Annotated in this window: 192 protein-coding genes, 1 tRNA gene, 3 pseudogenes and 1 riboswitch (2 of these 197 cut by a window edge); of the genes and pseudogenes, 119 read left to right on the forward strand and 77 right to left on the reverse strand. The window is 58.7% G+C overall.

Features of this window, described 5'->3' with window-relative positions; all coding sequences use genetic code 11:
• The 4 genes from dedD to DR88_RS05865 all read left to right on the forward strand — a co-directional run.
• On the forward strand, positions 1–441 hold the 3' portion of the coding sequence (gene dedD / locus DR88_RS05880; protein ID WP_004151102.1) for a cell division protein DedD. 249 nt of this gene lie to the left of the window's left edge; only the last 441 of its 690 coding nucleotides appear in the window; its start codon lies off the left edge, out of view; the stop codon is at positions 439–441.
• Positions 442–657: 216 nt separating this feature from the next.
• The gene (gene cvpA / locus DR88_RS05875; protein ID WP_002913214.1) at positions 658–1146 is read left to right on the forward strand and encodes a colicin V production protein; all 489 of its coding nucleotides are present in this window, start codon (positions 658–660) and stop codon (positions 1144–1146) included.
• A gap of 33 nt (positions 1147–1179) precedes the next feature.
• The gene (gene purF, locus DR88_RS05870) at positions 1180–2697 is read left to right on the forward strand and encodes an amidophosphoribosyltransferase (RefSeq protein WP_002913213.1); all 1518 of its coding nucleotides are present in this window, start codon (positions 1180–1182) and stop codon (positions 2695–2697) included.
• Positions 2698–2832: 135 nt separating this feature from the next.
• The gene (locus DR88_RS05865) at positions 2833–3402 is read left to right on the forward strand and encodes a UbiX family flavin prenyltransferase (RefSeq protein ID WP_002913212.1); all 570 of its coding nucleotides are present in this window, start codon (positions 2833–2835) and stop codon (positions 3400–3402) included.
• Positions 3403–3482: 80 nt separating this feature from the next.
• On the opposite strand, the gene DR88_RS31050 is transcribed toward DR88_RS05865, so the two are convergent.
• Positions 3483–3644 (reverse strand): hypothetical protein, encoded by a 162-nt coding sequence (locus DR88_RS31050; protein ID WP_004140952.1) that lies wholly within the window; start codon positions 3642–3644, stop codon positions 3483–3485.
• A 40-nt stretch (positions 3645–3684) separates the two neighbouring features.
• On the opposite strand from DR88_RS31050, the gene argT reads away from it, so the two are divergent.
• The 5 genes from argT to hisP all read left to right on the forward strand — a co-directional run bounded on the left by argT (position 3685) and on the right by hisP (position 7762).
• Positions 3685–4467, forward strand: coding sequence for a lysine/arginine/ornithine ABC transporter substrate-binding protein ArgT (argT, locus tag DR88_RS05860; protein ID WP_002913210.1), 783 nt, complete (start codon positions 3685–3687; stop codon positions 4465–4467).
• A 267-nt stretch (positions 4468–4734) separates the two neighbouring features.
• Complete coding sequence (gene hisJ, locus DR88_RS05855) at positions 4735–5517, forward strand: histidine ABC transporter substrate-binding protein HisJ (RefSeq protein ID WP_002913209.1); 783 nt, start codon at positions 4735–4737, stop codon at positions 5515–5517.
• 64 nt (positions 5518–5581) lie between these two features.
• A complete protein-coding gene (locus DR88_RS05850) occupies positions 5582–6268 on the forward strand; it encodes a histidine ABC transporter permease HisQ (RefSeq protein WP_002913208.1) in 687 nt (228 codons plus the stop codon).
• A complete protein-coding gene (gene hisM / locus DR88_RS05845; RefSeq protein WP_002913207.1) occupies positions 6265–6981 on the forward strand; it encodes a histidine ABC transporter permease HisM in 717 nt (238 codons plus the stop codon). The genes DR88_RS05850 and hisM overlap by 4 nt, the downstream gene beginning before the upstream one ends.
• A 7-nt stretch (positions 6982–6988) precedes the next feature.
• Positions 6989–7762, forward strand: coding sequence for a histidine ABC transporter ATP-binding protein HisP (gene hisP, locus DR88_RS05840; RefSeq protein ID WP_002913206.1), 774 nt, complete (start codon positions 6989–6991; stop codon positions 7760–7762).
• A gap of 5 nt (positions 7763–7767) precedes the next feature.
• Here the strand turns inward: hisP and DR88_RS05835 are convergent, their stop codons facing one another.
• Positions 7768–8295, reverse strand: coding sequence for a GNAT family N-acetyltransferase (locus DR88_RS05835; protein ID WP_004140943.1), 528 nt, complete (start codon positions 8293–8295; stop codon positions 7768–7770).
• Between the two features lie 119 nt (positions 8296–8414).
• Here DR88_RS05835 and DR88_RS31055 point away from each other — a divergent pair, with 119 nt between their 5' ends.
• Positions 8415–8531 (forward strand): hypothetical protein, encoded by a 117-nt coding sequence (locus DR88_RS31055; RefSeq protein ID WP_004217247.1) that lies wholly within the window; start codon positions 8415–8417, stop codon positions 8529–8531.
• Here the strand turns inward: DR88_RS31055 and DR88_RS05830 are convergent.
• From DR88_RS05830 to yfcG, 3 genes are all read right to left on the reverse strand, one after another.
• Positions 8511–9404 (reverse strand): TIGR01777 family oxidoreductase, encoded by an 894-nt coding sequence (locus DR88_RS05830; protein ID WP_002913203.1) that lies wholly within the window; start codon positions 9402–9404, stop codon positions 8511–8513. The two genes, DR88_RS31055 and DR88_RS05830, sit on opposite strands and share 21 nt — an antisense overlap.
• 18 nt (positions 9405–9422) lie before the next feature.
• Positions 9423–9785 carry a dihydroneopterin triphosphate 2'-epimerase gene (folX, locus tag DR88_RS05825; protein ID WP_002913200.1) on the reverse strand — a complete coding sequence of 121 codons (363 nt, stop codon included), beginning with the start codon at positions 9783–9785 and terminating at the stop codon, positions 9423–9425.
• A gap of 65 nt (positions 9786–9850) precedes the next feature.
• Entirely contained in the window at positions 9851–10480 is a 630-nt protein-coding gene (yfcG, locus tag DR88_RS05820; protein ID WP_004174988.1) for a GSH-dependent disulfide bond oxidoreductase, read from the reverse strand.
• A gap of 180 nt (positions 10481–10660) precedes the next feature.
• Between yfcG and yfcF the strand changes: the two genes are divergently transcribed.
• From yfcF to yfcD, 3 genes are all read left to right on the forward strand, one after another.
• Positions 10661–11299, forward strand: a complete 639-nt coding sequence (gene yfcF / locus DR88_RS05815) for a glutathione transferase (RefSeq protein ID WP_002913199.1) — start codon at positions 10661–10663, stop codon at positions 11297–11299.
• Between the two features lie 62 nt (positions 11300–11361).
• The gene (gene yfcE, locus DR88_RS05810; protein WP_004899586.1) at positions 11362–11913 is read left to right on the forward strand and encodes a phosphodiesterase; all 552 of its coding nucleotides are present in this window, start codon (positions 11362–11364) and stop codon (positions 11911–11913) included.
• A gap of 57 nt (positions 11914–11970) precedes the next feature.
• On the forward strand, positions 11971–12522 hold the full coding sequence (gene yfcD, locus DR88_RS05805) for an NUDIX hydrolase YfcD (protein WP_002913197.1): 552 nt from the start codon (positions 11971–11973) through the stop codon (positions 12520–12522).
• A 92-nt stretch (positions 12523–12614) separates the two neighbouring features.
• On the opposite strand, the gene pta is transcribed toward yfcD, so the two are convergent.
• Both pta and ackA read right to left on the reverse strand, forming a co-directional pair.
• A complete protein-coding gene (pta, locus tag DR88_RS05800; protein WP_002913196.1) occupies positions 12615–14762 on the reverse strand; it encodes a phosphate acetyltransferase in 2148 nt (715 codons plus the stop codon).
• A 200-nt stretch (positions 14763–14962) separates the two neighbouring features.
• A complete protein-coding gene (gene ackA / locus DR88_RS05795) occupies positions 14963–16165 on the reverse strand; it encodes an acetate kinase (RefSeq protein ID WP_002913195.1) in 1203 nt (400 codons plus the stop codon).
• A 337-nt stretch (positions 16166–16502) separates the two neighbouring features.
• Here ackA and yfbV point away from each other — a divergent pair, with 337 nt between their 5' ends.
• From yfbV to DR88_RS05775, 4 genes are all read left to right on the forward strand, one after another.
• A complete protein-coding gene (gene yfbV / locus DR88_RS05790) occupies positions 16503–16958 on the forward strand; it encodes a terminus macrodomain insulation protein YfbV (protein WP_002913194.1) in 456 nt (151 codons plus the stop codon).
• Between the two features lie 87 nt (positions 16959–17045).
• Positions 17046–17540 carry a YfbU family protein gene (locus DR88_RS05785; RefSeq protein WP_002913193.1) on the forward strand — a complete coding sequence of 165 codons (495 nt, stop codon included), beginning with the start codon at positions 17046–17048 and terminating at the stop codon, positions 17538–17540.
• 11 nt (positions 17541–17551) lie between these two features.
• Positions 17552–18211 (forward strand): sugar phosphatase, encoded by a 660-nt coding sequence (locus tag DR88_RS05780; RefSeq protein ID WP_004174996.1) that lies wholly within the window; start codon positions 17552–17554, stop codon positions 18209–18211.
• A gap of 76 nt (positions 18212–18287) precedes the next feature.
• Positions 18288–20120 carry an SLC13 family permease gene (locus tag DR88_RS05775; protein ID WP_004149189.1) on the forward strand — a complete coding sequence of 611 codons (1833 nt, stop codon included), beginning with the start codon at positions 18288–18290 and terminating at the stop codon, positions 20118–20120.
• A 44-nt stretch (positions 20121–20164) separates the two neighbouring features.
• On the opposite strand, the gene yfbR is transcribed toward DR88_RS05775, so the two are convergent.
• Complete coding sequence (gene yfbR / locus DR88_RS05770; RefSeq protein ID WP_002913188.1) at positions 20165–20764, reverse strand: 5'-deoxynucleotidase; 600 nt, start codon at positions 20762–20764, stop codon at positions 20165–20167.
• Between the two features lie 81 nt (positions 20765–20845).
• Positions 20846–22063, reverse strand: a complete 1218-nt coding sequence (gene alaA / locus DR88_RS05765; RefSeq protein WP_002913185.1) for an alanine transaminase AlaA — start codon at positions 22061–22063, stop codon at positions 20846–20848.
• A gap of 872 nt (positions 22064–22935) precedes the next feature.
• Here alaA and DR88_RS05760 point away from each other — a divergent pair.
• The 14 genes from DR88_RS05760 to nuoN all read left to right on the forward strand — a co-directional run bounded on the left by DR88_RS05760 (position 22936) and on the right by nuoN (position 39538).
• On the forward strand, positions 22936–23862 hold the full coding sequence (locus tag DR88_RS05760) for a LysR family transcriptional regulator (RefSeq protein ID WP_002913183.1): 927 nt from the start codon (positions 22936–22938) through the stop codon (positions 23860–23862).
• A 651-nt stretch (positions 23863–24513) separates the two neighbouring features.
• Entirely contained in the window at positions 24514–24960 is a 447-nt protein-coding gene (nuoA, locus tag DR88_RS05755) for an NADH-quinone oxidoreductase subunit NuoA (RefSeq protein ID WP_002913181.1), read from the forward strand.
• 15 nt (positions 24961–24975) lie between these two features.
• Entirely contained in the window at positions 24976–25650 is a 675-nt protein-coding gene (nuoB, locus tag DR88_RS05750) for an NADH-quinone oxidoreductase subunit NuoB (protein WP_002913178.1), read from the forward strand.
• A gap of 86 nt (positions 25651–25736) precedes the next feature.
• Positions 25737–27545, forward strand: a complete 1809-nt coding sequence (gene nuoC, locus DR88_RS05745; protein WP_002913162.1) for an NADH-quinone oxidoreductase subunit C/D — start codon at positions 25737–25739, stop codon at positions 27543–27545.
• A 2-nt stretch (positions 27546–27547) separates the two neighbouring features.
• A complete protein-coding gene (nuoE, locus tag DR88_RS05740) occupies positions 27548–28048 on the forward strand; it encodes an NADH-quinone oxidoreductase subunit NuoE (protein ID WP_002913160.1) in 501 nt (166 codons plus the stop codon).
• Positions 28045–29382, forward strand: coding sequence for an NADH-quinone oxidoreductase subunit NuoF (gene nuoF, locus DR88_RS05735; RefSeq protein WP_002913158.1), 1338 nt, complete (start codon positions 28045–28047; stop codon positions 29380–29382). The genes nuoE and nuoF overlap by 4 nt, the downstream gene beginning before the upstream one ends.
• 32 nt (positions 29383–29414) lie before the next feature.
• Positions 29415–32141, forward strand: a complete 2727-nt coding sequence (gene nuoG / locus DR88_RS05730; protein WP_004149179.1) for an NADH-quinone oxidoreductase subunit NuoG — start codon at positions 29415–29417, stop codon at positions 32139–32141.
• Positions 32138–33115, forward strand: coding sequence for an NADH-quinone oxidoreductase subunit NuoH (gene nuoH, locus DR88_RS05725; RefSeq protein WP_002913156.1), 978 nt, complete (start codon positions 32138–32140; stop codon positions 33113–33115). The genes nuoG and nuoH overlap by 4 nt, the downstream gene beginning before the upstream one ends.
• A 14-nt stretch (positions 33116–33129) precedes the next feature.
• Positions 33130–33672 carry an NADH-quinone oxidoreductase subunit NuoI gene (gene nuoI / locus DR88_RS05720; RefSeq protein ID WP_002913152.1) on the forward strand — a complete coding sequence of 181 codons (543 nt, stop codon included), beginning with the start codon at positions 33130–33132 and terminating at the stop codon, positions 33670–33672.
• Positions 33673–33683: 11 nt separating this feature from the next.
• A complete protein-coding gene (gene nuoJ / locus DR88_RS05715) occupies positions 33684–34238 on the forward strand; it encodes an NADH-quinone oxidoreductase subunit J (RefSeq protein WP_002913150.1) in 555 nt (184 codons plus the stop codon).
• Positions 34235–34537: an NADH-quinone oxidoreductase subunit NuoK gene (gene nuoK, locus DR88_RS05710; RefSeq protein ID WP_002913148.1), complete on the forward strand. Its 303-nt coding sequence runs from the start codon at positions 34235–34237 to the stop codon at positions 34535–34537. Before nuoJ ends, nuoK begins: the two co-directional genes overlap by 4 nt.
• Positions 34534–36375, forward strand: a complete 1842-nt coding sequence (gene nuoL / locus DR88_RS05705; protein ID WP_004140895.1) for an NADH-quinone oxidoreductase subunit L — start codon at positions 34534–34536, stop codon at positions 36373–36375. The genes nuoK and nuoL overlap by 4 nt, the downstream gene beginning before the upstream one ends.
• Positions 36376–36544: 169 nt before the next feature.
• The gene (nuoM, locus tag DR88_RS05700) at positions 36545–38074 is read left to right on the forward strand and encodes an NADH-quinone oxidoreductase subunit M (RefSeq protein WP_002913146.1); all 1530 of its coding nucleotides are present in this window, start codon (positions 36545–36547) and stop codon (positions 38072–38074) included.
• A gap of 6 nt (positions 38075–38080) precedes the next feature.
• A complete protein-coding gene (gene nuoN / locus DR88_RS05695) occupies positions 38081–39538 on the forward strand; it encodes an NADH-quinone oxidoreductase subunit NuoN (RefSeq protein ID WP_004151107.1) in 1458 nt (485 codons plus the stop codon).
• A 54-nt stretch (positions 39539–39592) separates the two neighbouring features.
• On the opposite strand, the gene rnz is transcribed toward nuoN, so the two are convergent.
• Complete coding sequence (gene rnz / locus DR88_RS05690; RefSeq protein ID WP_025861158.1) at positions 39593–40513, reverse strand: ribonuclease Z; 921 nt, start codon at positions 40511–40513, stop codon at positions 39593–39595.
• Between the two features lie 57 nt (positions 40514–40570).
• Between rnz and DR88_RS05685 the strand changes: the two genes are divergently transcribed.
• From DR88_RS05685 to menE, 7 genes are all read left to right on the forward strand, one after another.
• Positions 40571–41032: a GNAT family N-acetyltransferase gene (locus tag DR88_RS05685; RefSeq protein ID WP_004184987.1), complete on the forward strand. Its 462-nt coding sequence runs from the start codon at positions 40571–40573 to the stop codon at positions 41030–41032.
• A gap of 135 nt (positions 41033–41167) precedes the next feature.
• Complete coding sequence (gene menF / locus DR88_RS05680) at positions 41168–42457, forward strand: isochorismate synthase MenF (RefSeq protein WP_025861160.1); 1290 nt, start codon at positions 41168–41170, stop codon at positions 42455–42457.
• Positions 42458–42539: 82 nt separating this feature from the next.
• Positions 42540–44210, forward strand: a complete 1671-nt coding sequence (menD, locus tag DR88_RS05675) for a 2-succinyl-5-enolpyruvyl-6-hydroxy-3-cyclohexene-1-carboxylic-acid synthase (RefSeq protein WP_004149167.1) — start codon at positions 42540–42542, stop codon at positions 44208–44210.
• The gene (gene menH, locus DR88_RS05670; RefSeq protein ID WP_025861161.1) at positions 44207–44965 is read left to right on the forward strand and encodes a 2-succinyl-6-hydroxy-2,4-cyclohexadiene-1-carboxylate synthase; all 759 of its coding nucleotides are present in this window, start codon (positions 44207–44209) and stop codon (positions 44963–44965) included. The genes menD and menH overlap by 4 nt, the downstream gene beginning before the upstream one ends.
• 14 nt (positions 44966–44979) lie before the next feature.
• Positions 44980–45837 carry a 1,4-dihydroxy-2-naphthoyl-CoA synthase gene (gene menB, locus DR88_RS05665; protein WP_002913098.1) on the forward strand — a complete coding sequence of 286 codons (858 nt, stop codon included), beginning with the start codon at positions 44980–44982 and terminating at the stop codon, positions 45835–45837.
• On the forward strand, positions 45837–46802 hold the full coding sequence (gene menC, locus DR88_RS05660) for an o-succinylbenzoate synthase (RefSeq protein WP_004149164.1): 966 nt from the start codon (positions 45837–45839) through the stop codon (positions 46800–46802). Before menB ends, menC begins: the two co-directional genes overlap by 1 nt.
• A complete protein-coding gene (gene menE, locus DR88_RS05655; protein WP_004149163.1) occupies positions 46799–48175 on the forward strand; it encodes an o-succinylbenzoate--CoA ligase in 1377 nt (458 codons plus the stop codon). The genes menC and menE overlap by 4 nt, the downstream gene beginning before the upstream one ends.
• A 55-nt stretch (positions 48176–48230) precedes the next feature.
• Here menE and nudI read toward each other — a convergent pair.
• A pseudogene (nudI, locus tag DR88_RS05650) lies at positions 48231–48657 on the reverse strand (nucleoside triphosphatase NudI).
• A 137-nt stretch (positions 48658–48794) separates the two neighbouring features.
• On the opposite strand from nudI, the gene DR88_RS05645 reads away from it, so the two are divergent.
• The 7 genes from DR88_RS05645 (at position 48795) to yfaU (ending at position 56219) form a co-directional block, all read left to right on the forward strand.
• A complete protein-coding gene (locus tag DR88_RS05645; protein ID WP_004175025.1) occupies positions 48795–49748 on the forward strand; it encodes an Rpn family recombination-promoting nuclease/putative transposase in 954 nt (317 codons plus the stop codon).
• A gap of 273 nt (positions 49749–50021) precedes the next feature.
• Positions 50022–50564, forward strand: coding sequence for a YfaZ family outer membrane protein (locus DR88_RS05640; protein WP_032443973.1), 543 nt, complete (start codon positions 50022–50024; stop codon positions 50562–50564).
• 102 nt (positions 50565–50666) lie between these two features.
• Entirely contained in the window at positions 50667–51863 is a 1197-nt protein-coding gene (locus DR88_RS05635) for a nicotinamide mononucleotide deamidase-related protein YfaY (RefSeq protein WP_004149159.1), read from the forward strand.
• Between the two features lie 204 nt (positions 51864–52067).
• A complete protein-coding gene (locus DR88_RS05630; protein ID WP_002913046.1) occupies positions 52068–52853 on the forward strand; it encodes an IclR family transcriptional regulator in 786 nt (261 codons plus the stop codon).
• Between the two features lie 10 nt (positions 52854–52863).
• Positions 52864–54069, forward strand: a complete 1206-nt coding sequence (rhmD, locus tag DR88_RS05625; RefSeq protein WP_004175029.1) for an L-rhamnonate dehydratase — start codon at positions 52864–52866, stop codon at positions 54067–54069.
• A gap of 42 nt (positions 54070–54111) precedes the next feature.
• Entirely contained in the window at positions 54112–55401 is a 1290-nt protein-coding gene (locus DR88_RS05620; RefSeq protein ID WP_002913045.1) for an MFS transporter, read from the forward strand.
• 14 nt (positions 55402–55415) lie between these two features.
• Positions 55416–56219: a 2-keto-3-deoxy-L-rhamnonate aldolase gene (gene yfaU, locus DR88_RS05615; protein WP_004149157.1), complete on the forward strand. Its 804-nt coding sequence runs from the start codon at positions 55416–55418 to the stop codon at positions 56217–56219.
• 21 nt (positions 56220–56240) lie between these two features.
• Here the strand turns inward: yfaU and glpC are convergent, their stop codons facing one another.
• The 3 genes from glpC to glpA are packed head-to-tail and all read right to left on the reverse strand — an operon-like array spanning position 56241 to position 60287.
• Positions 56241–57419 carry an anaerobic glycerol-3-phosphate dehydrogenase subunit GlpC gene (glpC, locus tag DR88_RS05610; RefSeq protein ID WP_002913041.1) on the reverse strand — a complete coding sequence of 393 codons (1179 nt, stop codon included), beginning with the start codon at positions 57417–57419 and terminating at the stop codon, positions 56241–56243.
• On the reverse strand, positions 57416–58675 hold the full coding sequence (gene glpB / locus DR88_RS05605) for a glycerol-3-phosphate dehydrogenase subunit GlpB (RefSeq protein WP_004149156.1): 1260 nt from the start codon (positions 58673–58675) through the stop codon (positions 57416–57418). The genes glpC and glpB overlap by 4 nt, the downstream gene beginning before the upstream one ends.
• Entirely contained in the window at positions 58665–60287 is a 1623-nt protein-coding gene (gene glpA, locus DR88_RS05600) for an anaerobic glycerol-3-phosphate dehydrogenase subunit A (protein ID WP_004149155.1), read from the reverse strand. Before glpA ends, glpB begins: the two co-directional genes overlap by 11 nt.
• 271 nt (positions 60288–60558) lie before the next feature.
• Between glpA and glpT the strand changes: the two genes are divergently transcribed.
• On the forward strand, positions 60559–61905 hold the full coding sequence (gene glpT / locus DR88_RS05595) for a glycerol-3-phosphate transporter (RefSeq protein ID WP_002913019.1): 1347 nt from the start codon (positions 60559–60561) through the stop codon (positions 61903–61905).
• 9 nt (positions 61906–61914) lie between these two features.
• The gene (gene glpQ, locus DR88_RS05590) at positions 61915–62985 is read left to right on the forward strand and encodes a glycerophosphodiester phosphodiesterase (protein ID WP_004149154.1); all 1071 of its coding nucleotides are present in this window, start codon (positions 61915–61917) and stop codon (positions 62983–62985) included.
• A gap of 463 nt (positions 62986–63448) precedes the next feature.
• Here glpQ and yfaE read toward each other — a convergent pair whose 3' ends face one another.
• From yfaE to ubiG, 4 genes are all read right to left on the reverse strand, one after another.
• Positions 63449–63703 (reverse strand): class I ribonucleotide reductase maintenance protein YfaE, encoded by a 255-nt coding sequence (gene yfaE / locus DR88_RS05585; RefSeq protein WP_002913017.1) that lies wholly within the window; start codon positions 63701–63703, stop codon positions 63449–63451.
• A complete protein-coding gene (gene nrdB / locus DR88_RS05580) occupies positions 63703–64833 on the reverse strand; it encodes a class Ia ribonucleoside-diphosphate reductase subunit beta (RefSeq protein ID WP_004140835.1) in 1131 nt (376 codons plus the stop codon). The genes yfaE and nrdB overlap by 1 nt, the downstream gene beginning before the upstream one ends.
• 101 nt (positions 64834–64934) lie before the next feature.
• Positions 64935–67220 carry a class 1a ribonucleoside-diphosphate reductase subunit alpha gene (nrdA, locus tag DR88_RS05575; RefSeq protein ID WP_032443974.1) on the reverse strand — a complete coding sequence of 762 codons (2286 nt, stop codon included), beginning with the start codon at positions 67218–67220 and terminating at the stop codon, positions 64935–64937.
• Between the two features lie 344 nt (positions 67221–67564).
• Positions 67565–68293, reverse strand: a complete 729-nt coding sequence (gene ubiG / locus DR88_RS05570) for a bifunctional 2-polyprenyl-6-hydroxyphenol methylase/3-demethylubiquinol 3-O-methyltransferase UbiG (RefSeq protein WP_002913014.1) — start codon at positions 68291–68293, stop codon at positions 67565–67567.
• A gap of 146 nt (positions 68294–68439) precedes the next feature.
• Here ubiG and gyrA point away from each other — a divergent pair, with 146 nt between their 5' ends.
• Both gyrA and rcsC read left to right on the forward strand, forming a co-directional pair.
• Positions 68440–71073 (forward strand): DNA topoisomerase (ATP-hydrolyzing) subunit A, encoded by a 2634-nt coding sequence (gyrA, locus tag DR88_RS05565; protein WP_004140833.1) that lies wholly within the window; start codon positions 68440–68442, stop codon positions 71071–71073.
• Between the two features lie 131 nt (positions 71074–71204).
• Complete coding sequence (gene rcsC / locus DR88_RS05560; protein WP_002913009.1) at positions 71205–74045, forward strand: two-component system sensor histidine kinase RcsC; 2841 nt, start codon at positions 71205–71207, stop codon at positions 74043–74045.
• 45 nt (positions 74046–74090) lie between these two features.
• On the opposite strand, the gene rcsB is transcribed toward rcsC, so the two are convergent.
• Positions 74091–74741: a response regulator transcription factor RcsB gene (gene rcsB / locus DR88_RS05555; RefSeq protein WP_002913007.1), complete on the reverse strand. Its 651-nt coding sequence runs from the start codon at positions 74739–74741 to the stop codon at positions 74091–74093.
• Between the two features lie 15 nt (positions 74742–74756).
• The gene (gene rcsD, locus DR88_RS05550) at positions 74757–77414 is read right to left on the reverse strand and encodes a phosphotransferase RcsD (protein ID WP_002913006.1); all 2658 of its coding nucleotides are present in this window, start codon (positions 77412–77414) and stop codon (positions 74757–74759) included.
• A gap of 771 nt (positions 77415–78185) precedes the next feature.
• Here rcsD and ompK36 point away from each other — a divergent pair.
• From ompK36 to mgtE, 6 genes are all read left to right on the forward strand, one after another.
• Positions 78186–79304, forward strand: coding sequence for a porin OmpK36 (gene ompK36, locus DR88_RS05545; RefSeq protein ID WP_004149145.1), 1119 nt, complete (start codon positions 78186–78188; stop codon positions 79302–79304).
• Positions 79305–79407: 103 nt separating this feature from the next.
• The gene (gene apbE, locus DR88_RS05540) at positions 79408–80460 is read left to right on the forward strand and encodes an FAD:protein FMN transferase ApbE (protein WP_004149144.1); all 1053 of its coding nucleotides are present in this window, start codon (positions 79408–79410) and stop codon (positions 80458–80460) included.
• Positions 80461–80533: 73 nt separating this feature from the next.
• A complete protein-coding gene (ada, locus tag DR88_RS05535; RefSeq protein ID WP_004149143.1) occupies positions 80534–81598 on the forward strand; it encodes a bifunctional DNA-binding transcriptional regulator/O6-methylguanine-DNA methyltransferase Ada in 1065 nt (354 codons plus the stop codon).
• Entirely contained in the window at positions 81598–82251 is a 654-nt protein-coding gene (gene alkB, locus DR88_RS05530) for a DNA oxidative demethylase AlkB (protein WP_004151113.1), read from the forward strand. The genes ada and alkB overlap by 1 nt, the downstream gene beginning before the upstream one ends.
• Positions 82252–82325: 74 nt before the next feature.
• Entirely contained in the window at positions 82326–83969 is a 1644-nt protein-coding gene (locus DR88_RS05525) for a multidrug ABC transporter permease/ATP-binding protein (RefSeq protein ID WP_004149142.1), read from the forward strand.
• Between the two features lie 150 nt (positions 83970–84119).
• The gene (gene mgtE, locus DR88_RS05520) at positions 84120–85556 is read left to right on the forward strand and encodes a magnesium transporter (protein WP_002912996.1); all 1437 of its coding nucleotides are present in this window, start codon (positions 84120–84122) and stop codon (positions 85554–85556) included.
• Here the strand turns inward: mgtE and DR88_RS05515 are convergent.
• A complete protein-coding gene (locus DR88_RS05515; RefSeq protein WP_004149141.1) occupies positions 85519–86757 on the reverse strand; it encodes a SulP family inorganic anion transporter in 1239 nt (412 codons plus the stop codon). The two genes, mgtE and DR88_RS05515, sit on opposite strands and share 38 nt — an antisense overlap.
• 281 nt (positions 86758–87038) lie before the next feature.
• On the opposite strand from DR88_RS05515, the gene mqo reads away from it, so the two are divergent.
• Positions 87039–88673, forward strand: coding sequence for a malate dehydrogenase (quinone) (gene mqo, locus DR88_RS05510; RefSeq protein WP_002912994.1), 1635 nt, complete (start codon positions 87039–87041; stop codon positions 88671–88673).
• A gap of 66 nt (positions 88674–88739) precedes the next feature.
• On the opposite strand, the gene eco is transcribed toward mqo, so the two are convergent.
• The 5 genes from eco to DR88_RS05485 all read right to left on the reverse strand — a co-directional run bounded on the left by eco (position 88740) and on the right by DR88_RS05485 (position 92859).
• Positions 88740–89231: a serine protease inhibitor ecotin gene (eco, locus tag DR88_RS05505; protein ID WP_004175048.1), complete on the reverse strand. Its 492-nt coding sequence runs from the start codon at positions 89229–89231 to the stop codon at positions 88740–88742.
• Positions 89232–89405: 174 nt separating this feature from the next.
• Positions 89406–90515 carry an AI-2E family transporter gene (locus DR88_RS05500; protein WP_002912992.1) on the reverse strand — a complete coding sequence of 370 codons (1110 nt, stop codon included), beginning with the start codon at positions 90513–90515 and terminating at the stop codon, positions 89406–89408.
• Positions 90516–90699: 184 nt separating this feature from the next.
• Positions 90700–90776, reverse strand: a tRNA-Pro gene (locus tag DR88_RS05495).
• Positions 90777–90852: 76 nt separating this feature from the next.
• Positions 90853–92613, reverse strand: coding sequence for an LPS biosynthesis-modulating metalloenzyme YejM (gene yejM / locus DR88_RS05490; protein ID WP_004149137.1), 1761 nt, complete (start codon positions 92611–92613; stop codon positions 90853–90855).
• 18 nt (positions 92614–92631) lie between these two features.
• Positions 92632–92859, reverse strand: a complete 228-nt coding sequence (locus DR88_RS05485) for a YejL family protein (protein ID WP_004195346.1) — start codon at positions 92857–92859, stop codon at positions 92632–92634.
• A 186-nt stretch (positions 92860–93045) separates the two neighbouring features.
• Here DR88_RS05485 and yejK point away from each other — a divergent pair, with 186 nt between their 5' ends.
• The gene (yejK, locus tag DR88_RS05480) at positions 93046–94053 is read left to right on the forward strand and encodes a nucleoid-associated protein YejK (protein ID WP_004144267.1); all 1008 of its coding nucleotides are present in this window, start codon (positions 93046–93048) and stop codon (positions 94051–94053) included.
• 19 nt (positions 94054–94072) lie between these two features.
• On the opposite strand, the gene DR88_RS05475 is transcribed toward yejK, so the two are convergent.
• On the reverse strand, positions 94073–94834 hold the full coding sequence (locus tag DR88_RS05475; RefSeq protein ID WP_002912986.1) for a DeoR/GlpR family DNA-binding transcription regulator: 762 nt from the start codon (positions 94832–94834) through the stop codon (positions 94073–94075).
• Between the two features lie 82 nt (positions 94835–94916).
• Here DR88_RS05475 and DR88_RS05470 point away from each other — a divergent pair, with 82 nt between their 5' ends.
• Positions 94917–95513 carry an NUDIX domain-containing protein gene (locus DR88_RS05470; protein ID WP_004144265.1) on the forward strand — a complete coding sequence of 199 codons (597 nt, stop codon included), beginning with the start codon at positions 94917–94919 and terminating at the stop codon, positions 95511–95513.
• Positions 95514–95531: 18 nt separating this feature from the next.
• Here the strand turns inward: DR88_RS05470 and DR88_RS05465 are convergent, their stop codons facing one another.
• On the reverse strand, positions 95532–96818 hold the full coding sequence (locus tag DR88_RS05465; protein ID WP_020317131.1) for a serine hydrolase domain-containing protein: 1287 nt from the start codon (positions 96816–96818) through the stop codon (positions 95532–95534).
• A 104-nt stretch (positions 96819–96922) separates the two neighbouring features.
• On the opposite strand from DR88_RS05465, the gene DR88_RS05460 reads away from it, so the two are divergent.
• The gene (locus DR88_RS05460; RefSeq protein ID WP_032432037.1) at positions 96923–97810 is read left to right on the forward strand and encodes a LysR family transcriptional regulator; all 888 of its coding nucleotides are present in this window, start codon (positions 96923–96925) and stop codon (positions 97808–97810) included.
• Between the two features lie 58 nt (positions 97811–97868).
• Here the strand turns inward: DR88_RS05460 and rplY are convergent, their stop codons facing one another.
• Positions 97869–98153, reverse strand: a complete 285-nt coding sequence (gene rplY / locus DR88_RS05455; protein ID WP_002912979.1) for a 50S ribosomal protein L25 — start codon at positions 98151–98153, stop codon at positions 97869–97871.
• Between the two features lie 136 nt (positions 98154–98289).
• Entirely contained in the window at positions 98290–100047 is a 1758-nt protein-coding gene (gene radD / locus DR88_RS05450; protein ID WP_004144263.1) for a DNA repair helicase RadD, read from the reverse strand.
• A gap of 147 nt (positions 100048–100194) precedes the next feature.
• Between radD and rsuA the strand changes: the two genes are divergently transcribed.
• From rsuA to DR88_RS05435, 3 genes are all read left to right on the forward strand, one after another.
• Positions 100195–100914, forward strand: coding sequence for a 16S rRNA pseudouridine(516) synthase RsuA (gene rsuA, locus DR88_RS05445; protein ID WP_025861565.1), 720 nt, complete (start codon positions 100195–100197; stop codon positions 100912–100914).
• Positions 100911–102107 carry a Bcr/CflA family multidrug efflux MFS transporter gene (locus tag DR88_RS05440; protein ID WP_002912975.1) on the forward strand — a complete coding sequence of 399 codons (1197 nt, stop codon included), beginning with the start codon at positions 100911–100913 and terminating at the stop codon, positions 102105–102107. Before rsuA ends, DR88_RS05440 begins: the two co-directional genes overlap by 4 nt.
• Before the next feature lie 331 nt (positions 102108–102438).
• Complete coding sequence (locus tag DR88_RS05435; RefSeq protein WP_002912974.1) at positions 102439–102783, forward strand: YejG family protein; 345 nt, start codon at positions 102439–102441, stop codon at positions 102781–102783.
• Positions 102784–102786: 3 nt separating this feature from the next.
• Here the strand turns inward: DR88_RS05435 and yejF are convergent, their stop codons facing one another.
• The 9 genes from yejF to DR88_RS05390 all read right to left on the reverse strand — a co-directional run bounded on the left by yejF (position 102787) and on the right by DR88_RS05390 (position 114449).
• Complete coding sequence (gene yejF, locus DR88_RS05430; RefSeq protein WP_004151118.1) at positions 102787–104376, reverse strand: microcin C ABC transporter ATP-binding protein YejF; 1590 nt, start codon at positions 104374–104376, stop codon at positions 102787–102789.
• A gap of 1 nt (position 104377) precedes the next feature.
• Positions 104378–105403 carry a microcin C ABC transporter permease gene (locus DR88_RS05425; protein ID WP_004149131.1) on the reverse strand — a complete coding sequence of 342 codons (1026 nt, stop codon included), beginning with the start codon at positions 105401–105403 and terminating at the stop codon, positions 104378–104380.
• Positions 105403–106497, reverse strand: a complete 1095-nt coding sequence (locus DR88_RS05420) for a microcin C ABC transporter permease YejB (protein ID WP_004149130.1) — start codon at positions 106495–106497, stop codon at positions 105403–105405. The genes DR88_RS05425 and DR88_RS05420 overlap by 1 nt, the downstream gene beginning before the upstream one ends.
• Positions 106498–106506: 9 nt before the next feature.
• Entirely contained in the window at positions 106507–108312 is a 1806-nt protein-coding gene (locus tag DR88_RS05415) for an extracellular solute-binding protein (protein WP_025861569.1), read from the reverse strand.
• Between the two features lie 68 nt (positions 108313–108380).
• On the reverse strand, positions 108381–109943 hold the full coding sequence (locus DR88_RS05410) for a cyclic di-GMP phosphodiesterase (protein ID WP_004149127.1): 1563 nt from the start codon (positions 109941–109943) through the stop codon (positions 108381–108383).
• Positions 109944–110131: 188 nt separating this feature from the next.
• The gene (gene mepS, locus DR88_RS05405; protein ID WP_002912967.1) at positions 110132–110701 is read right to left on the reverse strand and encodes a bifunctional murein DD-endopeptidase/murein LD-carboxypeptidase; all 570 of its coding nucleotides are present in this window, start codon (positions 110699–110701) and stop codon (positions 110132–110134) included.
• A 426-nt stretch (positions 110702–111127) separates the two neighbouring features.
• Entirely contained in the window at positions 111128–111847 is a 720-nt protein-coding gene (locus DR88_RS05400; protein WP_025861573.1) for a phosphatase PAP2 family protein, read from the reverse strand.
• A 37-nt stretch (positions 111848–111884) separates the two neighbouring features.
• Entirely contained in the window at positions 111885–112862 is a 978-nt protein-coding gene (locus DR88_RS05395) for a CobW family GTP-binding protein (protein WP_004144255.1), read from the reverse strand.
• A 120-nt stretch (positions 112863–112982) separates the two neighbouring features.
• Positions 112983–114449, reverse strand: coding sequence for a mannitol dehydrogenase family protein (locus DR88_RS05390; protein WP_004149120.1), 1467 nt, complete (start codon positions 114447–114449; stop codon positions 112983–112985).
• A gap of 207 nt (positions 114450–114656) precedes the next feature.
• On the opposite strand from DR88_RS05390, the gene uxuA reads away from it, so the two are divergent.
• Entirely contained in the window at positions 114657–115847 is a 1191-nt protein-coding gene (gene uxuA / locus DR88_RS05385) for a mannonate dehydratase (protein ID WP_002912952.1), read from the forward strand.
• Positions 115848–115917: 70 nt separating this feature from the next.
• Here the strand turns inward: uxuA and yeiP are convergent, their stop codons facing one another.
• The gene (gene yeiP, locus DR88_RS05380; protein WP_002912951.1) at positions 115918–116490 is read right to left on the reverse strand and encodes an elongation factor P-like protein YeiP; all 573 of its coding nucleotides are present in this window, start codon (positions 116488–116490) and stop codon (positions 115918–115920) included.
• A 147-nt stretch (positions 116491–116637) separates the two neighbouring features.
• Between yeiP and DR88_RS05375 the strand changes: the two genes are divergently transcribed.
• Positions 116638–116892 (forward strand): YkgJ family cysteine cluster protein, encoded by a 255-nt coding sequence (locus DR88_RS05375; RefSeq protein ID WP_004175066.1) that lies wholly within the window; start codon positions 116638–116640, stop codon positions 116890–116892.
• A gap of 39 nt (positions 116893–116931) precedes the next feature.
• Here the strand turns inward: DR88_RS05375 and setB are convergent, their stop codons facing one another.
• Positions 116932–118113, reverse strand: coding sequence for a sugar efflux transporter SetB (gene setB, locus DR88_RS05370; RefSeq protein WP_004149117.1), 1182 nt, complete (start codon positions 118111–118113; stop codon positions 116932–116934).
• A 336-nt stretch (positions 118114–118449) separates the two neighbouring features.
• Between setB and fruB the strand changes: the two genes are divergently transcribed.
• Genes fruB through fruA form a run of 3 tightly spaced genes read left to right on the forward strand, consistent with a single transcriptional unit; the run spans position 118450 to position 122230 of the window.
• Complete coding sequence (fruB, locus tag DR88_RS05365) at positions 118450–119580, forward strand: fused PTS fructose transporter subunit IIA/HPr protein (protein ID WP_002912947.1); 1131 nt, start codon at positions 118450–118452, stop codon at positions 119578–119580.
• On the forward strand, positions 119581–120519 hold the full coding sequence (fruK, locus tag DR88_RS05360; RefSeq protein WP_002912941.1) for a 1-phosphofructokinase: 939 nt from the start codon (positions 119581–119583) through the stop codon (positions 120517–120519). It abuts the gene before it with no gap.
• 16 nt (positions 120520–120535) lie between these two features.
• Positions 120536–122230: a PTS fructose transporter subunit IIBC gene (gene fruA, locus DR88_RS05355; RefSeq protein ID WP_002912939.1), complete on the forward strand. Its 1695-nt coding sequence runs from the start codon at positions 120536–120538 to the stop codon at positions 122228–122230.
• A gap of 51 nt (positions 122231–122281) precedes the next feature.
• On the opposite strand, the gene nfo is transcribed toward fruA, so the two are convergent.
• Together nfo and DR88_RS05345 are read right to left on the reverse strand one after the other, a co-directional pair.
• Positions 122282–123136 (reverse strand): deoxyribonuclease IV, encoded by an 855-nt coding sequence (gene nfo, locus DR88_RS05350; RefSeq protein WP_004149114.1) that lies wholly within the window; start codon positions 123134–123136, stop codon positions 122282–122284.
• 71 nt (positions 123137–123207) lie between these two features.
• Entirely contained in the window at positions 123208–124257 is a 1050-nt protein-coding gene (locus DR88_RS05345) for a YeiH family protein (RefSeq protein WP_025861580.1), read from the reverse strand.
• A gap of 265 nt (positions 124258–124522) precedes the next feature.
• On the opposite strand from DR88_RS05345, the gene yieE reads away from it, so the two are divergent.
• The 3 genes from yieE (at position 124523) to cirA (ending at position 129509) form a co-directional block, all read left to right on the forward strand.
• Complete coding sequence (gene yieE / locus DR88_RS05340; protein ID WP_002912932.1) at positions 124523–125389, forward strand: DNA-binding transcriptional regulator YeiE; 867 nt, start codon at positions 124523–124525, stop codon at positions 125387–125389.
• Between the two features lie 178 nt (positions 125390–125567).
• Positions 125568–127037 (forward strand): amino acid permease, encoded by a 1470-nt coding sequence (locus DR88_RS05335; protein ID WP_002912929.1) that lies wholly within the window; start codon positions 125568–125570, stop codon positions 127035–127037.
• 498 nt (positions 127038–127535) lie between these two features.
• Complete coding sequence (gene cirA, locus DR88_RS05330) at positions 127536–129509, forward strand: catecholate siderophore receptor CirA (protein ID WP_032443975.1); 1974 nt, start codon at positions 127536–127538, stop codon at positions 129507–129509.
• A gap of 70 nt (positions 129510–129579) precedes the next feature.
• Here the strand turns inward: cirA and fghA are convergent, their stop codons facing one another.
• Entirely contained in the window at positions 129580–130413 is an 834-nt protein-coding gene (fghA, locus tag DR88_RS05325; protein ID WP_025861581.1) for an S-formylglutathione hydrolase, read from the reverse strand.
• A gap of 360 nt (positions 130414–130773) precedes the next feature.
• Between fghA and folE the strand changes: the two genes are divergently transcribed.
• The 6 genes from folE to mglC all read left to right on the forward strand — a co-directional run bounded on the left by folE (position 130774) and on the right by mglC (position 137753).
• The gene (gene folE, locus DR88_RS05320; RefSeq protein WP_002912924.1) at positions 130774–131442 is read left to right on the forward strand and encodes a GTP cyclohydrolase I FolE; all 669 of its coding nucleotides are present in this window, start codon (positions 130774–130776) and stop codon (positions 131440–131442) included.
• A 15-nt stretch (positions 131443–131457) separates the two neighbouring features.
• Positions 131458–132615, forward strand: a complete 1158-nt coding sequence (gene yeiB / locus DR88_RS05315; RefSeq protein WP_004149106.1) for a DUF418 domain-containing protein YeiB — start codon at positions 131458–131460, stop codon at positions 132613–132615.
• 155 nt (positions 132616–132770) lie between these two features.
• Complete coding sequence (galS, locus tag DR88_RS05310; protein WP_004149105.1) at positions 132771–133793, forward strand: HTH-type transcriptional regulator GalS; 1023 nt, start codon at positions 132771–132773, stop codon at positions 133791–133793.
• Between the two features lie 296 nt (positions 133794–134089).
• The gene (gene mglB / locus DR88_RS05305) at positions 134090–135088 is read left to right on the forward strand and encodes a galactose/glucose ABC transporter substrate-binding protein MglB (RefSeq protein ID WP_032443976.1); all 999 of its coding nucleotides are present in this window, start codon (positions 134090–134092) and stop codon (positions 135086–135088) included.
• 118 nt (positions 135089–135206) lie between these two features.
• On the forward strand, positions 135207–136727 hold the full coding sequence (gene mglA, locus DR88_RS05300; RefSeq protein WP_002912876.1) for a galactose/methyl galactoside ABC transporter ATP-binding protein MglA: 1521 nt from the start codon (positions 135207–135209) through the stop codon (positions 136725–136727).
• Between the two features lie 15 nt (positions 136728–136742).
• Positions 136743–137753 (forward strand): galactose/methyl galactoside ABC transporter permease MglC, encoded by a 1011-nt coding sequence (gene mglC, locus DR88_RS05295; protein WP_002912871.1) that lies wholly within the window; start codon positions 136743–136745, stop codon positions 137751–137753.
• Between the two features lie 70 nt (positions 137754–137823).
• Here mglC and sanA read toward each other — a convergent pair whose 3' ends face one another.
• From sanA to DR88_RS05275, 4 genes are all read right to left on the reverse strand, one after another.
• Positions 137824–138540, reverse strand: a complete 717-nt coding sequence (gene sanA / locus DR88_RS05290) for an outer membrane permeability protein SanA (protein WP_002912870.1) — start codon at positions 138538–138540, stop codon at positions 137824–137826.
• Positions 138541–138815: 275 nt separating this feature from the next.
• Positions 138816–139700, reverse strand: coding sequence for a cytidine deaminase (cdd, locus tag DR88_RS05285; RefSeq protein ID WP_004200488.1), 885 nt, complete (start codon positions 139698–139700; stop codon positions 138816–138818).
• Between the two features lie 128 nt (positions 139701–139828).
• Complete coding sequence (locus DR88_RS05280; protein ID WP_025861584.1) at positions 139829–140524, reverse strand: CidB/LrgB family autolysis modulator; 696 nt, start codon at positions 140522–140524, stop codon at positions 139829–139831.
• Complete coding sequence (locus DR88_RS05275; protein WP_004175078.1) at positions 140521–140919, reverse strand: CidA/LrgA family protein; 399 nt, start codon at positions 140917–140919, stop codon at positions 140521–140523. The genes DR88_RS05280 and DR88_RS05275 overlap by 4 nt, the downstream gene beginning before the upstream one ends.
• A gap of 357 nt (positions 140920–141276) precedes the next feature.
• On the opposite strand from DR88_RS05275, the gene dusC reads away from it, so the two are divergent.
• From dusC to DR88_RS05250, 5 genes and pseudogenes are all read left to right on the forward strand, one after another.
• Positions 141277–142209, forward strand: a complete 933-nt coding sequence (gene dusC / locus DR88_RS05270; RefSeq protein WP_002912862.1) for a tRNA dihydrouridine(16) synthase DusC — start codon at positions 141277–141279, stop codon at positions 142207–142209.
• 356 nt (positions 142210–142565) lie between these two features.
• The gene (locus DR88_RS05265) at positions 142566–143930 is read left to right on the forward strand and encodes a carbohydrate porin (RefSeq protein ID WP_004149100.1); all 1365 of its coding nucleotides are present in this window, start codon (positions 142566–142568) and stop codon (positions 143928–143930) included.
• Between the two features lie 155 nt (positions 143931–144085).
• Entirely contained in the window at positions 144086–144919 is an 834-nt protein-coding gene (gene bglG / locus DR88_RS05260; RefSeq protein WP_002912842.1) for a transcriptional antiterminator BglG, read from the forward strand.
• Between the two features lie 30 nt (positions 144920–144949).
• Positions 144950–146924, forward strand: a pseudogene (bglF, locus tag DR88_RS05255) (PTS beta-glucoside transporter subunit IIABC).
• Positions 146925–146939: 15 nt separating this feature from the next.
• Positions 146940–148334 (forward strand): glycoside hydrolase family 1 protein, encoded by a 1395-nt coding sequence (locus tag DR88_RS05250; RefSeq protein WP_004149097.1) that lies wholly within the window; start codon positions 146940–146942, stop codon positions 148332–148334.
• 33 nt (positions 148335–148367) lie between these two features.
• Here the strand turns inward: DR88_RS05250 and DR88_RS05245 are convergent, their stop codons facing one another.
• Complete coding sequence (locus DR88_RS05245; RefSeq protein WP_004175087.1) at positions 148368–149102, reverse strand: class I SAM-dependent methyltransferase; 735 nt, start codon at positions 149100–149102, stop codon at positions 148368–148370.
• 128 nt (positions 149103–149230) lie between these two features.
• Here DR88_RS05245 and mdtQ point away from each other — a divergent pair, with 128 nt between their 5' ends.
• Positions 149231–150670 carry a multidrug resistance outer membrane protein MdtQ gene (gene mdtQ, locus DR88_RS05240; protein WP_004149095.1) on the forward strand — a complete coding sequence of 480 codons (1440 nt, stop codon included), beginning with the start codon at positions 149231–149233 and terminating at the stop codon, positions 150668–150670.
• A 33-nt stretch (positions 150671–150703) separates the two neighbouring features.
• On the opposite strand, the gene DR88_RS05235 is transcribed toward mdtQ, so the two are convergent.
• Entirely contained in the window at positions 150704–151273 is a 570-nt protein-coding gene (locus tag DR88_RS05235) for a DedA family protein (protein ID WP_025862286.1), read from the reverse strand.
• 154 nt (positions 151274–151427) lie between these two features.
• On the opposite strand from DR88_RS05235, the gene DR88_RS05230 reads away from it, so the two are divergent.
• On the forward strand, positions 151428–152015 hold the full coding sequence (locus DR88_RS05230) for a Yip1 family protein (RefSeq protein ID WP_002912831.1): 588 nt from the start codon (positions 151428–151430) through the stop codon (positions 152013–152015).
• Between the two features lie 188 nt (positions 152016–152203).
• Positions 152204–153154 carry a D-alanyl-D-alanine endopeptidase gene (gene pbpG / locus DR88_RS05225; protein ID WP_025862285.1) on the forward strand — a complete coding sequence of 317 codons (951 nt, stop codon included), beginning with the start codon at positions 152204–152206 and terminating at the stop codon, positions 153152–153154.
• 576 nt (positions 153155–153730) lie between these two features.
• Here the strand turns inward: pbpG and DR88_RS05220 are convergent.
• Positions 153731–154285 carry a GNAT family N-acetyltransferase gene (locus tag DR88_RS05220; protein WP_002912829.1) on the reverse strand — a complete coding sequence of 185 codons (555 nt, stop codon included), beginning with the start codon at positions 154283–154285 and terminating at the stop codon, positions 153731–153733.
• Positions 154286–154370: 85 nt separating this feature from the next.
• Positions 154371–156116 (reverse strand): D-lactate dehydrogenase, encoded by a 1746-nt coding sequence (gene dld / locus DR88_RS05215; protein WP_002912827.1) that lies wholly within the window; start codon positions 156114–156116, stop codon positions 154371–154373.
• 194 nt (positions 156117–156310) lie between these two features.
• Between dld and bglX the strand changes: the two genes are divergently transcribed.
• The 5 genes from bglX to DR88_RS05190 all read left to right on the forward strand — a co-directional run bounded on the left by bglX (position 156311) and on the right by DR88_RS05190 (position 162488).
• Positions 156311–158608: a beta-glucosidase BglX gene (gene bglX, locus DR88_RS05210; RefSeq protein WP_004149086.1), complete on the forward strand. Its 2298-nt coding sequence runs from the start codon at positions 156311–156313 to the stop codon at positions 158606–158608.
• Between the two features lie 136 nt (positions 158609–158744).
• On the forward strand, positions 158745–159662 hold the full coding sequence (osmF, locus tag DR88_RS05205) for a glycine betaine ABC transporter substrate-binding protein OsmF (protein ID WP_004149085.1): 918 nt from the start codon (positions 158745–158747) through the stop codon (positions 159660–159662).
• A 7-nt stretch (positions 159663–159669) separates the two neighbouring features.
• Positions 159670–160803, forward strand: coding sequence for an ABC transporter permease (locus tag DR88_RS05200; RefSeq protein ID WP_004149084.1), 1134 nt, complete (start codon positions 159670–159672; stop codon positions 160801–160803).
• Positions 160804–160819: 16 nt separating this feature from the next.
• A complete protein-coding gene (locus tag DR88_RS05195; protein ID WP_004149083.1) occupies positions 160820–161767 on the forward strand; it encodes an ABC transporter ATP-binding protein in 948 nt (315 codons plus the stop codon).
• Positions 161751–162488: an ABC transporter permease gene (locus DR88_RS05190; RefSeq protein WP_004151128.1), complete on the forward strand. Its 738-nt coding sequence runs from the start codon at positions 161751–161753 to the stop codon at positions 162486–162488. The genes DR88_RS05195 and DR88_RS05190 overlap by 17 nt, the downstream gene beginning before the upstream one ends.
• On the opposite strand, the gene DR88_RS05185 is transcribed toward DR88_RS05190, so the two are convergent.
• Complete coding sequence (locus DR88_RS05185; protein ID WP_002912762.1) at positions 162463–162576, reverse strand: protein YohO; 114 nt, start codon at positions 162574–162576, stop codon at positions 162463–162465. The genes DR88_RS05190 and DR88_RS05185 overlap by 26 nt on opposite strands.
• Before the next feature lie 229 nt (positions 162577–162805).
• Between DR88_RS05185 and DR88_RS05180 the strand changes: the two genes are divergently transcribed.
• The 3 genes from DR88_RS05180 to DR88_RS05170 are packed head-to-tail and all read left to right on the forward strand — an operon-like array spanning position 162806 to position 165725.
• Complete coding sequence (locus DR88_RS05180) at positions 162806–164494, forward strand: sensor histidine kinase (RefSeq protein ID WP_025862115.1); 1689 nt, start codon at positions 162806–162808, stop codon at positions 164492–164494.
• Positions 164488–165207 carry a two-component system response regulator BtsR gene (gene btsR / locus DR88_RS05175; protein ID WP_025862116.1) on the forward strand — a complete coding sequence of 240 codons (720 nt, stop codon included), beginning with the start codon at positions 164488–164490 and terminating at the stop codon, positions 165205–165207. The genes DR88_RS05180 and btsR overlap by 7 nt, the downstream gene beginning before the upstream one ends.
• Before the next feature lie 47 nt (positions 165208–165254).
• Positions 165255–165725: a YehS family protein gene (locus DR88_RS05170; RefSeq protein ID WP_002912756.1), complete on the forward strand. Its 471-nt coding sequence runs from the start codon at positions 165255–165257 to the stop codon at positions 165723–165725.
• 114 nt (positions 165726–165839) lie between these two features.
• Here DR88_RS05170 and metG read toward each other — a convergent pair whose 3' ends face one another.
• Positions 165840–167873 carry a methionine--tRNA ligase gene (gene metG / locus DR88_RS05165; RefSeq protein WP_025862117.1) on the reverse strand — a complete coding sequence of 678 codons (2034 nt, stop codon included), beginning with the start codon at positions 167871–167873 and terminating at the stop codon, positions 165840–165842.
• 153 nt (positions 167874–168026) lie between these two features.
• Here metG and apbC point away from each other — a divergent pair, with 153 nt between their 5' ends.
• Positions 168027–169136 carry an iron-sulfur cluster carrier protein ApbC gene (apbC, locus tag DR88_RS05160; protein ID WP_032443978.1) on the forward strand — a complete coding sequence of 370 codons (1110 nt, stop codon included), beginning with the start codon at positions 168027–168029 and terminating at the stop codon, positions 169134–169136.
• Here apbC and DR88_RS05155 read toward each other — a convergent pair.
• Both DR88_RS05155 and DR88_RS05150 read right to left on the reverse strand, forming a co-directional pair.
• Positions 169133–169594: a GNAT family N-acetyltransferase gene (locus tag DR88_RS05155; RefSeq protein WP_025862118.1), complete on the reverse strand. Its 462-nt coding sequence runs from the start codon at positions 169592–169594 to the stop codon at positions 169133–169135. The two genes, apbC and DR88_RS05155, sit on opposite strands and share 4 nt — an antisense overlap.
• Positions 169569–169886, reverse strand: coding sequence for an RcnB family protein (locus DR88_RS05150; protein ID WP_002912749.1), 318 nt, complete (start codon positions 169884–169886; stop codon positions 169569–169571). The genes DR88_RS05155 and DR88_RS05150 overlap by 26 nt, the downstream gene beginning before the upstream one ends.
• Positions 169887–170069: 183 nt before the next feature.
• Between DR88_RS05150 and DR88_RS05145 the strand changes: the two genes are divergently transcribed.
• Positions 170070–170969 (forward strand): LysR family transcriptional regulator, encoded by a 900-nt coding sequence (locus DR88_RS05145; protein WP_004149074.1) that lies wholly within the window; start codon positions 170070–170072, stop codon positions 170967–170969.
• On the opposite strand, the gene DR88_RS05140 is transcribed toward DR88_RS05145, so the two are convergent.
• Together DR88_RS05140 and DR88_RS05135 are read right to left on the reverse strand one after the other, a co-directional pair.
• Positions 170959–172302, reverse strand: a complete 1344-nt coding sequence (locus DR88_RS05140; RefSeq protein ID WP_004149072.1) for an NCS2 family permease — start codon at positions 172300–172302, stop codon at positions 170959–170961. The genes DR88_RS05145 and DR88_RS05140 overlap by 11 nt on opposite strands.
• 2 nt (positions 172303–172304) lie before the next feature.
• Positions 172305–174116, reverse strand: coding sequence for an adenine deaminase (locus tag DR88_RS05135; protein WP_032443979.1), 1812 nt, complete (start codon positions 174114–174116; stop codon positions 172305–172307).
• A gap of 120 nt (positions 174117–174236) precedes the next feature.
• Here DR88_RS05135 and DR88_RS05130 point away from each other — a divergent pair, with 120 nt between their 5' ends.
• A complete protein-coding gene (locus DR88_RS05130; protein ID WP_004149070.1) occupies positions 174237–175151 on the forward strand; it encodes a LysR family transcriptional regulator in 915 nt (304 codons plus the stop codon).
• Here DR88_RS05130 and DR88_RS05125 read toward each other — a convergent pair.
• A complete protein-coding gene (locus tag DR88_RS05125) occupies positions 175148–175570 on the reverse strand; it encodes a universal stress protein (protein WP_004151130.1) in 423 nt (140 codons plus the stop codon). The two genes, DR88_RS05130 and DR88_RS05125, sit on opposite strands and share 4 nt — an antisense overlap.
• A gap of 185 nt (positions 175571–175755) precedes the next feature.
• Positions 175756–175853: riboswitch (TPP riboswitch) on the forward strand.
• A gap of 34 nt (positions 175854–175887) precedes the next feature.
• On the opposite strand from DR88_RS05125, the gene thiM reads away from it, so the two are divergent.
• From thiM to fbaB, 3 genes are all read left to right on the forward strand, one after another.
• Positions 175888–176661, forward strand: a complete 774-nt coding sequence (gene thiM / locus DR88_RS05120; protein ID WP_015875043.1) for a hydroxyethylthiazole kinase — start codon at positions 175888–175890, stop codon at positions 176659–176661.
• Positions 176658–177458 carry a bifunctional hydroxymethylpyrimidine kinase/phosphomethylpyrimidine kinase gene (gene thiD / locus DR88_RS05115; protein WP_002912707.1) on the forward strand — a complete coding sequence of 267 codons (801 nt, stop codon included), beginning with the start codon at positions 176658–176660 and terminating at the stop codon, positions 177456–177458. The genes thiM and thiD overlap by 4 nt, the downstream gene beginning before the upstream one ends.
• A gap of 147 nt (positions 177459–177605) precedes the next feature.
• Positions 177606–178658, forward strand: a complete 1053-nt coding sequence (fbaB, locus tag DR88_RS05110) for a class I fructose-bisphosphate aldolase (protein WP_004149069.1) — start codon at positions 177606–177608, stop codon at positions 178656–178658.
• A 58-nt stretch (positions 178659–178716) separates the two neighbouring features.
• Here fbaB and DR88_RS05105 read toward each other — a convergent pair whose 3' ends face one another.
• The 3 genes from DR88_RS05105 to DR88_RS05095 form a co-directional block, all read right to left on the reverse strand.
• On the reverse strand, positions 178717–180000 hold the full coding sequence (locus tag DR88_RS05105; protein ID WP_004149068.1) for an RbtT/DalT/CsbX family MFS transporter: 1284 nt from the start codon (positions 179998–180000) through the stop codon (positions 178717–178719).
• Between the two features lie 81 nt (positions 180001–180081).
• Positions 180082–181689 (reverse strand): FGGY-family carbohydrate kinase, encoded by a 1608-nt coding sequence (locus tag DR88_RS05100; protein WP_004149067.1) that lies wholly within the window; start codon positions 181687–181689, stop codon positions 180082–180084.
• Between the two features lie 26 nt (positions 181690–181715).
• A complete protein-coding gene (locus DR88_RS05095; protein WP_004180592.1) occupies positions 181716–182465 on the reverse strand; it encodes an SDR family oxidoreductase in 750 nt (249 codons plus the stop codon).
• Positions 182466–182719: 254 nt separating this feature from the next.
• Between DR88_RS05095 and DR88_RS05090 the strand changes: the two genes are divergently transcribed.
• Positions 182720–183721, forward strand: coding sequence for a LacI family DNA-binding transcriptional regulator (locus tag DR88_RS05090; RefSeq protein ID WP_004149066.1), 1002 nt, complete (start codon positions 182720–182722; stop codon positions 183719–183721).
• 22 nt (positions 183722–183743) lie between these two features.
• Here DR88_RS05090 and DR88_RS05085 read toward each other — a convergent pair whose 3' ends face one another.
• On the reverse strand, positions 183744–184685 hold the full coding sequence (locus tag DR88_RS05085) for a sugar-binding transcriptional regulator (protein WP_002912679.1): 942 nt from the start codon (positions 184683–184685) through the stop codon (positions 183744–183746).
• 206 nt (positions 184686–184891) lie between these two features.
• Here DR88_RS05085 and dalD point away from each other — a divergent pair, with 206 nt between their 5' ends.
• From dalD to DR88_RS05035, 10 genes are all read left to right on the forward strand, one after another.
• Positions 184892–186259 (forward strand): D-arabinitol 4-dehydrogenase, encoded by a 1368-nt coding sequence (gene dalD, locus DR88_RS05080; RefSeq protein ID WP_004184846.1) that lies wholly within the window; start codon positions 184892–184894, stop codon positions 186257–186259.
• Positions 186260–186268: 9 nt separating this feature from the next.
• A complete protein-coding gene (xylB, locus tag DR88_RS05075; protein ID WP_004149064.1) occupies positions 186269–187732 on the forward strand; it encodes a xylulokinase in 1464 nt (487 codons plus the stop codon).
• A 70-nt stretch (positions 187733–187802) separates the two neighbouring features.
• Positions 187803–189080 (forward strand): D-arabinitol transporter, encoded by a 1278-nt coding sequence (gene dalT, locus DR88_RS05070; protein ID WP_002912654.1) that lies wholly within the window; start codon positions 187803–187805, stop codon positions 189078–189080.
• 48 nt (positions 189081–189128) lie between these two features.
• Entirely contained in the window at positions 189129–189791 is a 663-nt protein-coding gene (locus DR88_RS05065) for an HAD family hydrolase (RefSeq protein WP_004175126.1), read from the forward strand.
• A 297-nt stretch (positions 189792–190088) separates the two neighbouring features.
• On the forward strand, positions 190089–191243 hold the full coding sequence (locus DR88_RS05060) for a mandelate racemase family protein (protein ID WP_002912648.1): 1155 nt from the start codon (positions 190089–190091) through the stop codon (positions 191241–191243).
• A 119-nt stretch (positions 191244–191362) separates the two neighbouring features.
• Positions 191363–192985, forward strand: coding sequence for an ABC transporter substrate-binding protein (locus DR88_RS05055; RefSeq protein ID WP_004899473.1), 1623 nt, complete (start codon positions 191363–191365; stop codon positions 192983–192985).
• Entirely contained in the window at positions 192982–194019 is a 1038-nt protein-coding gene (locus DR88_RS05050; RefSeq protein ID WP_004149062.1) for an ABC transporter permease, read from the forward strand. Before DR88_RS05055 ends, DR88_RS05050 begins: the two co-directional genes overlap by 4 nt.
• The gene (locus DR88_RS05045) at positions 194016–194921 is read left to right on the forward strand and encodes an ABC transporter permease (RefSeq protein ID WP_002912641.1); all 906 of its coding nucleotides are present in this window, start codon (positions 194016–194018) and stop codon (positions 194919–194921) included. The genes DR88_RS05050 and DR88_RS05045 overlap by 4 nt, the downstream gene beginning before the upstream one ends.
• Complete coding sequence (locus DR88_RS05040; protein WP_032444047.1) at positions 194893–195756, forward strand: ABC transporter ATP-binding protein; 864 nt, start codon at positions 194893–194895, stop codon at positions 195754–195756. The genes DR88_RS05045 and DR88_RS05040 overlap by 29 nt, the downstream gene beginning before the upstream one ends.
• Before the next feature lie 10 nt (positions 195757–195766).
• Positions 195767–196540 carry an ABC transporter ATP-binding protein gene (locus DR88_RS05035; protein ID WP_024264506.1) on the forward strand — a complete coding sequence of 258 codons (774 nt, stop codon included), beginning with the start codon at positions 195767–195769 and terminating at the stop codon, positions 196538–196540.
• A gap of 244 nt (positions 196541–196784) precedes the next feature.
• Here DR88_RS05035 and yegS read toward each other — a convergent pair whose 3' ends face one another.
• From yegS to DR88_RS04995, 8 genes are all read right to left on the reverse strand, one after another.
• Complete coding sequence (gene yegS / locus DR88_RS05030; protein ID WP_004151134.1) at positions 196785–197681, reverse strand: lipid kinase YegS; 897 nt, start codon at positions 197679–197681, stop codon at positions 196785–196787.
• A 242-nt stretch (positions 197682–197923) separates the two neighbouring features.
• A complete protein-coding gene (gene trhP / locus DR88_RS05025) occupies positions 197924–199285 on the reverse strand; it encodes a prephenate-dependent tRNA uridine(34) hydroxylase TrhP (protein ID WP_004144192.1) in 1362 nt (453 codons plus the stop codon).
• A 318-nt stretch (positions 199286–199603) separates the two neighbouring features.
• Positions 199604–200326, reverse strand: coding sequence for an envelope stress response regulator BaeR (baeR, locus tag DR88_RS05020; RefSeq protein ID WP_025862095.1), 723 nt, complete (start codon positions 200324–200326; stop codon positions 199604–199606).
• Complete coding sequence (baeS, locus tag DR88_RS05015) at positions 200323–201801, reverse strand: envelope stress sensor histidine kinase BaeS (protein ID WP_004149058.1); 1479 nt, start codon at positions 201799–201801, stop codon at positions 200323–200325. The genes baeR and baeS overlap by 4 nt, the downstream gene beginning before the upstream one ends.
• Positions 201798–203213, reverse strand: a complete 1416-nt coding sequence (locus tag DR88_RS05010) for an MFS transporter (RefSeq protein WP_004149057.1) — start codon at positions 203211–203213, stop codon at positions 201798–201800. Before DR88_RS05010 ends, baeS begins: the two co-directional genes overlap by 4 nt.
• Position 203214: 1 nt before the next feature.
• A complete protein-coding gene (mdtC, locus tag DR88_RS05005) occupies positions 203215–206292 on the reverse strand; it encodes a multidrug efflux RND transporter permease subunit MdtC (protein ID WP_004149056.1) in 3078 nt (1025 codons plus the stop codon).
• Complete coding sequence (locus DR88_RS05000; protein ID WP_004149055.1) at positions 206293–209415, reverse strand: MdtB/MuxB family multidrug efflux RND transporter permease subunit; 3123 nt, start codon at positions 209413–209415, stop codon at positions 206293–206295. It lies immediately after the preceding gene.
• Positions 209415–210653, reverse strand: coding sequence for an MdtA/MuxA family multidrug efflux RND transporter periplasmic adaptor subunit (locus DR88_RS04995; protein WP_004149054.1), 1239 nt, complete (start codon positions 210651–210653; stop codon positions 209415–209417). The genes DR88_RS05000 and DR88_RS04995 overlap by 1 nt, the downstream gene beginning before the upstream one ends.
• A gap of 300 nt (positions 210654–210953) precedes the next feature.
• On the opposite strand from DR88_RS04995, the gene DR88_RS04990 reads away from it, so the two are divergent.
• Positions 210954–212228, forward strand: coding sequence for a dicarboxylate/amino acid:cation symporter (locus tag DR88_RS04990; protein ID WP_004149053.1), 1275 nt, complete (start codon positions 210954–210956; stop codon positions 212226–212228).
• Positions 212229–212500: 272 nt separating this feature from the next.
• On the opposite strand, the gene DR88_RS04985 is transcribed toward DR88_RS04990, so the two are convergent.
• From DR88_RS04985 to yegD, 5 genes are all read right to left on the reverse strand, one after another.
• On the reverse strand, positions 212501–213112 hold the full coding sequence (locus tag DR88_RS04985) for a helix-turn-helix transcriptional regulator (protein ID WP_025862273.1): 612 nt from the start codon (positions 213110–213112) through the stop codon (positions 212501–212503).
• Between the two features lie 115 nt (positions 213113–213227).
• Complete coding sequence (locus DR88_RS31650; protein WP_004180546.1) at positions 213228–213368, reverse strand: small membrane protein; 141 nt, start codon at positions 213366–213368, stop codon at positions 213228–213230.
• Positions 213369–213605: 237 nt separating this feature from the next.
• Positions 213606–214307: a response regulator transcription factor gene (locus DR88_RS04975; RefSeq protein WP_032443980.1), complete on the reverse strand. Its 702-nt coding sequence runs from the start codon at positions 214305–214307 to the stop codon at positions 213606–213608.
• A gap of 14 nt (positions 214308–214321) precedes the next feature.
• Complete coding sequence (locus tag DR88_RS04970) at positions 214322–216178, reverse strand: sensor histidine kinase (RefSeq protein WP_032444048.1); 1857 nt, start codon at positions 216176–216178, stop codon at positions 214322–214324.
• Positions 216179–216467: 289 nt separating this feature from the next.
• Positions 216468–217820 (reverse strand): molecular chaperone, encoded by a 1353-nt coding sequence (gene yegD, locus DR88_RS04965; RefSeq protein WP_004175217.1) that lies wholly within the window; start codon positions 217818–217820, stop codon positions 216468–216470.
• A 137-nt stretch (positions 217821–217957) separates the two neighbouring features.
• Here yegD and alkA point away from each other — a divergent pair, with 137 nt between their 5' ends.
• The 4 genes from alkA to asmA all read left to right on the forward strand — a co-directional run bounded on the left by alkA (position 217958) and on the right by asmA (position 222112).
• Entirely contained in the window at positions 217958–218806 is an 849-nt protein-coding gene (gene alkA / locus DR88_RS04960) for a DNA-3-methyladenine glycosylase 2 (RefSeq protein ID WP_032443981.1), read from the forward strand.
• 114 nt (positions 218807–218920) lie between these two features.
• Positions 218921–219562, forward strand: coding sequence for a uridine kinase (gene udk, locus DR88_RS04955; protein ID WP_002912442.1), 642 nt, complete (start codon positions 218921–218923; stop codon positions 219560–219562).
• 90 nt (positions 219563–219652) lie between these two features.
• Positions 219653–220234, forward strand: a complete 582-nt coding sequence (gene dcd, locus DR88_RS04950) for a dCTP deaminase (RefSeq protein ID WP_004151145.1) — start codon at positions 219653–219655, stop codon at positions 220232–220234.
• 30 nt (positions 220235–220264) lie between these two features.
• Positions 220265–222112 (forward strand): outer membrane assembly protein AsmA, encoded by a 1848-nt coding sequence (gene asmA / locus DR88_RS04945; RefSeq protein WP_004149045.1) that lies wholly within the window; start codon positions 220265–220267, stop codon positions 222110–222112.
• A gap of 437 nt (positions 222113–222549) precedes the next feature.
• On the opposite strand, the gene DR88_RS04940 is transcribed toward asmA, so the two are convergent.
• A complete protein-coding gene (locus DR88_RS04940) occupies positions 222550–224133 on the reverse strand; it encodes a TerC family protein (protein ID WP_004151147.1) in 1584 nt (527 codons plus the stop codon).
• A 759-nt stretch (positions 224134–224892) separates the two neighbouring features.
• Here DR88_RS04940 and galF point away from each other — a divergent pair.
• From galF to DR88_RS0126565, 5 genes and pseudogenes are all read left to right on the forward strand, one after another.
• Positions 224893–225866 (forward strand): annotated as a pseudogene (galF, locus tag DR88_RS04935) (GalU regulator GalF).
• 315 nt (positions 225867–226181) lie between these two features.
• Entirely contained in the window at positions 226182–226811 is a 630-nt protein-coding gene (locus DR88_RS04930; RefSeq protein WP_004144170.1) for a phosphatase PAP2 family protein, read from the forward strand.
• Between the two features lie 959 nt (positions 226812–227770).
• Complete coding sequence (locus DR88_RS04925) at positions 227771–229210, forward strand: capsule assembly Wzi family protein (protein WP_025861885.1); 1440 nt, start codon at positions 227771–227773, stop codon at positions 229208–229210.
• A 145-nt stretch (positions 229211–229355) separates the two neighbouring features.
• Complete coding sequence (locus DR88_RS04920) at positions 229356–230495, forward strand: polysaccharide export protein (protein ID WP_004144168.1); 1140 nt, start codon at positions 229356–229358, stop codon at positions 230493–230495.
• Positions 230495–230686: the beginning of an arsenate reductase/protein-tyrosine-phosphatase family protein gene (locus DR88_RS0126565; protein ID WP_071531382.1), read on the forward strand. Its footprint extends 243 nt past the window's final position; the window shows 192 of its 435 coding nt (coding positions 1–192); its start codon is at positions 230495–230497; its stop codon lies off the right edge, out of view. Before DR88_RS04920 ends, DR88_RS0126565 begins: the two co-directional genes overlap by 1 nt.

Here is a 230686-nt window from a genome sequence, read left to right on the forward strand (position 1 = left end):
TCGTTAGATCCATCGCGTATTCCGGTGAACAGCAACAGCTTCGATGACGTTCAGGAGCCGGTGGTGGCCGCGAAACCGCAGCCCAAGCCGCAGCCGAAACCGCAGCCGCAACAGCAGGCCGCGACGCCAACGCCGCCGCCGGCTAAGCCACAGCAGCAACAGCCATCGCAGCAGCAGGCGGCCCTGCCGGCGCCGACCGGCAAAGCCTATGTGGTTCAGCTGGGCGCGTTGAAGAACGCCGATAAGGTGAATGAGATTGTCGGTAAACTGCGGGCCTCGGGTTTCAAAGTCTATACGTCGCCTTCGACGCCGGTACAGGGTAAAATTACCCGCATCCTCGTCGGCCCGGATGCGTCAAAAGACAAGCTGAAAGGCCAGCTGGGCGATCTGCAGCAGATCTCCGGGCTTAGCGGGGTGGTGATGGGCTTCACCCCGAACTGATTGTTTTTTCCGCCATGCGGAGAGAACGTGGCGGGGAGAAACGCCCCGCAAACCCTGTCTCAGCCGCCCTGAAGAGGCGAAAGGCAGTCTGGCGTTGAATGTTTTTTCAGCGCCATTTTTATTTCTGTAGGGCATGGAAATCCCTACGCAAACGTTTTCTTTTTCTGTTAGAATGCGCCCCGAACTGGACGACAGGGCGTAAATCGTGGGACGTATATGGTCTGGATTGATTACGCCATTATGGCGGTGCTGGGTCTTTCTTGCCTGGTCAGCCTGATCCGCGGCTTTGTTCGCGAAGCTTTATCGTTAGTCACGTGGGGTTGCGCGTTTTATGTCGCCAGCCATTACTACGCTGACCTGTCTGTCTGGTTTACGGGCTTTGAGGATGAACGGGTTCGAAATGGGATTGCTATTGCGGCGCTGTTTATCGTGACGCTCATCGTTGGCGCTATCGTGAACTATGTGATAGGCCAGCTGGTGGAGAAGACCGGTTTGTCAGGAACCGACAGGGTATTGGGGATCTGCTTCGGCGCGCTACGTGGGGTGCTGATCATCGCCGCTATCCTGTTCTTCCTGGACACCTTTACCGGGATGGCGAAGAGCGATGACTGGCATCAGTCGCAGTTTATTCCCTATTTTACCCCCGTCATCAGATGGTTTTTTGAATACCTGCAAAGCTCGTCAAGTTTCTTGCCTAAAGTATAGACTTTGGGTCGTTGCTGAACGAGGAAAAGACGTATGTGCGGTATTGTCGGTATCGCCGGTGTTATGCCGGTTAACCAGTCGATTTATGATGCGCTAACGGTGCTCCAGCACCGTGGACAGGATGCCGCTGGCATCATCACCATTGATGCCAACAACTGCTTCCGGTTGCGTAAGGCTAACGGGCTGGTAAGCGACGTATTCGAGGCCCGCCACATGCAGCGTATGCAGGGCAATATGGGTATTGGCCACGTGCGTTATCCTACGGCGGGCAGCTCCAGCGCCTCCGAGGCGCAGCCGTTTTACGTTAACTCGCCGTATGGCATCACATTGGCGCATAACGGCAACCTGACCAATGCACACGAGCTGCGCAAAAAGCTGTTTGAAGAAAAACGCCGCCATATCAATACCACCTCTGATTCCGAAATCCTCCTCAATATTTTCGCCAGTGAGCTGGATAACTTCCGTCACTACCCGCTGGAAGCGGACAACATCTTCGCGGCGATTGCGGCGACCAACCGCCTGATTCGCGGCGCGTACGCGTGCGTGGCGATGATCATCGGGCATGGCATGGTGGCCTTCCGCGACCCTAACGGCATTCGTCCGCTGGTGCTGGGTAAACGTGACGTTGGCGACGGTCGCACCGAGTATATGGTGGCCTCGGAGAGCGTGGCCCTTGATACGCTTGGTTTTGAATTCCTGCGCGATGTGGCGCCGGGCGAAGCGGTCTATATTACCGAGAAGGGCCAGCTCTATACCCGTCAGTGTGCCGATAATCCGGTCAGCAACCCGTGCCTGTTCGAGTACGTCTATTTTGCCCGTCCGGACTCGTTTATTGACAAAATTTCCGTCTACAGCGCCCGCGTCAACATGGGGACTAAGCTGGGCGAAAAGATTGCCCGCGAGTGGGAAGATCTGGATATTGACGTTGTTATTCCGATCCCGGAGACCTCCTGCGACATCGCGCTGGAAATCGCCCGCATTCTCGACAAACCTTATCGTCAGGGCTTCGTGAAGAACCGCTACGTCGGCCGGACGTTTATCATGCCCGGTCAGCAGCTGCGTCGTAAATCTGTTCGCCGTAAGCTCAACGCCAACCGTGCGGAATTCCGCGATAAGAACGTGCTGCTGGTCGATGATTCCATTGTACGCGGCACCACCTCGGAGCAGATCATTGAGATGGCGCGTGAAGCAGGGGCGAAAAAAGTGTATCTCGCCTCCGCTGCGCCGGAAATTCGTTTCCCGAACGTGTACGGTATCGATATGCCGACCGCCAACGAACTGATCGCCCATGGCCGCGAAGTGGATGAGATCCGCCAGATCATTGGCGCCGACGGCCTGATTTTCCAGGATCTCAACGATCTGATCGACGCGGTGCGCGCGGAGAACCCGGATATTCAGCAGTTTGAATGCTCGGTGTTCAACGGCGTATATGTGACCCGGGATGTCGACCAGCAGTACCTCGACTATCTTGACTCCCTGCGTAACGATGATGCCAAAGCGGTCCAGCTACAGAACGAAGTCGAAAACCTCGAGATGCACAACGAGGGTTAAGCCGTTCACGCGTCGCGGGCCTGCCGTACCGAAAGGACGGCGGGCTTTTTTTCGCCCCTCAACTGTGCGTCAATAGTTGCGCCAGAGGCTATAATCCGGCAAAGTCTGCGGCACACGCGCAAGGGGTAACAGAACGTGAAACGACTGATTATTGGCATTTCCGGCGCCAGCGGCGCCATTTACGGCGTGCGGATGCTGCAGGTGCTAAGAGATGTGCCGGATATTGAAACTCATCTCATCCTCAGCCAGGCGGCGCGCCAGACGTTGGCCATGGAGACCGACTACTCCGTACGTGAGGTGCAGGCGCTAGCCGATGTGGTGCATGACGCCCGCGATATCGCCGCCAGTATCTCTTCCGGTTCGTTTAAAACCGCCGGGATGGTGATTTTACCCTGCTCAATGAAGACGCTCTCGGGCATTGTCCATAGCTATACGGATGGCCTGCTGACCCGGGCGGCGGATGTCGTGCTGAAAGAGCGTCGTCCGCTGGTGCTCTGCGTGCGGGAAACGCCGTTCCATTTGGGCCATCTGCGTCTGCTGGTTCAGGCTGCAGAGCTGGGGGCGGTGATAATGCCGCCGGTACCGGCTTTTTACCACCGGCCACAAAGCCTGGACGATGTCATCAACCAGACCGTCAATCGGGTACTCGATCAATTTGATATTAGTCTGGAGCACGACTTGTTTACCCGCTGGCAGGGGGCCTAGTGTCGCACTATAGTGGTGCATGAAATGTACGCTTGCGCTGCGGTGGTGCAAATTTGTTGCCGCGATCAAATCCTCGACATTTATTTCGTCTTTTTGCGCTCAGGCGCTGCGGTTTCGCCAGTAATGCTGGTATCTTCCCTTTTAAGACAATCCTGCAACTTTATTTTAACAAATTTAACCCTGTTCCCGGCACGCACCGGGAAGATGGCACAAAAACTGCAGGATTGATCGGCAATCACCATAACAAGCAACGCACCACATCACGACACTTAAGGGTACTGTATGAAGAAGACGATTCTGGCTCTCTCTTTACTCGTGGGAATGAGCAGCACGGCCAGCGTGTTTGCTGCTCTGCCGCAGAGCATTCGCATTGGCACTGACGCGACCTATGCGCCATTTTCGTCGAAAGACGCGAAAGGGGACTTTGTTGGCTTTGATATCGATTTAGGCAATGAGTTGTGCTCCCGAATTAAGGTGAAATGTACCTGGGTCGGCAGTGATTTTGACTCCCTGATCCCCTCCCTCAAAGCGAAGAAAATCGACGCCATCATCTCTTCCCTCTCTATTACCGAGAAGCGCCAGCAAGAGATCGCCTTCTCTGACAAGCTATATGCCGCTGACTCGCGTCTGATCGCCGCCAAAGGGTCGCCGATCCAGCCGACGCTGGAGGCGCTGAAAGGCAAGCACGTCGGCGTGCTGCAGGGTTCTACTCAGGAAGCCTATGCTAACGACCGCTGGCGCAGCCAGGGCGTTGACGTGGTGGCTTACCAGAACCAGGATCTGATCTATTCAGACCTCGCAGCTGGCCGTCTGGATGCGGCGCTGCAGGATGAAGTCGCCGCCAGCGAAGGCTTCCTGAAACAGCCTGCCGGGAAAGATTTCGCCTTCGCCGGCCCGTCCGTTAAAGACAAAAAGTACTTTGGCGACGGCACCGGTATCGGCCTGCGTAAGGACGACGCCGAGCTGAAAGCCGCGTTTGATAAAGCGCTGGGCGAGATGCGTAAAGACGGCACCTACGACAAAATGGCGAAGAAATACTTCGATTTTAACGTGTACGGCGACTAAGACTGCTGCAGGCCCGCACAATGGGGTGGGCCTGCCGCCAGGTTCGTATCCATGCCCCAAAAAGGTGCATCTAAACGCGCTGTGGATCATTTCAGTGCAAAAGCAGCCAGTTTTTTGGCTAAAAAATGCATAGTTAAGCGTTTCTGATGCAAAAAATCGGCCTTTCTGGTGCATAAATCTTTGCCCTTAAGGGGCGAATAATGGCACGATAACTGGCGTAAATAGTTCTAATAAACCCGTTAGAATGACAGTCTGTCGAGGATAGTTATGAAAAAACTGGCGTTGTCTCTCTCTTTAGCGCTGGCCCTTTCCAGCGTTTCCACGGTCTTTGCCGCCATCCCGCAAAAAATTCGTATCGGTACCGATCCGACTTATGCTCCCTTCGAATCGAAGAATGCGCAGGGAGAATTGGTCGGTTTTGATATCGATCTGGCAAAAGAGCTGTGTAAGCGTATTAATACGCAATGTACCTTTGTTGAAAACCCGCTGGATGCGCTGATCCCCTCCTTAAAAGCGAAGAAAATCGACGCGATTATGTCTTCGCTGTCGATTACTGAAAAGCGCCAGCAGGAAATTGCCTTCACTGACAAGCTGTATGCGGCAGATTCGCGTCTGGTGGTGAAAAAGGGCAGCCCGGTAACGCCGGATCTCGCCACCCTCAAGGGTAAGCGCGTGGGCGTGCTGCAGGGGACGACTCAGGAAACCTATGGCAATGAGCACTGGGCGCCGAAAGGTATCGAAATTGTCTCCTATCAGGGGCAGGACAATATCTATTCCGACCTGACCGCCGGCCGGATCGACGCCGCGTTCCAGGATGAGGTCGCGGCCAGCGAAGGGTTCCTGAAACAGCCTATCGGTAAAGATTACCAGTTTGGTGGCCCGTCAATCAAAGACGAGAAACTGTTTGGTGTTGGCACCGGTATGGGGCTGCGTAAGGAAGACAACGAACTGCGTGAAGCGCTGAATAAGGCGTTTGCAGAGATGCGTAAGGACGGCACCTACGACAAGCTGGCGAAAAAATATTTCGATTTTAACGTATACGGCGAATAATTCTCACGCCTCGCCATTGCGTGCGTTTCGCGCGCAATGGTGAATGACAGACAGGGTAGGCAGCATGCTGTATGGGTTTTCACAGGTTATTTTGCAGGGTGCGCTCGTCACCCTGGAGCTTGCGCTCAGCTCGGTCGTTCTCGCCGTCCTGATTGGGCTGGCGGGCGCTGGCGCAAAGTTATCGAGCAACCGTCCACTGGCGCTGGTGTTTGAAGGCTATACCACTCTTATCCGCGGCGTGCCCGATCTGGTGCTGATGCTGCTGATTTTCTACGGCCTGCAGATTGCGCTAAACAGCGTTACCGACGCGCTGGGTATGGCCCAGTTTGATATCGATCCGATGATCGCCGGGATTATTACCCTCGGCTTTATCTATGGCGCCTATTTTACGGAAACCTTCCGCGGCGCCTACCTGGCGGTGCCGAAGGGGCATATCGAAGCGGCTACCGCCTTTGGCTTTAGCGGCGGGCAGACGTTCCGGCGTATTCTCTTCCCGGCGATGATGCGCTACGCGCTGCCGGGGATAGGCAACAACTGGCAGGTTATCCTCAAGGCGACGGCGCTGGTCTCGTTGCTGGGGCTGGAGGATGTGGTCAAAGCCACGCAGCTGGCCGGGAAAAGCACCTGGCAGCCGTTCTACTTCGCCATCGTCTGCGGCCTGATTTATCTGGTGTTTACCACCGTTTCTAATGGCGTACTGCTGCTGCTCGAACGCCGCTATACCGTTGGCGTGAAGAGGGCTGACCTGTGATTGAAATTATTCAGGAGTACTGGAAATCACTGCTGTGGACCGACGGCTATCGCTTTACCGGTGTGGCGATTACCTTATGGTTGCTGATCTCTTCAGTGGTAATGGGGGGCATCCTGGCGGTGTTTCTGGCCATCGGCCGCGTCTCGAGCAATAAGTTTATCCAGTTCCCCATCTGGCTGTTCACTTACATATTTCGCGGCACGCCGCTGTATGTGCAACTGCTGGTTTTTTACTCCGGCATGTATACCCTGGAAATCGTCAAAGGCACGGAGCTGTTGAACGCTTTTTTCCGCAGCGGGCTAAACTGCACGGTTCTGGCGTTAACCCTGAATACTTGCGCCTATACCACTGAAATTTTCGCCGGCGCGATCCGCTCAGTACCCGCCGGAGAAATTGAAGCAGCGCGGGCCTACGGCTTCTCTTCGGTCAAACTGTATCGCTGCATTATTCTGCCTTCCGCGCTGCGGATTGCACTGCCGGCCTACAGTAACGAAGTGATCCTCATGCTGCACTCTACCGCGCTGGCGTTTACCGCTACGGTACCGGATCTGCTGAAAATCGCCCGCGATATCAACTCGGCCACCTATCAGCCGTTCACCGCGTTTGGCATCGCCGCGGTGCTTTATTTAATTATCTCGTATGTGCTGATTAGCTTGTTCCGTAAAGCGGAAAAGCGCTGGTTGCAGCATATCAAACCTTCTTCGACGCATTGAGAACGCCATGTCCGACAATAAATTAAACGTTATCGATCTGCATAAACGCTATGGGGAACACGAGGTGCTGAAAGGCGTCTCGCTGCAGGCGAAAGCCGGGGACGTTATCAGCATCATCGGTTCATCGGGTTCCGGAAAAAGTACCTTTTTGCGCTGTATTAACTTCCTTGAAAAACCGAGCGAAGGCACGATCGTCGTCAGCGGCCAAAATATTGGTCTGGTACGGGATAAAGACGGCCAGCTGAAGGTGGCCGACAAGAACCAGTTGCGCCTGCTGCGCACCCGGTTGACCATGGTGTTTCAGCATTTCAATCTGTGGAGCCATATGACGGTGCTGGAGAACGTCATGGAGGCGCCGATTCAGGTGCTGGGCTTAAGCAAACAGGAAGCGCGCGAACGGGCGGTAAAATATCTGGCCAAGGTCGGGATAGACGAACGTCAGCAGGCGAAGTATCCGGTGCATCTTTCCGGTGGCCAGCAGCAGCGTGTCTCTATTGCCCGCGCGCTGGCGATGGAACCGGAAGTGCTGCTGTTTGATGAGCCGACCTCCGCGCTGGATCCGGAACTGGTGGGCGAAGTGTTACGCATTATGCAGCAGCTGGCGGAAGAGGGAAAAACCATGGTGGTGGTGACCCATGAAATGGGCTTTGCCCGCCACGTCTCTTCACATGTCATTTTTCTGCATCAGGGTAAAATTGAAGAAGAAGGGCATCCGGATGCGCTGTTTGGCGCGCCGAAAAGCCCGCGCCTGCAGCAGTTTCTGAAAGGTTCGCTGAAATAATCGGCTCATCCGGCGTCTGCGGACGCCGGATGAGCTTCCCGCTCCAGCCGATAGATCCAGTCATCGTAATCGACGCCGTTCAGATGATAGGCTTTCTCCAGCACCTGGGTGCGCACAAAGCCTTGCTTCTCCAGCAGGCGCGATGAGCCACGGTTTTCACCCAGCACCCAGGCATTGATGGCCTGCACCCCCAGGGTGGTGAAACCATACTCGCAGACCGCCCGCAGCGCTTCGCTGGCATAGCCTTTTCCCTGAGCCTGAGGCAGCAGCGCGTAGCCGACGTCAGCTTCGTGCGGATTTTTCGGACTGATGCGGAGCCCAATATCGCCCAGCGCCTCGCCGAATTTATCGCGCAATACAAACACCCCGGGATCGGCACAGCGACTGACGAAGACGCTGCGCAGCGCCTCCTCGCTTAACACCTCCCCCATAAAACGCATCACCTGCGGATCCTGGCGCAGGCGCAGAAAAAAGGGCCAGTCATCGGTAACAAAGCGGGTAAGCGAAAGGCGTGGTGTGGTGATGGTCGTCATAAAGCAGTCAATACGCAGAAAGAAAAGCCTACCTTAGCACTTTGCTTTGCCAGGTAACACCGGCGAACCGGCCGGCTTGCGGTGAATTCAGGCGATTAAGGGCGCTGGTTGTCCTGAATATGGCGATGCTGCAGCGCCAGGGTGAGGCCATCCAGGCTTGGAGCATGAGCCAGCAGAACGGAATCAGGGGAGCCAATGCTCCCCTGTGTCAGCCATTAACTCAGCACATCCTTTAGCGCTTCGTCCAGATCGTACCAGCGGAAGGCAAAGCCGGCGGCCTCCAGACGCTTTGGCAGCGCGCGCTGGCCGCCGAGCACCAGGACGGCGGATTCCCCCATCAACAGGCGGATAGCGGCGGCGGGAACGCGGAAAATCGCCGGTCGATGGAGCGCATGACCCAGCGCATGGGCGAACTGCTCGTTATGCACCGGGTAGGGAGAAACCATATTGAACGGACCGCGCAGATCGTTATCCAGCAGCCACAGAATGCCGTTAACCATATCGTCGATATGGATCCAGGCCAGGTACTGTCTGCCGTTGCCGATAGGCCCGCCGAGGCCGAGCTTAAAGGCGGGTGTCATTTTGCCGAGAATACCGCCCCGCGGAGCCAGTACCACGCCGGTGCGCAGCAGGCAGACGCGGGTGCGCTCGCTTTGCGCTTCGCAGGCAATTTGCTCCCAGCGGGCGCACAGCTTATGGGTAAACTCATTGTGCGGTGGCTCTTCTTCGGTCACCACCACCTCGCCGAGGTCGCCATAGTAGCCGATGGCAGACCCGCTGATCAGCACGGAGGGAGGGGTGTCGCTGGCGTGGATCAGGCCCACCAGCCGCTGCGTGAGATCCCAGCGGCTATGGCACAAGCGTTGTTTCTGCTCGGCCGTCCAGCGTTTATCAGCGATGGGTTCACCCGCCAGATTGATGACGGCATCAATGTCATTGAGGTGGTGATGGCCCTCGAAATCGCGCCACAGGGTGACGCGCGGATCGAGACGGGCGCGGGCGGTATCCGGATGTCGCGTGGAGACCGTGACGCTATGCCCGAGCTCCAGCAATCTGGGTATCAGATGTCGGCCAATCAGGCCGGTACCACCAGTAAGCAGGATCTTCATACCACCTCCCTGACATGGTTAGCGACGCCAGCTCATGGTCATGGACACCGAGTCGGCATAGCGCAGCGCATGAAGTTTATCAATCTCCACTTCAGCATATGTGACCCAGTGATGTTCGCATGCGATATTCAGCACATCCTGAGTTAATTTTTCCAGCAGCGAAAAACGGCCATTCTCAAGATGGCTGATTATGCGCTTGGTAATGGTGCGATAGTTCAGCGCATCATTGATGTCCTCGCTGTCGCGCGCTTTATCGGCAGGGTAGTGAATGGCTACATTCACTACCACGTCCTGGCGGTTGGCGATCTCTTCCTCTTTAATACCAATAAAAGTCCGCAGGCGCAGGTTCTTAATACGAATAATGGCGTCTGGTTGAGACATTGCAGGCTTCCTCCGTGGTGTAAGTCCTGCAATCATACAACAAAGCGCGACGGGCGAGCAGGGGGTTAATAAAGCTGAATTTTTAACATCGCTTCCGCCGTTGCCGGCCGCTGCTTAATGCGCTCATACCAGTTGTGCACCGCCGGATAGTTCGCCAGATCGATACGCTGTCGGACATGGCAGTTCACCCAGGGCCAGGCGGCGATGTCGGCGATACTGTAGTGGTCGCCGCCAAGCCACGGGCTGCATCCCAGACGCTGATTTAGCACCCCATACAGTCGTTGGGTTTCCACCTGAAAACGTTCAATAGCGTAGGGCACGGTTTGCGGCGCGGAGTGGGAAAAATGTTGATTTTGCCCCAGCATCGGCCCCAGCCCGCCGACCTGCCAGAACAGCCACTGCAGCGTGACGTAGCGTTCCCGCAGCTCGCCGCTCAGCAGCTTACCGCTTTTTTCCGCCAGATAGAGCAGGATGGCGCCGGACTCGAAAACGCTCAACGGCGCCCCGCCGTCAGCAGGCATGTGGTCGACGATAGCCGGAACTTTATTATTCGGCGAAATCGCCAGAAACTGCGGATGAAATTGTTCCCCTTTGCCGATATCGACCCGAATTAGCCGATAGGCTAGCTCCGCCTCTTCGAGGAACAGGGTGATTTTGTGGCCGTTTGGGGTGGGTGCATAGTAAAGATCGATCATAATATTTCCCGCCGTCGTGGGTCGCAAACTGTTCGAGTATAGGTGAAGCTGCGCCACCCGGGAGAAATTCCGCAAGCGACCCGGCAGCCAGGCGACAAGTCGTCCGCGCTCGAGCAGTGACATCGCCTGTAAGACAGGCTATGTTGGCTTATTGTCCTGTCTACCACCCTTGAGGAAGCTATGAGCCAGCCTGTCATTACCCTGTGGTCCGATGCCGATTTTTTCTCACCGTACGTGATGTCTGTCTATGTCGCTCTGCAGGAAAAAAGCCTGCCTTTTACCCTTAAAACCGTCGACCTGAACCGCGGCGAACATCTGCAGGCGGGCTGGACAGGCTATGCCGCCACCCGTCGCGTACCGCTGCTGGAGGTTGATGATTTCGCGCTAAGTGAGTCTTCGGCGATTACCGAGTATCTGGATGAGCGTTTTGCGCCGCCGGAGTGGGAGCGCATCTACCCGCATGATCTGCAAAAACGAGCCCGCGCCCGGCAGATCCAGGCCTGGCTGCGCAGCGATCTGATGCCAATTCGTGAAGAGCGATCCACCGCCGTGGTGTTTGACGGGGCGAAAATGCCGGACCTCAGCGAGGCCGGCAGGCAATCTGCGGAAAAGCTGTTTGCCACCGCCACCATGCTACTGGCCCACGGCGGGCAAAATTTATTTGGCGAATGGTCTATTGCCGACGCAGACCTGGCGCTGATGCTCAATCGCCTGGTTCTCAATGGCGATAAGGTTCCGGAGGCGCTGGCTGATTATGCGTCTTTCCAGTGGCAGCGGGCCTCAATCCAGCGTTACGTGGCGCTTTCCGCCAAACGCTGAGGCTGATAACCCGCCGCGCTTCCGCTATCATAGAGGCATCGTAACCAGTGGAGATGGAACCTATGAAGCTGATGTTTGCCTCCGATATTCATGGTTCGCTGCCCGCCACGGAACGCGTGCTTGAACGGTTCGCGCAAAGCGGCGCCAGGTGGCTGATCATACTCGGCGATGTGCTCAATCACGGTCCGCGCAACGCGCTGCCTGAGGGATATGCGCCGGGTGAGGTGGCGGAGCGGTTGAACAGCGTGGCGGAACGCATTGTTGCCGTTCGCGGCAACTGCGACAGCGAAGTGGATCAGATGCTGCTTCGTTTTCCAATCACCGCGCCCTGGCAGCAGGTGCTTAGCGAACGCTATCGCCTGTTTCTAACCCACGGGCATCTCTATAGTCCGGATAATCTGCCGCCGCTGGCCGCTGGCGATGTCCTGGCATATGGCCATACTCATATACCGGTCGCGGAAAAACGCGGCGCAATTTACCTCTTTAATCCCGGCTCAGTGAGTATCCCGAAAGGGGGATATTCCGCCAGCTATGGGCTGCTGGATCAGGGGCGGCTGCAGGTTTTAGCACTCAATGATAATCAGGTTATTGCAGAGGTTGCAATTTACCCGTAATTTAGCCCTCAATCATAAAGACGCGCCGCGAGAGCGCATTTAAAGTAAGGTTTCCTGATGGCGGAACAGAATCATTTGGCAAGCACAGAATGGGTCGATATTGTTAATGAAAACAATGAGGTGATAGCACAGTCCAGCCGCGAGCAAATGCGCGCGCAGTGCCTGCGCCACCGGGCGACCTATATCGTCGTTCATGACGGAATGGGGAAAATTCTGGTGCAGAGACGCACCGAGACAAAAGACTTTCATCCGGGCATGCTGGATGCCACCGCTGGCGGCGTCGTGCAGGCTGATGAGCAGCTGCTGGAATCGGCCCGTCGCGAGGCGGAAGAGGAGTTAGGCATCGCCGGGGTGCCGTTTGCCGATCACGGCCAGTTTTATTACGAAGACAAATTCTGCCGCGTCTGGGGAAGCCTGTTCAGCTGCGTCTCCCACGGGCCGTTCGCCCTGCAGGAAGAAGAGGTCAGCGAGGTGTGCTGGTTAACGCCGGAAGAGATCACCGCCCGCTGCGATGAGTTCACGCCGGACTCCCTGAAAGCGCTGGCGCTGTGGATGACCCGCAACGCCGGTAATGAGTATGATGATGCGGAAGAGAGCGAGCGCGAATAAAGATCGCAAACGCGCGGCAGCAATCGTCGCTCGCCTCCTGACGACAAAAAGGCAGCCATTCGGCTGCCTTTTGCTTTGACCACAGCGGCAGATTACTTCTGCTGCTGAGCCGATTGGATCGCGGTCAGTGCGATGGTATAGACGATATCGTCTACCAGCGCACCACGGGACAGGTCGTTGACCGGCTTGCGCATACCCTGCAGCATCGGCCCGATGGAGATCAGGTCGGCAGAGCGCTGTACCGCTTTGTACGTGGTGTTACCGGTGTTCAGATCCGGGAAGATGAACACGGTCGCGCGGCCAGCTACCGGTGAGTTCGGCGCTTTGGACTTCGCTACGTCAGCCATCACCGCGGCGTCATACTGCAGCGGGCCGTCGATCATCAGGTCAGGACGTTTTTCCTGCGCCAGACGGGTCGCTTCGCGGACTTTCTCGACATCGCTACCCGCGCCGGAGGTACCGGTGGAGTAGGAGAGCATCGCTACGCGCGGTTCGATGCCGAAGGCAATCGCGGATTCAGCGGACTGAATAGCGATTTCCGCCAGCTGCTCGGCTGTCGGGTCCGGGTTGATCGCGCAGTCGCCGTAAACGTAAACCTGTTCCGGCAGCAGCATGAAGAACACGGAGGAGACCAGCGAGCTGCCCGGCGCGGTTTTGATCAGCTGCAGCGGCGGACGAATGGTGTTGGCAGTGGTGTGAACCGCGCCGGATACCAGACCGTCGACTTCGTCCTGTTCCAGCATCAGGGTGCCGAGAACCACGTTGTCTTCCAGCTGCTCACGCGCGACCGCTTCGGTCATGCCTTTGTTCTTACGCAGTTCGACCAGGCGACCCACATAGCTTTCGCGAACCACTTCCGGATCGACGATTTCAATGCCGGCGCCAAGCTCAACGCCCTGGGCCGCGGCTACGCGGTTGATCTCATCCGGGTTACCCAGCAGGACGCAGGTGGCGATCCCGCGTTCGGCGCAAATCGCCGCCGCTTTCACGGTACGCGGTTCGTCGCCTTCCGGCAGAACGACACGTTTGCCGGCTTTGCGCGCCAGCTCGGTCAGCTGGTAGCGGAAGGCTGGCGGAGAGAGACGGCGGCTGCGCTCGGAGGTCGCGGTCAGCGATTCGATCCAGTCGGCGTTGATGTAGTTGGCCACGTATTCCTGAACTTTCTCGATACGCTCGTGATCGTCAACCGGTACTTCGAGGTTAAAGCTCTGCAGGCTCAGGGAGGTCTGCCAGGTGTTGGTGTTGACCATGAATACCGGCAGGCCGGTCGCGAAAGCGCGTTCACACAGCTTGCTGATGCGTGCGTCCATTTCATAGCCGCCGGTCAGCAGAATGGCGCCGATTTCCACGCCGTTCATTGCCGCCAGGCAGGCCGCAACCAGCACGTCAGGACGGTCTGCGGAGGTAACCAGCAGAGAACCAGGGCGGAAGTGTTCCAGCATGTGCGGGATGCTGCGCGCGCAGAAAGTCACGGATTTCACGCGGCGGGTATTGATATCGCCTTCGTTGATGATGGTCGCATTCAGATGGTGAGCCATGTCGATCGCGCGGGTCGCGATCAGATCGAAGCTCCATGGCACTGCGCCCAGCACCGGCAGCGTGCTGCCTTTCTGCAGCTGAGCCGGGTCAATCTTCACGATTTTTGCTTTCGACGAGTCGTCGAAAATTTCCGACAGGTCAGGACGGGTACGGCCCTGATCGTCGACAGGGGCATTCAGTTTGTTGACGATAACGCCGGTGATGCTGGTATTTTTGGCGCCGCCAAAGCTGTTACGGGTCAGTTCGATACGCTCGTTCAGCTGTTCTGGCGTGTCGGTGCCCTGAGACATCACGAAGACGATTTCAGCGTTCAGCGTTTTGGCGATTTCAAAGTTCAGCGCCTGGGCGAACTGATGCTTACGGGTCGGTACCAGGCCTTCCACCAGCACCACTTCCGCGTCCTGAGTATTCGCGTGGTAGTTGGCAATGATCTCTTCCATCAGCACATCTTTCTGATTGCTGGAGAGCAGAGACTCAACATGGCTCATCTTCAGCGGTTCAGCGGCGGTGGTGGTGGAGGAGCTGGCGCGAACGATGGTGGTGGTCTGGTCTGGGGCATCGCCACCGGAACGCGGCTGGGCGATAGGTTTAAAGACGCTCAGACGAACGCCTTTGCGTTCCATAGCGCGGATCACACCGAGGCTGACGCTGGTCAGACCTACGCTGGTACCGGTAGGAATTAACATGATAGTACGGGACACGGTATATCCTCTTTCGTTACCGCCAGTATCAGGCGGGATACAAAACAGCACCGCCAGCTATCCGTCATATTTCAAGTTGCACGTGCGTTGGCTCTACTTGCTCACCCCGGTGGCGTACGCGCTGTACGCGGCCGGGGTTTTGCTGTGTCGCCGCCTTCCTGCAGCTCGAATTATTGCGGGTCAGGGCTGGCGATGTGGAATTATGCGGTCAGACGGCTGGCGTCTTGCGCGATGACCAGCTCTTCGTTGGTCGGGATAACCACGGCAGGACGGGTGCCTTCTTTGTTGATGAAGCCAGACTTGCCGAAGCGGGCAGCAAGGTTACGCTCATGGTCAACTTCAAAGCCCAGTACGCCCAGTTTGCCCAGCGACAGCTCACGCACCATCGCGGCGTTTTCACCGATACCACCGGTGAAAATAACGGCGTCAAGACGGCCGTCCATCAGCGCGGTGTAGGAACCGATGTATTTCGCCAGGCGGTGGCAGTAAACGTCCATTGCGCGTTTAGCGTCGGCTTTTTCCTGATAGTTGTCTTCCACGTAGCGGCAGTCGCTGGTGACTTCGGTCAGACCCAGCAGGCCGGACTCTTTGGTCAGCATTTTGTTGATCGCGTCAACGCTCATGCCCAGGGTGTCGTGCAGATGGAAGATGATGGCCGGATCGATGTCACCGGAGCGGGTACCCATCACCAGGCCTTCCAGCGGGGTCAGACCCATGGAGGTGTCAACGCATTTACCGTTACGGATAGCGGAAACAGAACCACCGTTGCCGAGGTGGCAGGTGATGATGTTCAGCTCTTCCACCGGCTTGTTGAGGATCTTAGCGGCTTCCTGAGTCACGTAGAAGTGGCTGGTGCCGTGCGCGCCGTAACGACGAACGCCGTGCTCTTTGTACAGGCTGTACGGCAGGGCGTAGAGATAGGATTCTTCCGGCATGGTCTGATGGAACGCCGTATCGAATACAGCCACGTTTTTGTCTTTCAGGTGCGGGAAGGATTTCAGCGCTTCAGCGATGCCGATCAGGTGTGCCGGGTTGTGCAGCGGTGCGAAAGACGCGGCGTCTTTAATACCCTGAATTACGGACTCGTCGATCACCACGGAGCTGGTGTATTTTTCACCGCCGTGTACGATACGGTGGCCGATTGCGGTCAGCTGAGCAGACAGTTCTGGTTTTTGTGCCAGAATAGTGTTAACGATAAAGTTCAGCGCTTCACTGTGCGCGGCGCCCGCGCCTAACTCGGCTTCTTGTTTGCTGCCGTCCATTTTCCATTTGATACGGGCTTCCGGCAGGTGGAAGCATTCCGCTAAACCGGACAGATATTCGTCGCCGTTCACGGCGTCAAGGATAGCAAATTTCAGAGAGGAGCTACCGCAGTTCAGAACCAGTACTAACTTACTCGACATGGAAGTACCTTTTTATGATACGTGGCTAAAAAAACGTCAGTGTGTCATTAGCGTAGCGCAGGATGACCTCGACATTTATGATTAACATCATGCCTTGTTCTGTTTTCGGGCACGATGAGAGAAGTACATTTGATTTTATGCCATTTTGCATAATTTTCAGCCAATGGCAGAATATGCGATAATTTGACTAGCCTGGCAAAGAGTCTAACCGCCCTTTCAGGCGGGCACAGGATACCTGATTGCGGCATCCTTTGCCAAAATCTTTTGAACGATGTCATGCATAGTTGGTGTTTTGCACGAATTTTTTAAGTTTTATATGTAAAGTTGAGGTAAAGCCATGTCGACCCCTGAGAAACGCCCCGTTAGCTTCTTTAGCTTGTTCAACCGCGGGCAGCATTACGCAAAGACCTGGCCTCTCGACAAGCGCCTCGCGCCGGTGTTTATTGAAAACCGCATTATTCGTGCCACCCGCTATGCCATCCGCATCATGCCGCCAATCGCCATTTTTACCCTCTGCTGGCAGATAGCTCTTGGCGGCCAGCTGGGCCCCGCCGTCGCTACCGCGCTGTTTGCGCTGAGCCTGCCGATGCAGGGACTCTGGTGGTTGGGTAAGCGTTCGGTGACGCCGCTGCCGCCCTCCATTCTTAACTGGTTCTATGAAGTGCGCGGTAAACTGCAGGAGGCGGGGCAGGCGCTGGCACCGGTCGAAGGCAAGCCCGATTATCAGGCGCTGGCTGACACGCTTAAGCGCGCCTTCAAACAACTGGATAAAACTTTCCTTGATGATTTGTAATTCACTACGGAAAACGCATATAAAAGAAGGCGCATGATTTATGCGCCTTCTTTATTTCACGCCCTACCGTGCTACAGGAGTCACAACATGGAAATGACCAATGCGCAGCGTCTGATTTTATCCAATCAGTACAAAATGATGACGATGCTCGACCCGGATAATGCGGAACGCTACCGTCGTCTGCAAACCATCATAGAGCGTGGGTATGGGCTACAGATGCGTGAACTGGACCGCGAGTTTGGCCAGTTGACGGAAGAAACCTGCCGTACCGTTATTGATATCATGGAGATGTACCACGCGCTGCACGTCTCCTGGACCAACCTGAAAGACGCGGCGGGTATCGATGAACGCCGGGTCACCTTCCTCGGATTTGATGCCGCCACCGAAGCGCGTTATCTCGGCTATGTGCGTTTTATGGTCAACGTTGAAGGCCGCTACAGCCATTTTGACGCCGGTACCCATGGCTTTAACTCGCAGACCCCGATGTGGGAGAAATATCAGCGGATGCTGAGCGTCTGGCACGCTTGCCCGCGCCAGTATCATCTGAGCAGTAATGAAATTAATCAAATTATCAACGCCTGAGGGAGGTGCCCGTGCAGTGTAAAGGTTTCCTGTTCGATTTAGACGGGACGCTGGTGGATTCCTTGCCGGTGGTGGAGCGTTCATGGTGCAAGTGGGGGGATCGTTTCGCCATTGACCATGATGAAATTCTCAGTTTTATTCACGGCAAGCAGGCCATTACCTCCATTCGCCATTTTATGCCGGGGCGCAGCGAGGAGGATATCCAGGCCGAATTTCGCTACCTCGAGCAGATAGAAGCCACTGATATTGAGGGTATCGTCGCGCTGCCGGGGGCATTAGCCCTGCTGAATACGCTCAATGAGGCCGGGATCCCGTGGGCGATTGTCACCTCCGGCTCGATTCCGGTTGCCCACGCGCGTCACCGCGCGGCGGGCCTGCCGATGCCTGAGGTGTTCGTCACCGCCGAGCAGGTGAAACACGGCAAACCGGCGCCGGACGCCTATCTGCTGGGCGCCGAGCGGCTGGGTCTGCCTGCCGGGGAGTGCGCGGTGGTGGAAGATGCGCCGGCGGGGCTCCTCTCCGGACTGGCGGCCGGCTGTCGCACTATCGCGGTCAACGTGCCCGCCGATGCCCCTCGCCTGGATGAAGCCGACCTCGTGCTGAGCAGCCTGGAAGATCTGGTGGTTGAACGCCAGACTGACGGCGTGGTAAATGTGCGTCTTAAAGCGTAAACCCATGATTTCGCCCCGCGTCGTCGGGGCTTTTTTATGCCACTATGTCGACTCCCACTTGTGACAAGGAAACGTTGTGAACGGTGAATTGATTTGGGTTTTATCCCTCCTGGCCATCGCGGTTGTGCTGTTTGCTACCGGCAAGGTGCGCATGGATGCTATCGCCCTGATGGTCATTGTCGCCTTTGTCCTCAGCGGAACGCTGACGTTAAATGAAGCTTTTTCCGGATTCAGCGATCCTAACGTGATCCTGATTGCCGCCCTGTTTATTATCGGCGATGGCCTGGTGCGCACCGGAGTCGCCACCAAAATGGGGGCATGGCTGGTGAGCGTGGCGGGGAACAGCGAAACCAAAATGCTGATCTACCTGATGCTCACCGTCGCCGGTCTGGGCGCGTTTATGAGCTCCACCGGGGTGGTCGCCATTTTCATCCCGGTGGTACTTAGCGTCTCGGCGCGGATGAATACCTCGCCATCGCGGCTGATGATGCCGCTGAGCTTCGCCGGGCTTATCAGCGGGATGATGACCCTGGTGGCGACGCCGCCCAACCTGGTGGTCAACAGTGAATTGCTGCGCGAGGGACTGCACGGCTTCAGCTTTTTCAGCGTCACGCCGATTGGCCTGGTGGTGCTGATCCTGGGCATCGTCTATATGCTGGCGGTGCGCTTTATGCTGAAGACGGATAATGGCGACTCCGCACGCGATGGGCGAAAAAGAAGCACCTTCCGCGATTTGATCCGCGAGTATCACCTCACCGGCCGCGCTCGCCGGCTGGCCATCCGCCCGGGTTCGCCGATGATCGGTCAGCGGCTGGATGATTTAAAGCTGCGTGAGCGCTACTGCGCCAACGTGATCGGCGTTGAACGCTGGCGGCGGTTCCGCCGGGTAATTGTCAACGTCAACGGGGTATCGGAATTTCGCGCCCGCGACGTCCTGCTGATCGATATGTCCGCCTCCGATGTCGATTTACGCCAGTTCTGCGGCGAGCAAATGCTTGAGCCGATGGTATTGCGCGGCGAGTATTTTGCCGATCAGGCGCTGGATGTGGGGATGGCGGAGGTGGCGCTGATCCCGGATTCAGAGATGATTGGCAAAACGGTGCGTGAGATAGCCTTCCGCACCCGGTTTGGTCTCAATATCGTCGGCATGAAGCGCGATGGCAAAGCGATGGATGGTTCGGTGGTCGACGAGCCGCTGCAGCTCGGCGATATCCTGCTGGTGGTCGGCAACTGGCGGCAAATTGCCCTGCTGGCGAAGCGCGGCCGGGATTTCGTGGTGCTCAATATGCCGGTTGAGGTCGATGACGCTTCGCCCGCCCACAGCCAGGCTCCGCATGCGATTTTCTGCCTGGTGCTGATGGTAGCCCTGATGCTCACCGATGAAATTCCCAACCCGATTGCCGCGATTATCGCCTGTCTGCTGATGGGCAAATTCCGCTGCATCAATGCCGAGAGCGCCTACAAGGCGATCCACTGGCCGAGCATTATTTTGATTGTTGGGATGATGCCGTTTGCCCTGGCGCTGCAAAAAACCGGCGGGGTGGATCTGGTGGTGAAGGGACTGATGGATGTCGCCGGAGGCGAGGGGCCTTATCTGATGCTCGGCTGCCTGTTCATGATGTGCGCGGCGATTGGGCTGTTTATCTCAAACACCGCCACGGCGGTGCTGATGGCGCCTATTGCCTTAGCGGCGGCGAAGTCAATGGGCGTCTCTCCCTATCCTTTTGCCATGGTGGTGGCGATGGCGGCTTCGGCGGCGTTTATGACCCCGGTCTCCTCGCCGGTTAACACCCTGGTGCTTGGCCCTGGCAAGTACTCATTTAGCGATTTTGTCAAAATAGGCGTGCCCTTTACCATACTGGTGATGGTGGTCTGCGTCCTGCTGATCCCGGTACTGTTTCCGTTTTAAGATATTCTGGCCGGGTAGAGCACAACCGCCGCCCGGCCAGAACCTTACAGCGGCGAATCCTGGCTAATTTCGTCCAGCGACAGCTGGAAGCTTGGGACGAACACTTGCATAAAGTAATCCATCTCCGCGCTGCGCCGCGATGCCAGGGTCTTTTCCAGCCGACCTTTGGCCAGCAGAAATTCGTTATTGCCTGCAGACAGCTCTTCGAGGCACTTCAGGTAAGCGCAGAGGGCGTCAGCCTGTTTAACGATCGACTGCTCTTCCTCACTGTAGTGATGCTCATCAATCAGCGGCTCGAAAATATCGCGCAGCTCGTCAGGGACCATATCCACCAGCTTTTGCTGAGCAATTTTCTCAATCGCCTTATATTCCTGGGCAATCTGCGAATTGAAATATTTCACCGGAGTAGGGAGGTCGCCAGTTAGTACTTCCGAGGCGTCATGGTACATCGCCAGCAGGGCGATACGCTCGGCGTTGACCTGGCCGCCAAATTTGCGGTTTTTAATCGCCGCCAGCGCGTGGGCGACCATCGCCACCTGCAGGCTGTGTTCGGAGACATTTTCGGTGCGCACGTTGCGCATCAGCGGCCAGCGGTTAATCAGTTTCAGGCGGGAGAGGTGGGCAAAGAAATGACTCTGACTCATAGGGACCCTTAATCAGTGACAACATCGGGTTCCATTGTGCGCAGGGATCGCCGCCGGATGCAAATGCCGGCGGCGGCGCGATTAAAGCTGATGGTAGCCGGAGAGGAAGCGGCCAAAGCGGGAGATAGCCATCTCCAGGTCGTCTTCGCGCGGCAGGGTCACGATGCGTACGTGATCCGGCCACGGCCAGTTAAAGGCGGTGCCTTGCACCAGCAGGACTTTCTCCTGCAGCAGGAAGTCGAGCACCATTTTCTGGTCGTCATGAATATTGAAGCGTTTGGCGTCGATTTTCGGGAACATATACAGCGCGCCTTTTGGCTTCACGCAGGAGACGCCCGGAATATCGTTGATAAGCTCCCAGGCGCGGTTGCGTTGTTCATACAGGCGTCCGCCGGGGATGATGAATTCGCTGATGCTCTGATAGCCGCCCAGCGCCGTCTGGATAGCATGCTGGGCCGGCACGTTGGCGCACAGACGCATTGAAGCCAGCATCTCCAGCCCTTCGATATAGCCCTTCGCGTGTTTTTTCGGGCCATTCAGCACCATCCAGCCCTGACGGAAGCCGGCAACGCGATAGGTTTTCGACAATCCGTTAAAGGTCACCGTAAGCAGGTCCGGCGCCAGGGCGGCAATAGAGTGATGCTGGGCTTCGTCGTAGAGGATCTTGTCGTAAATTTCATCGGCGAAAATGATCAGATTATGCTGACGAGCGATCTCCACGATCTCCTGCAGCAATTCTTTGGAATAGACCGCGCCGGTGGGGTTGTTAGGGTTAATGATCACGATCCCGCGGGTGCGCGGTGTGATTTTTGCGCGGATGTCGTCCAGATCCGGGAACCAGTCAGAGGATTCGTCACACAGATAGTGCACCGCTTTGCCGCTGGAAAGCGACACCGCCGCCGTCCACAGCGGGTAGTCCGGGGCGGGAACCAGCATCTCATCGCCGCTGTTTAACAGCGCCTGCATCGCCTGTACAATCAGCTCGGACACGCCGTTGCCGATATAGATGTCCTCCACCGTGACATCGCGCATACCCCGGGCCTGGTAATGCTGCATGATAGCTTTACGCGCCGAGTACAATCCTTTCGAATCGCAGTAACCCTGGGCGGTAGGCAAATTGCGGATGACGTCGACGAGGATCTCGTCAGGAGCCTCGAAGCCGAATGGCGCCGGGTTGCCGATGTTCAGTTTCAGAACCTTATTGCCTTCTTCTTCAAGACGTTTGGCTTCTTTCAGAACCGGGCCGCGGATGTCATAACAGACGTTCTCTAACTTGCTGGATTTTTCGATGGGGGACATGAATCTTGACCTTTTAGCTGTTATCGCCACTCCCTGCCGTGGAAGTCAGCACGGAACAATGTACTCCCCCTCCCCGCTGTTTTGAAGGCTTTGCAGGAGAAGATTTTGCTAACGCCGGATTTTAAGCGCAATTGATTTATCTACCGATTGCGGATTTGGTCTGTGGCTTATGCCTTTTTATGTCTATTTTTTGGTTGTAAATATAGATTTAGTAGCGATTTTGCCATCATTTATCTCGTTTGTTTGCCCGGTAATATGGGGAGGGAGAAGGGGGAGTCGCTAAAAAACGCTATCCTGCATACAAGCGCGATTGGCTTGTAATTTTGATGTTAAATAATTTTAATAAAAAACAGCGTGCGACCACATTATTATTATTTTTAGCGGGTAATAATCTGAGGTTTGTTAATTAATATAAAATGATGAAAAAAATTTAAAATTGTCTCAGTTAATCCTTATTAAGGCTTATAAAAAGGAGGGGGATAGGTTAGAATATCACCGTTAATATCCGTGTTAACCGCCAAGAACTGCGGTTGCATTGAGATTTAATATATTGTTATTACAGGATTTTATTGTTCCTTTTCTGCCGGAAAGTTACGCCAGAAGAGCGATTTTCTCAGCATCACTGACCGGGTTCCCGCGGCGACGTATGGCGCCTGGCTGGTCGTGGTAATAAATAATAATGAGAAATACGAACAATATATTACTCCGCAGTTCTGCGCATTTGCCCAGACGAGTACTTTGGCATGTAATAACGTTCGTCCAGTTGTTTATCCGCCGTTAGACGGTGAGCACGAGGCTCAGGGAATAGCCGGAAACCTGGCGTAAAGCATCAACAAGGCAGGTCAGCGTTAGCCACCTGTAAGTGAAGAAAGATGATTAATACAACACGTCCCATACTCAACCTCGATCTCGATCTGCTGCGTACCTTTGTCGCGGTCGCTGATTTGAACACTTTTGCCGCCGCCGCCGCCGCAGTGTGTCGTACTCAGTCCGCGGTCAGTCAGCAAATGCAACGCCTGGAACAGCTGGTGGGCAAAGAGCTTTTCGCCCGCCACGGCCGCAATAAGCTGCTGACCGAGCAGGGGATCCAGCTGCTGGGCTATGCCCGCAAAATTCTCCGTTTTAACGATGAAGCCTGTATGTCGCTGATGTATGGCAGCCTGCAGGGGGCTCTGAGCATCGGTGCGTCAGAAGAAACGGCTGACACCATCCTGCCGTTTTTGTTAAACCGCATCGGCTGTTTCTATCCCAGAATGACGTTGGAGATCAAAGTTCATCCCCATGCCGCCATCATGGAGATGCTGGCCGAGGGGCTGGTCGATCTGGCGTTGACCACCCATCAGCCTCCCGGCTTTACCTCTTTTACCCTGAGAACATCACCTACTCTCTGGTATTGCGCAGCGGAATATGTGCTGGCGAAGGGGGAATCTATCCCCCTGATCCTGCTCGAAGAGCCAAGTCCATTCCGCCAGGATATTATCGCCGCGCTGGAAACTGCTCGCGTCAGTTGGCATCTGGCCCACGGAGCTTCCTCGCTATCGGGCGTGAAAGCGGCGGTGAAGGCCGGGCTGGGCGTGACTGCGCGCCCGGTCGAAATGATGAGCCCGGATCTACGCGTGGCTGGCATCAGTGAGGGGTTACCGGCGTTGCCGGACACCCGGTACGTCGTCAGCTGCAATCCGCGGACGGTGAGCGAACTGCCGCAGGCGATTTTTCAGTCTCTGAGTCAGGAGATCCATCCCTGGGAAACGGGCACAGCACTTACTCCGGAAGAGGGAGGGAATACCTTGGTTTTGTAAGGGTATTCTTGCTAACAAAGATCACAAAAACTGGTAACAGAATGTAAGTGCCCAAAAAGAGCCTCAGGAGTTGGTTTCCCACCTGGCGGCTCTTTTTTTTGCACTCTTATTGATGTTTTGAATCTTTTTTGTATTTCTTTGCAGAAAAATCAGCGTATTGGCGTGACAAGGCGCTCAGCTTGTCGACTTTTCCCTGCACTTTCAACACTTCCTGCTAATGTTAAAAAACCGGATGGATTGTTGCCGATTTCCTGGGGTAATTAACAAAACCGTGTCGCAGATCAAGAAAATACCCCTCTTTGGGGGGAGGAATCGAGGCTAAATCCTGTCAAAATAGAAGGGATTTTTGATTTACGACGGAAACGGACACGATTCAACAACACTAAAACCGAACAGTATGCAAGGTTATTTCGCAGAAAAGGGCATTTAATGTTAATGAAAAGATTCCAATGTAAATTAATGTTATGAAAACTTTTGTTAAAGTTGACAAAAGGTTAAAGAAAGGGGTAAAAAGCCACGGCATCTGGGCTTCTCACATCGACCAGGGACGCTTTTTTGCACGGTTATTTTTTATTCCTCCCGTGAAACGCTGTGGCGTTCATCTGCCAGTAAGAGCAGAGGGTTTTGGCGCTACACTTTTTTGGTTAAGCAATGCGTATGTCAACATCCACTGAAGTCATCGCTCATCATTGGGCATTCGCTATATTTCTCATCATCGCTATCGGCCTGTGCTGCCTCATGCTCGTCGGCGGCTGGTACCTTGGCGGTCGCGCGCGCGCGCGTAGTAAAAACACGCCGTTTGAATCGGGGATCGACTCCGTCGGTTCGGCCCGCTTACGTCTTTCTGCGAAGTTTTATCTGGTTGCCATGTTCTTCGTTATCTTCGACGTGGAAGCCCTGTATCTCTACGCATGGTCGACCTCTATCCGCGAGAGCGGCTGGGTCGGCTTTGTGGAAGCCGCAATTTTCATTTTAGTGCTACTGGCTGGTCTGGTTTATCTCGTTCGCATCGGCGCACTGGACTGGACGCCTGCGCGTTCCCGTCGCACGCTGGTTAACCCGGAAACAGACAGTCCCACTAACCGTCATATGCAGTAAAAGCGAGGCAATAAGATGGATTATACGCTCACCCGCATAGATCCTAACGGTGAGAACGACCGTTACCCCCTGCAGAAACAGGAGATCGTTACCGATCCTCTGGAGCAGGAAGTCAATAAAAGCGTGTATATGGGGAAACTCGAACACGCGCTGCATGACATGGTGAACTGGGGCCGTAAGAACTCAATTTGGCCGTACAACTTCGGCCTTTCTTGCTGTTATGTGGAAATGGTGACGTCATTCACTGCGGTGCATGACGTTGCGCGTTTTGGGGCAGAAGTTCTGCGCGCCTCTCCGCGTCAGGCGGACCTGATGGTGGTCGCGGGAACCTGCTTTACCAAAATGGCGCCGGTTATTCAGCGTCTCTACGATCAGATGCTGGAGCCGAAGTGGGTGATCTCCATGGGCGCCTGCGCCAACTCAGGCGGGATGTACGACATCTATTCCGTCGTCCAGGGCGTGGATAAATTCATTCCGGTCGATGTGTACATCCCGGGCTGCCCGCCGCGTCCGGAGGCCTATATGCAGGCGCTGATGCTGCTGCAGGAGTCCATTGGTAAAGAACGTCGTCCGCTCTCATGGGTGGTTGGCGATCAGGGCGTTTATCGCGCCAATATGCAGTCGGAACGCGAGCGTAAACGCGGCGAACGTATTGCAGTGACCAATCTGCGGACGCCGGACGAGATTTAATTTGCGCCTGCGGGCGGGAGAACCACTTCGCAAATCAATCTACAACAGCGCGAAGTCTCGCCGGCAGTCACCACGGACCTTTTGCAATGGTGAACAATATGACCGATTTAACCGCGCATGACGCCGCACCAGCCTGGCAAACCCGCGATCACCTTGATGACCCGGTGATTGGCGAACTGCGCAACCGCTTTGGGCCGGATGCCTTTACCGTTCAGCCAACCCGTACCGGCGTACCGGTGGTATGGGTGAAGCGTGAACAGCTGCTGGAGGTGGGTGATTTCCTGAAGAAATTGCCGAAGCCTTACGTGATGCTGTTTGACCTGCACGGCATGGACGAACGTCTGCGCACGCACCGCGATGGCCTGCCCGCCGCGGATTTTTCCGTTTTCTATCACCTGATCTCCATCGATCGCAACCGCGACATCATGCTCAAGGTGGCGCTGTCGGAAAACGATCTGCATCTGCCGACCTTCACCAAACTGTTCCCCAACGCCAACTGGTATGAGCGTGAAACCTGGGAAATGTTTGGCATTACCTTCGATGGTCACCCGAACCTGCGTCGCATCATGATGCCGCCGACCTGGGAAGGTCACCCGCTGCGTAAAGATTATCCGGCGCGTGCCACCGAGTTCGACCCGTTTGAGCTGACCAAAGCCAAACAGGATCTGGAGATGGAGGCGCTGACCTTTAAACCGGAAGAGTGGGGCATGAAGCGCGGCACCGACAACGAGGACTTCATGTTCCTCAACCTCGGTCCGAACCACCCATCGGCGCATGGTGCGTTCCGCATTATTCTGCAACTGGACGGCGAAGAGATCGTCGACTGCGTACCGGATATCGGTTATCACCACCGCGGCGCCGAGAAGATGGGCGAGCGTCAGTCCTGGCACAGCTACATCCCGTATACCGACCGTATTGAATATCTCGGCGGCTGCGTCAACGAGATGCCGTACGTGCTGGCGGTGGAAAAACTGGCTGGGATCACCGTACCGGATCGCGTGAACGTGATCCGCGTGATGCTCTCCGAGCTGTTCCGCATCAACAGCCACCTGCTGTATATCTCGACCTTTATTCAGGACGTCGGCGCGATGACGCCGGTCTTCTTCGCCTTTACCGATCGGCAGAAAATTTACGATCTGGTGGAAGCGATTACCGGATTCCGTATGCACCCGGCGTGGTTCCGCATCGGCGGCGTCGCGCACGATCTGCCGCGTGGCTGGGATCGCCTGCTGCGTGAGTTCCTCGAGTGGATGCCGAAGCGTCTGGACTCCTATGAGAAGGCCGCCCTGCGCAACACCATTCTGAAAGGCCGTTCCGTCGGCGTGGCAGCCTATACCGCCAAAGAGGCGCTGGAGTGGGGCACCACCGGCGCAGGCCTGCGCGCCACCGGTATCGACTTCGACGTGCGTAAATGGCGTCCTTACTCTGGCTATGAAAACTTCGACTTCGAAGTCCCGACCGGGGGGGGCGTCTCAGACTGCTACACCCGCGTGATGCTGAAAGTAGAAGAGCTGCGCCAGAGTCTGCGCATTCTTCAGCAGTGCCTCGATAACATGCCGGAAGGCCCGTTCAAAGCGGATCACCCGCTGACCACGCCGCCGCCGAAAGAGCGCACGCTGCAGCATATCGAAACCCTGATCACCCACTTCCTGCAGGTATCGTGGGGCCCGGTGATGCCGGCCAACGAATCTTTCCAGATGATTGAGGCGACCAAAGGGATCAACAGTTACTACCTGACCAGCGACGGCAGCACCATGAGCTACCGTACCCGCGTGCGTACGCCGAGCTTTGCGCACCTGCAGCAGATCCCGTCGGCGATCCGCGGCAGCCTGGTATCCGACCTGATCGTCTATCTGGGTAGTATCGATTTTGTTATGTCAGACGTGGACCGCTAATTATGCACGAGAATCAACAACCACAAACCGAGGCTTTTGAGCTGAGTGCGGCAGAGCGTGAGGCTATTGAGCACGAGAAGCACCACTACGAAGACCCGCGTGCGGCGTCCATCGAAGCGCTGAAAATCGTTCAGAAACAGCGCGGCTGGGTGCCGGATGGCGCGATCTACGCCATCGCCGATGTGCTGGGGATCCCGGCCAGCGACGTGGAAGGCGTGGCGACGTTCTACAGCCAGATTTTCCGCCAGCCGGTTGGCCGTCACGTGATCCGCTACTGCGACAGCGTGGTATGCCACATCACCGGCTATCAGGGTATTCAGGCCGCCATTGAGAAGAAACTGAATATCAAGCCGGGGCAGACCACCTTTGATGGCCGCTTTACCCTGCTGCCGACCTGCTGCCTGGGTAACTGCGACAAGGGACCGACCATGATGATTGATGAGGATACTCACAGCCATCTGACGCCGGAGGCAATTCCTGACCTGCTGGAGCAGTACAAATGAAAACCGTAATTCGTACTGCGGAAACGCATCCGCTCACCTGGCGCCTGCGCGACGACAAGCAGCCGGTGTGGCTGGACGAGTATCGCAGTAAAAATGGCTATGAAGGGGCGCGTAAAGCCCTGACCGGGATGGCCCCGGATGAGATTGTCACGGCGGTAAAAGACGCTGGCCTGAAAGGGCGCGGCGGCGCGGGCTTCTCCACTGGTCTGAAGTGGAGCCTGATGCCGAAAGACGAATCCATGAACATCCGTTACCTGCTGTGTAACGCCGATGAAATGGAGCCGGGCACCTATAAAGACCGCCTGCTGATGGAGCAGCTGCCGCACCTGCTGGTGGAAGGCATGCTGATCTCCGCGTTTGCGCTGAAAGCGTACCGCGGCTACATCTTCCTGCGCGGGGAATATATTGAAGCGGCCCAGCATCTGCGTCGCGCGATTGCTGAAGCCACCGAAGCGGGTCTGTTGGGGAAAAACATCCTCGGCACCGGGTTTGACTTCGAGCTGTTCGTGCACACCGGGGCAGGGCGCTATATCTGCGGCGAAGAGACGGCGCTGATCAACTCTCTGGAAGGCCGCCGCGCCAACCCGCGATCCAAGCCGCCGTTCCCGGCGAGCTCCGGCGTCTGGGGCAAGCCGACCTGCGTCAACAACGTAGAAACCCTGTGCAACGTGCCAGCGATCCTCGCCAACGGCGTCGAGTGGTACCAGAACATTTCCACCAGCAAAGATGCTGGCACCAAGCTGATGGGCTTCTCCGGCCGGGTGAAGAATCCGGGCGTCTGGGAGCTGCCGTTCGGCACCACTGCCCGCGAGATCCTCGAAGATTACGCCGGCGGTATGCGCGATGGCCTGAAGTTTAAAGCCTGGCAACCGGGCGGAGCAGGGACCGACTTCCTCACCGAAGCGCACCTCGATCTGCCGATGGAATTCGAAAGCATTGGTAAAGCGGGCAGCCGTCTGGGCACCTCGCTGGCGATGGCCGTTGACCACGAGATCAACATGGTCTCGCTGGTGCGCAACCTTGAAGAGTTCTTTGCCCGCGAGTCCTGCGGCTGGTGTACGCCGTGCCGCGATGGTCTGCCGTGGAGCGTGAAGATCCTGCGCGCCCTGGAGCGCGGCGAAGGCCAGCCTGGCGATATCGAAACCCTTGAGCAACTGTGTCGATTCCTGGGCCCGGGTAAAACCTTCTGCGCGCACGCGCCGGGCGCGGTCGAGCCGCTACAGAGCGCGATTAAATATTTCCGCGAAGAATTCGAGGCTGGCATTAAGCAGCAGTTCAGCAATACCCATGCAATCAATGGGATTCAGCCGAACCTGCTTAAGACGCGCTGGTAATCTAAAGGTTTTTTATTTTTGGAAGCACGCAAATGGCTACGATTCATGTAGACGGCAAAGAATACGAGGTCAACGGGGCGGACAACCTGCTAGAGGCTTGTCTCTCTCTTGGTCTTGATATTCCCTACTTTTGCTGGCACCCGGCGCTAGGGAGCGTCGGTGCTTGCCGCCAGTGTGCGGTGAAGCAATATCAGAACGCGGAAGACACGCGTGGTCGCCTGGTGATGTCCTGTATGACTCCGGCATCCGACGGCACCTTTATTTCTATCGACGACAGCGAAGCGAAGCAGTTCCGCGAAAGCGTGGTGGAGTGGTTGATGACTAACCACCCGCACGACTGCCCGGTCTGCGAAGAGGGCGGCAACTGCCACCTGCAGGATATGACGGTGATGACCGGTCATAGCTTCCGCCGCTATCGTTTCACCAAGCGTACCCACCGCAATCAGGATCTGGGGCCGTTTATTTCGCACGAAATGAACCGCTGCATCGCCTGCTACCGCTGCGTGCGCTACTACAAAGATTATGCCGACGGCACCGATCTGGGCGTCTATGGCGCGCACGACAACGTCTACTTCGGCCGCCCGGAAGATGGCACCCTGGAGAGCGAGTTCTCCGGCAACCTGGTGGAAGTCTGCCCAACCGGCGTCTTCACCGACAAAACCCACTCCGAGCGCTATAACCGTAAGTGGGACATGCAGTTTGCGCCGAGCATCTGCCAGCAGTGTTCCATCGGCTGTAACATCAGCCCGGGCGAACGCTATGGCGAGTTGCGTCGTATCGAAAACCGCTATAACGGTACCGTGAACCGCTACTTCCTCTGCGACCGCGGTCGTTTCGGCTATGGCTACGTGAACCTGAAAGACCGTCCGCGTCAGCCGGTGCAGCGCCGCGGCGACGATCTGATCACCCTTAACGCCGAGCAGGCGATGCAGGGGGCGGCGGATATCCTGCGCCAGTCGAAGAAAGTGATCGGCATCGGCTCCCCGCGCGCCAGCATTGAAAGCAACTTCGCGCTGCGCGAGCTGGTGGGCGCCGACAACTTCTATACCGGCATCGCCAAAGGCGAACAAGCGCGCCTGCAGATGATGCTGAAAGTGCTGCGCGAGGGCGGGATCCACACGCCAAGCCTGCGCGATATCGAATCCTACGATGCGGTACTGGTGCTGGGCGAAGACATTACCCAGACCGGCGCGCGCGTGGCCCTGGCGGTACGCCAGGCAGTGAAAGGGAAAGCACGCGAAATGGCGGCGGCGCAGAAAGTGGCCGACTGGCAGATCGCCGCGATCCTCAACATCGGCCAGCGCGCCAAGCACCCGCTATTCGTCACCAACGTCGATGACACCCGCCTGGATGACATCGCGGCGTGGACCTACCGCGCGCCGGTAGAAGATCAGGCGCGTCTCGGCTTTGCTATTGCCCATGCGCTGGACGACAGCGCGCCGGCGGTTGACGGCCTGAGCCAGGACCTGCAGGGTAAAGTCGACGTTATCGTTCAGGCGCTGGCCGGGGCGAAAAAACCGCTGATCATCTCCGGGACCAACGCCGGCAGCATGGAGATCATCCAGGCCGCCGCTAACGTGGCGAAAGCTCTGAAAGGCCGCGGCGCCGATGTCGGGGTGACCATGGTCGCCCGGGCGGTTAACAGCGTCGGACTGGGCATGATCGGCGGCGGCTCGCTTGAAGAGGCGCTGGACGAACTGGAAAGCGGCGCCGCAGACGCGGTTATCGTGCTGGAAAACGACCTTCACCGTCATGCTTCCGCCGCGCGCGTTGACGCTGCGCTGGCGAAAGCGCCGCTGGTGATGGTGGTGGATCATCAGCGCACCGCGATTATGGACAAAGCGCACCTGGTGCTCTCCGCGGCAAGCTTTGCGGAAAGCGACGGTACCGTGGTGAACAACGAAGGTCGCGCCCAGCGTTTCTTCCAGGTTTACGATCCGGCTTACTACGACGCGAAAACCGTAATGCTGGAAAGCTGGCGCTGGCTGCATTCGCTGCACAGCACCGTCAACAACCGTCAGGTTGACTGGACTCAGCTGGACCACGTCATTGATGCGGCGATTGCCGCGCTGCCGCAGCTGGCGGGCATTAAAGACGCCGCGCCGGATGCGACCTTCCGCATTCGCGGCCAGAAGCTGGCGCGTGAACCGCACCGCTACAGCGGCCGCACGGCGATGCGCGCTAACATCAGCGTGCACGAGCCGCGTCAGCCGCAGGATAAAGACACGATGTTCGCCTTCTCCATGGAAGGGAACAACCAGCCGTCCGCCCCGCGTTCGCAGATCCCGTTCGCCTGGGCGCCGGGCTGGAACTCCCCGCAGGCATGGAACAAGTTCCAGGATGAGGTGGGCGGGAAACTGCGCCACGGCGATCCGGGCGTTCGTCTGTTTGAAGCGTCCGCCAGCGGACTGGAGTACTTCACGGCGGTGCCGGCCAGCTTCCAGGCGGAAGAGGGCAAATGGCGAATTGCGCCGTACTACCATCTGTTCGGCAGCGATGAGCTGTCTCAGCGCGCGCCGGTGTTCCAGAGCCGGATGCCTGAGCCGTACATCAAGCTGAACCCGGCGGATGCCGCGAAGCTTGGCGTCAACCCAGGCGCAATGCTCTCCTTTAGCGTGGAAGGCCAGACCCTGCGTCTGCCGCTGGTTATCTCTGAAGGCCTGACCGCGGGACAGGTTGGCTTACCGATGGGCATGCCGGGCATTGCGCCGGTGCTGACCGGATCGCGTATTGATTCACTGCAGGAGGCGAAAGCATGAGCTGGTTAACGCCGGATCTTATCGACATTCTGTTAAGCATCCTGAAGGCCGTGGTCATTCTGCTGGTGGTTGTCACCTGCGGCGCGTTCATGAGCTTCGGCGAGCGTCGTCTGCTCGGCTTGTTCCAGAACCGCTACGGACCTAACCGCGTCGGCTGGGGCGGTTCGCTGCAGCTGGTCGCCGACATGATCAAGATGTTCTTTAAAGAGGACTGGATCCCGCGCTTCTCCGATCGCGTGATCTTTACTCTGGCGCCGGTTATCGCCTTTACCTCGCTGCTGCTGGCCTTCGCTATCGTGCCGGTTAGCCCGACGTGGGTGGTGGCCGACCTGAACATCGGCATCCTCTTCTTCCTGATGATGGCAGGCCTGGCGGTCTACGCGGTGCTGTTCGCCGGTTGGTCGAGCAATAACAAATACTCGCTGCTGGGGGCGATGCGTGCTTCCGCGCAGACCCTGAGCTACGAGGTATTTCTCGGTCTCTCCCTGATGGGCGTGGTGGCGCAGGCGGGGTCATTCAATATGACCGATATCGTCAACAACCAGGCGCATCTGTGGAACGTTATCCCGCAGTTCTTCGGCTTCGTGACTTTCGCCATCGCCGGCGTGGCGGTGTGTCACCGTCACCCGTTCGACCAGCCGGAAGCGGAGCAGGAACTGGCCGATGGTTACCACATTGAATATTCCGGCATGAAATTCGGTCTGTTCTTCGTCGGGGAATACATCGGTATCGTCACCGTTTCAGCGCTGATCGTCACGCTGTTCTTCGGCGGCTGGAATGGCCCGTGGTTACCTCCTTTCATCTGGTTCGCGCTGAAAACCGCGTTCTTCATGATGATGTTCATTTTGATCCGCGCATCATTACCGCGTCCGCGCTATGACCAGGTAATGTCCTTTGGCTGGAAGGTATGCCTGCCGTTAACGCTGGTCAACTTGTTGGTAACGGCGGCTGTCATTCTCTGGCAGGCGCAATAAGGGGTGAATTGAACATGACCTTAAAAGAATTATTGGTGGGGTTCGGCACCCAGGTCCGTAGTATCTGGATGATTGGCCTGCATGCCTTCGCCAAACGTGAAACCCGGATGTATCCGGAAGAGCCGGTCTACCTGCCGCCGCGCTATCGCGGCCGCATCGTGCTGACCCGCGATCCGGACGGTGCAGAGCGCTGCGTCGCCTGTAACCTGTGTGCGGTAGCCTGCCCGGTGGGCTGTATCTCGCTGCAGAAAGCAGAGACGGTAGACGGCCGCTGGTATCCGGAGTTCTTCCGCATCAACTTCTCACGCTGCATCTTCTGCGGCCTGTGCGAAGAAGCGTGCCCGACCACGGCGATCCAGTTGACCCCGGACTTCGAGCTGGGTGAATACAAGCGTCAGGATCTGGTGTACGAAAAAGAGGATCTGCTGATTTCCGGTCCGGGCAAATACCCGGAATATAACTTCTACCGGATGGCGGGTATGGCAATCGACGGCAAAGATAAGGGCGAAGCGGAAAATGAAGCTAAGCCAATCGACGTCAAGAGCCTGTTACCGTAAGGAGAGGGGCAATGGAATTCGCTTTTTATATCTGTGGCCTGATAGCCATCCTCGCAACCTTGCGGGTCGTCACCCACACCAATCCGGTGCATGCGCTGCTGTACCTGATTATTTCGCTGCTGGCGATTGCCGGGGTGTTCTTCTCGCTGGGCGCGTACTTCGCCGGAGCGCTGGAAATCATCGTCTACGCCGGGGCCATTATGGTGCTGTTCGTCTTCGTGGTGATGATGCTCAACCTGGGCGGCACCGAGATCGAACAGGAGCGCAAGTGGCTGCAGCCGGGGATCTGGATTGGCCCGGCCATCCTCTCCGCGGTGCTGCTGGTGGTTATCGTTTACGCCATCCTGGGCATTAACGACCAGGGTATCGACGGTGCGGCGATTAACGCCAAAGAAGTGGGCATTGCGCTGTTTGGGCCGTACGTCCTGGCGGTGGAGCTGGCCTCCATGCTGCTGCTGGCGGGCCTGGTGGTTGCCTTCCACATTGGCCGCGAAGAGCGCGCCGGCGAGGTGCTGAGCAACCGTCTGAACGACAGCGACAAACGAAAAACGGAGGAACACGCATGATCCCCTTAACACATGGACTGATCCTCGCGGCCATCCTGTTTGTGCTTGGTCTGACGGGGCTGGTGATCCGCCGCAATCTGCTGTTTATGTTGATTAGCCTGGAAATCATGATTAACGCCGCCGCGCTGGCCTTTGTGGTGGCGGGTAGCTACTGGGGTCAGGCAGATGGTCAGATAATGTATATCCTCGCCATCAGCCTCGCGGCTGCGGAAGCGAGTATCGGCCTGGCGCTGCTGCTGCAGCTCCATCGTCGCCGCCAGAACCTGAACATCGATTCAGTAAGTGAGTTGCGTGGATGAACATGCTTGCCTTAACCATTCTTTTGCCATTGATTGGCTTTGTGCTGCTGGCCTTCTCCCGCGGGCGCTGGTCGGAAAATCTTTCCGCCACCGTTGGCATGGGCTCGGTAGGCCTGGCGGCGCTGGTCACCGCGTACGTTGGCGTCGACTTTTTCGCTAACGGCAAACAGGCGGTCAGCGTGCCGCTGTGGACCTGGATGTCGGTCGGTGATTTCAACATCGGCTTCAACCTGGTGTTGGACGGCCTGTCGCTGACCATGCTCTCCGTAGTTACCGGCGTCGGCTTCCTGATCCACATGTTCGCCTCCTGGTACATGCGCGGTGAAGAGGGATATTCCCGCTTCTTCGCCTATACCAACCTGTTTATCGCCAGCATGGTGGTTCTGGTACTGGCCGATAACCTGCTGCTGATGTACCTCGGTTGGGAAGGCGTGGGCCTCTGTTCTTACCTGCTGATCGGTTTCTACTACACCGATCCGAAGAACGGCGCCGCAGCGATGAAAGCGTTTGTGGTGACCCGCGTCGGCGACGTGTTCCTCGCCTTCGCGCTGTTCATTCTTTATAACGAACTGGGCACCCTGAACTTCCGCGAAATGGTGGAGCTGGCGCCGCAGCACTTCGCTAACGGCAGCACCACGCTGCAGTGGGCGACGCTGATGCTGCTTGGCGGCGCGGTCGGTAAATCCGCCCAGCTGCCGCTGCAAACGTGGCTTGCCGATGCGATGGCGGGTCCGACGCCGGTCTCTGCGCTGATCCATGCTGCGACCATGGTCACCGCGGGCGTCTATCTGATCGCCCGTACCCACGGCCTGTTCCTGATGACGCCGGAAGTGCTGCATCTGGTCGGTATCGTCGGGGCGGTCACCCTGGTGTTGGCGGGCTTCGCCGCGCTGGTGCAGACCGATATCAAACGCGTTCTCGCCTACTCTACCATGAGCCAGATTGGCTACATGTTCCTCGCGCTGGGCGTGCAGGCATGGGACGCGGCGATTTTCCACCTGATGACTCACGCGTTCTTTAAAGCGCTGCTGTTCCTGTCGTCTGGTTCGGTCATTCTGGCCTGCCATCACGAACAGAACATCTTCAAGATGGGCGGCCTGCGCAAATCGATTCCGCTGGTATACGTCTGCTTCCTGGTGGGGGGCGCGGCGCTGTCCGCACTGCCGCTTATCACCGCAGGCTTCTTCAGTAAGGATGAGATTCTGGCAGGCGCGATGGCCAATGGCCATATCAATCTGATGGTGGCAGGCCTGGTCGGCGCCTTTATGACCTCGCTGTACACCTTCCGGATGATTTTCATCGTATTCCACGGTAAAGAGCAAATTCACGCGCACGCAGGGAAGGGGATTACCCATCATCTGCCGCTGATTGTGCTGCTGGTACTATCCACCTTCGTTGGCGCGCTGATTGTGCCGCCGCTGGAAGGCGTACTGCCGCAGACCACTGAGCTCGCCCACGGTAGCGTGATGACGCTGGAGATTGCCTCCGGGATCATCGCCATTGCCGGGATTCTGATCGCTGCATGGCTGTGGCTGGGCAAACGCACGCTGGTGACCTCCATCGCCAACAGTGCGCCTGGCCGCTTCTTCGGTACCTGGTGGTTCCATGCCTGGGGCTTCGACTGGTTATACGACAAGGTGTTCGTAAAACCATTCCTCGGTATTGCCTGGCTGCTGAAACGCGATCCGCTGAACTCGTTGATGAATATCCCGGCGATCCTTTCCCGCTTCGCAGGCAAAGGCCTGCTGGTGAGCGAGAACGGTTATCTGCGCTGGTATGTGGCTTCAATGAGCATCGGCGCGGTGGTGGTGCTGGCGCTGCTGATGGTATTGCGTTGATTTGATCGCGCGGTTTTGCCCGGTGGCGCTTCGCTTACCGGGCCTACGAGACCGTAGGTCGGGTAAGCGAAGCGCCACCCGACACAACAAACCGCACTCAAACGTGAATGTAGTCGAATTCGTTGAAAATCGGTCCTGAACGGGACTTTAACAAGGAATAAAAATCGCCATGTTACTACCCTGGCTAATATTAATTCCCTTTATCGGCGGCTTCCTGTGCTGGCAGACCGAACGCTTTGGCGTGAAAGTGCCGCGCTGGATCGCGCTGATTACCATGGGACTGACGCTGGTGCTTGGCCTGCAGCTGTGGATGCAGGGCGGCTATTCTCTGACGCAATCCGCGGGTATTCCGCAATGGCAGTCGGAATTCGTGCTGCCGTGGATCCCACGCTTCGGCATTAGCATCCATCTGGCGATCGACGGCCTGTCGCTGCTGATGGTGGTGCTGACCGGTCTCCTCGGCGTGCTGGCGGTGCTCTGTTCGTGGCGTGAAATCGAAAAATACCAGGGCTTCTTCCACCTCAACCTGATGTGGATCCTGGGCGGCGTTATCGGCGTGTTCCTCGCCATCGACATGTTCCTGTTCTTCTTCTTCTGGGAAATGATGTTGGTGCCGATGTACTTCCTGATCGCGCTGTGGGGCCACAAAGCCTCGGACGGTAAAACGCGTATCACAGCGGCCACCAAGTTCTTCATCTATACCCAGGCGAGCGGTCTGGTGATGCTGATTGCCATTCTGGCGCTGGCCTTCGTCCACTTCAACGCCACCGGCGTGTGGACCTTCAACTATGAAGATCTGCTGAAAACCCCGATGTCTCACGGCGTGGAATACCTGCTGATGCTCGGCTTCTTCATCGCCTTCGCGGTGAAAATGCCGGTGGTGCCGCTGCACGGCTGGCTGCCGGACGCTCACTCCCAGGCGCCGACCGCCGGCTCTGTCGACCTCGCGGGGATCCTGCTGAAAACCGCCGCCTACGGCCTGCTGCGCTTTGCGCTGCCGCTGTTCCCGAATGCCTCCGCCGAGTTTGCGCCCATCGCCATGTGGCTGGGCGTGATCGGTATCTTCTACGGCGCGTGGATGGCCTTCGCCCAGACCGATATTAAACGCCTGATCGCCTACACCTCCGTGTCCCACATGGGCTTCGTGCTGATTGCTATCTACACCGGCAGCCAGCTGGCCTATCAGGGAGCGGTGATCCAGATGATTGCTCACGGTCTGTCCGCGGCGGGTCTGTTTATTCTCTGCGGCCAGCTGTACGAACGTCTGCACACCCGCGATATGCGCCAAATGGGCGGTCTGTGGAGCAAAATTAAATGGCTGCCGGCGATGTCGATGTTCTTCGCGGTCGCCACTCTGGGGATGCCGGGCACCGGTAACTTCGTCGGCGAATTTATGATCCTGTTCGGCAGCTATAAAGTGGTGCCGACGATCACCGTCATCTCCACCTTTGGTCTGGTATTCGCGTCCGTTTACTCGCTGTCGATGTTACATCGCGCTTACTTCGGTAAAGCGAAGAGCGAAGTGGCGGCGAAAGAGTTGCCGGGGATGTCCCTGCGTGAACTGTCTATCATCCTGCTGCTGGTGGTGCTGCTGGTGCTGTTGGGCTTCTTCCCGCAGCCGATCCTCGACACCTCGCATGCTGCGATGAGCAACATTCAGCAGTGGTTTGTTAATTCTGTTTCTACTACAAGGCCGTAATTCGCCATGACAATAACTCCACAACAACTGATCGCACTGCTACCGCTGCTGATCGTCGGCTTGACGGTGGTGGTTGTGATGCTCTCCATTGCGTGGCGACGCAATCATTTTCTCAATGCCACGCTGTCGGTTCTTGGACTTAACGCCGCGCTGGTCTCGCTCTGGTTCGTCGGCCAGAACGGGGCGATGGACGTCACGCCGCTGATCCGCGTTGACGGCTACGCCATGCTTTACACCGGTCTGGTGCTGCTGGCGAGCCTCGCGACCTGTACTTTCGCCTACCCGTGGCTTGAGGGTTACAAGGACAACAAAGAAGAGTTCTACCTGCTGGTGCTGATCGCCGCCCTGGGCGGCATTCTGCTGGCCGGCGCGAATCATCTGGCGGCGCTGTTCCTCGGTATTGAGCTGATTTCGCTGCCGCTGTTCGGCCTGGTTGGTTACGCCTTCCGCCAGAAGCGTTCGCTGGAAGCGAGCATCAAATACACCATCCTCTCCGCGGCAGCTTCGTCCTTCCTGCTGTTCGGTATGGCGCTGGTGTATGCGAACTCCGGCAACCTGTCCTTCCTCGCGCTGGGCAAAAGCCTGGCGGACAACATGCTGCACGAGCCGCTGCTGCTGGCGGGTCTTGGCCTGATGATTGTCGGTCTTGGCTTTAAACTGTCGCTGGTGCCGTTCCACCTGTGGACGCCGGACGTTTACCAGGGGGCGCCTGCGCCGGTCTCCACCTTCCTGGCGACCGCCAGCAAGATCGCTATCTTCGGCGTAGTGATGCGTCTGTTCCTGTACATGCCGGTGGGCAACAGCGAAGCGGTACGCGTGGTGCTGGGCCTGATCGCCTTCGCCTCTATCATCTTCGGTAACCTGATGGCGCTGAGCCAGACCAACATTAAGCGCCTGCTCGGTTACTCTTCCATCTCCCATCTCGGCTATCTGCTGGTGGCGCTGATTGCCCTGCAGAGCGGTGAAATGTCGATGGAAGCCGTGGGCGTTTACCTGGCCGGTTACCTGTTCAGCAGCCTCGGCGCGTTCGGCGTGGTCAGCCTGATGTCCAGCCCGTACCGCGGCCCGGATGCTGACTCGCTGTTCTCCTACCGCGGCCTGTTCTGGCACCGTCCGATCCTGTCGGCTGTGATGACGGTGATGATGCTCTCCCTGGCCGGCATCCCGATGACCCTCGGCTTTATCGGTAAGTTCTACGTGCTGGCCGTCGGTGTGCATGCGCATCTGTGGTGGCTGGTTGCCGCGGTGGTTGTCGGCTCGGCGATCGGTCTCTACTACTACCTGCGCGTGGCAGTGAGCCTGTACCTGAGCGCGCCGGAGCAGCTGAATCGCGATGCGCCGTCAAACTGGCAGTACAGCGCCGGCGGTATCGTGGTGCTGATCTCCGCGCTGCTGGTGCTGGTGCTCGGTATCTGGCCGCAGCCGCTGATTAGCATCGTGCAGCTGGCGACGCCGCTGATGTAAGTTGATTGACTCAATAAAAAACCGCCGGGATGGCGGTTTTTTTATGCCCGGATTTTACGCCATCTTGTAGACCATAAAGTCTTCCGCCAGCAGCGTGTTAGGGAAAATCTCCCGGCATTCCGCCAGCATACGCAGACAGCCTTCGGCATCGTAGCGCGAGCTAAAGTGGGTGGCGATCAGCGTATCGACCCCCGCTTCTTTGGCAAGCGCCGCGGTCTGCTGACTGGAAGAGTGGCCGCGGCTATTGGCTTTCTCCGCCATCGCCTGCTCAAGGGTGGTTTCGTGGACCATTACATCCGCCCCGCGAGCCATCTCCAGCGCCTGCGGGCAGGGGGCGGTATCGCCGAAGATGGCCAGCGTTTTACCCGGGGTCGCAGGTCCCAGATAGCGGCTGCCGTCGATGACCCGGCCATCTGCCAGCTCGACGCGCTGTCCGCGCTTGAGTTGATGGAACAGCGGCCCGGGAGGCACGCCATCGGCAATCAGCTGGGCGGCGTCGAGGGTGCCGGGCTTGTCATGCTGCGCAATGCGATACCCATAGCACTCCACCGGATGGCTGAGCGGATACGCGGTGACCCGATAGCCCTCTTCGTCGAACACCAGACCAGGGCCGACTTCGATGATGGTGAGCGGATAGTCGGTCCACGAACCGCTCAGGCGCAGCGCGGTCTCAACAAACTCTTTGAGTCCTTTTGGCCCGTAGAGGGTGAGGGGCAGAGAGTTTCCCTGCATCGAGCGGCTGCACAGCAGACCGGGCAGGCCGAACAGGTGGTCGCCGTGCAGATGGGTAATAAAAATCTTATTCAGTTTGCCGGGATGGTAGGGCGTGTGAAGAAACTGATGCTGGGTCCCTTCGCCGCAGTCAAACAACCACATTTCAGCGCGGGTCGGCTGTTGCAAATTCAGTATTATCGACGTCATATTACGCGTGCGGGTCGGCACCCCGGCGGATGTCCCCAAAAAAGTTAATTCCATCGTCCAGTGTCCTCAGGGCGAGTCGCAAAGTATCAGTATATCAATAAGGAGCAGCAGATGATGACCTGGCAGGATCTCCACCATAGTGAACTCACCGTTCCCCAGCTGTATGCGCTGCTGAAATTGCGCAGTGAAGTCTTTGTCGTAGAGCAGCAGTGCGTCTATCAGGATGTCGACGGCGATGATTTGGTTGGTGAAAATCGCCATCTGCTCGGCTGGCGCGATGGCGAACTGGTGGCCTACGCGCGGATCCTCAAAAGCGAAGAGGAGTTTGCGCCGGTGGTGATTGGCCGGGTCATCGTCAGCCCCGCCGCCCGCGGTGCGAAGCTCGGCTATCAGCTGATGGAGCAGGCGCTGGCCAGCTGTCAGCAGCACTGGCCGCAAAAGGCGATTTACCTCGGGGCGCAGGCGCACCTGCAATCCTTTTACGCCCACTTTGGTTTTACGCCGGTGACCGAGGTCTATGATGAGGATGGCATCCCCCATATTGGCATGGCGCGAGAAAAGCGCGCTGTCTGACTCCTCTGCACCCTCGTCCAGACGCTGCTCTGACCCGGCGAGCGGGTAAGATAAAACCCGCTCCCTCATCATGGGTACTGCTATTCCGCCGTCGAACCCCTTATAATGTGGGGTTTTACTACCGTGGAGGTTTGCGTGCTGTCTGTTTCCACTGCGCTGGCCCGTTTGCAAGACGGCCTGGGCGAGTCTTTTCCAGACTCGCCCGGCACGCGAATTATCGATGTTGCCTTTCCGCTGAATGATGCCTTCGATCCGCTACTATGGTGCGGCCAGCAGGCGCAATGGCCGCAGTTTTACTGGCAGCAGCGCAATGGCGATGAGGAACTGGCGACGCTGGGGGCGGTAAAAACCTTTACCTCGCTCGACGCGGCGAACCGCTTTTTACGCCAGGCCGGCCGGCAGGATCTGCGTATCTGCGGCCTGAATGCGTTTGAACCGCAGCAGGGCAGCCTGGCGCTGCCGCGTCTGGAGTGGCGCCGGTGCGGCGGCAGGGCCGTGCTGCGGCTGGTGCTGCATAGTGATATCTCCCTGCGTGAGGATGCCGCGACGGCCCGCGCGTTTCTCGCCAGCCTGACAACCACTCAGGCGACTCCCGGCGCCATACCGCCGTTGCTGAGCGAGCGCCACTCATCCGACTATCCTCAATGGCAGGCAATGATTGCGCGGGCGACTAAGGCGATCAGCGCCGGTGAAATGGATAAAGTAGTGCTGGCGCGGGCAACCGACCTGCAGTTTGCCGCCCCGCTGGACGCCGTGAGCATCATGGCGGCTAGCCGGCGCAGCAATCTTAACTGTTTTCATTTCCTGATGGCGTTCAATGCCCGGCAGGCATTTTTCGGCTCCACGCCGGAACGGCTGTGGCGCCGGCGCGGCGCGCTGCTGCGCACCGAAGCGCTGGCGGGGACCGTCGCGAACCATCAGGAAGACGCGAAGGCGCAGCAACTGGCCGACTGGTTGATGAAAGACGACAAAAACCAGCGGGAAAACATGCTGGTGGTAGAGGATATCTGCCAGCGCCTGCAGAGTGAGACCTCGACGCTGGACGTCCTGCCGCCGCAGGTGGTGAGGCTGCGTAAGGTGCAGCATCTCCGACGCTGCATCTGGACCGAGCTGGCGGCGCCTGACGACAGCCGCTGTCTGCTGCAGCTGCAGCCCACCGCCGCGGTGGCCGGCCTGCCGCGCCGGGCGGCGCTGGCGTTCATTCAGCGTCATGAACCGTTTTCCCGCGAATGGTACGCCGGGTCCGCCGGGTATCTGTCACTGGCGCAAAGCGAGTTTTGCGTGGCGCTGCGTTCGGCGAAAGTGAACCACGACACCCTGCGGCTGTATGCCGGGGCGGGGATCGTCAGCGGCTCTGATGCACAGCAGGAGTGGCAGGAGATTGACAACAAAGCGGCCGGGCTGCGCTCGCTGCTGTGTCCATAAAGCTTGAATGACGATGCATATCAAAACGACGTCACTTTGCCTTATCTATACTTAGCATCAATATTTGATACCGGACAATTTCATGTCAGTAAGCGCATTTAACCGACGCTGGGCGGCGGTGATCCTGGAAGCTTTAACGCGCCATGGCGTGCAGCATATCTGCATCGCGCCGGGCTCGCGCTCGACACCCTTAACCCTGGCGGCGGCGGAAAACCGCGCCTTTATCCATCATACCCATTTCGACGAACGCGGCCTCGGCCACCTGGCGCTCGGACTGGCGAAGGCCAGCCGGTACCCGGTGGCGGTGATAGTCACCTCCGGGACCGCCACCGCGAACCTCTATCCGGCGCTGATTGAGGCGGGCCTCACCGGCGAAAAGCTGATCCTGTTGACTGCCGACCGTCCACCGGAGCTGATCGACTGCGGCGCGAACCAGGCGATCCGCCAGCCCGGAATGTTTGCCTCCCATCCTGCGCAGACGATTTCTTTGCCGCGTCCCTCGCAGGATATTCCTGCCCGCTGGCTGGTCTCAACCATCGACCAGGCGCTGGGGGCGCTGCACGCCGGCGGGGTGCATATCAACTGTCCGTTCGCCGAACCGCTGTATGGCGATATGGATGAGACCGGCGTGGAGTGGCAGCAGCAGCTCGGCAACTGGTGGCAGAGCGATAAACCCTGGCTGCGTCAGGCGCTGCAGTTAGAGAGCGAGAAGCAGCGCGACTGGTTCTTCTGGCGGCAAAAACGCGGCGTCGTCGTGGCGGGGAGAATGAGCGCCGCGGAAGGGAAAAAAGTGGCTGAGTGGGCGCAAACTCTCGGCTGGCCGCTGATCGGCGATGTCCTGTCGCAGACCGGGCAGCCGCTGCCGTGCGCCGACCTGTGGCTGGGCAACGGTAAAGCGGTCACCGAACTGGCGCAGGCGCAGATCGTGGTGCAGCTCGGCAGCAGCCTGACCGGTAAACGCGTGCTCCAGTGGCAGGCGACCTGCGAGCCGGATGAATACTGGCTGGTGGATAATCTGCCAGGCCGCCTCGACCCGGCGCAGCACCGCGGCCGCCGTCTGCTCGCCAGCGTTGAGTGCTGGCTTGAGCTGCATCCGGCGGAAAAACGTCAGCCGTGGGCGACGGTGATCCCACAGCTTGCCGGGCAGGCGTGGCAGGCGGCGGTTGCCAGCAATGAGCCTTTTGGCGAAGCGCAGCTGGCGCAGCGTATTCGGCGCTATCTGCCGGAGCAGGGGCAACTGTTTGTCGGTAACAGTCTGGTGGTGCGCCTGATCGACGCCCTGGCGCAGCTACCGGCCGGGTATCCGGTCTACAGCAACCGCGGCGCCAGCGGTATCGATGGCCTGATCGCCACTGCGGCCGGCGTGCAGCGCGCCAGCGCCCGACCGACGCTGGCCATCGTTGGCGATCTCTCCGCGCTCTACGATCTCAACTCGCTGGCCCTGCTGCGCCAGGCGTCGGCGCCGCTGGTGCTGATCGTGGTGAATAACAACGGCGGGCAGATTTTTTCTATGCTGCCGACGCCGCAGGACGAACGCCGTCAGTTCTATTTAATGCCGCAGGACGTGGATTTCAGCCACGCGGCGGCGATGTTCGGCCTGGCCTATCATCGCCCTGATGACTGGCCGTCGCTGGATGAGGCGCTGGCCGGCGCCTGGCACAGGGCGGGGGCGACGGTGATTGAGCTGGCGGTCAATGAGACCGACGGCGCGCAGACCCTCCAGCAGCTGCTGGCGCAGGTAAGTCGCCTGTGATCCTCAGCGCTGCTGTCGACAACGGCCAGCCGGGCTATCCCTGGCTGGTGTTTCTGCACGGTTTTTCCGGCGACCGCAACGAGTGGCGGAAAGTGGGCGACGCCTTTCCCGCCTGGCCGCGGCTGTACCTCGATCTGCCGGGGCACGGCGGCTCCGCGGATATCGCGGTGCAGGACTTTGCCGGGGTCAATACTCTGCTGCAGTCTACGCTTAATAGTTACAACATACATAAGTATTGGCTGATCGGCTACTCGCTGGGCGGCCGGGTGGCAATGAACTTCGCCAGCCAGCCGCGCGCAGGCATGCGCGGGCTGATCGTTGAAGGCGGCCATCCGGGCCTGCAGGATGTAGAGGCGCGGCAGGTGCGGCGCAGCAATGACAGCGCCTGGGCGGAACGTTTTCGCCGCGAGCCGCTTGAGCAGGTCTTTGCCGACTGGTATCAGCAGCCGGTCTTCGCTTCGCTGAATGCCGCGCAGCGTGAGTCATTGGTCGCCTTACGCAGCCGGAACAACGGCGCGACGCTGGCGGCGATGCTGCAGGCAACCTCCCTTGCCGCGCAGGCCGATCTGCGCGCGTCTCTGCAGGCGCGCGATTTTCCTTTTCACTACCTGTGCGGCGAGCGCGACGCGAAGTTTCGCGCCATCGCGCAGACGCTCGCGGCGGATCTCCATCTTATTCACCATGCCGGACACAACGCGCACCGGGACAACCCGGCGGCGGTGATTGCCTGTCTGGCGCAGATTCTGGCAAGTTAACTGAAGGACATTCTATGATCTCTCTTGATGAAGCAATGCTCTACGCCCCCGTTGAATGGCACGATTGCTCCGAAGGCTATACCGATATTCGCTATCACAAATCGACTGACGGGATTGCCAAAATCACCATTAATCGTCCGCAGGTGCGCAACGCCTTCCGCCCGCTGACCGTCAAAGAGATGATCCAGGCGCTGGCGGATGCCCGCTATGACGACAATATCGGCGTCATCGTGCTGACCGGTGAAGGTGAGAAAGCCTTCTGCGCCGGCGGCGACCAGAAAGTCCGCGGCGACTACGGCGGCTATCAGGACGACTCCGGCGTTCATCATCTTAACGTGCTCGACTTCCAGCGTCAGATCCGCACCTGCCCGAAACCGGTGGTCGCGATGGTGGCCGGCTACTCTATCGGCGGCGGTCACGTGCTGCATATGATGTGCGATCTGACTATCGCGGCGGAAAACGCCATCTTCGGCCAGACCGGGCCAAAAGTCGGCTCTTTCGACGGCGGCTGGGGCGCCTCCTATATGGCGCGGATCGTCGGGCAGAAAAAAGCGCGCGAAATCTGGTTCCTGTGCCGCCAGTATGACGCTCAGCAGGCGCTGGACATGGGGCTGGTGAATACCGTGGTACCGCTGGCGGATCTGGAAAAAGAGACCGTGCGCTGGTGTCGTGAAATGCTGCAGAACAGCCCGATGGCCTTGCGCTGCCTGAAAGCGGCGCTGAACGCCGACTGCGACGGCCAGGCTGGTCTGCAGGAGCTGGCGGGCAACGCCACCATGCTGTTCTATATGACGGAAGAGGGGCAGGAAGGCCGCAACGCCTTCAACCAGAAACGTCAGCCGGACTTCAGCAAATTTAAACGGAATCCATAATGCGCGTTTCGCAGGTTTACCGCTGGCAGATACCGATGGACGCGGGCGTGGTGCTGCGCGAGCGGCGGTTAAAAACCCGCGACGGGCTGTTCATCCGCCTGCAGGAGGGGGAACGCGAAGGCTGGGGCGAAATTTCTCCCCTGCCGGGATTCAGTGTCGAGACGCTGGAAGAGGCGCAAATGGCGCTGTTAGCGTGGGCACAGGCCTGGCGCGACGGCGCCGAGCCGCCGCTTCCCACGCAGCCCTCCGTCGCGTTTGGCATCAGCTGCGCGCAGGCGGAGCTTAGCGGCGGACTACCGCAGGCCGCGGATTATCGCGCGGCGCCGCTCTGCTCCGGCGATCCGGATGAGCTATTCGCCAGACTGGCGGCGATGCCCGGCGAGAAGGTCGCTAAGGTCAAAGTTGGCCTCTGGGAGGCGGTCCGCGACGGTATGGTGGTCAATCTGCTGCTGGAGGCGATCCCCGACCTGCAGCTGCGGCTCGATGCCAACCGCGCCTGGACGCCGCTCAAAGCGCAACAGTTCGCCAAATACGTTAATCCGGCGTACCGCCAGCGCATTGCTTTTCTTGAAGAACCTTGCAAAACGCGGGAGGATTCTCGGGCCTTTAGCCGCGAGACAGGGATCGCTATCGCCTGGGATGAAAGCTTGCGCGAGGCGGATTTCCGCTTTGTCGCCGAGCCGGGCGTACGTGCGGTGGTGATCAAACCGACGCTAACCGGCAGTTTGCAGAAGGTGCATCAACAGGTCGCCGCGGCGCATGCGCTGGGGTTGAGCGTAGTGATCAGCTCGTCGATCGAGTCCAGTCTCGGCTTGACCCAGCTGGCGCGGATTGCCGCCTGGCTGACGCCGCAGACTATTCCTGGGCTGGATACGCTGTCGCTGATGGGCGCCCAGCTGGTACGGCCGTGGCCCGAAAGTGCGCTGCCGGTGCTCAACATTGATGCGCTGGAGCCGCTGCTGTGACCTTTAACGACTGGCCCTGGCGGCACTGGCGTCAGCGGCGCGGAGAGGCCCTCGCCTTACGTCTGAATAACCAGCCGTTGACCTGGCGGGAGCTATGCGCGCGGGTTGACGCGCTGGCGTCTGGTTTTGCCGCGCAGGGCGTAATGGAAGGGCAGGGCGTGGCGCTCCGGGCCTATAACCAGCCGGAAACTCTGCTGGCATGGCTGGCGCTGCTACAGTGCGGGGCGCGGGTGCTGCCGCTGAATCCGCAGCTGCCAGCGGTGTTGCTGCAGGCGTTGTTACCCGCGTTAACCATGCAGCATCAGCTGGTGCTGAATGGCGATGTGTTGCCGGGAAATTTACCGATGTTAACCCTGCAGTTGGTCGAGGGCGAGCATGCTGCTTGCTGGCATGGCGATCGGTTGGTGTCGATGACGTTGACCTCCGGTTCAACCGGCCTGCCGAAAGCGGCGGTACATAGCGCCAACGCCCATCTGGCCAGCGCGGCTGGCGTGCTGGCGCTGATGCCGTTTGCCGCAGGAGATGACTGGCTGCTGTCGCTGCCGTTGTTCCATGTCTCCGGTCAGGGGATCGTCTGGCGCTGGCTGCTGGCCGGCGCGCGACTCACGGTACGTGACAAACAGCCGCTGGCGCAGATGCTGCACGGCTGTACCCATGCTTCGCTGGTGCCGACTCAGCTATGGCGCCTGCTGAATGATGATGCTGCGGTTTCCCTCAAGGCGGTGCTGCTCGGCGGCGCGTCGATCCCGGTCGAATTGACTGAACGGGCGCGAAAGCAGGGCATACGCAGCTTCTGCGGCTATGGCCTCACCGAATTCGCCTCCACCGTGTGTGCCAAAGAGGCCGACGGCGCTGCGGATGTTGGCGAAGCGCTGCCGGGGCGAGAGGTGAAAATAGTCGCCGGCGAGATCTGGCTGCGGGCGTCGAGTATGGCCGCAGGCTACTGGCGGGATGGTCAATTGTTGTCATTAACCAACAATGAAGGCTGGTTTGCGACGCGCGATCGCGGAGCATTGCATAACGGTCGGCTGACGGTTGTTGGGCGAATGGATAACCTCTTTTTTAGCGGTGGAGAAGGTATTCAACCGGAAGAGGTCGAGCGTGTGATACTCGCCCATCCACAGGTACAGCAGGTGTTTATCGTGCCGCTGGATGATGCGGAATATGGCCAGCGCCCGGTAGCGGTGGTGGAATGCGATGACGGCTGCGAGTTGAGCGCGCTGGCGGCATGGAGCGCTGAGCGGTTAGCGCGTTTTCAGCAGCCGGTGCGTTGGCTGCGGTTGCCGGAAACGTTAAAAAACGGCGGGATTAAGATTTCGCGCCGGGCGCTGTGCGAGTGGGTCAGGCAGCAGACGCATGCGACCGTATCGTAGCCACCCGCATTATCCCGCGGCATAACGCCGGGTGGGTTGAACGCGGTATGCTGGACTAAAGTAGCCCTTTCAGGCTGAGAGTAACGCGGGTGGCGGCATTAAGATCGTAGTTTTTGAGATCTTCGGCTTTGACCCAGGCGTAATCGTCAAACTCCTCGTTGATCGTCACATCGCGATTGGCGCTCACGCAGTCGAAGATGAGATAGATCATGTAGATCGTTTCCTGATGCCCGTCGGGGTAGGTTTTGACGCGGGTATCGTCGCGAAAGCACCATGGCGCGATATGGGTAAGGATGAGTTTTTCGCCGAGCTCTTCGCGTATTTCCCGCCGCAGCGCCTCTTCAATACGTTCCCCTGGCTCCACGCCGCCGCCGGATAAGGCCCATTGCCCGGGAAAAAACCCCGCGGTCGGCGGCCATTTTGCAAAGCAGATAATGGCCTTCATTCTCGATCAGCGGGCAAACAATCGTCCTTTGGCGCATGGGTTTTCTCCTGCAGAGGGATGGGGCGGTATGCTGGTGAAATAGTTTGCGAGCCGCCTCGGTAAACTGCAAGCGAAATACAGTTCAGGTCTTGTTGAGTGCTACGTTAAGCGAAAATGATTGTATGGAGCACCGCCATGGAAAGGGCGACGAATTCCCCCCACGATGCTGTATTTAAACACCTGCTGTCGCATCGGGCGACGGCCAGGGATTTTCTGGACATTCACCTTCCCGCACCGCTGCGCGCGTTATGTAACCTGAACACGCTGCGGCTGGAGTCCGGGAGCTTTATCGACGACGAACTGCGGGCGAGTCATTCCGATATCCTTTACTCGCTGCAAACGCAGGCGGGGGAGGGCTATATCTATCTGTTGATAGAGCACCAAAGCTCGGCGGACCGCCATATGGCATTTCGCCTGATGCGCTATGCGATAGCCGCGATGCAGCGTCATCTGGATAAAGGGCATACGCAGCTGCCGCTGGTGATCCCGCTGCTGTTTTATCATGGTCGCGTTTCTCCCTGGCCTTACCCGATGTGCTGGCTGGCAGGCTTTGCCGATCCGGACATCGCGCGGCGGATCTATGGTGAAGATTTTCCCTTAATTGATATCACTAGCACCCCGGACGATGAAATCATGCGCCACCGGCGCGTGGCGATGCTGGAGCTGCTGCAGAAGCATATTCGCCAGCGGGATTTGATGGACCTGCATGAGCAACTGGTCAGGCTCCTGGCGCTGGGATACACTAGCCGCAGGCAGCTTAAGACGCTGTTGCACTATTTATTACAGGCAGGAAACGCCGCCGATCCGGTTGCTTTTTTGCGCCATCTTGCGCAAAACGTTCCCCGGCGGCCGCATAAGGAGACGCTAATGAATATTGCCCAGTTTCTGGAACAACGCGGCCATCAGCAAGGATTAAAGCAAGGTCTTGAACAAGGTCTACAGCAAGGTATCGAACAAGGTATCGAGCAAGGTGAGCAGCAGACCGCGGAGCGTATCGCCCGGGCGATGCTTGCTAACGGACTCGACCTGTCGCTGGTGGCGAAACTGACCGGCCTCGCCCCGGAATGTCTGGCCCGGCTGCAGCATTAATTATTCCCTTATCCACTCGCGCCGCGCCGATCGTGCGGCGCCAGCTCTCTGTTTTCGTCAATGTGTCAGCGTTAATCATAATAAACATGAATATTACTGGCGTTGAATAGGCTGTTCGTGGTTCTGGCAACGCTCGATGCCGTAAAAATACGCAACTGGTTACACTCTTGTGAAAATTCATTTCGCCAGGTCATTGATTCCTGATGGGTGCGCAGTAGAATTTTCAGGTTTTTCGGGACTTCTTTGATTTTAATTATCTGGATAGAGTAAATAATGAAAAAAAGCATTTTTATGGCGCTGGCGGGCGTGATGATGGTTTCTTCGGCGGCCCATGCGATTAGCGTTACCGGTGAAGCCGGCGAGCATTACACCAACCTTGGCGTCGGCTTCGGCACCGAGTCCACCGGCCTGGCCGTTTCGGGTAACTGGCTGCACAGCGATAACGACGGCGACGCCGCGGGTTTAGGCCTGGAACTCAATATTCCGCTGGGGCCGTTCCTCGCGACCGTGGGTGGTAAAGGTATTTACACCAATCCGAAACAGGGCGATGAAGGTTATGCGGCCGCGGTCGGCGGCGGCCTGCAGTGGAAAATCGGCGACAGCTTCCGCCTGTACGGCGATTATTACTACTCTCCGGATTCGCTTTCCAGCGGCATTGATAGCTACCAGGAAGCCAACGTCGGCGCCAGCTGGACCATTATGCGTCCGCTTAGCATCCAGGCCGGCTACCGTTACCTGAACCTGGCGGGCAAAGATGGCAACCGCGATAACACCATCGCCGACGGCCCATACATCGGCGCCAGCGCCAGCTTCTAATCTCTTCCGCCGCGGCATCTTCTTGCTGCGCCAGATTTTCCTCCTCGTCAGCATCCCGCTTTGCGTTATAGTATTTCTCACCTGGCAGGCAAGGAGTGAGCAATGTTGAATGTGGAAATGCTGTCCACCGGCGATGAAGTGTTGCATGGTCAAATCGTTGATACCAATGCGGCATGGCTGGCGGATTTCTTTTTTAATCAGGGTTTACCGTTAACGCGCCGCAATACCGTTGGCGACGATCTCGATGCGCTGGTGGCGATTCTGCGCGAACGCAGCGAACAGGCGGATGTGCTGATCGTCAACGGCGGCCTCGGCCCAACCAGCGACGACCTGAGCGCGCTGGCCGCTGCCACTGCGAAAGGCGAAGGGCTTATTTTGCATCCGGAGTGGCTGGAAACCATGACCCGCTTTTTTGCCGAGCGCGGCAGGCCGATGGCGGAAAGCAACCGTAAGCAGGCGGAAATCCCGGCCAGCGCTGAGATGATCAACAACCCGGTCGGTACGGCCTGTGGCTTTGCCATCCAGCTCAACCGCTGCCTGATGTTTTTCACTCCCGGGGTCCCCTCTGAATTTAAGGTGATGGTCGAGCAGGAAATTTTACCGCGCCTGCGCCAGCGCTTTACGCTGCCGGACCCGCCGGTATGCCTGCGTTTGACCACCTTTGGCCGCTCGGAGAGCGAGCTGGCGCAAAGTCTTAATCCGCTGACGCTGCCTCCGGGCGTGGTGATGGGTTACCGCTCGTCGATGCCGATCATTGAACTCAAGCTAACCGGACCGGCCAACCAGCGCGACGCCATGCTGGCCCTGTGGCCGGAGGTGCGTAAGGTGGCTGGCGACAGCCTGATTTTCGAAGGCACGGAAGGGTTACCGGCGCAGATCGCCCGCTGTCTGCAGGAGCGGCAGCTGAGCCTGACGCTCAGCGAGCAGTTTACCAGCGGCCTGCTGGCGCTCCAGCTGTCCCGCGCCGGCGCGCCGCTGCTGGCCAGCGAAGTCGTTCCGGCGCAGGAGGAGACGCTGGCGCAGGCGGCCCGCTGGGCGGCCGAGCGGCGCATAAACCATTTTGCCGGCCTGGCTCTGGCGGTGAGCGGTCAGGAAAACGATCATCTTAACGTGGCCCTGGCCACCCCGGACGGCACCTTCGCACTGCGGGTGAAGTTTAGCGCCACCCGCCACAGCCTGGCGGTACGCCAGGAAGTCTGCGCTATGATGGCGTTAAACATGCTGCGTCGCTGGCTGAATGGTCAACCGCTGGCCAGCGAACATGGCTGGATTAACGTGGTGGATTCCCTCTCGCTGTAAGTCATTCCCCCCGGCGCACCGTATTCTCGGGGCGCCGGTCGTCCAACCTGTTGTACTCTTCTGAAAAAATTCTGTGCGTTAAGTCGCAATTTTCTGCTGCGAACGGTCCAGTTTACGGGAAAACGATTGCCCCGCGATGTCGCTCACACTTTACCGCCCGGACAATCGCAACACTGATTCCAGTATTCAGGATTGGAGTCCAGTATGTTGGAATCAACGAAAGTCCCGGCGCTGACCCGCGCGATTGAGATCCTCAATTTAATTGGCCGCATCGGCCCCTGCAGCGCGGCGACGATAATAGCGGAGCTGGGGATCCCGAAAAGCACGGTGTATCTGCTGCTGGGCGAGCTGAAAAAGCAGCGCTTCATCAGTATGGATAATCAGGATAACTACTGCCTGTGGACCAAGCTGGTGGAGCTGGCCGGGCAGGCGCTGAGCAAAATGGACCTGCGCGAGCTGGCGCGGCCGCGCCTCACCCGGCTGATGGATGAGTGCGGCCTGCTTTGTCATCTGGGCATTATCGATCAGGGTAACGCCTACTACATTCTGAAAATTGAGTCTCCCGCCACCATCAGCGTGCGCTCGCATGAGGGTAAGAGCCTGTCGCTTTACCGCTCCGGGATCGGCAAATGTTTGCTGGCCTGGCAGCCCGCCAGCGTTCAGGCGTCGATTATCGAAGACCTGCAGTGGGAGCGGGCCACGCCAACGACCATCACCGATGCTCAACAGCTGCGGGAAGAGCTGGGGCGGATCCGCGCCCGGGGCTGGAGCTTTGATAATGGCGAGGACTATCCGGATGTGCGCTGCGTGGCTGCCCCGGTATTTAACGCAAATAACGACCTGACCGCCGCCATCTCGGTGGTGGGTACCCGTCTGCAAATCAATGAAGACAATCGCGATTACCTGGCTGGTAAGGCGATTGCCTGCGCGAAAGATATTTCACGTCTGCTGGGGTGGAAAAGCCCCTTCGAACAACTCGCCTCATCATAAGGAGAACATCATGACCCTACCGAAAATTAAACACGTCCGCGCCTGGTTCATCGGCGGCGCCACAGCAGAGCAGGGCGCCGGCGGCGGCGATTACCATGACCAGGGGGCTAACCACTGGATTGACGATCATATCGCCACCCCGATGAGCAAATATAAACAGTATGAGCAGTCCCGGCAGTCGTTTGGTATCAATGTGCTGGGGACGCTGATTGTGGAAGTGGAAGCCGACAACGGACAGACCGGCTTTGCGGTGTCGACGGCCGGGGAGATGGGCTGCTTTATCGTCGAAAAACATCTCAACCGCTTTATCGAAGGCAAATGCGTCAGCGATATCAAACTGATCCATGACCAGATGCTTAACGCCACCCTTTACTACGCGGGATCCGGCGGCCTGGTGATGAATACCATCTCCTGTGTCGACCTGGCGCTGTGGGACCTGTTCGGGAAAGTGGTTGGCCTGCCGGTCTACAAACTGTTGGGTGGGGCGGTGCGCGACGAAATCCAGTTCTATGCCACCGGCGCACGTCCGGACCTGGCGCAGGAGATGGGCTTTATCGGCGGCAAAATGCCTACCCACTGGGGGCCGCACGATGGCGACGCCGGGATCCGCAAAGACGTCGCCATGGTGGCGGATATGCGCGAAAAATGCGGCCCGGATTTCTGGTTAATGCTGGACTGCTGGATGAGCCAGGACGTTAACTATGCCACCAAACTTGCCCATGCCTGCGCCCCTTATAACCTCAAGTGGATCGAAGAGTGCCTGCCGCCGCAGCAGTATGAAGGCTATCGCGAGCTGAAGCGCCAGGCGCCTGCCGGGATGATGGTGACCAGCGGCGAGCACCACGGCACGCTGCAGTCCTTCCGCACCCTGTCGGAAACCGGCATCGATATTATGCAGCCCGACGTCGGCTGGTGCGGCGGCTTAACCACCCTGGTGGAGATCGCGGCCATCGCCAAAGCGCGCGGGCAGCTGGTAGTGCCCCACGGCTCGTCGGTTTACTCACATCATGCAGTGATCACCTTCACCAACACGCCGTTCAGTGAGTTTCTGATGACCAGTCCGGACTGCGCCACGCTGCGCCCGCAGTTCGACCCGATCCTGCTCGGCGAGCCGGTGCCGGAGAGAGGGCGCATTCATAAATCGGTCCTGGATAAACCCGGCTTTGGCGTCGAGCTCAATCGCGACTGCAACCTGAAGCGTCCTTATCAACACTGATTGCGTCGGGCCGCCCGGCGGCCCGCGCCTGAGGATATTATGATGAGCAACACTCTGCTGGAGAGCGTGGTGAAGAAAAACCGCGCCCGCTTAATCCCCTTTATGCTGGCGCTGTACGTGCTGGCGTTTCTTGACCGTTCTAATATCGGTTTCGCCAAAGAGACCTACCAGCTGGATACCGGACTCAGCAATGAGGCCTACGCGCTGGGGGCCGGTATCTTCTTTGTGGTCTATGCCTTCCTCGGGGTGCCGGCCAATCTGCTGATGCGCAAATTTGGCGCCAGGCGATGGATCGGCTGTACCACGCTGCTGTGGGGCGTGCTGTCGGCGGCGATGGCGTGGGCTGATACGGAAGCGAAATTCCTGCTGGTACGTACCCTGCTGGGCGCGGCGGAGGCGGGCTTCTTTCCCGGAATGATCTACCTCACTTCACAGTGGTTTCCCCAGCAAAACCGCGCCAGCATTATGGGGCTGTTTTATATGGGCGCGCCGCTGGCCCTGACGCTGGGATCGCCTTTATCCGGTGCGCTGCTGGAGATGCATGGATTTATGGGCCATCCCGGCTGGTTCTGGATGTTTGTCATTGAAGGCCTGCTCGCCGTCGCCGCGGGAGCGTTCACCTTCTTCTGGCTGGACGATTCGCCGCAGCATGCCCGCTTCCTGAGCGCAGCGGAGAAACAGGCGCTGATAAGCGAGCTGGCGCGCGAGGAGGAGAAAAAGATTGCCTCGCGCCTGTCCGATGCGCTGCGTAACGGGCGGGTCTGGCAGCTGGCGCTGATTTATCTGACCATTCAGGTGGCGGTCTATGGTCTGATTTTCTTCCTGCCCACCCAGGTTGCTGCGCTGCTGGGCACCAAAGTCGGCTTCGTTGCCTCGGTGGTGACGGCCATCCCGTGGGTGGCGGCGCTGTTTGGCACCTGGCTTATCCCTCGCTACTCCGATCGCACCGGCGAGCGACGCAATATTGCCGCCCTGACGCTGCTGGCGGCGGCGGTCGGGATTGCAGTGTCCGGACTGGTGGCGCCGGTGCTGGCTATCATCGCGCTGTGCGTGGCGGCGGTCGGGGTGATCGCCGTGCAGCCGGTCTTCTGGACGATGCCGACGCAGCTGCTGTCCGGCACGGCGCTGGCCGCAGGGATTGGCTTTGTTAACCTGTTTGGCGCCATCGGTGGTTTTCTGGCGCCGATCGTGCGCGTGCAGGCCGAAACGTTGTTCGCCAGCAGCGCCGCCGGACTGTTAACCCTGGCCGGCGTCGCCATTGTCGGGGTGGTCATTATCTTTTCATTGAGCCTTACCCGCGCGGTACCCCAGCGCGGCAGCGTACAGCATTGAATAAAGGAATCGCTATGAACGCACTGTTATCTAACCCCTTCAAACGGGGATTATTACGCGGTGAGACGCAAATCGGCCTGTGGCTGAGCTCCACCTCATCCTACATGGCGGAGATCGCTGCGACGTCGGGATACGACTGGCTGCTGATCGACGGCGAGCATGCCCCGAACACCATTCAGGACCTTTATCATCAGCTGCAGGCGATTGCCCCCTATGCCAGCCAGCCGGTCATTCGCCCGGTCGAGGGCAACCGCAGCCTGATAAAACAGGTGCTGGATATTGGCGCCAGAACCTTGCTGGTGCCGATGGTCGATACCGCCGAGCAGGCTCGGGAGGTGGTCTCAGCGACCCGTTATCCCCCCATCGGGAGCCGCGGCGTTGGCGCCGGCGTGGCGAGAGCGGCGCGCTGGGGAAGGGTGGAGAATTATATGGCGGAGGCGAATGACGAACTCTGTCTGCTGATTCAGGTCGAGAGCCGAACCGCGCTGGAGAACCTGGACGCTATTCTCGAGGTGGACGGCATTGACGGGGTGTTCATCGGTCCGGCGGATCTCTCCGCCTCGCTGGGCTACCCGGACGATGCCGGTCACCCTGACGTGCAGCGGGTGATCGAGCAGAGCATCCGGAGCATTCGCGCGGCGGGGAAAGCGGCCGGATTTCTGGCGGTCGACCCGGCGATGGCGGAAAAATGTCTTGCCTGGGGGGCCAACTTCGTCGCCGTCGGGGTGGATACCATGCTGTATACCCAGGCGCTGGACCGCCGGCTGGCGATGTTTAAATCTGCCAGCGCCCAGCCGCAAGAGAAAACGAGCTATTGACGGCGGAGGCTGGCGCTGGGCTCAGACGAGCGCCTGCGCCAGCACCGTCAGCGGATGCTCGCAGCGTTTGCTGGTGGACATCTCAATCTGCCATTTGCAGGTCTCGCAGTCGGTGACGACGAGGTCGGCCCCGCTCTCCTCAATCTGACGGAACAGCGGGGCGCCGATAGCCTGGGATACCGCGTAATTCTCAGTTTTAAACCCGTAGGTGCCTGCGATGCCGCAGCACTGGGAATCCAGCACCTCCAGCTGCAGGCCGGGGATCAGCCGCAGCAGCTCGAGGGTATACAGCGACCAGCCCATCTTTTCCATATGACACGGGGTGTGATAGACCACCTTCAGCGGCAGCGGGCGCAGCGGTAGCGTCCTGCCGGCAGCCAGCTGTTTCCAGATCCAGCGGGTGGCAAGCTCGACCCGATCGCGAAGATCGCTGTTATCGACATCGAGGAGATGGGGGTATTCATCACGTAGCGTAAAGGCGCAGGTCGAGGAGGTGGCAATGATCGGTAGCGTGTTTTCCCGCATCGCGGCGACGTTGCTCTGCGCCTGCTTACGCGCCTTGTCGAAAAAACCGTTGGCGATCAGCGGTACGCCGCAGCATTTTTCTTTTGATAACAACTGCACCCCGGTACCCAGCGCGTTGACGACGCGAATCAGATCTTTACCCAACTGTGGATGGTTATAGTTGACGTAGCAGCCATGAAAGAAAGCCACCTGTTCGCTGTACTGCTTCTGACGGGCGGCGAGCTGGCGGTAAGCGCGGCGGAAGGTGCCGAAACCATATTTCGGCAGCGTACGCCGGTGATCGATGTTGAGCGTCGCGTCGAGTAGACGGCGCACCGGTTTTAAGCCGGTGGCGGCGTTGACCAGGGGGGCAAAGGGGGTGGAAAGGGTACCCATCAGGTCGGTATGGCTGAGGATGGCGTCGCGCAGGGTCGGCTTTTGCTGGCCGTACTGTGCCCGGGCGCGTTGAATGATATCGCCAATTTTCACATCCGACGGGCAGGCGACCTCGCAGCGCTTGCAGTTAATGCAGTACTTCAGCGCCTCGTCGTACAGCGCGCCATCCTTCAGACGCAGGCGTTCGCCGTCCGGCCCCGCTTGTTTCGGGCCCGGATAGCGCGGATTGACCCGACTTACCGGGCAGGTGGTGGTACAGACCGTGCACTTAATGCAGCTTTCAAAACGGGTATCGTTCATGGCCGGCCTCCGGCAAGGGCGTGGATCTGTCTGGCGGCGTGCAGCGCGGTAACGGCGCAGACGCCGCCGCCACAGCCGAGCTGAATGGCATCGAACCCGCCGAGCAATGAGCCGATGGCGAACAGATTATGGAACGGCTGCCCGCCCAGCAGGGGGCGCAGCAGGGCATCGGTTTTCACGCCGAAGCGCTGCCACGGTTGTGAGGCGAAGAAATCGCGCTGGTACCAGCTTTCCCGTGGCAGGGTCTGGTGAAGGTCGAGGCCGAGGATCGGCTCGCGCACGCTATCGCGAGTGGCGACAAGACCGTTGCTGAAAAAGCTGCCGCTGGCCAGCACGGTAAAGCGCGGACGCAGCGCAATATCGCCCTGATTGCGCGTCCAGACCGCCTCGACGGCGTTCTGTCGATGGCTGATTTTCACCACCTCATCGCCTGCGAGCCAGGCGCCGCCCTCGCGAATGAACTGGCGTTGCAGCTGAGAATGCAAACGCATCCCGGGAACCGAAGGCGGCAGCGTCGGCAGCAGACGCAGCGGGCAGGGTAGACGCGCCTGCAGCCAGTGGTACAGGCGATCGTCGGCGAGGCCAAAACAGGCGGGCATGATCAGCAGGTCATACTGCTGCGCCAGCGGTAGCAGCGCTGCATGCAGGGCCGGCCACATATTCTCATCATCCAGGACGCGGGCGATATTGGCGGCGCGAAACTCGGTCGGGTTGTCACGCAGCACATCCAGCAGCGGTAACTCGATTTCCACCGCCGCGGCGGTAACTCCGTGTTGACCGAGCGCGGCGGCGGCGAGATGCGGCTGAAAATCAGCAAAGCCGCTGATCCCCACCAGACAGGCGCCCTGCGACGGCAGGGGCGCGACAGGCACCTCAAGGGGCGACAGCCATGCCGGGCGCAACGTCCCCAGCGGCGTTACCCGCCGGTGCGGCCGGCGCGCATCGCCCTGCATCACCGCGCCGCAGGCGGCCAGCAGGGCTTCGGCCTGCGTCGCGTATTCGAGCACCGCCTCGGCGCCGAGCCGGGAATAAGGGTGTTCAGGAAGCTGTTCAGCGAGTTGCTGCAGACCTTGTGCGACGTCAGTGACGTGATCGCCGTTGGGCAGCGCCGAGAGCAGGTCTAACGATGCGGAGGAAAAATGCAGCGCGCTCTGCCCGCGGCTGATGATGACGCTGCGCAGGCCGTGCTGATTCAGGGCCAGCCCGCACAGCAGGCCGGCGAGCCCGCCGCCGATAATCGCGCAATCAAACTTCATCCCGGTGCTCCTGTGGCAATCCGCACAGGCCGAGGTAGACCCAGCGGGTGAATTCGCTTTCGCGCAGCGCATCGCCCCAGGCGATGGGCTGCACGCCCTTCCAACGTTCATTGAGAAATTCCGAGAGCTGGGTTAACGACTGCGCGGGCGTGGTGACGTTAAAGCGCTGCAGCAGTCCGGCAGCGCGGCAGGCGCAGAGTTCCCCCTGACAGGTCCCCATGCCAATCCGGGTGCGGCGGCGCAGATCGAGCAGGGTGTTGACCGCCAGGTTTTCCACCGCGTATTTCACTTCACCGGCAGTGACTGCTTCACATTCGCAGACCAGGCTGCGGTGCTGGCGGCTGTCGCCAAGCCAGGACGGGGTGCGATCGCCGTGACGGTAGACGGCCGAGCCGCGCAGCGGGGTGGGGAGGGAGATAATCTTTTGCAGGGTACTTTCCGTTGGCTCCTGTGAACCGGGCAGCGGGGCTTCGGCCGTGGTACAGGGGGTGGTGTTTCCCAGCTTACGACAGACGGCGTCGGTGGCCCACTCGGCCATCAGGCGATAGGTCATCAGCTTGCCGCCGGTGATAGTAATGAAGCCTTCCATACCGTCACGCTGGGCATGGTCGAGCAGGACGATGCCGCGGCTGACGCTGCGCCCGTTGGGATCGTTATCGCTGGCCACCAGCGGGCGGACGCCGGAGTAGGCGCGGAGGATCCGGGTGCGGCCCATGACCGGCGCCAGCTTTTCCCCTTCGCGCAGCAGGGTATCGACCTCCGCCGCTGTTACCCGGTTGTCGTCAATTTCGTCATAAGGAATATGCATTGAGGTAGTGCCGATCAGCGAGATGGTATCGCCGGGCACCAGAATATCGGCGTCGGCCGGCTTACGGCAGCGGTTGATCACCAGGTTGTTAATCCGATGATCGAGGATCAGCAGCGATCCCTTCGCCGGGAACATGGTGATGCGCAGGTCGGCATATTCCGCAATACGCTGCCCCCAGATCCCGGCGGCGTTAACCACCATCCCGGCGTACAGAGTGCGGGCCTGGTGAAGTTGGCGGTCGTATACCTGGACGCCGCAGACGCGATCGCCCCGGCGCAGCAGGCCTGTTACTTCGCAGCCGGTAAGGATCTGCGCGCCGTGTTCGCGGGCGTCGAGCATATTGGCCGCGGTGAGGCGAAACGGGTCGATGGTACCGTCCGGGACCTGCACCGCGCCCAGCAGCGTCGGGTTGACGGCGGGCTCCCGGCGCAGCGCTTCCTGCGGCGAGAGCGGCGTGGCCTCTATGCCAGCCTGCTGACAGGCGTCGATAAAGGTTTGCTGCCATGCCAGGTCATCTTCAGGCAGGGTGATAAACAGCCCATTGGTCGGTTCAATACAGTGGCGGGCGATGCGGCGCAGGATGCGGTTCTCACTGATGCATTCGCGGGCGGATTCGTTGTCGGTCACCGCGTAGCGGGCGCCGCTGTGCAGCAGTCCATGATTCCGGCCGGTCGCCCCGGTGGCGATATCATGGCGCTCAATGAGCAGCGTTCGTAATCCGCGCCGGGCGCAGTCGCGGGCGATACCGGCGCCGGTTGCTCCGCCGCCGATGATAATGACCTCGCTATCAAGACGTCCCGTCATCTTCAGCTCCTCTGCTTTCGTTTAACGCCATTTAGCCACAATTAGTAAGGTTATTGTTTGATTTCGAGCATATTCGCGCGTTATTTGAGCGTGTTATGTGATTTCGTGCTCACATTGGAACGTTTTGTCATATTTCTGTAACAAATTGTGCGATGTTTCACAGTATCAACTCTACGTATTGCCTACCATCGCGACCATATTTGAAGTTGGTGATTAATCTGGGATTTTGTCGTGACGTCAGTAGAAAACAGCAAGGGCCACGGAGGCTGATATGTTAAGTATTTTTAAACCCGCCGCGCATAAAGCGCGTTTGCCAGCAGCGGAGATTGACCCGCTATATCGCCGATTACGCTGGCAGATTTTTATTGGCATCTTTTTTGGTTATGCCGCCTACTATTTGGTTCGTAAGAACTTTGCCCTGGCGATGCCTTATCTTATCGAGCAGGGGTTCTCTCGTGGCGACCTCGGCTTCGCCCTTTCCGGTATCTCCATCGCCTATGGATTTTCGAAATTCATCATGGGATCGGTCTCTGACCGCTCGAATCCGCGCATTTTCCTGCCGGCTGGCTTGATCCTGGCCGCGCTGGTGATGCTGGTGATGGGCTTCGTGCCGTGGGCGACGTCCAGCATCATGATAATGTTCGTGCTGCTGTTCCTCTGCGGCTGGTTCCAGGGGATGGGCTGGCCGCCGTGCGGCCGGACCATGGTGCACTGGTGGTCGCAGAAAGAGCGCGGTGGGATTGTCTCGGTGTGGAACTGCGCGCATAACGTCGGCGGCGGCATTCCGCCGCTGCTGTTCCTGTTAGGGATGGCGTGGTTTAACGACTGGCACGCGGCGCTGTATATGCCGGCATTCGGCGCCATTCTGCTGGCGATTTTCGCCTTTGCGATGATGCGCGACACCCCGCAGTCCTGCGGTCTGCCGCCGATTGAAGAATATAAAAACGACTACCCGGACGATTACAGCGAAAAGCACGAAGAAGAGCTGACGGCGAAGCAGATCTTTATGCAGTACATTCTGCCGAACAAGCTGCTGTGGTACATCGCTATCGCTAACGTCTTCGTTTATCTGCTGCGCTACGGCATTCTCGACTGGTCGCCGACCTACCTGAAAGAAGTTAAACACTTCGCGCTGGATAAATCCTCCTGGGCCTATTTCCTGTACGAGTACGCGGGGATCCCGGGCACGCTGCTGTGCGGCTGGATGTCGGACAAAGTGTTTAAAGGCAACCGCGGCGCCACCGGCGTGTTCTTTATGACCCTGGTGACCATCGCCACTGTCGTTTACTGGCTGAACCCGCCGGGTAATCCGGGCGTCGATATGGCCTGTATGATCATCATTGGCTTCCTGATCTACGGCCCGGTGATGCTGATTGGTCTGCATGCCCTCGAGCTGGCGCCGAAAAAAGCCGCCGGGACCGCCGCGGGCTTCACCGGCCTGTTCGGCTATCTTGGCGGTTCCGTGGCCGCGAGCGCTATCGTCGGCTACACCGTCGATTTCTTCGGCTGGGACGGCGGCTTTATGGTGATGATCGGCGGCAGCGTGCTGGCGGTTATCCTGCTGGTTATCGTGATGCTCGGTGAACGTCGCCATCACCAACAGCTGAAACAAGCCTAAGGAGCGGCGATGAAAATGAAACTTACCGCGCTGATGAGCGGAATGATTCTGTCCAGTTCGGCGCTGTGCTTCAGTGCGACAGCGGCTGATAAAATGGTCATCGCCCACCGCGGCGCCAGCGGGTATCTGCCGGAACATACCCTGCCGGCGAAAGCGATGGCTTACGCTCAGGGGGCGGATTACCTTGAGCAAGACCTGGTGATGACCAAAGACGACCGGCTGGTGGTGTTACACGACCACTATCTCGATCGGGTGACTGACGTTGCGCAGCGTTTCCCGCAGCGGGCGCGTAAAGATGGCCGTTTCTACGCCATCGACTTTACCCTGGACGAGATTAAGTCGCTGAAGTTCACCGAAGGTTTTGAGCCGAAAAATGGTAAGTACGTGCAAACCTATCCCGGGCGATTCCCGATGGGCAAATCCGATTTCCGTATTCATACCTTTGAAGAGGAGATTGAGTTTGTCCAGGGGCTGAACCATTCAACCGGCAAAAACATCGGTATCTACCCGGAAATCAAAGCGCCGTGGTTCCACCACCAGGAAGGCAAAGATATTACCGCCAGCACATTGAAGGTGCTGAAGGAATATGGCTATACCAGCAAGCAGGATAAGGTTTATCTGCAGTGCTTTGACGCCAACGAGCTCAAACGCATTAAAAATGAGCTGGAGCCGAAGATGGGGATGGATCTCAATCTGGTGCAGCTCATCGCCTATACCGACTGGAATGAAACCCAGCAGAAACAGGCCGATGGTAAGTGGGTGAACTACAGCTATGACTGGATGTTCAAGCCAGGGGCGATGGCGCAGATTGCGCAGTACGCGGACGGTATCGGCCCGGATTACCATATGCTGGTAGCGGAAGGCTCGAAGCCGGGGGCGGTGAAGCTGACGGCGATGGTGAAAGAGGCGCATGCCAGCCATCTGCAGGTGCATCCGTACACCGTGCGCGCGGATCAGTTGCCGGAGTACGCGACTAACGTTAATCAGCTCTATGACGTGCTGTATAACCAGGCGGGCGTCGACGGCTTATTTACCGATTTCCCGGATAAAGCGGTGCAGTTCCTGGACGCGAAACAGTAAAAAGCCGGATGGCGGCTACGCCTTACCCGGCGTACGAACTGCGGTTTTGTTGACACTGTTCTCGGCGTGCAACGATTTCGACCCGGGAATAACGTTTGTTCTATGTTATTTCCTGGAAGATTGCGCTCCCGATATTTCTTCTGCGTTATGCCTTTCATAGCGCAGGGAGCGCACAGGGGGAGGCCAGTCGCCGCCTCCCCCTGTACCCCCGGGCTCCGGCCAGCAAAATCGCCGCTGCGCGGTCCCTTCGACTTATCCCTGCAGGCTTCGGGTCGGGCCGAGGTAGCGTCCATGCAAAACACGGCCCTCAGCCCGCATCCATGCGGGCTGCCCCGGCCTTCCGGGAACGTCTCAGCGATTTTGAGGCCGTCAACACCGGCAGTTTCAGCAGCCCAGGGCGGCAGTGCGTAAACGGCCGGTCCTGGAACAGTAGGTCGGGTAAGCGTAGCGCCACCTGACAAGACTACATCTCGATCTCAATATCGCCTTTCGCCCGGCAGCAGCAGGGCAAAATTTCTCCCGGCTGGATAAAGGCCAGCGGCTCGGTCAGCCAGTCAACCTGGCCGGAGACCAGACGCGTGCGGCAGGAGCCGCAGTAGCCTTCGCGGCACTGATATTCGACGTCGATATTATGCGACTCCAGCGCCGCCAGCAGGGAAGGGTGTTCATCCTGACACTCAAGGCGAGTGTCAGAGATTTTCAGGAAGATCCGCTTCATTACAGCTGGAAGTTGCTCAGATCGTCGGCATCGACTTCAGAATCGATCTGGCCGACGAGATAAGAACTGACTTCCACTTCCTGCGGCGCCACCTGAACGTTGTCGGAGACTAGCCAGGTGTTGATCCATGGGATCGGGTTGGAGCGGGTCTGGAACGGCAGATCGAGGCCCACCGCCTGCATGCGGATATTGGTGATGTACTCGACGTACTGGCAGAGAATATCTTTATTCAGGCCGATCATCGAGCCGTCGCGGAACAGGTAGTCCGCCCACTCTTTCTCCTGCTGAGCCGCCAGCACGAACAGGTCATAGCACTCCTGCTTGCACTCTTCGGCGATTTCCGCCATTTCCGGATCGTCGCTGCCGGAGCGCAGCAGGTTCAGCATATGCTGGGTGCCGGTCAGGTGCAGCGCTTCATCGCGGGCGATCAGGCGGATAATTTTGGCGTTGCCTTCCATCAGTTTGCGTTCGGCAAAGGCGAAGGAGCAGGCGAAGCTGACGTAGAAGCGGATCGCTTCCAGGGCATTAACGCTCATCAGGCACAGATAGAGTTTCTTTTTCAGCTCGCGCAGATTCACGGTCACGGTCTTGCCGTTGACGGTGTGGGTGCCTTCGCCCAGCAGATGCCAGTAGCTGGTCATCTCGATCAGCGAATCGTAATAGTGAGAGATGCCTTCCGCACGTTTCTGGATCTGCTCGTTGGTGACGATGTCGTCGAACACGGTCGCCGGGTCGTTGACGATGTTGCGGATGATGTGAGTGTACGAACGCGAGTGAATGGTCTCGGAGAAGGCCCAGGTTTCTACCCAGGTCTCCAGCTCCGGGATGGAGATCAGCGGCAGCAGCGCCACATTCGGGCTACGGCCCTGGATGGAGTCGAGCAGCGTCTGGTACTTCAGGTTGCTGATGAAAATATGTTTTTCGTGTTCCGGCAGCGCCTGGTAGTCGATGCGATCGCGGGAAACGTCAACCTCTTCCGGGCGCCAGAAGAAGGAGAGCTGCTTTTCAATCAGCTTTTCAAAGATGTCGTATTTTTGCTGATCGTAGCGGGCCACGTTAACCGGCTGGCCAAAAAACATAGGTTCCAGCAGCTGATCGTTTTTCGTCTGTGAAAAAGTGGTGTATGCCATTGAAGTGAGTCCTGTTGAACTGTATTGCCCGGCAGGAATGGGTTGGCCGGGCCTACACAAACGTAGGCCGGGTAAGCGTAGCGTTACCCGGCAAAAATACCTTAGATCTTACAAGCGCCGCTTTCGCAGCCGTCGTCCTGGATGGACGGGGCCAGGTCACCCTGGGCGTCTTCAGCGCCATCACGGGTGTTGTGATAGTACAGCGTTTTGACGCCGAATTTATAGGCGTTGAGCAGGTCTTTGAGCAACTGCTGCATCGGCACTTTTCCGGACGGGAAGCGCGTCGGATCGTAGTTAGTGTTGGCAGAGATCGACTGGTCGATAAACTTCTGCATGATACCCACCAGCTGCAGATAACCGTCGTTGTTCGGCATCTCCCACAGCAGCTCGTAGGCGTTCTGCAGGTTTTCGTAATCCGGCACCACCTGGCGCAGGATACCGTCCTTGGACGCTTTGATACTCACGTGGCCGCGCGGCGGCTCAATGCCGTTGGTGGCGTTGGAGATCTGCGACGAGGTCTCGGACGGCATCAGCGCGGAGAGCGTGGAGTTGCGCAGGCCGTGGGTTTTAATGGACTCGCGCAATGCTTCCCAGTCGTAGTGCAGGGGTTCGCTGACGATGCCGTCCAGATCTTTCTTATAGGTATCGATCGGCAGGATGCCCTGCGCATAGGTGGTTTCGTTGAACCACGGGCAGGCGCCTTGCTCGATAGCCAGCTCGTTAGAGGCCTTCAGCAGATAGTACTGAATCGCTTCGAACGTTTTGTGCGTCAGGTTGTTGGCGCTGCCGTCGGAGTAGCGTTTGCCATGCTTCGCCAGATAGTAAGCGAAGTTGATCACGCCGATACCCAGCGTACGACGCCCCATCGCACCGCGTTTAGCCGCCGGGATGGGGTAATCCTGATAGTCGAGCAGCGCATCCAGAGCACGCACCGCCAGCACCGCCAGCTCTTCCAGCTCGTCGAGGCTGTCGATAGCCCCGAGGTTGAAGGCCGACAGGGTGCACAGCGCGATTTCGCCGTTTTCGTCGTTGACATCTTCCAGCGGTTTGGTCGGCAGAGCAATCTCCAGGCACAGGTTAGACTGACGCACCGGGGCGACTACCGGATCGAACGGGCTGTGGGTGTTACAGTGGTCGACGTTCTGGATATAGATGCGGCCGGTAGAGGCGCGCTCCTGCATCATCAGCGAGAACAGCTCAACGGCTTTAATACGCTGCTTACGAATGCTGTCGTCCTGCTCGTACTGGGTGTACAGGCGCTCAAACTCGTCCTGATCGGCGAAGAAGGCGTCATACAGGCCCGGGACGTCGGAAGGGCTGAACAGGGTAATATCGCCGCCCTTCAGCAGACGGGTGTACATCAGCTTGTTGATCTGTACCCCGTAGTCCATGTGACGAACGCGGTTGGCGTCGGTACCACGGTTGTTTTTCAGCACCAGCAGGCTTTCCACTTCCAGATGCCACATTGGGTAGAAGAGGGTTGCCGCGCCGCCGCGCACGCCGCCCTGCGAGCAGGATTTCACCGCGGTCTGGAAATGCTTGTAGAACGGAATGCAGCCGGTGTGGAAGGCTTCGCCGCCGCGGATCGGGCTGCCCAGCGCGCGAATGCGCCCGGCGTTGATGCCGATGCCGGCGCGCTGGGAAACGTATTTCACAATCGCGCTGGAGGTGGCGTTGATGGAATCCAGGCTGTCGCCGCACTCGATCAGCACGCAGGAGCTGAACTGACGGGTTGGGGTACGCACGCCGGACATGATCGGCGTCGGCAGCGAGATTTTAAAGGTGGACACCGCGTCGTAGAAACGCTTGATATAGTCCAGACGCGTTTCGCGCGGATAGTTCGAGAACAGGCAAGCGGCGACCAGAATATAGAGGAACTGCGCGCTCTCATAAATTTCGCCGGTGACGCGGTTTTGTACCAGATACTTGCCTTCCAGCTGCTTAACGGCTGCGTAGGAGAAGTTCATGTCGCGCCAGTGGTCGAGGAAACCGTCCATCTGCTGGAACTCTTCTTCCGTGTAGTCTTCCAGCAGATGATGATCGTATTTACCTTTCTCGACCATCTTCACCACGTGATCGTAGAGCGCCGGCGGCTCAAACTGACCGAAGGCTTTTTTACGCAAATGGAAAATCGCCAGACGCGCGGCGAGGTACTGGTAATCCGGTGCGTCGCGGGAGATCAGATCCGCAGCGGCTTTAATAATGGTTTCGTGGATGTCCGCGGTTTTGATGCCGTCATAGAACTGGATATGGGAGCGCAGCTCTACCTGGGAAATCGAAACGTTATTCAGTCCTTCTGCCGCCCAATCCAGTACGCGATGGATTTTGTCGAGATTGATGCGCTCGGTAGTCCCGTCGCGCTTTGTCACCAGCAGACTCTGATTCATGTGGATTTTACCTGTCCGTGAAAGAAAATATCCCCCGTTTATCCACAGAAGGCCGTTGTGACTAACTCTGTGGATAAATACTATATGTAGGGGGTTGTCGATAAAAGAAACGCTATATGGTGAGTATTTTAGTAAGGAATCTTTTGAGTACAAGGGTTGATTTTGACGTTAAATTGAGGTTGCGGAAGGGTAATAATCCGCAAGTCCACGTCGCATAAGGCCTGGAGAAGAAGTCAATAAAACAGAAAAAAAAATGAAAATTTGATCGAGTGCTGATTTCTTCATCGGAAGAAATAATCACGCGGCTTGATGCCGCGCAATCATCATAAGCGGAGGTGCTGACCTCAGTCCTGTTTGGCGGTTGTATGCAACATATAGTTAACATCAACCCCCGGCGCTAACTTGAAGGTATTGGTCAGCGGATTGTAATGCAGACCGATGATATGCTGCTCTTTCAGAGTAGTCTGATCTACCCAGCCCAGCAGCTCGGCCGGCTTGATAAACTTCTTCACATCATGAGTGCCTTTGGGCACCATCTTCATGACATATTCCGCCCCGACTACCGCCATCAGCCAGGCCTTGCCGTTGCGGTTGATGGTGGAGAAGAAGACCTGGCCGCCGGGCTTCACTAACCGCGCGCAGGCGTGCACCACCGACTGCGGGTCGGGGACGTGCTCCAGCATCTCCATGCAGGTCACGACGTCATACTGCTGCGGGTGCTTCGCGGCATGTTCCTCAACTGTTTCCTGAACATAGTCTACCTGAATACCGCTCTCCAGGGCGTGCAGCCTGGCGACCTGCAGCGGTTCGGCCCCCATGTCCAGCCCGGTGACCGTTGCGCCTTCGCGCGCCATGCTCTCGGCGAGGATGCCGCCGCCGCAGCCGACATCGAGGACTTTTTTACCGAACAGGCCGCCGGAGCGTTCGGCAATATAGCCCAGCCGCAGCGGGTTGATGCGGTGGAGCGGTTTGAACTCGCCCTCCAGATCCCACCAGCGCGAGGCGACGGCTTCGAATTTGGCGATTTCAGCATGATCGACGTTAGGGGCTACCGACGTTTTTTCGGCATTCATGGGCGCTTTTACTCCTTTTCTGTTCAGACCTGCGAGTATATCAGCAGCGCGCCATGAATAAACCGTATTGCTTTACCTCTATTAGCGCGGCTGTGTTATAATTTGCGACCTTTGAATCCGGGATACAGTAGAGGGATAGCGGTTAGATGAGCGACCTTGCGAGAGAAATTACACCGGTCAACATTGAGGAAGAGCTTAAGAACTCTTATCTGGATTATGCGATGTCGGTCATTGTTGGCCGTGCGCTGCCGGATGTCCGAGATGGCCTGAAGCCGGTACACCGTCGCGTACTTTACGCCATGAACGTATTGGGCAATGACTGGAACAAAGCCTATAAAAAATCAGCCCGTGTCGTTGGTGACGTAATCGGTAAATACCACCCGCACGGCGACTCCGCGGTATACGACACCATCGTGCGTATGGCGCAGCCGTTCTCGCTGCGTTACATGCTGGTGGACGGCCAGGGTAACTTTGGTTCCATCGACGGCGACTCCGCCGCGGCGATGCGTTATACCGAAATTCGTCTGGCGAAAATCGCTCATGAGCTGATGGCCGATCTTGAAAAAGAGACGGTCGATTTCGTCGACAACTATGACGGTACGGAGCGTATTCCGGACGTCATGCCGACCAAAATTCCTAACCTGCTGGTGAACGGCGCCTCCGGGATCGCCGTAGGGATGGCCACCAACATACCGCCACATAACCTGACGGAAGTGATTAACGGCTGTCTGGCGTATGTTGACGATGAAGACATCAGCATTGAAGGGCTGATGGCGCATATTCCTGGCCCTGATTTCCCGACCGCCGCCATTATCAATGGCCGTCGCGGCATCGAAGAGGCCTATCGCACCGGTCGCGGTAAAGTGTACATCCGCGCGCGCGCGGAAGTGGAAGTGGACGCGAAATCCGGCCGCGAAACCATCATCGTGCACGAAATTCCGTATCAGGTGAACAAAGCGCGCCTGATCGAGAAAATCGCCGAGCTGGTCAAAGAAAAACGCGTGGAAGGCATCAGCGCGCTGCGTGACGAGTCTGATAAAGACGGGATGCGCATCGTGATTGAAGTGAAGCGCGATGCGGTAGGGGAAGTGGTGCTTAACAACCTCTATTCCCAGACCCAGCTGCAGGTCTCCTTCGGCATCAACATGGTAGCTCTGCACCATGGTCAGCCGAAGATCATGAACCTGAAGGACATTATCGCCGCGTTTGTACGCCACCGCCGTGAAGTGGTGACCCGTCGTACGATTTTCGAACTGCGCAAAGCGCGCGACCGGGCGCATATCCTCGAAGCGCTGGCCGTTGCGCTGGCCAACATCGACCCGATTATCGAACTGATCCGTCGCGCGCCGACCCCGGCAGAAGCGAAAACGGCGCTGGTTGCCCAGGCGTGGGATCTTGGTAACGTCGCGGCGATGCTGGAGCGCGCCGGGGATGACGCCGCGCGTCCGGAATGGCTGGAGCCAGAGTTCGGCGTACGCGACGGTAAATACTATCTGACCGAGCAGCAGGCTCAGGCGATTCTGGATCTGCGTCTGCAGAAACTGACCGGCCTTGAGCATGAAAAACTGCTCGACGAATATAAAGAGCTGCTGGAGCAGATCGCGGAGCTGCTGCACATTCTCGGCAGCGCCGACCGTCTGATGGAAGTGATTCGCGAAGAGCTGGAGCTGATCCGCGACCAGTTCGGCGACGAACGTCGTACCGAAATCACCGCCAACAGCGCTGATATTAACATCGAAGATCTGATCAACCAGGAAGATGTGGTGGTCACCCTGTCGCATCAGGGGTATGTGAAGTATCAGCCGCTGACCGACTACGAAGCACAGCGTCGTGGCGGTAAAGGCAAATCGGCAGCGCGCATTAAAGAAGAAGACTTTATCGACCGCCTGCTGGTGGCTAACACCCATGACACCATCCTCTGCTTCTCAAGCCGCGGCCGTCTGTACTGGATGAAGGTCTATCAGCTGCCGGAAGCCAGCCGCGGCGCGCGCGGTCGGCCGATCGTCAACCTGCTGCCGCTGGAAGCCGATGAGCGCATCACCGCCATCCTGCCGGTCCGCGAGTACGAAGAGGGCGTCAACGTCTTTATGGCGACCGCCAGCGGTACCGTGAAGAAAACCGCGCTGACCGAGTTCAGCCGTCCGCGTTCCGCCGGTATCATCGCGGTCAACCTGAACGAAGGCGATGAGCTGATCGGCGTCGATCTGACCTCTGGTCAGGATGAAGTGATGCTGTTCTCCGCGGCCGGTAAGGTTGTACGCTTCAAGGAAGACGCCGTTCGCGCCATGGGCCGTACCGCCACCGGCGTACGCGGTATTAAGCTTGCGGAAAACGACAGCGTCGTCTCGCTGATTATTCCACGCGGCGAAGGCGCGATCCTGACGGTGACGCAAAACGGTTACGGTAAACGTACCGCGGCGGCGGAGTATCCGACCAAGTCGCGTGCCACCCAGGGCGTTATTTCGATCAAAGTCACCGAGCGTAACGGTTCCGTGGTCGGCGCCGTGCAGGTGGATGACTGCGATCAGATCATGATGATCACCGACGCCGGGACGCTGGTGCGTACCCGCGTTTCCGAAGTGAGCATCGTGGGCCGTAACACCCAGGGCGTGATCCTCATCCGCACCGCGGAAGATGAAAACGTGGTAGGTCTGCAGCGCGTGGCTGAGCCGGTGGATGATGAAGAGCTGGATGCCATCGACGGTAGCGCGGCGGAAGGCGATGACGATATCGCCCCGGAAGCGGATACCGATGACGACATCGCCGAAGACGAAGAATAATCGTCCGAGGTAAATGTTCTGGAAGGGCCGGGTATTTTCCCGGCCCTTTTTGCATTAACATTGCGGCAAAGCCGGTTTACCGCTACCTTAACCGCATTCTGTTGAGTCCCTGACGGCCGAGCATCGCCACATTGAAATATCTTGCCTCTTTTCATACAACCCTGAAGGTTTCACGTTATCTGTTCAGAGCGCTGGCGGTATTGCTGTGGCTGCTTATTGCGTTTGTCTCTGTGTTTTATATCGTCAACGCGCTGCACGAGCGGGAAGCCGAAATCCATCAGGAGCTTAATCTCAACGCCGATCAGGCCCAGCGCTATATCCAGCGTACCGCGGATGTAATGAAAGAGCTGAAGTATGTCGCCGGTAATCGCTTGTCGGCAGGGGACGCGGTAGCGCAAGGGCAAAACGGCGATATGGCGGTGCCCAACTTTGAACCCCTGTACCCCGATTCCGACTGCAGCGCGATGAGCGCCACCTGGCGTAATTCGCTGCAGTCGCTGGCATGGTTTATGCGCTACTGGCGGGATAATTTTACTGCCGCCTACGACCTTAACCGCATCTTTCTCATCGGCAGCGATAACCTCTGCATGGCCAACTTTGGCCTGCGGGACGTGCCGATTGAGCGCGATCAGGCGCTGAAAGTCCTGCATCAGCGCATAGAGCAATATCGCAACGCGCCGCAAAATGAGCGCGGCAACAACCTGTTCTGGATAAGCCAGGGCGTTCGCCCCGGGGTGGGCTATTTTTACGCCCTGACGCCGGTCTATATGGCCAATCGCCTGCAGGCGATGCTGGGCGTGGAGCAGACCATCCGCATGGAAAGCTTCTTTACGCCGGGCAGCCTGCCGATGAGCGTGACGATCTTTGACGATAACGGGCAGCCGCTGATTTCGCTGGCCGGTGCGGAAGGTAAAATCCAGAGCGAAGCGAAGTGGATGCAGGAGCGGATGTGGTTTGGCTACAGTTCGGGTTTCCGCGAGCTGGTGCTGAAAAAAAGCCTCTCGCCGTCCTCCCTGAGCATCGTCTATTCCGTCTCGGTAGATCAGGTGCTGGAGCGGATCCGTATGCTGATCATCAATGCTATCGTTCTTAATATCCTCAGCGGCGCGATGCTGTTCGCGCTGGCGCGGATGTATGAGCGGCGCATTTTTATCCCCGCGGAGAATGACGCCCAGCGCCTGGAAGAGCACGAGCAGTTCAACCGCAAAATTGTGGCTTCTGCCCCGGTAGGGATCTGTATTCTGCGCACTGCCGACGGGACCAATATTCTCAGTAATGAACTGGCGCACAACTACCTGAACATGCTGACCCACGAGGACCGCCAGCGGCTGACGCAGATCATCTGCGGCCAGCAGGTCAATTTTGTCGACGTGCTGACCAGCAACCATACCAACCTGCAGATTAGCTTTGTTCATTCACGCTATCGCAATGAAAACGTCGCCATTTGCGTGCTGGTGGACGTTTCCGCCCGCGTGAAAATGGAGGAGTCGCTGCAGGAGATGGCCCAGGCGGCGGAGCAGGCCAGCCAGTCGAAATCGATGTTCCTGGCGACGGTTAGCCATGAGCTGCGTACCCCGCTGTATGGCATCATCGGTAACCTCGATCTGCTGCAGACCAAAGCGTTGCCGAAAGGCGTCGATCGCCTTGTGACGGCGATGAACAACTCCTCCAGCCTGCTGCTGAAAATCATCAGCGATATTCTTGATTTCTCGAAAATCGAGTCCGAGCAGTTGAAGATCGAGCCGCGGGAGTTCTCTCCGCGCGAAGTCATGAACCATATCTCCGCTAACTATCTGCCGTTGGTGGTGCGCAAGCAGCTGGGCCTGTACTGCTTTATCGAGCCGGACGTTCCGGAACAAATGTCCGGCGACCCGATGCGCCTGCAGCAGGTGATCTCAAATCTGCTCAGCAATGCGATAAAGTTCACCGATACCGGCTGTATTGTCCTGCACGTCCAGTGCGCGGGGGATTATCTGCAGATTAGCGTTCGCGACACCGGAGAGGGGATCCCGGCGAAAGAGGTATTGCGCCTCTTCGATCCTTTCTTCCAGGTGGGGACCGGCGTGCAGCGCAATTTTCAGGGCACCGGCCTTGGCCTGGCGATCTGTGAAAAACTGATCAGCATGATGGATGGCGATATTGCTGTCGAAACCGAGCCGGGGATGGGTAGCCGCTTTACCATCCGTATTCCTCTGTATGGCGTGCAGAATACCTCACCGGTGAGCAGAGACGGTTTCGCTGGCAAGACCTGCTGGCTGGCGATTCATAACACTTCGCTGGCGATGTTCGTCACCTCGCTGCTCAGCTACCACGGCCTGACGGTCCGCCGCCATGCCGGCGAAACGCCGGACGCCGAGGATGTCTTACTCACTGACGATGAGGCGCTGAGCGGATGGCAGGGAAGGGCCATGGTCATCTTCTGTCGCCGTCATATCGGTATTCCGCAGGAGCGGTCCGCCGGCGAATGGCTGCACAGCGTGACGACTCCCCACGAACTGCTGCCGCTGCTGGGGCGTATTTTCCATGTTGCGCTCGCCAGTGCGGAAAATAGCCCGGCGCTGATGGCCCCGGAGGCGCAGGCCGGCAATAACGACGACATGATGATCCTCGTGGTCGACGATCACCCGATCAACCGCCGCCTGCTGGCGGATCAGCTGGGGTCGCTCGGCTACCAGTGCGTGACCGCGAACGACGGGATCGACGCGCTCAACGTCCTCAGCAAGCAGCACATCGATATCGTGCTCAGCGACGTCAACATGCCTAATATGGATGGTTATCGCCTGACGCAGCGCATTCGTCAGCTTGGCCTGACGCTGCCGGTGATTGGCGTAACGGCCAATGCCCTGGCGGAAGAGAAGCAGCGCTGTCTGGAATCGGGGATGGACAGTTGTCTGTCCAAGCCGGTCACCCTCGACGTACTGAAGCAAACGCTGACGGTATATGCGGCGCGGGTGCGTAAAGGGCGGGAATAATGGGGAGCTCCGTCTCGCCGGGGCGAGACGGAGAGGGCGAAGAGATTACTCTTTGTCCGTCGCGCTCAGCGAGACGGAAGAGAGGTAGTTCAGCAAGGCGATGTCGTTTTCGACGCCCAGCTTCATCATCGCCGATTTCTTCTGGCTGCTGATGGTTTTAATGCTGCGATTAAGCTTTTTGGCGATCTCGGTTACCAGGAAACCTTCGGCGAACAGGCGCAGCACTTCGCTCTCTTTCGGCGACAGGCGTTTATCGCCATAGCCGCTGGCGCTGATTTTTTCCAGCAGGCGAGAGACGCTTTCCGGGGTGAATTTCTTCCCTTTCTGCAGCGCGGCCAGCGCTTTTGGCAGGTCGGTCGGCGCCCCCTGCTTGAGGACGATCCCTTCGATATCCAGATCCAGCACCGCGCTGAGGATCGCCGGATTGTTGTTCATGGTCAGAACAATGATCGACAGATCCGGGAAGTGGCGCTTGATGTATTTAATCAGCGTGATCCCGTCGCCGTATTTGTCTCCGGGCATGGACAGATCGGTGATCAGCACATGGGCGTCCAGCTTCGGAAGATTGTTGATAAGGGCCGTGGAGTCTTCAAACTCGCCAACGACGTTCACCCACTCAATTTGCTCAAGTGACTTACGAATACCGAACAGTACGATCGGATGGTCATCGGCAATAATTACGTTCATAGTGTTCATGTATAAGGCTACCTTCTACAGCAAGCTCTTGACGTAAGCGTCAATGTCGCTGATATATTTTTCTATGCCTTGCGCATCCTTTTCGCGAATCAGATGCTCAAGCGTTTCACATAACTGCTTGCCGGGTATCAGATTAAGCATAGCAAATGCCCCTTTGAGGCGGTGGGCGGTTTGCGCCAGAGCAGCAAAATCGCCCGCTTCGATTTCAGTATACAATCTCTGAACATCATCCGGTACCGTATCGGCAAACAGTGCGTAATAGCCGCTGGCATGGAGTTCGGCGTTACTCTCGTTTCCTGAGGTGACGGGCTGAACCGCCTCCTCCGCCAGCTGCTGCTCAATAAGCTGCAGGATAGCCTCCTGCATCGCCGTGCTAATATTAAAGTTGACCCGCAGTTGGCCCGGGCCGATCTTGCGTATCCCGACCTCATCATCGCTTAAAAGCAAGCCTGAAGCAGTAAGATTAGACGGATTATCCGTTAAATAAAGATCAAAGGCTTGACTGGTCGCCCGATCGTCCGGTGTGATGCAGGACGCTCCCCAGCTCTCCAGCTGGCGAGTGACAATCCGCCGCACTTCGCTGGAAGTCACATCCAGCAGGACGATAACGTCATCCAGCAAATGCTCTCCCGCCTCTGGCGCCTCTTCGCTGGCCGGCATTTTCAGATGCAGGGTATAGCGCGTCCCCAGCGACTCCCGGGCTTTAATGGTCAATTGCCCGCCCAGCTTGCGCGTCATGCGGTCGCATAGCCAGAAGGTAAGGGCGTTTGCTTTGCCGTACAGGTCGCTCTGGGTCTCGTTGAGATACGGGAAGTGCATATTGTCGATCTCGTTTGCCGAGACGCCGTTGCCGGTATCCAGAATGCGGAAGGTCAGGCGATCGCTGGCCGACTCATCCTGACAGACGTCGAGGGTGATCTTGCCGATAGGCGTGGTGGTCACTGAATATTGGATTAACAGCACCAGCGTGCGCCGCAGAGCTTCACGGTCGCCATAGCGCTGCTCGCCGGCCGGGAGCGCATTGTTGATGAGCAGCTGCAGACCCTTGCGTTTCATCGCCGGCAGCACTTCCGGCACGACGTCGTCAATAAGCTCCTGCACCGAGAACAACGTCTGGTTGGTTTTCCAGGCATCGCTTTCCAGCAGATTGGCGAGCTGAATGTCATCGATGAGTTTGACCAGCTCATCGGCATGCTGGGCCAGCGTCCGATTCTCTGTACTACTGAGCGCCGCCGCCTCTGCCGCCAGCGTCAGCGCGGGCTGCTTCAGGGCGCTGCCGATGTGCTGCATAAAGGCGGCCCGTCCCTGCTGGTTTTTCTCATACAAGCGCTGGGCCTGCTTGAGCTTTTTATTGACCAGCACTTCGCGGTCCTGATCACGGATGATCAGGATCTGGGTGCGCGGCGCTACCTGGCTGCGATACTGGCGGATTTCATACTGCTCATTGTTGACGGTGGCCTGGATCACTCCCTGATGCTGGTCCGCCATATTGGTGATGTTCTGCAGATTCAGGTGCGGAAGCAGATGGTCGGCAATTGGATTGCTGATAACCGTTCGGTTGGCTTCCTGATCGTGAACGAGCAGCCCCAGCGGCAGCAGAGAAACAATCTCTTCGTTAATGGCGCGCAGCAGACGCAGTTCGCTGTTGGCGGCGGAGGGGAGCCCGGCGCCAGACGAATGGCTGCGTCCTTTATAGTGGCGAAAGGTGGTAAAACCAAACAGCGCCAGCGCCAGCAGACCAATGTTGAGCAGCAGCGGCAGAAGAATGTTCTGCATGGACTCCAGCAGCATGGTGCTCATTGGTACCGTCCACAGTAACTGCATACCGGTGGTGCTGATGTCGGTGGCGATGTCAATCTGCATGCCGTTAAAGGTGATCCCGATATGATCGGCGCTCTCTTTATCCGGCGTGGTGGCGAGATTTTGCGACGGGTCAGGCTCGATACGGAAGCTGTCGATGGTCATGCCGGGCGGGATCAGATCGTTAATCGGCAGGTCGAAGGCAACCACCGTGGCAAGGTGTCCGGGCTGGTTGAAGGTGGTGCGTAACGTAAAATAGTGCGCGTTCTGCCAGGCGAGATGGCGCAACGGCGAGAACGTCTCGCGCTCATCAAGGGTATTAGCCTGCAGCAGCATTTCCGCGCGCCGCGACTCCACGACGCTGCTGATCGTTGACTCTTTGAAGCTTGAAGAGAGGTCCTTCAACGGCAGGGTGGAGACCAGGATCAGACTATTGTCCAGGCCGTTGAGATAGTACATCGACCACGGAATGGTCTCCGCGCCCCACAAAATATCGAGATAATCGGACATTTTCTGCGTCATTTCGAGGGTGGAGCTGTCATGGGAGCCAAAGATCAGGGCTTCGGTTTTACGCCGGGGTTTCTCCAGGTAGTAAACGTCCTGTTTTAAACGCGTCTCCTGCAGACCGCCGCTTGCGGTGTTGACTGAGGTGGCGGCGATATTGTCGTAGATCTGCCAGGTGGCATAGCGCCAGGCGTCAATGCGCTGGTGCAGAGCGTGGGAGACATCAACCACCTGATAGCTTTTCTCCTTCAGCCAGGCATTGACGGCGCTTTGGATCATCACCCCCATTGTCGCCAGCAGGACAATAACCATCAAAATGAAGAAGCGGCTGATGTTGCCGGGGATCAGGGAGAATTTTTTCGGGGTCATCTTGTGGCTGAACGACTCATCATTGTTTGTAAACAGGATGTAGCGCCAGAGTAACTGGCAACAAAGCAGATGCTGCTGGCAGTATAAAGGCTAATGGCGTAAATCCATACTACAGATTGGCGCCAGCGGTGCGATGCCGCCCAGGAATTATCTTAGAAACGAAGCGTAAATGAAACCGCGCCGGGAAGGTTAACCGGCGACGATATTGACGGAAACAAAAGGGAAGAATCGCACGAAATAACAAGACATTGGCAGAATATGCACCACTGATGGCCTAATTGATTGATTAATAGTCGTTAGGGAATCATTAGCCGTAGCACAGATAAATTAAAGTTGTGTAAAGAAGGGTAAAAAAAACCGGATGCGAGGCATCCGGTTGAAATAGGGGTAAACAGACATTCAGAACTGAATGACGGTAATAAATAAAGTTAATGATGATAGCGACTCTTATTTTAGCCACCAATGATCATTTTGTTTTACCATTCAGTGCTATAGATATGTTGTTGTCTATCGCTTTGATTATAAATGGTTAAATATTATTTTTGATGATTAGTGCGTATTTCCCTGACCATTTTGCGGTGAAAAAAGTTCCGCTGAATTTACAAATTGAAACATCTTGTGGGAACTTTGAAATATCTTGGAAGTTTTAGTATCATATTCTTGTTGGATTATTCTGCATTTTGCAGCACAATGAAATAGCCGACTGATTAGAAGGGTAATCAGTAAGCAGTGGCATAATAAAAGGCATATAACAAACAGAGGGTTAATAACATGAAAGTTAAAGTACTGTCCCTCCTGGTACCGGCTCTGCTGGTAGCAGGCGCAGCAAATGCGGCTGAAATTTATAACAAAGACGGCAACAAATTAGACCTGTACGGTAAAATTGACGGTCTGCACTACTTCTCTGACGACAAGAGCGTCGACGGCGACCAGACCTACATGCGTGTAGGCGTGAAAGGCGAAACCCAGATCAACGACCAGCTGACCGGTTACGGCCAGTGGGAATACAACGTTCAGGCGAACAATACTGAAAGCTCCAGCGATCAGGCATGGACTCGTCTGGCATTCGCAGGCCTGAAATTTGGCGACGCGGGCTCTTTCGACTACGGTCGTAACTACGGCGTAGTATACGACGTAACGTCCTGGACCGACGTTCTGCCGGAATTCGGCGGCGACACCTACGGTTCTGACAACTTCCTGCAGTCCCGTGCTAACGGCGTTGCAACCTACCGTAACTCTGATTTCTTCGGTCTGGTTGACGGCCTGAACTTTGCTCTGCAGTATCAGGGTAAAAACGGCAGCGTCAGCGGCGAAGGTACTTCTCCGACCAACAACGGTCGTGGCGCTCTGAAACAGAACGGTGACGGCTTCGGTACCTCTCTGACCTATGACATCTATGATGGCATCAGCGCTGGTTTCGCGTACTCGCACTCCAAACGTAACGGCGATCAGAATCGTTTGGATAAAGGCCGTGGCGACAACGCTGAAACCTACACCGGTGGTCTGAAATACGACGCCAACAACATTTACCTGGCGACTCAGTACACCCAGACCTACAACGCAACTCGTTTCAGCGGCAACGGAGAATCTGATTCTATTAGCGGTTTTGCTAACAAAGCACAGAACTTCGAAGTGGTTGCTCAGTACCAGTTCGACTTCGGTCTGCGTCCGTCCGTAGCTTACCTGCAGTCTAAAGGTAAGGACATCGAAGGTTACGGCGACCAGGACCTGCTGAAATATGTTGACGTTGGCGCGACCTACTACTTCAACAAAAACATGTCCACCTATGTTGACTACAAAATCAACCTGCTGGACGAAAACGATTTCACTCGTCGCGCTGGTATCTCTACCGACGACGTGGTTGCACTGGGCCTGGTTTACCAGTTCTAAGTTGCAAGCTGCATAACAAAAAGGCGCCTCTGGCGCCTTTTTTTATGTCCGGTTTAACCTCGCTGGTATACTCTTGTCGCCCTGGTAAGAGGAGCCTCGATTAATGGATATGACTTTCTTTCGCGCCGCGCTGCTGGGCGCCTGCGTTCTGCTCTCTGGCTGCGATTCAGCTACCACTCCTGCGACCCCCACCGCGACGGCCACCGTGCTGGATGGCAAAACGATGGGCACCTTCTGGCGGGTCAGCGTCATTGGCGTGGATGAGGCAAAGGCCCAGGCGTTGCGCGCCAAGGTTCAGGCCCAGCTGGACGCCGACGATCGCCTGCTGTCGACCTGGAAAAACGACTCAGCGCTGATGCGCTTCAATCATGCCGCCACTACCGAACCCTGGCCGGTGAGCGAAGCGATGGCGGATATCGTCACCCTGTCGCTGCGGATTGGCGCCAAAACGCACGGCGCGATGGATATTACCGTGGGGCCGCTGGTCAACCTGTGGGGCTTTGGCCCGGATAAACAGCCGGTCACCACCCCGGATGCCGAGGCGATAGCCGCGGCGAAGGCGCGCACCGGCCTGCAGCATCTGCAGGTTATTAATCAGAGCGGCAGGCAGTTCCTGCAAAAAGATATTCCCGATCTGTTTGTCGACCTCTCCACCGTGGGGGAAGGCTATGCCGCCGACCACCTCGCGCGGTTGATGGAGCAGGAGGGGATCTCCCGCTATCTGGTGTCGGTGGGCGGGGCGCTGGTCAGCCGCGGGATGAACGGCGAAGGCAAGCCCTGGCGGGTAGCGATCCAGAAACCGACCGACCGCGAAAACGCCGTTCAGGCGATTGTCGACATCAATGGTCACGGCATCAGCACCTCCGGCAGCTATCGCAATTACTATGAACTCGATGGCAAACGCATCTCGCACGTTATCGATCCGCAGACCGGGCAGCCGATAACCCATAAGCTGGTCTCCGTGACCGTCATTGCGCCAACGGCGCTGGAGGCGGACGGCTGGGATACCGGACTGATGGTGCTGGGGCCGGAAAAAGCGCAGCAGGTGGTGCGCGAGGAGGGGCTGGCGGTCTACATGATCGTTAAAGATGGAGAGGGTTTTAAAACCTGGATGTCGCCGCAGTTCCGCACTTTCCTTGTCGGCGAGAAAAATTAAAAAGCAAGATTGCGGGTTTTTTACTGCGGGCTTTACCACAGACTGAGGGTACACTTACAGCTGGAGACCCGTCATGAAACCGATAGTTGCCGATACCGATGATCGCCGCTGGCAGGCGGTCTGCGAACGTGATACCCGGGCCGATGGTCAGTTCGTCTTTGCGGTACTGACCACCGGCATCTGCTGTCGTCCCTCCTGCCGCTCGCGGCGCGCGCGGCGGGAAAACGTACGCTTTTTTGCCGACGTCGCCGCCGCCGTGGCGGCGGGATTCCGCCCCTGCAAACGCTGCCAACCGGATAAAGACTACCCGCAGCAGCAAAGGGTCGACAAAGTGGCGCAGGCCTGTCGGCTGCTGGAGCAGGACGCGCCCCTGACCCTCGATGCGCTGGCAGGCCAGCTGGCGATGAGCCCGTTTCATTTCCACCGTCTATTTAAATCCGTCACCGGCATGACCCCTAAAGCCTGGCAACAAGCGTGGCGGGCGCAGCGCCTGCGGGAAGCGCTGGAGCAGGGGATACCGGTGACCCGCGCCGCGCTGGCGGCTGGTTTTCCCGACAGCAGCAGCTATTATTGCCAGGCCGACGCAGCGTTAGGGATGACCGCCAGCCAGTTTCGCCGCGGCGGCGCCGCCACCGTGGTAACCTGGACCACGGGCGACTGCGCGCTGGGTCGTTGCCTGGTGGCGCAGAGCGAGCGCGGCGTCTGCGCGGTGCTGCCGGGTGATAACGATGCGGCATTGCTCGACGACCTGCGCCGGCGCTTTCCCAATGCCGAGCTGCGTGAAGGCGACCCCGATTTTTGTCAGCAGATGGCCGAGATTTTCGCCCACCTCGACGACAGCCGGCGGCCGGTATCGCTGCCGCTGGATCTGCAGGGCACCGCATTTCAGCTGCAGGTCTGGCAGGCGCTGCGGCAGATCCCGGCGGGTGAGACCCGCAGCTACCGCCAGGTGGCAGAGCATATTGGCCAGCCGCGGGCGGTTAGAGCCGTGGCCGGCGCCTGCGCGGCGAATTCGCTGGCGGTGATTGTTCCCTGCCACCGGGTGGTGCGTGAAGATGGCGCCCTGTCCGGTTATCGCTGGGGAACGGCGCGAAAAGCGCAGCTGCTGGCGCGCGAGGCCCAACATGAGGAGGAGTAATGCTCGATCTGTTTAGCGATATCCCACCGTGGCAGGAGCCGCTGGCCCCCGGCGCGGTGGTGCTGCGGCGATTTGCCCGCGAACGCGCCCCGGCGCTGCTGCAGGCGATAGCCGACGTCGCCAGTCAGTCGCCGTTTCGCCAGATGGTCACGCCGGGCGGGTACACCATGTCGGTCGCCATGACCAACTGCGGCGCGCTGGGCTGGACTACCGATCGCCACGGCTATTTGTACGCCCCGGTCGACCCGGTAACCGATCAAACCTGGCCGCCGATGCCTGCCGTATTTCATGAACTGGCGCTGGCGGCGGCCGCCGCCGGCGGCTATCCGGAGTTTTCCCCCGATGCCTGTTTGATTAACCGCTATTGTCCTGGCGCAAAACTGTCGTTGCATCAGGATAAAGATGAACAGGATCTGCGGGCGCCGATTGTCTCGGTCTCGCTGGGCTTGCCGGCTATCTTTCAGTTTGGCGGCTTGCAACGCAGCGACCCGCTGCAGCGGCTGCTGCTGGAGCATGGCGATGTGGTGGTCTGGGGCGGCGAGTCGCGCCTGTTTTATCATGGCATTCAGCCGCTGAAAGCGGGGCATCATCCGGAAACGGGCGACTGTCGTTACAATCTCACCTTCCGACAGGCGGGCGGTCGCCAGTATTAAAATAAGAATTATTCTTGATGTCATCGGTGAGCCGTTTAAACTGCTGGCTGTTTTGCTTTTGCGGATAGCCTGTTATGGAACTTATCTCTCTCGTCTGGCGCCAGTACCGCTGGCCGTTTCTGGGCGTTATTGCTCTCAGCCTGCTCAGCGCCGCGCTGGGTATCGGCTTAATCGCTTTCATTAACCTGCGTCTGATTACCTCTGTCGATACCTCGCTGCGGGTCCTGCCGGAGTTTCTTGGTCTGCTGGGGCTGCTGATGGCGGTGACCCTGGGTTCGCAGCTGGCGCTAACCACCCTCGGCCACCATTTTGTCTATCGTCTGCGCGGTGAGTTTGTTAAACGCATCCTCGATACCCAGATTGAACAAGTAGAGAAGATCGGCAGCGCGTCGCTGCTTGCCGGGCTGACCAGCGATATCCGCAATATCACCATCGCCTTTGTGCGCCTGCCGGAGCTGGTGCAGGGGATCATTCTCACCTTCGGCTCCGCGGCCTACCTCGCCTGGCTGTCAGGAAAAATGATGCTGGTGACGGCGCTGTGGATGGCGCTCACCATCTGGGGCGGCTTTGTGCTGGTCTCGCGGGTGTACAAACATATGGCCAGCCTGCGCGAAACGGAAGATAAACTGTATCACGACTATCAGACGGTGCTGGAGGGGCGTAAAGAGCTGACCCTCAACCGCGAGCGCGCGGAGTATGTGTTTAACCAGCTCTACCTCCCGGACGCCCGGGAGTACCGGCACCATATCGTTCGCGCCGATACCTTCCACCTCAGCGCGGTCAACTGGTCGAATATTATGATGCTTGGCGCCATCGGGCTGGTGTTCTGGATGGCCAACAGCCTCGGCTGGGCCGATACCGCCGTGGCGGCGACCTATTCCCTGACGCTGCTGTTTCTGCGCACGCCGCTGCTCTCCGCCGTCGGCGCGCTGCCCACGCTGCTCAGCGCCCAGGTGGCGTTTAACAAGCTGCGTCAGTTCTCCCTCGCCCCGTACCGGGCCGACTTTCCCCGGCCGCAGGCGCATCCTGACTGGCAGACGCTGGAGCTGCGCGATGTCACCTTCCATTATCCGGACCAGCGCTTTGCGGTAGGGCCGCTTAATCTGACGCTGAAGCGCGGCGAGCTGGTGTTTCTGATAGGCGGCAACGGCAGCGGCAAGTCAACGCTGGCGATGCTCCTGACCGGCCTGTACCAGCCAATATCCGGTCAGATCCTCGTCGACGGCCAGCCGCTGGCGGCGGAGAGGCCAGAGGAGTACCGCAAACTGTTTTCCGCAGTGTTTACCGACGTCTGGCTGTTTGACCGCCTGCTCGGGCCGCAGGGCGAGGAGGCCGATCCGGCGCTGGTGGCGACATGGCTGGAGCGTCTGCAAATGGCCCACAAGCTGCAGCTGGAGAACGGAAAAATCGCCGACCTGCGGCTGTCGAAAGGGCAGAAGAAGCGCGTGGCGCTCCTGCTGGCGCTGGCCGAGTCCCGGGACATCATTCTGCTGGATGAATGGGCGGCGGATCAGGATCCGCATTTCCGCCGCGAGTTCTACCAGGTCCTGCTGCCGCTGATGCAGCAGATGGGCAAAACCGTGTTCGCCATCAGCCATGACGATCACTACTTCCAGCACGCCGATCGTCTGCTGGAGATGCGCGCCGGCCAGCTCGCCGAACTTACCGGCGAAGAGCGGGAACAGGCTTCCCGCGATGCGGTGGCCCGTACGGCCTGACAATCGCCACGCGCCCGGGGAAAAGCCCGGGCGCCGCTGAAATTTTCAGCGTCTACATCGCTGACGGTTATTATTTCCCCCTCCTCGCGCTATGCTTAAGGCTTCCGGCCCGCAGGCCGGCTCACCATTCTCAAAAGGATTGCCCGATCGATGTCCGTTTTGCATAAAAAAAGCGCCCGCTTGCGTGACGAAGAGCGCGCCCGTCTGATTTGGCTCTTGAGCACCGATAAAGCGGTGACTTCCGCGCTGCTGGGCAAACTGACGCTGGCTGAGCGCTATGATGAAGGGACGCTGGCCGATGACCTGGCCGAAGTGGAAATGCTGGTCTCGCATCTGCCGCCGCCGGATCTCGCCGATGCGCTGGAAGCGCTTCCCTATGACGCCCGCACCGCGCTATGGTGCCTGGTGCCCGACGATAAACGTGGCGAAGTGCTGCTGGAGGCCTCAGAGAACGTCTGGGGCGACCTGATCGACAAGATGAGCGACCCCGAGCTGCTGCAGGCCATGCAGCCGCTGGATATCGATGAACAGGTTTACCTGCTGCAGCATCTGCCGCGCAACCTAACCGGACGGCTGCTGGCGACCCTGCCGGCCGAGAAGCGCGCCCGTATTCGCCAGATTATGCGCTACGCCGACAACAGCGTCGGGTCGATCATGGAGTTTGAGGTCATTACGGTGCGACCGGAGGCCACCCTGGCGGCGGTGCAGCGCTATCTGCGGCGTCTCGGAAAAATGCCGGAAAACACCGATAAGCTGTTCGTTACCACCCGTAACAAGCTGCTGCTCGGCGAGCTGGAGCTGCAGACCATTCTGCTCAATGATGCGCAGAAGCGGGTGGGGGAGGTGATGGAGGGCGACCCGGTCACCTTTCAGCCGCACGAAGAGGCCGAGAAGGTGGCGCGCACCTTCGAACGCGACGACTTACTCAGCGCCGCCGTCATTGATGCCGACGGCAAGCTGATCGGGCGCCTGACCATCGATGAGATCGTCGATGTGGTTTATGAAGAAACCGATAACGATCTGCGGCGGATGGGCGGCCTGAGCGATGAAGAGGATGTCTTCGCCCCGGTCAGCAAAGCGGTGAAAACCCGCTGGGCGTGGCTGGCGGTCAATCTGTGTACGGCGTTTATTGCTTCCCGGGTCATCGACGGCTTCGAACACACCATTTCACAGCTGGTGGCGCTGGCCTCGCTGATGCCGATCGTCGCCGGGATTGGCGGCAACACCGGCAACCAGACGATCACCATGATCGTCCGGGCGATGGCGCTGCAGCAGATCCAGCCCGGCAGCTTTACCTTCCTGATCCTGCGTGAAATGGGTGTTGCGCTGATTAACGGTCTGGTGTGGGGCGGGATTATGGGAGCCATCACCTGGTGGCTGTATGACGATCCGCAGCTCGGCGGGGTGATGACGCTGGCCATGATGCTCAACCTGCTGATGGCGGCGATGATGGGCGTGATAATCCCGATGGTCATGGTGAAGCTGGGGCGCGACCCGGCGGTCGGCTCCAGCGTAATGATCACCGCCATCACCGACACCGGCGGCTTCTTTATTTTTCTGGGTCTGGCGACGCTGTTTCTGATGTAGCCTGCGCTTTTGCCCGCAGGCGGCGGGGGATGATCGCCATCGCGACAATCCCCGCCAGCACACCGATCGCCAGATTGCTGGTTCCCACCGTCGCGGCGACGGTCACCAGCATCACCAGCGTTTCCGGCCACGGATTACGCGCCAGCTCGCCCGGGCGAATGCTGTGCCAGCTAAAGGTTTTCACCGCCACGATCACCATCACCCCGGCCAGAACCGCCATCGGGATCTTCGCCATCACCTGGCTGAGCGCTGTCACCAGCAGGAGCAGCACCAGGCCGGCGATTACCGTTGAGAGGCGGCTGCGGGCCCGGCCCATTTCCACGTTCACGATAGTCTGGCCGATCATCGCGCAGCCGGCGATGCCGCCATAGCAGCCGGCAAGGATATTGGCGATACCCAGCCCGGCGCTTTCCCGCGATTTGTTCGACGGGGTATGAGTGAGATCATCCACCAGCTTAGCCGTCAGCAAGGACTCCATCAGGCCGACAAAGGCGATACTGAGGGCGCACGGCCAGATTATCTGCAGGGTGGTCAGGTTCAGGGGAACGGTCAGGGCGGTGAACCCCGGCAGGCCGCCGCTCATCGAGCCTTCATCGCCGACGGTCGGCAACTGCTGGCCGGTGGTCGCGGTATAGAGGGTGAGTGCGACGATGGCGATCAGCGGCGCCGGGATAGCCTTAATAACGCGCGGCGCCCACAGGACGATAAGCAGCGTCAGGACGAACAGGCCAACGATTAGCGGTTGTCGACTCCAGAAATGCGGCACCTGAGCAAAGAAAATCAGGATCCCGAGGGCGTTGACGAACCCGGTCATCACCGCCGGGGGAATAAAGCGCATCAGGCGCGCCATGCCGCACAGACCAAACAAAATTTGAATAATACCCGCCAGAATGACAGCCGGTAAAATGTACCCCACGCCGTGCTGATGCACCATCGGGCCAATCACCAGCGCCACCGAGCCCGCGGCGGCGGTGACCATCGCCGGGCGTCCGCCGAAGACTGACATCGCCAGGCAGAGCACCACCGAAGCAATCAGGCTTACCTGCGGGTCAACGCCGGCAATGACTGAAAACGAAATCACTTCAGGGATGAGCGCCAGGGCGGTGAGCACGCCGGCCAGCACTTCGCGCGTCAGTAAAGACGGGGAGCGGAGGATGGGACGCAGGTTGCCGGAAGCGGCGGGGTCAGAAACTGGGGGCAAAAAAAAAGTTCGCAGCTTATAAAAAAAGAGGGAGCGGTGTCAGGCCCTGCTTCCGTGCGGTCTGTCACAAAACCAGGGATGATAGCGCGGAATCTGTCAGCGCACCAGTACAAAAAGTGATTTGGTGTATACATTTATTAAACATTTTTATAACGGATCTCAAAACAGAACTTAAAATTTAAACAATATTTAAATTTTTGAGCTTCGGTGGTAACGTGAGGGGTGAGAATCGTATCACCTGCGCTAAATAAAAACAGCGAGTAAAGTAAGGCTCAAATCCGATGAATAAAAAGATGGCCGTACCACGCTCACAGGCGGTTGGTCCCAACAGCACTCGGACCAACACCCGCCATGAGCAAGAGACGGATGTATTGTTGATTGGCGGCGGCATTATGAGCGCCACACTGGGAACCTGGCTGCAGGAGCTTGAGCCAGACTGGTCTATTACCATGGTTGAGCAGATGTCCAGCGTGGCGGAAGAGAGCTCAAACGGGTGGAATAATGCGGGTACCGGCCACGCGGCGCTGATGGAGCTGAACTACACGCCGCAGACCGCCAACGGCATCAATATCGACAAAGCGGTCGACATCAACGAAGCCTTCCATATCTCGCGTCAGTTCTGGGCGCATCAGGTGACGCGCGGCGTCCTGAACAAACCAAAATCTTTCATTAACAGCGTGCCGCACATGAGCTTTGTGTGGGGCGAAGATAACGTCAACTTCCTGCGTGCGCGCTACGCGGCGCTGCAGCAAAGTGAACTGTTCCGCGGTATTCGCTATTCTGAAGACCATCAGCAGATCAAAGCCTGGGCGCCGCTGGTGATGGAAGGCCGCGACCCGCTGCAAAAGGTCGCCGCCACTCGCTCAGAAGTGGGAACCGACGTCAACTATGGTGAAATTACCCGCCAGCTGATCGCCGGTCTGCAAAAGCATGATAATTTCTCCCTACAGCTGGGCACCGTGGTGCGTCGCTTCAAGCGCAACGCCGACAAGAGCTGGACGGTCACCCTGGCGGATGCCGACAATCGTCGTCAGAAGCGGGTCATTAAAGCTAAATTTATCTTTATCGGCGCCGGCGGCGCAGCGCTGACCCTGCTGCAGGAGACCGGCATTCCGCAGGCCAAAGAGTATGCGGGCTTCCCGGTCGGCGGCCAGTTCCTGGTCTGCGAAAATCCGGAGGTGGTGAACCACCATCTGGCGAAGGTCTACGGTCAGGCCGAAGTGGGCGCGCCGCCGATGTCGGTGCCGCACATCGATACCCGTATTATCGACGGTAAACGCGTGGTGCTGTTCGGACCATTCGCCACCTTCTCGACCCGTTTCCTGAAGAACGGTTCGCTGTGGGATCTGCTGGCCTCGACGAATACCTCAAATATTTTGCCAATGCTCAACGTCGGCCTGGACAACTTCGATCTGGTAAAATATCTGATTAGCCAGGTGATGCAGAAAGATAAAGATCGTCTGGCCGCGCTGTGCGAATATTATCCGGAAGCGCGGAAAGAGGACTGGCGGTTGTGGCAGGCCGGTCAGCGCGTGCAGATCATTAAGCGCGACGCGAAGAAGGGCGGGGTACTGCGCCTGGGCACCGAAGTGGTCAGCGATGATGAAGGCACCGTCGCGGCGCTTCTCGGCGCGTCGCCAGGGGCCTCCACCGCGGCGCCTATCATGCTGCAGCTAATGGAAAAAGTGTTTAAAGATAAAGTCAATTCGCCGGAATGGCAGGCCAAGCTGAAGGCGATCATCCCAACCTACGGTATTCGTCTTGACGGCAACCCGGCGGAGATCGAGAAAGCGCTGGCGTGGACCAGTGAAGTGCTGGAACTGAAATATGAGCCAGCCGGGGCGGTGGATGAGGTACCGCAGGCGGAGCTGAAGCCGCTGAGCGGCGGCAAGCCGATGGCGGATATCGCGCTCTGATAAACGCTCTGACAAAAACGGCAGCCTGCGGGCTGCCGTTTTTTATTGCCGTTTGCGCTGTTCGCCTTAGCGGACGACGGCGTTGCCGATAGTCTCGTCGGCGCGCCAGATGCGATATTTCACATCGACATTGCTCGGCGTGTATACCACGATCGGCAGTTTGCTGTTGTAGCGCAGCATGGCGTCATCCCCGAGGCCGGCAGTGACAAATTTCTTCTCTTTTTTGCCGTCCGGGCAGGCCATCATGGTGGATACCGGGCCGCTCAGCTTCTCAAAGACATAGTAATCATAGCCCCAGCCTTCCAGGGTTTTACTTTCCAGTTCCCCGCCGAGACGATGATGGTTGCAGTCGACTTCCAGCGTCTGGCCGATCATCAGCTCAACCTTGAGCGCCGACTCATCCTGCTGCTGCGGCAGCTGAATAACCTGACGCTTCATGCCTTTTTCCGCTTTCGGGAACGGCGCGACTTTTTCCAGCGGCTGGTCTGCGGCCAATGCGCCAGCGGACATGCAGGCGGCGGTCAGCAGAGAAACGGCTAGCGTAGTGATTTTTTTCACGGTTGATCATCCTTTATTTTCGTTCCTGACAGAGATAGCCTATCATCACTCAGCTGAATGTTAAGATTTATTTACCAATTTTTGCAAAATGAATAGTGTTATTTACTGGTAAGACATCGGCCGCGCAGAGCGCAACAGAGGCGCTGGCGGGCCGCCAGCCCCCTGCCGGGAAAGCTATTCATTACGGCTATTTTTCGCTTCCTCAATAAACTCTTCATCGATTTCATCGGTATTGCCGGCATGTTCTCGTCCCGACAGCAGGTTCCAGCAGGCGATAAACAGGGCGGCGATCAGCGGCCCGATCACGAAGCCGTTGATACCGTAGATCTCCATGCCGCCCAGAGTGGCGATAAGGATCAGATAGTCCGGCATCCTGGTATCCTTGCCCACCAGCAGTGGACGCAGAATGTTATCCACCAGGCCAATCACAATCACAAAGAAGCCGACGATAAAGGCGCCCTGCCACAGCTGGCCGGTGGCGAAGAGGTAGATGGCCGCTGGCACCCAGATAATGGCCGAGCCCACCGCCGGGATAAGCGACAGAAACGCCATCAGCGCTCCCCAGAGAATGCTGCCGTCCAGACCGGCGATCCAGAAGGCAAAGCCACCCAGCGCCCCCTGCGCCAGCGCCACGGCGACGGTACCTTTTACCGTGGCGCGGGCCACAGCGGCGAATTTAGCGAACAAATGCTGCTTCACATAGCTTGATAACGGTAGAGACTCGAGGATCAACAGCACCAGATAAGGTCCATCCTTCAGCAGGAAAAACAGCAGATACAGCATGATGCCGAAGCTGACGGTGAAGCCAAAAGTCCCTTTGCCAATCAGAAACGCGCTGCCGGCCAGATACTGACCGCCTTTCAGAGCGGCATCAGAGAGCTGCTGCTGGATCTGCTGCGCGCTATCAAGGTTATGATCGGCGAGGAAGCTTCTGGCCCAGCCGGGAAGATGGGCGAACAGGCTGGCGACCACCGTCGGAAACTGGGTGTCGTTATGCTGCAGTTTGCTGTACACCAGGTTGAGCTCGTAGGCCAGCGAGGAGAGAATGATAGCCAGCGGCGTAAAAACGATAAGACAGATAATGACGATGGTCATCAGCGCCGCGAGGCCATTGCGCTCGCCGAGGCGGGTACGGATCTTGTTTTTGACCGGATTAAAAATCACCGCGAGGATCGCAGCCCAAAGGATGGCGGAATAATAGGGTGAGAGAACATCAAAAAAGGCCAGGGTTACAATGAAGACGATAAGGATGAAAAATCCTTTGGTAAGTCCATTAACTCTCATGTTATCCGCTCCTGCTTATGAGTCATACGGTCGAATAATAGATGCTACGACGTAATTTACCATCAGGATAGTCGTACATCTTCACGATACATTGAAGAAAGGGCACAAATTAAGCGAGCGGGCGGCAACAGGGGAAACAGGCATAAAAAAACCAGCCTTAAAAGGCTGGTTTCTGTGGAGTTTTTGGTCGGCACGAGAGGATTTGAACCTCCGACCCCCGACACCCCATGACGGTGCGCTACCAGGCTGCGCTACGTGCCGACGCGTGGGGAACAATATTACCCGTTCCCCAGGCGAATGCAAGCGGGTCACGCGCGATTGATTCATAATTAATCAATCAGTTAGCGATAAAGCGTTTTTCGTCAGTCAGGACCTGCAGCAACAGACTGAGCTGCGGTTTCTGATCTTTAATTTTCTCGCCGTCGCGGCTCCAGGTGGTATAGGTGCCGTTATGGTTGAGGACCACGGTGATGGTCGGGGTGGTGATGGCCAGCGTATCGCCGTTGGCCGCGGTGACCCAGTTACGACGCCGCGCGGCGCTGAACAGATCTTCTCCCTGCGAGTACTCATTGGCCGGCGTCGAAACGTGAAGCAGGCGCTGCATCAGCGTAGTCATCACATCTTTGTTATCGGTCAGGGTGGCAATCTCCTGCGCCGGCGTGCCCGGCCAGTGAATAACCAGCGGCACCTGCAGCTGCTCGCGCGACCAGTCGAACGCGTCGTGTTTCGCATTCAGCGGCTTGCCGTGGCCGCCGGTAATAATTACCACCGTATTATCGAGTTTGCCGGCTTCGCGCAGCGCAGTCAGCACCCGATCGATCTGGGCATCAACGTCGCCTGCCGCCTTGCTGTAGCGGCGGACAAAGCCCTGCTGCTGCGTGTCGTCGAGAGTGGTGCCATTGAGCGAGATCCACGAGAACCAGCGATTCTCATCCTGCGCGTAACGGTCCAGCCAGCCGATCCACTGATTGGCCGTCTGCTCGTCGCTCTGGGTCTTCGCGCTCGGCAGCGAGAAATCGGAGAGCAGCGCCTGGCGATACAGCGGGCTGCTAAACCCATCGGAGGAGAAGAGGCCCAGCTGGTAGCCCTGCTGGTTGAGGGCGGTAATCAGCGCGGCGGGAATACGCGCCGAGAGGACACCGTCCATATAGCCAGGCGAAATACCGTAGAACAAGCCAAACAGGCCGCTGTCGGCGGTATTGCCCGAGCTCATATGCTGGGTAAAGTTAACGTTTTCTTTGGCAAATGCCGCCAGCGCCGGCATGGTCTTTTCAAACCGCGAGTAGTTCAGGTTGTCGACGGTGATCAGCAGCACGTTGTAGCCCGCGCCGAGGTCACGGTAGCGCAGGTTGCTAAGCGGATACTGGACCGATACCGCCTCCGGCGCCCCTTGCTCCACCAGACGACGCTGATAATCCTGGGCGTCGAGCAGGCCATGTTTCTCAAGGAAACGACGGGCGGTCATCGGATAGGAGAGCGGCAGATTCGCCCGCTGCATAGTGATCGGGCGATAGAAATTGGCGTCCGCCCAGATATAGACCAGGTGGCTGCTGACGAACGACAAAAAGAAGAACCAGGCGACCGGGCGGGCGTAATGGCGGCGGCGCGTCAGGCTGCGCAGCTTTTGCCAGCTCCAGGTGGCGAAGAGCATTTCAATCAAAAAGATGACCGGGACGCTGATAAACATCAGCTGCCAGTCGCGCGCCATCTCATTCTGGTCAGGGTTGATGACCAGCTCCCAGACGACCGGGTTTAAGTGCAGATGGAAGCGGGTAAAAACCTCGCTGTCTATCAGCAGCAGCGTCATCCCGGCGGTGGCAAGGATCACCGACAGGAAGCGCATCAGGCGCTGCGAGACCACGATAAAGGTCAACGGAAAGAGGACCAGCACATAGCTGGTAAACACCAGAAAGCTGAAATGCCCGACGAGACTGACGTACGAAAACAGTCGTCCGGCAAGCGTCGTCGGCCAGTCGGCGACAAAAAGGTAGCGGCTGCCGAGCACCATGGCCAACAACATGTTGAACAGGGCGAACCAGTGCCCCCAGCTAACCATCTGGGAGACTTTTTCTCGGTAGGGCTGACGTAGAGTCACCATATACTGTTGCTGTTATCCTTAATGCGCTGGATCGTCGTTAATCGAAGATTGCAAAGCCTGCGCGAAAGAACGGGCGATGGCCTGACGCTGCGCCGGCGCGACGCTACTGTTGATCAGGTTGGTCACCATATTGCCTAACACCATCAGTGAAAGGTCCACCGGGGCTTTGTGTGATTCCAGGACGTTCGTCAGCTCGCTGAGCAACTGTTCGACCTGTTGATCGCTATAGCGGGAAATTTGCGGCATAAACTCAAAATCTGTTTGTTCGTGAAAGGGCAACATATTACCGTAGCAGCAGCTTTTTTTCCGCATTTTTTCGCCGCGGCGCAAAAGCGCATCAATCGACGGTAACGACGTCGAAATGTGTGGCGCCAGTTGCGTCGGCCACCCGGCGGTGGTTGAATACCGCCCGGTCTAAAAGGAGAGTTTAACATGAGTCTGGATATCGACCAGATTGCCCTGCATCAGTTAATCAAACGTGATGAACAAAATCTGGAGCTGGTGCTGCGCGAGTCACTGCTGGAGCCGAACGCGACGGTCGTCGAGATGATGGCTGAACTGCACCGGGTCTATAGCGCCAAAAGCAAAGCCTATGGCTTGTTCAATGAAGAGAGCGAACTGGCCCAGGCGCTGCGCCTGCAGCGTCAGGGGGAAGAAGAGTTTCTGGCGTTTAGCCGCGCGGCGACCGGTCGCCTGCGCGATGAGCTGGCGAAATACCCGTTCGCCGAAGGAGGCATTGTCCTCTTCTGCCAGTATCGTTACCTTGCGGTCGAGTATCTGCTGGTGGCGGTACTCAATAACCTGAGCAGTATGCGCGTCAACGAAGAGCTGGATATCCGCTCGACCCATTATCTGGATATTAACCATGCCGATATCGTCGCGCGCATCGATCTCACCGAATGGGAAACCAACCCGGAGTCGACCCGCTATCTGACCTTCCTGAAAGGGCGGGTAGGGCGCAAAGTGGCCGATTTCTTTATGGATTTCCTCGGCGCCAGCGAAGGGCTTAACGCCAAAGCGCAGAACCGCGGCCTGCTGCAGGCGGTGGATGACTTCGCCGCCGATGCCCAGCTTGATAAATCCGAGCGACAGAACGTGCGCCAGCAGGTCTACGCCTACTGCAACGAACAGCTGCAGGCTGGGGAAGAGATTGAGCTGGAGTCGCTGTCCAAAGAGCTCGCCGGCGTCAGCGAAAAGAGCTTCCAGGAATTCACCGCTGAGCAGGGCTATGAGCTGGAAGAGAGCTTCCCGGCGGATCGCAGCACCTTACGTCAGCTGACCAAGTTTGCCGGCAGCGGCGGCGGATTGACCATTAACTTCGACGCCATGCTGCTGGGCGAACGCGTATTCTGGGATCCCGCCACTGATACCCTGACCATTAAGGGTACCCCGCCGAATCTGCGCGACCAGCTGCAGCGCCGGACGTCAGGCGGCAATTAAGCCCTGTGCCCCGGCGGCGCTACCGCTGAACGGGGACGATCTCCACGCCGCTCTGCACCAACTGTTGGCGCAGCGCGGCGTCGGGTTCTCCATCGACAATCAGCGTACTGGCGAGGCTCAGCTCGCCGATGGCAAAGGCCGACGCGGCGTTGAGCTTCTCCCGGGAGGCCATTACCACGGTTTCTGCCGCCCTGGCCGTCAGCGCGCGCTTGATGCCTGCCTCTTCGTAATCACCGGTGGTGAAACCCGCCCGCGGGTGGACGCCGGTCACCCCCATAAAGAACAGATCGGCGTTGATCCGCGCCATTCCCGCCAGCGTCTCGGCGCCGACGGCGACAACCGAATGTTTGAATACTCTGCCGCCGAGCAGGATCACCTCGATTCGCGGGTGGTCCACCAGCGCCACGGCGATGCCCGGGCTGTGGGTGACCACCGTGCAGCTGAGGTCGGCGGGTAAAAAGCCGATCATCGCCGCGGTGGTGGTGCCGCCATCGACAATCACCACCTGTCCCGGCTGGATCAGGGCGGCGGCGGCGCGGGCGACCGCCTGCTTGGAGGCGATCTGCACGCTTTTGCGCGTTTCAATTGGCGCAATGGCGGCGGATACCGGCAATGCCCCGCCATGGACCCGCTGCAGTTTTCCCTCCGCCGCCAGCTCGCGCAGATCGCGGCGAATGGAGTCCTCGGAGACGTTAAACCGCTGGCTTAGCTCCCCGGACATCACCTGTTTTTCCTCGGTGAGGATCTGGAGGATCTGCTGTTTTCTCTGACTGGCGAGCATCGGTTTTCCTTCATCGAATGATCTTGTTTGTGCACGATTATGCATGTTATGGTGCCTGCTGTCACCTCAAAGGGGAAATAACATGCAAACACACGCACCGCACGTCCGCCACGTTCGCGAGACGCTGCTCTCGGATAACTGGTACACGTTGAAAAAATATACCTTCGAACTGCTGCGTCGGGACGGTCGCTGGCAGGAGCAGAGCCGCGAGGCTTATGACCGGGGCAACGGCGCAGTCATTTTACTCTACAACCGGGAAAAGCGGACGGTGGTCCTGACCCGTCAGTTCCGTTTTCCGGTATTTACTCATGGCCACGACGGATATCTCATTGAGGCGGCCGCCGGGCTGTTGGATAACGCCTCGCCGGAGGCGCGGATCGTTGCCGAAGCGGAAGAGGAGACCGGCTTTCGCGTGACGCGTGTCGAACCCGTCTTCACCGTCTTTATGAGCCCCGGCTCCGTCACCGAAAAACTCTACTTTTTTATCGCCGAATATCAGGCCGATGACCGTCGGGGCGACGGCGGCGGACTGGCGGCGGAAGGTGAGGATATTGAAGTACTGGAGTGGCCGCTGACGCGGGCGCTGCAGGCTATTCGCGATGGCGAGATCATGGATGCTAAAACCATTATCCTGCTGCAACACCTGGCGCTGAATGCCGACACGCTCCTCGCCGGCTGAGCGGCAAGGAGCGGGGAGTTAACGCAGCTCGCGGGCAATGGCGCTGTACATCAGCGCCGCTTCCAACGGCTGAGCGTTGAAGGAAGGTTCCGCCTGCGGCCAGGTCGACCACTGGACGATCACCAGGTGTTCCGCGCGGTTCACCATGATCACCTGGCCGTAGATCCCCAGTGCCCACAGCGACCCTTTAAGCCCTTCCTGCGGCGTCGGCTGGACGTTTTGCGCATTCGCCGGAATCGCGTTATTCCACCACTGATAGCCGTAAATACCCTCCGGATGCGCTGCCGAGACCGAGTTTAGCGCCTTGGTCCAGCTGGCGGCTTGATCGAACCAGCCAGTCGGCACCAGCTGTTTGCCATTGCTTAACCGACCGTCACGGGCGACGAATTCACCAAAGCGGCCCCAGTCTTCAAGGGTGGCGTTAAAGCCGTGGGCGCCGACGTCGTGCTTCCCTTGCTGATAAGCATGCCACACGCCGTCGTGGGCCATCCCGGCCGGCTGCCATAGAGCCTGTTCAAGCCAGGCGGCCAGCGACATGCCGGTGGCGCGCTCCAGGATATCCCCAAGCAGCCAGGCGCCGCCGGAAGAGTAGGACCACTGCTCGCCCGCCGGGTGTTGACGCGCCAGGCCAGTGACGATCTTACGCACGCAGGCATAGGCGCCGGGCTGCGCTTCACACTGGGTCAGGCGGGCGAAATGCGAGTGCGGGTCGGTGTAGTCTTCATTCCATTCCACCCCGCTGGTGTGTTGAATCAACTGCTTCAGCGTTACGCCGTCCCAGGCGGTGCCTTTCAGTTCGGGTTCATAAACGGTAATCAGGTCATCAAGGGAGTGGATTTTACCCTGTTGAATGGCGATACCGACCAGCGTCGAGACCACCGATTTGCCTACCGAGCGCGAGGTCCACAGGGTGGTGTCGGTATTACCTTCGGCGAGATATTTCCAGGCGACTTTACCATCTTTCAGCACCAGCATACCGCTGACGTTCTCGCGCTTCAGGTAATCCTGCAAATTCCAGGTGTGGCCGTTGAGCGTATAGCGGGCATCGGTCAGTTGTTTTTCAGCGCGCTCCAGCGGCGTCGAGGCGCCGTGGCGGAAGACATCGCCGGCATAGTTGCGATAGTCATTGCGAAAGCCAATCACGCGTGAAGTCTGATCCCAGCTGAGCATGTCTTTGGCCGCGGGTAGCGTTTGATCGTAAGGCGTTGGGCAGACATCCAGCGTCAGGCTGCCGCAGTGTTGCGCCATTGCCGCCGCCGGCAGCGCCGCCAATATTAACGCCAGGGCCAGTGGTTTTCTTATCATTGTCATTTCCTCGTTTGCCATAGATTCGCTGCGCAGTATATAAATCGGCGCGCGCCGGCTAAAATCAGCACATGGGGGATTTTCCCCCTTAAGGGAGAAAAAGGATGAAAACCCTACAGTACTCATTCGCACAGATTGAAGCCTTCGCGACGATTGCTGAGACCGGCAGCCTGTCGCAGGCGGCCATTCGTTTAGCTAAAGACCGGACCACGCTGCGCGATCTGCTGGACTATCTGGAAGATGCGCTGGGCTACCGGCTGTTCAGCCGTGAAGGACGTAGCCTGACGCTAACTGCCGAGGGCGAGCAGCTGTTTCGCCAGGCGCATCTGCTGTTGCGTCAGGCGCAGGCTTTCGAGTCTTTTGCGCAAACGCTGCCGCAAACCGCTGGGCAGGCGCTGCGTCTGGTGTACGATCCCTTCGTGCCGCGTGAATTTCTCTGTGCGCTGGCCGATAACCTGGCCCGACGGCAGATCCGCCTGAGCTGCTGGAGCGCCTCGCGTCGCGAAGCCGAGCAGGCGCTGAGCGATGGCGTGGCGGAGATGGCGATTTGTCAGGCTAACAACCGCACGCTGGGGAGCGAAATGGAGTGGCGGGCGCTCGGCACCGTGGATCTGCGTTTCTACGCGGCGGACAGCCTGTTCCACGACGCTCCGCGGCCGCTGACGTTATTGAATCTTTCGTTGACGCCGCAGTTAGTGATGCACCGGCGCAGTGACGATCAAATCGCCCGCCGGCTGCAGATTTCCGGCCATACGCTGTATATGAATGAAATTACCCTGTTGCGCCATGCGCTGGAGCGGGGGAGGGGCTGGGGGTTTTTACCGGACCATTTGCGGCCAGGCGAGTGGCAGGGAGTCAGTGAAATCGCGACGGAGGTCGGCAGTCAGGGGCTGAACGTCACCATGGTGATGCTCTGGCTGCCCGGAATGAATAAGCATCGGATGCTTAGCGACATCGTGCACGAGGCGCCGGAGCTTTGGCAGCGCAGATAACAAAACGCCCCGGAGCCTGAGACCCCGGGGCGCTTGCCATACAACTTGCTATCGGCGATTACGCGCGAACGAAGTCGATGTGAGTCAGTTTCGGCTTGAACGCGTGGCGCTGAACAGCCTGAACTTTGACTTTTTCTTCTTTGCCATCAACAACGACGGTCAGAACTTCGCTGTAAAACTCAGCTTTGTCCTGCATGTTCCATACTTTGTCGTGGTCCAGTTCGATAGCAACCGGAGCAGCTTCGCCACCGTAGATGATTGCCGGGAACTTGTTAGCTGCGCGCAGGCGGCGGCTCGCACCCTTACCCTGCTCTTTACGTACTTCTGCGTTGATAGTAAACATTGATGTCTCTCTATATATAAAGCCTGCTACAGGCGACCCAGCAACAGGCGGATTATCTGCTTTGCGAATGCAAAAGCGGGCGGCATTATAGCCGCCAAACGACACCCGGGCAATCAAAACCTCAGCTTTCCGCTAATTAACGCAGCTCGTTGGCGCGACGAAAACGCCCCTGATAATCGAACACTTTTTCCCGCACCTGCCAGTACTGCCCCTTCATGCGGGCGACGACAAAGTCCGGATGGCGCAGCAGCGCCTGCTGGGTCACGATATCCGCCGGCGTTATCCAGCGCAGCGGCACCCCGGGGGTGCGGGTATGCGGGCGAATAAACAGTTGTTCGAAGGCGGTGCGCTGGGCGGGGGTCTGCAGACGGAAGCGCTCACTGACATCCGCCCCGTCTTCATCGTAGTAGGTGATTTTCAGCCACGGGCCCTTCTCGTCGCCGCCGTGCTGCAGGGCCATGCCGCTGCAGCGCAGCACCAGCGCGTCCTTCAGCTTCAGCGCCGCCTTCAGCATATCGTCCGGGTCAACCAGTATAGTGTCGCACTCCCGGCAGCGGCGGGCGGCGATGTCGTTTTCCGCATTACACTGCGGGCAGTTTTTAAAGCGAAAGCGGAAGTCGCACTGTTCGCGGTGGCCGTCGTCATCTTCGAACCACCCCTGGCAGCGGCGGCCAAAGTGTTCAATCAAGGTGCCGTCGGCGGTGGTTTTGCCCCAGAAGGTATTGGCGAAGCCGCAGGCCGGGCAGAAGACCTGCACCGGCACGTTGTCGCTTTTGCCCTTCGGCGTCCCCACTTCCGGGGCATACAGGTCATGCGGATTGCCGGCGTAGTCGAGGATCAGACAGTCGGTTTTCCCCGGCGCCAGGCGCAGACCGCGGCCAACGATCTGTTGGTAAAGACTCACCGACTCGGTGGGGCGGAGGATGGCGATCAGGTCGACGTGCGGGGCGTCGAAGCCGGTGGTCAGCACCGCGACGTTCACCAGATAGCGATACGCCTGCGCTTTAAAGGCCTCGATGATGCGATCCCGCTCCGGCCCAGGCGTTTCGCCGGTGATCAGCGCCGCCTGGCCTACCGGCAGCAGGCCGGTCACTTCCCGGGCGTGTTCCACGGTGGCGGCAAAGATCATCACCCCTTTGCGGTTTTCGGCGAACTCCACGATCTGGCTGACGATATGCGGCGTGATACGCTGTTGTTTTTTCAGCTCATGGTTAAGATCGGCTTCGCTGAACAGGCCGTTGCTTTGCGCCTGCAGGCGACTGAAATCGTACTGCACCACCGGCATATCGAGGCGCTCCGGCGGCGTCAGATAGCCGTGTTTAATCATATAGCGCAGCGGTAGCTCATAGATGCAGTCGCGGAACAGGGCCTTTTCATCGCCGCGCACCATCCCATGATAATGGAACTGATAGATCCAGCCCTTGCCAAGGCGGAACGGCGTGGCCGTCAGGCCGAGCAGCCGGATCTGCGGATTGACCTGCCGCAGGTGACCGATGATCTGCTGATACTGGCTGTCGTCATCATCGCTGATGCGGTGGCATTCATCGACGATGAGTAGCGAAAATTCGCTGCGAAACTGGTCGAGATTGCGTGCCACCGACTGCACGCTGCCGAACACCACTTTGCCGTGGCTCTCTTTTCGCTGCAGGCCGGCGGCGAAGATATCCGCCTCGAGGCCAAGGGCGCAGTATTTGGCATGGTTCTGCGCCACCAGCTCTTTGACATGGGCCAGCACCAGCACGCGGCCGCGCGCCAGCCTGGCAAGCTCGGCGATCACCAGACTTTTGCCCGCGCCGGTGGGCAGGACAATCGCCGCCGGCTCGGTATGGCGACGGAACCAGGCGAGGGTGGCATCGACGGCTTCTTGTTGGTAAGGACGTAATGTAAAAGTCATGAATTCACGGGGCTAATTAACTGGCGAATAGTATGCCATGAATCTTTTCCCTTGAGTGGTGTTAAGAGCCCGTTATACTAGCCGGTGAAATTCTTCTTTTTCGGGCGATTTGCCCGCTCCAGCACTATGACAGGCTAAAAAAATCTCATGCGACTTGATAAGTTTATCGCTCAGCAGCTGGGCGTCAGCCGGGCTATTGCCGGGCGTGAAATTCGCGGCAGCCGCGTTACCGTGAACGGCGACATTGTGAAAGATGCCTCTTTTAAGCTCCAGCCGGAGCACGAGGTGGAGTATGACGGAAATACGCTGACCCAGCAGAATGGCCCGCGTTACTTTATGCTCAACAAGCCGCAAGGGTACGTCTGTTCCACCGACGATCCCGATCATCCGACTATCCTTTATTTCCTCGACGAGCCGGTGGCGCATAAGCTGCACGCCGCCGGACGGCTGGATATCGACACCACCGGGCTGGTGCTGATGACCGATGACGGCCAGTGGTCGCATCGCATTACCTCGCCGCGCCACCACTGTGAAAAAACCTATCTGGTGGCGCTGGAAAGCCCGCTGGCGGAAGGGACCGCTGAGCTGTTCGCCAAAGGCGTCCAGCTGCATAACGAAAAAGATCTCACCAAACCGGCGTTGCTGGAAGTTATCACTCCGACCGAAGTGCGCCTCACCATCAGCGAAGGCCGCTACCATCAGGTGAAACGCATGTTCGCCGCCGTGGGCAACCACGTGGTTGGCCTGCATCGGGAACGCATCGGCGACATCCTGCTGGATGAATCGCTGGCGCCGGGTGAATATCGTCCGCTGACGGAAGCGGAAATCGCCAGCGTGGGCGCCCCGCAGCCACGGAGTAAAACGTGACGCTGAAGCAGAATTCTTCACTGGGGATTGTGTTTATCCTTGGCCTGCTGGCCATGCTGATGCCGCTGTCTATTGATATGTATCTTCCGGCCCTGCCGGTGATCGCTGCCCAGTATAACGTCCCGGACGGCAGCGCGCAGATGACGCTCAGCACCTATATCCTTGGCTTTGCGCTGGGTCAGCTGCTGTACGGCCCGATGGCGGACAGCCTTGGCCGCAAGCCGGTGATCCTCGGCGGGACGCTGGTCTTCGCCGCGGCGGCGGTAGCCTGCGCCCTGTCGCAAACCGTCGATATGCTGATTGTCATGCGTTTCTTCCACGGTCTGGCAGCCGCGGCGGCCAGCGTGGTGATTAACGCCCTGATGCGCGACATCTATCCGAAAGATGAGTTTTCGCGCATGATGTCGTTTGTCATGCTGGTCACGACCATTGCGCCGCTGGTGGCGCCGATGGTCGGCGGGGCGGTGTTGGTCTGGTTCAGCTGGCATGCCATCTTTTGGATCCTCGCCCTGGTGGCCCTGCTGGCCTCGCTGATGATCGGCCTGTTTATCCGCGAAACGCTGCCGGCTGAAAGGCGTCAGCCGTTCCATCTGCGCACCACGCTGGGTAACTTTGCCACTCTGTTCCGCCACAAGCGGGTACTGAGCTATATGCTGGCGAGCGGCTTTAGCTTCGCGGGCATGTTCTCTTTCCTTAGCGCCGGTCCCTTTGTCTACATCAATATAAACCACGTCGCGCCTCAGCACTTTGGCTACTATTTTGCGCTGAACATCGTTTTTCTGTTTCTGATGACCATGTTCAACAGCCGGTTTGTGCGGCGGGTAGGGGCGTTGCGTATGTTCCGCGCCGGGCTGTGGATCCAGTTTGCCATGGCGGTGTGGATGGTGGTCTGCGCGCTGCTGGATGTCGGCTTTTGGTCACTGGTGATCGGCGTAGCGGCCTTTGTCGGCTGCGTATCCATGGTGTCGTCTAACGCCATGGCGGTGATCCTCGATGAGTTTCCGCATATGGCGGGCACTGCTTCGTCGCTGGCGGGGACTTTCCGTTTCGGTATCGGGGCGATTATCGGCGCGCTGCTGTCGATGGCGACGTTTACCACCGCCTGGCCGATGCTGATCTCTATTGCCTTCTGCGCAACCTGCTCTATTTTCTTCTCGCTTTACGCATCCCGGCGGCGAAAAATCGCACGCTAGGTCACATTTTCAGGGGCGAAATCGCCCCTTTCTTGATGCATGTCAACCGCAATGGGCTTCAGGGTTCTGCGATTTGTTTCCTTTATGTAAAATCAATTAGTGTAAAAAGTCGCATTGTTGCGATAAAAAAGTTGTTTTGGATCACAGAAACGGGTACATATAGCGCCAATCGGCTCGCCGGGTATAAAAAATAAAGCGCTGGATTATAAGCGCTTAACCCTGGTCCGCCGCCGCTGTAAACGTTTTCTGCCTCAAGGCAGGACTATTTGTCAACAGTGTGTTAGTATTGATGTAAATTTATTGTAAAGCCTTTTGCTTCCGGGGAAACCAAGTGAATACACAACAACTCTCTATCGTACACCGTCTGCCGCAGAGCTATCGCTGGCTGGCCGGTTTTGCGGGTTCCAGAGTTGAACCGATTCCGCAAAACGGCGCGCAGAACGAGAACAGTCTCGTTGCCCTGAAATTGCTGAGCCCGGACGGTGAGAAAGCCTGGCCGGTGATGCATAAGCTCAGCCAGGCGTTAAGCGACATCGAAGTCGACTGTTCCGTGCTGGAGTGCGAAGGCGAACCCTGCCTGTTCGTAAACCTGCAGGATGAGTTTGCCGCCACCTGTCGTCTGAAAAACTTTGGCGTGGCCATCGCCGAGCCCTTCTCCGGCAATAACCCTTTCTGACCGTCAGCTTAGCGCCAGCAGCTGGCGGGTATACTCATGCCGGGGTGCGCTGAAGACGGATTTGCACTCGCCCTGTTCGACCACCTCTCCCTGACGCAGCACCATCACCTGGTGACATAGCGCCCGCACCACGCCTAAATCATGGCTGATAAAAATATAGGCCAGCTGATGCTTTCGCTGTAAGGCTTTCAGCAGGTTCAGGATCTGCGCCTGAACGGTTTTGTCCAGCGATGAGGTCGGTTCATCGAGGACGATCAGCTGCGGTTTGACGATCAACGCTCTGGCGATGGCAATACGCTGTCGCTGGCCACCGGAGAACGCCGCCGGATAGCGCTGGCGGCTGGCCGGGTCGAGGCCGACCTCCTGCATGGCAAGGATCACCGCCTGTTCGCGTTCGGCCGCCGTCAGCGTCGGCTGGTGGACGCGCAAGCCTTCCTCAATGATCTGCTGCGCTGTGAGGCGCGGATTGAGCGACGAGTTCGGATCCTGAAAAACCACCTGCATCTGTCGGCGCAGCGGTAGCAGCTGTCGGCGGTTACGCCCCTGAATCGGCTGGCCGGCGAAGGTTATCTTGCCCCCGGACGGGATCAGGCGCAGCAGGGCCAGGCCGGTGGTGCTTTTACCGGAACCCGACTCCCCCACCAGGCCCAGCGTCTCGCCGGCGCGCAGCTGAAAGCTAAGGCTGTTGACCACCCGATGATGATCGACCACCCGACGCAGGATCCCTTTGCGAACGGGAAACGCCACCTTTAAATCGTCCGCCTGCAGCAGCACCGGGGCATCGGCGGCCAGCGGCACCGGCTCCCCGTCCGGCTCGCTATCCAGCAGGCGTTGGGTGTAGGGATGCGCTGGCGCGCTGAACAGCGCCCGACAGTCATTGTGTTCCACGCAGCGGCCGTTCTGCATTACCGCCACCCGGTCAGCCAGTTGGCGGACGATGCTCAGGTTATGAGTGATAAACAGCAGCCCCATGTTCAGCTCCTGCTTCAGCTCGCGCAGCAGTTGCAGAATTTGCGCCTGCACCGATACGTCCAGGGCGGTAGTCGGCTCGTCGGCGATCAGCAGCTCCGGGCGCGTCAGCAGCGCCATGGCGATCATCACCCGCTGGCGCTCGCCGCCGGAGAGCTGATGCGGATAGTCCGCCAGCCGCCGCGGCGCCTGACGGATCCCGACGCGCTCCAGGCAGTCGAGGATCTCCCCGCGCGCCGCCTGTTTGCGCATTCCCCGGTGTAACGACAGCACCTCGTAGAGCTGTTTTTCCAGGGTGTGCAGAGGATTGAGCGATACCATCGGCTCCTGAAAGATCATCGCGATCCGGTTGCCGCGCACGCCGCGCAGGGTCGCCTCATCCGCATGCAGCAGCGACTGGCCATGAAAACGGATGTCACCGCTGGGGTAGCTGGCCGGCGGGGTAGGGAGCAGCCGCAGCACCGACAGGGCGGAGATGCTCTTACCGGAGCCGGATTCGCCCACCAGGGCCAGCGTTTCGCCGACCGCCACCTCGAGCGACAGATTGTGCACCACGGTCTGCGTCTCACCCTGCTGGCGAAAGGCAATAGAGAGATTGTCGATAGCTAATAGCGGGTGGGTCATATTACACCGCCTTACTCGGATCAAAGGCGTCGCGAACCGCTTCACCGATAAAAATCAGTAGCGTCAGCAGCACGGCGACGGAGAGAAATGCGGCAATGCCCAGCCAGGGCGCCTGCAGGTTGTTTTTGCCCTGCAGCAGCAGCTCGCCGAGGGAGGGCGAGCCGAGCGGCAGGCCGAAGCCGAGAAAATCCAGCGACGTCAGGGTGGTAATGGAGCTGCACAGGATAAAGGGCAGGAAGGTGAGGGTCGCCACCATCGCGTTGGGCAACATATGCCGCAGGATGATCTGCCGGTCGCTAACCCCTAACGCCTGCGCCGCCCGAACATAGTCGTAGTTGCGGGTGCGGAGAAATTCCGCGCGCACCACGCCCACCAGCGTCATCCAGCCAAAGAGAACGGTGATTGCCAGCAGCCACCAGAAGCCCGGCTGCACGACGCTGGAGAGCAGGATGATCAGGAACAGCGTTGGCATGCCGGACCAGACTTCGATAAAGCGCTGTCCCCACAGGTCGATTTTACCGCCGTAGTAACCCTGTATCGCCCCGGCCAGCACCCCCAGCACGCTGGAGAACAGCGTCAGCAGCAGACCGAAGAGCACCGAGATGCGTGTCCCATAGAGGATCCGCGCCAGCACATCGCCGCCGTTGGCGTCGGTGCCGAGCCAGTTGCTGGCCGAGGGCGGCGATGGAAAGGGAACCGTGCTGGCAAAATTAATTGTCGTCGCGCCGAAGCGCACTGGCGGCCATAGCGCCCAGCCGTGAGTCGCCAGCTGGTGCTGCAGCCAGGGATCCTGATAGTCGGCGGCGGTGGCGAACGCGCCGCCGAAGGTTTGCTCAGTGTAGTTTTTTAACACCGGGACGTACAGCTGGCCCCGGTACTGCACCAGCAGCGGGCGGTCGTTGGCCAGCAGCTCGGCGCCCAGGCTGCAAAGGAAGAGAATTAAAAACAGCCACAGCGACCAGTAGCCGCGACGGTTGTGGCGAAAGCGCGCCCAGCGGGCCTGATTAACGGGACTGAAGAAAGACATTAGCGGCCCTCAAAATCAATGCGCGGGTCGACCAGCGTATAGCTGATATCGCTGACGATATTCAGCAGCAGGCCAATCAGAGTGAAAATATAGAGCGTGCCAAACATCACCGGATAGTCGCGGGAGACCGTCGCTTCATAGCCCAGCAGACCCAGGCCGTTTAGCGAGAACATCACTTCGATCAGCAACGAGCCGGTAAAGAACATACTGATAAAGGTGGCCGGGAAGCCGGCAATCACCAGCAGCATGGCGTTACGGAACACGTGTCCCCAGAGGATCTGTTTCTCACCAACGCCTTTGGCGCGGGCGGTGACCACATACTGTTTGCGGATCTCGTCGAGGAAGCTGTTTTTGGTCAGCATAGTCAGCGCGGCAAAGCCGCCAATTACCGTCGCCAGCACCGGCAGGGTGATGTGCCACAGGTAGTCGAGGATCTTCTGATACCAGGGGAGGGTGTCGAAATTTGGCGAGACCAGACCGCGCAGCGGGAAGAGGTCGAAATAGCTGCCGCCGGCAAAAATCACGATCAGCAGGATGGCGAACAGAAAGGCAGGGATCGCATAGCCAATGATAATCAGCGTACTGCTCCAGATATCAAAGCGGCTGCCGTTGCTGACCGCTTTGCGGATGCCCAGCGGAATGGAGACCAGATAGATAATCAGCGTGCTCCACAGCCCGAGGCTCACCGAGACCGGCAGGCTGTCTTTAATCAGCTGCAGCACGGACGCGCTGCGAAACAGGCTGTCGCCGAAATCAAAGCGCAGATAATCGCTCAGCATCTTCAGATAGCGTTCGTGCAGCGGTTTATCGAAGCCGTAGCGGTGGGTGATCTCGGCGATGACTTCCGGGTCGAGGCCGCGCCCGCCGCGATAGTGACCCTCGCTGATATTGCCTGCGCCGGTGCGGGCATGGCTGGCGCCCATGCCGCCGTCGCCAGCCCCCGGCATCCCGCCGCGCTGATTAAACTCGATGGCGGCGATGGCCTGATCGACCGGGCCGCCAGGCGCGATCTGGACAATAAAAAAGTTAATGGTGATGATGGCCCACAGGGTGGGGATGACTAACAGCAAACGGCGGATCAGGTAGCTGCCCATGGGATGTCCTTAGCGTCTGTCCGCGGGGAGGGTGGCCGCTTTGTTCACGTCGTACCACCAGGTATCGATGCCGGACGAATAGATGGGGCGGGTCGCGGGGAAAGAGAACTTATTCCACCACGCGGTGCGGTCCTGCGCCATATACCACATCGGCAACATGTAGTTATTCCAGGTCAGCACACGATCCAGCGCCCGACCGAGAGGGATCAGTTTCTGCTTATTGCCCTGCCACTGCAGGATCTGCGCAATCAGCTTATCCACTACCGGGCTTTGCACCCCCGGCGCGTTGTAGCTGGAGTGAATATAGTCGGACGCCCAGGATATTTGCAGGTCGGTCCCCGGCCAGGGCATGGCGCGCCACAGGCTTGGCATCATGTCGTAATCCCGGCTGCGGCGGCGGTTGCTGTACTGCGAATTATCAACCTGACGAATATCCATGACGATCCCCAGACGCTGCAGGTTGTGCTGAAACGGCAGCACCCAGCGGTCATTGCCTCCGGCCGGCAGCAGTAGCTCAAAGCGCAGCGGCTTGCCGGTGGCGGCGTTGACCCGGCGCTGGTTCTTCACCGTCCAGCCCGCCGCATTGAGCAGGGCGTCGGCTTTGAGTAAGTTGGCGCGGTCGAAGCCATCGCCGCGGGAGACCGGCGGCTGGTAAACCTGGCTGAAGAGCTCCGAGGGCAGTTCGTTTTTCATCGGCGTCAGCAGGGCCAGCTCGGCTGCGTCAGGCAGGCTGCGGGCGGCATATTCGGTGTTCTGGAAATAGCTGTTGGCGCGCTGATAGGCGCTGTAAAACAGCGCCTTGTTCATCCATTCGAAATCGAACGCCAGGGTAATGGCCTGCCGCACCCGGCGATCGGCAAAAATCGGGCGCTGAATATTGAACGCCAGCCACTGGGTATCCTGCGCCGAGGTATTGGTATGCTCATCTTTAATGATGTAGCCGCGGCTGAAGTTGCGACCGACGTAGCGGGTAGCCCAGTTTTTGGCGACGGTCTCTTCCCGGCGATCGACGGCTCCCGCTTTAAAGGCTTCGAAAGCGACATTGTCGTCGAGATAATAGTCATAGCGCAGCGTATCGAAATTCCAGCGACCGCGGTTGACCGGCAGGTCGGCCGCCCAGTAGTCGGCGACCCGGGAATAGATAATATATTGCCCCATTCGCCAGGCGCTGATGCGGTATGGCCCGCTGGCCAGCGGCGGCTTCGACAGCGGGTCGCTGAGTTTGTGCTGGCGCCAGAACGCCTCGGGCATCACCGGCAGGCTCAGCAGACTCAGCATGTTCTCTTTGCCGGGCTGGCCGAGGTCAATACGCACGGTCAACGGCGCGATGGCCTTCACGGTGGTGCCTTTATAAAACAGGCGAAACTGCGGCACCCCTTCGGTCATAAACTTGTTGAAGGTAAACGCCACATCGCGGGCGGTGATCGGCGTGCCGTCATGGAAGCGGGCGCGCGGGTTGAGCGCGATCTCCATCCAGGAATAGTCCTCGGCATAGCGCGCCCGCTCGGCAATCAGCGGGTAGTAGCTGCCGGGCTCATCATCCGAGGTGGTGAACAGGGTATCGTAGAGCGCCTCCGTGCGTACCGCGGGGTTGCCGCGCAGCGCATAACGGTTGAAGTTATCAAAGGTGCCGATCGCCGCCAGGGTGAGGGTGCCGCCTTTCGGCGCCCTGGGATTGACGTAATCAAAATGACTGAAACCGGCGGCGTATTTCGGTTCGCCGATAATCGCGAAGGCTACGCTTTCCTGAATGGTTTGCGCCTTAGCGTCCAGGCTAAACAGAGCCAGCAGAAACAGAAAGAGGCGCGCATACATAGGCGGCAGAATACCCTGTCATGGCCGGCCCCCATGGCCGACATCCGTTCCCGCATCATAAGTGAGACTTAGCGCGTTGTGAAATAGTTCGCGGGTTCATCGTGCGCAGCCACCAGCCCGGCCAGCGACAGCGGTCGGCTGATCCAGTACCCCTGCAGGAAATGAACGCCCTGGCCGCGAAGCCACTCCGCCTGTTCCTGGGTCTCCACCCCTTCGGCGACGGTCATTAATTTCAGCCGGCGGCTGAGGGTCAGTACCGCATCCAGCACCGGCGAGGTTACTGTTTCAGTACCAATCGCCTGCACAAAACCTCGATCGATCTTCAGATAATCGAAGTTATAGCGTTCGAGATAGATCAGCGCGCTATGCCCGGTGCCGAAATCATCAATCGCGATTTCGAATCCCTGGCGGTGGAGCCAGGCGAAGTTAGCCATCGATTTTTCTTTATCAATCATCGCCCGCTCGGTTACCTCCAGCACCACGTGAAAGTGGTCGGCTGGCAGCGCGGCGGCGAAGCGCAGCATATCGTCGCGGAAGCTGTCGGCCTGCAGATAGGCAGGGGAAATATTCAGTCCCAGCTTCACGCCGCGCGGCAGAATACGCTTCAACACCGCAGCGTCGCTGGCGATCAGCGCGAGCAGGTGATGGGTTAGCGGCACGATCATCTGCTGGGTTTCGGCCAGGTTAATAAAAACGTCGGGCGGAATTTCACCAACCACCGGATGGCGCCAGCGCATTAGGACCTCCACGCCGCTGATACGTAGAGTCTGAGCATTAACCACCGGCTGATAAACGATGTAGAACTGGTTATTTTTGATCCCCAGCAGAATGGATTTTCGCGGATCCGATTTGATCGTCAGCACGTAATAGCAGAGCAGCCCCGCCAGCAGGCCGCAGACGACCCCGAGCAGCAGAGCAAACTGCGTATTTTCCGCCAGCCAGCTGTTGGCATACAGGTAGACCTTCAGCGGTAAGCCCTCGATCTGTGCCTGGCGGATCGGCGCGTTATGCAGCGTTTGCGGATCCACCAGCCGATTACTGAAGGTGGAGATAGCGGTGTGATCGATGGCCAGCGCAATGCCGCTGAAATCGTTTTGCCGCGCGGAATAGAGGATATACGGTGTGAGATTAGCGTTAATCGACACGAAAATGCCGCTGTTTTGATCGCCGGGTTTACCTACCCACAGCGCCAGCGCCGCGCTCTTCGGCATCATCGGCGTGCCTGGTAAAATCGCCATAGCAACGGGTTTGCCGATATCGATGGCCGGGATCAGCTGGCTGAGGGGCGTATTCATGGCTCCCGTAGCCGATGAGCAAAAGGCGATGCCGTTTTTGACCAGCAGGAAAGCGCGGACGTTGGGGCTGAACGCGGCGTGGGAGGTAAGCCCGGAGTCAATATTCTCGCAGGGCTGGTCCACCAGCGGCTGCAGGCCGTCAATGGTCTGGCGCAGGTCGTGAAAATAGCTTTTCAGATAGGTATTAACATTGTTGATAATGGCGTCGAAACGCTCGGCCCGGTTATGGTAGATCACCATAAACTGAATGCTCCCGGCCAACAGCGCGACGATGATCCCCACGCTCAGGCTGGTTAACCAGGTTTTACGCTGGGGCGAAAAGTAGCGAGTAAGCATAGCCAGATTCTTTCCGTGTTATTGAAGCGCATCAACGGAGTGTCGGTCGTCGTTTTTCTCATTCCCACTTAAAAGACATAGCTTATTTTGCGACGTTGAGAACCAGGTGGCAAAAAAAAACACTGCCTGGGGCAGTGTTTTTTATCCCGCAGCCAGCCAAGGGATAACCGGCGGCGGTGGAGGACAGTTTACGAGCGGCTCAGGACTCGACGCGCTTCATTGTAGCGCTTTTTCCAGTATGGCTCATCCATGCTGGAGATAGTCACCCCGCTGCTGGTGGAGGCGTGAACAAACTGGTTGTTGCCGAGGTAGATCCCGACATGGCGGCCGGTAGAGCCGGCACGAAACAGAACCAGATCGCCTGTACGCAGTTGGGCACGAGAAATCGATTTTCCGGTTTCCTGCTGTTCAGAAGTTGAACGCGGCAGTTCCAGACCAAATTGTTCGCGGAAGGTGCGCTGCACAAACGCTGAGCAGTCGATACCCTTGCGGGTGCTGCCGCCGAGGCGGTAACGCACGCCTTTCCAGCTGGCATACTGATCCATTAAACGGGACTTTACGTCCAGGTTACGGACCATCGTTTCAAATTCATCCTGAGAGGCTTGCAGTGATGATAAATCGCCACTACCCACAGCATGCGTCTCAGAATGCATATTCCTGGCGGTACTTGTTGAACTACACGCGGAAAGCAGAACCGCTACTGCAATCGCGGGGGCTACCCGCAAGATATATCTCAAAATCGGCTGAGATTTGACCATGCTGTTTATTTTCCCTTGTTGTCCTTAACGACAATGTCGTTATAAAAAATGCCAAACGTGTTAGAGCCTAAATACCCATCCGCAATGAGACAATTCCTTAAGCTTAAATTTGTGCAGTCACGCACAATTTTATTCATGCCCTGAATTAATGCTGCGGAAAAGGCAAAACGAGAACGAGATTACCCTATCAAACGCCGCATGGCGAGCAGTTTTGCGCGATTTCTTATAAGTATTTTGGTGACAAAAAGTGAATCATCGGGAAAGGCCAAAATTACGGCAATATCGGGCAAAAAACAGACAATTCCTTCATTTGTCACGGGATTAATGTGACAAGAAGATGAACGTCGTGTTGAAAAAAAGGGAAAATGTAAAAAGGGACCCAAAAGGTCCCCTTATAGTTAATGACTCTGGCGGCTGCCGGAGACATTATTTGGCCGATATTCTGCTGGGTAAGTAGCGATCGAAAAAGGCGATCAATTTATCGCTCAGCGGGGTCATCAATACCCAGGGCGCGCCGATCAGCACGGCGGTCAGGGAGCCGACGGCAATATCGCTAAACCAGTGGGCGCCAATCATTACCCGCGGGAAAGCAAAGACCACAAAGATAATCAGCGCGACGCCCAGCGCGCGACGGCCAAAATAGCGCCACATAAAGCTGGCGAAGATCAGCAGCATCATCCCATGATCGCCAGGGAAGCTGTCCTTCGACGCATCCTTAGTGGGGAAGTTAACGACGTCGCTGACGCGGGTAATATCGCTAAAAAACAGCGACGGGCTGGCGCGCTGTACCGGCATCAGGTGTTGTGCGAGCTGGTTGATGATCACCGCCGCCAGCAGCATCACCAGGCCCATGATGGCGATCTGACGACGGCCTGCAGTCGGCGCCTTTAGCCAATAGCTTAGCATCAGGCAGCCCATCGCCAGCAGCGAACAGGCGTCGAAGGCGCGATTGTTGATGATCGCCAGCAGCCAGGCATAAGCATGGCTGACGCTGACGCTGACGCCATGGTTAAAGAAATGGAAGATCGCGGAGTCGACCGGCAACCACGCGCCATGGTTGGCTGGCAGATACCAGGAGCAAAATAGCGCTACACCCGCGATGTTAAGCAGCAGGATTAAAGGAATTCGGTTTTTCATCATAGCCATTGCGATTTTGTGACAGTCGGCGGCAACCTTAGCCGCCTTAACTTAAACGAAGCCTCAACAACGAGGTCTGGAGTGCGTTCCAGTCGGCTTCATTCGCGGAAATAAGCTCGATCCGACTATCGGGCGGAGCGACGCTGAGGGTCTCGATATGGAGATCCTCCCCCTGACGGTTGATTCGTACCGCCCCCTCGGCAATGCGCATCACGCCTTTAACGCGCCCCACTGGCGCCAGCCTGGCCCATTCGAGCAGGCCGATGGTGTCAAAGACCGTCTCCGCGTCGAAGATCCAGCCGCAGCCCTGATAGCCCTGGCCATTGTTGAGATGGCGGCGCCAGCGCTGGTGTTCCGCCAGGCTGAGCGCGGCGAGGCCGGAAGTGGGGGAATGGCGGTGGGCGTGCTCCGCGCTCGCCGGCAGCGGGGCGGTGTTCCGTCGTGGCTCATCGAGCAGGGTCAGATCGATATTGCCCTGGATTGCCGACACCTTGCGACGCTCGCCGCCCCAGCGCTGCCACCAGTCGGCCAGCGCCCGGGCGCTTTCGGGGGTTTCCCGATCACTTTTATTCGCCACAATGATGTCCGCCGCGGCCAGCTGATCGCGGAAGTTGTCGTTGCTGACGGCTCTTTCATCCAGCAGCTGGCGGGGATCGAGGATGCACAGCGTGGCGCGCAGATCGATCCAGGGCTCATACACCGCCGCGGTGAGGATATCGAGGATCTGCTTTGGGTGGCCCAAACCGGTGGGTTCGATCAGCAGGCGATCGGGTTTGCCCTGGCGCAGCAGGGTGTTCAGCCCAACCTGCATCGGCAGGCCATTGACGCAGCACATGCAGCCGCCGGGGATCTCTTTGAGCAGGGCGCCGCTGTCGGCCAGCAGCGCGCCGTCTATCCCGACTTCGCCAAACTCGTTAACCAGTACGGCCCATTTTTCATCCGCAGGCTTCTGCGCCAGCAGATGAAGAATCGAGGTCGTCTTACCGCTGCCGAGAAAGCCGGTGATCAAATTGGTTCTGGTCACTCTTTTCTCCAGGATAAATGTAATGTTGTAACAGTTACGTCTATCCTGACGAAAAAAGGGGGAAAAGAGAAGTCCTGAGGCGGACAGAAGAGAATTCTGTCCGCATAAGCGCAAATATTGTTAAGAATTCAGCGCGCGGGCGACGGCCTCGCGGGCGCCGTGCGTCGCCAGCTGTTGCCAGGCGGCGCGGATCCCGGCGACAAACTGGGCGTTGTGCGGCAGGTCGCGGCCAAATATTTCCTCCAGCCCCAGCAGGGCGTCGACGCGCTGCTGCTCATCGCTCTGGACCACCCGCTGCCGGATCTTGTCGACCAGCGGATCGCGCACGTCGATCGTCTGACCGGCGTCGTCCGTGCCGCTGACGTAGCGCATCCAGCCGGCCACGCCGAGAGCCAGCAGCGGCCAACGGCTGTCGCGCGCCAGATGTACGCGGATGCCATCGAGCATGCGCTGGGGCAGCTTCTGGCTACCGTCCATGGCGATTTGCCAGGTGCGGTGTTTGAGCGCCGGATTGCTGAAGCGGGCGATGAGACTGTCGGCATAGGCCAGCAGATCAACGCCGGTAATGGTCAGCGTCGGAGCCTGTTCGTCAAGCATCAGCTGGCGGGCGGCGCGGCGGAAGACGTCATCCCGCATGCAGTCGCTAATGTGCGCATGCCCTGCCAGATAGCCAAGCCAGGCGAGGAAAGAGTGGCTGCCGTTGAGCATCCGCAGCTTCATTTGCTCCCAGGGCAACACGTCATCGGTCATCTGCACGCCCGCCGTCTCCCAGGCGGGTCGCCCGGCGACAAAGTGATCTTCGACCACCCACTGAATGAAGGGTTCGCAACTGATGGCGCAGGGATCGTCGACCCCCAGCACGGCGGCGATTTCCGCCAGCGACTCCGGTGTGGCCGCGGGAACAATGCGATCCACCATGGTGCCCGGGAAGCTGACGTTGTCGGCGATCCAGTCCGCCAGCGCCGGGCTGCGTTTTTCCGCCATGCCGAGGACGGCATTTTTTACCACGTGACCGTTGTCGGGGATATTATCGCAGGAGAGCACGGTAAAGGGCGGAAGGCCTCGTTCCCGGCGGCGGGCCAGCGCTTCAACTAAAATACCGGGAGCCGACTGCGGCAGCGTCGGATTCTCCAGATCGTGAATAATGCGCGGATGCGTCGGATCCAGTTTCCCGGTCGCCGGATCGATGCAGTAGCCTTTTTCCGTAATGGTCAGCGAGACAATCGCTACCTGCGGCTCGCAAAATTTTTCGATAATCGCCGCCAGCGAATCGAGCCTGGCGTTCAGACATTCGTGCACCGCGCCGATCACAATGGGCTGGTTGCCGTCGGCGCCTTTTTCCAGCACGGTAAACAGATGGTCCTGTTCGCGAAGCTGGCTCATCAGCGTGTCGCCGCTGAACAGACTGATTTCACAGATCCCCCAGTCGCCGCCGACGTTATTCAGCACGCGATCGGTGAGCAGCGCCTGGTGCGCGCGGTGAAACGCGCCAAAGCCGAAATGGACAATACGCGAGCGGAGCTGGCTGCGATCGTATTGAGGGTATTGCACGTTCTTCGGTAGCGTAGCGGTTGCAATTGTTGTCATTCTTCCCACACCTGTTTAACTGCTTATTAACAATGCCAGTCTAAAGTTATATGACAGGAAGTTAAATTGGTAAGCCGAAATTATCCGCTGACTGTGAGCTGGATCAATCAATAGGCCAGCACTGTTTGCAGCCAGGTGAGAAACATGTATGGTAGTCGTCATGAGTGTCGCCATTATTGGTATAACAACTTTTGTGAGGACATAGCGATGGAGCAAACCTGGCGGTGGTATGGGCCGAACGATCCGGTATCGCTTGATGATGTACGGCAGGCGGGGGCGACCGGCGTCGTCACTGCGCTGCACCATATTGCAAACGGTCAGGTATGGCCGGTCGACGAGATTAAAGCGCGTCAGGCGCTGTTAGCGGCAAAAGGGTTGACCTGGTCGGTCGTCGAAAGCATTCCCGTCCACGAGGATATTAAAACCCACAGCGGGCAGTATGCGACCTGGATTGCCAACTATCAGCAGAGCATCCGCAACCTCGCGGCCTGCGGCATCGATACCGTGTGCTACAACTTTATGCCGATCCTCGACTGGACGCGCACCGATCTGGAATATGAGCTGCCGGACGGCTCCCGGGCGTTGCGTTTCGATCAGATCGCTTTCGCCGCCTTTGAGCTGCATATCCTTAAACGCCCGGGAGCGGAAGCGGATTACAGTGAAGAAGAGCAGCGTCAGGCTGAGGTCTATTTCAAGGCGATGAGCGAAGCAGATATCGATAAACTGACCCGCAATATCATCGCCGGCCTGCCGGGAGCGGAAGAGGGCTACACCCTTGACCAGTTCCGCGCGCGTCTGGCGGAGTACGACCACATTGATAAAGCGCAGCTGCGTGAAAATATGGCCTATTTCCTGCGCGCCATCGTGCCGGTGTGCGAAGAGGTAGGGATCCGCCTGGCTGTGCATCCGGACGATCCGCCGCGGCCGATCCTTGGCCTGCCGCGTATCGTGTCGACCATCGAAGATATGCAGTGGCTGAAGGAGACGGTGGACAGCATTAATAATGGCTTCACCATGTGTACCGGATCGTATGGCGTTCGCGCCGATAACGATCTGGTGAAGATGGTGGAGACCTTTGGCGATCGCATCCATTTTACCCATCTGCGCTCTACCTGCCGTGAAGCAAACCCGAAAACCTTCCACGAGGCGGCGCACCTTAGCGGCGACGTCAATATGGTGGCGGTGGTGGATGCTATCCTGCGTGAAGAGCAGCGGCGTAAACAGGCCGGCGATCTGCGCCCGATCCCATTTCGGCCGGATCATGGTCATCAGATGCTCGACGATCTGCGCAAGAAAACCAACCCAGGCTATTCGGCGATTGGCCGTCTCAAGGGGATGGCGGAAGTGCGCGGCGTCGAGCTGGCGCTGAAAATGACCAAATACCCTGAACTGCTGTAATCGCGGCAATGGGGATAATAAAAAGGACAGCCAGCGCTGTCCTTTTTTACTGTCGGGGCGTTACCAATGATTAATCCGCGCGGCCCATATAGCGGCACTCTTCGATATGAATGCGGATTTTCTCACCGGTGGTCAGGTATTCCGGCACCTGAATCACCAGGCCGGTGCTCATGGTGGCTGGCTTGGTGCGGGAGCTGGCGGACGCGCCTTTAATACCCGGCGCGGTTTCGATAATTTCCAGGTCAACGGTCTGCGGCAACTCCAGCGCCAGCAGCTGGCCGTCCCAGGTCAGCACCTGCATGTCCGGCATCCCACCTTCCGGAATAAACTGCAGCTCTTCTTCAATCTGCTCTTTGGTAAAGGTGTAAGGGGTATAGTCTTCTTTATCCATGAACACGTATTCGTTGCCATCGACGTAGGAGAAGTCGACGAAACGGCGGGTCAGGGTGACGGTATCGACGATATCGTCGCCTTTGAAGCGCTCTTCTACTTTCAGGCCGGTGCGCACATCGGAGAAGCGCATTTTATACAGTGTCGCAGCACCGCGGGCGCTGGGTGACTGAATATCAATATTTTTCACAATCAGCAGCTTGCCGTTGTAATTCAGCACCATACCTTTTTTAATTTCATTCGCTCTTGGCATTGCAGTAATCCTGTCACTTAACGAGTCAAAAATATCGCGTAAAACTACTCGCGCCCGGGCGTTCAGGCAAGCGGATTTCGCGAGTTTTGCTATCTTCTGGCAAAACGTTTAGGCTGTGGCGCAAAATGAGCGTTTGGGAGTCGGGTTGTGGAATGTCGTACTGATTGTGGCGCATGTTGCATCGCCCCCTCTATATCATCGCCGATCCCCGGCATGCCGCAGGGCAAGCCGGCTAACACCCGTTGTATCCAGCTTTCCGAGCGCAATTTATGCCTTATTTTCGGTTCCCCTCTGCGCCCGAAGGTGTGCGCCAGCCTGCAGCCCTCGCCGGAGATGTGCCTCACCCACCGCGATGAAGCGATCACCTGGCTGCTGGAGCTTGAGCTGGCCACCGCGCCCTGAGCTCAACGCAGCAGATGAGAAGGATGGAAACCAATGTGCTTACACGTCTCTTATCCGCCACAGGCAGGCATGAGTGACAACGCCCATGACCAGCGCAATCCAGAACACCGCGTGATAGCTCCAGATCTCCGCCACTACCCCCGCCAGTGAACCGGCGATGATCCAGCCGACGCGGGTAGTATTGGTATAGAGGGTGGTGGCCGCGCCCGCCTGCCCCGGCATCAGGTCCTGGAAATAGAGCATGCCGATCCCGGCGAGGATCCCGATATAGATGGCGTTCAGCACCTGCATCGCCAGCAGCAGCGCTGGCGTATGCACCGTCAGCATGCCGACGTAAAACAGCACCCCGGCCACTGCAGAAAGACGCATCAGAAAGCGTTTGCCGAAACGCCGGGCGTAGTAACCGGCAATCAGCATGGTCGGAATTTCCAGTCCGGCGGCGGTGCCCATCATCAGCCCCGCCAGCTTCTCCGGCAGATGCAGCTCGTTAATGATAAACAGCGGCATGTTGATGATGTACAGGCTGTTAGTACCCCACATCAGAGTGCAGATGCTGAACAGCAGCAGCGCATCGCGGCGATGCGTGCGCGGAGCTTCCAGCCGGCCGGTCGCTACCGGCTTTGCTTTACGCATGCTGGGCAAGAATAGCCAGACCATGATCCTGCAGACGATAAACGCCGCCGCGGCGCTGAGATACATCGCGGTAAAACCAAATCCCATCGCCAGGGCGTAGGCCAGCGGGGGACCAATCACCCATGCCAGGGAGACCTGGGCACGTAAGATGGAGCTGAACATCACCGCTTCGCGGCCGGTCCTGTCGGCATGCTCCCGCGCGAGGGCAAACATCTGCGGGTTGGCGGTCGATCCAAAGCTGCTGAGAAAAACGCCGATGAACAGCAAAATGAAATAGTTGCGGTTCCAGGCAAAGAGTACGCAGGCCAGCCCCCCCAGCAGACAGCAGACGACAATCAGCTGCTTGCGATCGCCCTGACGGTCGGAGCGGCCGGCGAGGAACTGACTGACCAGAATGCCAATAACCGCGCTGCCGGTAAAAAAGAAACCGACCATCGCCGGGCGGACGTGCACTTCGTTGGTCAGAAACAGGCTCAGGGTCGGGGTTTGCAGCGCCCCGGCAATGCCCGTCAGAAAGGCGACGATTAAGAAGGCGGAAGAGGTGACATCGAACCCGCGTCGGGGGAGAGCGGCGCTACGGTTTTCCATGGGTTTGGTTTTCTGTAGTTTCAGGAGACGGCGCGGAGTTTACGCCTGCTGGCTAAAAATAAACAGTAGTATGGCACAAATAATTAAAAAGGCGTTTCAAAATATAGGGTTCAGCAAAAAGCTGACGTTCGAGGCGGTCGATAGCTAATGCTTCAGCAAAAGTGTGCAGTATCTCTAAGTTCTGCGATCAAGTCGCTGACGTACCTTGCGCGTTGAGCAAGAAAGGTACAAAATTCTTGAAACGTTTCAGCGTCATTCGGCAATCCGTTCCCCGTCAGATGGCGCCTTTTTTCTCAAGTTAGCTGAAACGATTCAATTCAGCAAGAGAGGAGAACCATGTTCCAGTTATCTGTGCAGGATATTCATCCCGGCCAGCAGGCCGGTAATAAAGAAGAGGCCATCCGGCAGGTCGCCGCCGCGCTGGTCAGCGCCGGCAACGTGGCCGATGGCTACGTGAACGGCATGCTGGCGCGCGAGCAGCAGACCTCGACCTTCCTCGGCAACGGGATCGCGATCCCGCACGGCACGACGGATACGCGTGACCAGGTGCTGAAGACCGGCGTTCAGGTGTTTCAGTTCCCGCAGGGCGTCACCTGGGGCGAAGGGCAGACCGCCTATGTGGCGATCGGGATTGCCGCCAGCTCAGATGAACACCTCGGCCTGCTGCGTCAGCTGACCCATGTGCTGAGCGATGACGCGGTCGCCGCGCAGCTGCAGTCCGCCACCACCGCGGAAGAGCTGCGCGCGCTGCTGATGGGAGAGAAGCAGAGCGAAGCGCTGAAGCTGGATAACGAGACCCTCAGTCTCGACGTCGCGGCCAGCGATCTGCTGACCCTGCAGGCGCTGAACGCGGCGCGTCTGAAAGAAGTTGGCGCTGTCGATGCCGCCTTCGTTAGCCACGTCATTAACGATACGCCGCTGAACCTCGGTCAGGGCGTCTGGCTGAACGACAGTGCGGAAGGCAATTTGCGCAGCGCCGTGGCGGTCAGCCGCGCGGCTAACGCCTTTACCCGCGACGAGCAGCCGGTTTCCCTGCTGGTCACGGTGGCGATGGCCGACGAGCAGCCGACCGCAGTGCTGAACCGTCTGAGCAAGCTGCTGCTGGACAAGAAAGCTGAACATTTGCTGAAAGCCGACGCCGCCACCGTGCTGGCGCTGCTGACCAGCGACGACGCCATTGCCGAAGATGTGCTGAGCGCCGAATTCGTGGTGCGCAATGAACACGGCCTGCATGCCCGTCCGGGCACCATGCTGGTCAACACCATTAAACAATTTTCCAGCGACATCACCGTTACCAATCTCGACGGTTCCGGCAAGCCGGCTAACGGTCGCAGCCTGATGAAGGTTGTGGCGCTGGGTGTGAAAAAAGGTCACCGTCTGCGTTTTACCGCGCAGGGTGAGGATGCGCAACAAGCGCTGGATGCGATTGGCGAAGCGATCGCCGCAGGCCTTGGGGAGGGCGCATAAATGAGCAGACGTGTAGCAACGATTACGTTAAACCCGGCATACGACCTGGTGGGATTCACCCCGGAGATTGAACGCGGTGAAGTGAACCTGGTGCGCACCACCGGCCTGCACGCCGCCGGGAAAGGCATTAATGTGGCGAAAGTGCTGAAAGATCTCGGCATTGACGTCACCGTCGGCGGTTTCCTTGGTAAAGACAACCAGGACGGCTTTCAGCAGCTGTTCAGCGAGCTGGGGATCGCCAACCGTTTCCAGGTGGTGCAGGGCCGGACCCGTATCAACGTTAAGCTGACGGAAAAAGATGGAGAAGTGACCGATTTCAACTTCTCCGGCTTTGAAGTCACCCCGGGCGACTGGGAACGCTTCGTCAACGACTCCCTGAGCTGGCTCGGGCAGTTCGATATGGTCTGCGTCAGCGGCAGCCTGCCGTCCGGCGTTAGCCCGGAAGCCTTCACCGACTGGATGACCCGTCTGCGCAGTCAGTGCCCATGCATCATTTTCGACAGCAGCCGCGAAGCGTTGGTTGCCGGACTAAAAGCGGCGCCGTGGCTGGTGAAACCGAACCGTCGCGAACTGGAAATCTGGGCTGGCCGCAAGCTGCCGGAGATGAAAGATGTTATCGACGCCGCCCATGCGCTGCGCGAGCAGGGTATCGCCCACGTGGTGATCTCCCTGGGCGAAGAGGGTGCGCTGTGGGTCAACGCCTCTGGGGAGTGGATTGCTAAACCACCTTCAGTGGAAGTGGTCAGCACCGTTGGCGCCGGCGATTCGATGGTCGGCGGCCTGATTTACGGCCTGCTGATGCGTGAATCCAGCGAGCATACCCTGCGCCTGGCGACCGCCGTCGCTGCCCTGGCCGTCAGCCAGAGCAATGTAGGAATTACCGACCGTACCCAGTTGGCCGCGATGATGGCGCGCGTCGACTTACAACCCTTTAATTGACAGCAGGAGAGGCATAATGAAAACGCTGCTGATTATTGATGCCGGACTCGGACAGGCGCGCGCCTACATGGCGAAAACCCTGCTGGGTGCCGCGGCGCCGAAAGCGCACCTTGAGCTGATTGATAACCCGAATGACGCCGAACTGGCCATCGTGCTGGGAACCGCGCTGCCGGCCGATAGCGCGCTGAATGGTAAAAACGTTTACCTGGGCGATATTAACCGTGCTGTCGCCCATCCGGAGCTGTTCCTGGGAGAAGCGAAAGACCACGCTAAGCCCTACGTTGCGCCAGCGGCGGTAGCCGTTCCGGCCGCCGCTCAGGGGCAGAAACGCATTGTCGCGGTCACGGCCTGTCCGACCGGCGTCGCCCACACCTTTATGGCGGCAGAAGCCATCGAAACCGAAGCCAAAAAACGCGGCTGGTGGGTGAAGGTGGAGACCCGTGGCTCCGTTGGGGCGGGCAATGCCATCACCCCGGAAGAGGTGGCCGAGGCGGATCTGGTGATCGTCGCTGCCGATATCGAGGTGGACCTGGCGAAATTCGCCGGCAAGCCGATGTACCGCACCACCACCGGTCTGGCGCTGAAGAAAACCGCCCAGGAGCTGGATAAAGCGGTGGCGGAAGCCAAACCGTACCAGCCATCCGGCAAACCTCAGGCGGCTGCTGAAGGGAAAAAAGAGTCGGCGGGCGCCTATCGCCACCTGCTGACCGGCGTCTCCTATATGCTGCCGATGGTAGTGGCCGGGGGCCTGTGTATCGCGCTCTCCTTTGCCTTCGGGATCAAAGCGTTTGAAGTGAAAGACACCCTGGCGGCGGCGCTGATGCAGATCGGCGGCGGCTCGGCCTTCGCGCTGATGGTGCCGGTACTGGCAGGCTTTATCGCCTTCTCCATTGCCGACCGTCCGGGTCTGACCCCGGGCCTTATCGGGGGTATGCTGGCGGTTAGCGGCGGCTCCGGCTTTATCGGCGGGATCATCGCTGGTTTCCTTGCCGGTTATGTGGCGAAAGCCATCAGCACGAAGCTGAAACTGCCGCAGAGTATGGAAGCCCTGAAGCCAATCCTGATCATTCCGCTGGTCTCCAGTCTGATCGTGGGTTTGGCAATGATCTATCTGATCGGTAAACCGGTAGCCGGTATCCTCGCCTGGCTGACCCATTGGCTGCAAACCATGGGCACCGCCAACGCGGTTCTGCTGGGCGCGATCCTCGGCGCGATGATGTGTACCGATATGGGCGGGCCGGTAAACAAAGCGGCCTATGCCTTTGGCGTTGGCCTGCTGAGTACCCAGACTTATGCGCCGATGGCGGCGATCATGGCGGCCGGTATGGTGCCACCGCTGGCGATGGGTATCGCGACGCTGGTAGCGCGCAATAAGTTCGACAAAGGGCAGCGGGAAGGGGGCAAAGCCGCGCTGGTTCTTGGCCTGTGCTTTATCTCGGAAGGGGCGATTCCTTTTGCCGCCCGTGACCCGATGCGCGTTCTGCCGTGCTGTATCGTCGGTGGCGCGGTAACCGGCGCTATCTCCATGGCGGTCGGCGCGAAACTGATGGCGCCGCACGGCGGGCTGTTTGTTCTGCTGATCCCGGGGGCGATTACGCCGGTGCTGGGCTACCTGCTGGCGATTGTTGCCGGAACGCTGGTGGCGGGCCTTGCCTACGCCGTGCTGAAACGCCCTGAGGCGCAAACAGCGGAAGTTGAAAAAGCGGCATAATCCTACCGCAATAAAAAAGGGCCGACTGTTCGGCCCTTTTTTTGTCTCTATTTACGCCACTTCGGCAATCTGCTGCGCCCGCAGCCAGGCAATCTCTTCCGCCCAGATATCCGGGTTGATGGTTTCAAGAATCAGCGGAATACCGTCGAAGCGGCTGTCCTGCATGATCCAGCTGAAGCAATCGTGGCCGATGTTGCCTTCCCCCAGGCTGTGGTGACGGTCGACCCGGCTGCCGAAGGCGCTCTTGGCATCGTTGAGATGCATGCCGCGCAGATACTGAAAACCGACGATGCGTTCGAAGGCGGCGAAGGTTTTTTCGCAGGCTTCGGCGCTGCGCAGGTCGTAGCCGGCGGCGAAAGCATGGCAGGTATCAATGCAGACGCCGACGCGGGATTTATCTTCCACGCCGTCGATGATGGCCGCGAGGTGCTCGAACTTAAAACCGAGGTTGCTGCCCTGGCCAGCGGTGTTTTCGATCACCGCAGTAACGCCTTCGGTCTTCGCCAGCGCGATATTGATCGATTCGGCGATGCGCGCCAGGCACTCCTCCTCCGGGATCTGCTGCAGATGGCTGCCGGGGTGGAAGTTGAGCAGCATCAGCCCCAGCTGCTGGCAGCGGGTCATTTCATCAATGAAAGCATCACGGGATTTTTCCAGCGCTTCTTCCACCGGGTGGCCAAGGTTAATCAGGTAGCTGTCGTGCGGCAGGATCTGCCCCGGGCCAAAGTGATACTTTTCACAGGCGGCTTTGAATTCGGCGATGGTCTCGTCGCTGAGCGGCGCGGCGCGCCACTGGCGCTGGTTCTTGGTGAAGAGGGCGAAGGCGGTTGCTTCGATTTCGGCGGCGCGAATGGCGGCATTGGCCAGTCCACCTGAGGCGCTCACGTGCGCTCCTACGTATTTCATAAAAAAACTCCAGTTAAAGCCGCTGGGGGGTGGGTAATGATAGCGGCTTAACTGGAGAAAGATGTAGTGCTTTATGCCATCAGGCTGTGGATAGCGACGTTAATGACCCCGCCGCCGACAATCAACCAGACGAACAGCATCAGCGCCATCAGCAGCGGTTTCGCCCCGGCTTTTTTCAGCGCGCTGACGTGGGTGGTGACCCCGAGGGCGGCCATTGCCATCGCCAGCAGGACGGTATCCAGCGTCACCAGCATATCCACCACGGCTTTCGGCAGCAGATGGAAGGAGTTAAACACCGCCACCAGGATGAACATAATGGCGAACCACGGAATGGTGATTTTGCTTTTCTCGCCGTTGCCTGCCGGGGTCAGCTGTTTAACACGCGCCGCCAGGAACAGCAGGAACGGAGCCAGCATCATGACGCGCAGCATTTTGGCGATAACCGCCGCGTTCTCCGCGTCCGGGCTGACCGCATGGCCGGCGGCAACAACCTGCGCCACTTCATGCATGGTGGAGCCCATATAGATCCCGTAGTTCTCCGGGGTAAACCAGTGCGCCAGCAGCGGGTACATCGCCGGGTAGAGGAAGATGGCGATGGTACCGAAGATAACCACTGTAGCGACGGCAACCGTCACTTTACTGGCTTCGGCTTTGACCACCGGCTCGGTGGCGAGCACGGCCGCCGCGCCGCAGATGCTGCTGCCGGCGCCGATCAGCCAGCTGGTGTGTTTATCGAGACCAAACACTTTCTGGCCAAGGAAGCAGGCGATGAAAAAGGTACTGGAGAGCGTCAGAACGTCAATCAAAATACCGCTCACGCCGACGTCGGCAATCTGGGCGAACGTCAGGCGAAAGCCGTAGAGGATGATCCCCAGGCGCAGCAGATGCTGCTTGGCGAAGATCACCCCGCCGTCGCAGGGCTGCCAGATTTTCGGGTAGACCGTGTTGCCGACGACCATCCCGAACAGGATAGCGAGGGTCAGGGCGCTAAAGCCCGCGCCGGCGATGGCCGGGAAACTACCGGCCCACAGGGCGGCGCCGGTCAGAGCGGCGGTCAGCGCCAGGCCTGGGACAAAATGCCACAGGGAACGATGTTTGGTGGGTAAAGTGAGTGCTGTCATAACCTTCTCCTTTGTCTGCCTAAAGGTTACGCCGCGCGGGATTAAATATAAAATTGATTATATGTTTATAATCAATCGTAATAAGTGGTTAATGGCCGCTTCGCCGGTTACAACGGGGCGAGAGCGGGTTAGGCAGAAGCGGGGCGGTCTCGCCGGCAAGACGATGATTTTGTGATATAAGCGGATTTTCCTTCCGTCAGCCGCCTCGATTTGTGTCACCATAGTAAGGAAGGTTATTCAGGTTGGATTACTAAACGGGTGGGTTATGCATATTACGCTGCGGCAGCTGGAAGTGTTCGCCGAAGTCCACAAGAGTGGGTCGACCACTCAGGCGTCACAGATGCTGGCGCTTTCGCAATCCGCGGTCAGCGCCGCGCTGACCGATCTGGAAGGGCAGCTCGGCGTGCAGCTGTTTGACCGCGTCGGTAAACGACTGGTGGTGAATGAGCATGGACGGCTGCTGTACCCGCGTGCGCTGGCGCTGCTGGAGCGGGCCCTGGAGATCGAGCAGCTGTTTCGCGGCGATAACGGGGCGATCCGAGTCTACGCCAGCAGCACCATCGGCAACTATATTATGCCGGAGATTATTGCCCGCTATCGTCATGACTTCCCGGATCTGCCGGTCGAGCTGAGCGTCGGCAACAGCCTGGACGTCATCAACGCCGTCGCCGACCTGCGGGTGGATTTCGGCCTGATTGAGGGGCCGTGCCATGCCGCCGATATTATTGCCGAGCCGTGGCTGGAGGATGAACTGGTGGTGTTTGCCGCGCCCAACTCACCGCTGCTGGCGGGGGAGGTGACCCTGCAGCAACTGGCTGAGGCGCCGTGGATCCTGCGCGAGCATGGCTCCGGCACCCGGGAGATTGTCGATTACGTTCTGCTGTCGCATCTGCCGGCGTTTCATCTGGGCATGGAGCTGGGTAATTCAGAGGCGATCAAGCACGCGGTCAGGCATGGCCTGGGCATCAGCTGTCTATCGCGGCGGGTGATTGCCGAACAGCTTGCCTCGGGCACGCTGGCGGAGCTGAAAGTGCCATTGCCCCGGCTGACGCGCACGCTGTGGCGGATCCATCACCGGCAGAAGCATATTTCTAAAGCATTACAACGTTTTCTGCACTATTGCCAGGTGTAGCAGCCCGGTTTTATCGCCTGATTACGGGGGGAATTCGCTGGCAATTCCGCAGGTTAGTGCTTTACTAATAATTTGCGGGCGATCATGAAGCTCTCTTATAACTTTGCATTTGTACCGGATGGAACCCCGATCGTCTGCTACAATCGCGCCTCATTTTTTGGATGGATAGCATTATCACATGGTTTCGGAAACTAAAACCACAGAAGCGCCCACGCTACGTCGTGAACTGAAGGCGCGCCACTTGACCATGATCGCCATCGGCGGTTCCATCGGTACGGGTCTTTTTGTTGCCTCTGGCGCAACCATTTCGCAAGCAGGTCCCGGCGGGGCGCTGCTGTCTTATATTCTGATCGGTTTGATGGTCTATTTCCTGATGACCAGCCTCGGCGAGCTGGCGGCGTTTATGCCGGTATCCGGTTCCTTCGCCACCTACGGGCAGAATTATGTTGAAGAAGGCTTCGGCTTCGCGCTGGGCTGGAACTACTGGTACAACTGGGCGGTGACGATCGCCGTTGACCTCGTGGCCTCACAGCTGGTGATGAGCTACTGGTTCCCCGACACTCCGGGCTGGATCTGGAGCGCCTTGTTCCTCGGCATCATGTTCCTGCTGAACTGGATCTCGGTGCGCGGCTTTGGCGAGGCGGAATACTGGTTCTCGCTGATAAAGGTAGCCACCGTCATTATCTTTATCATCGTCGGCGTGATGATGATTGTCGGCATCTTCAAAGGGGCGCAGCCAGCCGGCTGGAGCAACTGGGGGATCGCGGATGCGCCGTTCGCCGGCGGTTTCTCGGCGATGATTGGCGTGGCGATGATTGTCGGCTTCTCGTTCCAGGGCACCGAGCTTATCGGCATCGCTGCCGGTGAATCTGAAAATCCGGAGAAGAACATTCCGCGCGCGGTGCGCCAGGTCTTCTGGCGTATCCTGCTGTTTTACGTCTTCGCGATCCTGATTATCAGCCTGATCATTCCGTATACCGATCCGAGTCTGCTGCGCAACGATGTGAAGGATATCTCCGTCAGCCCGTTCACCCTGGTGTTCCAGCATGCTGGTTTGCTGTCGGCGGCGGCAATCATGAACGCCGTTATCCTGACTGCCGTGCTGTCGGCGGGTAACTCCGGGATGTACGCCTCCACGCGTATGCTGTACACCCTGGCCTGCGACGGTAAAGCGCCGCGTATTTTCTCGAAGCTGTCGCGTGGCGGCGTGCCGCGTAACGCGCTGTACGCGACCACCGTGATCGCGGCGCTGTGCTTCCTGACTTCCATGTTTGGCAACCAGACGGTGTACCTGTGGCTGCTGAACACCTCCGGGATGACGGGCTTTATCGCCTGGCTGGGTATTGCGATCAGCCACTATCGTTTCCGTCGCGGCTACGTCCTGCAGGGTAACGATATTAATAATCTGCCGTATCGTTCCGGGTTCTTCCCGCTGGGGCCGATCTTCGCCTTCGTGCTGTGCCTGATCATCACCCTCGGACAGAACTACGAAGCGTTCCTCAAGGACACCATTGACTGGGGCGGCGTGGCGGCGACCTACATCGGTATTCCGCTGTTCCTCGTCATCTGGTTTGGTTACAAGCTGGCGAAAGGCACCCGCTTTGTTCGCTACAGCGAAATGACCTTCCCGGACCGCTTTAAGCGTTAATCTTCGCGATTGTGCGATAAAAGCCCTCTGTGAAGAGGGCTTTATATTGCTGGCAAAGTGCAATCTTCAGGGATTGCCCGGCTGCGCTGCGCTTGCGCGGGCCTACAGATAACCGCGTAACTGATTGATATTGCGATGTTTCGTAGGCCTGGTAAGGCGGAAGCCGCCACCCGGCAGACATGTGAGCACAATAACGAAGACAGATTTGTCATCACCCGGAAGCCCTCTGAACAGAGGGCTTTTTTTATGTTTGTGCGGTTACAGCTTGTCACAATTCTTCATAATTATATTGATAATCGTAATCATTATCTTTATCATTTTCGCCCATTACGGATGAAGCCACTCCCCGTCTCTGCCGCTTGTACAGACTGACACCGGGCGACCAGCCACATCGACGAGAAAACAGCGCGAGCATGCCGCCGACAGAGCGGCAAGCCGCCAGCGCGTGTGAGCAGCACCTTGTTGTTTGTTTGGTTGTACACCTCATGGAGATTTGGAATGTTCAGGTTAAACCCTTTTATCCGGGCGGGATTGTCTGCGTCCGTCGTATCGTTGGCGTTTCCGGCTCTGGCCGATGTGAATGAAGAAACGCTGGTGGTGACCGCCTCGGCCACTGAACAGAATGTCAAAGACGCGCCGGCGAGCATCAGCGTCATCACCCAACAGGATTTACAACGCAAGCCTGTTCAGAACCTGAAAGACGTGCTGCGCGATGTGCCTGGGGTCCAGCTCACCAACGAAGGGGATAACCGCAAGGGCGTTAGCATCCGCGGTCTGAGCAGCAGCTATACCCTGATCCTGGTCGACGGCAAGCGCGTTAACTCGCGGAACGCCGTCTTCCGCCACAATGACTTCGACCTTAACTGGATCCCGGTGGATGCTATTGAGCGTATCGAAGCGGTGCGCGGCCCGATGTCCTCCCTTTACGGCTCCGATGCGCTCGGTGGGGTGGTCAACATTATTACCAAAAAAATCGGCCAGAAATGGACCGGGACGCTGAGTGCTGATACCACTATTCAGGAGCACCGCGATCGCGGGGATACCTATAACGGCCAGTTCTTCACCAGCGGCCCGCTGATCGACGGCGTACTTGGAATGAAGGCCTACGGCAGCCTGGCAAAACGCGCCAAGGACGATCCGCAGTCATCCAGTAATGCCACCGGCGAGACGCCGCGCATCGAGGGCTTCACCAGCCGCGATGGCAATGTTGAATTCGCCTGGACGCCGAACGAAAACCACGATTTTACCGCAGGCTACGGCTTTGACCGTCAGGATCGCGATTCCGATTCCCTTGACCGCAACCGCCTTGAGCGGGAGAACTACTCTCTGAGCCATAACGGCCGCTGGGATATCGGCAATAGCGAGCTCAAGTTCTACGGCGAAAAGGTGGATAACAAAAATCCAGGGCAGAGCGGGACTATTACCTCGGAAAGCAATGCCATCGACGGCAAGTATGTCCTGCCGCTGGGCATGATTAACCAGCTGGTGACCTTCGGCGGCGAATGGCGCCACGACAAACTGAAAGATCCGGTCAACCTGAGCAGCGGCGGCCAGTCAACGTCGGCCAGCCAGTACGCCCTGTTTATCGAAGACGAATGGCGCATCATCGAGCCGCTGGCGCTGACCACCGGCATTCGTATGGACGACCATCAGACCTATGGCGATCACTGGAGCCCGCGCGCCTATCTGGTGTATAACGCCACCGATACCGTCACCGTCAAAGGCGGCTGGGCGACGGCGTTTAAAGCCCCGTCGCTGCTGCAGCTTAACCCCGACTGGACCACCAACTCCTGCCGCGGCTCGTGCAGCATCGTCGGTAACCCGGATCTGAAACCGGAAACCAGCGAAAGCTTCGAGCTCGGTCTCTACTACCGCGGGGAAGAGGGCTGGCTTGAAAATGTCGAAGGCAGCATCACCACCTTCCAGAATAATGTCGACGACATGATCGATGTTCTGCGCACCTCCAGCGCCAGCGAAGCGCCGGGCTACCCGAACTTTGTCGGCTGGAAAACCGTCAACGGCAAGCGCGTGCCGATCTTCCGCTATTTCAACGTCAACAAAGCCCGCATCAAAGGGGTGGAGACGGAGGTGAAGATCCCGTTTGGCGATGAGTGGAAGCTGACGGTGAACTACACCTACAACGATGGTCGCGATCTGAGCAATGGCGGCAACAAACCGCTGCAGACGCTGCCGTTCCATACCGCCAACGGCACGCTCGACTGGAAACCGCTGGACGATTGGTCCTTCTACGTGACGGCCAACTATACCGGCCAGCAGCGCGCGGTGAGCGCCACCGGCAAAACGCCGGGCGGCTACACCCTGTTTGACGTTGGCGCGGCATGGCAGGTGACCAAAAACGTGAAACTGCGCTCCGGGGTGCAGAACGTGGGTGATAAAGATCTGAGCCGGGACGACTACAGCTATACCGAAGAAGGCCGTCGCTACTTTATGGCGGTGGATTATCGCTTCTGATTGCCGGCGCTAAAACGCGTCCTGTAGGCCTGAACATGCGCCGCGAAGCAGCTTCGCGGCGCATTGGCGTTTAGCCAAAGAGATGCTGCGCATGGAAGCGCAGATGGTCTTCAATAAACGAGGCAATGAAGTAATAGCTGTGGTCGTAACCGGGCTGGATGCGCAGCGTTAACGGCCAGGCCTTCTGCCGCGCGACCTCCGCCAGTACCGCCGGCTGCAGCTGTCCGGCAAGGAATGGATCGTTGTCGTCCTGATCGATAAGCGTCGGCACGGCGTCCTCCGGCCGGCTGGCCTGCATCAGCGCGCAGCTGTCCCAGGAGTGCCATGCCGATTCATCCGCGCCGAGATAGGCGGTAAACGCTTTCTTGCCCCACGGGACCTGGGAGGGATTGACGATCGGCGCGAAGGCGGAGACGCTGGCGTAGCGGCCGGGATTTTTGAGCGCCATAATGAGCGCGCCGTGGCCGCCCATCGAGTGGCCGCTGACGGCGCAGCGTTCGCCGACGCTAAACTCGCTACGAATAAGCGCGGGCAGTTCGTCACGCAGGTAATCGTACATTCGGTAGTGCGCCGCCCAGGGCGCCTCGGTGGCGTTCAGGTAGAAGCCGGCGCCTTGTCCGAGATCGTAACCGTCGTCGTTGGCCGCCTCGTCACCGCGCGGGCTGGTATCCGGCATCACCAGCGCGATGCCCAGCTCGGCGGCAATGCGCTGGGCGCCCGCCTTGGTGGTAAAGTTCTCATCGTTACAGGTCAGCCCCGACAGCCAGTACAGCACCGGCGGCGGTGTTTCGCGCTCAGGCGGTAAAAAAATGCTGAACGTCATGGCGCAGTTCAGGACAGGGGAGTGATGACGCCAGCGTTGTTGCTGGCCGTCAAAACAGCGATGCTCTTCAAGCAGTTCCATGCAAGGCTCCTCGGAAGGGATGTGCGCGTAAACGTTCATAATACAGATATTTCATTAGCCGGTGAGCAACTTTCACTTTCTCCTTTTGAGAACTTACTGCATCATTAATGCATCTTATAGCCAACATGCCGGTGTAGCGACGGCGCTTATGAATGCGTACAGCGGTTGGAACATTCCGGATACGGCGATAAGGATTTGGCGTCGCGCCTGAGGCATGGCTTCGCTCCCTAATAAAAGGCAGCGCCAATTTCAATAATTATCGTTACGGCTACTGGATTCTGTGCGCCACCTCACGCACAATGAATACAAACTTTGCCCCCAGAAAAAGCAAAGAGCGCCACACCTGCAGGAGAAACATAAATGTCATCACTGAGTAAAGAAGCCGTCCTCGTTCATGAAGCGCTGGTCGCTCGTGGGCTGGAGACGCCGATGCGTGCGCCAGTACAAGAAATTGATAACGAAACACGCAAGCGTTTGATTACCGGTCATATGACCGAGATTATGCAACTGCTGAATCTGGATCTGAGTGATGACAGTCTGATGGAGACCCCGCATCGCATCGCCAAAATGTATGTCGATGAGATCTTCTCCGGGCTGGATTATTCTCGCTTCCCGAAAATCACCGTCATTGAAAACAAAATGAAGGTCGATGAAATGGTCACCGTGCGCGATATCACCCTGACCAGCACCTGCGAACACCATTTCGTTACCATCGATGGTAAAGCGACGGTAGCCTATATCCCGAAAGATTCGGTGATCGGCCTGTCGAAAATCAACCGCATCGTGCAGTTCTTCGCCCAACGTCCGCAGGTCCAGGAGCGTCTGACGCAGCAGATCCTGATCGCGCTGCAGACGCTGCTCGGCACCAACAACGTGGCGGTATCCATTGACGCGGTGCATTATTGCGTGAAGGCGCGCGGCATTCGCGACGCGACCAGCGCCACCACCACCACCTCTCTCGGCGGCCTGTTTAAATCCAGCCAGAATACCCGCCAGGAATTCCTGCGCGCAGTACGTCACCACAACTAAAACGGAGCAGGGTGCATGGAGAGAAATGTCACGCTGGACTTTGTCCGCGGCGTCGCCATCCTCGGTATCCTGCTTCTCAATATCAGCGCCTTCGGCTTGCCGAAGGCCGCTTATCTCAATCCCGCCTGGTCAGGAAGCGCGTCCCTTAGCGATGCCTGGACCTGGGCGCTCCTCGACCTGCTGGCGCAGGTGAAGTTTCTCACCCTGTTCGCGCTGCTGTTTGGCGCCGGTCTTCAGCTATTGCTTCCGCGAGGGAAGCGCTGGATCCAGTCGCGGCTGACGCTGCTGGCGCTGCTCGGTTTCATTCACGGTCTTTTTTTCTGGGATGGCGATATTCTGCTGGCCTATGCCCTGGTGGGGCTGGTGAGCTGGCGCATGGTGCGTGAGGCGCACCATGTCAAATCGCTGTTCAACACCGGGGTGGTGCTCTACCTCACCGGCATTGCGGTGCTGGTCCTGTTGGGGATGATCTCCGGGACCGCAGCGAATCGCTCGTGGGCGCCGGACGCGGCGAACCTGCAGTATGAGCAGTACTGGAAGCTGCACGGTGGCATGGAGGCGGTCAGCAACCGGGCGGATATGCTATCTGACAATCTGCTGGCGCTGGGCGCGCAGTATGGCTGGCAGCTGGCGGGGATGATGCTGATGGGCGCGGCGCTGATGCGCAGCGGCTGGCTGAAGGGACAGTTTAGCCTGCGTCACTACCGGCGTACCGGCGCGCTGCTGGTGGCGGCCGGCATGGCGGTCAATCTGCCGGCAATATTCGCCCAGTGGTATCTGGCCTGGGACTATCGCTGGTGCGCGTTTTTACTGCAGGCGCCGCGCGAACTTAGCGCCCCGCTGCAGGCTATCGGCTATGCCGCGCTGGCCTGGGGCTACTGGCCGCAGCTCTGCCGTTTCCGCCTGGTGGGCGCTATCGCCTGCGTCGGACGCATGGCGCTGACCAACTACCTGCTGCAGACCCTGATCTGCACCACCCTGTTTTATCATCTTGGGCTGTTTATGCGCTTCGATCGTCTGCAGCTGCTGGCCTTTGTCCCCCCCATCTGGGCCGTTAACCTCCTTGTCTCATCGCTCTGGCTGCGCCGCTTCCGCCAGGGGCCGGTGGAATGGCTGTGGCGTCAGTTAACCCTGCGTGCGTCAGGCACATCATTGAAAGACACATCCAGATAACGATCTCGATCACAATCATTAACAAAACGGATGTAAACGTTTCCAGCCGTGTGACCTCACTCACGCAGCGGACCGCGGGTCGCTGCCAGAATAGCCTCCTTGCTAAGCACAGGAGGTGAATGTGACGTGCTGTAATTCTCTTAAGGTCGCTGAGTATGATCACCATTCGTGATGTCGCCCGCCAGGCGGGCGTTTCCGTGGCCACCGTGTCGCGGGTGCTGAATAACAGCGCGCTGGTGAGTCCGGATACGCGCGACGTGGTGATGAAAGCGGTGACCCAACTGGGCTACCGGCCCAACGCCAACGCCCAGGCGCTGGCCACCCAGGTCAGCGATACCATCGGCGTAGTGGTGATGGACGTCTCCGATGCCTTCTTCGGCGCGCTGGTGAAAGCAGTGGATACCGTTGCTCAGCAGCATCAGAAATATGTGCTGATCGGCAACAGCTATCACGAGGCGGAAAAAGAGCGTCACGCCATCGAGGTGCTGATCCGTCAGCGCTGCTCGGCGCTGATCGTCCATTCGAAAGCGCTGAGCGATGATGAACTGAGCGACTTTATGCAACATATCCCGGGGATGGTGCTGATCAACCGCATCGTGCCGGGGTATGCCCATCGCTGCGTCGGACTCGACAACGTCAGCGGCGCGCTGATGGCCACCCGTATGCTGCTCAATCATGGTCACCAGCGCATCGGCTATCTCTCCTCAAACCACGGCATTGAAGATGACGATATGCGCCGGGAAGGGGGGAGCAAAGCGCTGCAGGAGCAAGGCATCATCGCCCCGGACAGCTGGATCGGTTCCGGCTCCCCGGATATGCAGGGCGGTGAAGCGGCGATGGTCGAACTGCTGGGGCGCAATCTCGGCCTCACCGCGGTGTTTGCCTATAACGACAGCATGGCGGCCGGCGCGCTGACGACGCTGAAGGACAACGGCATTGTCGTGCCGCAGCATCTGTCGCTGATTGGCTTTGATGATATTCCAATTTCCCGTTACACCGATCCTCAGCTCACCACCGTGCGCTATCCGGTAATGTCGATGGCAAAGCTGGCCACCGAGCTGGCGCTGCTGGGGGCGGGCGGCAAGCTGGATCGCGAGGCGACGCACTGCTTTATGCCGACGCTGGTGCGCCGTCATTCCGTTGCCCAGAGGCAAACTGTGGGGCCGATCACTAACTGACGCGATCGCGGGATGTAACCGCTTTCAATTTGTGAGTAAATTCACAGTATATTAACATTCGCCTGATTATGATGGCAGCGTTTACCAGTCTGAACCACGAGGTGATGGATATTCCTCACTTTATTTAGTAGGAACAAGGCGTTAAACGAGTTTTACAGTCGTATTTTTCTGGAGCGTTACCCGACACGGAAGACCGAATTTTCGTCGTGAAATGCGTTGTGCGGTAACACTAATGCAACAAATCCCGCCTGCATTTTCTCACAATAATGACCCTGCATAATAAAACCGGAGATTCCATGAATAAGAAGGTGTTTACCCTGTCTGCTGTAATGGCTGGTCTGTTATTTGGCGCCGCCGCACACGCAGCAGATACCCGTATCGGCGTGACGATTTATAAATATGACGACAACTTTATGTCGGTAGTGCGTAAGGCGATTGAAAAAGATGGCAAATCCGCGCCAGACGTCCAACTGTTGATGAATGATTCGCAGAACGACCAGTCGAAACAAAACGATCAGATTGACGTGCTGCTGGCGAAAGGCGTGAAGGCGCTGGCGATTAACCTGGTTGACCCGGCCGCCGCAGGTACGGTGATTGAAAAGGCGCGCGGGCAGAATATTCCGGTGGTGTTCTTCAACAAAGAGCCTTCCCGCAAAGCGCTGGATAGTTATGACAAGGCTTATTACGTCGGTACCGACTCGAAAGAGTCGGGGATTATTCAGGGCGATCTGATCGCCAAGCACTGGAAAGCCAACCCGAACTGGGATCTGAATAAAGACGGTCAGGTCCAGTACGTTCTGCTGAAAGGCGAGCCGGGCCATCCGGATGCGGAAGCGCGTACCACTTACGTTATTAAAGAGCTGAATGATAAAGGTCTGAAGACCCAGCAGCTGCAGCTGGATACCGCGATGTGGGATACCGCCCAGGCGAAAGACAAAATGGACGCCTGGCTCTCCGGCCCGAATGCCAACAAGATTGAAGTGGTGATCGCTAACAACGACGCCATGGCGATGGGCGCGGTTGAAGCGCTGAAAGCGCACAACAAGAGCAGCATTCCGGTGTTCGGCGTTGATGCCCTGCCGGAAGCCCTTGCGCTGGTGAAATCCGGCGCGATGGCCGGTACTGTGCTGAACGATGCCAACAACCAGGCGAAAGCGACCTTCGAGCTGGCGAAAAACCTTGCCGACGGGAAAGACGCCGCGGCAGGCACCAACTGGAAAATTGACAACAAGATTGTTCGCGTCCCCTACGTGGGCGTCGATAAAGACAACCTGAGCCAGTTTACCGGCAAATAATCGTGATGTGAGTTGCGGGCGTGGGTTATCCACGCCCGATTATTCCTGATACAGAACCAGACTCCTGCTGGCGCTAGTGCGCCGGACGGGGCTTGCATGAACGCAGCCAGGTATAACTATGGTCAGCAATAATAGCGAACGGTCAGGCGAATATTTGTTGGAGATGAGCAACATCAACAAATCGTTTCCTGGCGTCAAGGCTCTTGATAATGTCAACCTGAAGGTTCGTCCGCACTCCATTCATGCGTTAATGGGTGAGAACGGCGCCGGTAAATCGACATTATTAAAATGCCTTTTTGGGATCTATCAAAAAGATTCCGGTAGCATTCTTTTTCAGGGAAAAGAGATCGATTTCCATTCGGCGAAAGAAGCCCTGGAAAACGGTATTTCGATGGTGCATCAGGAATTAAACCTGGTATTACAGCGTTCGGTCATGGATAACATGTGGCTCGGGCGCTATCCAACTAAAGGCATGTTTGTCGATCAGGACAAAATGTACCGGGATACCAAGGCCATTTTTGATGAGCTGGATATTGATATCGATCCGCGCGCCCGCGTCGGTACCTTATCGGTATCTCAGATGCAGATGATTGAGATCGCGAAGGCGTTTTCCTATGACGCCAAAATCGTCATCATGGATGAGCCGACGTCATCGCTGACGGAAAAAGAGGTCAACCATCTGTTTAAGATCATCCGTAAGCTGAAAGATCGCGGCTGCGGTATCGTCTATATCTCGCATAAAATGGAAGAAATTTTCCAGTTGTGCGATGAAATAACCATCCTGCGCGACGGCCAGTGGATCGCCACCCAGCCGCTGGAAGGGCTGGATATGGATAAGATCATCGCCATGATGGTCGGGCGTTCGCTTAACCAGCGTTTTCCGGATCGCGAAAACACTCCGGGCGAAGTGATCCTCCAGGTGCGCAATCTCACCTCGCTGCGCCAGCCCTCCATTCGCGATGTCTCCTTTGACCTGCATAAGGGCGAAATTCTCGGTATCGCCGGCCTGGTGGGCGCTAAACGCACCGACATCGTGGAGACCCTGTTCGGCATCCGTGAGAAGGCCAGCGGCACCATCACGCTGCACGGCAAGAAGATCAACAACCACAGCGCCAACGAGGCGATTAACCACGGTTTTGCGCTGGTGACCGAGGAGCGGCGCTCTACCGGGATTTACGCCTATCTGGATATCGGGTTTAACTCGCTGATCTCCAATATTAAGAAATATAAAAACAGCGTCGGCTTGCTGGATAACTCGCGAATGAAGAGCGATACCCAATGGGTTATTGACTCGATGCGCGTCAAAACCCCCGGTCAGCATACGCAGATTGGCTCGCTTTCCGGTGGTAACCAGCAAAAGGTCATTATAGGCCGCTGGCTGCTGACCCAGCCGGAGATCCTGATGCTGGATGAGCCAACGCGCGGTATCGACGTCGGCGCCAAGTTTGAAATCTATCAGCTGATTGCCGAACTGGCTAAAAAAGACAAAGGGATCATTATTATTTCTTCCGAAATGCCGGAACTGCTGGGGATTACCGACCGCATTCTGGTGATGAGCAACGGCCTGGTCGCGGGCATTGTTGAGACTAAAACCACCACGCAAAACGAAATACTGCGTCTTGCGTCATTGCACCTTTAAGATCAGGGGCTTCACATGAGTGCGTTAAATAAAAAGAGTTTTCTCACTTACCTGAAAGAGGGTGGGATATATGTTGTCCTTCTGGTCCTGCTGGCCATTATTATTTTCCAGGATCCGACATTTTTAAGTCTGCTCAACCTGAGTAATATTCTGACCCAGTCCTCGGTGCGTATTATTATTGCCCTCGGCGTGGCCGGACTTATCGTAACGCAGGGGACCGACCTCTCCGCCGGCCGTCAGGTGGGTCTGGCGGCGGTGATTGCCGCCACCATGCTGCAGGCGGTGGATAATGCCAATAAGGTATTCCCGGATATGGCGACCATGCCGATCCCGCTGGTGATCCTGCTGGTGTGCGCCATCGGGGCGGTCATCGGCCTGATTAACGGGATCGTCATTGCCTACCTGAACGTGACGCCGTTTATTACCACTCTCGGCACCATGATTATCGTCTACGGCATTAACTCGCTGTACTACGACTTCGTGGGCGCGTCGCCGATCTCCGGCTTCGACAGCCACTTCTCCCATTTCGCGCAGGGGTTTGTGGCGCTGGGCTCCTTCCGCCTGTCCTACATTACCTTCTACGCGCTGATTGCCGTCTTCTTTGTCTGGATCCTGTGGAACAAGACGCGCTTTGGCAAAAACATTTTCGCTATCGGCGGTAACCCGGAAGCGGCGAAGGTCTCCGGGGTTAACGTAGCGTTAAACCTGCTGATGATCTATGCCCTCTCCGGCGTGTTCTACGCCTTCGGCGGCCTGCTGGAAGCCGGACGTATCGGTTCGGCGACCAATAACCTCGGCTTTATGTATGAACTGGACGCCATCGCCGCCTGTGTGGTGGGCGGCGTATCGTTCAGCGGCGGGGTAGGGACCGTATTCGGCGTGGTGACCGGGGTGATTATCTTCACCGTCATCAACTACGGCCTGACCTATATCGGCGTCAACCCTTACTGGCAGTACATTATTAAGGGGGCGATTATTATCTTCGCCGTGGCGCTGGACTCCCTGAAATACGCCCGTAAGAAATAAGGTTGAACGCATCAAAAACCCGCGCCTGGCGCGGGTTTTTTTATATCTGAAACGAATGCGTTGATGGAGGCTACTTTTCTTTCTGCAGCTCCAGCAGCTGCTCCGGGGTCACGGCCGGGTAGGACTGGGCGTCATCCGGCACGTCATGCTGCTGCGCCGGAATCGGGATGAGAGGGCCGAGAAAGCGCGGTTCCCGTTTGAAGATATAGAGGTCCGCCAGCGCGCCAAAGCGGGCGCCGAACTCGCGCAGCCGCACGCTCCACATATCCTTCGGCGACGGCACCGCGTAGCACTGGGCCTGGATCCCCATATGCAGGGCGATAAACAGCGCCCGTTCGCAGTGGAAGCGCTGGGTGATGATAATGAAGTCGTTGGTGTCGAACACTTTCCGGGTACGGACGATCGAGTCGAGGGTACGGAAACCGGCATAGTCCAGTACGATATCCGCGGGATCGACGCCGCCTTTAATCAGGTCCCGACGCATGGTCATCGGTTCATTGTAGCTTTGCAGAGCATTATCGCCGCTCAGCAGGAGATAGTTGACCTTGCCGCTGTTGTAGGCGTTCAGCGCACCCTGGATGCGGTAACGGTAATACTGATTGATGACGCCGGTGCGGTAATATTTGGCGGTGCCCAGCACCACACCGACCTGACGGTAGGGCAGGTCCTGCAGTTCATCATAGATATAGGGCGCGGTTTTCCAGCTCATCCAGCGGTCAAGGCCCAGCACGGTCAACAGCAGCAGGCCGAGCAGGACTAACAGGCTGTAGAACGCACGCTTTAACATGAACTTGGCTCAATAATAGACAACGGAGTCTTCAGGCTACTTTACCCGCCGGGTAAGCGCAAGAAACCCGCGTTTGATTGCGGGGATTTTCAGCAATATAGACAGATCGCCGAATGCAGGCCGGGTAAGGCGTGAGCCGACACCCGGCATAGGGATCTTCAGCTCGCCATGGCGCGAACCGTAGGTCGGGTAAGCGTAGCGCCACCCGACACCTAACGGTATAAAAAGTCGGCCGGATAAGCCGAAGACGCCGTCCGGCAATCTGCTCAGGCTGATCAACCTAACAGGACGCGCTCAATATTGTGGCAGCCCAGCGCCTTCAGGGTGGCGACGGTGGCATCCCACTGGATCAGCGCCGCGTCGGCTTTCTCCGCCAGGATTGCCCGCTGGATAGCGGGATAATCATAGCCGTTGAGGCTCAGGAGATTCAGCGCCCCCTGCAGCGGCGGCAGCGTCGGGTTGAACGCTGCGTTTTCCGCATAGCTACCGCTGAAAATGGTACCGTCTTTCAGCTCCAGCGCCACGCCGGAAGGCGAGTGGCTGTAGGGCGCATGGCAGCGGTTGGCGGCCTGAATAGCTGCCTGGGTCAGGGCATCGCCGCTCACCGGGTAGCCATGGTCCTGTTCATCCATCAGCAGGGTTTTGATCTCGAGGTCTTTCGGGCCAAAGGCGTCCGGCAGATAGTGCTCCAGAGCATGCGCTTCGCGACCCGGCAGATGAATGCGCAGCGCCAGCCCGCTGTTCAGTTCGTTCATAAACTGACGGCAATGACCGCACGGCGTGTAGTTCACCGTGATAGCGCGCAGGGAGGTCTCGCCGCGCAGCCAGGCGTGGCTGATGGCGCTCTGTTCCGCGTGAACGGTCTGCTGCATGGTAGCGCCGAGAAACTCCATGTTGCCGCCAAAGTACCAGCGGCCGCTGACGCCGCGGGCGATAGCCCCGACGTTAAAATGAGAAAGGTCGGGGCGCGCGCAGGCAGCGGCAAGCGGCAGTAGCGCAAAAGCCAGCGCGTCTTCGTCCAGACCTGTCGCATGCTGCAGCGTCGCCACCTGATCGGCTTCGAGCAGCGCCGGGAAATGCGGGTCGGCGAGCATCGGGGCGATGGCCGCCTGCAGATCTGCTGCCAGAGTCGTCAAAGCAGCTTGAAAACGTGAGTGCATAGCGTTGCCTCATAACAGTGTAATGGGAAGCCAGTGTACGGGCGGCCAGCGGTTCCATATGTGATGAATATCTCATTCTTTATGCAACTCCGATTTGTTGTATTAAAAAAATGTGATTTAAATCACCATTAACCTACCACTGCGAGGATCAGCGGAAATAAGAACGGCGCCATCAACGAGGTGATGATCCCGCACAGCACCAGCGCCAGTGAGCTAAACGCGCCTTCCTGATAGTCCAGCTCGGCGCAGCGGGCGGTGCCGAGGGCGTGCGAGGCGGTGCCCATTGACAGGCCGCGCGACGCTTTGGTGCGAATGCGCATCAGGTTAAGCAACGTATGCCCAAATACCGCGCCGAGGATGCCGACAAAAATTACGCACACGGCGCTGATGGCCGGAATGCCGCCGATGCTGCCGCTAACCGCCATAGCAATCGGCGTAGTGACTGACTTAGGCAGAATAGAGGCGGCGATTTGCGGCGTGGCGCCCATCAGCAGAGCGACGGTGGTGCCGGTGATCATCGCCACGCAGCTGCCGATAAAGCAGATGGTAATGATAGATTTCCAGCGGGCGCGGATCTGGTGCAGCTGTTCATACAGCGGGAACGCAAGGGTCACTACCGCCGGCTGCAGTAGATCGTTCAGGACTTTGCTGCCGGCAAAATAACGCTCATAGGAGATCCCGGTCAGCAGAAGAAATGGAATAATCACCACCATCGCCACCAGCAGCGGGTTGAGCAGCGGGAACTTAAAGCGGGCCGCCAGTTTGCGGGCGAGAAAAAAGACGATCAGGGTTAGCGGTAGCGACCACCAGATTTCATGCATCATTCTTCTTTTCCTTTTTGGCCAATCACTTTACGTTCGCCATGCACCAAATGGGAGCTCCAGCTCACCACTACAAACACCACCAGCGTACTGATGGCGCAGGAGATAACGACAGGCCCCAGCTGGGCGCGCAGCAGATCCCAGTACTGCATCACCCCAACGCCGATCGGCACGAACAGCAGCGCCATATAGCGGATCAGGATATTACAGCCGGGGTTGACCCATTGCGGCGGCATAATTTGCAGCGCCAGCAGCACGAAGAGGATCAGCATGCCGATGATGCTGCCGGGGATAGTGATAGGCAGCAGCCCGGCGATAAAAATTCCGCCGTACAGGCAGGCGTAAATCAGGACGAAAGCCCGCAGGTACTGCCAGATAATAGTCAGCGATTTACTCATGGTAATAACCCTTGATGAAGTGCATTCATCATACAATTAATCCCTAAAATGTGCTACCGATCACATCATGAATTCTATGCATAGCGCTGATAGCTTACGGGAACCATAGTCTCACCCGTCAGGGCCCGACACCTTGCGGCTCAGGCGGGATCGCTCCCCACGCTACCTTGCTGGATGAGGCGCGGCAAATAAAGGCGAATGGGACGCCACAGACCCCTGTAAAGCATAGAGATTATCTCGCCGCTTTGCCGCATCGAGCGTGCGGGGAACGGCGTGCGTCTGGTCCGACGCATTGAGCGCTTTCAACCAGCGCCCGTAGGCGCTACCATAGCGCCTCTTTTTTTTCCGGGTAACGATATGCGTGTTCTACTGGCGCCGATGGAAGGCGTGCTCGATTCGCTGGTGCGCGAGCTGCTGACCGAGGTTAACGATTACGATCTCTGCATCACCGAATTTCTGCGCGTGGTGGATCAACTGCTGCCGGTAAAATCGTTCTACAGGCTATGCCCGGAACTGCATCACCAGAGCCGCACGCCGTCCGGAACCCGCGTACGCGTCCAGCTGCTGGGACAATATCCCGAGTGGCTGGCGGAAAATGCCGCCCGCGCGGTGGCGCTGGGTTCATGGGGGGTGGATTTAAACTGCGGCTGTCCGTCGAAGCTGGTAAACGGCAGCGGCGGCGGGGCAACGCTGCTGAAAGATCCAGAGTTGATCTATCGCGGCGCGAAAGCCATGCGAGAGGCGGTTCCCGAGCATCTGCCGGTGACGGTGAAAGTTCGTCTTGGCTGGGACAGCGGTGAACGGCGCTTTGAAATCGCCGACGCGGTGCAGCAGGCGGGGGCCAGCGAACTGGTGGTTCACGGCCGTACCAAAGAAGATGGCTACAAAGCCGAACGCATCAACTGGCAGGCGATCGGCGAGATCCGCCAGCGCCTGACTATCCCGGTGGTCGCCAACGGTGAAATCTGGGACTGGCAAAGCGCCCAGGATTGTATGGCTGTCACCGGCTGCGATTCGGTGATGATTGGCCGCGGGGCGCTCAATGTGCCGAACCTCAGCCGGGTGATCAAATACAATGAACCGCGCATGCCGTGGCCGCAGGTGGTCCAGCTGTTGCAAAAATATACCCGCCTGGAAAAGCAGGGTGATACCGGTCTGTATCATGTGGCGAGAATTAAGCAGTGGTTAGGCTATTTACGCAAGGAATATACCGAGGCGCTGACCCTGTTTAATGAAATTCGCGCCCTGCAAACGTCTGCTGAAATAGCGGCGGCGATCGGCCGCTATTAACCGCCATACTGTTATTCGCTTCACATATTATTACTTGCATGCCTATTGATGATAGGCATGGGTTGAATAAAGTGATAATGTGCGGTCAATCAATTCAGGATTGCTACTGAACTCAGGCAAAACCTAAGCACTTTCGTCATTCGTGGCGCAAAGTGCTTAGGTTTTTTTTTGGTAAAAATTCAGGGTGGATAAAATGATGATGTAAAACAATGAGATGTGAATAACGATTTCTCTGGCATTGTCGCGGTTTTATTACCGACGGACGCTTTTTGCCATTCATTTTTAAAAAAAGAAAACGGGTAAATAAATAGCCTGGGGATCCCCTTTGTTTTTATTCAGTCACGGTGGATATCACAATGCATAACAAAAAAATAAATCAGCTTTTGATCGGCGCTATGCTGGCGGCCATGGCGCCTGCCGTGAGCGCCGCGGACATCCCGGCGTGGAACGGCAGCGCGCTGGGGTTTGAAGCCGGGCAGCAAGGGCTGCTGGGCGATATGCTAGGCATTCGTCCGATCCTTGAAGAAAACGGCTTTCATTATAATCTCGGCTATCTTAACGAGATGGCCTACAACGCCGGCGGCGGTTATGACCATGATAAACACCTGGCCTATATTGACCAGGTGGCGCTGACCTTTACCCAGGATCTGGAGCGCTGGACCGGCATACCGGACGCGCGGCTTGAGGGCAATATCGTCAACCGCAACCACGATGATAATCTCACCACGAAACGGCTGCAGGATCCGCGGGTGAGTTTCAACGATCTATCGCAGGAGAGCTGGAGCGGCGGGTCGATTACCCGCCTTGGCTGGCTCACCTTTGCCCGCAGCTTTGACGACCGCCGCCTGACCTGGCGCATCGGCATGATGAACAAGGTGCAAACCTTCGACCAGATCATTCCCTGCGATTTTCAGCTGCTGACCCAGTGCGGCGGGAAATCGGCCAACTCGCTGACCTGGAATAACTGGAACATTCACACCTGGGGCACCACCCTGGAGTACAAGCTGACGCCGACCGTCACCCTGAAAGGCGGAGTGATGGAGCAAAACCCGCAGGCTACCGCGCGCAGCCACGCGTGGAGCTGGTCGACGAAGGGTAGCAAAGGCATCTTACTGCCGATGGAGATCGAAACCCGTCCGCTGATTAATGGCCTGCCGGGAGCCTATAACCTTGGCGTGGTCTGGACTAACGCGCCGCAGAGCGACCTCTACAGCGGTAAATCCGGCGGCGCCGGGGCGACCGATCCGCAAGGTTACGCCGAGCACGACAGCACCTGGTTTATGTACGCCGGCCTGAACCAGCAGATCACCCGCCACGCCGACGACCCGCTGCGGGGAATGAGCGTCTCACTGAGCGGCAGCCTCAGCGACCAGCGCAGCAACTATATCCACTCCGCCGTCGCCGCCTCCATGCGCTACCGCGGTCTGTTTGACGCCCGCCCGGAGGACTGGATTGGCTTCGGCCTGACGTGGATCGACATGAGCAGCCACTACGCACGTAATCAGCGCTATATGAATCAGATAAGCGGCGCCACCGACTATAACGATCCGGCTTACCAGCCGGTGGCCGGTCATTCGCTGAACGGTGAGCTCTATTATCGCTTCCGCCCGGTCTCCTGGCTGGAGCTGCAGCCGGGCCTGCAGTACTGGCACCGTCCGGGCGGCGTCGCGCAGACCCAGGATGCGTGGGTAGTGGAGTGGAAAACCGTCGTGACCTTCTGATAGTCGCGATCTTAATCACGTTTTTTCACTTGTCAGGTTGAGCGCGCAGCAGAAGTTGTTACAGTGCGGGTGTTGGATTGCAACTGCTGCGGCAGGCAAAACCTGATCACCTGGCGTTTCGTCGGGGGTCAGGTTTTTTTGTTTCTGGGGTCTATATGCAAATCGCCAAAGTACTCAATAACAATGTGGTGGTGGTTCTCGACGAGCACCGGCGCGAACAGGTGGTGATGGGGCGAGGGCTGGCCTTTCAGAAACGCCCGGGCGACGTGCTGGACGACAGTAAAATTGAAAAAGTTTTCGCCTTACAAAGCGATGAGCTGGTCGGCCGCTTAGGCGAGCTGCTCAGTCAGATACCGTTAGAAGTGATGACCACCTGCGATCGCATTATCGACCTGGCACGCGGACGGCTGGGCAAGTTACAGGAAAGTTTGTACATCACGTTAACGGATCACTGTCATTTTGCTATCGAGCGGCAGAAAAAGGGCATCGCACTGCGTAACGTGCTGCTGTGGGAGATTAAGCGGCTGTATCCGAAGGAGTTCGCGCTGGGCCAGGAGGCAAGGGCCATCATTGCCAAAAGGCTCGGCGTGGAGCTGGCGGAGGACGAAGCCGGATTTATCGCCCTGCATCTGGTGACGGCGCAGCTCAACAGCGAAATGCCGGAGGTCATGCACGTGACCCGGGTGATGCAGGAGATCCTGCAGCTGGTGAAGTATCAGCTGCAGCTTAACTACGATGAAGAGTCGCTGAGCTATCAGCGTTTCGTCACCCACCTGAAGTTTTTCGCCCAGCGGATGCTGACGCGCACGGTGGTGGAAGATGACGACGTCTCGCTGCACAGCGCGGTGAAAGATAACTACGCCAAAGCGTGGAAGTGTGCGGAAACGGTGGCGACGCATCTGCAAAAGCAGTATCAGCGGTCGCTGACCACCGAAGAAATTATGTTTCTTGCCATTCATATCGAACGGGTAAGAAAAGAGGGGCGTTAATTCTCCCCAACAAAACTGGATTGTTACTGCATGATGCAGGCAAAACCTGAGCGCGACGCCCACCGGCGTGGTTCTCGGGTTTTTTTATTTTTTACTACTCAGTCGCCGGTTGTCTGCGGGCAGCGGCAGTAAGGAAAAGAGCATGGAATATAAAGCACTCGCGCAGGATATTCTCAGCCGCGTCGGCGGCAAAGAGAACATTGTGAGTCTGGTTCACTGTGCGACACGTCTGCGTTTTAAACTGAAGGATAACGGCAAAGCCGATGCCGAAGGGCTGAAGGCCAATCCGGGCGTGATTATGGTGGTGGAGAGCGGCGGCCAGTTTCAGGTGGTGATTGGCAACCACGTTCACGACGTCTGGCTGGCGGTGCGCCAGGAGGCGGGGTTGAGCGATGACAACGAACCGGTTGCCGAGGAAAAAGCGGCCAAAGGATCGGTGTTAAGCCAGCTTATCGACATCATCTCCGGCATCTTTACACCGTTTATCGGCGTGATGGCGGCAACCGGTCTGCTGAAAGGCCTGCTGGCGCTGGCGGTGACCTGCGGCTGGCTTACGCCGGAGCAGGGGACTTATAAAATCTGGTTTGCCGCCAGCGACGCGCTGTTCTTTTTCTTCCCGCTGTTTCTTGGCTATACCGCCGGGAAGAAGTTTGGCGGCAACCCGTTTATCTCGATGGTGATTGGCGGGGCGTTAACCCACCCGCTGATGATTCAGGCCTTTGAGGCCAGCCAGGCGCCGGGCGCGGCGGTGGAGCACTTTCTCGGCATTCCGGTGACCTTTATCAACTACAGCTCATCAGTGATCCCGATTATTCTCGCCTCATGGGTCTCCTGCTGGCTGGAGCGCAAGAGCAATGCGCTGTTGCCGTCATCGATGAAAAACTTCTTCAGCCCGGCGATCTGCCTGGCGGTGGTGGTCCCGCTCACCTTCCTGGTGATTGGCCCGGTCGCCACCTGGCTGAGCCATCTGCTGGCCAACGGCTACCAGTTCATTTATGCGTTTGCCCCATGGCTGGCGGGCGCGGTACTGGGCGCCATGTGGCAGGTGTGCGTTATTTTTGGCCTGCACTGGGGGCTGGTGCCGTTGATGATCAACAACATGACGGTACTTGGTCACGACTCCATGCTGCCGATTATTCTTCCGGCGGTGATTGCCCAGGTGGGGGCGGTTCTGGGGATTTTGCTGGCCACCCGCGATGCGCGTCAGCGGATGCTGGCCGGTTCCGCCTTCTCTGCGGGGCTGTTTGGCATCACCGAGCCGGCTATCTATGGTCTGACCCTGCCGCTGCGTCGTCCGTTTATCTTCGGCTGTATCGCCGGCGCCATCGGCGGGGCGATCACCGCCTTCAGTAATAGTCATGCTTACTCGTTCGGCGTGCCGAATATCTTTTTCCCGGCGCAGATGATCCCGCCCGGCGGGATTGACGCCAGCGTCTGGGGCGGGCTTATCGGCACCGGCGTGGCTTTCGTGCTCGCCTGCGTGCTGACCTTCTTCGCCGGCCTGCCGCGCGCCAGCGCTGCACCGGGCGCCGTGACGGTAGCCCCGGCCTCGGCAAACGATATTCTGGCGCCGATGAGCGGCAGCGTTATCGCCCTCGAGCAGGTGCCGGATAGCACCTTCGCCAGCGGCCTGCTGGGTAAAGGGGTCGCCATTATCCCGGCGGTGGGCCAAGTGATTGCCCCGTTCCCGGGCGAAGTGGCCTCCCTGTTTCAGACTAAACACGCCATCGGCCTGCAAAGCGACAGCGGCATTGAGCTGCTGATCCACGTCGGCATCGACACGGTCAAACTCGACGGCGTGCCCTTTACCGCGCATGTGAAAGAGGGCGACAGGGTACAGGCCGGCGATCTGCTGATTGAGTTTGATCGCCAGGCGATTCTGGACGCCGGCTACGACCTGGTGACCCCGATCATTATCAGCAACAGCGACGACTACCGGGAGATTGATACGGTGGCGTCCAGCACCGTCGAAGCCGGTCAGCCGCTGTTGTCAGTCAGCCATTAATCACAGGAGAAAAAGATGAAAACATTCCCGACGGATTTTTTATGGGGCGGCGCGACCGCGGCCAATCAGGTGGAAGGTGCTTATCTGGAAGATGGCAAAGGCTTATCCACCTCCGATGTGCAGCCGCACGGCGTTTTCGGCGAAGTGGTCGAGCGTGTACCCGGCGACAGCGGCATAAAAGATGTGGCGATCGATTTTTACCATCGCTATCCGGAAGATATTGCCCTGTTTGCCGAGATGGGCTTTAACTGCCTGCGAGTCTCCATCGCCTGGACCCGCATCTACCCCAACGGCGACGACGCCGAGCCGAACGAAGCCGGCCTCGCGTTCTACGACAAGCTGTTCGACGAGATGGCGAAGCACAACATCACCCCGCTGGTGACGCTGTCGCATTATGAAATGCCATGGGCGCTGGTAAAAAACTATGGCGGCTGGGGCAGCCGGGAGGTGATTGGCTTCTTTGAGCGCTACGCCCGGACGGTGTTCAGCCGCTATAAAAATAAGGTCAAACTGTGGCTGACCTTTAACGAAATCAATATGTCGCTGCATGCCCCGATGACCGGCGTCGGCCTGCCGGCCGGCAGCAGCAAAGGCGAGGTGTATCAGGCGATTCACCACCAGCTGGTGGCCAGCGCGCTGGCGGTCAAAGCCTGTCATGAGCTGGTGCCTGAGGGCAAAATCGGCAATATGCTGCTCGGCGGGCTGATGTATCCCCTGAGCTGCAAACCGGAGGATGTGTTTGAGACGCTGCAGGAGAACCGCAGCTGGCAGTTCTTCGGCGACGTACAGGCGCGCGGCGCGTACCCGGGCTATATGCAGCGCTATTTCCGTGACAACGGCATCACGCTCACCATCACCGACGCCGATCGTGAAGCGCTAAAAACCACCGTCGACTTTATCTCCTTCAGCTACTACATGACCGGCTGCGTCACCGCCGACGAGGCGCTGAACCAGCAGGCGCGCGGCAATATTCTCAGCATGGTGCCGAACCCGCACCTGGCGAGCTCGGAGTGGGGCTGGCAGATAGACCCGCTGGGCCTGCGCACGCTGCTGAACGTGCTGTGGGATCGCTACCAGAAGCCGCTGTTTATCGTGGAAAACGGTCTGGGCGCCAAAGATAAGGTGGAAGCCGACGGCAGCATTAACGATGACTACCGCATCAGTTACCTGAACGACCACCTGGTGCAGGCGCGGGAAGCCATTGACGATGGCGTTGAGCTGATGGGCTTTACCAGCTGGGGACCGATTGACCTGGTGAGCGCCTCAAAGGCGGAGCTGTCGAAGCGCTACGGCTTTATCTATGTCGACCGCCATGATGACGGTACCGGCACCCTGGCGCGCAGTAAGAAGAAGAGCTTTGGCTGGTATAAAGAGGTGATTGCCAGCCGCGGCGCCAGCCTGAAAGCCTAAAGGATGCCCGCCCGGCCATCGCCGGGCGGGGGGTTAGCCCGGTTTACGCGCGCGCAGTAAAAAGATCATCGGACGTTCTTTCTCTTCATCCAGGGCGGGCTGTTGGACAATCTGTTCGGCGCTCGGACCCCACTCATCCAACTGCTCCAGCACAAAACCCGCGGCGATAAGCGCGTTTATCCAGCTTGAGAGCTTGCGATGTTGCTTGATGACGCCCTCGGCAAACCAGTTGCTGACGCGCTCACCCTCCTGCTGATAGTGACTGACCGGCCAGCTTTTTTGCCCCTGCTCATCCACCCGCCAGCCCTGCTGCAAGGGGGCGGTATAGATGGGATGTTCGGCGGAAAAGACCAGGGTGCCGCCGGGAACCAGCGCCTGCTGCAGGGTGGCGAAGAGCGGGGCAATGTCCGGTAAATAATGCAGCGCCAGCGAGCTGTAGACCAGATCGCAGCTGTTGGCGGGCAGCGTCAGGGTTTGCAGATCGGCGTAGCGGTAGACAATCTCATCCCCGCGGGTCATCTCCCGCGCCTGCGCCAGCATCCGCTGGGAGATATCAAAACCGGTTATCTGGCTGGCTCCCTGCTGCTGTGCCCAGCGGCAAAACCAGCCGTAGCCGCAGCCGAGATCCACCACCCGCAAACCGGTTATCGGCGGCAACATTGCCTGCAGGGAAGGCCACTCCGGTGCGCCTTCCAGCCCCTTCACCGAGCGATCGAGGGTCGCATAGCCGGCAAAAAACTGCGGGTCGTCATAAATATTCTGGCTCATATTCATCCCTTGAATTGATAAGGTTGTTTATTTTTAGCAAACTAATAATTTAGTCACACGCTTTACTAAACGCGTTTAATTCAATTAACTTATGATAACCAACCTGATTAAGTTATCTGACCTGTCCAATGAAATTGATATTAAATAAAAGCGTGCTGGCGGCATTGCCCCTGGCCATCGCGCTGGCTGGCTGCGCGCCATCTCATGAGGTTGCTAATCCGCCGCAGCAGCAAATTCCAGCCTCCCATGTTTCCATGGATCTCCCTGCCGCCGTGAAAAATGGCTGGCCGCAGACTGACTGGTGGAAAGATTACCATGACCCACAGCTTAATAATCTGATTCAGCGAGCGTTGGCCAACGCGCCGGATATGCAGATTGCCGAACAGCGCATCAGGCTTGCCGAAGCGCAGGCGCGAATGTCGCAGGCGAATCTTGGCCCGGAGATGGATTTCTCCGCCGATATTGAACGCCAGCGCATGTCGGCCGAAGGCCTGATGGGACCGTTTGCTACCGACACCGACGGCAATACCGGCCCGTGGTACACCAACGGTACCTTTGGCCTGACCGCCGGTTGGGATCTCGATCTGTGGGGAAAAAACCGTGCGCTGGTGAAAGCGCGTATCGGCGAGCTGAAAGCCCAGGTTGCTGAACAGGCCCAGACCCGTGAGCTGCTCTCCGGCAGCGTGGCGCGTCTGTACTGGCAGTGGCAGACGGAAGCGGCGATCAAAGCGGTGCTGCAGCAGGTGAAAAACGAGCAAAATAATATTGTGACGGTCGACAAGGCCCTGTATCAGCGCGGGATCACTAACTCCGCCGAAGGGGCGGAGAACGATATTAACGTCAGCAAAACCGACCAGCAGCTGGCGGACGTGACGGGCACGATGAAAGAGATTGAAGCGCGGCTGATGGCCCTGACCAACAGCCAGAGCCAGTCGCTAAACCTCAAACCCGCAAGCCTGCCAACGGTCAGCGCGCAGCTGCCAGATACCCTCGGCTATGAGCTGCTGGCGCGCCGCCCGGATCTGCAGGTCGCCCACTGGTATATTGAGGCGTCCCTGAGCGAAGTGGACGCGGCGAAAGCGGCGTTTTATCCGGACATCAATCTGATGGCGTTCCTGCAGCAGGATGCCCTGCACTTAAGCGATCTTTTCCGCCATTCGGCGCAGCAGATGGGCGTTACTGCCGGGTTGACGCTGCCGATCTTTGACAGCGGCCGCCTTAACGCCAACCTGGATATCGCCAGCGCGCAGAATAGCCTGTCGATCGCCCAGTACAACAAAGCGGTGGTGGATGCCGTTAACCAGGTGGCGAAAACCGCCAGCCAGGTCGAAACATTAATGGCCAAAAGCCAGCAGCAGCAGCAGGTTGAAAAAGACGCTCAGCGGGTAGTGGATCTGGCGCAGGCCCGAATGGCGGCGGGGATCTTACCTGGCTCCAGAGTCAGTATGGCGAAGCTCCCGGCGCTGCAGGAGCGGATCACCGCATTGCGCCTGCACGGCCAGTGGATTGACGCCAGCATTCAACTGACCTCGGCCCTCGGCGGCGGCTACCACCAGACGGTGAAGTAACCGCCAACCACGGTGCGCCCGCGGGCGCGCCGCTTAGTCTTTCTTCTTACTTTCGCGCTGCCTGAGCCACCAGTGGGCGGCCACCACCACCACCACCGCGAGGATCAGCCAGATCCAGTGCTTCAGATGGGCGTCCAGATGATGCAGCCACGGGCCAACCACCTCGCCGCCGAGATAGCCAATGGTGGTAAACAGCAGGGCCCACACCAGCGCTCCGACAATATTCAGCGGCAGGAAAATGCGCGGCGGCAGGCGGCTGGCGCCGATCAGCAGGGGGCCGATTACCCGGAAGCCATACATAAAGCGGGTGCCGATGACAAACAGCCACGGCCGGTGCTGGATCATACGCTGCGCTTTACGGATCCGCGCTTTCTGACTGGCGAAACGGCGCAGGATGCGTCCCCCGAAGCGGCGGCCGACCAGATAGAGTAGCTGATCGCCAATCATCCCGCCGAGGGCGACGGCGATCACCACTAGGGGAAATTTCAGTAGCCCCTGATGCGCCGCGACGCCGCCCAGCAGGGTAATGGTCTCACCTTCCGCCATGCTGCCGACGATCAGCGCCGCGTAGCCATACTGGGAAATCAGGTGATTGATATCCATAAAAAGCTTTTCTCCTTACCTCATCACCTCTTAATCATACACCCTGCTGACCAAAACGCGGCGACGCAGAATTTTCTGTGCTGTACATAAAATAATCTACAGGGTGAATTATACTTGGATCAGTGCAGTACGAAGCCGTGACAAGGGGGACGCTATGAACCATGTCTGGGGGCTCTTCGCTCATCCCAACCGGGAAATGAGCGTGATTAAGAGCGAGAATGAAACCATTTCTCATCACTATACGCATCATGTGCTGCTGATGGCGGCGGTTCCGGTAATCTGCGCCTTTATCGGCACCACGCAGCTGGGCTGGAACTTCGGCGATGGCACCGTGATTAAACTGTCGATGCTGACCGGACTGGCGCTGGCGGTGCTGTTTTACGCCGTGATGCTCGCCGGGGTGGCGATCATGGGGCGGGTCATCTGGTGGATGGCGAGGCAGTATCCGCAGCAGCCTTCCCTGAAACGCTGCATGGTGTTTGCCGGCTACGTCGCCACCCCGCTGTTTCTGAGCGGGATTGTGGCGCTCTATCCGCTGGTCTGGCTGTGCGCGCTGGTCGGTACTATTGCGCTGTTCTATACCGGGTATCTGCTGTATCTCGGCATTCCGACCTTCCTGAGCATTAATCGGGAAGAGGGGTTAAGCTTTGCCAGCTCGACGCTAGCTATTGGGGTACTGGTGCTGGAAGTGCTGCTGGCCATCACCGTGGTGCTCTGGGGGTATGGCTACCGACTCTTCTGATCGGGCGACACGGGTAAATATGCATTGCCGGCAAATATGTATTTTATGTCGGCAATGCAGCATTTCTTCACGATTCTTATTAGGCACAGGGCCTTACGGCGCGGTATGATGGCGTTTGCCAGCGAAGTTGCCCACTTAACCTCGCGGCGTACGTTCCATAACGTGCAAAAATACTTTTCAGAATGCCCATGATGCCGAAATTTCGAGTCTCTTTGCTCAGCCTGACCTTGCTGCTGGCTGTGCCTTTTGCGCCCCAGGCGTTAGCAAAAACCCCGACGGCGGTGACCGCCTCGCAGCCGGAAATTGCCTCCGGCAGCGCCATGATCGTCGATCTGGCCACGAAAAAAATCATTTATGCCAGTCAGCCGGATCTGGTGCGCCCGATGGCGTCGATCACCAAAGTGATGACCGCCATGGTGGTGCTCGATGCCCATCTGCCGCTGGATGAGATGCTGACGGTGGATATCAGCCATACGCCGGAAATGAAGGGGATCTACTCCCGCGTGCGCCTCAACAGCCAGATTAGTCGCCGCGATATGCTGCTGCTGGCGCTGATGTCTTCCGAGAACCGAGCGGCCGCCAGCCTGGCGCATCACTATCCGGGCGGCTACGACGCTTTTATTCGCGCGATGAACGCCAAAGCCCAGGCGCTGGGCATGACCCATACCCGCTACGTGGAGCCCACCGGCCTGTCGGTGCATAACGTCTCCAGCGCCCGCGATCTGACCAAACTGCTGATCGCCAGCGAGCAGTATCCGCTGATCGGCCAGCTGAGCACCACCAAAGAAGAGACCGCCACCTTCGCTCATCCGGCCTACAGCCTGCCGTTCCGCAACACCAACCATCTGGTGTATCGCGATAACTGGAACATTCAGCTGACCAAAACCGGCTTCACCAACGCTGCCGGCCACTGCCTGATTATGCGCACGGTGATTAACCAACGTCCGGTGGCGCTGGTGGTGATGGATGCCTTCGGCAAATATACCCACTTCGCTGACGCCAGCCGCTTGCGGACCTGGATTGAAACCGGGAAGGTGATGCCGGTACCCGCCTCGGCGCTGACCTATAAAAAGCAGCGCGAAGCGCAGATGGCGGAGGCGATGCTGAAAGGCGGCGCGCAGACCGCGCAGAACGATTAATCTGCATGTCTCCCGGATGGCGGCGCATTGCGCCTTATCCGGGCTACGTGATTTGGCGCCGGGTTCATCCCCTTCGTAGGCCCGGCAAGCGCAGCGCCGCCGGGCAATCAGGTCGAGTGCCGGTGTTTGTGGCGGATGGCGGCTCGCGCCTTATCCGGCCTACGTGATTTGGCGGCGGGTTCATCCCCTTCGTAGGCCAGGCAAGCGCAGCGCCGCCGGGCAATATACCCGACACCGTGCCGCGTGTGTGGCGGATGGCGGCTCGCGCCTTATCCGGCCTACGTGATTTGGCGGCGGGTTCATCCCCTTCGCAGGCCCGGCAAGCGCAGCGCCGCCGGACAATATACCCGACACCGTGCCGCGTATGTGCCGGATGGCGGCTCGCGCCTTATCCGGCCTACGTGATTTGGCGCCGGGTTTGCCCCTTTCGTAGGCCCGGCAAGCGCAGCGCCGCCGGGCAATCAGGCCGAGTGCCGGTGTTTGTGCAGGATGGCGGCTGACGCCTCTCCGGAACCGCGCTGAACGATAGCCCGGCTAAGGCGTTTACGCCGCGAGCCGGGGATTTGGCGCCGGATATCACTCCGGCAGCGTCCAGTCTCCGTCACCCAGCGCGCGCTGCATAATCAACGTATCCCGCCAGTCGCCCATCTTGTAGCCGACGCTGCGCAGCTGACCCGCCACGGTAAAGCCGAACTTTTTATGGATCGCCAGCGAGCCGGCATTGTTATGGCCATCGCCGATGATCGCCAGCATCTGCCGCCACGGGCCTTTCTCGCACTCAGCGATTAGCCTGGACAGCAGCGCGCTGCCGATGCCGCGTCCGCCCATTCCGGATTCCACGTATATCGATTCCTCGAGGGTGTAGCGATAGGCCGGACGCGGGCGATAGAAGGTGGCATAGCAGTAGCCGACGATAGCCCCGCGCCACAGCGCTACCAGCCACGGCAGCCCGTTGTCGCGCACGGTCTGGATCCGTTTACGCATTTCGTCAACGGTGGGGGGGATCTCTTCGAAGGAGGCGCGGCCATTAAGCACGTGCCAGACATACAGCGCGGCGATGGCGTGCGCATCGTCGGGCAGCGCTTCGCGAATTTCTAAATCACTGTCGAGTAACGGGGCCTCTGCGGGCATGGCGGCGCTCCTGAATCTGCCGGAGAAACATTCTCCGGCGTGCAGCGTAATACAGAAGCGCCAGGCTGAATAGTCCTGCCGTCGATTATTGCGGATCCGCCGGAGAGGCTGGCGTCGGGGCCGCTTCACCCCAGTATTTCTGCTTGCTGGTTTTACCAATCCCCGGGTTCATGCTGTTGGTCGGATCGTTCTGGCGATAGAACTGCTGCAGGCTCTCCGGGGCCTCATACAGATGACCCACGTTATGCTCCGCCGGGTACTGGGCGCCGCGCGCTTTCAGTAACTCCAGCATTTTTTCCTTCAGCGCGTGGGCGTCGACCCCTTTCCTGACGATGTAATCCTGATGGAACACATGGCACATAAAGTGGCCATAGTAGAGCTTATGCACCAGCTGGCTGTCGATTTCGGGCGGCAGATGTTCGAACCACTCGGTATCGTTACGGCGCAGGGCGATATCCAGCGCCAGAATATCTTCGACTTCGTCGGCATGCACCGCCTGATAGCGGATCGCCGCGCCGGCGGCGGCAAAGCGATGGAGGAACGCCTTGCTGCCTTCCTCCGGCGTACAGGCGAAGAAATCCCCCTCGGCCTGCTGGAAGTACTCCGTCAACCAACGCTGCGCTTCTTCGATGCCGTCGCCAGCCATCTTCAGCAGCAGATGATGTTCATATTTATCACGCCAGGTTTTCATCCGCTCCGGTAAATGTGCCGGGAAGACGTGGCCGAGCTTCTGCATAAAGCGGTCGGTAAAGTGCGGCTTAAACAGCGAGACTTTCTCCAGCATCGCGTCGGTGCGCCCCTTCATGGTGAAGAAGAACGGCATTTTGTCGGTGCCGAGCTTGTCGATCATCAGGAAGGTGTCTTTGCCATACTTCTCGGCGATATCGTAAATATCGCGGTGCATATATTCCCCCGCCACCGGAAGATGCTGGAACTCAGCGAGGATATGACGGCGGATCTCGGTCAATACCTGCGGCTGGTTGGTGCCAATGTAAAACACCTGCTGGCGCTTTTCCGCCGGGAAAGTATCGAGACGCACGGCGAAAACCGCCAGCTTGCCGGCGCAGCCGGAGGATTCGAACAGGCGGTCCGGGTCGGCGTTATAGCGCGCCGGGGTGTCGGCATCGACATCGCGCACGCGGGTGACATAGTCGTGATCGTGGGCGTGGCGGCCGTCGTGCAGGACATCGCTATCGCTAATCCGTTCGTCATCGAGGCGGCTGAGGATCTGCTCCGGCGTGCTGCCGAGATCGATGCCCAGATGATTGACCAGCTTCAGCTTGCCGTCGGCGTCAATCTGCGCGAACAGCGACATCTCAGTGTAGGCCGGCCCGCGCTGCACCAGCGAGCCGCCGGAGTTGTTGCAGATCCCGCCGATGACCGATGCGCCGATGCATGACGAACCGATCACCGAGTGCGGTTCGCGTCCCAGCGGTTTGAGCGCTTTTTCCAGCGAATAGAGGGTGGTGCCGGGCCAGGCCAGCACCTGCTCGCCTTTGTCCAGCAGATGCAGTTTGTCCAGGCGCAGGGTGCTGATAATCACGATCTCGCGATCGTAATCATTGCCGTTGGGGGTCGAACCTTCGGTCAGGCCGGTGTTGGCCGCCTGCATCAGAATAATTTTATCGGCGTCTACGCAGGCGTTGAGCACGCGCCAGAGCTCCAGCAGGGTACCGGGAAAGACAACCGCCAGGGCCTCGCCCTGACCGGAGCGGAAGCCTTTGCGGTAGCGCTGGGTTTTTGCCGGGTCGGTCAGCAGATGCGAAGGGCCAACCAGGCGCGCCAGGTCAGCCAGAAACGTTTTATGGGTGTCAGTGGGTGCAGATGACATGTTCCACTCCTTGTGGTGGTGCGCGAAATATCGAGGATAAGCATAGCGCTTTGTATGACAATTTGATGCATGAATGTTTCGCAAAAATCAGAGAAGAACCTTAGCATTCTGCGGGCGCGTTGTTTATATATATGGCAAACTGCGGTTTTTATTATGTTTTACCGAGTCCCCGTCTGAGATAAAGCGAGATAACAATGAAATGGCTCTGCACTGTAGGCGTCGCCGTGAGTCTGGCGCTGCAACCCGCGCTGGCGGATGAACTGTTTGGTAACCACCCCCTGACCCCGCAGGCGCGGGATGCCTTTGTCACCGACCTGCTGAAAAAAATGACGGTGGACGAGAAAATCGGCCAGCTGCGTCTGATAAGCGTTGGCCCGGATAACCCGAAAGAGGCGATCCGTGAAATGATCAAGAACGGTCAGGTGGGGGCGATTTTTAACACCGTTACCCGCCCGGATATCCGTGCAATGCAGGATCAGGTGATGCAGCTTAGCCGCCTGAAGATCCCGCTGTTCTTTGCCTACGATGTGCTGCACGGTCAGCGCACCGTGTTTCCGATAAGCCTCGGCCTGGCCTCGTCGTTTAACCTTGATGCGGTGAAGACCGTGGGCCGCGTGTCAGCTTATGAAGCTGCCGATGACGGGTTGAACATGACCTGGGCGCCGATGGTCGACGTCTCCCGCGACCCGCGCTGGGGACGCGCTTCCGAAGGGTTCGGGGAAGACACCTATCTGACCACGATGATGGGCCAGGCGATGGTGGAGTCGATGCAGGGTAAGAGCCCGGCGGACCGCTATTCGGTGATGACCAGCGTCAAGCATTTCGCCGCCTACGGCGCGGTGGAGGGCGGGAAAGAGTACAATACGGTCGACATGAGCCCGCAGCGCCTGTTCAACGACTATATGCCGCCGTATAAAGCCGGGCTTGATGCCGGCAGCGGCGCGGTGATGGTAGCCCTGAACTCGCTGAACGGCACCCCGGCGACCTCTGATTCCTGGCTGCTGAAAGACGTCCTGCGCGACCAATGGGGCTTTAAAGGCATCACCGTTTCCGACCACGGCGCCATCAAAGAGTTGATTAAGCACGGCGTGGCCTCCGACCCGGAAGACGCGGTGCGCGTAGCGCTGAAGTCCGGCATCAACATGAGCATGAGCGACGAGTATTACAGCAAGTACCTGCCGGGGCTGGTGAAGTCCGGCAAGGTGACCATGGCCGAGCTGGATGATGCCACCCGACACGTGCTCAACGTGAAATATGATATGGGACTGTTCAACGATCCCTACAGCCACCTGGGACCGAAAGATTCTGACCCGCAGGACACCAATGCGGAAAGTCGTCTGCATCGTAAAGAGGCGCGCGAAGTGGCTCGCGAGAGCCTGGTGCTGCTGAAAAACCGTCTTGATACGCTGCCGCTGAAAAAATCCGGCACTATCGCGGTGGTGGGCGCGCTGGCGGACAGCAAGCGCGACATGATGGGCAGCTGGTCCGCGGCCGGGGTGGCCGACCAGTCGGTGACCGTCCTGACCGGCATCAAAGAAGCGCTGGGCGATAACGGCAAAGTGATTTACGCCAAAGGGGCGAACGTTACCGATGACAAAGGCATTGTCGATTTCCTCAATTTGTATGAGAACGCGGTGCAGGTTGACCCACGCTCGCCGCAGGAAATGATCGACGAAGCGGTCGCGGCGGCGAAGCAATCCGATGTGGTGGTCGCCGTGGTGGGCGAGGCGCAGGGCATGGCGCATGAGGCCTCCAGCCGGACCGATATCACCCTGCCGCAGAGCCAGCGCAATCTGATTGCCGCTCTTAAAGCCACCGGCAAACCGCTGGTGCTGGTGCTGATGAACGGGCGTCCGCTGGCGCTGGTGAAAGAGGATCAGCAAGCCGATGCGCTGCTGGAGACCTGGTTTGCTGGCACCGAAGGCGGCCACGCCATCGCCGACGTGCTGTTTGGCGACTACAACCCGTCGGGCAAGCTGCCGATGTCTTTCCCGCGCTCGGTGGGCCAGATCCCAACCTACTACAGCCACCTGAATACCGGCCGGCCGTATAATCCGGAGAAGCCGAACAAGTACACCTCGCGTTACTTCGATGAAGCCAATGGCCCGCTGTATCCGTTTGGTTACGGCCTGAGCTACACCACCTTTAGCGTCTCCGATGTCAACATGTCGTCGGCCACCATGCCGCGCGACGGCAGCGTGACCGCCAGCGTGCAGGTGACCAACACCGGCAATCGCGAAGGGGCGACGGTGCTCCAGCTCTACCTGCAGGACGTCACCGCCTCCATGAGCCGGCCGGTGAAAATGCTGCGCGGCTTTAAAAAGGTCACCCTCAAACCGGGCGAAACGCAAACCGTTAGCTTCCCAATCGACGTCGACGCGCTGAAGTTCTGGAATCAGCAGATGAAATACGTTGCTGAGCCGGGCAAATTCAATGTCTTTATCGGCGTGGACTCCGCCCGCGTGAAGCAGAGCGAGTTTGAGCTGCTGTAAGGCATCGCTCTTAAGTCCAACGTCACGCTTTAAAGGCCGATTAATCGGCCTTTTCTTTTTCGCATCGCTGGCAAATGGGCTACGCTTTTCTCTTAAGCTTCTGTAAGCGAAGCGCAAAAGAACTGAGGGAAGCGGGATGAAGATGGCAACGACATGGTCCGGCGCGCTGGCGCTGGCCGCCCTGATAAGTTTACCGCTGCAGGCGGCGGAGCCGGTGAAGGTCGGCTCGAAAATTGATACCGAAGGCGCGCTGCTGGGCAATATGATCCAGCAGGTGCTGGAAAGCCACGGCGTAAAAACGATTAATAAAATCCAGCTCGGCACCACGCCGGTGGTGCGCGGGGCGATTGTCGCCGGCGAGCTGGATATCTACCCGGAATATACCGGCAATGGCGCCTTCTTCTTCAAAGATGAAAACGACCCGGCGTGGAAGAATGCCCAACAGGGCTATGAGAAGGTGAAGCGCCTCGATCAGGAGAAACATCAGCTGGTATGGCTCACCCCGGCGCCGGCCAACAACACCTGGACTATCGCTGTGCGCCAGGACCTGGCGGAGAAAAATAAGCTGACCTCGCTGGCCGACCTCAGTCGCTACCTGAAGCAGGGCGGCGAATTTAAGCTGGCGGCTTCGGCGGAATTTATTGAGCGCCCGGACGCGCTGCCGGCGTTTGAAAAAGCGTATGGCTTCAACCTCAACCAGAACCAGCTGCTGTCGCTGGCCGGGGGCGATACGGCGGTGACCATCAAAGCGGCGGCGCAACAGACCTCCGGCGTTAACGCGGCGATGGCCTACGGCACCGATGGCCCGGTGGCGGCCCTGGGGTTACAGACGCTGAGCGACCCGCAGGGCGTGCAGCCGATATATGCCCCGACGCCGGTGGTGCGCGAGGCGGTGCTCAAGGCCTACCCGAAGATCGCCGACTGGCTGCAGCCGGTCTTCGCCAGCCTCGATGAAAAAACGCTGCAGCAGCTGAACGCCCGCATTGCGGTGGAGGGCCAGGATGCGAAGCGCGTGGCGGCAGATTATCTGCAGCAGAAAGGCCTGCTGAAGTAAGCCACCGGTGACCATTCGCTGTACTCACCGCGTCGGCCTGCTGCTGACAGGTCTGCTGCTGGTTACGCTGGCGCTGCCGTTTGTCACTTATGCGCCGAATCGCTTACTCTCCGGGGAAGGGCGCGGGCTGTGGCAGGCGCTGCCCTGGCTCGCCGGCGTTCAGCTGGCGGCGGCCCTTGCCGGGATGCTGCTCTGCTGGCTGCCGGGCAGGATCGTGCCGTTTCTCCACCTGCTGCTGGCCGAACTGATCTTCCCGCTGCTTATCTGGGGCAGCGGCCAGGCGGCGCTTGAGCTCTCCCGCCACGGCTCGCCGCTGGCGCGCACCTCGCCCGGCAGCGGCCTGTGGTTGTCGCTGGCGCTTTGTCTGCTGCTGGCCAGCGAGGCCATCCGTCATCTCACCGTCCGGCCGCTCTGGCGCTGGCTGCTCAATGCGCAAGTCTGGCTGTTGCCCATCATCCTGCTCGCTATCGGGGCGCTCGATCAGCTCTCCTTGCTGAAGGAGTATGCCAACCGTCAGGAGGTATTTGATGACGCCCTGCGCCAGCATCTGCTTCTGCTGTTCGGCACCCTGCTGCCGGGCCTGCTGATTGGCCTGCCGCTGGGGGTATGGCTGTGGCGGCGTCCGCGCTGGCAGGCGCCGGCTTTCACCGCGCTCAATGTGATCCAGACTATTCCGTCGGTAGCGCTTTTTGGCCTGCTGATTGCGCCGCTTGCCGGTCTGGCGCGTTATTTCCCGACGCTGGGCGAGCTGGGCGTCTCCGGGACCGGCGTGGCGCCAGCCCTGATCGCTCTCACTCTCTATGCGCTACTGCCGCTGGTGCGCGGGGTGGTGACCGGCCTGCAGCAGGTACCGCAGGATGCCCTGGAAAGCGCGACGGCAATGGGCATGAGCGCCGGGCAGCGCTTTCGTCAGGTGCAGCTTCCGCTGGCGATGCCGGTACTGCTGCGCAGCCTGCGGGTGGTCAGCGTGCAAACCGTCGGCATGGCGGTAGTGGCCGCGCTGATCGGCGCCGGCGGCTTTGGCGCTCTGGTTTTTCAGGGGCTGCTGAGCAGTGCGCTGGATCTGGTGCTGCTGGGCGTGGTGCCGACCATTGCCCTAGCGGTGGTGGTGGATGCCCTGTTCGCCCTGTGGGGCGCCTAGCTAAAAGGAGAGGCCAATGATTGAATTTCAAGGGGTCAGCAAAGTGTTTGCCGGCCACCCGGCGGTGAAGGACCTGACCCTGGAGCTGCGCGAAGGCGCTTTCTCGGTGCTGGTGGGGACTTCCGGCTCGGGCAAGTCGACGACGCTGAAGATGATCAACCGTCTGCTGGAGCCGGACCGGGGCACTATTCGCTTTGCCGGCGAGGACATTCGCCAGCAGCCGGTCCTGACCCTGCGGCGGCGGATGGGCTATGCCATCCAGTCCATCGGCCTGTTTCCCCACTGGACGGTGGCGCAGAATATCGCCACCGTGCCGCAGCTGCAAAGATGGCCGCGGGCAAGGATCGCCGACCGGATCGATGAGCTGATGGCGCTGCTGGGGCTGGAGGCGACGCTGCGCGACCGTTACCCGCATCAGCTCTCCGGCGGCCAGCAGCAGCGGGTGGGGGTGGCGCGGGCGCTGGCGGCAGATCCGGAGGTGCTGTTGATGGATGAGCCCTTCGGCGCCCTCGACCCGGTGACCCGCGAGGCGCTGCAGCAGGAGATGCTGCGCATCCACCGTCTGCTGGGACGGACGATTGTGCTGGTGACCCATGATATTGACGAAGCGCTGCGTCTGGCGGACCACCTGGTGCTGATGGACGGGGGCGAGGTGGTCCAGCAGGGGGCGCCGCTGGAGATGCTCCTGCGACCGAAAAATAGCTTTGTACAGACCTTTTTTGGTCGTAGCGAGCTGGGCGTGCGCCTGCTGTCGCTGCGCGAGGTGGGGGACTATTTGCGTCCCGACGAACGGCTGGCGGGCGAGGGGCTGACCGTCACCATGACCCTGCGGGAAGCGCTGTCGCAGTTTGTCGCCCGGCGCTGCGAGACGCTGCCGGTGGTCGATGCCGAAGGCAGGCCCTGCGGTACGCTGCATTTTGCCGATCTGCTGCGCCAGGAGATGAGCCATGAAGGCGCTTCGTGAGCCGTTGTGGTGGCTTATCGCGCTGTTCATCGGCCTGCTGGCGGGGCTGCCCTACAGCGCGCCGCTGTTCAGTCGGCTGTTCCCGGAACTGCCGCGGCCGGTCTACCAGCAGGAGAGCTTCTGGGCGCTCACTCTCGATCACGGCTGGCTGGTGGTGGCGTCCAGCCTCGCGGCAACGGCAATCGGGCTGGGGGCTGGGGTGGCGGTCACCCGGCCCGCCGGCAGCGCGTTTCGTCCGCTGGTGGAGACCATCGCCGCTATCGGGCAGACCTTTCCGCCGGTGGCGGTGCTGGCGATGGCGGTGCCGGTGCTGGGCTTTGGCTGGCTGCCGGCGCTCATCGCCCTCGCGTTGTATGGCATACTGCCGGTGCTGCAGGGGACGCTGGCCGGGCTGGGTTCGATACCGCCGGGGGTGTCAGGCGTTGCTGAAGGGATGGGAATGACCGGCTGGCAGCGTCTGTATAAGGTGGAGCTACCGCTGGCGGCCCCGGTGATCCTGGCGGGGATCCGCACCTCGGTCATCGTCAATATTGGTACCGCGACCATTGCCTCGACGGTGGGGGCCAGTACGCTCGGGACGCCGATCATCATCGGCCTGAGCGGCTTTAATACCGCCTATATTGTTCAGGGGGCGCTGCTGGTGGCCCTGGCGGCGATTATCGTCGACCGCGCGTTTGAGCGTCTGACCCGCTGGATCAGCCGACACCGCCACGCACAATAAAGGAATAGCCGGCCAGCATTACGCCGCTGATCCCGCCGATGGCCATAAGTAAGAAGAGAGTGACGACCGCGATTTTCGCTGGCTTCATAATAGGCTCCTGATGTTAACAGGGGGATTATACGGTGAAGCGCAGGTGTTAATGAAACATTAATTGCGGTTTAGCGCGCCGCGCCGGGCTTTTTGCCGCGTTTGCTGCGCAACGCGCCGCAAAAAAGTGTGATCCTGGCCGTCATTTTTCATTTTTATGCAGGGCTTCAAAGAAAGTTTTCGCCAGGCAGGGTATGGTACGCGCTTTCAGGCATGTGTGGTTTGCGGGTATGTACGAGTTTGATCTGGTGTTGCTGCTGCTTCAGCAGATGTGCGTATTTTTGGTCATCGCGTGGTTGATGAGCAAAACCCGACTGTTTATCCCCCTGATGCAAGTCACCGTTCGCCTGCCGCACAAGCTGCTGTGCTACGTCACCTTCTCCATTTTCTGCATTATGGGGACCTATTTCGGTCTGCATATCGAAGACTCGATCGCCAACACCCGCGCCATCGGCGCTGTGATGGGCGGCCTGCTCGGCGGGCCGGTGGTCGGCGGGCTGGTAGGGCTCACCGGCGGCCTGCACCGCTACTCGCTGGGGGGAATGACCGCCTTAAGCTGCATGGTCTCCACCATCGTTGAGGGGCTGCTGGGCGGTCTGGTGCACAGCGTGCTGGTCAAACGCGGCCGGCCGGACAAAGTCTTTAGCCCGCTGACCGCCGGGGCGATCACCTTCGTGGCCGAGCTGGTGCAGATGATGATCATTCTGCTGATTGCCCGCCCGTTCCAGGACGCCCTGCATCTGGTGCAGAGCATTGCCGCGCCGATGATGGTCACCAATACCGTCGGTGCGGCGCTGTTTATGCGCATTCTGCTGGACAAGCGGGCGATGTCTGAGAAGTACACCTCCGCCTTTTCCGCCACGGCGCTGAAGGTGGCGGCGTCCACCGAGGGGATCCTGCGTCAGGGATTCAACGAAGAAAATAGCATGAAGGTGGCCCAGGTGCTGATCCAGGAGCTGGACATCGGCGCGGTGGCGATCACCGATCGCGACAAGCTGCTGGCGTTTACCGGCATCGGCGACGATCACCATCTGCCGGGCAAGCCTATCTCCTCCTCGTATACGCAACGGGCGATTGAGACCGGGGAGGTGGTCTACGCCGACGGCAACGAGGTGCCTTACCGCTGCTCGATTCATCCGCACTGTAAGCTGGGGTCGACGCTGGTGATCCCCCTGCGCGGCGAGAACCAACGGGTGATAGGCACCATTAAACTGTATGAGGCGAAAAATCGCCTGTTCAGTTCGATCAACCGCACCCTCGGGGAGGGGATTGCCCAGCTGCTGTCGGCGCAGATCCTCGCCGGACAGTACGAGCGGCAGAAGGCGCTGCTGACGCAATCCGAAATCAAGCTCCTGCATGCCCAGGTCAACCCACACTTCCTGTTTAACGCGCTTAACACGCTGAAGGCGGTGATCCGCCGCGACAGCGATCAGGCCGGCCAGCTGGTGCAGTATCTGTCGACCTTCTTTCGCAAGAACCTGAAACGGCCGACGGAAATTGTCACTCTTGCCGATGAGATCGAGCATGTTAACGCCTATCTGCAGATTGAGAAGGCTCGCTTTCAGGCTAACCTGCAGATCCAGATGGCGGTGCCGGAAGGGCTGGCGCATCACCAGCTGCCGGCCTTTACCCTGCAGCCGATCGTGGAGAACGCCATTAAGCATGGTACATCGCAACATCTTGGCGTCGGCGAAATTACCATCCGCGCCAGCCAGGACGATCGCTGGCTGCAGCTGGATATCGAAGATAACACCGGGCTGTACCGGGCCAACCCCCAGGCCAGCGGGCTGGGGATGAATCTGGTGGACAGGCGGCTGCGGGCGCGTTTTGGCGCCGACTGCGGCATCAGCGTCACCTGCGAGCCGGAGCGCTTTACCCGTGTCACCCTACGTCTGCCCCTGGAGGAGAATGCATGCTGAGAGTATTGATCGTCGATGATGAGCCGCTGGCGCGGGAAAACCTGCGCATTTTGCTGGAGACACAGCGCGATATCGAGATCGTCGGCGAGTGCGGCAACGCGGTGGAGGCCATTGGCGCGGTGCATAAGCTGCGTCCCGACGTGCTGTTTCTCGACATCCAGATGCCGCGCATCAGCGGTCTGGAGATGGTCGGGATGCTCGACCCGGAGCACCGCCCCTATATCGTGTTTCTCACCGCCTTTGATGAATACGCGGTGAAAGCCTTTGAGGAGCATGCCTTTGACTATCTGCTGAAGCCGATTGAAGCTGCCCGGCTGGAGAAAACCCTCGCCCGCCTGCGCCAGGAGCGTAATCTGCAGGATGTGTCGCTGCTGGATGATGCTCAGCAGACGCTGAAATACATTCCCTGTACCGGCCACAGTCGTATCTGGCTGCTGCAGATGGAGGATGTGGCCTTCGTCAGCAGCCGGATGAGCGGCATCTACGTGACCGACCGCGAGGGAAAAGAGGGCTTTACCGAACTGACCCTGCGCACCCTTGAGAGCCGCACGCCGTTGCTGCGCTGCCATCGCCAGTATCTGGTGAATATGGCGCACCTGAAGGAGATTCGCCTGGAGGAGAATGGTCAGGCGGAGCTGCTGATGCGCGCCGGGCAAACGGTGCCGATGAGCCGACGCTATTTAAAAAGCCTGAAAGAGGCGATTGGCCTGTAAAGCTGGTACACTGCGCCCCATTGCATCATCGACAGTAAAAGGCCCTCATGCTCAGTAATGATATTCTTCGTAGCCTGCGCTACACCCTGAAAGTCAATAATAACGATATGGTGCGCATTCTCGCGCTCTCCGCTATGGAATCCACCGCCGCCAGCTTCGACACCTGGACGACGAAAGAGGATGAAGAGGGCTTTGTTCGCTGCCCGGACATTATCCTGTCGGGTTTCCTTAACGGCCTTATCTATGACAAGCGCGGCAAAGATGATTCGGCCCCGGAGCTGGCGCTGGAGCGTCGGGTGAATAACAACACGGTGCTGAAAAAGCTGCGGATCGCCTTCTCGCTGAAAACGGACGATATCCAGGCGATTATGAGCGAGCAGAAATACCGGGTGTCGGTGCCGGAGATCACCGCCATGATGCGCTCGCCTGACCACAAAAACTACCGCGAGTGCGGCGACCAGTTTCTGCGCAATTTCCTGCGCGGACTGACCCAGCGGGTGCATAACCCGAAGGCATGATTTTTTGCCGGGTGGCGGCTTCGCCTGACCCGGCCTACAACGACTGCCCCCGGGCGCGTGCTAGCATAGCGCCGCCGGGCAAAAAAAAGCCGGAGATACTCTCCGGCTTTTTTGTTATTTCACCTGCTGACCCGGCTTGGCGCCGTCGTCAGGGCTTAAGAGGAAGATATCCTTCCCGCCAGGGCCGGCGGCCATCACCATGCCCTCGGAGATGCCGAAACGCATTTTGCGCGGCGCCAGGTTGGCGACCATCACCGTCAGGCGGCCAATCAGCGGCTGCGGATCCGGGTAAGCGGAGCGGATGCCGGAGAAGACATTGCGTTTTTCGCCGCCGAGATCCAGCGTCAGGCGCAGCAGCTTGTCGGAGCCCTCGACGAATTCCGCGTTTTCAATCAGCGCCACGCGCAGATCGACTTTGGCAAAATCGTCAAAGGTGATGGTCTCCTGAATCGGATCGTCCGCCAGCGGACCGGTGACCGGCGCCGCGGTGGCTTTCACCTCTTCTTTAGAGGCTTCCACCAGGGCTTCCACCTGTTTCATCTCGATGCGGTTGTACAGCGCCTTGAACGGATTGACCTTATGCGCCAGCAGCGGCTGCTGAATGGCATCCCAGCTCAGTTCGCTGTTGAGGAATGCCTCCGCACGCGCGGCCAGCTGCGGCAGGACCGGCTTCAGCCAGGTCATCAGCACGCGGAACATATTCAGGCCCATGGTGCAGATGGCCTGCAGGTCGGCGTCGCGGCCTTCCTGTTTCGCCACCACCCACGGCGCCTGCTCGTCGACATAGCGGTTAGCCACGTCGGCGAGGGCCATGATTTCACGGATGGCTTTACCGAACTCGCGGCTGTCCCACGCTTCGCCGATGCTTTCCGCCGCGTCGGTGAAGGTTTTGTACAGCGCCGGGTCGGCCAGCTCCGCGGCCAGCACGCCGTCGAAACGCTTGTTGATAAAGCCCGCGTTGCGCGAGGCGAGGTTAACCACCTTGTTGACGATGTCGGCGTTCACGCGCTGCACGAAATCTTCCAGGTTCAGGTCGATGTCATCGATGCGTGAAGAGAGCTTGGCGGTGTAGTAGTAGCGCAGGCTGTCGGCATCGAAATGATTTAACCAGGTGCTGGCCTTGATAAAGGTGCCGCGCGACTTGGACATCTTGGCGCCGTTGACCGTCACGTAGCCGTGCACGAACAGATTAGTCGGCTTACGGAAGTTGCTGCCTTCCAGCATCGCCGGCCAGAACAGGCTGTGGAAGTAGACAATGTCTTTGCCGATAAAGTGATACAGCTCGGCCGTGGAATCTTTCTTCCAGTATTCGTCGAAGCTGGTGGTGTCGCCGCGCTTGTCGCACAGGTTCTTGAAGGAGCCCATGTAGCCGATCGGCGCGTCCAGCCAGACGTAGAAATATTTGCCCGGCGCGTTGGGAATTTCGAAGCCGAAGTACGGCGCATCGCGGGAGATGTCCCACTGCTGCAGGCCGGATTCGAACCACTCCTGCATCTTGTTCGCGACCTGCTCCTGCAGCGCGCCGCTGCGGGTCCACGCCTGCAGCATTTCGCTGAACGACGGCAGGTCGAAGAAGAAGTGCTCGGAGTCACGCATCACCGGCGTAGCGCCGGAGACCACCGATTTCGGGTCGATAAGTTCGGTGGGGCTGTAGGTCGCGCCGCACACTTCGCAGTTATCGCCATACTGGTCCGGAGATTTGCACTTCGGACAGGTGCCTTTCACAAAACGGTCCGGCAGGAACATGCCTTTTTCCGGATCGTAGAGCTGAGAGATGGTGCGGTTTTTAATAAAACCGTTCTCTTTCAGGCGGGTGTAGATAAGCTCCGACAGCTCGCGGTTCTCGTCGCTGTGCGTCGAGTGATAGTTATCATAGCTGATGTCGAAGCCGGCGAAATCGGTCTGATGCTCCTGACTCATTTCGCCAATCATCTGCTCCGGTGTGATACCGAGCTGCTGCGCTTTGAGCATAATCGGCGTGCCGTGGGCGTCGTCGGCGCAGATGAAGTTGACCTCGTGGCCGCGCATTCGCTGGTAACGGACCCAGACATCAGCCTGGATGTGCTCCAGCATGTGGCCGAGGTGGATGGAGCCGTTGGCGTACGGCAGGGCGCACGTTACCAGAATTTTCTTCGCGACTTGAGTCATAGTGAGCATTACATCTTCTGTTGTAAAAAGGGCTTCCGATATTACCAAAAGGGCTGTGGGTGCGCCATAAATGGCTGCCCATATATGGATAATCGTTACCTGTGATAAACTCTGTGATTACTGAAAGCATCTCAAAACAACAAAGGAGTCGGGATGAATTCGCAATCCCAGGCCAAATCCCCTGAGCGCCTACGTGCGATGGTCGCCGGGACGCTGGCCAATTTCCAGCACCCAACCCTGAAGCATAATCTCACCGCCCTTAAGGCGCTGCACCATGTCGCCTGGCTGGACGATACCGTCCATATTGAACTGCAAATGCCGTTCGTCTGGAGCAGCGCTTTCGAAGCGCTGAAAGAGCAGTGCAGCGCCGAACTGCTGCGCATCACCGGCGCGAAGGCCATCGACTGGAAGCTGACCCACAGCATCGCAACCCTCAAGCGGGTGAAAAACCAGCCCGGGGTCAACGGCGTGAAAAACATTATCGCCATCAGCTCCGGCAAAGGCGGCGTCGGTAAATCTTCTACTGCCGTAAACCTGGCGCTGGCCCTGGCGGCGGAAGGGGCGAAGGTGGGCATTCTGGATGCCGATATCTATGGTCCGTCGATTCCGACCATGCTGGGTGCTGAAGACAGCCGCCCGACCTCGCCGGACGGCACTCATATGGCGCCGATCATGAAATATGGTCTGGCGACCAACTCCATCGGTTACCTGGTGACCGACGACAACGCCATGGTCTGGCGTGGGCCGATGGCCAGCAAGGCGCTGATGCAGATGCTGCAGGAGACCCTGTGGCCGGACCTCGACTACCTGGTGCTGGATATGCCGCCGGGCACCGGCGACATCCAGCTGACCCTGGCGCAGAACATTCCGGTGACCGGCGCGGTGGTGGTCACCACGCCGCAGGACATCGCGCTGATCGACGCCAAAAAAGGCATCGTGATGTTCGAGAAAGTGGAAGTGCCGGTGCTGGGGATCGTGGAAAACATGAGCATGCATATCTGCAGCAACTGCGGGCACCACGAGCCTATCTTCGGCACCGGCGGCGCGCAAAAACTGGCCGAGAAATACCACACCCAGCTGCTGGGCCAGCTGCCGCTGCATATTACGCTGCGGGAAGATCTGGATAACGGCACGCCGACGGTGGTGGCGCGTCCGGACAGCGAATTTATCGACATCTACCGCCAGCTGGCGGGCCGGGTGGCGGCCCAGATGTACTGGCAGGGAGAAGTGATCCCGGGTGAGATTGCCTTCCGCGCCGTTTAAGGCCGCGGCGAGCGCATCAGCCAGTATCTGCCCTCGGGCGACGCGCCCTGTGCTTCGATGGTCCAGCCATGACGCTGGTAGAAGCGCAGGGCGTTTTTATTTTCCATCAGGCACTTCAGCGTTCCGCTGGCGGTAAAGGTCCGTTCGACCTGCGCCAGCAGCGCGCTGCCGATATGTTTGCCTTGCCAGTCGGGGTCGACAAACAGATGGTGAAGGAAATTATCGGCGGTCCATACGGCGGCAAAGCCCACCGGCTGGCCGTCGCATTCCGCGACCCACAGCTGTTCATCCGCGGTGGTGGCATCGAAATCCTCCAGCCGCCACGCCGCGGCGGGAAGCCAGGTCCACGATAAACTGCGCGCCCGCAGGAAGATCTGGCGCAGCGCCGGAGAGTCCGCTGGCTCGCTGGGGCGGACGTGGAGATTGCGCGGATCAGCGGTGATAGAAGATCTCGCCATCGTACACTTTGAGGATTTTGCCTTCGGTATCGGTGATCAGCACGTAGTTACCGCCCATATAGGTCCAGTGGCTGCCGGCGTCCGGCGCAGGCAGGTTACGCTGCTGCCACTGTTTGATGTTGTATTCCGGGGTGAGGTACATCGCCGGAACGGTGTCGCCGATGTGAAACTGGGTGAAATCGGCGGTGAACTCTTTCAGCGCATACTGATCGATCCCCGCGGCAGTAGCCGTCCAGCTGGCGCCAGCGGTGGCAAGAAGTACGCCCAGAAGCATCATTTTTGTTTTACGCATAGTTTCCTCAATATTACCTGGACTCAAAATAGCAGCCTCGTATCATTCCTGATGCGTTGCTGAAATGGCAAGCACTGGATTTTTAAAAAGTGTAAGCAAAACGCGGCGCAAGTCTTGTGCCGCTTGCGTTGCAGCGACGGTGATGCGTATTTTGGGAGCAATCTGAAGCAGGGGAGAATCGGCATGTTCAGGCTGGAAGATCTGACCTTATTTGTCCGCGCCGCGGCGCTGGGCAGTTTTAGCGACGCGGCGCGCGAGGCCGGGCAGCAGCCGGCGCAGGTCAGCGCGGCGATTAAGCGTCTGGAGACGATCCTCAATATTCGCCTGTTTGCCCGTTCGACCCGCAGCCTGCGCCTGACGCCGGAGGGGGAGACCTGGCTGCCCTACGCCACCCAGATGCTCGATACCCTCGAGGCCGGTCTGCAGAAGATCCAGACCCCGGACGATGAAGTTCGCGGCATGTTGCAGATTGCCGTGCCGTCGGACCTCGGGCGTAACCTGCTCCTGACCCTGTTCCGCGATTTCCGCCAACGCCACCCGGCGCTGCGCCTGCGGCTGCTCTTTTCCGATCAGCTGACCGACGTGTTTAAAGATCCGGTGGACGTTGCGTTTCGCTATGGCAATAACGACGATGCCTCGTTTATCTCGCTGCCGGTGGCGCCGGAAAATCGTCGGGTGCTGGTGGCCTCGCCTGAGTGGATAGCCCGCCATGGCGAACCGCAGACCCTCGAGGAACTCAGCCAGCACAATGCGTTGATCTACATTTTGCGCGGCCGTCCGTTCGACCGCTGGTCGCTGAGCCTCGACGGCGTGGTTCAGCAGCAGAAGGTTTCCGGCACGGTGATGAGCGACGACGCCGAGGTGATCCGTCGGCTGGCGATCGCCGGGGAGGGCATTGCCTATAAATCGATGCTCGACGTCAGCGACGATCTGCGGGCGGGGCGCCTGCGGCGCCTGCTGCCGCGTTATCAGGGGGATGTGGTGCCGTTGAATCTGATTTGTCCGCATCGCAAACAGCTCTCTGCCGCGGTGCGTTTGTTATATGAAGAGGTGAAATCACATTGTGAAGGGCTTAATGCCTGACTAAGGTCGCGAAGTAATACACCAGCGGGACGGCCAATACCCACAGGCCAATCGGGATCTCCCGCCACTTACCGGCGATAGCCTTGATCACAATGTAAAACAGCAGCCCGCCGGCAATCCCGGTGCCAAAGCTGTTGGCGATAAGGGTGATCATCACCATCATCAGCACCGGCAGCCCGTCGGTGAAGTTGGCAAGATCCACTTTGCGCAGGCCGCTGAACATGTTCAGGCCAATCAGGATCAGCGCCGGGGCGGTGGCTTCTTTCGGGATCATCAACGCCACCGGCGTGAACAGCAGCATCAGCAGGAACATTACCGCCGCCGACAGGGCGGTGAGGCCGGTTTTGCCGCCCGCTTCCGCTGCCGCCGAAGATTCAATCAGCGCCGTCGCCGCCGGAATGCCCACCCACGGGCCGAGCGCGGCGGCAATCGAATCGACCATGAACGGGCGATTAATCTGCGGCATGTTGCCTTCTTCATCCAGCAGACCCGCCTCGCCGCCCACCGCCAGCGTTGTCCCCATGGTGGAGAAAAACTCAGATGCGAAAAAGACGAACAGGAACGGCAGGAAGGCGATGTTTAACGCCCCCAGCAGGTCAACCTGTCCCAGCACCGGCGCCAGCGAGTGGGGGGCATCGATAAAATGCGTCGGCAGTTTAGTCACGCCGAACGGGATACCCACCAGGGTAGCGCACAGAATGGCCCACAAAATGGCGCCCGGTACCTTACGCGCCTGCAGGGCTATCGCCAGGAACAGGCCGCACAGCGCCACCAGCGCGCCGGGGGCGAGAAAGTCGCCGAGCATCAGGGCGTTGGTTTTCGCATTGGCCAGCACCAGTCCGGCATTGCGAAAACCGAGCACGGCGACAAACAGGCCGATGGAGGCCGTCAATCCCAGCTTGATCGACTGCGGCACCGAGCGGGTGACCACTTCGCGCAGGCCAAAGCGGGTCAGCAGGAAGAAGAGGATCCCCGACCAGCAGGCAATTCCGAGGCCAGTCTGCCAGCCAATCCCTTCGCTACCGGCCAGCGTCACCCCCACCAGCACCGAGCCGCCAATGCCCGGGCCGACGATAAACGGCAGGTTGGCATAAAACGCCATCAGCAGCGAGCCGACGACGAAGACCAGAATGGTGCCGGTGGTGGCGGCGCCTTTATCCATCCCGCCGATCGCCAGCAGCCCCGGGATAACCACCAGTAAATAGGCGGCGGCGAGGAAACCGGTGATCCCGGCCAGGCATTCGGTGCGTAGCGTGCCGCCGCGCGAGCGCAGCGCAAAGCGGCGCTCCAGCCAGTTAGCGCGGGCGGAAGAGTGAAGTGTGTTATCGGTCATGCTCAGGCTCCCTGAGGATTATTGTTGTGATCGGTTGGCTCCGGGATCTCCCGGCAGGCTATCAACGGGTCGACTATCTGGCGGCTGCCGCCGTCGGTCAGACCCAAATCGGTTAAATGCGGCCCGGCGTTACAGGCAAGGCAGGTGCCTTCAATGGCCTTGAAGACCCGGTACGGCGGCTCCCAGTCGGCGACTTGGCTGCTCAGATCGCGCAGCTCGCGAAACTGACGCGCCAGTTCCGCGGCCGGGAGATCCGACAGCATGCCGGCAATCGGCATCGCCACATGGGCAAGGATCTCGCCCTGTTGCGCCAGCGCCATCCCGCCGCCGGAGGCGATAAGCTGGTTGGCCGCCAGCGCCATATCATTAGCGTCGCGCCCGAGCACCACCAGATTATGCGAGTCGTGGGAGTAGCTGGTGGCGATGGCGCCGCGCAGCTCACCCCAGCCTTCAAGCAGGGCGATTTGCGGCGTCGCCTGATGGCGGCCGTGGCGGTGCTTGACCCAGATCAGACTGAAGCCGGCGGGTAGCTGGACTTTCCCGTCACGAACCTGCACTTCCACTTCGCCCCACTGGGTGAAGCGCGCGCCGCGGATATGGCGCAGGCGGGCGATGCCGTGACGAATGCCCTGGACGCGCAGAATAAAGTCATCGGCGCGGAGGGGGGCGATCTGCAAAGTATCGCGCGGCGGCGTGACGCCCGCGGCGGGCGCGATCGGTGTCAGCAGGTTGCCCGCGCGGGCCAGCAGCTTACCGCCAACGTAGACTTCGCGGGCCACCAGTTTCTCCAGGGAATCAAACACCACCAGATCGGCGCGCCGCCCGGCGGCAATCAGCCCAAGATCGTGGCGCTGCAGGCGAATAGCGGCGTTGAGGGTGGCGAATCGCAGCGCATCGACCGCCGGTAAACCGTGCTCGATCAGCAGGTTAAGCAGGGCGATGATCCCGCCTTTCTCCAGCAGCATATCCGGCGGCACGTCATCGGTGCAGACGGTGATCTGCGAGGAGAGGTGCGGCAGCGTTTTTAACGCCGCGACGATATCCGGCAGCAGATAGGGGTGCGAGCCGCGGATCTCGATCGTCAGCCCGGCGCGCAGTTTTTCCAGCGCGTCGTCCGCCGAGGTCAGTTCATGATCGGAGGTGACGCCGGCGGCGAGGTAGGCCTGCAGGTCAGCGCCGCTCAGGCCGCGGGCGTGGCCTTCAATCAGTTTGCCGCTGTTGAGACCGGCCTGGACAATCTCCTGCATCCGCTCGCTACCGTGCAGCACGCCGTGCATATCCATCACCTCCGCCACGCCGCGCACTTCCGGCCAGCCGAGCATGGTCTCCATCTCCGCGCCGGCAAAATCGGCGCCGGACATTTCGAGACCCGGCGTGGAGGGGACGCTGGACGGGGCGGCGACCATCACCTGCAGCGGCAGATGGCGGCTGGCGTCCACCGCATAGCGCACGCCAGCGACGCCGAGGACGTTGGCCAGCTCATGCGGATCCCAGAACACTGCGGTGGTGCCCTGGGTGAGAACGATTTCCGCATAGCGCTCCGGCGGCAGGTGCGAGCTTTCGAGGTGCACGTGGGTGTCCATCAGGCCGGGGGACAGGTAGCCACCGGCCAGGGAACGCACTTCATGGGCGTCTTCGCGACTGCCGCGCGGGTGGACGCTGGCGATCATCTCGCCGACGATACCGACGTCAGCGGGGCGAATTTCGCCCGTGGCCATATCGACGATCTGCGCATCGATCAGCAGCAGATCAAACGGGGATTCACCGCGCGCGGCCTGCACGGTGCGACGGCGGACTTGAGCATTGCTGGACATAACCACTCCGGCACAAGGATAATGCGGATACTCTAGGGGCACAGCAAACGTTTGCCCAGATGAATAAATTTATCACCCGATAAGCTCGGGTTATTGTGCAGGACCACCGTAGCGAACCCGATGATGAACGAACCTTGGCAGCGGCTGCCCGCGCTCTCTCTTAAACAGCTTCAGTATTTCGTCACCCTGGCCCAGCTACGCCATTTTACCGATACCGCCAGTCGGCTGGCGATTAGCCAGCCGGCGCTGAGCAGCGCCCTGCGGCAGATTGAAACGGTACTCGGCGGTAAGCTGGTCAACCGTACCGCTGCGACGGTCACTCTGACTGAACTGGGGGCGGCGATTTTACCCCACGCCCAGCGGATCCTCAGCGTGGCGCAGGCGGCCTTTTCCGATATGCAGCAGATTGTCGAGGCGGGCGGCGACGGGACTGTGCGCATCGGTCTGGTGCCGTCGGTCAGTTCGCTGCTGTTCCCATTGCTGCCGCAGACCCTGGCCCAGGCCTTTCCGCGTCTGCGCATTGAATTTCACGATCAGACCAACGATGCGCTTATCCAGGCGCTGCTGCGCGGCGAGATTGATTTCGGTATCGGGGCGATCGACAGCTCAGTGCCTGCTGAACTGCTGGTCTATCCGCTGCGCGAAGATCCCTTTGTGGCGGTGCTGCACCGCGACGATCCGCTGGCCGCGCAGGCGCACTTGCCGTGGAAGCAGCTGGTGGGGCGGGATATTGCCGTCTTCTCGAAGGGCACTATTCAACGGCTGGTGGCGGCATTAGTGGAGAGCCATCGCCTGACGCTGACCACCCGCTACCAGGTGGACTATATCGAAACCCTGTATGGCCTGGTGCGCTCGCGCTTAGCGGTGGCCATTCTGCCGGCGCTGTACACCACCCATCTGCAGGACCCGGCGCTCCAGGTCGCCCAGTTGCAGCAGCCGGCGCTGACCCGTACGGTGGCCCTGATGCGCGGCCCGCAGGCGCTGCCCCCGCTTATTGAAGACTGTTTTTCTCTGCTGCAGGCCGCCTTGCGCTAGGGCAGGTGCTTGATCAGTACGTCCAGGTTTAAGTGGTTGATGTACTCCAGCGAGTGTGAGGAGAGGACGCCCAGCAGCCGGTTATGGTGCCCGGCAATAATTAAATCGATCTGCCGCTGCCGAACGCAGGTTTCCACGTCTTCAAACCGGCGGGTGGTCACCAGCGAGAGGGTATCCACCGGCAGGGAGACGGTGCAGGCCAGCTCGTTGAGCAGGGCCTTGGCCTGGATCACCTCCTGCGAGACCCGATCGTCGCGCAGGCTGTCGGAAACATAGTTCAGCGCCCGGTAATCGGTGCTGATGTGGGCGATGGTGATGCGCATGCCGTTCTCTTCTGCCATTCTGGCGGCATGCTGGAGCAGCGGGACGCCGTCCTGACTGCTGTTAATCAGTACCAGCGCATGGTGATAAACGGCCATGGCGTATATCCTCGGTAGGCTAAATAGCGCATGATGTCATTATTTTCCGCCCGCCAGCAGCGGAATGCAATCCCGTCCGGTTGCCTGATGAGCATGATGGCCGCGAAGGTGTCGTATCCAGGGCTAAAGGCTTGTTGTATGAACCGGTGAGTTGCGGTAAATTCCACAACGCTTAACAATTTCACTATTTTGACTCGGGGTGCCCTTCTTCGTTGAAGGCTGAGAAATACCCGTACCACCTGATCTGGATAATGCCAGCGTAGGGAAGTCAGAGACCGCAGGGTCATTGCTTCTACCTCGTCTGGCGGGAGCAAACTATGCCTGAGCTGTTGAATCCCGCGCCTGTCGCGCACCTGCGCCATCTGCTGCGCGCCCATTCCCCCCTTGTGCACTGCATGACTAATGACGTGGTGCAGACCTTTACCGCCAATGTTCTGCTGGCCGTCGGCGCCTCGCCGGCGATGGTGATCGATCCCCGCGAAGCGGCGCAGTTTGCCGCTATCGCCGATGCGCTGTTAATTAACGTCGGTACCCTGACCGAAGATCGCGCCGTGGCGATGCGCGCCGCGGTGGAGCACGCCCGTCAGGCCGGCAAGCCCTGGACGCTGGATCCGGTGGCGGTCGGCGCCCTGACCGTGCGCACTGCCTTTTGTCACGAGCTGCTGGCCCTCCAGCCGGCGGCCATTCGCGGCAATGCCTCTGAAATTCTGGCGCTGGCCGGGATGAGCGCCGGTGGGCGCGGGGTAGATACCACCGATACGGCCGCTGCGGCGCTGCCGGCGGCCCAGGCGCTGGCTCGTCGGCTGGCTACCGTGGTGGCGGTCACTGGCGAGGTGGACTACGTCACCGACGGCGAGCGGGTGCTCAGCGTGGCGGGGGGCAATCCGCTGATGACCCGGGTGGTGGGCACCGGCTGCGCGCTGTCGGCGGTGGTGGCGGCGAGCGCGGCGCTGCCGGGAGACCGGCTGGAAAACGTGGCCGCCGCCTGCGGGCTGATGAAGCAGGCCGGGGCGATCGCCGCCCGTCAGGGAGGCCCAGGCAGCTTTATTCCGGCGTTTCTCGACGCGCTGTATCAGGAGGTGCAGGGATGAAACGCATCAACGCCCTGACCATCGCCGGCACCGATCCCAGCGGCGGGGCCGGTATCCAGGCCGATCTGAAAACCTTCTCCGCGCTGGGGGCCTATGGCTGCTCGGCGATCACCGCCCTGGTGGCGCAGAATACCCGCGGCGTACAGTCGGTCTATCGCATCGAACCGGATTTTGTGGCCGCGCAGCTCGACTCGGTGTTCAGCGATGTGCGTATCGATACCACCAAAATCGGCATGCTGGCGGAGACCGATATTGTGGAAGCCGTGGCCGAGCGGCTGGCGCGCTACCGGGTGGCCAACGTGGTGCTGGATACCGTCATGCTGGCGAAAAGCGGCGATCCGCTGCTGTCGGCTTCGGCGGTGGAGACCCTGCGTCAACGATTGTTGCCGCAGGTGTCATTGATCACCCCCAATCTGCCGGAAGCGGCCGCGCTACTCGATGCTCCCCATGCGCGTAACGAACGGGAAATGCTGGAGCAGGGGCGGGCGCTGCTGGCGCTGGGCTGCGGCGCGGTATTGATGAAGGGCGGCCATCTCGACGATGCCGAAAGCCCGGACTGGCTCTTCACCCGCGAAGGGGAACAGCGGTTCACCGCGCCGCGAGTGCAGACCAAAAATACCCACGGCACCGGCTGTACGCTCTCCGCCGCGCTGGCGGCGCTGCGCCCGCGTCACGCGGACTGGGCGGCCACCGTTATCGAGGCGAAGGCCTGGCTGTCGGCGGCTCTGGCGCAGGCCGACTCTCTGGAGGTGGGCCACGGTATCGGGCCGGTGCACCATTTCCACGCCTGGTGGTAAATGGCAGCGCAACGGGACAGCAGAATCTCCTGAAAAAATGGCCCCCCGGCTGGAAAATAGCCTAAGTCGGTACCAGGCTTAACCTGCCCAAAAAAATTGGGTTGGGATAATGCACGCCGGCTTCGGCCGGCCTTACGGGAGATTGCTATGACTGATATTACGCAGTTGCTGGGCAAAGATGCCGAGAGCCTGTTGCAGCACCGTTGTATAACCATTCCGTCCGACCAGCTGTATCTGCCTGGCGCAGATTATGTTGATCGGGTGATGGTGGATAACAACCGACCACCGGCGGTGCTACGCAATATGCAGACCCTGTACAATACCGGACGCCTGGGGGGAACCGGCTACCTTTCCATTCTGCCGGTTGACCAGGGCGTGGAGCACTCGGCGGGCGCGTCCTTTGCCGCCAACCCGCTGTACTTTGATCCGAAAAATATCGTCGAGCTGGCGATCGAAGCCGGCTGTAACTGCGTGGCGTCGACCTACGGCGTGCTGGCCTCGGTGTCGCGCCGCTACGCGCATCGCATCCCTTTCCTGGTGAAGCTCAACCATAACGAAACGCTGAGCTACCCCACCGAATACGACCAGACCCTCTACGCCAGCGTTGAGCAGGCGTTCAATATGGGGGCGGTGGCCGTGGGAGCGACGATCTATTTCGGCTCAGAACAATCGCGTCGTCAGATAGAAGAGATTTCCGCCGCCTTTGAGCGGGCCCATGAGCTGGGCCTGGTCACCGTGCTGTGGGCCTATCTGCGCAATTCGGGGTTCAAGAAAGACGGCGTCGACTATCATGTTTCCGCTGACCTGACCGGTCAGGCCAACCACCTGGCGGCTACCATCGGCGCCGATATCGTTAAGCAAAAGATGGCGGAGAATAACGGCGGCTACAAAGCGGTTAACTTCGGCTATACCGACGATCGGGTGTACAGCAAACTGACCAGCGATAACCCCATCGATCTGGTGCGCTACCAGCTGGCCAACTGCTATATGGGCCGCGCCGGGCTGATCAACTCCGGCGGCGCGGCGGGCGGGGAGACCGACCTTGCCGACGCGGTGCGCACGGCGGTGATCAATAAACGCGCCGGCGGCATGGGGCTGATCCTGGGCCGCAAAGCGTTTAAGAAATCGATGGCCGACGGCGTGAAGCTGATCAATGCCGTGCAGGATGTTTATCTGGATGGCAAAGTGACTATCGCATAAGGCAAAAATCCGGGCGGCACCGCCCGGATTGCGCATTGTTTGTACCAGATGCGGTTTATTAAGACTCTGCCGCGTTGGCGGTAAACGGTTTCGCATGCTGATCGCTGGTAAAGCTAGGCTGTTCAACGCGGATTAACGGGCACAGGAAGAAGGCCAGAATATATAAGGCGGTATAGGCTATTACCACGCCGATAGTGCTGAAGTAGGGCAGCAGTACCACGGCAATCGCCGGCGCCAGAAAGTTCGACAGCCCGGCTGACAGGTTATAGACCGAAATCGCCGCGCCTTTATGGTTCGGCTCCAGCGCCGGGAACACCGCCGCCATCGGCACAAACGCGGCGACAAAAATCCCCAGGGCAATAGCCGGTACCAGCGCCATGGCAAAATTATGGCCGAAGTGCTGGGGCAGGTAATAGAACGCCAGGCTGGAAAGCGCCATCCCGATGCAGCCGAACCAGCGGATAACCTTCATCCAGCCCATTTTCTCCGCCACAATCCCCCAGAAAACGTTCGAAAAGATAGTAGTGAAGAAGAATGCCGCCCATACCTGCAGCCATTCCGAGGTGGTAAATCCCAGCTCATCAACAAACATCATCGGCATGATCACCGCAAAACCAAACAGCGACAGGGTGTTGATAATGCGCACAATGCTCGAGAACAGAATGCTGCGGTTGGTATAGAGCAGCGTCGCCGCGCGCCCCAGTTCGGCGAGTTTTTCACGAGTGGTCAGGTTCTGCATATGGCGCGGCGTTTCGGTATGACGCATCGACACCAACGCAATAATGCCGCCGGTGGCGCAAAAGAGCAGCGCCAGCCACAGGGTGCCCATTTCGCCAATGTGGGGAATGGTAAAGCTCGGAATATAGCTGCCGAACACGCCGATACCCACCGAGTAGACCGCCCAGAACCAGCCCAGCGCGGAGCTGGAACTGTCGCTGCGGACGTTGTGGATAATGGCGACGATAAAGGAGTAGAGGAACAGCGGGTAGGCCAGGCCGCGGATGCCATAAAACAGCAGGATCAGCGCATAGTTGGCGCGACCGAGGCCGAAGACGAGGAACAGTACGTGGAATACACACCACAGCACGAAGCCAATCAGCATGGCCTTGCGTGGGGTAATGATTTCCGCCACCACGCCGGAGACCCACGCCGACAGGGCGGCAGCCAGACCGTAGAGAGTAAAGGCAAAGGAAGCCTGCGCCGGGGTGAATCCGAGTGCTTTGATGTAGTGCGACAGAAAAGCCAGCTCAAAGCCGTCGCCGGTCATAAACACGGCGATGGCGACATATCCCCAGATGAGGTTGAGCGGTAGACCGTACCACTGTTTGTTATTAACGGACATGTTGACCTCGATTTCAGAGTGCAGATGAGTGTCTCCGCTGCACAGCAGCGGAGCATTATTGTTATAAAATAAGGAGGTATGTTATTCGCGAATCAGCCTGCCGGCCTGTTGTAGCGCCTTATAGGCCGCATACCTGCGCTGATGAAGCGGGCTAAACGCCGTCTCGCTGTGATAGGTGGCATCCACCTGAGTAAACTGCTTCATGGCCTCCGGCAGCGAAGCCGCGACTCTGCCCGCCACCGCGCCGAGGATGGCGGAACCTAACAGCACCGGCTCGCGGCTGGCGGTGCTCACGATGCTAACGCCGCAGGCGTCGGCCAACAGCTGACGCACCAGCGGATGCTGCCCGGCTCCGCCGCTGATGACGATATTTTCACTCTCAATTCCGCAGGCGCGCTGGGCGTCAATGATCTGTCGCAGACCATAGCCAATCCCGCATAAGCCGGCAACGTACAGCGCGGTCAGGTTATCCAGGTCCCGCTCCATCCCCAGCCCGGCAATCAGCGCTTTCGCGTGGGGATCGGCAAGCGGCGCGCGATTACCGAGAAACTCCGGAACGACGTGCAGACCGGCGGCCAGCGTTACCGCTTCAGAAGGCGAAGCAACTTGCGTCAGAACGCGATCCGCCAGCCAGACCGGTAGAGGGACGCCTGCGGCTTTCGCTTGCTCGCGCGCTTCCGCCGCCGCCGGATGGAAGCTCAGCAGCTGGTCGATAGCCGCGCCGGCGGCGCTTTGCCCGCCTTCACTTAGCCAGTAGCCCGGCACCATCGCCGAATAGTAAGGGCCCCAGACGCCCGGGACGAATACCGCTTCCTGAGTGGTGGTCATGGTGCAGGAAGAAGTGCCGAAGACATAGGCCATATTGTTGACCGCGCCGTTAAGCACGCCGACGGTACCGATGCCGCCCGCGTGGGCGTCAATCATCCCCACCGCCACCGGCGTGCCGATCGGCAGGCCCATCTCCTCTGCCGCCGTGGCGCAAAGGCCGTCGCCGCAGGGGGTGCCTGGATCGACAATCCGCTGGCCGATGCGGACAAAATCTTCATCCGCCAGCTCTTCGAGGCCAATCTGGCGGAAGTAACCGGCATCCCAGCGTTGTTCATGCGCCAGATAGGTCCATTTACAGGTCACCGTGCAGACCGAGCGGGCTTCATCGCCGGTTGAGCGCCAGGTGAGGTAATCGGCGAGGTCGAAGAAGTGGCGCGCCTGCTGATAGATGTGCGGGCGATTCTCCTTCAGCCACAAAATTTTCGGCGTTTGCATCTCCGGCGAGATTTTGCCGCCAACGTACCGCAGTACCGGGTGGCCCGTGGCATTGATCTTTTCCGCCTGCCCGGTGGCGCGATGATCCATCCAGACAATAATGTTGCGGTCCGCATCGTCCGAAGGCCCGACCGCCAGCGGCGCATCGTTATCGCCAATCACCACCAGCGAGCAGGTGGCATCGAAGCCGATCCCGGCTATCGACGACGGCGAAACGCCGGCGTTGGCCACCGCCGTTTTAATGCAGTAGCACACCGCCTGCCAGATCTCACGGCTCGACTGCTCGACCTTATTTCCGGCGCTGCGAAACAGGGTTATTTCCCGGGTCGCGTGGGCGAGGAGCTCGCCCCGTAGATTGAATATCCCGGCGCGCACGCTGCCCGAACCGACATCCACGCCAATAATGTTTTGCGTATCGTTTTGCATCACATCCTCTCACAGGTTGGCCAGGGTCAGAGATCCACGCTGTTCGGCAGGATCACAATGTCGCGTACGGTGACGTTTTTCGAACGCGTCACCATAAACAGCACCGACTCCGCCACTTCAATCGGCTGCATCAGGCTGCCGTTGGCCAGCGCTTCGTCCATTTTGGCTTTTGGCCAGTCGTCCAGCAGAGCGGTAACCACCGGGCCCGGCAGTACGGCGCCGACGCGCACGCCATACTGCGCCACCTGGCGACGAGTGGTGTGCACAAATGCCTGCACCGCGAATTTCGACGCGGTATAGACAGGCTCCCAGATCACCGGCACCACGCCCGCGATCGAGCTGGTGAAGATAATATCCCCGGATTTTTGCGCGATCAGATGCGGCAGGACGCTGCGCACGCAGCGGAAGGCGGCGTTGATATTAAGGTGCAGCACGCGGTCCCAGACGTCCGGGTCGCCCTCGGCCACCGGCCCGCCGATATAGGCGCCGGCGTTGGCGTGGAAGATATCGAGACGCCCGGTAAGCTGCAAAATGCCCTGCAGTAGGTTATCGACCTGGTCCGCCTGCATCAGGTCGACCTGCAGGGCGAAGGCGTTTTCGCCAAGTTCGGCGACCAGTTTGTTGAGCTTTTCGCCTTCGCGGTCGATCAGCACCACTTTCGCGCCAGCCCCCAGCAGGGTCCTCGCGCACTCGAGGCCGATACCGGACGCCGCGCCGGTGATCGCGGCGACTTTACCGCTGAGGGAAGTATTCATAGAGGAGACAGAGTGGTTCATTTTATAATCCTTTGCCGTGTCTGGTTAAAACTATCGAACGCGAGGGCATCACGTTCGAGGTGATAGACTAAATCTGGTAACATATTGAATATCAGCATCTTAATTCAGGCTTGCTGGCATGTTGAGGCGGTATGCGCGCGTACTTCCTGGCGTGAAAAGGATGCTCAATCGATGAAGCTATGTTGCTCTCGCTTCATCGATTGAGCAAGTGGGGAAATTAACAGCGACATGATTTTGTGACGCAAGTTGGAAAAATGAAGAAGATAACGATTTACGACCTGGCGGAACTTTCCGGCGTTTCGGCGAGCGCGGTGAGCGCTATCCTCAACGGTAACTGGAAAAAGCGCCGCATCAGCGCCAAGCTTGCGGAAAAGGTGACGCGGATTGCCGAGGAGCAGGGCTATGCGATTAACCGTCAGGCCAGCATGCTGCGCAGTAAAAAATCACACGTCATCGGTATGATTATCCCCAAATATGATAACCACTACTTCGGTTCCATCGCCGAACGCTTTGAGGAGATGGCCCGCGAGCGCGGCCTGCTGCCGATTATCACCTGTACGCGCCGGCGTCCGGAACTGGAGATCGAAGCGGTAAAGGCGATGCTCTCCTGGCAGGTTGACTGGGTGGTCGCGACCGGGGCGACCAATCCGGATAAAATTTCCGCGCTATGCCAGCAGGCGGGCGTGCCAACGGTCAATCTCGACCTGCCGGGCTCTCTCTCGCCGTCGGTGATTTCGGATAACTACGGCGGCGCGAAAGCGCTGACTCATAAGATCCTGGCTAATAGCGCCCGCCGCCGCGGAGAGCTGGCGCCGCTGACCTTTATCGGCGGGCGCAGCAGCGACCATAACACCAGCGAGCGTTTACGCGGCTTCCACGATGCGCATCGCGAGCTGGGGCTTAGCGTGCCGCAGGCGAATATTCTGGCTCCCGGCTATTCGAAAGGCCACGTTGAGGCCTGCCTGCAGGAGCGGTTTAGCAGCGAGAAGACGCTGTTGCAGGGGATATTTGTTAACTCGACGATATCCCTGGAAGGGGTTGTGCGCTGGCTGTCGCAGGTGGGTCTGACCGGCAGCGAGCAGCCGCCGATGGGCTGCTTCGACTGGGATCCTTTTGTCTACCTGCTGGGGCACGATATCGACATGGTGCAGCAGGACGTGCCGGCGATGCTGGACGCTGTTTTTTCGATTATTGACGCCGGCGAAGCCAGCCAGCAGCGGATTGAAATTCCCCCGCGACTGATGAGCAGCAGCTGAGTCGCTGTCTGGCTGTTAAACGTTACCGCGTCAGCAGCCAGCGGGCGGTATGCTCATCGGTCACCAGGCCATTGATCCAGCCGCCTTTAAGGGCGGCCAGGATCGCCGGTCGTTTATGTTCTCCACAGGCAGCGGCAATCCGCGGGCAGTGGCTCTGGCGGATATCATAGCTGGTGATCATGCGGTTGATCTCGCTGTCTACCACGTCGCCTTGCGCATCAATAAACCGCCCGAGGATTTCCCCGATGCCGCCGCGGGCGGTCAGCTCATCCATCTGCGCCTGATTGATAAAGCCGTCTTTAAAGATCGGACTTTGCGTGCCCAGCGGACCAATGCCGACAAAAATCACGTCCGCCTCTTGGGCGACGCCGGAGACGCTGCGGAATAAGCGGTTGGTGCACCACATCTCATGCTCCTCCGCGCTCTGGGCGTAGCGCGGCGCCGGCCACTGATAGTACTTGGCCTTAATTTTGCGGGTCAGCAGCAGGGGCACGTCATCGTAATAATTGCACTGCCCGTCGGCGTTCATGGCGCTGATCAGCGCCACGCAGCGGGTATTCAGGCTGTCAAAATCGATGCGCTGCAGCGCTTTTTTCAGGGTCAGGCCCGAGCCCAGACCGATAATTTTCTCTTTATCATCCTGCAGATAGCGAGCCATCAGCTGATAGCAGCCAAATGACACACTGTCGAGGGTGCTTTCTTCGCTAAAGGCGGGGACCACATTGCACTCGATCAAGCGGTATTTTTCCTGCAGCAACTGCGCATAATCGAGGCAGTTCGCTACCGGATGGTGCAGATTAATTGACACAATCCCTTCTTCTTTCGCGGCGGCGATCAGCCGTTGCACCACCGGTCTGGAGGTGCCCAGCTGGCTGGCAATCTCGCTCTGATTCTGGCCGGCGATGTAGTACATCCATGCGGCACGCACCTTCTGATCCAATCGGATATCGTCTTCTTTACTCATGGTTCCCCGCCCTAAGTTGCTGGCCAGGGCACGCAATTGGCCCGGCGAATACCCGCATTCTCGCCGTGGTTGGCATAACTGGCAAGCTTTTGCTCTTTTCTGGTCATTTGTAATTTAATTGGGTAATTGCTCTTTTGTGATCTATGGCTCTTATTTAGGTCAAATGATCAATTACAGTGGCGCCATCAACTCAAGGAGAGCAGAACATGAACAATCAATTCACATGGCTTCATATCGGTCTGGGTTCTTTTCATCGCGCGCATCAGGCGTGGTATCTGCATCGTCTGATTGCTTCCGGGGATAATCGCTGGCGCATCGCGGCGGGGAATATTCGCAACGACGCCGAGCAGGTGGTCCAGGCGCTGGCGGCGCAGGGAGGACGTTACGTCCTCGAGACCGTCAGCCCGGAAGGGGAGCGCGAATATGAAGAGATCACCTCAATCCAGAAACTGCTACCGTGGCAGGCCGGGCTACAGCCGCTGATTAACGAAGGGGCAAACCCGCAGACCAAAGTTATCGCCTTTACCGTGACGGAAGGAGGGTACTACCTGAACACTCGCCATCGGCTGGAAACCAGCAACCCCGATCTGCAGGCCGACCTGCAAGGCGAGTGCAAAACCATTTACGGCACCCTCGCGCGGATCCTGGAAAAGCGCATGGCCGACAACGCCGGGCCGCTGACCCTGCTCAACTGCGATAACGTGCGCCATAACGGCGAGCGTTTCCACGACGGTATGGTCGAGTTCCTGCAGCTCACCGGCAAACAGGCGGTGATTGACTGGATGGCGGCCAATACCACCTGTCCGAACACCATGGTGGACCGCATCACCCCGCGTCCGGCGGCCGATCTGCCGGCCCGCATCAAAGCGCAAACCGGAATTGATGACAAAGCGCCGGTGATGGGGGAGACCTTTATCCAGTGGGTAGTGGAGAACAACTTCCGCGATGTCCGCCCGAATCTGGAGGCAGTCGGCGTGGAGATGGTGGAGTCGGTCATCCCGTATGAAGAGGCGAAAATCCGTATTCTGAACGCGTCGCACAGCTGCATTGCCTGGGCGGGAACCTTAATCGGCCAGCAGTATATTCATGAAAGCACGCTGACCGATGTTATCTACGCCATTGCCGACCGCTACGTTACGGAGGACGTTATTCCGTGTCTCGGCGATAACGGCATTGATCTGCCGACCTACCGGGATGTGGTGCTTAAGCGCTTTACCAACCCCTATATCCAGGACACCAACCAGCGCGTCGCCGCCGACGGCTTCTCGAAAATTCCGGCGATGATCGCGCCAACCTTGCAGGAGTGCTACCAGCGCGGCGTCCGCCCGGAAGCGACCGCCATGCTGCCGGCGCTGTTCTTCGTCTTTATGGAGCAGTGGCACAAGGGAACTCTGCCGTATCAGTACCAGGACGGCATCCTGGATGCGCAGGCGGTGCATGAGATGTTCGAGGCTCAGGATCCGGTGGCTGTCTACGCGCGCGATAAAGCCCTGTTTGGTGATCTCGCCAACAACGCGGATTTCCTGGCGCTGATGCGCGAGAAAGTCGCCGCCGTTTACACGCTGATTAACTAAGAGGTGGCTATGTATCTGGGTATCGATCTCGGCACATCGGAAGTCAAAGCGCTGGTCATTGATGAGAACCATGAGGTTATCGCCAGCCATAGCGCGCCGCTGAGTATTCAGCGGCCTCATCCGCACTGGTCAGAACAAGCGCCGGAGCTATGGTGGGAGGCGACGGAGTACCTGATGGCCACGCTACGGGAAAAATGCGCCCAGCATTGGCCGGCCATTAAGGCGATTGGCCTCTCCGGGCAGATGCACGGCGCGGTGTTGCTGGATGCAGAGGGGCAGGCGATCCGTCCGGCCATTCTGTGGAACGACACCCGCTGCGCCGCAGAGTGCGCCGAGCTGGAGGCGATGGCGCCGGAGCTGCATCAGGTGGCGGGCAACCTGGCGATGCCGGGCTTTACCGCGCCGAAGCTGTTGTGGGTGCGCCGTCATGAGCCGCAGCACTTTCAGCGCACCGCCACGGTGCTGCTGCCCAAGGATTATCTGCGCTACCGGATGACCGGGAAGAAAGTCTCCGATATGTCGGACGCCGCCGGGACGCTGTGGCTGGACGTGGCGAAGCGCGACTGGTCCGACGCTCTGCTGGACAAGTGCGGCCTGTCGCGTAGCCAAATGCCGACGCTGGTCGAAGGCTGCGAGATTTCCGCCACCCTTGACCCGCAGGTGGCTGCCCGCTGGGGGCTGAACGCCTCGGTGGTGGTGGCCGGGGGCGGGGGGGATAACGCGGTCAGCGCCATTGGCGTCGGCGCGGTCTCGCCGGGGGATGCGTTTATTTCGCTCGGCACCTCCGGGGTGCTGTTTGTGGTGACCGATGCCTATCGTCCGGCGCCGCAGTCGGCGGTACATGCGTTTTGTCACGTGCTGCCGAACCTGTGGCACCAGATGAGCGTCATGCTGAGCGCCGCCAGCTGTTTGCAGTGGTTCTGCCGCCTGACCGGCACCACGGAGGTGGCGCTGCTGGCGGAGATTGCCGAGCTAAGCGAGGAGGATAAAGCCAACGCGCCGTTCTTCCTGCCCTATCTCTCCGGGGAACGAACCCCGCATAACGATCCTGACGCCCGCGGCATCTTCTGGGGCATGACCCACGCCAGCCTGCGCGCGCAGCTCGGCTACGCGGTGCTGGAGGGGGTGAGCTTTGGGATCAACGACGGCCTGCAGGCATTGAAAGAGAGCGGGACACCGATCGCGCAGTGCTCGCTGGTGGGCGGGGGCGCCCGCAGCCCGTTCTGGGCCCAGCTGCTGGCCGATATTCTCGCTATGCCGGTGGTGACCCACAAAGGCGGAGAGACCGGAGGCGCGCTGGGCGCGGCGCGGCTGGCCTGCCTGGCGGCGGGCAAACCCATTGCCGCGGTGTGTGAAAAACCGGAAGTCTGGCAGACCTGGCGTGCGGATCCCATTCGCCACCACACCCTGATGCAACGCTACGCGCAGTTTAAGGCCCTGTATTTAAACGATCTGCACTATCGACAGCACTGATTTTCATCATAACCGCCGCTTCGTTGCACGTCGCGGAGCGGCCACCCTGTACCCTGAAAACGAGGTCATTATGTCTATCAATAATAAACAGTGGCTCGGTTTACCCCTGAACCTGCTCTGGGGATACATCGCCATTGCCGTATTTATGACCGGCGACGGTTTTGAATTAGCCTTTCTGTCGCACTATATCAAAGCGCTCGGCTTCTCTCCGGCGGAGGCCTCCTTTGCCTTTACCCTCTACGGCCTGGCCGCTGCGCTGTCGGCGTGGATTTCCGGCGTGGTGGCGGAAATTATCACCCCGCTGAAAACGATGATGATTGGCTTCGTGCTGTGGTGCGTATTCCACGTGCTGTTCCTCGTTTTCGGCCTCGGTCACGCCAACTATGCGCTGATCCTGCTTTTCTACGGCATCCGCGGCTTCGCCTATCCGCTGTTCCTCTACTCGTTTATCGTGGCGATTGTCCATAACGTCAAAAGCGACAACGCCAGCTCGGCCATCGGCTGGTTCTGGGCGGTGTATTCCATCGGCATCGGGGTCTTCGGCAGCTATATTCCGAGCTTTACCATTCCGCACATTGGCGAAATGGGCACCCTGTGGCTGGCGCTGGCCTTCTGCCTTACCGGGGGCGTGATTGCCCTGGTTTCCCTGCGCCATATTCAAACGCCGCAGCATATGCAGAATCTCACCACCCGTGAGAAGTTTTCCGAGCTGGGACGCGCCGCGACGCTGCTCTATACCAACCGCAATATTCTGCTGTCGAGCATGGTGAGGATTATCAATACCCTCTCGCTGTTCGGTTTTGCGGTGATTATGCCGATGATGTTTGTCGATGAGCTGGGCTTCAGCACTTCAGAATGGCTCCAGGTATGGGCAGTCTTCTTCTTCACCACCATTTTCTCTAACGTGCTGTGGGGGATCCTCGGGGAAAAACTGGGCTGGATGAAGGTGGTGCGCTGGTTCGGCTGCATCGGGATGGCGCTCTCCAGCCTGGCGTTTTACTACATTCCTCAGCACTTTGGCCATAGCTTTGCGATGGCGCTGATCCCCGCCATCGCCCTCGGGATCTTTGTCGCCGCCTTCGTGCCGCTGGCGGCCGTGTTCCCGGCGCTGGAGCCGAAGCATAAAGGCGCGGCCATTTCGGTCTATAACCTGTCGGCGGGGATGTCGAACTTTCTCGCGCCGGCGATTGCCGTGGTGCTGCTGCCGTTCTTCAGCACCATCGGGGTGGTGATCGCCTATACCGCATTGTACGTGGTGGCCTTTTTCCTCTGCGCCTTTATCCGCGTGGAGCAGCCGGGGTTCTCCCACAAGGAAGCAACCGCCCGCGAGCAGGTTGAATTCTCGTAGGTACTGCGGCTGGCATGCGCTTCATGCCAGCCTTAATGAGGTGAACGAATGAGTATGCAGGCGGTTATTTTTGACATGGATGGCGTGATTATTGATTCCGAGGCGCTGTGGCGTCAGGCGCAGATTGACGCCCTCGCGCAGTGGGGGGCAACGGCGAGCGTTGCTGAATGTGAAACCCTGACCAAGGGCAAGCGCCTCGACGACATTGCCGGCACCTGGTGCCGCTATTTTCAGCTTGATCTCGCTCCACAGCGGCTTGAAGACGCGATCCTGCAGCGCATCACCCGTCTGATTGCCGCGAAAGGCGAACCGATGCGCGGGGTGCAGGAGGCGTTACGCTATTTTCGCGAAGCGGGTTATAAGATTGCGCTCGCCACGTCATCATCTCGTCAGGTTATTGCCGCTGTGCTGAACAAGCTTTCGCTCTGGCACTTTTTTGACGCGATCTCCAGCGCGGATGATGAACCACGCGGCAAACCGCACCCGGCGGTGTACCTCACGACGCTGCGGAAGCTCAATCTCAACGCCAGCCAGTGTCTGGTGATTGAGGATAGCTTTACCGGCTTTTGCGCGGCCCAGTCGGCGGGGATTGCCACGATAGTGATTGCAGAAGATAGCCAGCACGCGCGTTTTCAGGCCGCCGCTGGCCGCTATCAAACCTTACCTGAACTGCTGGAAGCGCTTAGCGCGGAGCCAGCGGCGGCGGTTTAAGTCAGCCATTTGTGGGCGCAGACATTCCCGGGATGTAGCTGGTCGGTTAATCTTTTCTCTGCGCTCACGCCCTTTTTTCTCCTGGTCGATCTGCCTCACATTTCGCTCATCTTTTGTGAAAACAGTCACGTCTTGTTGTGCCAATGCCCAAATTTATGGCCTTGCTTAGCGGTGTTTGTCCGAGGCACTACTACGAAGTTGTGCTTAGATTATATATTGAAACGTATTTTCAATAATGTGAAACCGCTTTGCCGATCTGCTTATGTCGATCGGATTTGGCCGTGATAAGGACCGAGCATGAAAATTGAATCTGTAAATGTCACCGTTTTCCAATATCCCACTCGTCGGGTTTCCGACAGCGCCGGGCACTCCCATCCGGGGGTTGAAAGCATGGCCAAAATGGCGATGCTGACCATCACCGCTGATGATGGAGCGCAGGGCTTTTCGTTTGCTCCTCCGGAAGTCGTGCGCCCGTTCGTGGTGAATACTTTTTTTCGCAAAGTGCTGGTGGGACAGGACCCGTTTAACCGTGAGCGTATCTGGCAGGATCTTAACCACTGGCAGCGCGGCAGCGCACATCAGCTAACGGAGCGCGCGCTGTCGTTTGTTGAACAGGCGCTGTGGGACCTGATCGGCCGCAGCCTTAAGATGCCGGTTTATAAGCTGCTCGGCGGCTATCGCGACACTGTCCCGGCTTACGGTAGCACCATGTGCGGCGACGATCTGCCGGGCGGCCTGTCGACCCCGGAAGAGTATGCCGCTTTTGCTGAGAAGCTGGTCGCCCGCGGCTACAAGGCCATCAAACTGCACACCTGGATGCCGCCAATCTCTTTTGCGCCCAATCCCAAAATGGACATTAAAGCCTGCGCGGCGGTGCGCGAAGCCGTAGGGCCGGATATTGACCTGATGATTGATGGCTATCACTGGTACAGCCGCGCCGAGGCGCTGTGGATCGGCAAAGAGCTGGAAAAACTCAATTTCGCCTGGTTTGAAGAGCCGATGGAGGAGGATTCGATGTCTTCCTATGCGTGGCTGGCGGAAAACCTGTCGATTCCCATCGTCGGGCCGGAGAGCTTCGGCGGCAAGCACCACATGCGCGCCGAATGGGTGAAAGCCGGGGCCTGCGACATTCTGCGCGCCGGCGCTAACGGCGTGGGGGGGATTACACCGACCATGAAGGTGGCGGCGCTGGCGGAATCTTTCGGCATGGATTGCGAAGTCCACGGCAACGGAGCGGCAAGCCTGGCGGTGGTGGGCGCGATCCGCAACTGCCGCTGGTACGAGCGCGGCCTGCTGCATCCGTTCCTCGACTACGATGAACCGGCGGCCTATCTCAACAGCATTGTCGACCCGATGGATGACCAGGGATTTGTGCATTTGTCACAACGTCCGGGTCTCGGTGAAGACATTAATTTTGCGTATATCGAAGCCAATACCGTTAGCCACGACTGATTTAAAAAAATAAATACCCGATGGCGCTGCGCTTATCGAGCCTGCGGCCCGGTAGACCGGATAAGCCGAAAATGCCGCCATCCGGCAACATGTACCCTACAGTACAGGCAAACAGAGATATGAAAAAAACCTCCTTACTGGGAGCGTGTATTCTCGCGCTCGCCATGTCGATGGGGAGCGGGGAGGCGGTGGCGAAAACGCCGCCCGACCAGCTGATCATCGGCATGAATATGAATAACCTGCTCACCCTTGACCCGGCGGCGATGACCGGTAACGAAGTGGTGGGGATCGTGGTCAACCTCTACGACTCGCTGGTGGAGCTTGACCCTGAGCAGCTCACCACCGTCAGGCCCGCGCTGGCGAAATCCTGGGATATCAGCCCCGACGGCAAAACCCTGACCTTTCATCTGCGCGATGACGTTAAGTTTCACTCCGGCAACCCGCTGACCGCCGCCGACGTCGTGTGGTCAATGCGGCGCATCCTGCACCTCAACCTGGCCCAGGCCTCAGTATGGAAATCCTATGGCTTCAGTAAGAAAAATATTGACAGCCAGGTCAGCGCGCCGGACCGCTTCACGGTGCAAATCGTATTACCCAAAGATAACGATCCGCAGCTGGTGATTTACTCGCTGGCGGCGCTGGGCAACCTCGGAGTGCTGGACAGTAAAACGGTGCAAAGCCATCAGCAGGATAACGACTGGGGTAACCGCTGGCTAACCACCCATGAAGCCGGTTCAGGGCCGTTTATCCTCGAAACCTGGCAGGCGAAAGATGTGCTGCGCATGAAGCGCAACCCTGACTACTGGCGCGGCGAGGCGAAAATGAGCCGCGTGGTACTGCGTCATTTCCAGGAGTCGCAAACTCTGCGCCTGATGATCGAAAAAGGCGACCTTGATATTGCCAACAATATGGCGGTTTCCGATATCAACGCCCTGCGCAGCGATCCGCAGCTGACCGTCGATGCGGTGCAGCGCGGCACCATGTACTACGTGGCGATGAGCATGAAAGAGGCGCACTTCGCCAATCCGAAAGTGCGCGAGGCGGTGCGCTTTCTGATTGATTACCAGGGTATCAATAAAGCGCTGATGCCGGGCTATGGCGTGCTGCACCAGCGGCCTATCAAAGCGGGAATGCCGTCCACGCTACCCGATCCCGGCTACAGGCTGGATGTGGCGCGGGCGAAAAAGCTGCTGGCGGAAGCGGGATATCCCAACGGCTTTGATACCACGCTGCGGGTACTCTCCGATCAGCCATTTCTTAACATCGCTATCGCCGTGCAGTCGACGCTGATGCAGGCGGGGATTAACGCCAAAATCATCACCGGCACTGGTAACCAGATCTACGGCGCAATGCGCGAGCGTAAATTTGACCTGCTGGTAGGTCGCGGCGGCAGCGGGATGGAGCCCCATCCGCACTCCAGCCTGCGCGCGCTGGTCTATAACCCGGATAACAGCGATAAGGCGCGCCTGACCAACTTCCAGGGCTGGCGTACCGGTTTTTACGACCCGCAACTGAATACGATGATTGACCAGGCCCTGCTGGAACGCGATCCGCAAAAACAGGTGGCTGACTACCAGGCCATCCAGACACGCTACGACCAGCTGGTTCCGGCTTTAATTCCGCTTTCGCAGATGGTTGATTCGGTCGTCGTGCGCAACGAGGTACGGGAGTATCAGCCGCACCCCTCCGCCACCACTTTTCTGCGTGACGTCTATAAAGTCCGCGAAGGAGAGAAAGGATGAGTACCGCAATCCTTGCGCCCGGCTCACGCGGCCGGCGCTTATCAAAACGGCTACTGCAGGTGGTGATTACACTGTTCGGCCTGCTGCTGCTGACCTTTACCATTGGCCGCGTCATGCCCATCGACCCGGTGCTGGCGATTGTCGGCCCGGATGCTGACCAGAGTACCTATCAGCAGGTTTACCAGCAGCTGGGGTTTGATAAATCGCTGACCACCCAGTTTGGCATCTATTTCGTCAACCTGTTGCACGGCGATCTGGGCAACGCGCTGCTGACCGGGAAACCGGTGGTGGACGATATTATCCGCGTCTTCCCGGCCACCATGGAGCTGGCAACGATGGCGATTATTGTCGGCGCGGGTCTTGGTATTCCGCTGGGCGTGTTGGCGGCGGCGCGGCGCAATAGCGTCTCCGATTATGTGGTACGCATTATCAGCCTGGCGGGCTACTCGACGCCGATCTTTTGGGTCGGGATGATGGGGCTGCTGGTGTTCTATGCCTGGCTTGGCTGGGTAGGCGGCGCCGGGAGGGTAGATCTCGGGCTGGATGGTGTGGTGCCGCGCCGCACCGGGCTGATGACCGTTGATGCGCTGCTGGCCGGCAACGGCCAGGTGTTCTGGAACGCCATTAATCATCTGATTCTTCCCGCCTCGCTGCTGGGTTTTCACTCGCTGGCTTATATCAGCCGTATGACCCGCAGCTTTATGCTGGCCCAGCTGTCGCAGGAGTTCATTATTACCGCCCGGGTGAAAGGGCTGACCGAGCGCCAGGTTATCTGGAACCATGCGTTTCGTAACATCCTCGTGCAACTGCTGACGGTGGTGGCGCTGGCCTACGGCGCGCTGCTGGAAGGCGCGGTGCTGATTGAAACCGTCTTCTCATGGCCGGGGTTTGGCTCCTACCTTACCGGAAGCTTGCTGCTGGGCGATATGAATGCGGTGATGGGCTGCGTGCTGCTGGTGGGGGTGATCTTCGTGATGCTCAACCTGCTCTCCGACATGCTGTATCAATTCTTTGACCCGAGGACAAAATCATGACCGTTTCTCTGGATTCGCCGCTTTCGGGTGGTGCGGGCGAAGGCCGTCAGCGGCTGCAACGCGCGGCGGCGCGGGCCGTCGGGTTTATCGGCAAAATGGCGCGCAATCCGCTCACGGCCATCGGCGGAGGAATTATCTTTCTGCTGCTGGTGGTGGCGATTTTCGCGCCGCTGATTGCGCCTTATAACCCGCTGGTACAGGACCTGAATAGTGCGCTGGTCGCGCCGAATGCGCAGCACTGGTTCGGCACCGATGAGTTTGGCCGGGATATCTTTAGTCGCCTGGTGTACGGCTCCCGCATCACGCTCTATATCGTGCTGCTGGTCTCGGTGACCGTCGGTCCGCTCGGACTGCTGCTGGGCGTCAGTGCCGGCTATTTCGGCGGTAAAGTCGATATGGTGCTGATGCGCGTCACCGATATTTTCATCTCCTTCCCGAGTCTGGTCCTGGCGCTGGCGTTTGTCGCCGCTTTAGGACCGGGGCTGGAGCACGTGGTTATCGCCATCACGCTGACCGCCTGGCCGCCGATTGCCCGTCTGGCGCGCGCCGAAACGCTCTCTCTGCGCCAGGCTGATTTTATCTCCGCCGTGCGTCTGCAGGGCGCTTCATCGGCCCGCGTCCTCTGGCGCCATATCGTGCCGCTGTGTCTGCCCTCGGTCATTATCCGTATCACCATGAATATGGCCGGGATCATTCTGACCGCGGCCGGCCTAGGCTTTCTCGGCCTCGGCGCGCAGCCGCCAGAGCCGGAGTGGGGAGCGATGATCTCCAGCGGGCGCACTTATATGATGGAGTGCTGGTGGGTCGTAACCATTCCGGGGCTGGCGATTTTGATCAATAGCTTAGCGTTCAACTTCTTAGGAGATGGCCTACGTGACATCCTCGATCCCCGTAGTGAATAATGCACCGCTGCTCGACGTGCGCGATTTGTGCGTCGACTTTGTTAACGGTAGCGCGGTGACCCACGCCGTGCGCGGCGTCTCCTTCCAGCTGGGGCATGAGAAGCTGGCCATTGTCGGCGAATCCGGTTCGGGTAAGTCCACCGTTGGGCGCGCGCTGCTGCAGCTGCATCCGAAAAAGGCCCGCGTCAGCGCCAGCCGGATGCAGTTTGCCGACCTCGATCTGCAGCATCTTAGCGAAGCGCAGATGCGCGGCGTACGCGGCAAACGTATCTCGATGATTATGCAGGATCCGAAATATTCGCTGAATTCGGTGGTCTGCGTGGGTAAGCAAATCGCCGAGGCTTGGCTTACTCATCATCCCGGGCGCAAAGATGAGGCGAAAGCCAGGGCGCTGGAGATGCTGGAGGTGGTGCGTATTCGCCAGCCGGAGCGCGTTTATCAGCTTTATCCGCATGAAATATCCGGCGGACAGGGGCAGCGCATCATGATCGCCATGATGCTGATTACCGACCCGGAGCTGATCATTGCCGATGAGCCCACCTCCGCGCTGGACGTGTCGGTGCGCCTGCAGGTGCTGGGCCTGCTGGATGACCTGGTTCAGTCGCGCGGGCTGGGGCTGATTTTTATCAGCCACGATATCAACCTGGTGCGCAGCTTCTGCGACCGGGTGCTGGTGATGTACGCCGGACGGGTAGTGGAGTCCATCGCCGCTAAAGATCTCGATAACGCCCGTCACCCCTACACTCAGGGATTGATTAACTCGCTGCCGGATATGCAGCATCGTCGCCCGATACTGCCGGTGCTGCAGCGTCAGGCCAGCTGGTTAACGGATTAAGGAGCGGATAATGATTGAAGTTCAACATCTCAACCTCGCGTTTGGCGAGGGGGAGAAGCGTAACCAGGTGCTGTATGACGTCAGTTTCCACGTTAAGCCCGGCGAGATCTACGGTCTGGTAGGAGAGTCCGGTTCCGGTAAAACGACGGTGCTCAAGTGCCTGGCGGGGCTGTTTACCCACTGGCAGGGGGAACTGACCATCAATGCTCAGCCCTTAGGGCATGAAATTAGCCGCGAGCGCTGCCGTCAGGTGCAGATGGTATTTCAGGACCCCTACGGATCGCTGCATCCCCGTCACACCATTGGCGATATCCTCGAAGAGCCGCTGCAGATCCATCGTATCAACGACCGCGACCGGCGGATCAATGTGCTGCTGGATAAAGTTGGCCTCAACCGCGCCTTTCGCGAGCGCTATCCGCATCAGCTCTCCGGCGGGCAGCGGCAGCGCGTGGCGATAGCCAGAGCGCTGATTCTTGAGCCTCAGGTGCTGCTGCTGGATGAGCCGACGTCGGCGCTGGATGTGTCGGTGCAGGCTGAGATCCTTAACCTGCTGGCGGAACTGCAGCGGGAGGCTAAGCTCACTTACCTGATGGTCACCCACGATCTTGGGGTTATTGCCCACTTATGCCAGAAAGTGGCGGTAATGCAGTACGGGAAGATCCTCGAAACCCTGACGGTCGATGCGCTGGTCAGCGGCCAGGCGCAGACGGCCTATACGCAGATGCTGGTTAACGCCAGTCGGCAATATACGCGCGAAATGGCGCGCGAGGTGGCGGAATACTAAGCTTTATGGCGCATTGTCTCACGGCAGATGCGCCCATTTTAATAAGTAACTTTTTGATGTTATGGTTTTTTTTTGTGATTGTGGGTATCGTCTATTAATGTAAGCGCGGTGTTTGGATCGATATCCTGCCCAGGTTTTTTCCCTGCAGCCGCAGGTGCCGTTTTACCTTAACATTCAGAGGCTCAATCAACGAACCCGGCTGCTGTATACCAGCCGGGCGCCGTCTTTGCTTTGCGAAGCCTGATCAGCGTAGCAGCGGGCAGTCGGGCGGCAGCCGGCAGCGCAGGGCCGCCGGTAACAGCTCCATACGGAAGGTTTTGCCGCTGAGCGGCTCGCCGTCGAGGTTAAAGGTCATCTCATGGGGCGCGGTTATTTCAAACCACGAGGAGACACCGTCAACAATATTCGGCGAGTTTTCCGGATTCGCCAGGGTGCTGAACAGGGCAGGGATCAGCTCTTCGCCGGTGAAAATGCGCAGATGCAGCAGACCATCGTTAATCAACGCCTCCGGGCACAGCTGCTGGCCGCCGCCGGCCTGGCGGCCGTTGCCGATGCCGATGACCAGCGCATCGCCCTGCCAGTGAAAGTTCTCCCCGCGGATCTCGCAGCGGTCCGGCTTCAGGGTATCCATGCGCATCAGACCGTGGATTAAATAAGAGACACCGCCGAGCGCGGCCTTGAGTTTTTCCGGCGTTTCGGTGGTGATCCGGGTGCCGAACCCGCCGGTCGCCATATTAATAAAGCCGGTTTTATCATTCACCCGGGCGATATCTATCGGCACATCGCGGCCGACGATCGCCAGCTTGAGGGCGCTGGCCAGGTCCTGCGGAATACCGACGCTGGTGGCAAAGTCGTTAGCCGTGCCCAGCGGTAAAATCCCCAGCGCCATCTTGCCGCCGCGCTCCACCAGCGCGGTCGCCACTTCATTAATGGTGCCATCGCCACCGCCGGCGATCACCGTTTCAACGTTCAGCTGCAGGGCTTCATCGATAAACCGAGCGGCATCGCCCTTTTCCCAGGTCACGCGGACGTGAATATCAATCCCTTCATCGCGTAACAGGTTAACCGCTTCGCGTAGCTGCGGTTCATTGGCACCTTTGCCGTTAAGGATCAGTAAGCTGGCAGGAAACGTAGACATCATCAAGGGAACCTTTATTGCTCAATGTTGCATAAAGTGTACCGCATGACGAAAGCGAAGACCGGAGGAGAGGCAAAAAAATAAGCCCGCGTAAGGGAGATTACGCAGGCTAAGGAGGTGGTTCCTGGTACAACTAGCATTTATGGGTTATGTTTTTCAGCGAAATGGATGATACCTGTTTCGATCGAAACGGTATGTGATCCGATTCTAATATCCTTACATCGTGAAAAAATAACGCAAATTAACTAGTTACCATGCGGATTTCTGGTTGTTTGACCAGTAAAGTTGCGCATCAGCAGGGCATACTGCAGGGGCAGGTCGTCCGGCACAGGCAACCAGACGGTATAGCCATCGCCCGGGGCCACCGGCATGGTTTCGCCTTTGCCATTCTCCATATGCTCAAGGGTGAAATTGACGTTACCCTGCGGGGTCATCAGCTCAAGGCTGTCGCCGACGCTGAACTTATTTTTGACCGCCACGGCCGCCAGCGGGCCGTTACGCTCTCCGGTGAATTCGCCGACAAACTGCTGGCGCTCGGAGACGGAGTAGCCGTACTCGTAGTTCTGATAATCGTCATGGGTATGGCGGCGCAGGAAGCCTTCGGTGTACCCGCGGTGGGCCAGCCCCTCCAGGGTCTCCAGCAGGCTGGTATCGAACGGTTTGCCGGCGGCGGCATCGTCGATCGCCTTGCGGTAAACCTGAGCGGTGCGCGCGCAGTAATAGAAGGATTTGGTGCGGCCTTCGATCTTCAGCGAGTGAACGCCCATCTGGGTCAGACGCTCAACGTGGGCGATAGCCCGCAGATCTTTCGAGTTCATGATGTAGGTGCCGTGTTCGTCCTCAAAGGCGGTCATGTACTCGCCCGGACGTTTGGCTTCCTCAATCATAAAGACTTTATCGGTCGGCGCGCCGATGCCGAGGGTGGGCTCCACGGTCTGCACCGGGATCGGCTCATATTTGTGGACGATGTTGCCGACGTCGTCCTCTTTGCCTTCCGCCACGTTGTATTCCCAGCGGCAGGCGTTGGTGCAGGTCCCCTGGTTTGGGTCGCGCTTGTTGATATACCCGGAGAGCAGGCAGCGGCCGGAGTAGGCCATGCACAGCGCGCCGTGGACGAAAATCTCGATCTCCATCTCCGGCACCTGGCGGCGAATCTCTTCGATTTCATCCAGCGACAGTTCACGCGACAGGATCACGCGGGTCAGCCCCATCTGCTGCCAGAATTTGACCGTCGCCCAGTTGACGGCGTTGGCCTGCACTGAAAGATGGATCGGCATCTCCGGGAAGTGTTCCCGCACCAGCATGATTAAACCCGGATCGGACATGATCAGCGCGTCCGGACCCATCTCCACCACCGGCTTCAGATCGCGAATAAACGTTTTCAGCTTGGCGTTATGCGGGGCGATGTTGACCACCACATAGAATTTTTTACCCAGCGCGTGGGCTTCATTGATGCCGAGCTGCAGATTTTCGTGATTGAATTCGTTGTTACGCACGCGCAGCGAGTAGCGAGGCTGACCGGCATAAACGGCATCGGCGCCATAGGCGAAAGCGTAACGCATATTCTTCAGCGTTCCCGCCGGGGAGAGGAGTTCTGGTTTAAACATGGTGTTCTCGTTCTGATGACAGGTCAGATTCGCCGCACCTGGTGCGGCGAGTTGGGGAGTGTCCCCACATTAAGGGCGGGCATTGTAGCGCCGCGGCGAAGGGGAGTAAATATCAGATAGGTATCTTTCAGTATGGCTAATTTGTTTGCCATTTTGAACCTGGGCAGTGCTCACACTGACAGCGTTAATAACGTCTGGTGGGATAGGCTCTAGGGAGTTCCCCGGGTTGCGGCGTAAACGCCTTACCCGGGCTACGGATTGCAGATGGCGGTGAACGTGTAGCCCGGCGAAGCGCAGCGCGAGCCGGGAAAAGGCTAACTACGACAGCCGGCAGGCGTCCGCTTCCCAGCGGTAGCCAACGCCATACACCGCGCGGATAAACGACTGCTCGGCGTCCAGCGCCTCCAGCTTGCGCCGCAGGTTCTTGATGTGGCTGTCGATGGTGCGATCGGTGACTACCCGATAATCGTCATACAGATGGTTGAGTAGCTGTTCGCGGGAGAACACTTTGCCCGGCTCCTGGGAGAGGGTTTTCAGCAGCCGGAACTCGGCGGGAGTGAGGTCCAGCAGCTTGTCGCGCCAGGAGGCCTGAAAACGACCTTCGTCGACAATCAGCGGGCTCTGGGCGTCCAGCGCCTGCAGATCGCGCTGCGGTTTGCAGCGGCGGAGGATGGTTTTTACCCGGGCGACCACTTCCCGCGGGCTGTAGGGCTTGCAGATATAGTCGTCGGCGCCTATTTCCAGCCCCAGCAAACGGTCGATCTCTTCGATTTTCGCCGTCACCATCACCACCGGAACATCGGAGAAGCGGCGAATTTCCCGGCACAGCGTCAGACCGTCGGTACCGGGCAGCATCAGATCCAGCAGGATCAGGGGCGGCGGCGTCTGGCGGACGTAGGGCAGGACCTTGTCGCCGTGGTTAATCAACGCAGGCGCATAGCCGGCGGCCTGCAGATAATCAATCAGCAGTTGGCCGAGCTTCGGTTCATCTTCCACGATAAGGATGCGTGGGGTGTTTTCATCTACAGGCAATTCAGTCATACGTCTCTCGGTAAATCATGTTCCAGAGGTAACTCAACTTTAATGCTAACCCCGCCAAAAGGCGAATGGTCGGCACGCAGGGTGCCGCCGTGGGCCGCTACGATATTGAGGCAAATCGCCAGTCCGAGGCCGGAGCCGCCGCTGGCGCGGTTGCGCGATCCTTCCGCCCGGTAAAAGCGTTCGCACAGGCGGGCCAGCTGCTCATCGCTGACGCCGGGGGCGCTGTCGGCGAAGTCAATCACCAGCATCCGGCCGCTGCGGCGGGCGGTGATGTGCAGGCTGCCGCCGCTGTCGGTATAGCGCAGGCTGTTCTCCAGCAGATTGTTGAAGAGCTGCATCAGGCGGTCGCGGTCGCCGAAGATCATCGCCTGCTCCGGGAGCGACACCTGAATGCTTAGCTGCCGGCTGGCGAAGCGCTCGCGAAAAGCGCCCGCCGCCACTTCCAGCAGGGTGATGATATCCAGTGAGGTTTTCTGGTAGGCCAGCGCCCCCTCGTCGGACATCGACAGCTGATGGAGGTCGTCCACCAGCTTGGTGAGAGTAGCCACCTCGGCCTGCAGAGAGGGAATCGACTCGGGGGTAAAGCGCCGGACCCCATCCTGAATCGCCTCCAGCTCGCCGCGCAGCACGGCCAGCGGGGTACGCAGCTCATGGGAGATATCGGCCATCAGATCGCGACGCATCTGCTGGTTGCGCTCCAGGGTGCTGGCGAGCTGGTTAAAATCCTGCGCCAGGCGGCCGAGCTCATCGCCGCCGGTCACCGTCACGCGGGTGGAAAAGTCGCCCGCCGCCAGCTTATGGGTGCCTTCCACCAGCCGCTTCACCGGCGCCAGCAGACCGCGGGCCAACGGGAAAGTGGCCAGCGCGGCAAGCAGGGTGGCAAGGGCGACAATCAGCCAGCTGGTGCGCTTTTGCTGCCGGTCGAAGTTAATGTCGGTATTGCGCGTCAGCCGCTCTACCGGCGAGGCGATCACTTTGCCCACCTCCGCGCCGTTGACCACGATGCTGCGCTGGGTACCATCCTCCGGGACGCGCTCTCGCGGCCCCACCAGCACGCGCCCCGACTGATCCACCACCCAGAACATGGTGCGCCAGCCGTGGGGCGGCATTTCCGGCCTCGGGCGCGGGCCGTCAGGGGGGCCATCCGGCGGCGGCCCGTCCGGGGCGGCGTCCGGCTTCATGGCGTGCCCCGGCGGCGAGCGGTCGTCATTATCCCGTTCGAAGGTGCGCAGCAGCTGGAAGATAAAGCGGTCATTGTTGCGCAGAAACGCCCAGCTGCCATGCTGGGCATACTGCTCGCTCAGCGCGTCGCTGAGCATGGTTAAGCGCTGCTCATTGCCGCGCTTGATATAGTCGATAAACCCGCGTTCAAAACTGATACGCACCGCCCAGTGCATGCTGATCAGCAGCACGATGCAGGTGGCGAATATAGCGAGGAAAAGCTTGCCGGTAATACCCGGGCGCCAAAATTTCACGATCCACTCCTGTTGCGTCGACGGAGGACGGTATTGCTGCCGACGTCATCCGGTACCCGGGAAAAGATGAGCGCCGGCAGGGCGATGATCGCCGCCATGCTCAGATAGGTGTAGAGAAAGACCTGATGGGTGCTGGCGGCGTCGAGGCTCATATGCTGCTGGCCATACAGCCCCAGCAGCAGCCCGGCGATGGTCACGCCGATACTCATCGACAGCTGCATCACCATCGACAGCAGGCTGTTGCCGCTGCTGGCCAGATCGTCCGGGAGATCTTTCAGCGTCAGGGTATTCATCGAGGAGAAGCGGCTGGCGTTGATCATCCCCTGCAGAAACAGGACCAGCGGCAGCACGTAATACCAGCCGGCCAGGGCGCTAAACATAAACAGCAGGCTGACCGCCGCCAGGCCCAGGGTGCTGGCGACAAGCACCCGACGGTAGCCAAAGCGGTTGACCACTTGGACCACGATCCGCTTCATGCCCATGCTGCCGAGCACCATCGGGATCATCATCAGCCCGGCGTGAAAGGGGGAGAAGCCGAGGCCGATCTGCAGAAACACCGGGGTCATAAACGGCAGCATGCCGCTGCCGATGCGTCCCGCGAAGCTGCCGCCGAGGCCGAGAGAGAAGGTGCGGTTGCGAAACAGGTTAAGGCTAAACAACGCCCGGGCGTTACCGCGGGCGTGCCACAGGTAGAGCAGCAGGGCGCAGAGGCCGACGGCCACCAGCCCCGCCAGCCAGGCAGGGGAAATGCCGAGCCCTTTCTGGCCGTCGAGCGCCAGGGTCAGGGTCGCCATTCCGGCGGCCAGCAGCAGAAAGCCAGAGAGATCGAAGCGCCGGGTCTGCATGGTGTAGTTGGGCATCAGACAGAGGGTGGCGATCGCGCCGACGATCCCCACCGGGATATTGATGAGGAAGATCCAGTGCCAGGAGGCGTACTCCACCAGCACCCCGCCCAGCGCCGGGCCGAGCAGCGGGCCGACCTGGCCCGGCAGGGTGACGAAGGTCATCGCCGCCATATACTGATCGCGCGGGACGATCTTCATCACCGTCAGGCGGCCGACCGGCACCATCATCGCGCCGCCGACCCCCTGCAGCACCCGCGCCATCACCAGCTGGTCGAGGGTGCTGGCCTGGGCGCAAAACAGCGATCCGGCGGTAAACAGCACGATGGCGGTGAAGAAGATATTGCGCACCCCGACCCGGTCGGCCAGCCAGCCGCTGGCCGGCAGCATCACCGCCACCGTTAACACATAGGAGACGATAATCATATGCATATGCAGCGGACTCTCCCCGAGGCTTTTGGCCATCGAGGGGAGGGCGGTGTTAACGATGGTGGTATCCAGCGACTGCATAAAGAAGCCGAACGCCACTATCCATAGCTGCCAGCGCACGCTGGCCGGGAGGTCTGTCATGTTATTCGCTTACCGGTTGAGAGGAGTTACGCGAAAAACGCAGCCGCAGACGGTCAAAGAAAAGATAGACCACCGGCGTGGTGTAGAGCGTTAACAGCTGGCTCATCACCAGACCGCCGACGATGGTGATCCCCAGAGGCTGGCGCAGCTCAGAGCCATCGCCCCCGGAGAGCACCAGCGGCAGGGCGCCGAACAACGCGGCGAGGGTGGTCATCATAATCGGCCGGAAACGCAGCAGGCAGGCCTGGAAAATCGCCTCTTCCGGCGTCAGGTTGCCGTTACGCTGCGCCTCCAGGGCAAAATCAACCATCATGATGGCGTTTTTCTTAACGATGCCAATTAATAACATAATCCCAATCAGGGCGATTAGGCTGAACGGGGCATCGAAGATCTCCAGCGCCAGCAGAGCGCCCACCCCGGCGGAGGGCAGCGTCGAGAGGATGGTCAACGGATGCACATAGCTCTCATATAGCACCCCCAGCACGATATAGACCGTGGCGATAGCCGCGAGGATCAGGATCACCTGCGCGTTCATGGTCTGCTGGAACACCTGAGCGGTACCGGCAAAGGAGCCGCGCACGCTCGACGGCACCCCGAGCTGGGTCATCGCGCGGTCAATGGCCTCGCTGGCTTCCGACAGCGAGCGGCCGGTGGGCAGGTTAAAGGAGATAGTGGATGCCGCCGACAGCCCCTGGTGGTTCACCGACAGCGGGGCATTGGCCGGCTGCCATTTGGCGAAGTAGGCCAGCGGGATCGGCTTGCCGTCGCTGTTAATGACGAACATCTTATCCAGGGCGCTGACGTCCTGGGTGTAGGCCGGATCCACCTCCATCACCACCTTATACTGGTTGAGCGGCTGGTAGATGGTAGAGATCTGCCGCTGGCCAAAGGCGTTGTTCAGCAGGTTGTTGGCGTCCTGGACGCTGATGCCGAGGCGCGACATGGTATCCCGGTCATAGACCAGGTCCATTTCGGCGCCATTGTCCTGCTGATCCGAGTTGACGTCCGCCAGCTCCGGCAGCGCCGCCAGCGCTTTGCGGATCTTCGGCTCCCACTCGCGCAGCGCCGACAGGTCGTCGGACAGCAGGGTGTACTGATAGCTGGCGTTCGACTGCCGGCCGCCGACGCGGATATCCTGCACCGCCATCAGGAACAGGTTGGCCCCGGGCTCGTTGGCCAGCTTTTTGCGCAGCCGGTCGATCACCTGCTGCGCCGTCTCGTGGCGCTGGTCGCGCGGCTTGAGGGTGATAAACATCATCCCGCTGTTGACCCGCGAGCCGCCGGTAAAGCCGGTGACGTTATCCACCGCCGGATCTTCGCGAATGATCTTCATAAAGTCCTGCAGCTTGCCGCGCATCGCCTGGAAGGAGATGCTCTGGTCGGCCTGAATGCCGCCCATCAGCACCCCGGTGTCCTGCTCCGGGAAGAAGGTTTTCGGGATCGAAATGTAGAGCCAGACGCTGAGGGCGATGGTGCCCAGCACCACCAGGCCGGTCAGGCGGCTATGCTTCAGCACCCATTTTAACGATTTACCATAGCCGCCCTGCACGGCCACCAGCAGGCGGCCAAAGCCGCGGTTGCGCGTCGGCTGGTGGGGCTTGCCGCTTTTCAGCAGCCAGCCGCACATCATCGGCGTCAGGGTGAGGGAGACCGCCAGCGAGATGCCGATCGCCACCGACAGGGTGACGGCGAACTCGCGCAGCAGGCGACCGGGCAGGCCGCCCATCAGCAGCAGCGGCAGGAACACCGCCACCAGCGACAGGCTCATCGACAGCACGGTAAAGCCGACCTCGCGGCTCCCCTGCAGCGCCGCCTGCAGCGGTTTCATCCCCGCCTCCAGATGGCGGGAGATATTCTCCAGCACCACGATAGCGTCATCCACCACGAAGCCGGTGGCGATGGTCAGGGCCATCAGCGACAGGTTATTGAGGCTGAAGCCGCACAAATACATCGCGGCGAAGGTGCCGATTAAGGATACCGGGACGGCGACGGCCGGGATCAGCGTGGCGCGCCCCGAGCGCAGGAACAGGAACACCACGAGGATCACCAGCGCCACCGAAATCACCAGCGTCTGCTCCACCTCCTCCAGCGAGGCGCGGATGGTCGGCGAGCGGTCCTGGGCGATCTGCAGGTCGATAGCCGTCGGAATGGTCTGCTGCAGCTCCGGCAGGCGGGCGCGGATGCTGTCCACCGTCTGGATAATATTGGCTTCCGGCAGTTTGCGGATCATCAGCAGGATCGCCGGTTTGGCGTTGGTCATCCCGGCGTTGCGTACGTCCTGCACCGAATCCGAGACGGTGGCGACATCTCCCAGCCGCACCGCGGCGCCATTTTGATAGTGGACGATCAGCGGCTGATAGTCGGCGGCGGTCTTCAGCTCATCGTTGGTCTGCACCTGCCAGCGGTGCGCGCTGTCCTCCAGCGCCCCCTGCGGTTTGCGCACGTTGGCGTCGCTGATGGCGGTGCGCACCGCGTCCAGCGACACGCCCTGGTTGAACAGCGCCTGCGGGTTGAGGTCGACGCGCACCGCCGGCAGGGAGCTGCCGCCGACGTCGACATCGCCCACGCCGTCGATCTGCGCGATGGTCTGCGCCAGCTGGGTGGAGGCGAAATCATACAGCTCACCCTGGGAGTAGGTGTCCGAGGTCAGCGTCAGGATCATGATCGGCGCATCTGACGGATTGGCTTTGCGATAGGTCGGCCGGCTGGGCATTCCGCTCGGCAGCAGGCTTTGCGCGGCGTTGATCGCCGCTTGAACGTCGCGCGCCGCGCCGTTGATATCGCGGTCGAAGTTAAACTCAAGAATGATGCGCGTACTGCCCAGCGAGCTGGAGGAGGTCATCTCATTGACCCCGGCAATCCGCCCCAGGGAGCGCTCCAGCGGGGTGGCCACCGACGAGGCCATGGTCTCCGGCGAGGCTCCCGGCAGCGAGGCGCTAACCATGATCACCGGGAAGTCCACCTGCGGCAGCGGGGCTACCGGCAGCAGCCGGAAGCCGAGAATGCCGCACAGGGTGATGGCCAGCGAGATGAGGATCGTCGCCACCGGGCGGTAAATGAAGAGGGCGAAAAACTTCACTTACGCCTCCTCTTCCTGACGCGGGAAGCGGCGCTTCAGGTGCAGCGACAGGCGGTCGAACAGCAGATAGATCACCGGGGTGGTGAACAGGGTCAGCACCTGGCTGAGCATCAGACCGCCGACCATGCCGATCCCCAGCGGACGCCGCAGCTCGGCGCCAACGCCGGTGCTCAGCATCAGCGGCAGGGCGCCGAGCAGGGCGGCGAGGGTAGTCATCAGGATCGGCCGAAAACGCAGCAGACAGGCCTGGTAGATCGCTTCCCGCGGCGGCATGCCCTGCTCGCGCTCAGCGGCCAGCGCGAAGTCGATCATCATGATGGCGTTCTTCTTCACGATGCCGATCAGCAGAATGATGCCGATGATGGCGATCACGTCCAGCTCGCTGCCCGCCAGCCACAGCGCCAGCAGCGCCCCGACCCCGGCGGTGGGCAGGGTGGAGAGAATCGTGATCGGGTGGATAAAGCTCTCGTACAGCACCCCCAGCACGATATACATCGCCACCACCGCGGCGACCACCAACCAGACGGTGCTGCCGAGCGCCGACTGGAAGGCCAGCGAGCTGCCCTGGAACTGGGTGCGAATATCGGTCGGAAAATCCAGCGACTGTTCGGCGGCGAGGATCGCCTCCACCGCTTCGCCCAGCGAGTAGTTGTCCGGGACGTTAAACGAGATGGTGGTCACCGGGAACTGATCGAGGTGGTTCACCGACAGCGGGGTAAAGCGCTGCTCCACCGTGGCGATGGCGGTCAACGGCACGATGCCGCCGTCGCTGCTGGTGAGACGGATATTCTCCAGCGCCGCCAGGCCCGGCGTCGCCTCGGTATCCTGCTCGAGCACCACGCGATACTGATTCGCCTGAGTGTAAATAGTGGAGATCAGCCGCTGGCCGAAGGCGTTGTACAGCGCATTATCGACATCGGCCATTGAGATACCGAGGCGGCTGGCGCTGTCGCGATCCACCTTGATATAGGCGGCCAGGCCTTTGTCCTGCCAGTCGCTGCTGACGTCGGCCAGCTGCGGCTGGGCCTGCAGGCGGCTGAGCAGCGGCGGCACCCAGGTGCTCAGCGCCTCGAGGGAGTTTGCCTGCAGGGTGAACTGATACTGGGTGCGGCTCACCGTGGTGTCGATGGTCAGGTCCTGGGTCGGCTGCAGGTAGAGCGCCACGCCGGGGACGCCGTCCACCGCCTGCTGCAGGCGGCTAATCACCGTCTGGACGCGGTCGTCGCGTTCGTCCAGCGGCTTGAGGTTGATCTGCAGGCGGGCGCTGTTCAGCGCCGGGTTGGTGCCGTCGACGCCGACGAAGGAGGTCAGACTCTCCACCGCCGGATCCTTAAGGATAATGCTGGCCACCTGCCGCTGGCGCTCGGCCATGCTGGCGAAGGAGACCGACTGCGGCGCCTGGAGGGTACCCTGGATAATGCCGTTATCCTGGATCGGGAAAAAGCCTTTCGGGATAAAGACCCACAGGATAATCGACAGCGCCAGGGTGCTCAGGGCGACGCCGAGCGTCAGCCACGGATGATTCAGCACCCGGCTCAGCCAGCGGCCGTAGACGGCGATCACCCGTTCGAAGAAACGCTCGCTGGCTCGCGAGAATCGGTTCTGCTTACGCAGCGATTCGTGGCTTAGCATACGGGCGCACATCATCGGCGTCAGGGTCAGGGAGACCACCGCCGAGATAAGAATAGCGACGGCAAGGGTGACGGCGAATTCGCGGAACAGGCGGCCGACGATATCGCCCATAAACAGCAGCGGGATTAGCACCGCGATCAGCGAGAAGGTGAGGGAGATGATGGTGAAGCCGATCTCCCCCGCGCCCTTCAGCGCGGCGGCCAGCGGCTTCTCGCCTTTTTCGATATAGCGCGAGATGTTCTCGATCACCACGATGGCGTCATCCACCACGAAGCCGGTGGCGATGGTCAGGGCCATCAGCGTCAGGTTATTGATCGAAAAGTCGAGGAACACCATCACCGCGAAAGTGCCCACCAGCGACAGCGGCACCGCGACGCCGGGAATAATGGTCGCCGGCACGTTGCGCAGGAACAGATAGATGATCATCACCACCAGGGCGATGGCCAGCATCAGCTCAAACTGGGTGTCGCGCACCGAGGCGCGGATGTTGGTGGTCCGGTCGGAGAGGACCTGCACCTTCACCGATTTCGGCAGGCTCTCGGTGAGCTGCGGCAGCATCTGGCGAATGCTGTCGGCGGTGTCGATGATGTTGGCCCCCGGCTGGCGCTGGACGTTCATCACAATGGCCCGCTGCTGGTTGGCCCACGCCCCGAGCCAGCTGTTTTCGGCCCCTTGTTCGACGCTGGCGACATCGCCGAGCCGGATCGGCGCCCCGTTCTGATAAGCGATAATCAGCCGGCGATAATCCTCAGCGGACTGCATCTGATCGTTAGCGGAAAGCGTCACCGCGCGGGCCGGACCGTCGAGGCTGCCTTTCGCGGAGTTAACGTTGGCGCTGGTGATAGCGGTGCGCACGGTTTCGCTGGTCAGGCCGAGGGCGGCGATGGCCTGGGCGTTAAGCTTCACCCGCACCGCCGGGCGCTGGCCGCCGGCGAGGGTCACCAGACCGACGCCGGAAACCTGGGAGATCTTCTGCGCCACCCGGGTCTCCACCATATCCTCAACCTGGGTCATCGGGATGGCGGAGGAGGTGACGGCGAGAGTCATGATCGGCGGATCCGCCGGGTTCACCTTGCTGTAGACCGGCGGGTTGGGCAGATCGCTCGGCAGCAGGTTGGTGGCGGCGTTAATGGCCGCCTGCACTTCCTGCTCGGCGACGTCCAGCGGCAGGGTCAGCTGGAACTGCAGCGTGACTACCGAGGCGCCGCCGGAGCTTTGCGACGACATCTGCTTAAGGCCGGACATCTGGCCGAACTGGCGCTCCAGCGGGGCGGTGATGGCGGAGGTCACCACGTCCGGGCTGGCGCCCGGATAGAGGGTGACTACCTGAATGGTCGGGTAATCGACCTCCGGCAGGGCGGAGACCGGCAGAAAGCGGTAGCCGATGATCCCGGCCAGCAGGATCGCCACCATCAGCAGAGTGGTGGCCACCGGACGCATAATAAACAGCCGGGACGGGCCGCCGGTGCGGCCTGGGGGTAACACCTGCATCAGGAACGCGCTCCGTGTTTACCGCTCTGGCGCGGGGCGGGCTGCGCCTGCTCGCCGCTGCTGGCGGTGACAACTTCCACCTTCGCCCCCTCGGTCAGGCGGTCAATCCCGTCGGTGACCACGCGATCTCCGGCGGAAAGCCCGGCGCTGATGACTACTTTCTGGCTGTCCTGGATGCCGGGCGTCACGCTGTGTTTGCTAACCTTATTCTCATCGTTCAGCACCCATACGAAATGCCCTTCGTTGCCCATCTGCAGCGCGGCGGCAGGGATCACCACCGCGTTCTGCTGGGTGTCCACCAGCAGGCGGGCGTTAACGAACTGATTGGGGAACAGCGCGTCGTCCAGATTGCTAAAGCGCGCCTTCAGCTTGATGGTCCCGGTGGTGGCATCGATCTGGTTGTCGAGGCTCAGCAGCTCGCCGACGCTGATTTTCTGCTTATTGGTGCGATCCCAGGCTTCGACGCTGAGCGCTTTGCCCGCTTTCTGCGCCTGCACCACCGTGGCGATGCTGCTTTCCGGCAGGGTAAAGACCACGTCGATCGGGTGCGTCTGGGTAAGGACCACGATCCCGGTGGTATCCCCGCTGGAGATCTGGTTGCCGATATCGACCTGCTTTAAGCCGACGCGGCCGTCAATTGGCGCGGTAATGCGGGTCCAGTCGAGCTGCAGCTGGGCGCTGGCGACGGCCGCTTCATCAGCTTTCACCGTGCCGGCGGATTCCACCACCAGCGACTGCTGAGTGTCGAGCTCCTGGCGGGAGACGAGGTTGGTCTTCACCAGCTGCTGGTAACGAACGAGATCGCGGCGGGCGTTGGCGAGGGTGGCCTGATCTTTCGCCAGCTGACCCTGCGCCTGGGCGAGGGCGACTTTAAACTGGCTGGGGTCGATCTGCGCCAGCAGGTCGCCGGCTTTGACCTGCTGACCCTCCTGGAAGTGAAGGCTCAGCAGTTGGCCGTCGACCCGGCTGCGGACGGTGACGGTATTGGCCGCCGTTACCGTACCCAGCCCGGTGAGATAGCGCGGGACCGCTTCTTCGGTGGCGGTGGCCGCCTGCACCGGCGCCAGCGCGGCGCCAAAGCGGCCATGGCGTGCGCCGCCCGGCCCCTGCGGGCCCTGCCCGGCGGCGGGAGCCCCGCTGCCGCTCGTCCCGCGATCGTGCCAGAACCAGTAGGCGGCCCCGGCGATAATCACTACCGCCAGCGCGGCGCCCCAACGACGTATGTTACTGCCTTTCATTAGTTTACGGTCTCATCCTGAAGCGTTTCGCTGAATGATACTAGTTTAGTGAGGGAAGGGGCCGTAAAAATGGAGGAATTATGAAAAGAAGGTTGAGAAATGTCTGGATAACCGCCGCGACGCCGGGCGCTCCCGCGGCCGATATCCGGGGTGATATCAACTTTTAGTTTAAAAAAGCAAAAAATAGTTGTATCCGCGGGGGCTTTAATTAGATTTATGCGGTGAATAAATCAGTGCATTCTCATAATAATAAAATATGCACTTAAAAATCAACGTGTTAAATAATCAGGGGTCATTGCTGTGGCAAACGCAAACAAACTCACGCTCTTCATCGTCATTTTTATGCTGATGGGGATCCTCTCCGGCGCGGCTATCCATGCCTACGCGACGCCAACCACCGTCTCCGCCTGGGCGGACAATATTACGCTGCTCACCGATCTGTTTCTGCGGTTGATCAAAATGGTCATCGCGCCGTTGGTGTTCAGCACCCTGACGGTCGGCATTATGCGCCTCGGCGAGACGGCGACCATCGGCCGGGTAGGCGGCAAGGCGATGGTCTGGTTCATCACCTCCTCGGTATTATCCATTCTCGTCGGGCTGGTGATCGTCACCTTCCAGCACCCGGGCGCCGGGTTAAACCTGGCGGTGCCGAAAGAGGCGGTGGATACCGGCCTGGCGGTCAGCGGCATGAGCCTGAAAGGATTCCTGTCGCACACTATCCCCACCAGCATCACCGAGGCGATGGCCAACAACGAGATCCTGCAGATCGTGGTGTTCTCGATGTTCTTCGGCATCGCCGGCGCGTCGCTGGGGGAGAAGTTTAATGCTCCGCTGGTGGCGGCCCTTAACGTGGTGTCGCACATTATGCTGAAGGTGACGGGCTATGTGATGTACGTTGCGCCGCTGGCCATCTTCGCCGCCATCTCGTCGGTGATTGCCTCCCAGGGGCTGGGGATCCTGCTCAACTATGCTTCGTTCATCGGCGGCTACTACCTGGCGGTGCTGTTGACCAGCGCGGTGCTGATTGCCGTCGGCTATATGGTGCTGAAAAAAGAGGTTTTCCGCCTGCTGAACATGCTGAAAGATCCGGTGCTGGTGGCCTTTACCACCAGCAGCTCGGAAGCGGCCTATCCGAAGACCCTCGAGCGACTGGTGAAGTTTGGCTGCTCGCGCAATATCGTCTCGTTCGTCCTGCCGATTGGCTACTCGTTCAACCTCGTTGGCTCGATGGTCTACTGCTCCTTCGCCGCGATGTTTATCGCCCAGGCCTATAACGTGCCGCTGAGCTTTAGCGAGATTACGGTCATGATGCTGACCCTGATGCTGGCCTCGAAAGGTATCGCCGGGGTGCCGCGTTCGGCGCTGGTGGTGCTGGCGGCGACGATCCCCAGCTTCAATATACCGGTCGCCGGGATCCTGCTGCTGATGGGTATCGACCATTTCCTCGACATGGGGCGCTCCGCCATCAACGTGCTGGGTAATGGCATCGCCACCGCGATGCTGTCGAAAAATGAAGGGTTGCTGACCGACGAGGAAGCGCAGCCGGACTGGGAAGTGGAGAAAGCGGAAGCCTGATCCTGCCGCGCCCTTTCACTGAGGGCGCTATTCCACACGGAAAAAAGGACCCCTGACAGGCACGTCAGGGGCAATGTGACGAAGTATCAGTTTTCCTCGTGTAGCGTGTTTTTTATTATATAAAGACGGGCGGTAACGTCTTTATACCGAGGAAGCGTCAGAGTTTAACGTTATGTCCGCCAGCGCTGGATATTTTTTAGCATCCTGCGATTATTTTCGGATTTCCGACAATATAGCCAGGTCAATATCTTATTTTTTGTGCTGCTGTTTGCCTACCAGCGCTCACGTAAAAGATTCATAAACTGGAAAAATTCATGATTATTATTCAGGCTGTATTTTTCCATGATCTTATTCTTATGATAGGCGGCGGTGCGGGGACTCACACGCTGCAGCGCGGCGATTTTACTCATATCCAGCCCTTCGAGAATACCGTGCGCTACGGCGGTCTGCGATCGCGATAACACGCGATGCGGACAGCTGGCGCAGCTGAGTTCCCGGCCTGCGGCGTCGGTAGCCGTGGGGGTCATACAATGCTGGAGCTCGCTTTTAATGATCGTCAGCAATTGCGGAATACTGGCCGTTTTTAGCGAAACAAAAATGACCCCTTTCAGGCAATTAATCATGAACTCATCTTCCGGCAGCTGGTCATAGCTATGGAGAATAATCAGCGAGCTTCCTCTTTTTCTGTTCTTAATCAGGGTATTACATAGGTATATTTCCCCGGGGATCACTTCGCAGATAATGATATCTTCAGCTGACAGATCGGTGTTACGCCAGGAAAAACGCGCCCGCAGATCGCCCCGGGTGAGGTCATTAACCATGGCCACCAGCGATTCACGGACAAAGGCGTTGCGGGTGTTGATGGTGACATTAATGCTTCTCATGGCGTTATTTCCTTACGCAAAACATAACGCCATGCTGTGACAAATCCTCCGGGCGTATGCGGTGTGTTGAAGATATAAAAGTACCTACAATAATTTTTTATTATTTTAAAGTGAATTATTTACGACGCATCGAACGCTTATCGTTAAAAGTCAATTTCTGCCGCCTCCTGTCTTTCAGATAGGAAATAAAACTGTATACAGAGATGCTGAAGAAAAAAATGCATAGCAATAAAACTAACCACGTTTGCATGGCCATCGTTTTTACCCTGATTGTGTTGCATGGTGTCAGAATTTGCCGCGAACGGCTAATACGTTTTGTTATATACTTTTCTGTCCCGTGAAAATCTTACGCCATCATCCTGATGTGCTAGTACTATAAGAAAGTTCTTAAGGTCATCGTCAGTCTCATTCCTCTCATTTCTCTCAGAAAATAAGAAAAATTAACACTTACGAGTTTTTTATATCCCGCGCGGCCGCCGACGCGCCCCGTCGTTCAGGAAATAAAGGCCAGTCCCTTACCAAAGATTGCGCGAACGGGCAGGTGGATCCCCTGCTGGCGTGCCTTGTGACGCAGGCGGCTAACCACCACGTCGATCCGGTGCAGGTCAGGCTCGCTTTCATGGTAAAACAGGCAGGCATGGAGATCAAGTTTGCTGCACACTTCGTTGCGATTGCGCATCAGGAGCTCCACCAGGCGATATTCCTGCTGGGTTAATTCCAGCGTCCGGGCGTCGGGTGAAATCAGTTTATCCTCTTGCAGACGCCAGCTGCCGGGGGAGACGGCCGGCGGCGTGCCGATCGCCTCCGCAGGCGGAGCCGCCGGACGGTCCTGGCGCAGGCGCGCGCCGAGGGCGGTGAGGGTCTCGGCAAGATGGGCGAAGTTTACCGGTTTGATCAGATAGGCATCGGCCCCAAGGCTCAGCGCCTGTAGTTTATCCTGCTGCTGGCCGCGGGCGCTGACCACCACCAGACCGTAGTGCCCCAGCTCATGCAGATAGTTCAGTACGCTGAAGCCATCCTCGCCGGGCAGGCCGATATCAACCAGCACGATATCCACCGGATGGCTGTGCAGTTGCCGCCAGAAGGCTTCGGCGCTGCGCGTCCCCCACACCTCGAAGCCGCGATAGCCCAGCCAGGCCAGCAGTTCATCCAGCAGATCGGCGTTATCTTCAATTATCGCCAGCCGTAAAGCCATACGTCGTTCTCCTCTTAAGCAACCGTGGGGAGGGTGAGAATAAAGGTGCAGCCGTCCGGGCCATGCTCGGCCAGCCACAGTTTGCCATCATGAGCTTGCACTATCTGACGCGCAACATACAGTCCGAGACCGGTGCCGCCTGGCACCGGCGATGTGTGCTCGCCGCGGCGGTAGCGCTCAAAGATCAGTTCCGCCTGTCCGGCGGGGAGTCCCGGGCCGTGGTCGCGAATGCGTAGCTCCGTTTGCCCGGCATCGGAATGAATATCGATGGCGATTTCACCGGGGGGCGAATACTTGACGGCGTTATCCAGCAGATTAGCGATAGCGATGCACAGCAGGCCGGCATCGGCCTGCAGCTGCGGGCTTTCCACCGCGCCGTGCTGGCGGATGTTCAGGTAGTGATCATGGGAGATAGCCACTACCGAGGCGGCCATGTTGATTACCGTCAGCAGGGCGGTCTGCTGGCGCTCGACGTGCAGATCGTGGGAGGCGAGCCGGGCGTCGGCAAGGCAGTTATCGGTGAGCTGCACCAGGCGGGTGGCGGCGCGGCCGATGCGATCGAAGCGCGCCTCCTGGCTGGTCGAGGCCGCCGAGAGGCGAAGATTCTCCAGCGCCGCCTGGATCACCGCCAACGGGGTGCGGAATACGTGCGCCACCATGCCCATAAACTGCCGCTGGTGGAAGCTGGCTTCACGCTCAATCTGCAGTTCGCGCGCCAGGCGCTGCTTCTGCTCCAGCTGGCGGTTTTCAGCACGCACCCGCAGGATGGCAATGATCAGCACCGTAATGATGTGGACGATCAGCGCGTACTGCCAGAGGGAATAGATCGCCATATGGAACGGGATAATCCCATGGATCGACAACTGCACCAGCACCGCGGCGACGACATAGAACGGCGGCAGCAGACCCAGCAGCAGGGTGGTACGGTCGATAGCTTTTTTGCGCCACAGCCACCAGGAGGTGAACAGCAGCACCGGGGTGATAATGATGAATACTACCCCTTCAATCTGCATCGCGAAGCCGTAAAACCCGAGCGGAATACTGACCTGCAGCACCAGGTTGAGCACCACCGCGGCGATCAGTAGCTGATGAAGCCGCGGCATATTCTTCTTCAAATCAAAAATCTCGCTGTGCAGCCAGAGGGCGGTAGCATAGCTGAACAGGGAGAGGCTGCTGATCATGAAGTCCTGGAACGGCAGCGCGGCGTGGCCGAAGAACCACTCCGGGAAGCCGTGCAGAGCGGCCACCAGCGGATAATTGAGCGAGAAAAGACAGATGCCCCATAGCAGACGCCGGCGCAGGGCCAGCGCCAGCCAAAGCGCCACACCGCTGGCGACAGCGGCCAGGCCGAAGTAGAAGCTCCAGAAAGCGGTGTCAGCGGTGGCCCGCTGCACAAACGCCTGCGCAGAGGAGAGCGAGGCCAGCAGGATCAGGGTGCTGGTGCTCTGCAGGCGAAAGACCAGCTCATAGCCGGCGGCGGTTGGCGGCGGGGGCAGTATCAGCACCCTTTCCCGATAATGCAGATCGCTCTCGCGGGCGCCGTCGCGGTCGCCAAAGGTGCGCTGTGCCCAGGGGGCATCGCTGCCCAGAGGCCGGTAGTAAATAGTCAGATGGTCGACAAAAGAGGGGCCCAGCTGCAGCCAGCGCGGCTCCCCGGCAAACCACGTTCCCGGCAGTTCGCTGCGCAGCCACCAGGTTTTTCGCGAATAACCAAAGGAGGGGATCTGCCGGGTGGTGGCGAGCTGGTCTGCGGGCAGGGCGGCAAAACGATCGAGGGTCATCTGGCCGCTGTCGTCGGCGTACCACTGGACCGGAATATCAATCCCCACCTGGCGCGTCGCCGCCTGCGCCTGTGGGGCGACCAGCAGCAAGAATAATCCACAGCTGAGCAGCCAGCCTGCCAGGAACTGCGGCCGGCAACGCCGGACCGCGGCGAAGATCGCAGACACCCTTTTCAATCACGCCCCCTTGCGGCAAGCCAACGATACAGACCGCAGACATCTGGCTACGGTATGGATAATACGCCCCCTGAAATGGGGAAGAGTGGACAGGCCTGTCCGGACGAACAGGCCATTTTGCGTGGGAGACCAGGAATATTCCAGCGTAATCTGCAGCGCCAGGATCAGGACAGACCTGCTGCGCGGCAGCGCCGGGCGAGGCCTAGCGGAAAACCACCTGCGCCCAGCGGGCCAGCCCGGCGGTCACCGAGCCAAAATCATCGCCGCCGGCCAGCGGAATACCCGGCAGCTGAGCGGCCAGCGCCTTTTTGATCAGCGGCGAACGGGCGCTGCCGCCGGTAAGATAGATCACATCCGGGGTGGTCTGGCTGCTGTCGAGCGCGAGCCGCACCTGTTCCATAATGCGGGTCAGGGGCTGATCCAGCGCGGCTTCCAGACCCTGCTGGGCGATGGCGGTGGCCAGATCGTCCTGAATAAACGGCAGCGCGGTTTCGACGCTGGCGGCGCTGGAGAGGGCGATTTTGCTCTCTTCGGCGCTGCGCACCAGACGATAGCTAAGACGCTGGCGCCAGACCTTCAGCAGTAGAGCCACCTTGTCGGCATCCCGGGCGCTGCGCAGCAGATCGTTCAGCAGGCGGCCGTTGGCAGTGCTGTAGAAATCGCTCTGCGCCGGCACGTCGTTGATCGCCACCGCGTTCCACCACGGGAGGATCGGCAGCGCGGTGCCTTTTTCCGTTTCGCCGCCCATGCCGAGGAGGGGCATCAGGCATTTGAAGGCCAGGGCAATGTCGAGATCGTTACCGCCGATGCGGCAGCCGCTGTGGCCGAGCAGGCTCTGCTGGCGGTCGGCGCGCTCCCGCCACTGCGGGCCCATTAGCAGCAGGGAGCAGTCGGTGGTTCCGCCGCCGATATCGACGACCAGCACCCGCTTTTCTTCACTGAGGGTCGCTTCGAAATCGAGACCGGCGGCCACCGGTTCAAACTGAAAGACCACATCGCGGAAACCGGCGCGGTGGGCGGCCCGCTCAAGGATCCCCTGAGCCTGGGCGTTCGCCTCATCGCCGCCGAGGCCCTGGAAGTTAATCGGCCGGCCAATCACCGCCTGGTCGATCTGCTCGGGCAGCTGGCTTTCGGCCTGCAGTTTGATGTGCAGCATCATGGCGCAGACCAGGTCTTCAAACAGGGCCACCTGCTGCGGCTTCAGCCCGCTGGCGCCGAGGAAGGATTTGGGCGATTTAACGAAGTAGACCTCTTCCGGATCTTCAACATACTGATGCAGCGAGGCGAGACCGAACTGCACGCTGTTGCGCAGCACCTCGATGTCTTCGTCGCGGTTGGCGGCAATGGCCCGGCGCAGCAGCGCCTGGTTTTCATCGCTGTGGGTGGGGACGTCATGATGGCGATAGAGCCACTCGCTGACCGCTTCGCGCGTTGGCGCGCAGAGCATCGAGGGCAGCAGCGCGCTGCCGTTTTCCAGTGTCAACAGCTGAGGGGTGTTTTCCCGCATCACGGCCACCGAACAGTTGGCGGTGCCGTAGTCAAAACCAATAAACATCGTCTGCAAAATCCCCATGCCGGTGAAGAAGGGGGGCGACTTTAGCGGATCGTCGCCAAGCCGACAACTGGAATTTAAAAGCAAGGCGCTGACGGTCAAGGGCGACTATCATTGAAACGCTATATAAAGGAGAGCTTATGGTGCTGTTACCCTGGACCCCGCCTTACGACTGGGCGTGGATGGTTGGTTTTCTGCAGGCGCGTGCCGTCGCCGGCGTCGAGCGCTTTGATGAAGGAGGCTATAGTCGCAGCTTTGGCGTGGAAGGCCACCGCGGGCTGATTCATCTGGCGCCGGACGAAGAGGCGCAGGGCCTGCGGGTGACCCTCTCCCCGGGGCTGCAACCGGTGGCGGAGATCTGCTATGCGCGAATTGGCCAGCTGTTTGATTTAGCCTGCGACCCGCGGCAGGTCGCCAGGGCGTTGGTCTCTCTGGCCCAGGCGCGGCCGGGGCTGCGCCTGCCGGGGGCGCTGGATGCCTTCGAGCAGGCGGTGCGGGCGGTGCTGGGCCAGCTGGTGAGCGTGGCGATGGCCGCCCGGCTCACCGCCAAAGTGGCGGCTGGCTGGGGCGAACCGCTGGCGGAGGCGCCCGGCTCTGTTTTGTTCCCGACGCCAGAGGCCCTGTCCCGGGCCGATCCGCAGGCGCTTAAGGCGCTGGGGATGCCGCTTCGCCGCGCGGAGGCGCTGATCCACCTCGCCCGGGCGGCGCTCAGCGGCGAGCTGCCCCTGACGGCGCCGGCGGATATTGACGCCGGGCTGCGTCAACTGCAGACCCTGCCCGGGATTGGCCGCTGGACGGCAAACTACTTTGCCCTGCGCGGCTGGCAGGCGAAAGATATCTTTTTGCCGGATGATTACCTGATTAAGCAGCGCTTTCCGGGAATGACCCCGGCCGCCATCGCCCGCTATGACCGCCGCTGGCAGCCGATGCGATCCTACGCGCTGTTGCATATCTGGTATACCGATGACTGGGCGCCGGCGGCGGAATAGCCGCCCGGGGCGCATACCACTGGTATCGGGACGCTGAAATCCCTATAATTGCCGCGTTTGGCGGTCTGCCGCCACCCTCCATCTCTATCCAGGTTAATCAGGTCGCAAAAATTTATGACTGATATGTCCCATCAGTGCGTCATTGTAGGCATCGCCGGCGCATCGGCTTCTGGCAAAAGTCTTATCGCCAGTACTCTCTATCGCGAATTGCGTGAACAAGTTGGCGACGAACATATTGGCGTCATTCCGGAAGACAGCTATTACAAAGATCAAAGCCATCTGTCGATGGAAGAGCGCGTCAAAACCAACTATGACCACCCGAGCTCAATGGACCACAGTCTGTTGTTCCAGCATTTGCAGATGCTGAAAAGCGGCCAGCCGATTGAACTGCCGGTCTATAGCTACGTCGAGCATACCCGCACGCCGAACACCATTCACGTCGAGCCGAAGAAGGTGATTATCCTTGAAGGGATCCTGCTGCTGACCGATGCGCGTCTGCGTAACGAGCTCAACTTCTCTATTTTCGTCGACACCCCTCTCGATATTTGCCTGATGCGCCGTATTAAGCGCGACGTTAACGAGCGCGGCCGCTCCATGGACTCGGTGATGGCCCAGTATCAGAAAACCGTGCGCCCGATGTTCCTGCAGTTTATTGAACCGTCGAAGCAGTATGCCGACATCATCGTGCCGCGCGGCGGCAAAAACCGCATCGCTATTGATATTCTGAAGGCCAAAATCAGTCAGTTCTTTGAATAACCTGGCCGAATTGTGTAACTTGCAAAGAGTAGCCCTGTTGCCCTCTCCGCCGCGAAGCGTGCGGGAAGCAGCCTTATAAGGAGAAAGCCCATGCGTCTGTGTGACCGAGATATCGAAGCCTGGTTGGATGAAGGGCGACTCGCCATCAATCCGCGTCCGCCCGTTGAGCGTATTAATGGCGCGACGGTTGATGTACGGCTGGGTAATAAATTTCGCACCTTCCGTGGCCACACGGCGCCGTTTATCGATTTAAGCGGCCCGAAGGCCGAGGTCAGCGCCGCGCTGGACCGCGTGATGAGCGAAGAGATCGTCCTGCCGGAAGGGGAGGCCTTTTTCCTGCATCCGGGCGAACTGGCGCTGGCGGTGACCTACGAGTCTGTCACCCTGCCTGCCGACCTGGTAGGCTGGCTGGACGGACGCTCCTCGCTGGCGCGCCTGGGGCTGATGGTGCACGTTACCGCGCACCGTATCGATCCAGGCTGGTCCGGCTGCATCGTGCTTGAGTTTTACAACTCCGGCAAGCTGCCGCTGGCGCTGCGCCCGGGGATGCCCATCGGCGCGCTGAGCTTTGAACCGTTATCGGGCCCGGCGGCCCGGCCGTATAACCGCCGTGAAGACGCCAAATATCGCGACCAGCAGGGCGCGGTTGCGAGCCGAATCGACAAGGATTGATAACGTCAACGGGGTGTTGCTGAGGGTGCCATGAGACGAATACTGACAACGCTGATGATCCTGCTGGCGGTCATTGTCGCCGGGCTTACCTCGTTGGTATTGCTGGTCAATCCCAACGATTTTCGCGCCTATATGGTGCATGAGGTGGCAGAGCGCAGCGGTTATCAGCTTGACCTTGATGGCCCGCTGCGCTGGCACGTCTGGCCGCAGCTCAGCATTCTCAGCGGACGGATGACGCTGACCGCCCGAGGCGCCGAAGAGCCGGTGATCCGCGCCGACAATATGCGCCTCGACGTGGCGCTGCTGCCGCTGCTCTCGCATCAGCTGCAGGTGAAGCAGGTGATGCTCAAGGGCGCGGTGATCCAGCTGACCCCGAAAACCGAGGCGGTTCGCGACAGCTCAGCGCCGGTGGTGCCGCATGACAACACCCTGCCGCTGGCCCCGGGGGATCGCGGATGGTCCTACGATGTGCGTCAGCTGCAGGTGGCCGACAGCGTGCTCTTCTTCCAGCACGAGAACGGCGAGCAGGTGACCGTGCGCGATATCCGTCTGCAGATGGAGCAGGATGAGAATCACCGGGCCACCGTGGATTTCTCCGGCCGGGTGAACCGCGACCAGCGCGACCTGGCGCTGAACTTCTCCGCCACCGTGCAGGGCGGCGATTATCCGCACTCCTTAAAAGCCGACTTTACCCAGCTTAGCTGGCAGCTGCGCGGCGCCGAGCTCCCACCGGACGGCATTAATGGTCAGGGGAGTCTGCAGGCCAGCTGGCAGGAAGATGACAAGACCCTGCGTTTTGACAACCTGAATCTGATGGCTAACCGCAGCACCGTTACCGGCAGCGGCAGCGTGGTGCTGGGGGATCGCCCGGACTGGTCGCTGGATCTGCACGCCACCACTCTCGATCTCGATAGTCTGCTGGCGCAAAGGTCGCCGGCGACGGACAGTAGCGCCAGTCAGCAGGGCCAGAGTCAGACGCGACCGCTGCGCCCGGTGATCGCCGACAGCGATGAGCGCGAAGATTACCAGAGCCTGCGCGGCTTCAACGGCCGAATGGCCCTGAGCGCCGACCAGCTGCAGTGGCGCGGTCTGAACTTCACCCAGGTGCAGAGCGAAATCAGCAACCAGCAGGGGCTGCTGACGGTCAGCAAAATGCAGGGCAATCTTGACGGCGGGCAGCTCTCTCTCCCTGGCACCCTGGATGCCAGCGGCGACACGCCGCTGGCGACGTTCCAGCCGGCGCTGCGGAATGTTGAGATCGGTTCGCTGATCAAAGCCTTTAACTATTCCTTAAACCTGACCGGCAAGCTGTCGCTGAGCGGCGAATTTTCCGGAACGCGCATTGACGCTGATGATTTCCGTCGCCACTGGCAGGGACAGGCTCAGCTCCAGATGGCCGATACCCGCACCGAAGGGCTGAACTTCCAGCAGCTGGTGCAGCAGGCCGTGGAGCGCAGCACCAACGTGCGGGCGCAGGAAAATTACGACAATGCCACCCGCCTGGATTCCGTGAGCAGCCGGCTGACGCTGGATAACGGGCTGGTAACGCTGAACCGCCTGCAGGGGCAGTCCGACGTGATGGCGATGACCGGCGAAGGACAGCTCGATCTGCAGAAAGAGAACTGCGATATGCGCTTCAACGTGCGCGTGCTCGGCGGCTGGAAAGGGGAGGGCAAGCTTATCGACCGCCTGAAACAGACCGCTATCCCGCTGCGCATCTACGGCGAGTGGCAGTCGCTGAGCTACAGTCTGCAGGTCGACCAGATCCTGCGCAAACAGCTGCAGGATGAAGCGAAGCAGCGCCTCAACGACTGGGTTGAGCGTAATAAAGGCAGCAAAGACGGCAACGATGCCAAAAAGCTGCTCGATAAGCTGTAATTCCCACCCCCGCGGCCCGGAAGTTTCCGGGCTGTGTGCTTATCGTCAACGTCTGATGTCACGATGATGCTGGGTGGCGGCTGCGCCTGACCCGGCCTGGGATGTGCGCAATATCATCCGTTTGCGTCGCCACTTAATGTAGGCCTGATAAGCGCAGCGCCATCAGGCAGTGTGGCAGCTACGCCTGGCCCGGTCTGGATTATACGGTGGGCCTCATACCCCGATTAGTTCGCCATCCCGTAGGCCTGATAAGCGCAGCGCCATCAGGCAGTGTGGCGGCTACGCCTGACCCGGTCTGGATTATACGGTGGGTGTCATACCCCGATTAGTTCGCCATCCCGTAGGCCTGATAAGCGAAGCGCCATCAGGCATTAAACAGGATATCTGGCTATCAATTTTACGGCCCGGGATACCCCGGGCCGTTTTATGCCTGACGATTACACCTCATAATCCAGCTCATCCTGCTTTACCGGCGGGACGATCTGCACCTTCTGCACCCGATGGCTGTCGACCTGCAGCGTGCGCAGCGTATAACCGTCAATCTCAATGGTCTCCCCTACCTGCGGCACATGCTGCAAATACTCCATCAACAGACCGGCAACGGTGTGATACTCACGTTTATCATCCAGCGGCAGCGGAACGTACTGCACCAGGTCCTCCAGCGGCATATGACCATTGACCGTCCACGAACCGTCCTGATGATGCTGAATATCGTGCCGGGCATCGATCTCCTCCACCTCATTGGGCAGATTGCCGGCGATGGTCTCCATCACGTCGCTGAGGGTCACAATCCCCTCGACGGAGCCAAACTCATCGACCACAAAGGCAAAATGGGTGCGGGCCTGGCGGAACTGCTCGAGCGCCGAGAGGAGCGGCAGGCCCTCCGGGAAGACCAGCGGTTGACGCACCAGCGCCTGCAGATCCAGCGGCTCCTGGCGCAGGGACTGCTGGAGCAGGTCAATAACATGCACCACCCCCAGCAGATCTTCATTATCTTTCCCGCCGGTCACCACCAGCCGGGTATGCTGATTTTTCTCCACCAGGCTGCGGATCTCTTCCTCCGGCGCGCTGAGGTTGATGCGCTCGATATCATGGCGCGACGTCATAATACTGCTGACGCTGCGCTGATTAAGGTTCAGCACCCGCTCAATCATCAGTCGTTCCTGCGGATTAAACAGAGGATGTTGATCCTGATCGGCGACCAGCGACGCCGTGTCAGCATCCAGTTCAGCTTTTTCTTTCTGCCCGCTCAGCAGATTCATCACCGCTTCGGTAGTGCGCTGACGCAGCGTCATATTGGCGGAGAGGAAGCGACGGCGGTTAAACTGCGCCAGCTGATTAAGCGCTTCAATCATGACCGAGAAGCCAATGGCCGCATATAAATAGCCTTTCGGAATGATAAAGCTGAAGCCTTCAGCAATCAGGCTGAAGCCGATCATCAGCAGGAAGCTCAGACAGAGGATCACGATGGTCGGGTGGCTGTTAACGAAGCGCGTCAGCGCCTTGCTGGCCATCAGCATCAGGCTGATGGCGATAACCACCGCGGCCATCATCACCGCCAGGTGATCAACCATGCCGACGGCGGTGATCACCGAGTCAAGCGAGAAGATGGCGTCGAGCACCACGATCTGCGCCACGACGGCCCAGAATTTCGCCCCTTTGCGCTGGGTGGGGTTATCGCTGTCTTTCCCCTCCAGCCGCTCATTAAGCTCGACGGTCGCTTTAAACAGCAGAAACAGGCCGCCAAACAGCATAATCAAATCGCGGGCGCTAAAGCTGAAGTCGTGAAAAACAATCAGCGGTTTGGTCAGGGTGACCAGCCAGGAGATAGAGGCCAGCAGCAGGAGACGCATGACCATCGCCAGCATCAGGCCAGTGATCCGCGCGCGGTCGCGCTGGGCGGGAGGGAGTTTCTCGGCGAGGATAGCGATAAAGACCAGGTTATCGATACCCAACACCAGTTCGATAACCACCAGCGTGACGAGACCTGCCCAGATTGACGGATCGGCAATCCATTCCATATGTATTAAAACCTGTACGACTGCGGTATGTGTTACCACGATCATGGATAAGATGAGTCTAAAATGCAATAACGACGCGGATATCGCCCTGCCGTGGATGGATATATTTCCAGTGGATTAAGCGAACCGATAAGAATTATGTTCCGGAAAAGAACAGTGAAAAAATAACACCATGGCGGCCACCATGGAATAAGCTTGCCGATATCAGAACTTTTTCCGCTGCGTTTCAGCGAGGGCGGCAAAAGGGCTTCCTCCCGCGGTTCGTCACGGTGAGCGCGGATGCGCAGAGCAGAAGCGAAGCGCGAAGCCCGCTCACAAAACCGGCAGAATTCATATTATGAAGTGAGTGCAGAATAGGGCGGATCGCAGTTCACCGCCGCGGATTCAGGCTAATATGTCGTCATATCCGGCTGTTTATGCTGAAATATATTGCCTGGCGAAATTTATTATCTATATCTATTCTTTCCAGGCATACGCGCGGCGCGGCGGGGCCGGCGGCCAACAGACCCCGCTAGACGGGCCTCTCAGCCACATCGCGCGGCGCAAAGGAACGAGCCGCTGAATAACCTGAACGAAAATAAGATTATTCTCACTTCTGACTGTTGGTAAAAGGGAGTTGTGTGTATTCTTTTACGTGACAGTGAATTTAAGAATTTGGCGGGCAGATGCCCGGGCAGTATCCGTGTATTATCAGTTCCAATGGATTTGTGACATGTACAATTTTGCAAAACCGCGTGTTTTGCAACCAAACAGGTGAAGATGAATATGGAGAATTTGAAAGCGGTTATTCCGGTCGCAGGACTAGGCATGCATATGCTGCCGGCCACAAAGGCAATTCCAAAGGAGATGCTGCCGATCGTTGATAAGCCAATGATTCAGTACATCGTTGACGAAATCGTCGCCGCCGGGATCAAAGAGATTGTTCTGGTGACGCACTCCTCGAAGAACGCGGTGGAAAACCACTTCGACACCTCCTACGAGCTGGAAGCCCTGCTGGAACAGCGCGTGAAGCGCCAGCTGCTGGCGGAAGTGCAGGCCATTTGCCCGCCGGGCGTGACCATCATGAACGTGCGTCAGGCGCAGCCGCTGGGCCTGGGCCACTCCATCCTCTGCGCCCGGCCGGTAGTCGGCGACAACCCGTTTGTGGTGGTCCTGCCGGATATCATCCTTGACGGCGGCACCGCTGACCCGCTGCGCTATAACCTCGCCGCTATGATCGCCCGCTTTAACGAGACCGGCCGCAGCCAGGTGCTGGCGAAACGCATGCCGGGCGATCTTTCCGAATACTCCGTCATCCAGACCAAAGAGCCGATGGTGGCTGAAGGCCAGGTGGCGCGTATCGTTGAGTTTATTGAAAAACCGGACGAACCGCAGACCCTGGACTCCGATCTGATGGCGGTGGGGCGCTACGTGCTGTCGGCGGATATATGGGCCGAACTGGAACGTACCGAGCCGGGCGCATGGGGCCGTATCCAACTGACCGACGCCATTGCCGAACTGGCGAAGAAGCAGTCCGTCGACGCGATGCTGATGACCGGCGAAAGCTACGACTGCGGGAAGAAAATGGGCTACATGCAGGCCTTCGTCACCTACGGGATGCGTAACCTGAAAGAAGGCGCCAAATTCCGCGAAAGTATTAAAAAACTGCTGGCCTGAGCGCCAGCCTGAAACCGAGCGGCAAGGCTGAAGCATTCGTCCTGCCGCGCAAAACGTTATGCAGAAATTATTCATAACGCGAATGTTATAACGATTGTAAAGAAACGTATGGCTTCGGAGACTTCTGGTAGTTTGTCTCTGGCCTCTGTGGTGCAATGGTCGGAGTAGCGGCAATAATGCTTTATGAATAGTCACTTAGTGCGACAATTCCTAAAGCGCAGGGAAAGCGGTCAACGACAGCCAAAAATAAAACTTGACTGCGATCATGTTTCCGCTTTAAACATCTCACTTGCATGCATGAAAATGTGAAATGAATTGGCATGCGAGCTGGTACAGACATTACGGATAATCCCTGAGCACGGCAGTGGACATCATCGAAGGATCACAGGTATATGAACTGGCAACTCATCTCATTTTTTGGCGATAGCACCGTTTTGCTGCCAAGCGCAGCGGCGCTGTTTATTGTCCTGATGCTGCGTAAAACGTCGCGGTTGCTGGCGTGGCAGTGGAGTTTGCTGTTCGGCATCACCGGCGCTATCGTCTGCGCCTCCAAACTGGCCTTTATGGGCTGGGGTCTGGGTATTCGCGAGCTGGATTACACCGGCTTCAGCGGCCACTCAGCGCTTTCCGCGGCCTTCTGGCCTATCTTCCTGTGGCTGCTCAGCGCCCGTTTCTCCGTCGGTCTGCGTAAAGCGGCCGTTATTACCGGCTATGTTTTGGCCACCGTAGTGGGCTATTCGCGGCTGGTCATCCATGCGCATTCCGTCTCGGAAGTGATTGCCGGCCTGCTGCTGGGCGCTGCTGGCAGCGCTTTGTTCCTGATACTGCAAAAAAGTACTTCTGATTCGGTGTATAAGACTATCCCTTGGGGTGGGGTTGCGTGTCTGATAATGGTTCCGCTTGTCCTGTTACATTCCGGCAGTAAAGCACCGACTCAATCCCTGTTGGGGCAAATCGCCACCGTAATTGGGCCGCTGGATAAACCTTTTACCAGAGAAGACCTTCACAAGCAGGCATGGTAATCTCCATTTGTTTTACAGGAGAAATTAAGTTTTCGCCGGTTAATTAGACAAATAAGAAAATAATCTACTATATACTCGGTAATTGATAATTCATATTTATGAAATAATGAAGTGCTACTACATTGTTATTGCATATTTTCCTGGATATAGCCTTGATCAGACGTTTCTTAAATGCGCTGAGACGTTACCTGATGCACATTCAATGAATATCCAGACACAGGAAACTATTAGAAATTGTAGTTGACTATAACGCCATCATCTGATTTTTGCATGATGATGAGCTATGGGAAAAGATCTTTTTTTACAGACAGTTAGCTGCATGTGTGATGATGTAGCAGTTCCGGGAAGATCTCTAACCCTGGAAGTCAGCGAATAATCTTAATTGGTGACCCGCTTATTTTTTGTCAGTAGAACGACAGGCGGCATTAATTGGCAGATATTCGGTAACAACACTCCCAATTGTGACCGAAATCCCGTAAACTTAACGCCGCCAAAAATAATGGCCTGACCAATTATTCATCCACAGGTCGATAAAAAATTAAGTCGTTCAGGTAGTCAGTGCGCTGGTAGCTGTTAAGCCAGGGGCGGTAGCGTCGCTGAAGCCGCTTGCTGCAGTACAGAGGTTCTCTTCAACGGCTGAAAAATCGTCCCGGTCAGGATGATCGCCCTCACTAGATATCTATCAGTTTTCTACGGATATCCCCAGAAGTTGGCCAGGAGCGGCTGCTGATATCGCCTGGACATTAACTTTCCTGTCTCATCCATAGCCTGTAGGGTAAAATTCGCCTACATTGTGAGCTGAGTGGATGTTATAAGGCTAACAAGCAGCTTAGGGTAAATGTACTTGCCTCGCCGGTGTTGCACAGCGAAGTCAGCTGGTGCCGCGAGCGCTTTCTATCTTGGTATTCCCCTTATTCTCATTGAGATACGACAGCGGGGCTGAAAATGGATCTTGTACAATGATAAAAATTGCGCGCATTGCCGTGACGTTGGGTTTGCTTTCCTCACTGGGAGCTCAGGCTTACGCGGCCGGGTTAGTGGTAAATGACAACGACTTGCGTAACGACCTGGCCTGGCTTTCCGATCGCGGGGTCATCCATCTGAGCCTGTCGACGTGGCCGCTGAGCCAGGAAGAGATCGCCCGGGCGCTGAAAAAGGCCAAACCTTCCTATTCTTCTGAGCAAGTGGTCCTGGCTCGAATTAACCAGCGACTGTCTGCCTTAAAAGCCGATTTCCGGGTCACCGGCTACACTTCAACCGACAAGCCGGGCACTCCGCAGGGGTTTGGCCAGACGCAGCCGGCGGATAATTCGTTAGGCCTGGCGTTCAATAACAGCGGTGAGTGGTGGGATGTCCACCTCCAGGGCAACGTCGAAGGGGGAGAGCGGATCAGCAACGGATCGCGCTTCAATGCCAACGGCGCCTACGGCGCGGTGAAGTTCTGGAACCAGTGGCTCTCCTTTGGTCAGGTACCACAGTGGTGGGGACCGGGCTATGAAGGTAGCCTGATCCGCGGGGATGCCATGCGACCGATGACCGGTTTGCTGATGCAGCGAGCCGAGCAGGCGGCGCCGGAAACCTGGTGGTTGCGCTGGGTAGGCCCATGGCAGTACCAGATCTCCGCTAGCCAGATGAATCAGTACACCGCTGTGCCACACACTAAAATTATCGGTGGCCGTTTCACCTTTACGCCGTTCCAGTCATTAGAATTAGGTGCATCACGTATTATGCAGTGGGGTGGGGAAGGGCGGCCTGAATCACTTAGTAACTTCTGGGATGGTTTAACAGGCAAGGATAATACCGCCGCAAACGATCCCAATGAACCGGGCAACCAACTGGCCGGTTTTGACTTTAAGTTCAAACTGGAGCCAACGCTTGGCTGGCCGGTCAGTTTCTATGGACAAATGATCGGAGAGGATGAGTCTGGTTTTTTGCCTTCAGCAAATATGTTCCTTGGCGGTGTTGAAGGACACCATGGGTGGGGCAAAGATGCGGTTAACTGGTACGTGGAAGCGCATGACACGCGTACCAATATGAGCCGGACCAATTACAGTTATACGCATCATATCTATAAGGATGGCTACTATCAGCAGGGTTATCCTCTGGGTGACGCAATGGGCGGTGATGGTCAACTCGTTGCCGGTAAGGTTGAGCTTATTACGGAGGATAACCAGCGCTGGAGTACACGCTTAGTATACGCGAAGGTCAACCCGGAGAATCAGTCGATCAACAAAGCGTTCCCTCATGCGGATACTCTGAAAGGTGTACAGCTGGGCTGGAGCGGAGATGTTTATCAGTCGGTTCGTCTGAATACCTCTTTGTGGTACACAAACGCGAACAATAGCGACAGCGATGACGTTGGGGCCAGTGCAGGGATAGAGATACCATTTAGTTTATAAGGCTGAATGCTGAAAACAGGGGAGAGAGGGTGGTAGCGCTGCAGGACGCAGTCAGCTTTTATCTTTCCACAAGCCGGCAGGGAAGTAACGGCTATGACAGCTGCTCAGGAATTGGCAAATTTTGATTTACTGATGATGTGACATTATGAAGAAAAAACTTGTTAGATTTTCGGCATTAGCATTGGCAATTGGGTTTTTATCGGGTTGTACGATTATTCCTGGGCAGGGATTAAATAGCCTGCGTAAGAATGTTGTAGAACTTCCGGACAGCGACTACGATCTGGATAAACTGGTCAATGTGTACCCAATGACACCTGGCTTGATCGATAAACTGCGCCCGGAAAGCGTAATGGCACGTTCTAACCCTCAGTTAGATAGTTTGCTCCGAAGTTATGAATATCGCATAGGAGTGGGCGATGTGTTGATGGTTACGGTATGGGATCACCCGGAACTAACCACGCCTGCAGGCCAGTACCGTAGCGCCAGCGACACCGGTAACTGGGTAAATGCAGACGGTACCATTTTCTATCCTTATATCGGTAAAGTTCAGGTGGCTGGTAAAACGCTGAGCCAGGTGCGCCAGGAAATTACTAGCCGACTTACCACCTATATTGAAAGCCCGCAGGTAGATGTGAGTATTGCTGCATTTCGGTCGCAAAAAGTATATGTCACTGGTGAAGTAACTACATCGGGTAAACAAGCGATAACTAATATCCCACTAACAGTAATGGATGCGATTAATGCCGCGGGCGGATTGGCTGCCGATGCTGACTGGCGCAATGTAGTGCTGACGCATGACGGCAAAGATACTAAAATTTCCTTGTATGCCTTAATGCAAAAAGGGGATTTAACACAGAATCATCTACTATATCCTGGCGATATTCTGTTTGTACCCCGTAATGACGACTTGAAAGTCTTCGTGATGGGGGAAGTAGGTAAACAGAGCACCATGAAAATGGATCGCAGTGGTATGACGCTGGCTGAAGCATTGGGTAATGCTGAAGGCATCTCTCAGTCGATGAGCGATGCAACGGGGATTTTTGTAGTTCGTCAACTGAAAGGCGATAAACAAGGTAAGATCGCAAATATCTATCAATTAAATGCGCAGGATGCTTCGGCAATGGTTCTGGGAACGGAGTTCCAGTTAGAACCGTATGATATCGTATACGTGACTACAGCTCCTTTGGTTCGCTGGAACCGTGTCATTTCTCAGCTTGTCCCAACAATCACCGGTGTTCATGATATGACAGAAACAGTTCGTTATATTAAGAGATGGCCCAACTAATGTTTGATTCAATTTTAATCGTATGCACGGGGAATATTTGCCGCTCACCGATTGGTGAACGATTATTACGCCGGGCATTACCAAATAAGAAAATTGATTCTGCCGGAGTCGGAGCGCTGATAGACCACGCAGCTGATGCTTCTGCAATTCGGACGGCTGAGAAACATGGTCTGTCCCTTGAAGGCCATAAG

The organism is Klebsiella pneumoniae (assembly GCF_000742135.1).
GTDB lineage: Bacteria > Pseudomonadota > Gammaproteobacteria > Enterobacterales > Enterobacteriaceae > Klebsiella > Klebsiella pneumoniae.

Bases quoted from the DNA above. Each gene is read 5' to 3' on its own strand.
- DR88_RS04930 (WP_004144170.1), top strand. From the start codon at position 226,182: ATGAACTGGCAACTCATCTCATTTTTTGGCGATAGCACCGTTTTGCTG.
- osmF (WP_004149085.1), top strand. From the start codon at position 158,745: ATGAAGATGGCAACGACATGGTCCGGCGCGCTGGCGCTGGCCGCCCTG.
- cdd (WP_004200488.1), bottom strand. From the start codon at position 139,700: ATGCACTCACGTTTTCAAGCTGCTTTGACGACTCTGGCAGCAGATCTG.
- DR88_RS05035 (WP_024264506.1), top strand. From the start codon at position 195,767: ATGATTGAAGTTCAACATCTCAACCTCGCGTTTGGCGAGGGGGAGAAG.
- sanA (WP_002912870.1), bottom strand. From the start codon at position 138,540: ATGTTAAAGCGTGCGTTCTACAGCCTGTTAGTCCTGCTCGGCCTGCTG.
- DR88_RS05335 (WP_002912929.1), top strand. From the start codon at position 125,568: ATGGTTTCGGAAACTAAAACCACAGAAGCGCCCACGCTACGTCGTGAA.
- nuoA (WP_002913181.1), top strand. From the start codon at position 24,514: ATGCGTATGTCAACATCCACTGAAGTCATCGCTCATCATTGGGCATTC.
- yfcE (WP_004899586.1), top strand. From the start codon at position 11,362: ATGAAGCTGATGTTTGCCTCCGATATTCATGGTTCGCTGCCCGCCACG.
- rsuA (WP_025861565.1), top strand. From the start codon at position 100,195: ATGCGACTTGATAAGTTTATCGCTCAGCAGCTGGGCGTCAGCCGGGCT.
- DR88_RS05640 (WP_032443973.1), top strand. From the start codon at position 50,022: ATGAAAAAAAGCATTTTTATGGCGCTGGCGGGCGTGATGATGGTTTCT.
- DR88_RS05235 (WP_025862286.1), bottom strand. From the start codon at position 151,273: ATGGATATCAATCACCTGATTTCCCAGTATGGCTACGCGGCGCTGATC.
- DR88_RS04975 (WP_032443980.1), bottom strand. From the start codon at position 214,307: ATGGCTTTACGGCTGGCGATAATTGAAGATAACGCCGATCTGCTGGAT.
- DR88_RS31055 (WP_004217247.1), top strand. From the start codon at position 8,415: ATGGCGATGCTGCAGCGCCAGGGTGAGGCCATCCAGGCTTGGAGCATG.
- DR88_RS05045 (WP_002912641.1), top strand. From the start codon at position 194,016: ATGACCGTTTCTCTGGATTCGCCGCTTTCGGGTGGTGCGGGCGAAGGC.
- yfbV (WP_002913194.1), top strand. From the start codon at position 16,503: ATGTCGACCCCTGAGAAACGCCCCGTTAGCTTCTTTAGCTTGTTCAAC.
- ackA (WP_002913195.1), bottom strand. From the start codon at position 16,165: ATGTCGAGTAAGTTAGTACTGGTTCTGAACTGCGGTAGCTCCTCTCTG.
- DR88_RS05760 (WP_002913183.1), top strand. From the start codon at position 22,936: ATGATTAATACAACACGTCCCATACTCAACCTCGATCTCGATCTGCTG.
- gyrA (WP_004140833.1), top strand. From the start codon at position 68,440: ATGAGCGACCTTGCGAGAGAAATTACACCGGTCAACATTGAGGAAGAG.
- yfcG (WP_004174988.1), bottom strand. From the start codon at position 10,480: ATGATCGATCTTTACTATGCACCCACCCCAAACGGCCACAAAATCACC.
- DR88_RS05830 (WP_002913203.1), bottom strand. From the start codon at position 9,404: ATGAAGATCCTGCTTACTGGTGGTACCGGCCTGATTGGCCGACATCTG.
- rnz (WP_025861158.1), bottom strand. From the start codon at position 40,513: ATGGAATTAACTTTTTTGGGGACATCCGCCGGGGTGCCGACCCGCACG.
- yegD (WP_004175217.1), bottom strand. From the start codon at position 217,820: ATGTTTATTGGTTTTGACTACGGCACCGCCAACTGTTCGGTGGCCGTG.
- DR88_RS05460 (WP_032432037.1), top strand. From the start codon at position 96,923: ATGAAAACCCTACAGTACTCATTCGCACAGATTGAAGCCTTCGCGACG.
- folE (WP_002912924.1), top strand. From the start codon at position 130,774: ATGTCATCACTGAGTAAAGAAGCCGTCCTCGTTCATGAAGCGCTGGTC.
- ubiG (WP_002913014.1), bottom strand. From the start codon at position 68,293: ATGAATGCCGAAAAAACGTCGGTAGCCCCTAACGTCGATCATGCTGAA.
- btsR (WP_025862116.1), top strand. From the start codon at position 164,488: ATGCTGAGAGTATTGATCGTCGATGATGAGCCGCTGGCGCGGGAAAAC.
- DR88_RS05100 (WP_004149067.1), bottom strand. From the start codon at position 181,689: ATGCAAAACGATACGCAAAACATTATTGGCGTGGATGTCGGTTCGGGC.
- DR88_RS04920 (WP_004144168.1), top strand. From the start codon at position 229,356: ATGAAGAAAAAACTTGTTAGATTTTCGGCATTAGCATTGGCAATTGGG.
- DR88_RS05065 (WP_004175126.1), top strand. From the start codon at position 189,129: ATGAGTATGCAGGCGGTTATTTTTGACATGGATGGCGTGATTATTGAT.
- DR88_RS05275 (WP_004175078.1), bottom strand. From the start codon at position 140,919: ATGAGTAAATCGCTGACTATTATCTGGCAGTACCTGCGGGCTTTCGTC.
- cvpA (WP_002913214.1), top strand. From the start codon at position 658: ATGGTCTGGATTGATTACGCCATTATGGCGGTGCTGGGTCTTTCTTGC.
- DR88_RS05525 (WP_004149142.1), top strand. From the start codon at position 82,326: ATGGAACTTATCTCTCTCGTCTGGCGCCAGTACCGCTGGCCGTTTCTG.
- fruB (WP_002912947.1), top strand. From the start codon at position 118,450: ATGTTCCAGTTATCTGTGCAGGATATTCATCCCGGCCAGCAGGCCGGT.
- thiD (WP_002912707.1), top strand. From the start codon at position 176,658: ATGAAACGCATCAACGCCCTGACCATCGCCGGCACCGATCCCAGCGGC.
- DR88_RS05265 (WP_004149100.1), top strand. From the start codon at position 142,566: ATGCATAACAAAAAAATAAATCAGCTTTTGATCGGCGCTATGCTGGCG.
- dcd (WP_004151145.1), top strand. From the start codon at position 219,653: ATGCGTCTGTGTGACCGAGATATCGAAGCCTGGTTGGATGAAGGGCGA.
- DR88_RS05400 (WP_025861573.1), bottom strand. From the start codon at position 111,847: ATGGCTATGATGAAAAACCGAATTCCTTTAATCCTGCTGCTTAACATC.
- dld (WP_002912827.1), bottom strand. From the start codon at position 156,116: ATGTCATCTGCACCCACTGACACCCATAAAACGTTTCTGGCTGACCTG.
- DR88_RS05485 (WP_004195346.1), bottom strand. From the start codon at position 92,859: ATGCCGCAAATTTCCCGCTATAGCGATCAACAGGTCGAACAGTTGCTC.
- DR88_RS05055 (WP_004899473.1), top strand. From the start codon at position 191,363: ATGAAAAAAACCTCCTTACTGGGAGCGTGTATTCTCGCGCTCGCCATG.
- yfaU (WP_004149157.1), top strand. From the start codon at position 55,416: ATGAACGCACTGTTATCTAACCCCTTCAAACGGGGATTATTACGCGGT.
- pbpG (WP_025862285.1), top strand. From the start codon at position 152,204: ATGATGCCGAAATTTCGAGTCTCTTTGCTCAGCCTGACCTTGCTGCTG.
- DR88_RS05645 (WP_004175025.1), top strand. From the start codon at position 48,795: ATGGAAAGGGCGACGAATTCCCCCCACGATGCTGTATTTAAACACCTG.
- metG (WP_025862117.1), bottom strand. From the start codon at position 167,873: ATGACTCAAGTCGCGAAGAAAATTCTGGTAACGTGCGCCCTGCCGTAC.
- nrdB (WP_004140835.1), bottom strand. From the start codon at position 64,833: ATGGCATACACCACTTTTTCACAGACGAAAAACGATCAGCTGCTGGAA.
- baeR (WP_025862095.1), bottom strand. From the start codon at position 200,326: ATGACTGAATTGCCTGTAGATGAAAACACCCCACGCATCCTTATCGTG.
- uxuA (WP_002912952.1), top strand. From the start codon at position 114,657: ATGGAGCAAACCTGGCGGTGGTATGGGCCGAACGATCCGGTATCGCTT.
- DR88_RS05095 (WP_004180592.1), bottom strand. From the start codon at position 182,465: ATGAACCACTCTGTCTCCTCTATGAATACTTCCCTCAGCGGTAAAGTC.
- nuoC (WP_002913162.1), top strand. From the start codon at position 25,737: ATGGTGAACAATATGACCGATTTAACCGCGCATGACGCCGCACCAGCC.
- DR88_RS05850 (WP_002913208.1), top strand. From the start codon at position 5,582: ATGCTGTATGGGTTTTCACAGGTTATTTTGCAGGGTGCGCTCGTCACC.
- DR88_RS05130 (WP_004149070.1), top strand. From the start codon at position 174,237: ATGATGAACGAACCTTGGCAGCGGCTGCCCGCGCTCTCTCTTAAACAG.
- mqo (WP_002912994.1), top strand. From the start codon at position 87,039: ATGAATAAAAAGATGGCCGTACCACGCTCACAGGCGGTTGGTCCCAAC.
- DR88_RS05410 (WP_004149127.1), bottom strand. From the start codon at position 109,943: ATGCTTACTCGCTACTTTTCGCCCCAGCGTAAAACCTGGTTAACCAGC.
- nuoF (WP_002913158.1), top strand. From the start codon at position 28,045: ATGAAAACCGTAATTCGTACTGCGGAAACGCATCCGCTCACCTGGCGC.
- rhmD (WP_004175029.1), top strand. From the start codon at position 52,864: ATGACCCTACCGAAAATTAAACACGTCCGCGCCTGGTTCATCGGCGGC.
- DR88_RS05620 (WP_002913045.1), top strand. From the start codon at position 54,112: ATGAGCAACACTCTGCTGGAGAGCGTGGTGAAGAAAAACCGCGCCCGC.
- nuoM (WP_002913146.1), top strand. From the start codon at position 36,545: ATGTTACTACCCTGGCTAATATTAATTCCCTTTATCGGCGGCTTCCTG.
- thiM (WP_015875043.1), top strand. From the start codon at position 175,888: ATGCCTGAGCTGTTGAATCCCGCGCCTGTCGCGCACCTGCGCCATCTG.
- rcsB (WP_002913007.1), bottom strand. From the start codon at position 74,741: ATGAACACTATGAACGTAATTATTGCCGATGACCATCCGATCGTACTG.
- DR88_RS05150 (WP_002912749.1), bottom strand. From the start codon at position 169,886: ATGCGTAAAACAAAAATGATGCTTCTGGGCGTACTTCTTGCCACCGCT.
- alkA (WP_032443981.1), top strand. From the start codon at position 217,958: ATGGTGCTGTTACCCTGGACCCCGCCTTACGACTGGGCGTGGATGGTT.
- nuoI (WP_002913152.1), top strand. From the start codon at position 33,130: ATGACCTTAAAAGAATTATTGGTGGGGTTCGGCACCCAGGTCCGTAGT.
- DR88_RS05280 (WP_025861584.1), bottom strand. From the start codon at position 140,524: ATGATGCATGAAATCTGGTGGTCGCTACCGCTAACCCTGATCGTCTTT.
- DR88_RS05180 (WP_025862115.1), top strand. From the start codon at position 162,806: ATGTACGAGTTTGATCTGGTGTTGCTGCTGCTTCAGCAGATGTGCGTA.
- DR88_RS05835 (WP_004140943.1), bottom strand. From the start codon at position 8,295: ATGACGACCATCACCACACCACGCCTTTCGCTTACCCGCTTTGTTACC.
- yfbR (WP_002913188.1), bottom strand. From the start codon at position 20,764: ATGAGTCAGAGTCATTTCTTTGCCCACCTCTCCCGCCTGAAACTGATT.
- DR88_RS05155 (WP_025862118.1), bottom strand. From the start codon at position 169,594: ATGGCGAGATCTTCTATCACCGCTGATCCGCGCAATCTCCACGTCCGC.
- purF (WP_002913213.1), top strand. From the start codon at position 1,180: ATGTGCGGTATTGTCGGTATCGCCGGTGTTATGCCGGTTAACCAGTCG.
- DR88_RS31650 (WP_004180546.1), bottom strand. From the start codon at position 213,368: ATGGCCATGCAAACGTGGTTAGTTTTATTGCTATGCATTTTTTTCTTC.
- DR88_RS05060 (WP_002912648.1), top strand. From the start codon at position 190,089: ATGAAAATTGAATCTGTAAATGTCACCGTTTTCCAATATCCCACTCGT.
- ompK36 (WP_004149145.1), top strand. From the start codon at position 78,186: ATGAAAGTTAAAGTACTGTCCCTCCTGGTACCGGCTCTGCTGGTAGCA.
- DR88_RS05085 (WP_002912679.1), bottom strand. From the start codon at position 184,685: ATGAGTAAAGAAGACGATATCCGATTGGATCAGAAGGTGCGTGCCGCA.
- nuoK (WP_002913148.1), top strand. From the start codon at position 34,235: ATGATCCCCTTAACACATGGACTGATCCTCGCGGCCATCCTGTTTGTG.
- DR88_RS05145 (WP_004149074.1), top strand. From the start codon at position 170,070: ATGTTCAGGCTGGAAGATCTGACCTTATTTGTCCGCGCCGCGGCGCTG.
- menC (WP_004149164.1), top strand. From the start codon at position 45,837: ATGCGCGTTTCGCAGGTTTACCGCTGGCAGATACCGATGGACGCGGGC.
- DR88_RS05465 (WP_020317131.1), bottom strand. From the start codon at position 96,818: ATGATAAGAAAACCACTGGCCCTGGCGTTAATATTGGCGGCGCTGCCG.
- fbaB (WP_004149069.1), top strand. From the start codon at position 177,606: ATGACTGATATTACGCAGTTGCTGGGCAAAGATGCCGAGAGCCTGTTG.
- nuoE (WP_002913160.1), top strand. From the start codon at position 27,548: ATGCACGAGAATCAACAACCACAAACCGAGGCTTTTGAGCTGAGTGCG.
- glpC (WP_002913041.1), bottom strand. From the start codon at position 57,419: ATGAACGATACCCGTTTTGAAAGCTGCATTAAGTGCACGGTCTGTACC.
- DR88_RS05500 (WP_002912992.1), bottom strand. From the start codon at position 90,515: ATGAGAGTTAATGGACTTACCAAAGGATTTTTCATCCTTATCGTCTTC.
- nuoL (WP_004140895.1), top strand. From the start codon at position 34,534: ATGAACATGCTTGCCTTAACCATTCTTTTGCCATTGATTGGCTTTGTG.
- mglB (WP_032443976.1), top strand. From the start codon at position 134,090: ATGAATAAGAAGGTGTTTACCCTGTCTGCTGTAATGGCTGGTCTGTTA.
- yeiB (WP_004149106.1), top strand. From the start codon at position 131,458: ATGGAGAGAAATGTCACGCTGGACTTTGTCCGCGGCGTCGCCATCCTC.
- DR88_RS05470 (WP_004144265.1), top strand. From the start codon at position 94,917: ATGCAAACACACGCACCGCACGTCCGCCACGTTCGCGAGACGCTGCTC.
- DR88_RS05230 (WP_002912831.1), top strand. From the start codon at position 151,428: ATGAACCATGTCTGGGGGCTCTTCGCTCATCCCAACCGGGAAATGAGC.
- alkB (WP_004151113.1), top strand. From the start codon at position 81,598: ATGCTCGATCTGTTTAGCGATATCCCACCGTGGCAGGAGCCGCTGGCC.
- nuoJ (WP_002913150.1), top strand. From the start codon at position 33,684: ATGGAATTCGCTTTTTATATCTGTGGCCTGATAGCCATCCTCGCAACC.
- hisP (WP_002913206.1), top strand. From the start codon at position 6,989: ATGTCCGACAATAAATTAAACGTTATCGATCTGCATAAACGCTATGGG.
- yieE (WP_002912932.1), top strand. From the start codon at position 124,523: ATGCATATTACGCTGCGGCAGCTGGAAGTGTTCGCCGAAGTCCACAAG.
- yfcD (WP_002913197.1), top strand. From the start codon at position 11,971: ATGGCGGAACAGAATCATTTGGCAAGCACAGAATGGGTCGATATTGTT.
- glpQ (WP_004149154.1), top strand. From the start codon at position 61,915: ATGAAAATGAAACTTACCGCGCTGATGAGCGGAATGATTCTGTCCAGT.
- DR88_RS05195 (WP_004149083.1), top strand. From the start codon at position 160,820: ATGATTGAATTTCAAGGGGTCAGCAAAGTGTTTGCCGGCCACCCGGCG.
- DR88_RS05475 (WP_002912986.1), bottom strand. From the start codon at position 94,834: ATGCTCGCCAGTCAGAGAAAACAGCAGATCCTCCAGATCCTCACCGAG.
- DR88_RS05220 (WP_002912829.1), bottom strand. From the start codon at position 154,285: ATGCCCGCAGAGGCCCCGTTACTCGACAGTGATTTAGAAATTCGCGAA.
- mdtQ (WP_004149095.1), top strand. From the start codon at position 149,231: ATGAAATTGATATTAAATAAAAGCGTGCTGGCGGCATTGCCCCTGGCC.
- nuoB (WP_002913178.1), top strand. From the start codon at position 24,976: ATGGATTATACGCTCACCCGCATAGATCCTAACGGTGAGAACGACCGT.
- dalD (WP_004184846.1), top strand. From the start codon at position 184,892: ATGAACAATCAATTCACATGGCTTCATATCGGTCTGGGTTCTTTTCAT.
- mglC (WP_002912871.1), top strand. From the start codon at position 136,743: ATGAGTGCGTTAAATAAAAAGAGTTTTCTCACTTACCTGAAAGAGGGT.
- DR88_RS05135 (WP_032443979.1), bottom strand. From the start codon at position 174,116: ATGTCCAGCAATGCTCAAGTCCGCCGTCGCACCGTGCAGGCCGCGCGC.
- trhP (WP_004144192.1), bottom strand. From the start codon at position 199,285: ATGTTTAAACCAGAACTCCTCTCCCCGGCGGGAACGCTGAAGAATATG.
- DR88_RS05390 (WP_004149120.1), bottom strand. From the start codon at position 114,449: ATGACAACAATTGCAACCGCTACGCTACCGAAGAACGTGCAATACCCT.
- glpA (WP_004149155.1), bottom strand. From the start codon at position 60,287: ATGACGGGACGTCTTGATAGCGAGGTCATTATCATCGGCGGCGGAGCA.
- DR88_RS05635 (WP_004149159.1), top strand. From the start codon at position 50,667: ATGTTGAATGTGGAAATGCTGTCCACCGGCGATGAAGTGTTGCATGGT.
- udk (WP_002912442.1), top strand. From the start codon at position 218,921: ATGACTGATATGTCCCATCAGTGCGTCATTGTAGGCATCGCCGGCGCA.
- DR88_RS05105 (WP_004149068.1), bottom strand. From the start codon at position 180,000: ATGTCCGTTAATAACAAACAGTGGTACGGTCTACCGCTCAACCTCATC.
- xylB (WP_004149064.1), top strand. From the start codon at position 186,269: ATGTATCTGGGTATCGATCTCGGCACATCGGAAGTCAAAGCGCTGGTC.
- bglG (WP_002912842.1), top strand. From the start codon at position 144,086: ATGCAAATCGCCAAAGTACTCAATAACAATGTGGTGGTGGTTCTCGAC.
- DR88_RS05050 (WP_004149062.1), top strand. From the start codon at position 192,982: ATGAGTACCGCAATCCTTGCGCCCGGCTCACGCGGCCGGCGCTTATCA.
- apbE (WP_004149144.1), top strand. From the start codon at position 79,408: ATGGATATGACTTTCTTTCGCGCCGCGCTGCTGGGCGCCTGCGTTCTG.
- fghA (WP_025861581.1), bottom strand. From the start codon at position 130,413: ATGGAACTGCTTGAAGAGCATCGCTGTTTTGACGGCCAGCAACAACGC.
- mglA (WP_002912876.1), top strand. From the start codon at position 135,207: ATGGTCAGCAATAATAGCGAACGGTCAGGCGAATATTTGTTGGAGATG.
- yfcF (WP_002913199.1), top strand. From the start codon at position 10,661: ATGAGCCAGCCTGTCATTACCCTGTGGTCCGATGCCGATTTTTTCTCA.
- nuoH (WP_002913156.1), top strand. From the start codon at position 32,138: ATGAGCTGGTTAACGCCGGATCTTATCGACATTCTGTTAAGCATCCTG.
- menD (WP_004149167.1), top strand. From the start codon at position 42,540: ATGTCAGTAAGCGCATTTAACCGACGCTGGGCGGCGGTGATCCTGGAA.
- DR88_RS04925 (WP_025861885.1), top strand. From the start codon at position 227,771: ATGATAAAAATTGCGCGCATTGCCGTGACGTTGGGTTTGCTTTCCTCA.
- yeiP (WP_002912951.1), bottom strand. From the start codon at position 116,490: ATGCCAAGAGCGAATGAAATTAAAAAAGGTATGGTGCTGAATTACAAC.
- yejK (WP_004144267.1), top strand. From the start codon at position 93,046: ATGAGTCTGGATATCGACCAGATTGCCCTGCATCAGTTAATCAAACGT.
- DR88_RS05415 (WP_025861569.1), bottom strand. From the start codon at position 108,312: ATGTATGCGCGCCTCTTTCTGTTTCTGCTGGCTCTGTTTAGCCTGGAC.
- argT (WP_002913210.1), top strand. From the start codon at position 3,685: ATGAAGAAGACGATTCTGGCTCTCTCTTTACTCGTGGGAATGAGCAGC.
- DR88_RS05125 (WP_004151130.1), bottom strand. From the start codon at position 175,570: ATGGCCGTTTATCACCATGCGCTGGTACTGATTAACAGCAGTCAGGAC.
- DR88_RS31050 (WP_004140952.1), bottom strand. From the start codon at position 3,644: ATGGTGATTGCCGATCAATCCTGCAGTTTTTGTGCCATCTTCCCGGTG.
- bglX (WP_004149086.1), top strand. From the start codon at position 156,311: ATGAAATGGCTCTGCACTGTAGGCGTCGCCGTGAGTCTGGCGCTGCAA.
- yfaE (WP_002913017.1), bottom strand. From the start codon at position 63,703: ATGAAGCGGATCTTCCTGAAAATCTCTGACACTCGCCTTGAGTGTCAG.
- folX (WP_002913200.1), bottom strand. From the start codon at position 9,785: ATGTCTCAACCAGACGCCATTATTCGTATTAAGAACCTGCGCCTGCGG.
- DR88_RS04940 (WP_004151147.1), bottom strand. From the start codon at position 224,133: ATGGAATGGATTGCCGATCCGTCAATCTGGGCAGGTCTCGTCACGCTG.
- DR88_RS05630 (WP_002913046.1), top strand. From the start codon at position 52,068: ATGTTGGAATCAACGAAAGTCCCGGCGCTGACCCGCGCGATTGAGATC.
- DR88_RS05425 (WP_004149131.1), bottom strand. From the start codon at position 105,403: ATGTCTTTCTTCAGTCCCGTTAATCAGGCCCGCTGGGCGCGCTTTCGC.
- setB (WP_004149117.1), bottom strand. From the start codon at position 118,113: ATGGAAAACCGTAGCGCCGCTCTCCCCCGACGCGGGTTCGATGTCACC.
- nfo (WP_004149114.1), bottom strand. From the start codon at position 123,136: ATGAAATACGTAGGAGCGCACGTGAGCGCCTCAGGTGGACTGGCCAAT.
- cirA (WP_032443975.1), top strand. From the start codon at position 127,536: ATGTTCAGGTTAAACCCTTTTATCCGGGCGGGATTGTCTGCGTCCGTC.
- ada (WP_004149143.1), top strand. From the start codon at position 80,534: ATGAAACCGATAGTTGCCGATACCGATGATCGCCGCTGGCAGGCGGTC.
- nuoN (WP_004151107.1), top strand. From the start codon at position 38,081: ATGACAATAACTCCACAACAACTGATCGCACTGCTACCGCTGCTGATC.
- yegS (WP_004151134.1), bottom strand. From the start codon at position 197,681: ATGATGTCTACGTTTCCTGCCAGCTTACTGATCCTTAACGGCAAAGGT.
- glpT (WP_002913019.1), top strand. From the start codon at position 60,559: ATGTTAAGTATTTTTAAACCCGCCGCGCATAAAGCGCGTTTGCCAGCA.
- mgtE (WP_002912996.1), top strand. From the start codon at position 84,120: ATGTCCGTTTTGCATAAAAAAAGCGCCCGCTTGCGTGACGAAGAGCGC.
- DR88_RS05000 (WP_004149055.1), bottom strand. From the start codon at position 209,415: ATGCAGGTGTTACCCCCAGGCCGCACCGGCGGCCCGTCCCGGCTGTTT.
- apbC (WP_032443978.1), top strand. From the start codon at position 168,027: ATGAATTCGCAATCCCAGGCCAAATCCCCTGAGCGCCTACGTGCGATG.
- DR88_RS05010 (WP_004149057.1), bottom strand. From the start codon at position 203,213: ATGACAGACCTCCCGGCCAGCGTGCGCTGGCAGCTATGGATAGTGGCG.
- DR88_RS05785 (WP_002913193.1), top strand. From the start codon at position 17,046: ATGGAAATGACCAATGCGCAGCGTCTGATTTTATCCAATCAGTACAAA.
- radD (WP_004144263.1), bottom strand. From the start codon at position 100,047: ATGACTTTTACATTACGTCCTTACCAACAAGAAGCCGTCGATGCCACC.
- dusC (WP_002912862.1), top strand. From the start codon at position 141,277: ATGCGTGTTCTACTGGCGCCGATGGAAGGCGTGCTCGATTCGCTGGTG.
- rcsD (WP_002913006.1), bottom strand. From the start codon at position 77,414: ATGACCCCGAAAAAATTCTCCCTGATCCCCGGCAACATCAGCCGCTTC.
- DR88_RS04995 (WP_004149054.1), bottom strand. From the start codon at position 210,653: ATGAAAGGCAGTAACATACGTCGTTGGGGCGCCGCGCTGGCGGTAGTG.
- rplY (WP_002912979.1), bottom strand. From the start codon at position 98,153: ATGTTTACTATCAACGCAGAAGTACGTAAAGAGCAGGGTAAGGGTGCG.
- DR88_RS05170 (WP_002912756.1), top strand. From the start codon at position 165,255: ATGCTCAGTAATGATATTCTTCGTAGCCTGCGCTACACCCTGAAAGTC.
- DR88_RS05190 (WP_004151128.1), top strand. From the start codon at position 161,751: ATGAAGGCGCTTCGTGAGCCGTTGTGGTGGCTTATCGCGCTGTTCATC.
- menB (WP_002913098.1), top strand. From the start codon at position 44,980: ATGATCTCTCTTGATGAAGCAATGCTCTACGCCCCCGTTGAATGGCAC.
- fruK (WP_002912941.1), top strand. From the start codon at position 119,581: ATGAGCAGACGTGTAGCAACGATTACGTTAAACCCGGCATACGACCTG.
- alaA (WP_002913185.1), bottom strand. From the start codon at position 22,063: ATGTCCCCCATCGAAAAATCCAGCAAGTTAGAGAACGTCTGTTATGAC.
- yejF (WP_004151118.1), bottom strand. From the start codon at position 104,376: ATGACCCACCCGCTATTAGCTATCGACAATCTCTCTATTGCCTTTCGC.
- yejM (WP_004149137.1), bottom strand. From the start codon at position 92,613: ATGGTGACTCTACGTCAGCCCTACCGAGAAAAAGTCTCCCAGATGGTT.
- DR88_RS05245 (WP_004175087.1), bottom strand. From the start codon at position 149,102: ATGAGCCAGAATATTTATGACGACCCGCAGTTTTTTGCCGGCTATGCG.
- DR88_RS04985 (WP_025862273.1), bottom strand. From the start codon at position 213,112: ATGAGAAGCATTAATGTCACCATCAACACCCGCAACGCCTTTGTCCGT.
- DR88_RS05140 (WP_004149072.1), bottom strand. From the start codon at position 172,302: ATGACCGATAACACACTTCACTCTTCCGCCCGCGCTAACTGGCTGGAG.
- DR88_RS05250 (WP_004149097.1), top strand. From the start codon at position 146,940: ATGAAAACATTCCCGACGGATTTTTTATGGGGCGGCGCGACCGCGGCC.
- DR88_RS05090 (WP_004149066.1), top strand. From the start codon at position 182,720: ATGAAGAAGATAACGATTTACGACCTGGCGGAACTTTCCGGCGTTTCG.
- nrdA (WP_032443974.1), bottom strand. From the start codon at position 67,220: ATGAATCAGAGTCTGCTGGTGACAAAGCGCGACGGGACTACCGAGCGC.
- galS (WP_004149105.1), top strand. From the start codon at position 132,771: ATGATCACCATTCGTGATGTCGCCCGCCAGGCGGGCGTTTCCGTGGCC.
- DR88_RS05685 (WP_004184987.1), top strand. From the start codon at position 40,571: ATGATGACCTGGCAGGATCTCCACCATAGTGAACTCACCGTTCCCCAG.
- nuoG (WP_004149179.1), top strand. From the start codon at position 29,415: ATGGCTACGATTCATGTAGACGGCAAAGAATACGAGGTCAACGGGGCG.
- DR88_RS05420 (WP_004149130.1), bottom strand. From the start codon at position 106,497: ATGGGCAGCTACCTGATCCGCCGTTTGCTGTTAGTCATCCCCACCCTG.
- asmA (WP_004149045.1), top strand. From the start codon at position 220,265: ATGAGACGAATACTGACAACGCTGATGATCCTGCTGGCGGTCATTGTC.
- DR88_RS05185 (WP_002912762.1), bottom strand. From the start codon at position 162,576: ATGAAGCCAGCGAAAATCGCGGTCGTCACTCTCTTCTTACTTATGGCC.
- DR88_RS05345 (WP_025861580.1), bottom strand. From the start codon at position 124,257: ATGACAGCACTCACTTTACCCACCAAACATCGTTCCCTGTGGCATTTT.
- fruA (WP_002912939.1), top strand. From the start codon at position 120,536: ATGAAAACGCTGCTGATTATTGATGCCGGACTCGGACAGGCGCGCGCC.
- glpB (WP_004149156.1), bottom strand. From the start codon at position 58,675: ATGAAGTTTGATTGCGCGATTATCGGCGGCGGGCTCGCCGGCCTGCTG.
- dalT (WP_002912654.1), top strand. From the start codon at position 187,803: ATGTCTATCAATAATAAACAGTGGCTCGGTTTACCCCTGAACCTGCTC.
- hisJ (WP_002913209.1), top strand. From the start codon at position 4,735: ATGAAAAAACTGGCGTTGTCTCTCTCTTTAGCGCTGGCCCTTTCCAGC.
- mepS (WP_002912967.1), bottom strand. From the start codon at position 110,701: ATGGTCAAATCTCAGCCGATTTTGAGATATATCTTGCGGGTAGCCCCC.